This is a genomic window from Kangiella shandongensis (assembly GCF_020005365.1).
Classification (GTDB): Bacteria; Pseudomonadota; Gammaproteobacteria; order Enterobacterales; family Kangiellaceae; genus Kangiella; species Kangiella shandongensis.
The window spans coordinates 1-230,686 of sequence record NZ_JACNML010000004.1 but is presented as its reverse complement, the minus strand read 5'-3'; the positions used below and the strand labels follow the sequence as shown (position 1 = coordinate 230,686).

The 230,686-nt window shown below is 45.5% G+C and carries 224 protein-coding genes, 2 tRNA genes and 1 other RNA gene (1 of these 227 cut by a window edge); 88 read left to right on the top strand and 139 right to left on the bottom strand.

The features are described 5' to 3' along the window. Together H7708_RS06210 and H7708_RS06205 are read left to right on the top strand one after the other, a co-directional pair. On the top strand, nucleotides 1-281 hold the end of the coding sequence (locus H7708_RS06210; RefSeq protein WP_223669611.1) for a lysophospholipid acyltransferase family protein. It extends 1,423 nt beyond the left edge of the window; only the last 281 of its 1,704 coding nucleotides appear in the window; its start codon lies beyond the left edge, outside the window; it ends in the stop codon at nucleotides 279-281. Between the two features lie 119 nt (nucleotides 282-400). Continuing rightward, complete coding sequence (locus tag H7708_RS06205) at nucleotides 401-751, top strand: VOC family protein (RefSeq protein ID WP_223669610.1); 351 nt, start codon at nucleotides 401-403, stop codon at nucleotides 749-751. Nucleotides 752-755: 4 nt separating this feature from the next. On the opposite strand, the gene H7708_RS06200 is transcribed toward H7708_RS06205, so the two are convergent. After that, nucleotides 756-1,160 carry a VOC family protein gene (locus H7708_RS06200; RefSeq protein ID WP_223669609.1) on the bottom strand — a complete coding sequence of 135 codons (405 nt, stop codon included), beginning with the start codon at nucleotides 1,158-1,160 and terminating at the stop codon, nucleotides 756-758. 88 nt (nucleotides 1,161-1,248) lie between these two features. Continuing rightward, on the bottom strand, nucleotides 1,249-2,463 hold the full coding sequence (gene dapE / locus H7708_RS06195; protein WP_223669608.1) for a succinyl-diaminopimelate desuccinylase: 1,215 nt from the start codon (nucleotides 2,461-2,463) through the stop codon (nucleotides 1,249-1,251). A gap of 184 nt (nucleotides 2,464-2,647) precedes the next feature. On the opposite strand from dapE (H7708_RS06195), the gene H7708_RS06190 reads away from it, so the two are divergent. Further along, complete coding sequence (locus H7708_RS06190) at nucleotides 2,648-4,297, top strand: amidohydrolase (RefSeq protein ID WP_223669607.1); 1,650 nt, start codon at nucleotides 2,648-2,650, stop codon at nucleotides 4,295-4,297. A gap of 54 nt (nucleotides 4,298-4,351) precedes the next feature. Here H7708_RS06190 and H7708_RS06185 read toward each other — a convergent pair whose 3' ends face one another. Further along, on the bottom strand, nucleotides 4,352-4,609 hold the full coding sequence (locus H7708_RS06185) for a hypothetical protein (RefSeq protein ID WP_223669606.1): 258 nt from the start codon (nucleotides 4,607-4,609) through the stop codon (nucleotides 4,352-4,354). 196 nt (nucleotides 4,610-4,805) lie between these two features. Between H7708_RS06185 and H7708_RS06180 the strand changes: the two genes are divergently transcribed. From H7708_RS06180 to H7708_RS06165, 4 genes are read left to right on the top strand one after another with little or no spacing between them, the layout of a single operon-like run. Further along, a complete protein-coding gene (locus tag H7708_RS06180) occupies nucleotides 4,806-6,521 on the top strand; it encodes a proline--tRNA ligase (protein ID WP_223669605.1) in 1,716 nt (571 codons plus the stop codon). A gap of 18 nt (nucleotides 6,522-6,539) precedes the next feature. Beyond that, nucleotides 6,540-7,106, top strand: coding sequence for a transglycosylase SLT domain-containing protein (locus H7708_RS06175; protein ID WP_223669604.1), 567 nt, complete (start codon nucleotides 6,540-6,542; stop codon nucleotides 7,104-7,106). A 9-nt stretch (nucleotides 7,107-7,115) separates the two neighbouring features. Further along, a complete protein-coding gene (locus tag H7708_RS06170; RefSeq protein ID WP_223669603.1) occupies nucleotides 7,116-8,273 on the top strand; it encodes a patatin-like phospholipase family protein in 1,158 nt (385 codons plus the stop codon). Nucleotides 8,274-8,281: 8 nt separating this feature from the next. Continuing rightward, entirely contained in the window at nucleotides 8,282-9,337 is a 1,056-nt protein-coding gene (locus H7708_RS06165; RefSeq protein WP_223669602.1) for an NAD(P)-dependent oxidoreductase, read from the top strand. Here H7708_RS06165 and tilS read toward each other — a convergent pair. The 3 genes from tilS to H7708_RS06150 form a co-directional block, all read right to left on the bottom strand. Beyond that, nucleotides 9,320-10,606 carry a tRNA lysidine(34) synthetase TilS gene (gene tilS / locus H7708_RS06160; RefSeq protein ID WP_223669601.1) on the bottom strand — a complete coding sequence of 429 codons (1,287 nt, stop codon included), beginning with the start codon at nucleotides 10,604-10,606 and terminating at the stop codon, nucleotides 9,320-9,322. The two genes, H7708_RS06165 and tilS, sit on opposite strands and share 18 nt — an antisense overlap. A gap of 9 nt (nucleotides 10,607-10,615) precedes the next feature. Continuing rightward, the gene (locus tag H7708_RS06155; RefSeq protein WP_223669600.1) at nucleotides 10,616-11,575 is read right to left on the bottom strand and encodes an acetyl-CoA carboxylase carboxyltransferase subunit alpha; all 960 of its coding nucleotides are present in this window, start codon (nucleotides 11,573-11,575) and stop codon (nucleotides 10,616-10,618) included. 113 nt (nucleotides 11,576-11,688) lie between these two features. Next, nucleotides 11,689-12,309 carry a DUF1287 domain-containing protein gene (locus H7708_RS06150; RefSeq protein WP_223669599.1) on the bottom strand — a complete coding sequence of 207 codons (621 nt, stop codon included), beginning with the start codon at nucleotides 12,307-12,309 and terminating at the stop codon, nucleotides 11,689-11,691. 135 nt (nucleotides 12,310-12,444) lie between these two features. Here H7708_RS06150 and H7708_RS06145 point away from each other — a divergent pair, with 135 nt between their 5' ends. The 4 genes from H7708_RS06145 to H7708_RS06130 all read left to right on the top strand — a co-directional run bounded on the left by H7708_RS06145 (nucleotide 12,445) and on the right by H7708_RS06130 (nucleotide 15,420). After that, nucleotides 12,445-13,848, top strand: a complete 1,404-nt coding sequence (locus H7708_RS06145; RefSeq protein ID WP_223669598.1) for a DNA-3-methyladenine glycosylase 2 family protein — start codon at nucleotides 12,445-12,447, stop codon at nucleotides 13,846-13,848. Nucleotides 13,849-13,855: 7 nt separating this feature from the next. Beyond that, nucleotides 13,856-14,329, top strand: a complete 474-nt coding sequence (locus tag H7708_RS06140; protein ID WP_223669597.1) for a methylated-DNA--[protein]-cysteine S-methyltransferase — start codon at nucleotides 13,856-13,858, stop codon at nucleotides 14,327-14,329. Nucleotides 14,330-14,357: 28 nt separating this feature from the next. Next, a complete protein-coding gene (locus H7708_RS06135) occupies nucleotides 14,358-14,753 on the top strand; it encodes a hypothetical protein (RefSeq protein WP_223669596.1) in 396 nt (131 codons plus the stop codon). A gap of 145 nt (nucleotides 14,754-14,898) precedes the next feature. After that, the gene (locus tag H7708_RS06130) at nucleotides 14,899-15,420 is read left to right on the top strand and encodes a helix-turn-helix domain-containing protein (RefSeq protein ID WP_235727531.1); all 522 of its coding nucleotides are present in this window, start codon (nucleotides 14,899-14,901) and stop codon (nucleotides 15,418-15,420) included. Between the two features lie 119 nt (nucleotides 15,421-15,539). Here the strand turns inward: H7708_RS06130 and H7708_RS06125 are convergent, their stop codons facing one another. After that, a complete protein-coding gene (locus H7708_RS06125; RefSeq protein WP_223669595.1) occupies nucleotides 15,540-15,920 on the bottom strand; it encodes a VOC family protein in 381 nt (126 codons plus the stop codon). A gap of 240 nt (nucleotides 15,921-16,160) precedes the next feature. Here H7708_RS06125 and H7708_RS06120 point away from each other — a divergent pair, with 240 nt between their 5' ends. Beyond that, nucleotides 16,161-16,730, top strand: a complete 570-nt coding sequence (locus tag H7708_RS06120) for a hypothetical protein (RefSeq protein WP_223669594.1) — start codon at nucleotides 16,161-16,163, stop codon at nucleotides 16,728-16,730. Here H7708_RS06120 and H7708_RS06115 read toward each other — a convergent pair. The 17 genes from H7708_RS06115 to rpsB form a co-directional block, all read right to left on the bottom strand. Continuing rightward, nucleotides 16,727-17,116 (bottom strand): MAPEG family protein, encoded by a 390-nt coding sequence (locus tag H7708_RS06115; RefSeq protein ID WP_223669593.1) that lies wholly within the window; start codon nucleotides 17,114-17,116, stop codon nucleotides 16,727-16,729. The genes H7708_RS06120 and H7708_RS06115 overlap by 4 nt on opposite strands. A 710-nt stretch (nucleotides 17,117-17,826) precedes the next feature. Continuing rightward, a complete protein-coding gene (dnaE, locus tag H7708_RS06110) occupies nucleotides 17,827-21,315 on the bottom strand; it encodes a DNA polymerase III subunit alpha (protein ID WP_407929725.1) in 3,489 nt (1,162 codons plus the stop codon). A gap of 92 nt (nucleotides 21,316-21,407) precedes the next feature. Continuing rightward, nucleotides 21,408-21,998 carry a ribonuclease HII gene (rnhB, locus tag H7708_RS06105; protein ID WP_223669591.1) on the bottom strand — a complete coding sequence of 197 codons (591 nt, stop codon included), beginning with the start codon at nucleotides 21,996-21,998 and terminating at the stop codon, nucleotides 21,408-21,410. Continuing rightward, the gene (gene lpxB, locus H7708_RS06100; protein WP_407929724.1) at nucleotides 21,991-23,205 is read right to left on the bottom strand and encodes a lipid-A-disaccharide synthase; all 1,215 of its coding nucleotides are present in this window, start codon (nucleotides 23,203-23,205) and stop codon (nucleotides 21,991-21,993) included. The genes rnhB and lpxB overlap by 8 nt, the downstream gene beginning before the upstream one ends. A gap of 13 nt (nucleotides 23,206-23,218) precedes the next feature. Beyond that, entirely contained in the window at nucleotides 23,219-23,977 is a 759-nt protein-coding gene (lpxA, locus tag H7708_RS06095) for an acyl-ACP--UDP-N-acetylglucosamine O-acyltransferase (protein WP_223669589.1), read from the bottom strand. Next, entirely contained in the window at nucleotides 23,974-24,447 is a 474-nt protein-coding gene (gene fabZ / locus H7708_RS06090; protein WP_407929723.1) for a 3-hydroxyacyl-ACP dehydratase FabZ, read from the bottom strand. The genes lpxA and fabZ overlap by 4 nt, the downstream gene beginning before the upstream one ends. Further along, entirely contained in the window at nucleotides 24,440-25,492 is a 1,053-nt protein-coding gene (gene lpxD / locus H7708_RS06085; RefSeq protein ID WP_223669588.1) for a UDP-3-O-(3-hydroxymyristoyl)glucosamine N-acyltransferase, read from the bottom strand. Before lpxD ends, fabZ begins: the two co-directional genes overlap by 8 nt. A gap of 16 nt (nucleotides 25,493-25,508) precedes the next feature. After that, the gene (locus tag H7708_RS06080; RefSeq protein ID WP_223669587.1) at nucleotides 25,509-26,009 is read right to left on the bottom strand and encodes an OmpH family outer membrane protein; all 501 of its coding nucleotides are present in this window, start codon (nucleotides 26,007-26,009) and stop codon (nucleotides 25,509-25,511) included. An 18-nt stretch (nucleotides 26,010-26,027) separates the two neighbouring features. Further along, entirely contained in the window at nucleotides 26,028-28,502 is a 2,475-nt protein-coding gene (gene bamA, locus H7708_RS06075; protein ID WP_223669586.1) for an outer membrane protein assembly factor BamA, read from the bottom strand. A gap of 10 nt (nucleotides 28,503-28,512) precedes the next feature. Beyond that, nucleotides 28,513-29,856 (bottom strand): RIP metalloprotease RseP, encoded by a 1,344-nt coding sequence (rseP, locus tag H7708_RS06070; RefSeq protein ID WP_223669585.1) that lies wholly within the window; start codon nucleotides 29,854-29,856, stop codon nucleotides 28,513-28,515. Nucleotides 29,857-29,871: 15 nt separating this feature from the next. Next, nucleotides 29,872-31,089, bottom strand: coding sequence for a 1-deoxy-D-xylulose-5-phosphate reductoisomerase (ispC, locus tag H7708_RS06065; protein WP_223669584.1), 1,218 nt, complete (start codon nucleotides 31,087-31,089; stop codon nucleotides 29,872-29,874). Nucleotides 31,090-31,106: 17 nt separating this feature from the next. After that, entirely contained in the window at nucleotides 31,107-31,985 is an 879-nt protein-coding gene (locus tag H7708_RS06060) for a phosphatidate cytidylyltransferase (protein ID WP_223669583.1), read from the bottom strand. Nucleotides 31,986-31,989: 4 nt separating this feature from the next. Then, entirely contained in the window at nucleotides 31,990-32,709 is a 720-nt protein-coding gene (locus H7708_RS06055; RefSeq protein WP_223669582.1) for an isoprenyl transferase, read from the bottom strand. A gap of 95 nt (nucleotides 32,710-32,804) precedes the next feature. Beyond that, the gene (gene frr / locus H7708_RS06050; RefSeq protein ID WP_223669581.1) at nucleotides 32,805-33,362 is read right to left on the bottom strand and encodes a ribosome recycling factor; all 558 of its coding nucleotides are present in this window, start codon (nucleotides 33,360-33,362) and stop codon (nucleotides 32,805-32,807) included. 97 nt (nucleotides 33,363-33,459) lie between these two features. Beyond that, on the bottom strand, nucleotides 33,460-34,176 hold the full coding sequence (pyrH, locus tag H7708_RS06045; protein ID WP_223669580.1) for a UMP kinase: 717 nt from the start codon (nucleotides 34,174-34,176) through the stop codon (nucleotides 33,460-33,462). Between the two features lie 41 nt (nucleotides 34,177-34,217). Continuing rightward, nucleotides 34,218-35,084, bottom strand: coding sequence for a translation elongation factor Ts (tsf, locus tag H7708_RS06040; protein WP_223669579.1), 867 nt, complete (start codon nucleotides 35,082-35,084; stop codon nucleotides 34,218-34,220). A 181-nt stretch (nucleotides 35,085-35,265) separates the two neighbouring features. Further along, nucleotides 35,266-35,997, bottom strand: coding sequence for a 30S ribosomal protein S2 (rpsB, locus tag H7708_RS06035; RefSeq protein WP_223669578.1), 732 nt, complete (start codon nucleotides 35,995-35,997; stop codon nucleotides 35,266-35,268). 741 nt (nucleotides 35,998-36,738) lie between these two features. Between rpsB and H7708_RS06030 the strand changes: the two genes are divergently transcribed. The 5 genes from H7708_RS06030 (at nucleotide 36,739) to H7708_RS06010 (ending at nucleotide 40,490) form a co-directional block, all read left to right on the top strand. Beyond that, nucleotides 36,739-38,085 carry an SIR2 family protein gene (locus H7708_RS06030; RefSeq protein WP_223669577.1) on the top strand — a complete coding sequence of 449 codons (1,347 nt, stop codon included), beginning with the start codon at nucleotides 36,739-36,741 and terminating at the stop codon, nucleotides 38,083-38,085. A gap of 79 nt (nucleotides 38,086-38,164) precedes the next feature. Then, the gene (locus H7708_RS06025) at nucleotides 38,165-38,626 is read left to right on the top strand and encodes a methyltransferase family protein (RefSeq protein WP_223669576.1); all 462 of its coding nucleotides are present in this window, start codon (nucleotides 38,165-38,167) and stop codon (nucleotides 38,624-38,626) included. A 51-nt stretch (nucleotides 38,627-38,677) separates the two neighbouring features. Next, a complete protein-coding gene (locus H7708_RS06020) occupies nucleotides 38,678-39,079 on the top strand; it encodes a DUF6559 family protein (protein ID WP_223669575.1) in 402 nt (133 codons plus the stop codon). 39 nt (nucleotides 39,080-39,118) lie between these two features. Next, entirely contained in the window at nucleotides 39,119-39,745 is a 627-nt protein-coding gene (locus H7708_RS06015; protein WP_223669574.1) for an FMN-binding negative transcriptional regulator, read from the top strand. 535 nt (nucleotides 39,746-40,280) lie between these two features. Beyond that, entirely contained in the window at nucleotides 40,281-40,490 is a 210-nt protein-coding gene (locus tag H7708_RS06010) for a cold-shock protein (RefSeq protein ID WP_223669573.1), read from the top strand. 86 nt (nucleotides 40,491-40,576) lie between these two features. Here H7708_RS06010 and H7708_RS06005 read toward each other — a convergent pair whose 3' ends face one another. Beyond that, nucleotides 40,577-41,266, bottom strand: a complete 690-nt coding sequence (locus tag H7708_RS06005) for a DUF2306 domain-containing protein (protein ID WP_223669572.1) — start codon at nucleotides 41,264-41,266, stop codon at nucleotides 40,577-40,579. 231 nt (nucleotides 41,267-41,497) lie between these two features. Between H7708_RS06005 and H7708_RS06000 the strand changes: the two genes are divergently transcribed. The 8 genes from H7708_RS06000 (at nucleotide 41,498) to H7708_RS05965 (ending at nucleotide 44,572) form a co-directional block, all read left to right on the top strand. After that, nucleotides 41,498-42,049 (top strand): dihydrofolate reductase family protein, encoded by a 552-nt coding sequence (locus H7708_RS06000; protein WP_223669571.1) that lies wholly within the window; start codon nucleotides 41,498-41,500, stop codon nucleotides 42,047-42,049. Nucleotides 42,050-42,118: 69 nt separating this feature from the next. Further along, a complete protein-coding gene (locus H7708_RS05995; protein WP_223669570.1) occupies nucleotides 42,119-42,526 on the top strand; it encodes a hypothetical protein in 408 nt (135 codons plus the stop codon). Nucleotides 42,527-42,543: 17 nt separating this feature from the next. Continuing rightward, complete coding sequence (locus H7708_RS05990; RefSeq protein WP_223669569.1) at nucleotides 42,544-42,747, top strand: hypothetical protein; 204 nt, start codon at nucleotides 42,544-42,546, stop codon at nucleotides 42,745-42,747. Between the two features lie 25 nt (nucleotides 42,748-42,772). Then, nucleotides 42,773-42,973 carry a hypothetical protein gene (locus H7708_RS05985; protein WP_223669568.1) on the top strand — a complete coding sequence of 67 codons (201 nt, stop codon included), beginning with the start codon at nucleotides 42,773-42,775 and terminating at the stop codon, nucleotides 42,971-42,973. Nucleotides 42,974-42,975: 2 nt separating this feature from the next. Then, nucleotides 42,976-43,308: a hypothetical protein gene (locus tag H7708_RS05980; protein ID WP_223669567.1), complete on the top strand. Its 333-nt coding sequence runs from the start codon at nucleotides 42,976-42,978 to the stop codon at nucleotides 43,306-43,308. A 24-nt stretch (nucleotides 43,309-43,332) separates the two neighbouring features. Further along, nucleotides 43,333-43,680, top strand: coding sequence for a Fis family transcriptional regulator (locus H7708_RS05975; protein ID WP_223669566.1), 348 nt, complete (start codon nucleotides 43,333-43,335; stop codon nucleotides 43,678-43,680). Between the two features lie 52 nt (nucleotides 43,681-43,732). Then, nucleotides 43,733-44,221: an arsinothricin resistance N-acetyltransferase ArsN1 family B gene (locus H7708_RS05970; RefSeq protein ID WP_223669565.1), complete on the top strand. Its 489-nt coding sequence runs from the start codon at nucleotides 43,733-43,735 to the stop codon at nucleotides 44,219-44,221. 18 nt (nucleotides 44,222-44,239) lie between these two features. Beyond that, nucleotides 44,240-44,572 carry a hypothetical protein gene (locus H7708_RS05965; RefSeq protein ID WP_223669564.1) on the top strand — a complete coding sequence of 111 codons (333 nt, stop codon included), beginning with the start codon at nucleotides 44,240-44,242 and terminating at the stop codon, nucleotides 44,570-44,572. A gap of 11 nt (nucleotides 44,573-44,583) precedes the next feature. Here the strand turns inward: H7708_RS05965 and H7708_RS05960 are convergent, their stop codons facing one another. Both H7708_RS05960 and katG read right to left on the bottom strand, forming a co-directional pair. Then, entirely contained in the window at nucleotides 44,584-45,228 is a 645-nt protein-coding gene (locus tag H7708_RS05960; protein WP_223669563.1) for a glutathione S-transferase family protein, read from the bottom strand. A gap of 104 nt (nucleotides 45,229-45,332) precedes the next feature. Further along, nucleotides 45,333-47,564 carry a catalase/peroxidase HPI gene (gene katG, locus H7708_RS05955; RefSeq protein WP_223669562.1) on the bottom strand — a complete coding sequence of 744 codons (2,232 nt, stop codon included), beginning with the start codon at nucleotides 47,562-47,564 and terminating at the stop codon, nucleotides 45,333-45,335. Between the two features lie 302 nt (nucleotides 47,565-47,866). Here katG and tmpT point away from each other — a divergent pair, with 302 nt between their 5' ends. From tmpT to H7708_RS05935, 4 genes are all read left to right on the top strand, one after another. Further along, nucleotides 47,867-48,508: a thiopurine S-methyltransferase gene (tmpT, locus tag H7708_RS05950; RefSeq protein WP_223669561.1), complete on the top strand. Its 642-nt coding sequence runs from the start codon at nucleotides 47,867-47,869 to the stop codon at nucleotides 48,506-48,508. Between the two features lie 8 nt (nucleotides 48,509-48,516). Further along, nucleotides 48,517-48,723 (top strand): DUF3565 domain-containing protein, encoded by a 207-nt coding sequence (locus tag H7708_RS13470; RefSeq protein ID WP_223669560.1) that lies wholly within the window; start codon nucleotides 48,517-48,519, stop codon nucleotides 48,721-48,723. A gap of 105 nt (nucleotides 48,724-48,828) precedes the next feature. Continuing rightward, nucleotides 48,829-49,317 carry an amidohydrolase family protein gene (locus H7708_RS05940; RefSeq protein ID WP_223669559.1) on the top strand — a complete coding sequence of 163 codons (489 nt, stop codon included), beginning with the start codon at nucleotides 48,829-48,831 and terminating at the stop codon, nucleotides 49,315-49,317. A gap of 93 nt (nucleotides 49,318-49,410) precedes the next feature. Further along, nucleotides 49,411-49,749 carry a zinc ribbon domain-containing protein YjdM gene (locus tag H7708_RS05935; RefSeq protein ID WP_223669558.1) on the top strand — a complete coding sequence of 113 codons (339 nt, stop codon included), beginning with the start codon at nucleotides 49,411-49,413 and terminating at the stop codon, nucleotides 49,747-49,749. Nucleotides 49,750-49,828: 79 nt separating this feature from the next. Here the strand turns inward: H7708_RS05935 and H7708_RS05930 are convergent, their stop codons facing one another. Together H7708_RS05930 and H7708_RS05925 are read right to left on the bottom strand one after the other, a co-directional pair. Continuing rightward, nucleotides 49,829-50,650 carry a hypothetical protein gene (locus H7708_RS05930; RefSeq protein WP_223669557.1) on the bottom strand — a complete coding sequence of 274 codons (822 nt, stop codon included), beginning with the start codon at nucleotides 50,648-50,650 and terminating at the stop codon, nucleotides 49,829-49,831. Beyond that, nucleotides 50,640-51,185 carry an RNA polymerase sigma factor gene (locus tag H7708_RS05925; RefSeq protein ID WP_223669556.1) on the bottom strand — a complete coding sequence of 182 codons (546 nt, stop codon included), beginning with the start codon at nucleotides 51,183-51,185 and terminating at the stop codon, nucleotides 50,640-50,642. The genes H7708_RS05930 and H7708_RS05925 overlap by 11 nt, the downstream gene beginning before the upstream one ends. Nucleotides 51,186-51,338: 153 nt before the next feature. Between H7708_RS05925 and H7708_RS05920 the strand changes: the two genes are divergently transcribed. The 11 genes from H7708_RS05920 to H7708_RS05870 all read left to right on the top strand — a co-directional run bounded on the left by H7708_RS05920 (nucleotide 51,339) and on the right by H7708_RS05870 (nucleotide 60,108). Beyond that, on the top strand, nucleotides 51,339-51,758 hold the full coding sequence (locus H7708_RS05920; RefSeq protein WP_235727528.1) for a VOC family protein: 420 nt from the start codon (nucleotides 51,339-51,341) through the stop codon (nucleotides 51,756-51,758). 68 nt (nucleotides 51,759-51,826) lie between these two features. After that, nucleotides 51,827-52,213 (top strand): SpoIIAA family protein, encoded by a 387-nt coding sequence (locus tag H7708_RS05915; protein WP_223669555.1) that lies wholly within the window; start codon nucleotides 51,827-51,829, stop codon nucleotides 52,211-52,213. A gap of 18 nt (nucleotides 52,214-52,231) precedes the next feature. Beyond that, the gene (locus tag H7708_RS05910; protein ID WP_223669554.1) at nucleotides 52,232-52,429 is read left to right on the top strand and encodes a hypothetical protein; all 198 of its coding nucleotides are present in this window, start codon (nucleotides 52,232-52,234) and stop codon (nucleotides 52,427-52,429) included. Nucleotides 52,430-52,537: 108 nt separating this feature from the next. Further along, nucleotides 52,538-53,212 (top strand): MliC family protein, encoded by a 675-nt coding sequence (locus H7708_RS05905; protein WP_223669553.1) that lies wholly within the window; start codon nucleotides 52,538-52,540, stop codon nucleotides 53,210-53,212. A gap of 143 nt (nucleotides 53,213-53,355) precedes the next feature. Continuing rightward, nucleotides 53,356-54,189: a type I methionyl aminopeptidase gene (gene map, locus H7708_RS05900; protein ID WP_223669552.1), complete on the top strand. Its 834-nt coding sequence runs from the start codon at nucleotides 53,356-53,358 to the stop codon at nucleotides 54,187-54,189. 14 nt (nucleotides 54,190-54,203) lie between these two features. Beyond that, entirely contained in the window at nucleotides 54,204-56,864 is a 2,661-nt protein-coding gene (gene glnD / locus H7708_RS05895) for a [protein-PII] uridylyltransferase (RefSeq protein WP_223669551.1), read from the top strand. 19 nt (nucleotides 56,865-56,883) lie between these two features. Then, nucleotides 56,884-57,708 carry a 2,3,4,5-tetrahydropyridine-2,6-dicarboxylate N-succinyltransferase gene (gene dapD, locus H7708_RS05890; RefSeq protein ID WP_223669550.1) on the top strand — a complete coding sequence of 275 codons (825 nt, stop codon included), beginning with the start codon at nucleotides 56,884-56,886 and terminating at the stop codon, nucleotides 57,706-57,708. Nucleotides 57,709-57,730: 22 nt separating this feature from the next. Then, complete coding sequence (locus tag H7708_RS05885) at nucleotides 57,731-58,075, top strand: arsenate reductase (RefSeq protein ID WP_223669549.1); 345 nt, start codon at nucleotides 57,731-57,733, stop codon at nucleotides 58,073-58,075. 19 nt (nucleotides 58,076-58,094) lie between these two features. After that, the gene (dapE, locus tag H7708_RS05880) at nucleotides 58,095-59,228 is read left to right on the top strand and encodes a succinyl-diaminopimelate desuccinylase (RefSeq protein WP_223669683.1); all 1,134 of its coding nucleotides are present in this window, start codon (nucleotides 58,095-58,097) and stop codon (nucleotides 59,226-59,228) included. Nucleotides 59,229-59,242: 14 nt separating this feature from the next. Beyond that, on the top strand, nucleotides 59,243-59,956 hold the full coding sequence (locus tag H7708_RS05875) for a M15 family metallopeptidase (RefSeq protein WP_223669548.1): 714 nt from the start codon (nucleotides 59,243-59,245) through the stop codon (nucleotides 59,954-59,956). Nucleotides 59,957-59,967: 11 nt separating this feature from the next. Then, the gene (locus H7708_RS05870) at nucleotides 59,968-60,108 is read left to right on the top strand and encodes a hypothetical protein (protein WP_223669547.1); all 141 of its coding nucleotides are present in this window, start codon (nucleotides 59,968-59,970) and stop codon (nucleotides 60,106-60,108) included. Between the two features lies 1 nt (nucleotide 60,109). Here H7708_RS05870 and H7708_RS05865 read toward each other — a convergent pair whose 3' ends face one another. Both H7708_RS05865 and H7708_RS05860 read right to left on the bottom strand, forming a co-directional pair. Then, nucleotides 60,110-60,850 (bottom strand): enoyl-CoA hydratase, encoded by a 741-nt coding sequence (locus H7708_RS05865; RefSeq protein ID WP_223669546.1) that lies wholly within the window; start codon nucleotides 60,848-60,850, stop codon nucleotides 60,110-60,112. Between the two features lie 103 nt (nucleotides 60,851-60,953). Then, complete coding sequence (locus H7708_RS05860) at nucleotides 60,954-62,375, bottom strand: M20/M25/M40 family metallo-hydrolase (RefSeq protein ID WP_223669545.1); 1,422 nt, start codon at nucleotides 62,373-62,375, stop codon at nucleotides 60,954-60,956. Nucleotides 62,376-62,533: 158 nt separating this feature from the next. Here H7708_RS05860 and H7708_RS05855 point away from each other — a divergent pair, with 158 nt between their 5' ends. Continuing rightward, a complete protein-coding gene (locus H7708_RS05855; RefSeq protein ID WP_223669544.1) occupies nucleotides 62,534-63,013 on the top strand; it encodes a glutathione peroxidase in 480 nt (159 codons plus the stop codon). Then, nucleotides 63,013-63,843, top strand: coding sequence for an SDR family oxidoreductase (locus H7708_RS05850; protein WP_223669543.1), 831 nt, complete (start codon nucleotides 63,013-63,015; stop codon nucleotides 63,841-63,843). The genes H7708_RS05855 and H7708_RS05850 overlap by 1 nt, the downstream gene beginning before the upstream one ends. A gap of 64 nt (nucleotides 63,844-63,907) precedes the next feature. Here H7708_RS05850 and H7708_RS05845 read toward each other — a convergent pair whose 3' ends face one another. From H7708_RS05845 to rpoE, 17 genes are all read right to left on the bottom strand, one after another. Beyond that, entirely contained in the window at nucleotides 63,908-65,113 is a 1,206-nt protein-coding gene (locus tag H7708_RS05845) for a phospholipase effector Tle1 domain-containing protein (protein ID WP_223669542.1), read from the bottom strand. Next, nucleotides 65,101-65,310: a DUF2235 domain-containing protein gene (locus tag H7708_RS05840; protein WP_223669541.1), complete on the bottom strand. Its 210-nt coding sequence runs from the start codon at nucleotides 65,308-65,310 to the stop codon at nucleotides 65,101-65,103. The genes H7708_RS05845 and H7708_RS05840 overlap by 13 nt, the downstream gene beginning before the upstream one ends. After that, nucleotides 65,303-65,983 carry a hypothetical protein gene (locus tag H7708_RS05835; RefSeq protein WP_223669540.1) on the bottom strand — a complete coding sequence of 227 codons (681 nt, stop codon included), beginning with the start codon at nucleotides 65,981-65,983 and terminating at the stop codon, nucleotides 65,303-65,305. Before H7708_RS05835 ends, H7708_RS05840 begins: the two co-directional genes overlap by 8 nt. Beyond that, a complete protein-coding gene (locus H7708_RS05830; RefSeq protein ID WP_223669539.1) occupies nucleotides 65,980-66,693 on the bottom strand; it encodes a hypothetical protein in 714 nt (237 codons plus the stop codon). The genes H7708_RS05835 and H7708_RS05830 overlap by 4 nt, the downstream gene beginning before the upstream one ends. Nucleotides 66,694-66,967: 274 nt before the next feature. Continuing rightward, complete coding sequence (locus H7708_RS05825; protein ID WP_223669538.1) at nucleotides 66,968-67,699, bottom strand: hypothetical protein; 732 nt, start codon at nucleotides 67,697-67,699, stop codon at nucleotides 66,968-66,970. Between the two features lie 52 nt (nucleotides 67,700-67,751). Further along, nucleotides 67,752-68,141: a holo-ACP synthase gene (gene acpS, locus H7708_RS05820; protein WP_223669537.1), complete on the bottom strand. Its 390-nt coding sequence runs from the start codon at nucleotides 68,139-68,141 to the stop codon at nucleotides 67,752-67,754. Next, nucleotides 68,123-68,872 (bottom strand): pyridoxine 5'-phosphate synthase, encoded by a 750-nt coding sequence (gene pdxJ / locus H7708_RS05815; protein ID WP_223669536.1) that lies wholly within the window; start codon nucleotides 68,870-68,872, stop codon nucleotides 68,123-68,125. Before pdxJ ends, acpS begins: the two co-directional genes overlap by 19 nt. A 43-nt stretch (nucleotides 68,873-68,915) precedes the next feature. Then, nucleotides 68,916-69,635, bottom strand: a complete 720-nt coding sequence (gene recO / locus H7708_RS05810; RefSeq protein ID WP_223669535.1) for a DNA repair protein RecO — start codon at nucleotides 69,633-69,635, stop codon at nucleotides 68,916-68,918. After that, nucleotides 69,635-70,558, bottom strand: a complete 924-nt coding sequence (era, locus tag H7708_RS05805) for a GTPase Era (protein ID WP_223669534.1) — start codon at nucleotides 70,556-70,558, stop codon at nucleotides 69,635-69,637. The genes recO and era overlap by 1 nt, the downstream gene beginning before the upstream one ends. 13 nt (nucleotides 70,559-70,571) lie before the next feature. Further along, nucleotides 70,572-71,267: a ribonuclease III gene (gene rnc / locus H7708_RS05800; RefSeq protein WP_223669533.1), complete on the bottom strand. Its 696-nt coding sequence runs from the start codon at nucleotides 71,265-71,267 to the stop codon at nucleotides 70,572-70,574. A 16-nt stretch (nucleotides 71,268-71,283) separates the two neighbouring features. Further along, a complete protein-coding gene (locus H7708_RS05795) occupies nucleotides 71,284-71,679 on the bottom strand; it encodes a DUF4845 domain-containing protein (protein ID WP_223669532.1) in 396 nt (131 codons plus the stop codon). 55 nt (nucleotides 71,680-71,734) lie between these two features. After that, complete coding sequence (gene lepB / locus H7708_RS05790; RefSeq protein WP_223669531.1) at nucleotides 71,735-72,637, bottom strand: signal peptidase I; 903 nt, start codon at nucleotides 72,635-72,637, stop codon at nucleotides 71,735-71,737. Continuing rightward, nucleotides 72,637-74,442: a translation elongation factor 4 gene (gene lepA, locus H7708_RS05785; protein WP_223669530.1), complete on the bottom strand. Its 1,806-nt coding sequence runs from the start codon at nucleotides 74,440-74,442 to the stop codon at nucleotides 72,637-72,639. The genes lepB and lepA overlap by 1 nt, the downstream gene beginning before the upstream one ends. A gap of 212 nt (nucleotides 74,443-74,654) precedes the next feature. Continuing rightward, nucleotides 74,655-75,953 carry a Do family serine endopeptidase gene (locus tag H7708_RS05780; protein ID WP_223669529.1) on the bottom strand — a complete coding sequence of 433 codons (1,299 nt, stop codon included), beginning with the start codon at nucleotides 75,951-75,953 and terminating at the stop codon, nucleotides 74,655-74,657. A gap of 88 nt (nucleotides 75,954-76,041) precedes the next feature. Next, nucleotides 76,042-76,518: a SoxR reducing system RseC family protein gene (locus H7708_RS05775; protein ID WP_223669528.1), complete on the bottom strand. Its 477-nt coding sequence runs from the start codon at nucleotides 76,516-76,518 to the stop codon at nucleotides 76,042-76,044. 144 nt (nucleotides 76,519-76,662) lie between these two features. Continuing rightward, the gene (locus H7708_RS05770; RefSeq protein ID WP_223669527.1) at nucleotides 76,663-77,322 is read right to left on the bottom strand and encodes a sigma-E factor negative regulatory protein; all 660 of its coding nucleotides are present in this window, start codon (nucleotides 77,320-77,322) and stop codon (nucleotides 76,663-76,665) included. A 212-nt stretch (nucleotides 77,323-77,534) separates the two neighbouring features. Next, on the bottom strand, nucleotides 77,535-78,125 hold the full coding sequence (gene rpoE / locus H7708_RS05765) for an RNA polymerase sigma factor RpoE (protein ID WP_223669526.1): 591 nt from the start codon (nucleotides 78,123-78,125) through the stop codon (nucleotides 77,535-77,537). A 255-nt stretch (nucleotides 78,126-78,380) separates the two neighbouring features. Here rpoE and nadB point away from each other — a divergent pair, with 255 nt between their 5' ends. Beyond that, nucleotides 78,381-79,976: an L-aspartate oxidase gene (gene nadB / locus H7708_RS05760; protein WP_223669525.1), complete on the top strand. Its 1,596-nt coding sequence runs from the start codon at nucleotides 78,381-78,383 to the stop codon at nucleotides 79,974-79,976. Between the two features lie 3 nt (nucleotides 79,977-79,979). On the opposite strand, the gene H7708_RS05755 is transcribed toward nadB, so the two are convergent. Together H7708_RS05755 and H7708_RS05750 are read right to left on the bottom strand one after the other, a co-directional pair. Beyond that, nucleotides 79,980-80,411, bottom strand: coding sequence for a protein YgfX (locus H7708_RS05755; protein WP_223669524.1), 432 nt, complete (start codon nucleotides 80,409-80,411; stop codon nucleotides 79,980-79,982). Next, the gene (locus H7708_RS05750) at nucleotides 80,411-80,668 is read right to left on the bottom strand and encodes an FAD assembly factor SdhE (protein ID WP_223669523.1); all 258 of its coding nucleotides are present in this window, start codon (nucleotides 80,666-80,668) and stop codon (nucleotides 80,411-80,413) included. The genes H7708_RS05755 and H7708_RS05750 overlap by 1 nt, the downstream gene beginning before the upstream one ends. A 141-nt stretch (nucleotides 80,669-80,809) precedes the next feature. Here H7708_RS05750 and ygfZ point away from each other — a divergent pair, with 141 nt between their 5' ends. Then, nucleotides 80,810-81,730, top strand: coding sequence for a CAF17-like 4Fe-4S cluster assembly/insertion protein YgfZ (gene ygfZ / locus H7708_RS05745; RefSeq protein ID WP_223669522.1), 921 nt, complete (start codon nucleotides 80,810-80,812; stop codon nucleotides 81,728-81,730). Between the two features lie 52 nt (nucleotides 81,731-81,782). Here ygfZ and H7708_RS05740 read toward each other — a convergent pair whose 3' ends face one another. From H7708_RS05740 to H7708_RS05720, 5 genes are all read right to left on the bottom strand, one after another. Continuing rightward, nucleotides 81,783-82,421 (bottom strand): peroxiredoxin-like family protein, encoded by a 639-nt coding sequence (locus tag H7708_RS05740; RefSeq protein ID WP_223669521.1) that lies wholly within the window; start codon nucleotides 82,419-82,421, stop codon nucleotides 81,783-81,785. Between the two features lie 74 nt (nucleotides 82,422-82,495). After that, nucleotides 82,496-82,789 (bottom strand): hypothetical protein, encoded by a 294-nt coding sequence (locus H7708_RS05735; protein ID WP_223669520.1) that lies wholly within the window; start codon nucleotides 82,787-82,789, stop codon nucleotides 82,496-82,498. Nucleotides 82,790-82,802: 13 nt separating this feature from the next. Then, nucleotides 82,803-83,354: an RNA polymerase sigma factor gene (locus tag H7708_RS05730; protein ID WP_223669519.1), complete on the bottom strand. Its 552-nt coding sequence runs from the start codon at nucleotides 83,352-83,354 to the stop codon at nucleotides 82,803-82,805. Nucleotides 83,355-83,358: 4 nt separating this feature from the next. Then, complete coding sequence (locus H7708_RS05725; protein WP_223669518.1) at nucleotides 83,359-83,718, bottom strand: DUF6249 domain-containing protein; 360 nt, start codon at nucleotides 83,716-83,718, stop codon at nucleotides 83,359-83,361. Between the two features lie 130 nt (nucleotides 83,719-83,848). Beyond that, nucleotides 83,849-85,708 (bottom strand): DUF885 domain-containing protein, encoded by a 1,860-nt coding sequence (locus H7708_RS05720; protein WP_223669517.1) that lies wholly within the window; start codon nucleotides 85,706-85,708, stop codon nucleotides 83,849-83,851. Nucleotides 85,709-86,037: 329 nt separating this feature from the next. Between H7708_RS05720 and fabA the strand changes: the two genes are divergently transcribed. Beyond that, nucleotides 86,038-86,550 carry a 3-hydroxyacyl-[acyl-carrier-protein] dehydratase FabA gene (gene fabA, locus H7708_RS05715; RefSeq protein ID WP_223669516.1) on the top strand — a complete coding sequence of 171 codons (513 nt, stop codon included), beginning with the start codon at nucleotides 86,038-86,040 and terminating at the stop codon, nucleotides 86,548-86,550. A 46-nt stretch (nucleotides 86,551-86,596) separates the two neighbouring features. Next, entirely contained in the window at nucleotides 86,597-87,808 is a 1,212-nt protein-coding gene (fabB, locus tag H7708_RS05710; protein ID WP_223669515.1) for a beta-ketoacyl-ACP synthase I, read from the top strand. Between the two features lie 49 nt (nucleotides 87,809-87,857). Here the strand turns inward: fabB and H7708_RS05705 are convergent, their stop codons facing one another. The 5 genes from H7708_RS05705 to H7708_RS05685 all read right to left on the bottom strand — a co-directional run bounded on the left by H7708_RS05705 (nucleotide 87,858) and on the right by H7708_RS05685 (nucleotide 93,606). Next, nucleotides 87,858-89,216: a serine hydrolase domain-containing protein gene (locus tag H7708_RS05705; protein WP_223669514.1), complete on the bottom strand. Its 1,359-nt coding sequence runs from the start codon at nucleotides 89,214-89,216 to the stop codon at nucleotides 87,858-87,860. Nucleotides 89,217-89,308: 92 nt separating this feature from the next. Then, a complete protein-coding gene (locus tag H7708_RS05700) occupies nucleotides 89,309-89,569 on the bottom strand; it encodes a DUF3081 family protein (protein WP_223669513.1) in 261 nt (86 codons plus the stop codon). Nucleotides 89,570-89,931: 362 nt separating this feature from the next. Further along, a complete protein-coding gene (lysS, locus tag H7708_RS05695) occupies nucleotides 89,932-91,431 on the bottom strand; it encodes a lysine--tRNA ligase (RefSeq protein ID WP_223669512.1) in 1,500 nt (499 codons plus the stop codon). A 235-nt stretch (nucleotides 91,432-91,666) separates the two neighbouring features. Further along, a protein-coding gene (gene prfB, locus H7708_RS05690; protein WP_223669511.1) for a peptide chain release factor 2 occupies nucleotides 91,667-92,765 on the bottom strand; the annotation gives its coding sequence in 2 pieces (ribosomal slippage) (nucleotides 91,667-92,689 and nucleotides 92,691-92,765; 1,098 coding nt in all). Between the two features lie 349 nt (nucleotides 92,766-93,114). Next, nucleotides 93,115-93,606, bottom strand: a complete 492-nt coding sequence (locus tag H7708_RS05685; RefSeq protein WP_223669510.1) for a DUF4442 domain-containing protein — start codon at nucleotides 93,604-93,606, stop codon at nucleotides 93,115-93,117. 161 nt (nucleotides 93,607-93,767) lie between these two features. On the opposite strand from H7708_RS05685, the gene H7708_RS05680 reads away from it, so the two are divergent. Beyond that, on the top strand, nucleotides 93,768-95,615 hold the full coding sequence (locus H7708_RS05680; RefSeq protein ID WP_223669509.1) for a DUF885 domain-containing protein: 1,848 nt from the start codon (nucleotides 93,768-93,770) through the stop codon (nucleotides 95,613-95,615). Nucleotides 95,616-95,677: 62 nt separating this feature from the next. Here the strand turns inward: H7708_RS05680 and H7708_RS05675 are convergent, their stop codons facing one another. From H7708_RS05675 to H7708_RS05635, 9 genes are all read right to left on the bottom strand, one after another. Next, nucleotides 95,678-97,390, bottom strand: a complete 1,713-nt coding sequence (locus H7708_RS05675) for a type 1 glutamine amidotransferase family protein (protein WP_223669508.1) — start codon at nucleotides 97,388-97,390, stop codon at nucleotides 95,678-95,680. Further along, entirely contained in the window at nucleotides 97,387-98,568 is a 1,182-nt protein-coding gene (iadA, locus tag H7708_RS05670; protein ID WP_223669507.1) for a beta-aspartyl-peptidase, read from the bottom strand. The genes H7708_RS05675 and iadA overlap by 4 nt, the downstream gene beginning before the upstream one ends. A gap of 1 nt (nucleotide 98,569) precedes the next feature. Next, the gene (gene yfcC, locus H7708_RS05665) at nucleotides 98,570-100,033 is read right to left on the bottom strand and encodes a putative basic amino acid antiporter YfcC (RefSeq protein WP_223669506.1); all 1,464 of its coding nucleotides are present in this window, start codon (nucleotides 100,031-100,033) and stop codon (nucleotides 98,570-98,572) included. A gap of 37 nt (nucleotides 100,034-100,070) precedes the next feature. Further along, complete coding sequence (locus tag H7708_RS05660; protein WP_223669505.1) at nucleotides 100,071-102,815, bottom strand: TonB-dependent receptor; 2,745 nt, start codon at nucleotides 102,813-102,815, stop codon at nucleotides 100,071-100,073. Between the two features lie 228 nt (nucleotides 102,816-103,043). Then, nucleotides 103,044-103,592 (bottom strand): GNAT family N-acetyltransferase, encoded by a 549-nt coding sequence (locus H7708_RS05655; RefSeq protein WP_223669504.1) that lies wholly within the window; start codon nucleotides 103,590-103,592, stop codon nucleotides 103,044-103,046. Between the two features lie 11 nt (nucleotides 103,593-103,603). Continuing rightward, the gene (locus tag H7708_RS05650) at nucleotides 103,604-106,966 is read right to left on the bottom strand and encodes a UvrD-helicase domain-containing protein (protein WP_223669503.1); all 3,363 of its coding nucleotides are present in this window, start codon (nucleotides 106,964-106,966) and stop codon (nucleotides 103,604-103,606) included. Further along, nucleotides 106,956-109,619, bottom strand: coding sequence for a PD-(D/E)XK nuclease family protein (locus H7708_RS05645; protein WP_223669502.1), 2,664 nt, complete (start codon nucleotides 109,617-109,619; stop codon nucleotides 106,956-106,958). The genes H7708_RS05650 and H7708_RS05645 overlap by 11 nt, the downstream gene beginning before the upstream one ends. A 23-nt stretch (nucleotides 109,620-109,642) precedes the next feature. Further along, entirely contained in the window at nucleotides 109,643-110,626 is a 984-nt protein-coding gene (locus H7708_RS05640) for a YhdH/YhfP family quinone oxidoreductase (RefSeq protein WP_223669501.1), read from the bottom strand. Nucleotides 110,627-110,704: 78 nt separating this feature from the next. After that, nucleotides 110,705-111,343 carry an alpha-ketoglutarate-dependent dioxygenase AlkB family protein gene (locus H7708_RS05635; protein ID WP_223669500.1) on the bottom strand — a complete coding sequence of 213 codons (639 nt, stop codon included), beginning with the start codon at nucleotides 111,341-111,343 and terminating at the stop codon, nucleotides 110,705-110,707. Between the two features lie 229 nt (nucleotides 111,344-111,572). Between H7708_RS05635 and H7708_RS05630 the strand changes: the two genes are divergently transcribed. Beyond that, nucleotides 111,573-113,783 (top strand): peptide MFS transporter, encoded by a 2,211-nt coding sequence (locus H7708_RS05630; RefSeq protein ID WP_223669499.1) that lies wholly within the window; start codon nucleotides 111,573-111,575, stop codon nucleotides 113,781-113,783. A gap of 55 nt (nucleotides 113,784-113,838) precedes the next feature. Here H7708_RS05630 and queF read toward each other — a convergent pair whose 3' ends face one another. Together queF and rlmM are read right to left on the bottom strand one after the other, a co-directional pair. Further along, on the bottom strand, nucleotides 113,839-114,660 hold the full coding sequence (gene queF / locus H7708_RS05625; protein ID WP_223669498.1) for an NADPH-dependent 7-cyano-7-deazaguanine reductase QueF: 822 nt from the start codon (nucleotides 114,658-114,660) through the stop codon (nucleotides 113,839-113,841). A 12-nt stretch (nucleotides 114,661-114,672) separates the two neighbouring features. After that, a complete protein-coding gene (gene rlmM, locus H7708_RS05620) occupies nucleotides 114,673-115,731 on the bottom strand; it encodes a 23S rRNA (cytidine(2498)-2'-O)-methyltransferase RlmM (RefSeq protein WP_223669497.1) in 1,059 nt (352 codons plus the stop codon). A 130-nt stretch (nucleotides 115,732-115,861) separates the two neighbouring features. Here rlmM and H7708_RS05615 point away from each other — a divergent pair, with 130 nt between their 5' ends. After that, the gene (locus H7708_RS05615) at nucleotides 115,862-116,458 is read left to right on the top strand and encodes a class I SAM-dependent methyltransferase (protein ID WP_223669496.1); all 597 of its coding nucleotides are present in this window, start codon (nucleotides 115,862-115,864) and stop codon (nucleotides 116,456-116,458) included. 392 nt (nucleotides 116,459-116,850) lie between these two features. Here H7708_RS05615 and H7708_RS05610 read toward each other — a convergent pair whose 3' ends face one another. Continuing rightward, nucleotides 116,851-118,080 (bottom strand): nucleoside recognition domain-containing protein, encoded by a 1,230-nt coding sequence (locus H7708_RS05610; RefSeq protein ID WP_223669495.1) that lies wholly within the window; start codon nucleotides 118,078-118,080, stop codon nucleotides 116,851-116,853. 310 nt (nucleotides 118,081-118,390) lie between these two features. Between H7708_RS05610 and ttcA the strand changes: the two genes are divergently transcribed. From ttcA to H7708_RS05595, 3 genes are all read left to right on the top strand, one after another. Further along, nucleotides 118,391-119,311 carry a tRNA 2-thiocytidine(32) synthetase TtcA gene (gene ttcA / locus H7708_RS05605; RefSeq protein WP_223669494.1) on the top strand — a complete coding sequence of 307 codons (921 nt, stop codon included), beginning with the start codon at nucleotides 118,391-118,393 and terminating at the stop codon, nucleotides 119,309-119,311. Nucleotides 119,312-119,395: 84 nt separating this feature from the next. After that, the gene (locus H7708_RS05600) at nucleotides 119,396-119,860 is read left to right on the top strand and encodes an acyl-CoA thioesterase (protein WP_223669493.1); all 465 of its coding nucleotides are present in this window, start codon (nucleotides 119,396-119,398) and stop codon (nucleotides 119,858-119,860) included. Nucleotides 119,861-120,076: 216 nt separating this feature from the next. Further along, nucleotides 120,077-122,188, top strand: coding sequence for a M13 family metallopeptidase (locus H7708_RS05595; protein ID WP_223669492.1), 2,112 nt, complete (start codon nucleotides 120,077-120,079; stop codon nucleotides 122,186-122,188). A gap of 56 nt (nucleotides 122,189-122,244) precedes the next feature. On the opposite strand, the gene metE is transcribed toward H7708_RS05595, so the two are convergent. The 3 genes from metE to H7708_RS05580 all read right to left on the bottom strand — a co-directional run bounded on the left by metE (nucleotide 122,245) and on the right by H7708_RS05580 (nucleotide 128,193). Continuing rightward, nucleotides 122,245-124,539 (bottom strand): 5-methyltetrahydropteroyltriglutamate--homocysteine S-methyltransferase, encoded by a 2,295-nt coding sequence (gene metE / locus H7708_RS05590; RefSeq protein WP_235727526.1) that lies wholly within the window; start codon nucleotides 124,537-124,539, stop codon nucleotides 122,245-122,247. 207 nt (nucleotides 124,540-124,746) lie between these two features. Continuing rightward, complete coding sequence (locus H7708_RS05585; RefSeq protein ID WP_223669491.1) at nucleotides 124,747-125,820, bottom strand: PQQ-dependent sugar dehydrogenase; 1,074 nt, start codon at nucleotides 125,818-125,820, stop codon at nucleotides 124,747-124,749. 123 nt (nucleotides 125,821-125,943) lie between these two features. Next, nucleotides 125,944-128,193 (bottom strand): S9 family peptidase, encoded by a 2,250-nt coding sequence (locus H7708_RS05580; protein ID WP_223669490.1) that lies wholly within the window; start codon nucleotides 128,191-128,193, stop codon nucleotides 125,944-125,946. A gap of 144 nt (nucleotides 128,194-128,337) precedes the next feature. On the opposite strand from H7708_RS05580, the gene H7708_RS05575 reads away from it, so the two are divergent. Next, nucleotides 128,338-129,297, top strand: coding sequence for a DMT family transporter (locus H7708_RS05575; protein WP_223669489.1), 960 nt, complete (start codon nucleotides 128,338-128,340; stop codon nucleotides 129,295-129,297). A 291-nt stretch (nucleotides 129,298-129,588) separates the two neighbouring features. On the opposite strand, the gene H7708_RS05570 is transcribed toward H7708_RS05575, so the two are convergent. The 6 genes from H7708_RS05570 to ampD form a co-directional block, all read right to left on the bottom strand. Beyond that, nucleotides 129,589-129,975: a hypothetical protein gene (locus tag H7708_RS05570; RefSeq protein ID WP_223669488.1), complete on the bottom strand. Its 387-nt coding sequence runs from the start codon at nucleotides 129,973-129,975 to the stop codon at nucleotides 129,589-129,591. Between the two features lie 214 nt (nucleotides 129,976-130,189). Continuing rightward, complete coding sequence (gene lpdA / locus H7708_RS05565) at nucleotides 130,190-131,608, bottom strand: dihydrolipoyl dehydrogenase (RefSeq protein ID WP_223669487.1); 1,419 nt, start codon at nucleotides 131,606-131,608, stop codon at nucleotides 130,190-130,192. 114 nt (nucleotides 131,609-131,722) lie between these two features. After that, on the bottom strand, nucleotides 131,723-133,366 hold the full coding sequence (gene aceF, locus H7708_RS05560; protein WP_223669486.1) for a dihydrolipoyllysine-residue acetyltransferase: 1,644 nt from the start codon (nucleotides 133,364-133,366) through the stop codon (nucleotides 131,723-131,725). A gap of 15 nt (nucleotides 133,367-133,381) precedes the next feature. Further along, complete coding sequence (aceE, locus tag H7708_RS05555) at nucleotides 133,382-136,063, bottom strand: pyruvate dehydrogenase (acetyl-transferring), homodimeric type (RefSeq protein ID WP_223669485.1); 2,682 nt, start codon at nucleotides 136,061-136,063, stop codon at nucleotides 133,382-133,384. Between the two features lie 188 nt (nucleotides 136,064-136,251). Continuing rightward, nucleotides 136,252-137,112, bottom strand: coding sequence for a regulatory signaling modulator protein AmpE (ampE, locus tag H7708_RS05550; protein WP_223669484.1), 861 nt, complete (start codon nucleotides 137,110-137,112; stop codon nucleotides 136,252-136,254). Between the two features lie 95 nt (nucleotides 137,113-137,207). After that, nucleotides 137,208-137,786 (bottom strand): 1,6-anhydro-N-acetylmuramyl-L-alanine amidase AmpD, encoded by a 579-nt coding sequence (gene ampD / locus H7708_RS05545; protein WP_223669483.1) that lies wholly within the window; start codon nucleotides 137,784-137,786, stop codon nucleotides 137,208-137,210. Nucleotides 137,787-137,873: 87 nt separating this feature from the next. Here ampD and nadC point away from each other — a divergent pair, with 87 nt between their 5' ends. Next, nucleotides 137,874-138,743, top strand: coding sequence for a carboxylating nicotinate-nucleotide diphosphorylase (nadC, locus tag H7708_RS05540; protein ID WP_223669482.1), 870 nt, complete (start codon nucleotides 137,874-137,876; stop codon nucleotides 138,741-138,743). A 32-nt stretch (nucleotides 138,744-138,775) separates the two neighbouring features. Here nadC and zapD read toward each other — a convergent pair whose 3' ends face one another. The 7 genes from zapD to H7708_RS13425 all read right to left on the bottom strand — a co-directional run bounded on the left by zapD (nucleotide 138,776) and on the right by H7708_RS13425 (nucleotide 146,492). Next, a complete protein-coding gene (gene zapD, locus H7708_RS05535) occupies nucleotides 138,776-139,543 on the bottom strand; it encodes a cell division protein ZapD (protein WP_223669481.1) in 768 nt (255 codons plus the stop codon). Nucleotides 139,544-139,548: 5 nt separating this feature from the next. Then, nucleotides 139,549-140,169 (bottom strand): dephospho-CoA kinase, encoded by a 621-nt coding sequence (coaE, locus tag H7708_RS05530; protein ID WP_223669480.1) that lies wholly within the window; start codon nucleotides 140,167-140,169, stop codon nucleotides 139,549-139,551. 15 nt (nucleotides 140,170-140,184) lie between these two features. Further along, nucleotides 140,185-141,093, bottom strand: coding sequence for a prepilin peptidase (locus H7708_RS05525; RefSeq protein ID WP_223669479.1), 909 nt, complete (start codon nucleotides 141,091-141,093; stop codon nucleotides 140,185-140,187). 27 nt (nucleotides 141,094-141,120) lie between these two features. Then, nucleotides 141,121-142,365 carry a type II secretion system F family protein gene (locus H7708_RS05520; protein WP_223669478.1) on the bottom strand — a complete coding sequence of 415 codons (1,245 nt, stop codon included), beginning with the start codon at nucleotides 142,363-142,365 and terminating at the stop codon, nucleotides 141,121-141,123. 88 nt (nucleotides 142,366-142,453) lie between these two features. After that, nucleotides 142,454-144,166, bottom strand: coding sequence for a type IV-A pilus assembly ATPase PilB (gene pilB, locus H7708_RS05515; RefSeq protein WP_223669477.1), 1,713 nt, complete (start codon nucleotides 144,164-144,166; stop codon nucleotides 142,454-142,456). Nucleotides 144,167-144,233: 67 nt separating this feature from the next. After that, nucleotides 144,234-145,967, bottom strand: coding sequence for a PglL family O-oligosaccharyltransferase (locus tag H7708_RS05510; protein WP_223669476.1), 1,734 nt, complete (start codon nucleotides 145,965-145,967; stop codon nucleotides 144,234-144,236). Nucleotides 145,968-146,045: 78 nt separating this feature from the next. Next, a complete protein-coding gene (locus tag H7708_RS13425) occupies nucleotides 146,046-146,492 on the bottom strand; it encodes a pilin (protein ID WP_268884890.1) in 447 nt (148 codons plus the stop codon). A 541-nt stretch (nucleotides 146,493-147,033) separates the two neighbouring features. On the opposite strand from H7708_RS13425, the gene yacG reads away from it, so the two are divergent. Continuing rightward, on the top strand, nucleotides 147,034-147,231 hold the full coding sequence (gene yacG, locus H7708_RS05495; RefSeq protein ID WP_223669475.1) for a DNA gyrase inhibitor YacG: 198 nt from the start codon (nucleotides 147,034-147,036) through the stop codon (nucleotides 147,229-147,231). Here the strand turns inward: yacG and H7708_RS05490 are convergent. The 3 genes from H7708_RS05490 to H7708_RS05480 form a co-directional block, all read right to left on the bottom strand. Beyond that, nucleotides 147,228-147,611, bottom strand: a complete 384-nt coding sequence (locus H7708_RS05490; RefSeq protein WP_223669474.1) for an NUDIX domain-containing protein — start codon at nucleotides 147,609-147,611, stop codon at nucleotides 147,228-147,230. The genes yacG and H7708_RS05490 overlap by 4 nt on opposite strands. A 9-nt stretch (nucleotides 147,612-147,620) precedes the next feature. After that, nucleotides 147,621-150,335, bottom strand: a complete 2,715-nt coding sequence (gene secA, locus H7708_RS05485) for a preprotein translocase subunit SecA (RefSeq protein ID WP_223669473.1) — start codon at nucleotides 150,333-150,335, stop codon at nucleotides 147,621-147,623. A gap of 304 nt (nucleotides 150,336-150,639) precedes the next feature. Beyond that, a complete protein-coding gene (locus H7708_RS05480; protein WP_223669472.1) occupies nucleotides 150,640-151,560 on the bottom strand; it encodes a M23 family metallopeptidase in 921 nt (306 codons plus the stop codon). Nucleotides 151,561-151,696: 136 nt separating this feature from the next. Here H7708_RS05480 and H7708_RS05475 point away from each other — a divergent pair, with 136 nt between their 5' ends. Further along, nucleotides 151,697-152,011, top strand: a complete 315-nt coding sequence (locus H7708_RS05475) for a DciA family protein (protein ID WP_223669471.1) — start codon at nucleotides 151,697-151,699, stop codon at nucleotides 152,009-152,011. Between the two features lie 52 nt (nucleotides 152,012-152,063). Here H7708_RS05475 and lpxC read toward each other — a convergent pair whose 3' ends face one another. From lpxC to mraZ, 16 genes are all read right to left on the bottom strand, one after another. After that, entirely contained in the window at nucleotides 152,064-152,978 is a 915-nt protein-coding gene (gene lpxC, locus H7708_RS05470; protein ID WP_223669470.1) for a UDP-3-O-acyl-N-acetylglucosamine deacetylase, read from the bottom strand. A 618-nt stretch (nucleotides 152,979-153,596) separates the two neighbouring features. Next, a complete protein-coding gene (gene ftsZ / locus H7708_RS05465; protein ID WP_235727525.1) occupies nucleotides 153,597-154,772 on the bottom strand; it encodes a cell division protein FtsZ in 1,176 nt (391 codons plus the stop codon). Between the two features lie 97 nt (nucleotides 154,773-154,869). Further along, nucleotides 154,870-156,096 (bottom strand): cell division protein FtsA, encoded by a 1,227-nt coding sequence (gene ftsA / locus H7708_RS05460; RefSeq protein WP_223669469.1) that lies wholly within the window; start codon nucleotides 156,094-156,096, stop codon nucleotides 154,870-154,872. Nucleotides 156,097-156,100: 4 nt separating this feature from the next. Further along, nucleotides 156,101-156,886 carry a cell division protein FtsQ/DivIB gene (locus H7708_RS05455; protein ID WP_223669468.1) on the bottom strand — a complete coding sequence of 262 codons (786 nt, stop codon included), beginning with the start codon at nucleotides 156,884-156,886 and terminating at the stop codon, nucleotides 156,101-156,103. 2 nt (nucleotides 156,887-156,888) lie between these two features. Continuing rightward, nucleotides 156,889-157,863, bottom strand: coding sequence for a D-alanine--D-alanine ligase (locus H7708_RS05450; RefSeq protein ID WP_223669467.1), 975 nt, complete (start codon nucleotides 157,861-157,863; stop codon nucleotides 156,889-156,891). Beyond that, nucleotides 157,863-159,317: a UDP-N-acetylmuramate--L-alanine ligase gene (murC, locus tag H7708_RS05445; RefSeq protein ID WP_223669466.1), complete on the bottom strand. Its 1,455-nt coding sequence runs from the start codon at nucleotides 159,315-159,317 to the stop codon at nucleotides 157,863-157,865. The genes H7708_RS05450 and murC overlap by 1 nt, the downstream gene beginning before the upstream one ends. Next, a complete protein-coding gene (murG, locus tag H7708_RS05440) occupies nucleotides 159,304-160,479 on the bottom strand; it encodes an undecaprenyldiphospho-muramoylpentapeptide beta-N-acetylglucosaminyltransferase (protein WP_223669465.1) in 1,176 nt (391 codons plus the stop codon). The genes murC and murG overlap by 14 nt, the downstream gene beginning before the upstream one ends. Beyond that, nucleotides 160,472-161,698, bottom strand: coding sequence for a putative lipid II flippase FtsW (ftsW, locus tag H7708_RS05435; protein ID WP_223669464.1), 1,227 nt, complete (start codon nucleotides 161,696-161,698; stop codon nucleotides 160,472-160,474). Before ftsW ends, murG begins: the two co-directional genes overlap by 8 nt. Then, entirely contained in the window at nucleotides 161,695-163,023 is a 1,329-nt protein-coding gene (murD, locus tag H7708_RS05430; protein ID WP_223669463.1) for a UDP-N-acetylmuramoyl-L-alanine--D-glutamate ligase, read from the bottom strand. Before murD ends, ftsW begins: the two co-directional genes overlap by 4 nt. An 18-nt stretch (nucleotides 163,024-163,041) precedes the next feature. Further along, nucleotides 163,042-164,121, bottom strand: a complete 1,080-nt coding sequence (mraY, locus tag H7708_RS05425) for a phospho-N-acetylmuramoyl-pentapeptide-transferase (protein WP_223669462.1) — start codon at nucleotides 164,119-164,121, stop codon at nucleotides 163,042-163,044. A 2-nt stretch (nucleotides 164,122-164,123) separates the two neighbouring features. After that, complete coding sequence (locus tag H7708_RS05420) at nucleotides 164,124-165,506, bottom strand: UDP-N-acetylmuramoyl-tripeptide--D-alanyl-D-alanine ligase (RefSeq protein ID WP_223669461.1); 1,383 nt, start codon at nucleotides 165,504-165,506, stop codon at nucleotides 164,124-164,126. Then, nucleotides 165,503-167,056, bottom strand: coding sequence for a UDP-N-acetylmuramoyl-L-alanyl-D-glutamate--2,6-diaminopimelate ligase (locus H7708_RS05415; protein ID WP_223669460.1), 1,554 nt, complete (start codon nucleotides 167,054-167,056; stop codon nucleotides 165,503-165,505). Before H7708_RS05415 ends, H7708_RS05420 begins: the two co-directional genes overlap by 4 nt. Further along, nucleotides 167,049-168,812: a peptidoglycan D,D-transpeptidase FtsI family protein gene (locus tag H7708_RS05410; protein ID WP_223669459.1), complete on the bottom strand. Its 1,764-nt coding sequence runs from the start codon at nucleotides 168,810-168,812 to the stop codon at nucleotides 167,049-167,051. Before H7708_RS05410 ends, H7708_RS05415 begins: the two co-directional genes overlap by 8 nt. A 16-nt stretch (nucleotides 168,813-168,828) precedes the next feature. Next, a complete protein-coding gene (ftsL, locus tag H7708_RS05405; RefSeq protein ID WP_223669458.1) occupies nucleotides 168,829-169,176 on the bottom strand; it encodes a cell division protein FtsL in 348 nt (115 codons plus the stop codon). Continuing rightward, nucleotides 169,173-170,105: a 16S rRNA (cytosine(1402)-N(4))-methyltransferase RsmH gene (rsmH, locus tag H7708_RS05400; protein WP_223669457.1), complete on the bottom strand. Its 933-nt coding sequence runs from the start codon at nucleotides 170,103-170,105 to the stop codon at nucleotides 169,173-169,175. The genes ftsL and rsmH overlap by 4 nt, the downstream gene beginning before the upstream one ends. A gap of 2 nt (nucleotides 170,106-170,107) precedes the next feature. Further along, nucleotides 170,108-170,563, bottom strand: a complete 456-nt coding sequence (mraZ, locus tag H7708_RS05395) for a division/cell wall cluster transcriptional repressor MraZ (protein WP_223669456.1) — start codon at nucleotides 170,561-170,563, stop codon at nucleotides 170,108-170,110. A 627-nt stretch (nucleotides 170,564-171,190) separates the two neighbouring features. Between mraZ and H7708_RS05390 the strand changes: the two genes are divergently transcribed. Both H7708_RS05390 and H7708_RS05385 read left to right on the top strand, forming a co-directional pair. Then, the gene (locus tag H7708_RS05390; RefSeq protein WP_223669455.1) at nucleotides 171,191-172,141 is read left to right on the top strand and encodes a glutaminase; all 951 of its coding nucleotides are present in this window, start codon (nucleotides 171,191-171,193) and stop codon (nucleotides 172,139-172,141) included. A 555-nt stretch (nucleotides 172,142-172,696) separates the two neighbouring features. Continuing rightward, on the top strand, nucleotides 172,697-173,209 hold the full coding sequence (locus tag H7708_RS05385; RefSeq protein ID WP_223669454.1) for a TrmH family RNA methyltransferase: 513 nt from the start codon (nucleotides 172,697-172,699) through the stop codon (nucleotides 173,207-173,209). Here the strand turns inward: H7708_RS05385 and H7708_RS05380 are convergent. From H7708_RS05380 to rsmI, 5 genes are all read right to left on the bottom strand, one after another. Next, complete coding sequence (locus H7708_RS05380) at nucleotides 173,204-173,476, bottom strand: DUF4279 domain-containing protein (RefSeq protein WP_223669453.1); 273 nt, start codon at nucleotides 173,474-173,476, stop codon at nucleotides 173,204-173,206. The two genes, H7708_RS05385 and H7708_RS05380, sit on opposite strands and share 6 nt — an antisense overlap. Then, nucleotides 173,464-173,667 (bottom strand): DUF4279 domain-containing protein, encoded by a 204-nt coding sequence (locus H7708_RS05375; RefSeq protein WP_223669452.1) that lies wholly within the window; start codon nucleotides 173,665-173,667, stop codon nucleotides 173,464-173,466. The genes H7708_RS05380 and H7708_RS05375 overlap by 13 nt, the downstream gene beginning before the upstream one ends. A gap of 937 nt (nucleotides 173,668-174,604) precedes the next feature. After that, an RNA gene (gene rnpB, locus H7708_RS05370) (RNase P RNA component class A) lies at nucleotides 174,605-174,960 on the bottom strand. Nucleotides 174,961-175,035: 75 nt separating this feature from the next. After that, nucleotides 175,036-175,566 (bottom strand): DUF3016 domain-containing protein, encoded by a 531-nt coding sequence (locus H7708_RS05365; protein ID WP_223669451.1) that lies wholly within the window; start codon nucleotides 175,564-175,566, stop codon nucleotides 175,036-175,038. Between the two features lie 11 nt (nucleotides 175,567-175,577). Further along, complete coding sequence (gene rsmI, locus H7708_RS05360) at nucleotides 175,578-176,471, bottom strand: 16S rRNA (cytidine(1402)-2'-O)-methyltransferase (protein WP_223669450.1); 894 nt, start codon at nucleotides 176,469-176,471, stop codon at nucleotides 175,578-175,580. Nucleotides 176,472-176,804: 333 nt separating this feature from the next. Between rsmI and H7708_RS05355 the strand changes: the two genes are divergently transcribed. Genes H7708_RS05355 through H7708_RS05340 form a run of 4 tightly spaced genes read left to right on the top strand, consistent with a single transcriptional unit; the run spans nucleotide 176,805 to nucleotide 180,189 of the window. Beyond that, the gene (locus H7708_RS05355) at nucleotides 176,805-178,634 is read left to right on the top strand and encodes a penicillin-binding protein activator (protein ID WP_223669449.1); all 1,830 of its coding nucleotides are present in this window, start codon (nucleotides 176,805-176,807) and stop codon (nucleotides 178,632-178,634) included. Between the two features lie 49 nt (nucleotides 178,635-178,683). Further along, nucleotides 178,684-179,052, top strand: a complete 369-nt coding sequence (locus H7708_RS05350; protein ID WP_223669448.1) for a YraN family protein — start codon at nucleotides 178,684-178,686, stop codon at nucleotides 179,050-179,052. Nucleotides 179,053-179,069: 17 nt separating this feature from the next. Next, nucleotides 179,070-179,657 carry a phosphoheptose isomerase gene (locus H7708_RS05345; RefSeq protein ID WP_223669447.1) on the top strand — a complete coding sequence of 196 codons (588 nt, stop codon included), beginning with the start codon at nucleotides 179,070-179,072 and terminating at the stop codon, nucleotides 179,655-179,657. Nucleotides 179,658-179,661: 4 nt separating this feature from the next. After that, nucleotides 179,662-180,189 (top strand): BON domain-containing protein, encoded by a 528-nt coding sequence (locus tag H7708_RS05340; protein ID WP_223669446.1) that lies wholly within the window; start codon nucleotides 179,662-179,664, stop codon nucleotides 180,187-180,189. A 59-nt stretch (nucleotides 180,190-180,248) separates the two neighbouring features. Here H7708_RS05340 and H7708_RS05335 read toward each other — a convergent pair whose 3' ends face one another. The 9 genes from H7708_RS05335 to rplM all read right to left on the bottom strand — a co-directional run bounded on the left by H7708_RS05335 (nucleotide 180,249) and on the right by rplM (nucleotide 186,365). Further along, complete coding sequence (locus H7708_RS05335; protein ID WP_223669445.1) at nucleotides 180,249-180,626, bottom strand: hypothetical protein; 378 nt, start codon at nucleotides 180,624-180,626, stop codon at nucleotides 180,249-180,251. An 11-nt stretch (nucleotides 180,627-180,637) separates the two neighbouring features. Then, complete coding sequence (locus H7708_RS05330) at nucleotides 180,638-181,288, bottom strand: peptidoglycan-binding protein (protein ID WP_223669444.1); 651 nt, start codon at nucleotides 181,286-181,288, stop codon at nucleotides 180,638-180,640. A gap of 117 nt (nucleotides 181,289-181,405) precedes the next feature. Beyond that, nucleotides 181,406-181,846: a ClpXP protease specificity-enhancing factor gene (locus H7708_RS05325; protein WP_223669443.1), complete on the bottom strand. Its 441-nt coding sequence runs from the start codon at nucleotides 181,844-181,846 to the stop codon at nucleotides 181,406-181,408. Next, nucleotides 181,846-182,478, bottom strand: a complete 633-nt coding sequence (sspA, locus tag H7708_RS05320; protein WP_223669442.1) for a stringent starvation protein SspA — start codon at nucleotides 182,476-182,478, stop codon at nucleotides 181,846-181,848. The genes H7708_RS05325 and sspA overlap by 1 nt, the downstream gene beginning before the upstream one ends. A 56-nt stretch (nucleotides 182,479-182,534) precedes the next feature. Beyond that, nucleotides 182,535-183,422, bottom strand: coding sequence for a cytochrome c1 (locus H7708_RS05315; RefSeq protein WP_223669441.1), 888 nt, complete (start codon nucleotides 183,420-183,422; stop codon nucleotides 182,535-182,537). After that, entirely contained in the window at nucleotides 183,419-184,630 is a 1,212-nt protein-coding gene (locus H7708_RS05310) for a cytochrome b (protein ID WP_223669440.1), read from the bottom strand. Before H7708_RS05310 ends, H7708_RS05315 begins: the two co-directional genes overlap by 4 nt. Then, nucleotides 184,630-185,217: a ubiquinol-cytochrome c reductase iron-sulfur subunit gene (petA, locus tag H7708_RS05305; protein WP_223669439.1), complete on the bottom strand. Its 588-nt coding sequence runs from the start codon at nucleotides 185,215-185,217 to the stop codon at nucleotides 184,630-184,632. The genes H7708_RS05310 and petA overlap by 1 nt, the downstream gene beginning before the upstream one ends. Nucleotides 185,218-185,535: 318 nt before the next feature. Continuing rightward, nucleotides 185,536-185,925, bottom strand: a complete 390-nt coding sequence (gene rpsI, locus H7708_RS05300) for a 30S ribosomal protein S9 (protein ID WP_223669438.1) — start codon at nucleotides 185,923-185,925, stop codon at nucleotides 185,536-185,538. A gap of 11 nt (nucleotides 185,926-185,936) precedes the next feature. Beyond that, nucleotides 185,937-186,365 carry a 50S ribosomal protein L13 gene (rplM, locus tag H7708_RS05295; protein ID WP_223669437.1) on the bottom strand — a complete coding sequence of 143 codons (429 nt, stop codon included), beginning with the start codon at nucleotides 186,363-186,365 and terminating at the stop codon, nucleotides 185,937-185,939. 319 nt (nucleotides 186,366-186,684) lie between these two features. On the opposite strand from rplM, the gene H7708_RS05290 reads away from it, so the two are divergent. Next, a complete protein-coding gene (locus H7708_RS05290) occupies nucleotides 186,685-187,026 on the top strand; it encodes an HU family DNA-binding protein (RefSeq protein WP_223669436.1) in 342 nt (113 codons plus the stop codon). 149 nt (nucleotides 187,027-187,175) lie between these two features. Next, nucleotides 187,176-187,766 carry an outer membrane beta-barrel protein gene (locus H7708_RS05285; RefSeq protein ID WP_223669435.1) on the top strand — a complete coding sequence of 197 codons (591 nt, stop codon included), beginning with the start codon at nucleotides 187,176-187,178 and terminating at the stop codon, nucleotides 187,764-187,766. 59 nt (nucleotides 187,767-187,825) lie between these two features. On the opposite strand, the gene zapE is transcribed toward H7708_RS05285, so the two are convergent. The 4 genes from zapE to H7708_RS05265 all read right to left on the bottom strand — a co-directional run bounded on the left by zapE (nucleotide 187,826) and on the right by H7708_RS05265 (nucleotide 190,984). Then, nucleotides 187,826-188,914 (bottom strand): cell division protein ZapE, encoded by a 1,089-nt coding sequence (zapE, locus tag H7708_RS05280; RefSeq protein WP_223669434.1) that lies wholly within the window; start codon nucleotides 188,912-188,914, stop codon nucleotides 187,826-187,828. A 3-nt stretch (nucleotides 188,915-188,917) separates the two neighbouring features. Continuing rightward, nucleotides 188,918-189,556, bottom strand: a complete 639-nt coding sequence (locus H7708_RS05275; RefSeq protein ID WP_223669433.1) for an alpha/beta hydrolase — start codon at nucleotides 189,554-189,556, stop codon at nucleotides 188,918-188,920. Nucleotides 189,557-189,693: 137 nt separating this feature from the next. Beyond that, nucleotides 189,694-190,191, bottom strand: a complete 498-nt coding sequence (locus tag H7708_RS05270) for a hypothetical protein (RefSeq protein ID WP_223669432.1) — start codon at nucleotides 190,189-190,191, stop codon at nucleotides 189,694-189,696. 94 nt (nucleotides 190,192-190,285) lie between these two features. Further along, nucleotides 190,286-190,984: a DUF2238 domain-containing protein gene (locus H7708_RS05265; RefSeq protein ID WP_223669431.1), complete on the bottom strand. Its 699-nt coding sequence runs from the start codon at nucleotides 190,982-190,984 to the stop codon at nucleotides 190,286-190,288. 122 nt (nucleotides 190,985-191,106) lie between these two features. On the opposite strand from H7708_RS05265, the gene H7708_RS05260 reads away from it, so the two are divergent. The 4 genes from H7708_RS05260 (at nucleotide 191,107) to H7708_RS05245 (ending at nucleotide 194,658) form a co-directional block, all read left to right on the top strand. After that, a complete protein-coding gene (locus H7708_RS05260) occupies nucleotides 191,107-191,808 on the top strand; it encodes a ZapG family protein (protein ID WP_223669430.1) in 702 nt (233 codons plus the stop codon). 25 nt (nucleotides 191,809-191,833) lie between these two features. Continuing rightward, complete coding sequence (locus H7708_RS05255; RefSeq protein ID WP_223669429.1) at nucleotides 191,834-193,000, top strand: S1C family serine protease; 1,167 nt, start codon at nucleotides 191,834-191,836, stop codon at nucleotides 192,998-193,000. A 127-nt stretch (nucleotides 193,001-193,127) separates the two neighbouring features. After that, entirely contained in the window at nucleotides 193,128-194,051 is a 924-nt protein-coding gene (locus H7708_RS05250; RefSeq protein ID WP_223669428.1) for a hypothetical protein, read from the top strand. A 16-nt stretch (nucleotides 194,052-194,067) separates the two neighbouring features. Continuing rightward, entirely contained in the window at nucleotides 194,068-194,658 is a 591-nt protein-coding gene (locus H7708_RS05245) for a hypothetical protein (protein ID WP_223669427.1), read from the top strand. A 58-nt stretch (nucleotides 194,659-194,716) separates the two neighbouring features. Here the strand turns inward: H7708_RS05245 and murA are convergent, their stop codons facing one another. Both murA and H7708_RS05235 read right to left on the bottom strand, forming a co-directional pair. Then, the gene (murA, locus tag H7708_RS05240; protein ID WP_223669426.1) at nucleotides 194,717-195,976 is read right to left on the bottom strand and encodes a UDP-N-acetylglucosamine 1-carboxyvinyltransferase; all 1,260 of its coding nucleotides are present in this window, start codon (nucleotides 195,974-195,976) and stop codon (nucleotides 194,717-194,719) included. A gap of 64 nt (nucleotides 195,977-196,040) precedes the next feature. After that, on the bottom strand, nucleotides 196,041-196,286 hold the full coding sequence (locus tag H7708_RS05235; RefSeq protein WP_223669425.1) for a BolA family protein: 246 nt from the start codon (nucleotides 196,284-196,286) through the stop codon (nucleotides 196,041-196,043). A gap of 425 nt (nucleotides 196,287-196,711) precedes the next feature. On the opposite strand from H7708_RS05235, the gene H7708_RS05230 reads away from it, so the two are divergent. The 10 genes from H7708_RS05230 to mgtE all read left to right on the top strand — a co-directional run bounded on the left by H7708_RS05230 (nucleotide 196,712) and on the right by mgtE (nucleotide 205,348). Next, nucleotides 196,712-197,701: a calcium/sodium antiporter gene (locus tag H7708_RS05230; protein WP_223669424.1), complete on the top strand. Its 990-nt coding sequence runs from the start codon at nucleotides 196,712-196,714 to the stop codon at nucleotides 197,699-197,701. 57 nt (nucleotides 197,702-197,758) lie between these two features. Next, nucleotides 197,759-198,739, top strand: a complete 981-nt coding sequence (locus H7708_RS05225; RefSeq protein WP_223669423.1) for a KpsF/GutQ family sugar-phosphate isomerase — start codon at nucleotides 197,759-197,761, stop codon at nucleotides 198,737-198,739. Beyond that, nucleotides 198,739-199,278 carry a 3-deoxy-manno-octulosonate-8-phosphatase KdsC gene (kdsC, locus tag H7708_RS05220; RefSeq protein WP_223669422.1) on the top strand — a complete coding sequence of 180 codons (540 nt, stop codon included), beginning with the start codon at nucleotides 198,739-198,741 and terminating at the stop codon, nucleotides 199,276-199,278. Before H7708_RS05225 ends, kdsC begins: the two co-directional genes overlap by 1 nt. Beyond that, complete coding sequence (gene lptC / locus H7708_RS05215) at nucleotides 199,278-199,832, top strand: LPS export ABC transporter periplasmic protein LptC (protein WP_223669421.1); 555 nt, start codon at nucleotides 199,278-199,280, stop codon at nucleotides 199,830-199,832. The genes kdsC and lptC overlap by 1 nt, the downstream gene beginning before the upstream one ends. After that, nucleotides 199,829-200,650 carry an LptA/OstA family protein gene (locus H7708_RS05210; RefSeq protein WP_223669420.1) on the top strand — a complete coding sequence of 274 codons (822 nt, stop codon included), beginning with the start codon at nucleotides 199,829-199,831 and terminating at the stop codon, nucleotides 200,648-200,650. Before lptC ends, H7708_RS05210 begins: the two co-directional genes overlap by 4 nt. Before the next feature lies 1 nt (nucleotide 200,651). Then, nucleotides 200,652-201,377, top strand: coding sequence for an LPS export ABC transporter ATP-binding protein (lptB, locus tag H7708_RS05205; protein WP_223669419.1), 726 nt, complete (start codon nucleotides 200,652-200,654; stop codon nucleotides 201,375-201,377). Nucleotides 201,378-201,939: 562 nt separating this feature from the next. Further along, a complete protein-coding gene (gene hpf / locus H7708_RS05200; protein ID WP_223669418.1) occupies nucleotides 201,940-202,227 on the top strand; it encodes a ribosome hibernation promoting factor in 288 nt (95 codons plus the stop codon). Between the two features lie 290 nt (nucleotides 202,228-202,517). Beyond that, nucleotides 202,518-203,021: a PTS sugar transporter subunit IIA gene (locus H7708_RS05195; protein WP_223669417.1), complete on the top strand. Its 504-nt coding sequence runs from the start codon at nucleotides 202,518-202,520 to the stop codon at nucleotides 203,019-203,021. Next, nucleotides 203,021-203,869 (top strand): RNase adapter RapZ, encoded by an 849-nt coding sequence (gene rapZ, locus H7708_RS05190; protein ID WP_223669416.1) that lies wholly within the window; start codon nucleotides 203,021-203,023, stop codon nucleotides 203,867-203,869. Before H7708_RS05195 ends, rapZ begins: the two co-directional genes overlap by 1 nt. A 99-nt stretch (nucleotides 203,870-203,968) precedes the next feature. Continuing rightward, complete coding sequence (mgtE, locus tag H7708_RS05185; RefSeq protein WP_223669415.1) at nucleotides 203,969-205,348, top strand: magnesium transporter; 1,380 nt, start codon at nucleotides 203,969-203,971, stop codon at nucleotides 205,346-205,348. A 52-nt stretch (nucleotides 205,349-205,400) separates the two neighbouring features. Here mgtE and pmbA read toward each other — a convergent pair whose 3' ends face one another. Continuing rightward, on the bottom strand, nucleotides 205,401-206,771 hold the full coding sequence (pmbA, locus tag H7708_RS05180) for a metalloprotease PmbA (RefSeq protein WP_223669414.1): 1,371 nt from the start codon (nucleotides 206,769-206,771) through the stop codon (nucleotides 205,401-205,403). 166 nt (nucleotides 206,772-206,937) lie between these two features. Here pmbA and yjgA point away from each other — a divergent pair, with 166 nt between their 5' ends. After that, nucleotides 206,938-207,459 (top strand): ribosome biogenesis factor YjgA, encoded by a 522-nt coding sequence (yjgA, locus tag H7708_RS05175; protein ID WP_223669413.1) that lies wholly within the window; start codon nucleotides 206,938-206,940, stop codon nucleotides 207,457-207,459. On the opposite strand, the gene tldD is transcribed toward yjgA, so the two are convergent. The 11 genes from tldD to hemA all read right to left on the bottom strand — a co-directional run bounded on the left by tldD (nucleotide 207,456) and on the right by hemA (nucleotide 221,768). Further along, a complete protein-coding gene (gene tldD, locus H7708_RS05170; RefSeq protein WP_223669412.1) occupies nucleotides 207,456-208,898 on the bottom strand; it encodes a metalloprotease TldD in 1,443 nt (480 codons plus the stop codon). The genes yjgA and tldD overlap by 4 nt on opposite strands. Before the next feature lie 8 nt (nucleotides 208,899-208,906). Then, nucleotides 208,907-209,728 (bottom strand): carbon-nitrogen hydrolase family protein, encoded by an 822-nt coding sequence (locus H7708_RS05165; protein ID WP_223669411.1) that lies wholly within the window; start codon nucleotides 209,726-209,728, stop codon nucleotides 208,907-208,909. Beyond that, nucleotides 209,721-213,572: a YhdP family protein gene (locus tag H7708_RS05160; RefSeq protein WP_223669410.1), complete on the bottom strand. Its 3,852-nt coding sequence runs from the start codon at nucleotides 213,570-213,572 to the stop codon at nucleotides 209,721-209,723. The genes H7708_RS05165 and H7708_RS05160 overlap by 8 nt, the downstream gene beginning before the upstream one ends. 11 nt (nucleotides 213,573-213,583) lie before the next feature. Next, entirely contained in the window at nucleotides 213,584-215,077 is a 1,494-nt protein-coding gene (rng, locus tag H7708_RS05155) for a ribonuclease G (RefSeq protein WP_223669409.1), read from the bottom strand. An 11-nt stretch (nucleotides 215,078-215,088) separates the two neighbouring features. Then, nucleotides 215,089-215,688: a Maf family protein gene (locus H7708_RS05150; protein WP_223669408.1), complete on the bottom strand. Its 600-nt coding sequence runs from the start codon at nucleotides 215,686-215,688 to the stop codon at nucleotides 215,089-215,091. Next, nucleotides 215,688-216,176, bottom strand: a complete 489-nt coding sequence (gene mreD / locus H7708_RS05145; protein ID WP_223669407.1) for a rod shape-determining protein MreD — start codon at nucleotides 216,174-216,176, stop codon at nucleotides 215,688-215,690. The genes H7708_RS05150 and mreD overlap by 1 nt, the downstream gene beginning before the upstream one ends. Then, a complete protein-coding gene (mreC, locus tag H7708_RS05140; protein WP_223669679.1) occupies nucleotides 216,166-217,068 on the bottom strand; it encodes a rod shape-determining protein MreC in 903 nt (300 codons plus the stop codon). Before mreC ends, mreD begins: the two co-directional genes overlap by 11 nt. 144 nt (nucleotides 217,069-217,212) lie before the next feature. Then, complete coding sequence (locus tag H7708_RS05135; RefSeq protein WP_223669406.1) at nucleotides 217,213-218,256, bottom strand: rod shape-determining protein; 1,044 nt, start codon at nucleotides 218,254-218,256, stop codon at nucleotides 217,213-217,215. A 241-nt stretch (nucleotides 218,257-218,497) separates the two neighbouring features. After that, complete coding sequence (gene prmC, locus H7708_RS05130) at nucleotides 218,498-219,337, bottom strand: peptide chain release factor N(5)-glutamine methyltransferase (RefSeq protein WP_223669405.1); 840 nt, start codon at nucleotides 219,335-219,337, stop codon at nucleotides 218,498-218,500. 13 nt (nucleotides 219,338-219,350) lie between these two features. Continuing rightward, entirely contained in the window at nucleotides 219,351-220,442 is a 1,092-nt protein-coding gene (gene prfA / locus H7708_RS05125) for a peptide chain release factor 1 (protein ID WP_223669678.1), read from the bottom strand. 57 nt (nucleotides 220,443-220,499) lie between these two features. After that, nucleotides 220,500-221,768: a glutamyl-tRNA reductase gene (gene hemA, locus H7708_RS05120; protein WP_223669404.1), complete on the bottom strand. Its 1,269-nt coding sequence runs from the start codon at nucleotides 221,766-221,768 to the stop codon at nucleotides 220,500-220,502. 203 nt (nucleotides 221,769-221,971) lie between these two features. Between hemA and H7708_RS05115 the strand changes: the two genes are divergently transcribed. From H7708_RS05115 to H7708_RS05075, 9 genes are all read left to right on the top strand, one after another. Further along, nucleotides 221,972-223,948, top strand: coding sequence for a tetratricopeptide repeat protein (locus tag H7708_RS05115; protein WP_223669403.1), 1,977 nt, complete (start codon nucleotides 221,972-221,974; stop codon nucleotides 223,946-223,948). Nucleotides 223,949-224,001: 53 nt separating this feature from the next. Further along, nucleotides 224,002-224,655 carry a lipoprotein insertase outer membrane protein LolB gene (lolB, locus tag H7708_RS05110; protein ID WP_223669402.1) on the top strand — a complete coding sequence of 218 codons (654 nt, stop codon included), beginning with the start codon at nucleotides 224,002-224,004 and terminating at the stop codon, nucleotides 224,653-224,655. A gap of 3 nt (nucleotides 224,656-224,658) precedes the next feature. After that, a complete protein-coding gene (gene ispE / locus H7708_RS05105) occupies nucleotides 224,659-225,531 on the top strand; it encodes a 4-(cytidine 5'-diphospho)-2-C-methyl-D-erythritol kinase (protein ID WP_223669401.1) in 873 nt (290 codons plus the stop codon). Nucleotides 225,532-225,544: 13 nt separating this feature from the next. Continuing rightward, nucleotides 225,545-225,619, top strand: a tRNA-Gln gene (locus H7708_RS05100). Nucleotides 225,620-225,682: 63 nt separating this feature from the next. Beyond that, the gene (locus H7708_RS05095) at nucleotides 225,683-226,630 is read left to right on the top strand and encodes a ribose-phosphate pyrophosphokinase (protein ID WP_223669400.1); all 948 of its coding nucleotides are present in this window, start codon (nucleotides 225,683-225,685) and stop codon (nucleotides 226,628-226,630) included. A 713-nt stretch (nucleotides 226,631-227,343) separates the two neighbouring features. Further along, nucleotides 227,344-228,036 (top strand): 50S ribosomal protein L25/general stress protein Ctc, encoded by a 693-nt coding sequence (locus tag H7708_RS05090; RefSeq protein WP_223669399.1) that lies wholly within the window; start codon nucleotides 227,344-227,346, stop codon nucleotides 228,034-228,036. A gap of 34 nt (nucleotides 228,037-228,070) precedes the next feature. Beyond that, the gene (gene pth, locus H7708_RS05085; RefSeq protein WP_223669398.1) at nucleotides 228,071-228,664 is read left to right on the top strand and encodes an aminoacyl-tRNA hydrolase; all 594 of its coding nucleotides are present in this window, start codon (nucleotides 228,071-228,073) and stop codon (nucleotides 228,662-228,664) included. Between the two features lie 27 nt (nucleotides 228,665-228,691). Further along, the gene (gene ychF, locus H7708_RS05080) at nucleotides 228,692-229,783 is read left to right on the top strand and encodes a redox-regulated ATPase YchF (RefSeq protein ID WP_223669397.1); all 1,092 of its coding nucleotides are present in this window, start codon (nucleotides 228,692-228,694) and stop codon (nucleotides 229,781-229,783) included. 84 nt (nucleotides 229,784-229,867) lie between these two features. Then, nucleotides 229,868-229,944: transfer RNA gene (locus H7708_RS05075), tRNA-Met, on the top strand. Nucleotides 229,945-230,686 lie beyond the last annotated feature (742 nt).

Below are 230,686 nucleotides of genomic sequence, written 5' to 3'. Positions count from 1 at the left end.
TTAATTCCTATCGCATCAAACCAGTACAGAAAGCCAGGCTGGAGCGCCTCTTTAACCAGCTGGAGCAACCGGAGGCGTTTAAGGTGCTGAAAAAGGAGTTAGCTGCAATGGATGTCACGGTTCCTACATTATTTAAACAATACAGTGATTTATGCGAAGACGGCGGTGTAACCTTCTATGACTTTGGTGTTGATCCAGACTTTGGCGACTGCATCGACAGTGTGGTTTGGGTGGACTTACTAAAACTTAAGGAAAAAAAGCGTAAGCGCTATATCGATTAATAATATAACCAGCTTCTCCCCTCGTAACTTCGCCTGCATGCACTTTCTGTATCGCAGGCTTTTCTTTTATCGGCGATAGCGTTATAACAAAAGTGTAACCATTGAGGATGGAGCATGTAATGAGTCCTACACCGATTAATTATGTCGAGTTTCCTGCCAGTAACTTAGGGGCTACAAAATCGTTTTTTGAGAAGGCCTTTAACTGGAAGTTTACCGACTACGGTCCTGAGTACACAGCGTTCAGCCATTCGGGGCTTAACGGTGGATTTTTCCAGTCAGACTTGAAGGCACACACAGATAACGGCAGCGCGTTAATCGTGTTGTACAGCGACAACCTGGAAGCGACACAAAGCATAGTCGAGCAGTACGGCGGAACCGTGACCAAACCCATTTTTTCGTTCCCCGGTGGACGCCGCTTCCACTTCACCGAACCGAGTGGAAACGAGCTGGCCATTTGGTCTGATACATAAGGGCTTAAATCTGGGAGCGTAATTCGACCGTATTGCCTTCCGGATCCTGAATATAAATCGACTGCCCATAGCCCTGGGCACCATAGCGCTTATCAAACTTTCCGACCTTGATACCATGAGCAGTCAGGTGCTGCTTAACAGACTCTTCCGATATAGGTTCTAATTGTAAACAAAAGTGATCCAGGTTATTGTCTTTATCCGAGGGCGGGCCACCCCCCTTTCTTCCTATCTGACCATCGACAGTCACAATATCAATTAAAGCACTGCCAGCGCGTAACTGGATTAATCCCAGCTCCTTTGAAGTTTCTCGCTCGACCTCACAGCCTAAAATATCACGGTAAAAGTGCAGCATTTGTGCAAGCTTCGAGGTACGCAAAACAATGTGATCGATTCCGGCAACCTTAAACATAAATAATCCTCATCGTGTTATGCTTATAGATTACAAACAGACAGCGGTTGTGACCAGCTAAAACTGATGAAATATGTTAACCGTGATGTTAGTTATTTTGTATCAACAATTCTTCCAGGATCCGGTAATACAAATGACATAAGCGATTTAATTCAGACAGCGCCACTCGCTCATTGGCCTGATGAATCGTCTTATTGCAAGGTCCAAGTTCAATCACCTGACTGGCCAGCTGCTTAATATAACGGCCATCGGAAATACCGCCAGCCGTGGTTAAGCGTGTTTTCAGCTGGCTTTGCTGCTGAATCACTTTCTGTACCGTTTTCCTTAATTTTCCACGACGGGTGATATAAGGCTGTGCCTCATGTTCCCATTCAAACTCGGCATCCAGACCATATTTCTGTGCTTTTCTCTCCACGTAACCTTTGATTTTTTCAAAGGAATTACGCGGTGAATAACGGAAGTTAAACACCATTTCCAGCGTTGCCGGTGTGACATTCATGGCGCCACTTTCTGAATAAACTTTGACTAACTGGAAACTGGTAGAGGGAAAATAGCGGCTCGGTATATCCCAGCGTTTATTGGCCAACTTATGAATCAGTTTCGAAGAGTAATGAATAGGGTTATTTAACTGCTCTGGGTAGCCCACATGCCCCTGCTTACCTTTGATTGTGATCGTACCATTGATCGAACCACGACGACCAATTCGAATCGAATCGCCCAGCTGCTTATCCGTCGTGGGTTCGCCGACAATCGCATAATCGATTCGCTCGCCACGCTCGGACAAGGTGTTTACGATGTGCTGGGTGCCGTCAACCGCTTCACCTTCCTCATCACTGGTTAACATGAAGCCAATGCTGCCTTGATGATGCGGATAGCGTTTTACAAACAGCTCAGCCGCCACCACCATGGCGGCCAGACTCCCTTTCATATCAGAAGCGCCGCGCCCATAAATATATCCATCTTTGACTATCGGATTAAATGGCTCGGTGTTCCATTGTGCATTTTGTCCCGGTGGCACTACATCGGTATGACCAGAAAAAACTACCACCGGTTGCTCAGCTTTACCATGACCGCGCGCCGCCCATAAATTGGTGACAGAGCCTTTGTTTAAATACTCCGTCGAAAAACCAATTGCTTCAAGCCGCTTTGCGAGCAGTTCGGTACAACCAGCGTCGTCTGGGGTTATAGAAGCTTTGCGAATCAACGCCTGAACCAACTCTAAAAGACTGCTTTGGTATTGAGTCTGCTCAATTGAGGCAATGGCATAGGGTAGGTCGGGAAGACCCTTAAACGATTTAAACATACATATCCTCTTTCTTTTTGCCTGTTATACCCACCCACGATGACGAGCCGACGACACTTGTATGACAGTTTTATGTTACTTATAAGAATCAACAAGTTATAAAAATCAGTGGGCGCTTTATATTGCTTCAGACTTGTATTACAGTATTTACTTACCTAACCACTTGTCCCGAAAGAATAAAGCCATGAAAAAACTATTCGCTCTATCATTGTTTATCGCCTGTGCCTCACTCTTCTGGAGCGCCCAAACGAAAGCATTACCCACTCTGTTGCATAATATCAATGGCTATACCTTTCAGGACGGTGAGTTAAAGCAGTTCAACAGTATCTTATTCGAGGATGGTGTTATTGTGGCCGTTGGCTCTCACCAAGAGCTAGCTAAGAAAAATGGCTTCAGCATATCCATGGACGGTAAAGGCAAAACGCTATTACCCGGATTAATTGACGCCCATGGTCATTTATTAGGCTTAGGGCTGGATCTCATGCGCGTTAACCTGCGTGGTATTTCTTCAGAACAGGAAACCGTCGATAAAGTCGCGCATTATGCTGAAAATAACCCAGATTCTCGCTGGGTATTGGGTCGTGGTTGGAACCAGGTTCTATGGCTTAATAAAGAATTCCCCAGCAAATCTTCGCTTGATAAAGTCATAGCTGAGAAACCCGTCTGGCTGAGAAGAATTGACGGACATGCTGGCTGGGCCAATTCAAAAGCCTTGAAGCTGGCAGGCATTGATAAAGATACTCCGGATCCTGAAGGCGGCAAGATTATTCGCGATGAAAGCGGTAATGCTACCGGTGTTCTCGTTGATGCAGCAATGAGTTTGGTGGAAAACAAGATCCCACCGCTCAATAAAGACGAACGGGTAGCAGCACTAAAGCTCGCTTTTAATCACCTGATCAAACTAGGCATTACCTCAGTCCATGACGCCGGTATTGACTTTGAAACCTATAAGTTGATGCTTGAGTTATCACAGAATAATCGAATTCCGCTTCGCGTCTATTCCATGATCAGTGGAGCCGATCCGCGACTGGAGACCATGCTCAAGCTGGGGAAAGTTAATCGTCCTTTCCTAAAAATTCAGTCGGTAAAACTCTATTCTGACGGTGCGTTAGGCAGTCGCGGCGCTGCTCTACTCGAGCCTTACTCTGACGAGCCGGACAATAAAGGCTTACTACTAACGACTCCCCAAAAGCTTGCCGACTATTTATCGCTAATTACTCGATATGGCTTCCAAACCAATATCCACGCCATCGGCGATGCCGCCAACCGCCTGGTATTGGAGCAACTATCCAAACTAAAGGATGAACAGTCAGCACAGCTGCTGCGCCACCGGATCGAGCATGCACAGGTCGTCGTACCGCAAGAGATCCCCATTTTCGCTGAGCTTGGCGTTATTGCTTCGATGCAGCCTACGCATGCGACCAGTGACATGAATATGGCTGGTGACCGCCTTGGTCAAGAGCGCCTGGAAGGGGCTTATGCCTGGCGCACGTTTTTAGAGCATGGGGTTACCATAGCGTCGGGCTCTGACTTCCCAGTTGAAAAGGCCAACCCTTTTCTAGGACTGCATGCAGCAGTAACGCGCCAAGACAGCGACAACCAGCCACAAAGTGGCTGGATTCCAGAGCAGAGACTCACAGTCGGTGAAGCCCTGAAAAGCTTTACCATTGACGCGGCTTATGCTGGATTTTGGGAAGAGCAGATTGGCTCTCTTGAAGCGGGCAAACGTGCCGACTTTATCCTGATCAACCAAGACATATTCAGCATTTCACCAAAACAAATCAAGAACGTCCAAGTTTTAGAAACCTGGATTGATGGTAAGCGAGTCAATTAATTAAAGAACGCGATGACAAAAGGTCAACAATCCTAACTGTTGCACTTTTCAGGCTTATTGACCTTTTTTCATTTTCTCATACTCGCTTCGTTTGATACGTTTTACTGGCGGGTGGATCCAGTAAGTATCAACACCTACATGTGATTTTTTATTGGCCTTTTCTATCAAAGCCATTTTTTCATAATCCACAATATAGACATAATCATCAGCAGAACTACTGTCCACCACATAATCACGCTCTGACATGGTATTACAACCAATCAGCCCAACTAATGCGGCTGCAGCAAAAGCTGTTTTAATGGCGATAGTCATACAACCTCCTGATAAAACAAAGGAAATTACAAACTTATCCCAACCACGCTGCCCTTACGAGCAACCACCATTGTACAAAATTTAGACAGAAAAATCTCTTAAATCATGCCGGTAAGCCTAACTCTCTGCTTTTTAGGGAAATTAATACTTGGTACAATAAACGACTATTTAGTCTAAACAATAATCAGGGATACCAATGCGTAGTAGCCAATACCTACTTTCGACTTTAAAAGAAGACCCTAGTGATGCCGAATTAGTGAGCCATAAACTGATGCTAAGAGCGGGCATGATCCGCAAAATAGCGTCAGGTCTTTATACTTGGCTCCCCACAGGATTACGCGTCTTACGCAAAGTCGAAACCATTGTTCGTGAAGAAATGAACAAAGCAGGCTCAGTGGAGATGTTGATGCCTTCCGTTCAACCTTCAGAGTTATGGGAAGAATCAGGCCGCTGGGATGAGTTTGGTCCAGAACTACTGCGTTTCCATGACCGTCATAATCGTGATTTCTGTTTAGGCCCGACGCACGAAGAAATTATTACGGCTGTAATTCGTGACGAATTGAACAGCTACAAGCAGCTACCGGCCAATTTTTATCAAATTCAGACCAAGTTCCGCGACGAAGTACGTCCTCGTTTCGGCGTCATGCGCTCGCGCGAATTTCTAATGAAAGATGCTTATTCATTCCACATTGATGAAGAATCGCTGGATCAAACCTATCAGATTATGCATCAGGCTTATTGCAACATTTTCGATCGCATCGGCCTCGACTATCGTCCTGTATTGGCGGACCCTGGTGCCATTGGTGGCAGTAGCTCACACGAATTCCATGTACTGGCAGAGTCCGGCGAAGACGCTATCGCTTTCAGCACAGAGAGCGATTATGCTGCCAATATCGAGAAAGCTGAAAGCTTAGCGCCAGCAAGCGAAGCACCACCACCAAGCCAGGAGTTAAAAAAAGTAGCCACACCGAACTGCCGTACGGTAAAAGAAGCCGCGGACGTAATGGGTCTTGAGACCAGCCAAGTCTTAAAAACGCTATTCGTCAGAGGTGTGAGCGAAGAACAACCTATCGTTGCATTATGTCTACGTGGCGATCATGAACTGAACGAAGTTAAAGCTGGTAAACATGCATTGGTTGCCGAGCCGGTTGAACTGGTCAGTGATGACGTTGTTCAATCGACGGCGGGTAGTCCTCCGGGATCATGCGGGCCTCAGGACTTAAGCATACCCGTAATCGTTGATCGCGATGCAGCTATATTGAGCGATTTTGCCTGTGGAGCCAACGAAGACGGTTTTCACTTCACTGGCTTTAACTGGAAACGCGACGCCGATTTCAGTGACATTTATGATTTACGCAATATCGTTGCCGGTGACAAGAGCCCGGATGGCAAAGGCATTCTGGAAATTAAGCGAGGTATTGAAGTTGGCCATATTTTCCAGCTGGGTGATAAATATTCAAAAACCATGAACTGCACCGTCCTCGATCAGAACGGTAAAGCTAAACCACTATCCATGGGTTGTTATGGCATTGGCGTAACTCGCATCGTAGCGGCGGCCATTGAGCAAAATCACGATGAACATGGTATCATCTGGCCGGAAGCTATCGCGCCATTCAAAGTTGCGATTATTCCAATGAATATGCACAAGTCTGAAAATGTTCAGCAAGTTGCCGAAGCGCTTTACCAAAGACTGGAATCTCTGGGCATAGAAACCTTATTCCTCGATCAAAAAGAAAGTCCGGGTGTGATGTTTGCCAATACCGAGTTAGTGGGTATTCCCCATCGCCTGGTAGTCAGTGATCGTGGCCTGAAAAACAATACCATTGAATACAAAAATCGTGATAACAGTTCAAAAGCGGATCTTGAAGTTGAAAATGTTGTCGACTATATTCAAAAGATAATCGCATCATAATTAAAAATTAAACGGACTATGCTACGTAACATACTGTTTATTACGACAATGTTGGTTTGGGGTAGCTGTGCCATGGCGCAGGAGCGCCCCGATCAGGCTTTTTCTATGCAGCTAAAAGAACTGATGGAACAGGAAAACCACTTCGTAGATCGTTACGATGCCGCAGTTTGGATGAAGGACATGGAAGGGCGCCTGAAACGACGAGCCCCTCATATTCCGCCTGAAGAGCGGTTAAAGATCCTGACCTTAGTCCATCGCTATGCCAATAAAGCGGGCGTTGATCCACAGCTGGTACTCGCAGTCATTGAAGTAGAAAGTAACTTTGACAGATACGCTCTGTCGGTAGCCAATGCCCGTGGCCTGATGCAGGTCATGCCCTTCTGGAAGGACGAAATCGGCCACCCCGATGACTCTTTATTCAATATGGAAACCAATATTCGCTATGGCTGCAATATTCTGAAGCTGTATATCGATATGGAAAAAAACAACCTGACTTATGCTTTAGGGCGCTATAACGGCTCTAGAGGTCGCGCCAAATATCCAAATAAAGTTTATGCTGCATTACGTAAGCGCTGGGCGCTTTAAGTGTGAGCTATGGCTACTGACAGTAAGGTTTTAAACGAAGATACTAGCGAAACGTCGGCTGCACTCATCCTTTCTGGCGGCGGCGCACGGGCGGCTTATCAGGCTGGCGTTCTGAAAGCGGTTAATACCATTTTAGAGCAGCCCAAGCGCTCACCTTTTAGCATTATTACAGGAACCTCAGCTGGCGCTATCAATGCAGCTGCTGTTGCCAGCAACAACCACCAGTTTGATTATGGTGCCAGACGGCTCGAAGAGATCTGGGGTAACTTTAAGCCAAACCACGTCTATCAAACCGGCTTATCGACTCTTATCAGGAATGCCCTGCGCTGGTCATGGAATGCATTCTGGCCGGCCAAGGAAACAAAACGACCGCTATCTCTGCTCGATAACAGCCCTCTGCGGGAGCTGCTGCAAAACGTCATTCGCTTTGACGATATCGAAAAAAACAAACAGGCCGGTTTGCTGCGTGCAGTCTGTACCACCTGTTACAACTACAGTTCAGGCAACTCGGTAAGCTTTTTTCAGGGACAGCCCGAGTTAGTCGAATGGAAGCGCTTTAGGCGATTCGGCTACTCAGCAGAACTCACAGTCGATCATTTACTCGCTTCTTCTGCAATTCCAATGATTTTCCCATCGCAACAAATCGATAATGCACACTTTGGTGATGGCTCTTTGCGCTTTTTGGCTCCCCTCAGCCCCGCTCTACACTTAGGAGCGGATAAGCTATTCGTTGTTACCGTTGAGCCGCTAAGAGATGAGCCAGAGCACCGTTCAACAATACCAACTATCGGTGATATTGGCGGCCATTTATTCGATAGCATCTTCATCGACAGTCTCGAAAGCGACATTGAACGAATGATGCGTGTAAATTCACTACTGGCCCACATTCCTGAGTCCGACCTAATACGTGAGCAGTTGCCGCTAAAACCAGTTGATGCTTTTATCATTTCGCCAAGCATCGAGCCGGCAGAGCTGGCAGGACAATACTTCAAAAACCTTCCGCGTGGATTGCGATTCTTCTTCAAACGCATCGGCGTTGACGGCAAAGACGGTAACGATATTTTAAGTTATTTGCTATTCGATAAAGATTTTACCCAGCATTTGATCGAACTCGGGTATAATGATGCCATGCAACAGGAAAAAAATATCCGTACCTTCTTCGAGTAACGTCAACAATGAGCCGTTTCACTGACTACTTTGCGCTTTATGATCCTGTCGCGGCCCCGTTCATGCACCAAATGCTGGCACAATACGACAAGACGAAGCCACTTCAAGGCATAACCATCGTACACAACGTGCCCCTGACCCTGACGACCCTTCTCAAAATAGCCTGTCTTGATGCTGCTGGTGCTGATGTGACCGTTACCAACCCTTCTTTCATGCATAAAGCTCCCAAAACTATCGAGGTTCTTCAGCAAGAAGGGCTCCGCTATCAGCCATTGGCAGATATTGGTGGCAGTTTTGACCTGCTACTCGACTGCGGTGCAGAGCTTATAGAGCAATGTCATGCTAGTCAGGGAATCGTCGAGCTGACGCGAACCGGCGCGATGCGTTACGAAGCCTATCAAGATGCTCATGTCCCAATAGTTTCTGTGGATAACACACGCCTTAAATCACTGGAGACCTGTCTAGGTACTGGCGAAGGTGTTTATCGAGCCATAATGAAGCTGGCGAAAAAACAGCTTCATAATAAAAAATTACTCATATTTGGTTTCGGTAAAGTTGGCACGGGCATTGCCTATTATTTCTCTAAAATAACCCAGGACATTACGGTGGTTGATATGCTCCCAGAACGTTTGCAGCGTATAGAGAAGCGCGGCTACCAGGCTGTATCTGCTGAACTGCCTCAGCAAGTGGAGGCTGCTATAAAACAGGCCGATATAATCGTTACGGCAACGGGCATCAAAGATCTTATCAGTAACAGTTACGCTCCAGCCTGGTTTAAAGGAAAAATCCTTGCCAATGCAGGCGCAGAAGACGAGTTCGGTTTTAACTTTAAAGAATCAGAGGTTCTCGCAGCCAAAAAGCCAGTTAATTTCGCGCTGAAAGAACCCACCTTGATGCGATTCCTTGACCCCATTTTTTACGCTCATAATCTCGCGATTGAAGATGTGCTGAATGATACTACGGCTGGGTTTAGACCATTAAATCAAGAAACGGATAAGTCGATTGTAGAGCAATGGGCAAAGCACCACGGCTGGTCTTTGGATGAATTAGATAGAATTTTTTAGATAGTCAGCAAGGTGCTCAGTATAAATTGCGCGGACCTCATCCTGATAACTGATAAGCACCACGTTAGAGCGTTGCCAGCTCGGCACACCAGTCTCTTGAAAGTAATTTTTAAGACTGGTGGTTTGCGTAGAGTTGGGCTTTCGAAAGCGCTCTCCTCCCTGCCGCAGCGACACGGTCAACACCCTCCCCACCAGCTCCGGATAGCGCTGCTGTAACCAGCGAGCAGGCAGTAAAACCTTATCACTTAATCGTAAATCCTGCTGTCCCTCCCAGGTGGTAGGTGTAAAATCTAGCGCTTGTTGCCGCCCACTATCCCATAACAGGAACCCTGTATGGCGGCGAAAGACACCACCTTGCCACTCAATGGCCGGTTGGCTGTCACTCTCTGACTGCAACATTTGCTGAGTCAGTTGCTGCAACACCTTGCGACTCGGCATCGTCAGTCCAAGCTGACTCAGCCAATAACGCAACACATTATGCTGCCTCGGCGGAGAAAGCGCCCCCAGAACCTCCAGACTCAGCCCCTTCCCCTGCTCATAACAGGCTGCTAAATCCTGCTGAGCTTGCTCCTCAATAACTTGTTGCGTATCTGCCTGTAACTCGCTGACACGATACAATGTCTCCCGCAATTGTGGCCACTCCTGCTCCAGCAAAGGGATCACTTTTTGCCTTAAAAAATTGCGGCGGTGTTTGGTGTCCTCGTTAGAAGGATCCTCGACGAAAGCTAAGCCATACGCTGCACAGTAATTCAAAATATCCTGCTTGCTCAGCGCCAGAAACGGTCTCGCATGAACACCTTCGGCAAACGCTATTGTGAGCGGCATGGCCGACAATCCTTTTGGTCCAGCGCCACGAAACAGCTGCAACAGCAGGGTTTCAACCTGATCGTCTTTATGGTGAGCGGTTAATAAACACAGCTGTTGGTCGGTAATAAACTGAGCCAGAGCATCGTAGCGAGCTCGTCGTGCTTCATTTTCCAGGCTGGCAGCATCGGCATTTACAGTGACATCAATAGCTTTGAAAGGAATCCCCCAGCGCTGACAAATATCTCGATTAAACTGCGCCCACTCTGATGACTCAGGTTGCAACTGATGATTAATATAAACAGCAAGAATATGCTCTGAATCGACTTGCTTCGACAGTGCATGCAGCAACGCGATGGAATCGGCTCCACCACTTAAAGCAACGACAAAGTGACTATTTTTCTGCGGAGGGAATTGAGCCAGAAACTGAGTAATAGCTGCAGCTGCTGGCTCTTGATTAGGCATGGTTAGTAACTAGCCTTCAGTAACTTCACCGAAAGCCATCAGCTTGTCATAACGCTTATCCAACAACTTGTCAGTAGCCAGGCTTTCCAGACTTTCCATATCTTTAATCAACTGAGCCTTTAAATTCTTACCCATCTCAACATAATTACGATGAGCGCCGCCCAATGGTTCTTGGACGATATTATCGATCAAACCAAGCTCTTTGATTCGCTCAGCCGTAATTCCCATGGCCTGCGCTGCTTCTTCCGCTTTTTCTGCGCTCTTCCAAAGGATCGATGCACAACCTTCCGGAGAAATTACTGAATAAGTCGAATACTGCAACATGTTCACTTTATCGCCGACACCGATCGCCAAAGCACCGCCAGAGCCACCTTCGCCGATAACGGTTGCAATGATCGGCGTTTTTAACGTCGCCATCACCTTTAAGTTACGGGCAATCGCTTCACTCTGACCACGCTCCTCGGCGCCAACACCTGGAAAAGCGCCCGGAGTATCGATAAAAGTGAATACTGGCAACTCGAAACGTTCCGCCATTTCCATCAGACGCTTCGCTTTACGATAGCCTTCTGGACGAGACATACCGAAGTTGTGCTTGATTTTAGCTTTAGTGTCGCGGCCTTTCTGATGACCAATAACCATACAGGCCTTGCCATCCAAACGGGCCAGACCACCAACAATCGAAGCATCATCTGAAAAAGCACGATCGCCAGCCAGCTCTTCAAAGTCGTCAAACACATGTTCAATATAATCACGTGTATAAGGACGCTGAGGATGACGCGCTAACTGTGCTACTTGCCAGGCCGACAGATCAGAAAAGATCTTCTTCGTTAAGTCCTTAGACTTCTTTTGCAAGCGTTCGATTTCTTCACTGATGTTAATTTCCGTGTCTTCACCGGTTAAACGTAATTCATCAATTTGCGCCTCAAGCTCTGCGATTGGACGCTCAAAATCTAAAAAGTTTAAACTCATGCCTATTCAACTGATTTATTTATGGCGTAATTCTCTTATTTTAACCTGAAACCATGGCGTTATAAAAGCTAACTTTGTCCTCCATGGGTACTGGTCTAAACTGTCGACTAATTCTACTTTCCAAGCTCGACCACCTCGGTATCCGGGAAATAGCGGTAGTGTCCGACAATCTTAAAGTCAAACAACATATCGTCGAGGCGCGGCCCAAGGCCAATATTATGCACTATCTTGAATCGATGACTGCCCTCAGCCGAACGATTGGTGACAATGCCGATATGCGGCAGACCATTGGGTAAGCGCCAACTGACAATATCACCCGGCTGGTAATCTTCCGCCTTATGGGTAATGGCTAACGATTTACCATGGCGCTCAAAAAACCGTTCCAGATTCGGTACGCGGCGGTGGTCAATATTGGTATCGGTTCGACTTAAGCCCCAATTATCCGGGTAGCTGTCAAAGTTAGCCTTCATATCCTCATGCACTCGCTGTTGCAAATCAATTCCCAGCTGCCGATAACTGCGGATCACTACATCAGTGCAAACGCCAATTCCCACTGGCACATCGCCCATGGGGTAATCAATCTTTCGGTAAGATCCATCATACACAACGACATGCTCAGTCCTCTCAAGAGCAGCGTTAACCAATGCTTCAGGTTTTGCCGCTACGGGCCCAGCGACCATCACAGCCAAACTTAACAAAAGCACTTTTAATGTCTGTCGAGTTTTCACAACCATAGCCATCCTTAAAATGAGTAACTCTTTGAAAATAGGACTATTGAAACAGTTATCGGTTCCACTCATAAAGGGAGTGTTTTCATTTAGTTCCGAATTTGGCTAGTTTGCCACACACTTAATGCTAATATAGCGTTTATGAAGACTTTGAAGACAGCAACCAGTAACATGGAAACTTTCCAGAAAGCACGACTCGCTCGCGACTCTCGCTATGATGGGAAATTTTTTATTGCGGTAAAAACCACCAATATTTACTGCCGTCCAATCTGTCCGGCAAGTCCACCGAAAGAAAATAATGTTGTTTATTTTCTAAGTGCCGCACAGGCTCAAGAAGCAGGCTTTCGTCCTTGTTTACGTTGTCGTCCGGAATCCGCACCTCAGTCCTCCGCTTGGCTCGGTAATCAGGCGGTGTTACTCAAAGCCATGCAGCGCATTCAGTCAGGAGCTCTTAATCAGCATAGCCTGGAGAGCTTCAGCGAGTCACTTGGTATCAGCAGTCGTTATTTGCGTAAGCTCTTTCAGCAACACCTGGGCATGTCGCCGCAAAGCTTTGCAAACCACCACCGGCTAATGCTGGCAAAACAGCTGCTGCATCAAACCACACTGCCAATTACCGATATCGCTTTAAGCTCGGGCTTTAACAGCGTGCGACGTTTCAACGACAGCTTTAAACAAACCATGAAACTATCTCCTTCACAGCTAAGAAAAAGTAAACCACCTCAGGGTAGCAATGATATGTCGATCGAGTTGAAGCTATCGTATCGTCCCCCTTTTAACTGGCCGCAGATGCAGCAGTTCCTCAAGCAGCGCGAACTCCCCTTAATCGAACAGATCAGCGAAAATAGTTACAGTCGAACGTTTACTATTGCAGATACCCTGGGCTGGTTTGAGGCGACTCATGTTCCCGACGAGCACAGTTTCAAGCTGCATATCCGTCTGCAAGACACCTCACAATTGATGTCAGTCATCGCGCACATCAAGAAGGTTTTGGATCTGGACAGTGATATTGCCACGATCGAACACCACCTGGCTAAAGATAAGCGACTTGGAGCTGTTCTGACACCCGGCTTACGGCTACCAGCCTGCTGGAATACCTTTGAAGCCGGTATTAAAGCCATTCTGGGCCAACAGGTTTCCGTTAAAGCGGCCTACGGCCATACGCACCAACTAATTGAGAAACTTGGCAGTGACTATGATAAACATTTCAAAGTATTCCCGACTGCTCAGCAAATAGCGCAAGCCGACTTAAGCTTTCTTAAAATGCCCGGGCAACGCAAGCAAACGCTAAAAGACTTCGCCTGTTGGTATCTCGAAAAAGAGCAAAGCGAACAAGAGATAGAGCTTAGCGAAATTCTCAATATAAAAGGTATCGGCCCCTGGAGTTATGAATATATTAAGCTACGTAGCGGCGGCGATCCCGATGCCTTCCCTGAAAAAGATTTAGGCGTTATCAAAGCGCTGGAGAAATACCATATGACCGACACTAACCTTTGGAGCCCCTGGCGCAGTTACGCCACACTTCATTTATGGAACAGTCTATAGGTAGCCCATGACAACTTATTACCAACAAATGACATGCCCCTTCGGTACTGTGCATCTATATGCCACGGAGCACCATCTTAAAGCTTTACTATTTAAGCCATGGCATGCAGTAGCAACGAGCGAACCTACTCACTCAACGAACTCTGTGCTCGAAAGAACCAAACAACAGCTAAGAGAATATTTCGAAGGACAGAGGCAAACATTCGATATTCCTCTGGACTCAAACGGCACAGAGTTTCAGAAAATCGTGTGGCAAACACTGATGAAAATTCCTTTTGGTAAAACCTGGAACTATGGTCAACTGGCCCAAGCCATTGGTAATAAAAACGCCAGCCGAGCAGTCGGGGCAGCCAATGGCAAAAACCCTATTTCGATAATTGTTCCTTGTCATCGTGTGATAGGTGCAAACGGCAAACTGACTGGATACGCAGGCGGACTCAAAGCTAAAGAGTGGTTGCTCAAACACGAAGGTGTGCTATAAATATAGAAAATATCAGGGAGGTTACAAAATGGAAATGGTCTCAACAGTTATTGCTGCTGTATTTGCCATTGGGCTTATGTGCTTCGAGCCTGTGGCCATTTTTGCAAAAGCAAAAGCAGTTCGTTTTCTTGAAGCATTCGCCAAGAGCCCACTGTATCATTTCACCGAACAAACCTTGCGCCTTATCGCTGGTGCAGCCCTCGTAACAGCATCACCCCGTATGTTCTATAGCGATCTCTTTGGCATTTTTGGCTGGGTAATTATTATTACTTCACTGATGCTGATCGGTTTTCCATGGCGATGGCATCGTCACTTTGCCCAGAAAGTCATTCCGACCGTGGTTAGATTTATTCATATTTACGGTATCTTATGCTTTTCCCTGGGAAGTTTCATCCTCTACAGTTTACTCTCACCCTCTTGGTAACCGACTGATTTATATAGACTGTCGCCTAAGTGTCAGGTGACATCCGTCCTACTGTCCGTATCGTGTCGTGGTATACTCAACCATGTATTTTAATAATACAGGCTCACTCGATAGTCACAACACAGTTATAAGGTTCAGGAAAGACATGATTGTAAGAAAACTACGATTACGCAATGGATGGTCACAGGAACAACTCGCTGAAATGACAGGACTAAGCGTCCGCACTATACAGCGAATTGAACGTGGCAAACCAGCCAGTCTAGAAAGCCAGAAAGCTCTGGCTGCTGTGTTTGAAGTGGATATCGCTACCTTTCAAACTCCTGAGACAACCCAAAATACTCAGGAGCCACAAAACAAGGAGCCTGTAATGAATACAATCGACAAAGCTGAAGTCAAAGAACGACCTGTAGAAAGAGTTACAGATGAGGAGGCAGACGCTATGGAATACGTTAAAGGCATTAAAGACTTTTATGGACACCTAATGTTTTTCATTACCTTTACCGTGATTTTCATCTTCACCGGAAAAATAACCGAAATGATTATCCCATGGGGCGCATGGGCTCTAGGGATAGCTTTCCACGGACTACAAGCCTTCGAAGTCATAAACATCCTCAATATCAACTGGGAAAAAAAGATGGTGGAGAAAAGGCTAAAGAAAAAGCTTTAAGGTCGATTAGCCCCCTGTGGGTAATCCGGGTGACATCTAACTTCAAAAGTTAAATATTGGACTTAACAGCCCAACCTACTCTTGTTATGTTGATATAGTAACAAGTAATGTAACACTGTCTAATCAACCACATTAACACCTGGAGGATAGTGGCTTATCTCAAACCGAATCCCGTCAGGGTCTTTCATAAAAAGAGCAGTCACTCCTCCCAAATCCTGTATTTCAGGAGCTTCAAAACCTGCTTCTCTCATGGCTCTTTGAATGGATACAACATTCTCTTTTGTCGGAGCACTAAATCCTAGGTGATTCATACCAGCCCCATACCGTTCATACTGAGAAGTGTTTGGTTCAGCTTGTCGAAACTGGAAATAAAACCCCTTCCCGTCAGTCCAAATGTGATCTCGTTCTTTGTTAAAACCTACTAACGGCAGCAAGGTATCGTAATAAGGCATGCTATTTTCTAGTGACGACACGAGAATCGTAATATGATCAACTTTCATAGGGCTAATGTCCCTAAACTCTTATTAAGGTATAAACATAATATTGAGGTAACTCTTATAAATGCAAGCATGACATTTTTGACTAACAACTCTATGATTGACTAATACAACGTAATCCGTCGTATTTTGGAGGATGTTATCCGCCCACACCACATCGCCTGGAGTGTTTGTTTAATCCCTATCATAGCAGCGCATGGGGCATTTTTCCTTGGGCTTTGGGAAGGAGTGGCAAGGGAGTGTGTGCCCTACTTCGAGGGATGTACCTCTATCAGCCGTGCCGCTCGTGAAGGAAATGCCATATTTCTATTTCGCGGGCTGATGATGCCGACAGCGGCCTTATTAGTGCTATTCTGGTTTCTGCAAAGTATTTGGTTAAAACAAACGACCAAAAAACCTCATCCCACGACTTTTATATTAGGAACTATTGGCGCAGTATTCTTAGTCCTCTATGTAGATTTCCTCGGCACCGAAGGTGAAGCCTACCAACTTTTGCGCCGCTACGGCACCACCCTCTACTTCGCTTTAACCATTCTGGCGCAGATGTTCAGTATTCGAAGCCTACAGCAAAGAACTGATGAGCTGGATACAAAAATCTATCGGTATTTAAAACTACAATTCTTCTTGATGGTGCTTTATTGGTGCTTAGGCATAACCAATGTTGTGATTAAAGCCACTGGCGTGAGCTGGGCTGATCAGGCAGAAAATATTATCGAATGGCACTTTGCTCTGTACATGTCTCTCTATTTTGGATTAACCGCCATGATGTGGAAACGAAGCAAGTTTAACTGGCAGTTCTACAGCAAAGATTAAAATACAAAGAAAAGCCACATCGCTATAACAGCTAAAAAGTTAATGGTAAAAACCAAACCCCTTAGACGAACGTTGTTGGTTAGAATCTGTATAAAACTATGCAGAAGACGACCACCAACAAAAACCCACGCCAGCCAAACCTGAGCTGGCTCTACTACACTCCCCTGAGTAACCAGCAATACACACACTACATAGAAAAATAACGGCCACTCAAACTGATTTGAAAGATTCGCACTAACTCGTGGCTCAACCTCAGCCCAAGCCTCTTTCTTCGACTGAATAAAACCCCACACCGTAGGCGCACGCACCACTGTTAATAAAACGTATAACAACGCCACCCACAAAACGTGAGTCAGCATAGGAAGTAGTAATAAATTTGAGTTCATAATAACACCATTTAGTTTCCTTACATGTTTCTTCTAGTACGCCTATATTTTATGAATAAAGCAATAGGTATGACAATATGACGTAAAGAATAACGCTGACCAAAGCAGCTGACAAAAGATTATAGAAAAATACCGACACCATAATAGTTACATCAGTTATCACCGTATCTAACTCAATAATTAAAGCAGCTGCGGTGCCTATAACGTATAGAATAGCTACGATTTTCCAGTACCACTCTGTCCACTTTTTGAATCTTTTATTCAATTACTTCGTGACCTTGTCTTTCAATGAAATAATTACTTATGGCACCTTATTAGTGCTGATATTTAATTACAACTGTTTTTAAATGACTCAAGGGGATTTTCTGCAAGCATCCAGCGCTAAAGGCTAGCACCAAACTGCCCCTTATATTGAGCGGAAAAGCGAACTTGTTATAGCAATTCAAAACAGGACGTTTTGAATAGTGAAATACAGATAAGTGACCGCGAAGGAATCCCTTTAGGGAGATGATTTTGATAAAGGTTTTCAGCACAGGGACGTGCTGTAAACCTTGGTGCGTTAAATATTTTGTGTATATCGAAGGGAGTCATGCTCGCATGACCTCAATCTCGGGGTGTCGTTTCTTTTCGCCCTTTTCTTTGGACAAGCAAAGAAAAGGGTACAAACAAGCTCAGTTAAGGACTGGCTACCGCTGAATGACAGAAGAGGATTAATACTCCACCCTCGCCTCTACACACCCAGGAAGATGCTTCAAAGCGAACACCAACGAATCCGCTGGCTGCACAGCCCACTCGGGCGCTAGTTTATAATCGGCGGCGAGTTTAGCTTGTTGATATTGTAGGTTAATAACCACTGGGCAGGCGCCATCTTTATGTTGATTCAGCTTTTCGTTCAACTCGATTATGGTATCAGGCCCAATGATCGTATCGGACATGGTAATAACAATTTTTTTACAATATTGTTCTCGCGCCTGTTCGAACGACAAAACGCTATTTGCACTCACGCTGACACCACCGGAATAATCATCGTGACGAGCTTCGCCATCGATTACCACCACGCTATCCTTGGTTAAGATCTCACGGTATTTTTCATAGGTTTCGGCGTATACCGTGACATCACAGCGTCCTGATTTATCATCGATGGTTAGAATTCCCATTTTATCACCGCGCTTGGTCGTCATCACACGCATCGCAATAATAAGACCAACGACACGAGCCGAACGACCACGGCCGGTTGGCTGTAAATCGCGCAGGCGAGTGATGGTCATCTGCCGAATTTCAGGCACGTAGCGATCGATAGGGTGACCGGTCAGATACAGACCGAGGGTGTCTTTCTCGCCCTGCAGCACCTGTTCGTCAGTCCAAGGCCTCACTTTAACGTATTGGTGCTGCTCTGACGCTGTGGTCGCAACCACACTGCCAAACAAATCGTCTTGGCCCACTGCCTGACTCTTATTAAACTGCTCTGCCGCTTTAATCGCTTCGTCCAGCGACGCCATCAGGGTAGCCCGGTTTGGGCCAAGCTGATCGAGCGCACCAGCACGGATCAATGATTCTAAAACACGACGGTTGGCCTTTTTTAAATCGACCCGGCTACAGAAGTCGAACAGGTCATCATACGGACCGTTTGCTTCGCGCTCGCTAACAATGCTTTCGATCGCCCCTTCACCGACACCTTTAATCGCGCCAATGCCGTATACGATTCGACCCTCTTCATCAACCGAGAATCGGTACTCACCTTTGTTTACGTCGGGTGGCGTAATCGTAATGCCCTGCATTTCGGCATCTTCGACATAGGTCACTACCTTGTCAGTGTTATCCATATCGGACGACATAACTGCCGCCATAAACGAGGCTGGATGGTGCGTCTTCAACCATGCCGTCTGGTAGGCGACTAAGGCATAAGCGGCCGAGTGCGATTTGTTAAAGCCATAACCCGCGAACTTTTCTACCAGATCGAAAATCTTCATAGCAAGATCGCCATCAACGCCATTTTTCTCGGCACCTTCTTTAAAGATGTTTCGTTGGCGCTCCATCTCTTCGATTTTCTTCTTACCCATAGCACGACGAAGCAAATCCGCACCGCCGAGCGAGTAACCCGCCAGCACCTGAGCGATCTGCATCACCTGCTCCTGGTACAGAATAATGCCGTAAGTCGGGTCAAGAATCTCTTTCAGCCATTCGTGCTGATAATCTGGGTGTGGATAGGAGACCTTATCCAGACCATGCTTACGACGGATAAAGTCATCAACCATGCCAGACTGTAACGGTCCGGGACGGAACAGCGCCACCAGTGCGATAATATCTTCGAAGCGGTTCGGTTTAAGCCGCTTAATCAGGTCTTTCATACCACGGGATTCCAGCTGGAATACGGCCGTAGTATTAGCTTCTTGCAATAACTTAAATACTTCCGGATCTTCGGTATCAATCTTAGTGATATCAACCGGTTGTTCACCTTTTCTTTCTAAGATGCCGTTAGCAGTATCCAGTGCCCAGTCGATGATGGTAAGCGTTCGCAAACCCAGAAAGTCAAACTTCACCAGGCCAGCGCTTTCGACATCATCCTTATCGAACTGAGTGACAACATTGCCACCGGTTTCGTCGCAATAGAGCGGCGCAAACTCTTCCAGATCACCAGGAGCGATTACTACACCTCCGGCGTGCTTACCGGCGTTACGCGTTACACCTTCCAGCTTACGCGCTAAGTCCCAGACCTCACGAAAGTCTTCATCTTCTTCATACAGACGTGGTAATTCAGGCTCTTCTTCATACGCCTTTTCCAACGTCATGCCCACTTCAAACGGAATCAGCTTAGCGATCTTATCGACAAAACCATAAGGGTGGCTGAGTACACGCCCGACATCACGAATTACCGCTTTCGCCGCCATGGTACCGAAGGTAATAATCTGCGATACGCTGTTCCGGCCATAACGATCGGCTACGTAATCAATCACCCGATCACGTCCTTCCATACAGAAGTCGACGTCAAAATCAGGCATCGAGACCCGTTCTGGGTTCAAGAATCGCTCAAAGAGCAAGTCAAACTCGAGTGGATCAAGATCAGTAATTTTCATGGCGTAAGCCACTAATGAACCTGCACCAGAACCCCGCCCTGGTCCCACAGGCACACCGTTATCTTTTGACCACTGAATAAAGTCACCAACGATTAAAAAGTAACCGGGGAACCCCATCGAGTTAATAACGTCGAGCTCAATTTGTAGCCGCTCGTCGTACGGCTTACGAATTTCTGCAAAATTGTCCGCATTGCGATCATAAAGGTGGTCCAGACGCTTCTCCAACCCCTCTTTTGAGACATGCTCAAAGTACTGCTCAATGGTCATGCCTTCGGGGATTGGGAATTCCGGCAGGAAATATTCGCCTAAACGCAAATCCATGTTACAACGCTTGGCAATTTCGACCGTATTCTCAATCGCCTCAGGAATATCGTCAAACAACTCGATCATTTCCTCGTCCGAGCGTAAATATTGCTGATCGGAGTAATCTCGCGGACGTCGCGGATCGGCCAGGACTCGGCCCTGGTTAATGCATACTCGGGCTTCGTGCGCATCAAAGTCATCTTGACTCAGGAAACGTACATCATTCGTTGCGACAACCGGTGTGCTCGAGCCTTGCGCCAGACCTATCACCTGATGAATATATTCATTTTCCTGAGGTCGGCCAGTCCGTTGTAATTCGAGATAAAAACGATTGGAAAAATGATGGTTCCAGAAACCTAAATATTCGGCGGCCTTACCCATTTTGCCAGCGAGGACCGCTTTACCAATATCACCATCCTTACCACCGGACAGAATGATCAGATCACCATTTAATTCGGCCAACCATTCCTTTTTGACCATTGGCAGCCCACGGTGCTGGTTTTTCAGGTAAGCGCGAGAAATTAGATACTTAAGGTTCAGGTAACCATCCTGGCTCATGCATAAGGCGGTCACGCGGAAGAAATTCTCTTCTTCGTCCGGATTTTGAACCAGTAAGTCAGCACCTGCTATCGGTTTAATCCCCATTTTCATGGCAGTAGAATAAAACTTTACCAAACCGCACATGTTCATCTGATCGGTCATGGCGACGGCAGGGATTTCACGTTCGGCACACTCGCCCAGCAGTGACTTAACCCTGACCAGGCTATCCACCATGGAATATTCGGTATGAAGTTTTAAATGGACAAAACGAGGTGCCATAATTAATTCGTATCGTTAGTCTTCGTTATTGTTGATATCGACCCATTATAAATAGGTCCAGAATGCATTGCAGTAAGATTATTCAGTATTGAGTCTCAAAGCTCTAACTGTTGCTGAATCGGTGCATACGACTTGCGGTGTATGTCCGTGATACCCAGCTTCATAATGGCCTCACGGTGCTGCTTTGTTGGATAGCCTTTATGCTTGGCGAAGCCATAACCGGGATACTTGCCTTCCATCGCCTTCATCTCATTATCTCGGGCAACCTTGGCTAATATCGAAGCTGCACTAATCGCCGGCTCCTTGCTATCACCTTTGATGATAGCTTCCATAGCACAGTCTAGCTCAGGACAGTGGTTGCCATCAATCAATGCCAACTCCGGCTGGTGCGACAAAGTTTCCACACTACGCTTCATGGCGAGTAAACTCGCCTGCAGGATATTAATCTGGTCAATCTCTTCGACATCGGCCCGCGAAATGGACCAGGACAGTGCTTTTTCCTTAATTTCCTCAGCCAACGCTTCTCGGCGTTTCTCCGTTAACTTTTTAGAGTCCGCCAACCCTTCTATCGGCTGCTCAGGATCGAGGATAACGGCAGCTGCCACTACCGGACCAGCCAAAGGACCACGCCCAACCTCATCCACACCTGCCACTAACAGTGGGCGTTGTTCTATTGTATCAACCATCGGTTAATGCCTCAGTTTGTCGAATACCATTTTCCGACCACCAGTGCTCAATCGAATCAGCCGCATAGACGTTAGCATTTTTGCTTAAGGTCTGGTGCCACTTGGTAAACTCTGCTTCGACTTCCTGCCAGCGTTGACTGCGGTTATTGTCATGGTCACCAATCCAGGCACGCACCTCGGCAAACAGATTATCGGCCGTACAATCATCCTGGATTAATTCCGGCAAAAGATCTTTTTTCGACAACAAGTTAGGAATAGCAAAGGTATCAATGGTCAGTAATTTCTTAAAAATGTTGTAGCTTAAAGCACCAACCTTGTAGGCTACCACGGTAGGTCGTTTTATCAACATCGCTTCCAGCGTCGCGGTGCCGGACGCCATCACAATATAATCGGCAGCAGCCATAGCCACTCTCGACTGTCCATCAATCAACTTAATATCAGGCACAGAGCCGTGTTTCTCAACGGCTTCCGCCAGCTGCATTCTAAACTGCTCCTCACGCTTTTCGTTCGCCATCGGCGCGATAAAGGTGATTTCCGGATAAAATTTCTTTAACAGAAATGCCATCTCAATAAAGTCCGGTCCCAGTAGCTTCATTTCAGAAGCACGACTTCCGGGCATCAAGCATACCATCTGCTGCATTGGAGTAATGTTTAATGACTCTCGAGCTTCATCCTTATCACTCTGCATTGGGGTCTCATCCGCTAATGTATGGCCCACACAGAAATTATCAATGGCGTGCCGCTGATATATGTCCTGTTCGAATGGGAACAGACACAGCATTAGATCCACCGCTTTTTTGATCTTATAAATACGTTTTGGTCGCCAGGCCCAAACTGACGGGCTGACGTAATGTACGGTTTTAATACCCTGAGCTTTCAGTTTCTGCTCTAAACCGATATTAAACTCTGGCGCGTCAATACCGATAAACAGGTCTGGCTTAGTATCCACCCAATAGCGAGCAAGATCTGCACGCATTTTTAGCAATCCAGGCAGTTTTTTTAGTATAGGAACTAACCCCATGACCGATAGAGTTTCCATCGGATACAGACTGGCACAGCCCTGCTCTTGCATTAATGGACCACCGACACCTTCAAACATGGCATTTGGGTATTTTTTCTTCAGTTCAGAAATTAATCCGGCACCTAAAATATCGCCGGAGGCTTCTCCGGCGACAATAGCAATTCGTTGAATAGATTTTACTGGCAACATGGCGCTTTTATTATCTTAAAATTCCGCGCTCAACCGATTGAAGGAACTCAATCAAGAAGTCGACGTTTGGGTCCTCGAGCTGCGACATTTCCGCAATCGCCTCATCCATTTTTAACGATTTGCGATAGAGGAAACGATAAGCTTTTTTCAACGCGCTGATAGTATCGGAGTTAAACCCGCGACGCTTTAAACCTTCTGAGTTGAGGCCAAAAGGCGCATTTTCTGCGACCAACACGAATGGCGGTATATCCTTGCTAATCGAACAATCCATACCAACAAAGGCGTGAGAACCAATTTTACAAAACTGATGGATCTTGGCAAAACCTGACAAGATCACAAAATCACCCACCTCAACGTGACCCGCCAGAGTCGCGTTATTAGACATGATGGTGTTATCCCCCAGCAGGCAGTCGTGGGCGATATGGGTATATGCCATAAACCAACCGGCGTCCCCAATTCGAGTTTCACCCCGATCCTGTATCGTGCCGCGATGAACAGTACAGCATTCACGGAAAACATTCCCATCACCAATAATGGTTTTGGTTGGTTCTCCAGCGTATTTCTTGTCCTGATTTTCTACACCAATCGACGAAAACTGGAAAAAACGGTTGTCCTTACCAATTTCCGTATGGTCACCAATGACAACGTGAGGACCAACCACAGTACCCTCATCAATACTGGTGTTAGCCCCAACGATAGAATATGGACCAATTTCAACGTTGTCCGCAATGTCTGCGGTTGAGTCAATAATGGCGGTTTGATGAATCACACTATGTCCTTTCGAGCACACATTAATTCAGCTGAGCAAACGACTTTGCCATCCACACTAGCTTTTGCACTGAACTTCCACATGTCACGTTTACGTCTTATAACTTCAACTTCCATTAGAAGCTGATCACCCGGTTCAACCGGCTTTTTAAAGCGAGCATTATCAATACCTACAAAGTAATATAAAGAGTCATCGCTTGGCAAATCTTCTGTCGTTTTAAATGCCAGAATACCCGTCGCCTGCGCCAACGCCTCCAACATCAAAACACCCGGAAATACGGGTCTATGAGGGAAATGTCCAGGGAAAAATGGCTCATTAACCGTCACATTTTTAATGGCGGTTAGGCGTTCCCCCGGCGTATAGTCTAATACGCGATCAATTAATAAAAATGGATAGCGATGAGGCAGGTGCTTCATTACCTCGTAGATATCCATACTGTTCATTTCATTTGAGCTATTATCGTTACTCATTGTCTGTTTCTCTATTTTGTTTCAGTTGAAGCATTTCTTTCTCTAGCTGCTTCATTTTACGCCACATGTCATCCAATTGGCGAAAGCGGATCGCACTTTTCTGCCAGCTTTTATTATCCTGATGCGTGGTTCCAGAGGAATAGGCACCAGGCTTTGTAATAGACTTATTAACAAAGGTTGTCGCTGTAATATGAGCATTATCACATACGGATAAATGACCTAAAATACTCACTCGTCCAGCAATAGTACAATGCTTGCCTATATTTGCGCTACCAGCAATCGCTGTACAACCGGCAATCGCCGTGTAATCGCCGATCTTCACATTATGGGCCACATGGATATGATTATCCAGCTTAACCCCTTGACCGATTATGGTATCTTCCATCGCCCCGCGATCAATCGCAGTATGGGAGCCAATTTCAACGCCGTCACCAATAACAACACCGCCAACTTGAGGAATCTTTACCCACTGGCCCTTTTCGTTAGCATAACCAAAGCCATCGGAACCGATCACAACGCTGGCATGAAGGATACAATCAGCACCCAAAGTTACGTTATGATAAAGCACCGTATTGGGATAAATTCTGGTACTTTCACCGATACAACAGTTTTCACCAATAGAAACGCCGCTCTCAATCACAGCACCGTCTTTTATTGCAGTACCGGAACCAATGACGGCATTAGGCCCGATATAGACTTTATCCCCTAGCTCTACATCAGTAGCGATCACCGCTGATTGATGAATGCCAGGCTGCGGATACGGCGTAGTATCAAACAATTGTGAGACCTTGGCAAAGCCCAGATAAGGATCGCGCATTATGAGCAAGTTACCAGAAAGGCTATCGGCAATGTCTGGCGTCACAATCAAGGCTGATGCCTGGCTCGACAAGGCTTTGGTCACGTATTTCGCCTGATTGATAAAACTGATATGATTTTTTTCGGCCTTATCTAACGGCGAAACCGCAGTAATGGTTAACTGCGGTTCTCCTCTTAGCTCAGCATTGATGGCTGATGCTATCTCTTGAAGCGTTTTTTGCAAAACCACTCCTTAACGAAATTGATTATTTCGATAGTTCTTGTAGTACCTGTTCAGATACGTCTTGAACACCAGGACCAATGTAAGGTACAGCACGACGATCCACTAATAAGTCATACCCACCGCGCTTTGCAACAGCATCTACCGCTTGCTGTAATTTCTTGCCCAGCTTTTTCATTTCTTCCTGAGTACGGCGTTTGAAGTCTTCTTTGTAAGCTTCTTCTTTTAACTTAAAGTCTGAAGAGCGCTTTTTCAAATCACGCTCCGTTGTTGTACGTTGAGTTGCAGACATCGTTTTCGCGTTACTCATATAGTTAGTACGATCTTCTTCGAGTTTTTTAAACTCGCGCTCTAACTGACCTTTTCTTCCTTTAAACTCTTTACTTAGTGTCTGCTGTATAGCTTCTCTTTCTGGTGTTTTAGTCATGATGTAATTTGTATCAATAACTCCTACTTTTGTTTCAGCGCTTGCCATCGTAGGAAGCATCAAAAGACTGACTAAAAATGCAAATACTATCTTTTTCAAAATCTTTCTCCAATTAAATTAAAATGTTTTACCAATGTTGAATGTAAAGGTTTCAGTGTCATCATATGGCTGACTTTTTATTGGGCGTGATATACTGAATTGTAATGGTGCCAGTGGTGAGTACCACTGCAACGAAATACCGTATGACGACCTATAATCCTTATATTCTGAGAAATCAGGCACAGTACTTAATGCACTATTTGGATGTATATCTAAATTTTCAAATCTATTAACGTCAAACTCAGTATCCCATACATTACCGACATCCACAAAGAAACTCGTTCGTACATTTGAGTTATCTTCTACAAATGGCGTTGGAAATATTAACTCAAATGCATTCAAAAATTTAGCATTTCCGCCAATAGAATAACGACTTACAGCAATCTGGTCATACTCTTCAGGTAAATAAACTGTAGTACTACCGGAGCCAGGGATGGAACCCGGAACCGATACAGAGCTTCTTATGCGCTGAATATCTCTTGGACCCACGGTATTCGGCTCAAAGCCGCGCAACGAGCCACTACCTCCTGCATAAAAGTTCGTAAAATATGGTAACGATGGTGTGTCGCCTAAACCATCACCATACGCCATACTTCCCCGTATAGAAAAGATCCAGTCATTTTCTTCGTTGATCGGAAAGTAATAATTATAGTCATAGGTGGCTTTATAGTACTCGAGGTCACCAATTTCAGTTCCTACCTCCAAGCGCCAGCTATGATCAACACCCTTAGATGGGAATATTGCACGGTTAAGACTATTATATCGAAAACCAGCATTAGCTGAGACAATGTCAAAATCAATCTCTGAGTCCACTCGAGCGTCAGCCCCTAACAAACTGAAAAAGTCGATTACTCGCTGTGAACTGGTCACCGGGGATGTGAGTGAATTTTTAGACACCCTCGCCCCAAGACTGAAGTTGGAAAACTCTCCAGTTGGAAAATACATAGTAGAGCCCAGTGCCAATGTATCGAGACTTTGCGCAATCAAGTTCAGCTTACTATAGTCGGTCTCACTATAATTAAGAGACGTATTTAAACCAATACCATTCTGTGTAAAGTAGTTATCCGTATAGCTGATATTAGCACTTTTCACAGCCTTATTTGTACTGAGCCCGATGGAAGCTGAGTTACCTGTTCCCATAAAGTTCTGGTGCGAAAGTTCACCATTTACGCTGAGTCCATAGAAGTCGTTATAACCTAAACCACCTGATATTTGTGCAGCATTACGCTCTTTCACGGTGAAGTTAACGTCAGCGCGATCAGTCTCGCCTTCTTTCTTTACGGTATCGACTTTAACTTCTTCAATAAAAGGTAATCTTTGTAGTCTGAGTTTACTCCGCTCAACCAGAGCAGAAGACAGAGCCCCACCTTCTGTAACACGTGACTCCCGTCGAAGCACATTTTCATCGGTGGTAACATTACCCTTAAATGATACATTATCAACGTAATAACGCTCTCCAGGATTAACCATAACGCTTAACTTAGCTTCGGCGGTATCCTCCAGTACTTCAGGGATGGTTCTTACTTCAGCAAAAGCATATCCATACAACCCTAATAGCTGCTTGATTTGCTCTTCAGCAAAGGTCATTGCTGCCGCTGAATAGACATCACCACTTTGCAAAGGAATCAAACGACGAATAGCTTCTTCATTAATCGTAAAGTCACCTAAGATATCTATTTCAGAGACATTATAAATGTCACCTTCACTCATACCCAGTGTAATATAAATATCTTCTGCATTTTCAGAAAGTGAAATTTCGGTAGAGTCGATCGAAAACTTCAGATAGCCCCTATCCTTATAATACGAAGTTAACGTCTCAAGATCTTTTTCTAAAGTCACACTAGAGTACTTATTGTCATCGGTAATAAACGTAAAAAGACCGCCCGTGCTTAACTCAAACTGAGAAATTAACTCTTCGTCTGAATAAACATTATTACCAATTAAGTTAAACTCTTTAATACGAGCCGAACCACCTTCTTTAATATTGATTCGTAACTGGACACGGTTTCGTGACAACTCAACAATTTTCTTTTCGACATCAAGATGATAGTGACCATTTGAGAAATACTGATTGGAAATTTCCTGCTCGATTTTATCCAGGACGAAGCTGTCCAACACCTCACCTTTGGCAATGCCAGCACCTCTCATGCCTTCTTCGAGCTGCTCGGTCTTAAGAACCTTATTACCTTCAATAATAATGTCAGAAATAATCGGACGCTCAACAACGATAACTTTTAACGTTGAACCGTCTTTTTCCAGTTTTACAAAGTCAAAATTACCCGTACGATAAACGGCACGAATAACCGATGGCGCACGCGCATCATCGATCGTCTCGCCAACACGGATCGGTAGGTCGGTAAAGAAGGTTCCCAGGGATACACGTTGCAACCCTTCAACTTGGATATCCTGTACTTCAAATGGCTCTATGGCCTGAGCTTTGGAAAATAATCCCGCTAAAACTAATGCAGTTACCGTTTTTCTTATCAAATGCATCTAATTATCTCTATTGGTTTAATCGGTCTATATCAAAAAATAGCGCTACAGCCATTAACGTCAGCAGTAATATGATGCCAACTCGCATCCCAAGTTCCATAATTCTTTCAGAAACTGGCTTACCGCGGATCAACTCGGCCAGATAATACATCAGATGCCCGCCGTCGAGCATAGGAATTGGCAATAGATTAACAAAGCCCAAGTTGACGCTTATCATAGCGAGATAAAGCAAGAATGCAACCATTCCAGCCTGCGCTGTCTGCCCCGCCCCTTGTGCGATTCCGACAGGCCCACCCACATTTTTAATTGATAACTTACCTGTCACCAATTTACCCAGAAAGCTACTGATCCGCTCGACCATTTGCCAGGTTTCCTGAGAGCCTTTTCCCAGCGCCTCAAAAAAGCCGTACTGGATGGTGTTATAACCGATAAAAGCAGCGCCAACGCCTAACACGCCCTGAGTCTCTGTTCCCGGTCTTAAGTCGGGTGTTGCGGTCACCTCTATCAGCGAGTCATCTCGCTCAATTGTCATCTGTAACGGCTGCTGTGGGTTCGCAGCAATAATATCGCCCATATCGCTCCAGTATTTGATAGGCTCACCATCTATACTGACAAAACGATCGCCAACTTTAAGACCCGCTCGCTCTGCGGCACTATCCTTGGCCACAACGCCAATTTCAGCTGGGCCATCGACACGTCCAAACTCCAGCCCTAACGCTTTAAATAAATCCTTCTGCTCATCTGGCTCTTGCCATTGACTAATATCAAGGGTCACCGTCTGCGTCGAGTCCTGTCCTACAGGCTTAACCAGCACGTCCAGTTGAGTATCATCACCAATATGATCCAGAAAGGCGAACAGGCTGTCCTGAGTACTTTTTACCGGTTTACCGCCAACGTCGATAATTTCACTTTTACCCGGGAAGTTAGCGCTTGCCGCCGGTGTTTCCGGGTACACTTCTGTGACAAAAGGCTTACCGACAGAAATACCCAACATAAAGACAAAAGCATATACCAGAATAGCCAACAAGAAGTTCGCCATGGGTCCAGCAAGCACGATGAGAATGCGCTTCCACACCGGCTGGCGGTTAAAGGCATAAGGCAAATCTTCATCACTGACCTTTCCTTCCCGCTCATCGACAAACTTAACGTAACCACCCAGTGGGATTGGTGCGATACAGAATTCTGTTCCATGTTTATTAAAACGACTCCAAAGCGGTTTGCCAAAACCAACCGAGAAGCGCAGGGCCTTTACACCCAGTTTTTTAGCAACCCAATAGTGCCCCCACTCGTGGAAAGTCACGAGTACGCCCAGTAGGACTAATAAGCCAAAAATACTCCAAATTGCAGTGGTCACGCGTTAGTCTCTCACTTAATTACGGTTAAATGGTGTTTGTTGAACTAAATGTTGAGCAAACTCTCTGGCTTCTTTATCGGCAGCCAACACTGATTCTAAGTTTAATGCTTCAGCATACTCGGTTGAGGTTAATGTTTGCTGAATCACCTGCGCGATCTGTGTAAAAGCGATTTGTTCGTTCAAAAACGCCTCAACCGCTACTTCGTTTGCCGCATTGAGCCTTGCCGGTGCATTCCCCCCCTGCTTCATCACCTGACTCGCCAGTGCGAGGCAAGGGTAACGTTCTTTGCTGGGACGATCAAAAGTCAGTTGCGAAATTTCCATGAAATCCAGCGGCGCCACGCCTGCATCAATCCGCTCCGGGAACGCCAAAGCATGAGCAATCGGTGTCCGCATATCTGGATTCCCCATCTGTGCCAACACCGAGCCATCGTTATAACGCACCATAGAGTGAATAATACTTTGCGGATGAAGCACCACTTCAACCTGCTGCGGCATAACATCAAACAACCAGCAGGCCTCGATCAACTCCAACCCCTTATTCATCATGGTCGCTGAGTCCACCGAGATTTTACGTCCCATATCCCAGTTCGGGTGCGCACAGGCTTCGTCCGGCGTAATCGCTGCAAACTCCGACAGGTCTTTCTTTAAAAAAGGGCCGCCCGAACCAGTCAAGACAATATTATGCACACCGCAGTGCTCAATACCTTGTTCCACAAAATGCTCTGGCAAGCACTGAAATATCGCATTATGCTCACTATCGATCGGTAACAGTGTAGCGCCATGGGATTTCACAGCATCCATAAATAAAGCCCCGGACATGACTAAGGCTTCTTTATTCGCCAAAAGTACTTTCTTGCCTGCTTCAGCTGCAGCCAGTGTTGGTAACAAGCCTGCCGCTCCAACAATCGCCGCCATAACCGTATCGACGGTTTCATGGCTGGCAACAAACTCGAGACTGTCAGCACCGTGTAAGACCTGAGTATTGAGCTTCTTATACGCGATGAAAGACTCCAGCTCCTGAGCTAACTCGGAATCGGGCATCACGGCATAGTCCGGCTCAAACTCCCGACATTGCAGCTTTAGCTGCTCCAAATTACGATTTGCCGTTAACGCAAAGACTCGATATTTATCGGGATGACGTCGAATGACATCCAGAGTATTGGTGCCGATAGACCCTGTCGCCCCTAAAATACAGACGCTTTCAACAGATTGCTGGTTGGAGTTACTCATAAAATCACTCTGTACCTTTATCCCAGCAACTCTAGCCACAGCACACCAACGACAAAGAAAGGCGCTACTGACAAGGTGCTGTCTAAACGATCCAGCAGTCCACCGTGTCCGGGTAAAATATTACTGCTGTCTTTAATTTCAGCGCGTCGCTTCAACATACTCTCAAACAAATCGCCAATAACCGACATCGCAACCATTAAGACAACAAAGATAATCAATTGTGCCCACTCGAAGTGCAAATTTAACAGCAGCGATACCGTTACTCCTAAAGCGACGGCCAATACCAGCCCCCCGATAACACCTTCCCAGGTTTTATTCGGACTGACGATTGGAGCTAACTTGCGCTTTCCGAAATTCTTCCCGGCGAAATAAGCGCCAACATCGGCTCCCCATATCACCACAAGCATTAACAGCAACATCCAGGCACCCAGATAATAATCCTGAGAGATATGGAAACTGCGAATAACCACGATAGCCAGCCAGGCGGCCGCTAAAATGGCCACTCCGAGCAACGCCCTCATCCAGGGCCCACGAAACAGCATTCGGGTTGCTCTGGGGTATAACAAAACTAAAGCTGTCGCCAGCACCCAGACCAGAAGCGCTACAATCAGAAGCTTAAAGGGATAGATTAGGTACCACTGTTGCGGCAGCTGAGCATCGACAAAAAACTCCAGCGCATGAAGCTGGTACCATAATCCGCCTACCGCCACTAATACAGCCGCAATAAAGCCACTTCGTACGACCAGGTTAGTTTGCAATAAACGCGACCACTCCCAGCCCAAAATGCCGAAAACCGGCAATAAAATCACTGAAAAGAGCTTTAGATTGGGTATAAATAATAAACATGCTACCAAAGGTAACAATAAAACAGCAGTGATAACTCGTTGTTTTAGCACTGGCCTAATCTCCTTGTTCTGCTGTCGTTACCTGCTCACCGGTTTGACCAAAGCGGCGCTGGCGCTGATTATAGTCAGCAATAGCTTGTTGCAAAGCATCACCGTCAAAGTCTGGCCACAGCATAGGACTAAAATATAATTCTGAATAAGCGGCCTGCCACAACAGGAAATTACTAATGCGTTGCTCACCACCGGTACGAATTAACAAATCAGGATCTGGCCCGCCGCCTGTTACCAGGTGAGCGGCAATGCCCTCTTCGGTTATTTCCTGCCCTTGAGCCGCTAACTGCTGTGCAGCCTGTACCATATCCCAACGACCACCGTAATTCGCAGCAATCTGTAAGTAAAGCCCATCATTATCCTGGGTCAATGCTTCGGCTTTATCAATGGCTTTACGTAACGTTTTATCAAAACCATCTTTATCACCAACCACGGTCAGTTTGACATTGTTCTTATTCAGCTTTTTCGATTCATTCTTAAGGCTGGTCGCGAACAGTTCCATTAAGAAGCTAACTTCATCCTGTGGCCTGTTCCAGTTTTCACTACTGAAAGCGAATAAGGTCAAGTACTTAACGCCTAGCTCTCCACACACTTCCGCCATCTCACGCGCTCGCTCCATGCCCGCCTTATGACCAAACACACGTTTTTTACCGCGTGCTTGAGCCCAGCGGCCGTTACCATCCATAATAATCGCGATATGGTGAGGGATCTTCTGCTCTGACACTCAAATTACCTTATCAATCTATTAATGTTCCATTATATATGAAAACGCCGTGAACAATTCACGGCGCCACAAGTCGCAAAGACAAATGCAAGGCATTAAATCTCTAGTAATTCTTGCTCTTTTTCTTCCAGAAACTCTTCAACTTTCGCCACTTTAGCGTCGGTTATCTTCTGAATTTGCTCTTCCGCACGACGTAATTCATCTTCAGTGATTTCTTTCTCTTTTTCTAACTCTTTCAACGAGTTATTAGAGTCACGACGAATATTTCGAATCGCTACTTTAGCATTTTCCGCTTCACTGCGAACCACTTTAATCAACTCTTTACGACGCTCTTCGTTCAGTGGCGGCATAGTAATACGGATCACTTGACCAGCAACATTCGGCGTGAGACCCAGATCAGACTTCAAAATCGCCTTCTCTGTATCCTGAATAGCACCCTTATCAAAAATCTGAAGGACTAATGTACGACCTTCCTGTACGCTAATACTGGCGACCTGATTAATAGGTGTTTCCGCGCCATAATAAGGAACCGTAATATGCTCAAGCAAGCTAGGATGTGCGCGGCCTGTGCGAACTTTTGCAAGATCGTGCCTGAAAGACTCAATGGTCTTATCCATACGCTGGTCGGCATCTTTTTGAATGTCATTAATCACAGAGTTATCTCCTACAATTGCTTGTTATAATCTTAATCAGGCTATTATGCCTAAATAAACGCTTGATTCAACGATAAAAGCAGGCAAAGAGTAGCTATTATGGATGGATCAGCGTGCCTTCATCTTTACCCAACACAGCATTTTCCAGAGATCCAGGTTGAGTCATGTCGAATACTCGAATGTTTTTGTTGTGGTCTCGAGCCAGGCAAAATGCCGTTAAATCCATTACTGCCAGCTCTTTATCTAAGGCTTCTTTATAACTCAAACGATCATACTTAACCGCAGACTTATCCTGAGAAGGGTCTGCTGAATATACACCGTCGACCTTAGTCGCTTTCAAAATCAGTTCAGCGTCGATTTCAATACCACGCAAACAAGCCGCCGTATCCGTTGTAAAGAAAGGGTTGCCCGTACCAGCACAAAAAATTACAACACGCCCTTTTTCCAACGTATTGATGGCACCACGACGGGAAAAGCCCTGACAGACACCGTCGATAGGCATCGCCGACAGCACCTTGGCTGGCTGCTCGATACGCTCGAATGCGTCTTGCAGAGCTAAAGAATTCATCACAGTCGCCAGCATGCCCATGTGATCACCGGTCACACGGTTCATGCCAGCTTCCGATAATTTCTGGCCACGGTAAATATTACCGCCACCAATCACCACGCCGACTTGTACACCTTGCTCACATAACGATTTGATTTCACTAGCGATTCTTTCCAGAACCTGAGGATCGATACCGAACGCCTCACGCCCCATCAAAGCTTCACCACTCAATTTCAATAAAATACGCTTGTAAGCAAAATCGGCCATGGTTTTTCCTTCTTGTTAGTTAGTAATGCCTTATCAGCAAATTACTTCTTCATTTGAGCAGCTACTTCAGACGCAAAATCGTCTTCTTTCTTCTCAATACCTTCGCCCACTTCAAAGCGAGTGTAAGAAACAACTTTAGCGCCTTTCTCTTTTAGAAGCTGACCAACTGTAGTTGAAGGATCTTTAACAAAGTTTTGACCTTCCAGCGTGATCTCATTAACGAACTTCTTGATACGGCCAACCATCATTTTCTCAACGATATCTTCTGGCTTACCTTCCATATCAGGCTGTGCTTTAATGATTTCTTTCTCTTTATTGATCACGTCAGGATCAACGTCGTCAGCAGTATTGAACTGAGGGTTGCTTGCCGCTACGTGCATAGCAACGTCACGAGCTAACTCTTCGTCGCCGCCTTCTAGAGAAACTAGAACACCGATTCGACCACCGTGTACGTAAGCACCTAATGTATTACCATCAACTTTGGCAACGCGACGAACCGTGATGTTCTCACCAATTTTCGCAACCAGGTTAGCACGCGCTTCTTCAACAGACTCGCCAGAAGGCATCGCTGTAGCATTCAACGCTTCAACGTCAGCTGTGCCGTTCTCAAGAGCAACGTCAACTACTTCAGAAGAGAACTTCTTGAAGCTGTCATCACGCGCAACGAAGTCAGTTTCAGAGTTAACTTCAACCAATACGCCTGTGTCACCCGATGATTTTGCAAGAATAACGCCTTCTGCAGCCACACGACCTGCTTTCTTCGCAGCTTTCGCCTGGCCAGACTTACGCATATTATCAATTGCCGTTTCGATGTTACCGTCAGCTTCAACCAACGCTTTTTTACATTCCATCATGCCAGCGCCAGTGCGCTCACGTAATTCTTTAACTAATGCAGCAGTAATTGCCATGATAGTATCTCCGATAGATTACTCTGCTGGTCAGGTTCAGCAGAAAACTTAATTAGAAAAGTCTACACCTAAGTGTTTAAACCTTTATGAAGCTTTATAGCTTACTGAATATAAAGGCTTTTCAAATGTCTTTTCAAAAAAGGGGGCCGCGCCCCCTTCATATACTCGACAGGGTCAACGATTACTCTTCGCCAGCCTCTTCAACAAACTCGTCGCTGTCAGCAACTGTGTTGCTTTGCTTACCGTCAAGTACCGCGTCCGCTACTGCACCGCAGTACAAGCGAATTGCGCGAATCGCATCATCATTACCAGGGATGATGTAATCAACGCCTTTCGGATTAGAGTTTGTATCAACAACAGAAACTACAGGGATTCCCATTTTGTTAGCTTCTGCAATTGCAATGCTTTCATGTTCAGCATCAATCACAAACAATACGTCTGGAAGACCGCCCATGTTCTTAATACCGCCAATTGACAGCTCAAGCTTTTCCATCTCACGAGTACGCATCAACGCTTCTTTCTTCGTCAAACGATCAAACGTGCCGTCTTCAGACTGTTTTTCCAAGTCTTTCAAACGGTTAATAGAACCACGGATCGTTTTGTAGTTAGTCAACATACCGCCTAACCAACGCTTATCAACGAAGAACTGACCACAACGAGTCGCTTCTTCTTTAACGATATCCGCAGCAGCACGCTTCGTACCAACGAAAAGGATTTTACCTTTGTTAGAAGCAATTTTACCTAAGTAATTCAACGCATCGTTGAACATAGGTACTGTTTCTTCGAGGTTGATGATATGGATCTTGTTACGCGCACCAAAGATGTATGGACGCATTTGAGGGTTCCAGAAGCGAGTTTTGTGACCGAAGTGCACGCCCGCCTGTAGCATGTCACGCATACTAACTTTAGACATAATAAATTCTCTCTTAAATTAGGGTTAAGCCTCCGCAAATCCCATTTCCCGACCCCAACCAGTGTCTTAATAAAAAGTCTTCTGGCGGAGCACCCCGGCAAATGTGCCGATCTGCGTGTGTTTTAAGTAAATAATCGTATTTGCAGCCCAATAAATAAACGTCTTTAAACGCACTTTCGAGCCACGGCGCGCTTTATACCATTTTTCAGGGTATAAGGCAATGTTTTTGGGTGATTTAGGTGGTTATTCGTCATTCCCGAGAAGTCGGGAATCTCGCTCTATTTTGCTTGTCATTGCGCCTACGAGCCTGTAACCCATTCTTGTCATTCCGGCCTACGAGCCGGAATCTAGAGACTTTTATTCCCCTAGCTCCATTATTTCGCCTTTCAGCGAGTTACTTTTCTTACGTGGATAAGAAAAGTAACCAAAAGAAGTCCACCCTACATTGAGATTATGCTACGCATAACTACCTTCGGATCATAAAATCACTTAACGCACCGTGAAATACAGTCCTTCCATGGCCTGGATTTCACTATTTGAATCATCCACGATTCAAATTGCTATGACTTTATTAATCCTCAGCTCAATGTAAAGGGGGGCTGGAGCAAGCCTGCACTTTAAGCAACAAAACCTCAACTTACGGACCAGCTCAGAGTTGAGTAACTTGTAATAAAAGACTAATGATAATAAAGTCTTACGAATGCACTCTCATAAGAAAATATTATACATTAGGAGAGATATTTGGATTCTCATGAAAGAAATTGCGACTGTGTTATCTGCAAGAGCAAAGTCGATGCTCAGCTTCCAAAATCCTTGGTAGATGAAATATTGAGTGGAAAAGTTACGTTTTTCACTGGAGCAGGTATCAGTACAGAGTCGCCTAAGGTGCTAAACATCAACTTCTACCAAGAAGTTGCAAGAGAAATCAACGCATCTGACAAGGATTGGAGTTTTCCTAAATTGATGCAAGAATTTTGTAAACAACCTAATGGGCGCATTAGACTACTACAAATGATACGTTCTAGGTTTAGGACTATAGACTCATTCCCTGAGTTACAGAATATGGCGACATCGTTCCACAAAGAACTCGGTACGCTTTTCCCTATCAAGAATATTGTTACAACAAACTGGGATACATACTTTGAAGATTACACTCACGCCACACCTTTTGTCCTTGATAGTGATCTTGCTTTTTGGGAGGTTGCCGAAAGACGCGTGCTTAAAATTCATGGTTCCATAGACAATCTATCAACAATAGTTGCTACTGAAGATGATTACTCAAAATGTGCTCAACGCTTAAATGAAAAACTCATTGGAGGAATGTTAAAGACTATATTAGCAACCCAAACAGTTATCTTTATCGGCTACTCAATGCGAGATCGGGACTTTCAAGACCTATATAACTTGGTCAAAACTCAAATGGATCTATTACACCGCCAAGCATATGTAGTAACACCTTTTGAAGAAGAGGCTAAACGCTTTGAAAAAGCGGGGCTCATACCAATTTTAACTGACGGAACTTATTTCTTAGAGTTAGTTAAGAATGAAGCTGTGAAGCTAGATCATTTTTTACCAGACTCATCATATGTTTTTTCGTCATATATGCTTAAAGACTTTGAAGCTGAGCACTCTAATATTAATAAAAACGTTTGCAACACAGAGTGTCCAGAAATTATATATTCGGCTTGCTATCAAGATGGGGTAATACATGCACTTCAGAGAATACAAAAAAATAAATATTCAGGTGAGTATTCACACTCTTGTCGGTTAGTGGCCTTAATTGAGCAGTATGAAAAAATACAATCGGACAAAAGAAAAGAAAAAAACTACTCTGGTGTTGCATACATAGAGGGCTACATCCGAGGGTTAATATATCACTTAAGTAACTTCGTTGAAGATGATGAGTTAAGAATTCCAAAATACTTTGCTTTTGGTGCTAAAAATGACTTATATACCTTTGAAGATTTTAATGCATTTGTTAACTCTAATCCTCAAGCACATAAAACTTCGTTCAAAAAAGCAAAAAAATATCTCGACTCATTAAATGATCCTGACAATATAGTAATTCATCACCCTCCATGGCTTTAATGTACAACAATAAACGTAAGGCGTGTTACATACACACAATTTGTCACTCAGAAAATCAATATCCACCTGAACTATGAAAATGAAATCACTCGAACTTAAAATCCCACCAGTTGCTCTGGTCATTATCGTTGCTGCTGGTATGTGGGGCGTGTCTCGCCTGACTCCAAGTTGGAGCTTTGATTTTCAGGGTGCGACGTGGTTAGCAATGGGTATCGGTTTAGTTGGTTGCTGTATTGCGGCTCTTGGCGTTTGGGAATTCGGCAGAGCTGGTACCACGGTTGATCCGCGTGTACCTGACAAATCAGAAAAGCTGGTTGTGAGTGGCGTCTATAAATTCAGCCGTAATCCAATGTATTTAGGGTTTCTTCTGATACTGTGTGCCTGGAGTTTAAAGCTAAACAGTCCGCTGAGTTTGCTGTTACTTCCCTTCTTCGTTCTTTACATGAACCGTTTCCAAATCATTCCTGAAGAACGGTGGATGCTAGATAAATTTGACGAGTCATACGAAAAGTACTGCACACAGGTTCGACGATGGATTTGATGTACTGCTGGCCAGGGCCCTACCTAAATAAATAATTAACAAAGGAAAAATATGAACTTAATCACCAAGTTTAGAATAAAGAGAGCTATTAGGAGGTTTATTTTAAGGTTGCCAACACTTTTAACTAAAGACTATGGCAAGAGAAAGCATTACACACCAAAACAAATCAAAGCGACTTTAGATCGCCATAGTCTTCGCTCAACACATGTGTTATACGCCTACGCTATTTTTGCTCATCACGATAGCTTCTACCAGCATCTTACTGATTCAGAGCTTGATACTAGTGTAAACAACTATGACATGATGAGGGAAAAAGTCGCTGAACAGTATTTTAATGGTGATACGACCTTCGATGCATCCAGCCTTGATACGTCCATCAATACCACCTCAGATCTATCTGACGTTGCTGGCGGAGAAAATATAGATGTAGGCTCTGGTAATTCTGATTCATAATTATAAGCCCAATGATGGCCTTGATAAGGAATAAAGACAATGTACATCCCTGAACATTTTAAAGAAAACGACACTCAAAAACTCCAACAGTATATTCGAGACTATAGCTTCGGGCTGCTGATCATCGCAGACGAAAATGGCGTTGAAGCAAATCATGTCCCCTTTCATCTTGAGTGCGCAGAGGGAGAGTCTCTCGGCACTTTACAATGTCATGTCTCACGCAAAAACACCGTATGGCAGCGCTCAATTGAAGGTAAACGGGTTCTTGCTGTATTTCAGGGGCCTAACGCTTATGTATCACCGTCATGGTATCCAACCAAGGCGGAAACCGGACGAGTCGTGCCAACCTGGAATTATTTAGCTATCCATGCGGAAGGGAACGCTCGGGCTATTGAAGATCCGGCATGGTTACATCGTCACCTCCAACAACTGACAGAGCAGCAGGAGTCGGGAATGGACGAGCCATGGTCAGTGGAAGATGCGCCAACGGATTACACTGACCGTCTGGCACGAGCTATTGTCGGTATAGAGATCAAAATCGACGTTCTAACTGGTAAGTTAAAAGCGAGTCAAAATCTGCCCGAGAGAAATAGAGCTGGAGTAAAGGCTGGCCTGGAGGAAGTCGAAGAACCCCATAAACGAGCGATGTCTGAGTTTATCGACTAGCAACAATTCGTAACAAAACCTAGCCATCGACTTCTTGCAACTATCGACCATTAAAACTAAGGTTAAAGGACAGGATAATAATTTAGGGAAAATCTTATGCCGATACCCTGGAAAAAGTGGGCAATTCAATATTTAGTAATGGCGATTGTATTTTTCGCACTTTTTGCTGGAGTGCAATACCTCAAAGGTAGAGGCCTCGAATACTCCGTGGAGTTCGGTATCTTGTGGGCATTGATTACCTCGACGATATTCCTTGCGACCAGAGCCTATTACTTTAAGAAAAATATTGCTTGCCAAGTATGTAACGATTTGCCAGCTGAAGAGGAAAGCTAGTTAAAATAAATGAAATATAGGTAGACAGCGGTCAATAAACCCTATACTCTGGTTACCAGCTAGAAAGAAGTCTCTATTTTCATCCTACATTTCATTGTAATTAGTATTAATTCATGTCCTGCAGTTTCTAAATATCAGTCTCCATTTACAGCTATTCAAGCCTCTTGAAGGCACCATTATTTTTAAGTTACAGGATATTATTATGTCTAATACAATTACAGGAACCGTTAAGTGGTTCAACGAGTCGAAAGGTTTTGGTTTTATCGAGCAACAAGACGGCCCTGACGTTTTCGCGCATTACAGTTCGATTAGTAGCTCAGGCTTCAAAACTTTGGCGGAAGGTCAAAAGGTTGAATTTACGGTTACTGACGGCCAAAAAGGCCCACAGGCTGAGAATATTGTAGCGCTTTAATTACTAGCATACTCTATTCAAGGGGCAAGTCTTTCGAGGCTTGCCTTTTTTATGGCTGAGTAAAACTGTTTGGCTATAATTCCCCTCTAAACACCTTCCCTTTTTAGATTTCCAAACCGTACCTTTGGTACAAAAACAGCAACTAGTCCCACAATCATCATGATGATAACCAGCAAGCCGGGTATCGATAATATCCAGCTCCCCTGTATTGATTCAGGGAACACAATGACACCTGGTCCTTCAAAGAATGAGGTTGTGGCAATATACAATGGAAACGACATGCGCCATAAATGCCTGGCGGTTTTATGCTTACCTTTAACGCCTCCGTTTTTCATCATTAACAGATCAAGTAACAAGGCGAATCCTGCTACACCAGCAAAGGCAAAGTATGGCGCTGATGAAAAACCATCGAATTTGCCATCGGCACTGTTTTTTGCTTCAACCCCGTAGTAAACAGCAGCTATCGCAACGCCAAGAGCGATAAGAGACAAAGCATGTGAGAACCATCGATACTGTGTTATTCGCTGCCCGACGCTGAGCCAAGCGGTTAGTACAAAGTACGATGTTAAAACACCCACCAACAAACTGATCATGACATTACGCTCAACCGCTAACCATACTCCTGCACCAGCCATAATAAGCATAGTGACGACAAATACCGTTCCACTCCTACGGTGAACTATTTTCCCTTTGCGAGCGAACATCGCCAAAAAGCCACTCAAGATAGCTATAACGCCGCTAGAAAAGTGGATCAGTGAAACCACAGAAAGCTCCATACCCTACTCCTTTATTATTTGATGTAGTTATACTAGCAACGGTAGTTATATTTTAGTTTGAGTAGATGTAAGGAAATATTATTTCCTCTGTCCTGCTAGCAAGGCTAGTTTTGAGCAGGTTCCAAGTCGGCCATAATACCCCTTAAAGTTACAGTTTTATTCAGTAAATTGTCGAAAATTAGATGCCCCGCTCGACTACTAGATGACACTCATATTTTCAGGAGCTAGACAATGGCACATGTTATTCACTCAATTAACGTCACGGCAGGAGGTTTATGTCACCACTTAGATAGTGTGGTGGATGATGCTCATCATCAATACGCTCTTAACTTAACGCAATCAGCTGATGCTTTGTTACTAGGAAAAAATACTTTCAATCTATTTATGGAGTTTTGGCCAAATGCAATCCATAATCCTGACTTGCCTGATAATACCGTAGCTTTAGCGCAAGCATTTGATCGTATCCCCAAGCTCATCGTTTCACGCAAAGCCATTAATTTAAACTGGAGTAACACCTACCAAATATCAGGCCCCGGCCTTACTCAACTGAGAAATAGACTGGAAAAGATAACTGGAACTGTGGTAATTTTCGGAAGTCCCAGCTTAGCCTCCTGTCTATTGAAAGAAGGTTTAATAAATGAGATTCAGATATTAGCCCAGCCGCTTATTGGTGCTAAAGGGCCTCGAGCATTTTCTGGACTCAAAGAGCAGGTGAAATTGGAACTTCTAGATACAAGTCCAATGCCCTCGGGTTCTATTTTATTACAATATCAAGTGCTGTAGTTGAAATTGATGCATGAGAACTTTGTATGAAGGGCTTGGCTAGAATGACTCTTAAAAAAGGAACAAACGATGAAAACCATACTAATAACTATTCTATTAGCATCAGGTTTAGCTGCATACGCTGAAACACCCTCTCGATTAATTGGAACGTGGAAGTCTAACGAGGCCTTAACTTTAAAGAGCATGGAATCAACCAAAGGTATTCCCGAGAAAAGCCGAGAGTTTTTCAGAAACGATTTCTTTGGGAAATTGGTCGTCGAAGTAAAAAGAGAAAATTTTTCTTCTTATTTTGCAGGAAAGGCAGTCGAGTCCAACACAAAGTACGAAGCTAAAAAAATAGACGACAATAACTTTATAATAAAGTCATATGATGAGATCACACAAGACTATACTGAGCTGAAAATAACTTTTATTGAAGACTGTTATTACACATTAGTCTCTAAGTGGCAGTTTAGAGAATATTTCTGTAAACAATAAATTAAAAAGGAATTCTAATGAAAAAATCAAAATTTGGAACAATAGGAATTATTTTAGGCGCTTTGGCGCTGGTACTGGCACTGGTCCATTTCTGGAGCGGTCCCTTCTCACCACAACCAACGTTAGAAACCACAATTGCGGAAAAAGCGGCGTCCATCAGGAACGCGACGGTTAACGCTTTAACGGGCAAAGAAATCGAAAAAGGAAAGCTATGTTGCTGATTGGGATTTAGATAAGGTTGCGGATGTGTTAATCGCTGTTTTGGGAGCGCTTGCCTTAATATTAGGAGTCGTTTCTTTTGCTAATAAAGGGCAAAATCGCATAGCAGGTGGAGCCGCAGCTTTAGACATCAGTGCGATAGCGTTTCAATTTATTGCCATGTACGCTATGGCGTTACTGGTTGTATTATTAATTGCTGCCGCTCTTTCTGGACTCGGTTTTGGCTGAATATGAAAACAGTATCGGACAAAGTAGCCTGGTATAATCAAGTCGAGACAAGGCAGTGGAAACGTTTATTGCATGCGATTGAAATATCCCTGATTTCTGTAATAGCGATAGCAGTGATTATAGTCATGTACCTTTATGGTGATGGCACTAAACTGCAACCAATATTAATCCTCTTCACAGCGGCGCAAGCCATTACATCAGGCCTGTTAGTACCTATTTTTTACAAAGAAAGCTTTAAACGTTGGCATCTGCAGCTAATCACGTTAGGCTTAGGTTCTGGCGTCGCCGTTTCTGCAATAGCAGCTCTTTCCATACTTAGCTTGCAACTCAACTGACAACAGAGTCCCAGCCCTACTCATATGAAAAAAAGTGACAAGAGAACAGAAAAACTGATTATCGAAACACTAACCGAAGCTTGTCACATTCTTTCTGACTCTGTACAAGGTTTCGAATGGTTAACACACATTGTTGACTATAAATCTTTCCCTGAATCGTTAAAGATCGTTTGTATCTTTGATACTCAAAACTCGCTCTCTAAGGCCATTCAGGAACATCAGGATAGCTTTCTACGATCACTCATTGTCGACAAACTCAGAGATATTAAGGTTCCTATAAAAAATAGTCGACAGCAGATTACTTTTGATACCGAGGAGGCCTGCGAGCAACAGCATGGCGGTAACTGGTCCCGTCGCTTTGAGTCAATCTGAGGTTATCGATATACTCTACAACAACTGCGTTATATAAGATCAGGACAAAAGCATGATTAGAAATGCTTCACCAGAAGATGCCAGCATTATCGCCAACATCTACAATTATTATATCCAAAATACGATAGTTACCTTTGAGACTGAGCAGGTGCCACCTTCCGATATTGCCGCCCGTATTCAAGACACAATACAGCAAGGTTTGCCCTATCTGGTATATGAAGAAAACGGTCATATTATCGGATATGCCTACGCCAGCAAATGGAAAGGCCGTTGCGCTTATCGCTTTTCAGTAGAAGTATCCGTTTATCTCTCACACCGCTCCCTGAGCAAAGGGCTCGGGACCGAGCTTTACCGGAAATTGTTCACTAAATTACAAAACTCGGGTTACCATGCAGCAATGGGTGGTATATCATTACCCAACCCTGCCAGTATCGCCTTACACGAGAAGATGGGTATGGAACAGGTCGCTCACTTTAAAGAAGTTGGTTTTAAATTCAATAAGTGGGTTGATGTTGGCTATTGGCAAAAGGTATTGAATTAATATTCGCAAGGAAGGTATATGTCTCTAACAGTTTTAATCATTGGTTGTTTTCTGCAATTTATGTTTGCGGGCTTTCAATTTATGTTTGTAGTATTTAGTGCTTCAGGCGCTGTAACTACCCATACAATTAAAGGCTTAAAGCTAAAGCTACTAAATGCGTCGGTGTTTATACTGCCTTTATCCAGTGCCGCAGTTATCACTCTACTGATTATTTTTTATAATAATGACTCACCTTATTTATCAAACTGGTGGCACGCCCTGCCTGTTGCTCTATCTATTTTGTATCTGATTTACGTTACGGCTTTAACTAAAGGCGAACCAACAGCAGGATTAAGAAAGCCACCTCAGTAGATGGCTTTGTTTTAAGCATTCTCTCTTTCTGCGATCAACTGCTCATCAATTTTCTTCGCAGCCTTAAAAGCAGGCCTCTTAGCCAATCGAGCTGCATATTCTTCAAACCCTGGGCGCTTATCAATACTACCAAACTCTAGTCCCCAGCCAACATGTGAACCGACATAAACATCAGCGGCTGTAAATTTTTCACCAGCGATATATGGCGTGCTCTGCAATTTCTCCGAAAGAACGTCTAAAACGCGCTCATAGTTCCCATAACCAACCATTCGCTCCTGCTCCTCTTTTACCGATACGTTCAAAGAACGATTAACGATGGCAGCTTCCAATGGGCCGGCGCTGAAAAAGAGCCAGCGATAGTAGTCAGCACGATCATCCAACGCAGGAGCTAACTGAGTCTCAGGGAAAGCATCGGCTAAATAAGCACAGATAGCGGCGCATTCGGTAACAACTTTGCCATCATGAACAATGGCCGGAACTTTACCCATTGGATTGATTTTTAAATACTCGGCGGCCTTCATTGAAGAGCCATACTCTAGAATTTCCTGTCGATATTCAACGCTGACTTCTTCAAGCATCCAGCGTGCAATTTGGGCCCGTGATTGAGGGTTGGTGTAGAAGATAAGGTTACAGTCCGTAGAGGTTGTCACTGGCATGCGAGCTCCTTGTAAATTAATAAAACAACTCATGTACTTTACACGAGAGCATCATCAAAAAGCCACCCGCAAAGGTGGCTTTTATTAACGGTGTCTAATTGTGTTTAGTTAAGGTCGAAACGATCCAGCTGCATCACTTTTGCCCATGCACTGACAAAGTCATTCACAAACTTTCCTTTAGCATCATCAGCTGCATAAGCTTCAGCCACAGCTCGCAATTCAGAGTTTGAACCGAAAATCAGATCTACCGGTGTCGCAGTCCATTTTAGTTTACCCGTTTTACGGTCATGCCCCTGATAAACACCATCAGTATCCGACTTGGACCATTTGGTATCCATGCTTAATAAATTAACAAAGAAGTCATTACTAAGCTCTCCAGGCTTATCCGTAAAGACTCCATGAGCTGCACCACCAGTATTTGCGTCAAGCGTGCGCATACCGCCAACCAGAACCGTCATTTCCGGCACAGTCAGTGTCAACAAGTTCGCTCTTTCTACCAACATTTCAGCAGGGCCTAGTCGGCTGTCTTTATGAAAGTAGTTACGGAAGCCATCGGCTTTTGGTTCCAGCACCGCAAATGACTCAACATCGGTTTGCTCCTGCGTAGCATCAGCACGTCCTGGCTCGAAGGGTACCGTGACGTCATAACCTGCATCTTGCGCTGCTTTCTCAATCGCCGCCGCACCACCAAGCACGATAACGTCCGCCAGAGATACCTGCTTACCACCCGATAAGTCGTCGTTAAAGTCCTGTTGTATTGATTCGAGCTTCGCTAAAACCCGTGATAATTCTTTCGGATTATTTACAGCCCAACTCTTTTGTGGCTCTAAACGGATACGTGCACCATTGGCACCACCACGCATATCGGTACCTCGGTATGAAGCAGCTGCAGCCCAGGCGGTTCGTACCAATTCAGGAATCGATAATCCCGAATTCAGAATTATTCCTTTTAGATCTTCAATGTCACCTCTATCAATTAGCTGATAATCCACTTCAGGGATCGGATCTTGCCACATCAAGACTTCATCCGGCACATTATTGCCAACGTAACGGGCACGAGGCCCCATGTCACGGTGAGTCAGCTTAAACCAAGCTTTAGCAAAAGCCAGCTCAAACTCTTCAGGGTTTTCCTGGAATCGCTTTGCGATCTTGCGATATTCAGGATCGACCTTAAGTGATAAGTCTGTAGTGAACATAATCGGGGCGTGACGCTTACCCTCAATATGTGCGTCGGGCACTAAGTTCTTGCCTTCGTCATTAGCTGGGACCCATTGTGTAGCGCCTGCCGGACTTTTCGTCTGTACCCATTCAAAACCAAACAGGTTGTCCAGATATTGTGTGGTAAAAGCTGTGGGATTCACCGACCAGGCCCCTTCCAGACCACTGGTAACCGTATCTTCGGCATTGCCTTTGCCGCACTTGTTTTTCCAGCCAAACCCTTGTTCTTCAACGCCGGCAGCAGCTGGCTCAGGTCCAACACAATCATCCGGTTTATGGGCACCATGTGCTTTACCAAAAGTATGCCCGCCAGCAATCAATGCCACCGTTTCTTCGTCATTCATTGCCATCTGACCAAAGGCTGTACGAATATCTTTCGCTGCTAATAATGGATCAGGCTTACCGTCCGGTCCTTCAGGATTAACATAAATTAAACCCATCTGTGTCGCACCAAACGGCTTTTTCAATTTACGGTCTTTGCGGTCACCATGAAAGCGATCCGCTGCCAGCCATTCGTTCTCAGGGCCCCAGAAAACTGTATCTGGTTCCCAGTCGTCTTCTCGTCCACCGGCAAAGCCAAAAGTTTTAAAACCCATGGACTCCAGTGCCACATTACCGGCGAGAACCATCAGGTCAGCCCATGAAATTTTACGGCCATATTTTTGTTTCACTGGCCACAGTAAACGCCTTGCCTTATCCAGGCTGACGTTATCCGGCCAACTGTTCAGTGGCTCAAAACGCTGCTGACCGCCACCAGCACCACCGCGACCGTCTGAAACTCGATAGGTGCCTGCACTATGCCACGCCATGCGAATAAAAAAAGGTCCATAGTGACCATAATCTGCCGGCCACCATTCTTGTGAGGTCGTCATTAAGGTTTCAAGCTCTTTCTTAACTTCATCAAGATCTAGCTTTTTAAATTCTTGGGCATAGTTAAAATCATTACCGTAGGGATTAGATTCTGGGGTGTGCTGACGTAGAGGCTCAAGATTCAATTTCTCTGGCCACCAATTGTGACCTGTCATGCTTTGTTCCTCAGCATTAGCAGTACTTATCATCGCTACGGGCGATAATGTCACCGCTAAAGACACGAGGAATGAGATTGTTTGTTTACGCATATAGTTGACTCCTTTGATTTATCACCCAAAGTACTTATCAAGTATAGCGCTAAGCCGTTGACTCCTAGATTTTTATATACTATAGACTACATAGAATCTCTTAATCAATAAAACTAATGCAAAAAAGGACTCATATCAAGACTTATTATCCTTGGTAGTTATAGCTCCCCCAGGTCTGTAGAACGCTTGCGTAAAGAGCAAGAGCAAATAAGATGAGCCTTGTTTAAAAAGGTATCAGCCTATATCCTCAGTAAGAATTGTTAAAATGGAAAAAGACCGACCAAAGTCTTGAGGAGTGAACCTTGGAACCACAGTTCTGGCATGACAAATGGCACGACAGAGAAATTGGCTTTCATGAAGGCAAGGCTAATGCTCTGCTGGTTAAACATTTCCCATCCCTGCGCTTAAACCCGGGATCCAGGGTGTTTGTCCCACTATGCGGCAAAACTCATGACATACACTGGCTATTGTCGAAAGGCTGTCATGTTATCGGTGTTGAATTAAGTGAAACGGCAATCAAGGAGCTTTTTGATGAGTTAAACTTGAAACCGAAGATAACAAGCCTGGATAACCTGACGCTCTACCAAGCTGAAAGGGTCAATATTTTTGTAGGTGACATTTTCGAGTTAACCCCGGAGCAGCTGGGCGATATAGATGCTATTTATGACAGAGCAGCCCTGGTTGCTCTGCCAGGAGAATTGAGACAACGCTATACTGCTCAGCTCGAAAAATTAACTCACAAAGCACCACAGCTTGTCATTACTTTTGAATATGACCAAAATGCCATGAGTGGCCCGCCTTTTGCGATTAGCGAACCAATGCTCAAGAGCTACTATGATAATAGTTACGCTGTAAAACACTTGGAAACTGAATCGGTCGAAGGTGGATTAAAAGGCCAGGCTGCAGCTGATGAAGCCATATGGTTGCTAAGTCCTCATAACTAAATCACGCGATGAAAAATGCTATTACTGGATATCATAAAGACGAGCATAATGACTGGGTTGCAGAATTAGCCTGTGGACATTTCCAACATGTTCGTCACAAGCCCCCTTTTATTAATCGCCCCTGGGTAGAGTCAGAGCAAGGCAGAAATCAAATGTTGGGCGAGAAGCTAAATTGCGTAAAATGTGATGAAGACGCTCCCAGGGATTCTGGCTAATACATAGTTTGTACTTTGTTACAGTGAGAAACCTTAAGCACTCCAATCGCCGTTTTGAGTTTGATAACCTATTTTTACTCTTGAAGCGCACTAAGGGCTCAAGGAATGAAACGGTTTATAAGAATTTTATCATTGCTGCTAATCGCTTTGATGATCACCTTAACTTTGCTGCTGATCACACCGGTTGAGGAAGCCCCGTTGGTTGGCACTGATAATATCAATACCTATGTGTTTACTGGTTCAAGCCTGCACGATGAATTGAAGTACCTGGTAGTGTCGGGCTTAACCAGCTTTGAAGCGATTCGTAGCGCTACTTACATTCCAGCTACGTTTGCCAACAGAACAGAGGATTTAGGCAGCATAGAGCCGGGTAAGAAAGCCGACTTGGTATTGCTCAATTCAAACCCTCTCGGTGACATAGAAAATACTCAGGATATTGAAGCCGTATTTCTGGACGGCCGATTGTTTGATAAGACCGGGCTGGAGCAACTCGAAGAGTATACCGAAGAAATGGCTGACAGCTATCGCTTAAATCTGAAACTGTTATATGAACTATTTTCGAGTCCACTGATGCGCAAACAGATGGCTGATTGATGATTGTGACCGGATACCAATATCAACAATGCCCTACTAATGTGTCAGAAATAACTTATAATGACATTACTTTTATTTATCTAGACTAGAATTATGAGCCAATTACCCAACTGTCCTCAGTGCGACTCCAGCTACACTTACGAAGATCAAAATATGTATGTTTGTCCTGAGTGTGGTCACGAATGGTCACAGAATGCAGCAGACAACGCCTCTGAAGAGCCTTCAATTAAAGATTCCAACGGTAACGTATTGCAAGATGGCGATACCATTACGGTTATTAAAGACCTTAAGATTAAAGGTTCCTCTCAGGTAGTAAAAGTTGGAACCAAAGTTAAAAATATTCGTCTGGTTGATGGTGACCACGATATTGACTGTAAAATTCCAGGGATTGGAGCCATGAAACTGAAGTCTGAGTTTGTGAAAAAAGTATAACGTTTCTCGCAAATAATCTGTCCTTGGAAGGACGCTTAATATCCTAGTGATGGTTGTCGACCATCACTAGGAACCTACTCTAGTTTAGATCAAACAAACTATCATCAAAACTTTGGTTATAGAGTACATCCGCTTTCATTTCAAAGCCTATATCGCCACTTTCTAAATACTGAGTAACGCTGATGGCCATGGGTAGTTGACTATCAGGCTGCACCCAAACTTCGGTCTTGATGCTCTCCTGCTCAATTAAATACCCCGTCAGCTCTGTACCTGAAATATTTTTAGTCCCGATTGGCTCTGCACTTTCTGGATCAACATTAAGAATGAGTTTGCGCCAGTATAAAGGATCTTCCTGAACGCTTTGTGCAGTAGCATTCGGCTCGAAAGAAAATGGAACACTCTCGCCAGAAGCAGGTAATTTCATAACTCCCCTTCCTTCCCCAATATTCATAATATTAATGAATGAAGGAGTTTGCGTGTTATCTAAAGAGTAACTTTCCATTCGTAACTCTCCACTTGATCGGTAATAAACCCTGATGTCCATCAAATGCATACCAGCATTGGTCATGGTGGCTTCATAGAAAAAATTACTGACCTGTTTTAACTTTGAAGCCATGCTCGCGAAAGATACCTGCGGTGAGGCGCTGAATAAAAACAGTACCAGTGCAAAGCTGGCCGCAGCCCCCATAGAGCCCACGATTTTCAGCGGCGACTTGATAAAGTTACTCTTAAACCACTGCCCTAGCTTCTGCCCCGGGGATATTTCATTTGTACGCCCTGCCTCAGCTTCTATAGCATTAATCAGGTTCAACTGTACTTGCTCTGTATTTTGTTCCGATGCTTGTTGACGCTGCATGGTTTGTACCATCTCATCCAAACGTTGCTCAGTTTTAGATTTCATGCTTATCTCCTGAATGTTGTTGATTGACGATTAACTCAGCCAACTTTTGTCTGGTTCTATTAACTATAATGCCTACGTTGCTAACGGTGATGCCTAGTTGATCGGCAATTTCCTGGTAAGTAAACTCTTCAACAAAACGCAACACAAATACCTCAGACTCTCTTGCTGTAACATGGGTTAAGGCTTTACGCAGCTGGTGTAGATCCTGCTGCAGAGACACCTGTTTTTCTGGTAAATCAGCGTCTGTATTTTCAGAAGTACTTAAATTAATATCGGATATACTGTTTTCAGAAAGGCGGCACTTTTTACGCAATAAATCCAGACTTGTCGAAGCAGCCATTGTGGTTAAATAAGCGGGCCAGTTTTTTACTTTGTCGAACGCCTTAGGTGCTTTCTTAAACAGCTTCATATAAACATCCTGCACCACATCTTCGGCATGATGACTATCGCCCAAAATTCGGTACGCTGTAGAAAAAACCTGCCGTCCATATTGGTTTGCTAATGTAGCAATGTTCCGCTTTTGTCGTTTGTTCAACTAACTTCTCCTTTAGTGACCTCACTAATACTGACGAAGCCAAAGACTCTTTTCTTACATAATTTCCGTTAAAACCTTTCCATGGTAACTGATAGCTCTTTTCAAAAATGGTATAAAGAGGGGTAATACCCAATAATATGAAGCAATTACATTATGCCTCAACCATTTCACCTAGCAATCCCAGTACATGACCTGGCTCAGGCTCGCAAGTTTTATGGAGAATTACTTGGATTTAACGAAGGACGTTCCAGTGAGCACTGGATTGATTATGACTGCTTCGGGCATCAGCTGGTGGTTCATCTTGATAAGGCCATGGAAATCAAAGCTTCAAATAAATCAGCCGTTGATGGCCATGGTGTGCCAATCCCCCACTTCGGTGTCGTTCTGGACATGGAATCATGGAAGCAGCTGGCTGAACATTTAAAGCAGAACAATATAGCCTTTGTTATTGAGCCTTATATTCGCTTTGCTGGTAAACCCGGCGAACAGGCAACCATGTTTTTCAATGACCCTTCAGGCAATGCTCTGGAGTTTAAAGGCTTTAGTCGTATGGATGATCTATTTAAAAGCTAGCCGAGATGCTTATAAAACAATAACTCGTTATACTGAAATTAGTCGTTGAATCCTAAAGGAGGTTTAGTATGGAAATTGAAACTCACGGTTTACACGTCGGTATCGAGCGTCACGATAATAATTTCTTTTTAAGCTTAAAAGCCAAGGGCAAACTAACTCACGAAGACTATCAGACCATGATGCCAATGATCGACTCCGCATTACAGTCTGTGGTCAATCCAGAAGTTGATGCATTAATAGATGCTACCGAGTTTGAAGGCTGGGAAGCAAGAGCTGCCTGGGATGACCTCAAACTCGGTTTAAAGCATGGCAGTAAATTCCGTAAGATAGCAATATACGGTAATAAAGATTGGCAACAAACTATTGCCAAAATTGGCAACTGGTTTACTTCAGGCGAAGTGAAGTTCTTTAAAGATATTAAACAGGCCTTAAACTGGTTGAATAAAGACAGATAAACGCTACGAAGGTGCACTATGAGTTACAAACAACCCGAAGGAAACCATGGCAAGACTTACGTTGGGGCTCTTTTAGGTATTGGTGTCGGCGTCGGCGCTTTTTTTGGTATCATTTTTGACAATTTACCTCTCGGTGTTGGTTTAGGTGTTGTTTTTGGCATAATTATAGGGATCGTGCTGGAGACCAAGAACAAAAATGCTCCCAAAAGCGATTAACCGGTCTCTACCAAGCCATGATCAACAGTTAGACATAAGTCGCGATCATGGTCTCTTAGTTAAGGTAAGCTAGTCCAATGCATACAGCGAAGAACTAAGGAGCCTCTTATGACTCGTTTAACGTCAGTTGTTATAGCTATTCTTGCCTCTACTTTGTTGGCCTCCTGCGACAAAGATGACGCCGATTCAAAGCAGACGCAATCAGCCACCCAGAACCAGATGACTTCCCAGTCAGTCACGACCAAGAAAACACCAAAAGACACGGCTTGTGACAACGCCTTAAAAGGCAGTGTGACATTTATTATTTGTGATAATGCCACTATTACTGAGCTCGATAACACCATCAATGAAGTCTACCAACAGGCTCTTAGTCAAACGGACACTGCAGGTAAGTCTATGCTCAGGGAAGCTCAGCGCGGCTGGATACAAGAGCGTGACGAGTGTTGGAAAAGCAAAAATAAAGTTCAATGCGTTGAAAATACCTATCGCCAACGCATCGCCGAACTGCAAGTACGCTATCAACTGGTCGATTCGCACGGTCCATTCCAGTTCACTTGTGAGAGTGACCCTGCCGATACATTTAACATCACCTTCTTCCAGACCGAACCGGCAACGCTGATTGCTGAGCGAGGCGATCAGTCTTCCCTGATGTACAGCGTCCCCAGCGCCAGCGGGGCCAAATATCGAGGCCGGAATGAAATTTTCTGGGAACACCAGGGGGAAGCGAAGATTCAATGGGGCTATCAGGCACCCGAGCTCACCTGTAGAAAACATGAGCCTTAACCATTAACCCATGCTATCTGGTTCTTTTCTTCTCCCTATCAGGTTTCCCTTGCTCGCTACAATTCGTTAGAATAGACGCCTATTTAACCAGCTGAAGAACCATTCTTCGGCTGGCAACTTGTTTAACAATAACCAGGCGACCTATGGGCATCCAGATAAAGACTCCTGAAGAAATAGAAAAAATGCGAATTGCTGGCCGTTTAGCGGCTGAAGTTCTCGAAATGATAGGTGAGCACATTAAAAAAGGTGTCTCCACAGAAGAGCTCGACAACATCTGTCACGAATATATCGTACACAAGCAAGGCGGCTACCCCGCGACCTTGTACTATGGCGGTTCGCCCTATCCTGTAGACTTAGATGATGAAGGAAACCCTACTCAGGCACTGACTGGTGGCGGCTATCCAAAATCCATCTGCACTTCGGTTAACGATGTGGTCTGCCACGGAATCCCAAACAAGAAGCCTCTACGCAATGGTGATATTCTGAACATTGACGTCACTGTCATTAAAGACGGTTATCACGGTGATACCAGTAAGATGTTTGTGGTTGGAGAGCCGACGCCACAGGCCAAGAAACTAATCCAGACCACTCAGCAAAGCCTCTACAAGGCCATCAAAATGGTTAAGCCAGGTGCCCGACTGGGCGATATTGGTTACGCTATTCAGAAATTTGCCGAAGGCAAAGGGTATTCCATTGTCAGAGAATATTGCGGACACGGCATCGGTGCTAAGTTCCACGAAGAACCACAGGTAACTCACTACGGACGCCCTGGTACTGGCGTGGAGCTGAAAGAAGGCATGACGTTTACTATTGAGCCAATGGTGAACGCCGGTAAACGCCACGTCAAACACAATAAAAAAGACGGCTGGACAGTGCTGACAAAAGATAAGTCACTCTCTGCACAGTGGGAGCATACGTTACTGGTCACTGCCGACGGCGTTGAAGTATTGACCAAGCGTCAAGAAGAATCATTCTAAAGCAGGATTACTGAGTGGCGAGTCCTGATAAATATAACTACCTTCCGAAAGCAGCCGAGCTGGTCAAAAAAAGCCAGTCGGCCGAAGGTGTCGAGCGGTTAAAAGTATATAAAAACTACCTGCAAGCCGGCCTCGACGCACTGACCAAGCAGTTCCAGAAAGGCACCAGTATTATTCAATTGCTGCGCGCACGGAGTGCCTTGATGGATCATATCCTTGCTACCAGCTGGTCACAGTTTGCCGTCAATAGCTATTCCGCCTTGATTGCAGTAGGCGGGTATGGGCGTGAAGAGCTACAGCCCTTTTCCGACATCGACATCCTAGTGTTACTGAATGAAGACAGCAACGATGAAAGCTCTCAAAGTCAAAATTTAGAGCTAGAAGCGTGGCTCGCTTTCCTATGGGATATTGGTCTCGAAGTTGGTCACAGTGTTCGCACCATTGCTCACTGTGAAGCTTTGGCTTTAGAGGATATCTCCGTAGCCACCAATCTGATCGAATCTCGCTTTATCTGTGGTAACCGCCGTCTGTTAAGAAGTCTTAACGAGCGCATTAAGCAGCCCAGCTTCTGGCCTTCTGAGAAATTCTTTCAGGCCAAAGTTGATGAGCAGGTAGCCAGACACATTAAGTTTAAAGAGACCTCTTTCAATCTTGAACCGAATATCAAGTCAAACCCTGGTGGCTTACGCGACCTTCAGGTTATTCAATGGATCACCCTAAAGCATTTTAAAAGCAGCAGTCTACACGATCTCATCAAATACGGCGTTTTCACCCGCCGCGAATATCGAAGTTTACTTAACGGTCAGCAGTTTTTGCATCGCGTGCGCTTTGCGCTGCATGTGCTCACCGGTAAACGGGAAGACCGGCTGCTGTTCGAACATCAGAAAAAAGTCGCCGAGTGGCTCGGTTTTGAAGACCATGATAACAAGCTCGCTGTGGAGCACCTGATGCAGCGATATTATCGTGCAGTCATGATCATTCGTAACCTCAATGAACTATTCCTCCAGATTTTTGAGCAAGAGTATCTCAAACTAGGTCAGGATGCCGACTTTATCGATTTGGACGAAGACTTTTACTTACACAACCAGCGTATTGGGATTAAAGAGCCGGATCTGTTTTTGCGCAAACCGCATGCGCTGATCAAGATTTTTCGTCATATCGCTCTCAACCCTGAAATTATTCAGATCGAAGCCAAAACCATGCGCAAGATCCGCTCCAGTCAGCAGATGGTTAATCGCCAATATCGTCGCGATCCGATCAACATCAGTTACTTCAAAGAGTTTTTGTCGACCAAGCAGATCACCAGCCGGGGTTTTGCGCTGATGAAGCGCACCAATATCTTAGGCGCCATGATTCCTAAATTTGCCCAAATTGAAGGGCAAATGCAGTTTGATCTGTTTCATGCTTATACAGTGGATGAGCATACGCTATTTTTACTGCGCTATATTATCCGCTATAACAAATCAGAATTTCATCACGAGTTCCCGTTATGCCGCAAGATTATGAAAACGCTGGTGGATCCCACGCCATTGTATCTTGCCGCTATTTTCCATGACATCGGCAAAGGTCGTGGCGGCGATCACTCAGAACTGGGCGCTGTCGATGCCTTAGAGTACTGCAATTCCATCGGTCTGGAAAAACATATTGCCGAACTGGTGTCCTGGTTAGTAAAAAATCACCTGATCATGTCACTGGTAGCGCAGCGAAAAGATATTAGTGATCCCGATGTCATCGAAAGTTTTGCCAGTAAAATCCCATCCATTCTGCATTTAGAGCTGTTATACGTTCTAACGGTTTCAGATATTCGCGCAACGAATCCAACACTGTGGAACTCCTGGAAAGAGTCCCTGCTGAAGGAATTATTTCTGGCGACCAAACACTATCTGACTCAGTCGACGCCACGCGCCAATCAGAACGAAATGATGGAAGATACCCGCCAGCAGGTATTGGAACAATTTACCAAAACCGGCGATTCAATCGAGCCAGTCAGAGAGTTGCTGACAGAACTGGGGAATGACTATTTATTACGTTATCACCCAGAGCAAATCATCTGGCAAACAGAGCAACTGCTATCACAGCCAGAATTGCCTTACGTCGCGATCAAAAATCATCGCTCCCAGGCCGGTACCGAAGTCTTTATTGCAGTCGAAGATCAGCCGGACTTATTCGCCGCCATCACGGCTCTGCTTAGCCAAAACCATCTCAATATTCAGGCGGCAACCTTATTCACATCACCTAAAGGCTTGTGTCTGGACACCTTTATCGTATTAGATGAGCAAGGCCACCCGCTATCTTATGAACAACGAATTCAAGAAATTCAAGACAACCTGATCGATGGATTATCCGATATGGAAGGCCGTGCCGGCTCTGTCAGCCGTGCCGTGCCGACTCGTCTCAAATACTTTACTGTAAAAACCCGGATCAAATTCATCAACGACAACACCAGCCCGTTTACCACACTCGAAATAACGGCGCTTGATCGGCCAGCCCTGTTAGCAAATATTGGTCAGGCATTCCGCGACTGTGATATCGAAGTGCACTCGGCAAAAATCGTTACTTTAGGTGAGCGCGTTGAAGATACCTTTACCATCAGTGATCGAGACAATAAACCGATCACCGACGAAAAACGAATAGAAAACATTAAGCATCATCTTGAGCAAGCAATTAATGCTTAACATTATTTGAGGAAATATTATGTCTTTGCAAAACACCATTGAGCAAGCATTTGAAAATAGAGCAACCTTATCACCAACGACAGCTGTAGCAGAGATTAAAGACGCTGTCAGTGAGGCACTTAATCTACTAGACTCAGGTAAAGCCCGTGTTGCCGAAAAGCAAGGTGACGAGTGGGTCGTAAATCAGTGGCTGAAAAAGGCGGTCTTACTATCTTTCCGCCTTAATGACAACAAAGTCATCGACACAGGCTTAGCACAGTTTTACGACAAGGTACCCATGAAGTACCAGGGTATGACTGAAGAAGAGTTTAAGTCAGGCGGTACCCGTGTCGTGCCTCATGCCATTGCCCGCCATGGCTCGTACATTGCCAAGAATGTGGTATTAATGCCAAGTTATACCAATATCGGCGCTTACATTGACGAAGGCGCCATGATTGACACTTGGGCCACGGTCGGCTCCTGTGCGCAAATTGGTAAAAACGTTCATCTCTCTGGCGGCGCAGGCATTGGCGGCGTTTTAGAACCACTACAGGCTGGCCCAACGATCATCGAAGATAACTGCTTTATTGGCGCACGCTCGGAAGTCGTTGAAGGCGTGGTTGTCGAAGAAGGCTCGGTATTATCAATGGGAGTATTTATCAGCCAAAGTACTAAAATCTACAACCGTTTGACTGACGAAGTCAGTTACGGTCGTGTACCAGCGGGGTCGGTAGTAGTCCCAGGCAGTCTGCCATCATCGTGCGGGAAATACAGCCTGAGCTGTGCCGTCATCGTCAAGCAGGTTGACGCTAAAACCCGTGCAAAAACCAGCGTCAATGAATTATTGCGCATGGATAAAGAATAAATCAGGTTAAGAGAGAAGTATCATGGTAAAAATCTACGGAATTCCTAACTGCGACACCGTCCGAAAAGCAGTAAAGTGGCTAGAAGTGAACGACATTGAGCATGAGTTTATTGACTATCGCAAGAATCCTTTGGAGCGCTCTGTCCTTGAGAGCTGGGATACAGCCATTGGTTGGGAGAAACTGTTGAACAAACGTAGTACCGCCTGGCGCCCATTAGATCAATCAGTTAAAGATAATATCGATCGCGACTCTGCAATTGACTTGATGCAGGAAAAAGTCACTCTTATTAAACGCCCCGTTCTGGTCAAAGATAACGAAGTACACTTAAGCTTTAAACCTGAACAATACGCAAGCATTTTTAACTAACTAGAAGAAAGCCACTATGATCACCGATGTTCTGGATCTAGCCAAAAACCTGATTAATCGCGAGTCTGTTACTCCGACAGATGCGGGTTGTCAGAAACTCATGATGGAAATGTTGACTCACTATGGATTCGACAACGAAATCATGGACTTTGAGGATACGCAAAACTTTTGGTCGGTACGCAAGGGAGCATCGGCAGGTCCAGTCTTTGTTTTTGCCGGTCATACCGATGTGGTGCCAGCGGGCAACCCCGGTGATTGGCATACCCCGCCTTTTGAAGCTACTGAAAAAGAAGGTTATCTGTTTGGCCGTGGTGCTGCCGATATGAAAGGTAGCCTGGCTGCTATGGTAGTCGCCACAGAGCGGTTTGTTAAAGACTACCCTGACCATAAGGGTTCTATCGCCTACCTTATCACCAGTGATGAGGAAGGGCCGTTTATTAACGGTACCGTTCGTGTGGTAGAAGAGTTAATGAGTCGCCAACAACCGCTGGATTATTGCATTGTTGGGGAGCCATCAAGCACAGCGCAACTAGGTGATGTGATTAAGAATGGCCGTCGTGGTTCATTAACGGGGTTCCTTAAGATAAGGGGACAGCAAGGTCATGTCGCCTACCCGCACTTAGCCGACAACGCTATCCACAAGTCGTATCAGGCACTGCATGAGCTCGCCGAGACTCACTGGGATCATGGTAACGACTTCTTTCCACCAACCAGCTTTCAGATTGCAATCGAACAGTCTGGTACGGCGACCAACGTTATCCCAGGCGAGAAATATGTCGAGTTCAACTTTCGCTATTCTACCGAGTCAACAGCTGAAGGATTAAAACAACAGGTCATCGATATTCTGGATAAGCATAAATTAGACTATCAGTTGGACTGGAAACTTAATGGTGAACCATTCATAACGGAGCAAGGAGCATTACTGGAAGCATCCAAACAGGCAGTTCTGGATGTTTGCAAAATCGATAGCCAGGCCCTAACCAGTGGCGGGACGTCCGATGGTCGATTCATTGCTAAAACTGGGGCCGAAGTAGTCGAAATAGGTCCAGTTAACAAAACCATCCACCAAATTAATGAGTGCGTCAACATTGACGATCTCTACGCTTTAGTCGACATTTACTATGGTGTGTTAAAGCGTTTACTGACAGACTAACGGCAAAATTTAGTATGACAATCACTAACTCTATGATGACACCAGAACAACTCATCGGCCTCAACCAGGATCATTTGCTGCATATTGAAAACAACAGCGAACTACTGGGTCAAAAATTTCAATGCCATCACGAAGTTCTGATCCCATTAGCCAAGTTAATACGTCAATCTGAAATTGATGGCATTCCGCTGCGGGTGGTGAGCAGTTATCGCAGCTTTGAGCGGCAGGCAGAGATTTGGAACTACAAATTTAACAACGACGTCGAGCTCAATTTACGTGATGGCACTAAGGTCAACTCATTTGAGTTATCCCCCAAAGAGCGCATAAAAGCCATTCTGCACTACTCAGCCATACCGGGTACCAGTCGTCATCACTGGGGCACAGATTTTGATATCTTTGACGCCTCAGCTGTCGCTCAGGGATATGACGTTAAGCTGGTTGAAGAAGAGTTTGCTACCGGCGGGCCCTGTTCACAACTGGACGAGTGGCTGGACTTCAATCTGGAAACATTCGGCTTTTTCCGTCCTTATCGTGAAGATAAAGGTGGCGTTGCCTGTGAGCCCTGGCATATCAGTTACCGCCCAATCGCAGATAAAGCGCTCGAAGAATTTCCCTTAGAATTGCTGAAACAGGTCTTGAGTGAAAAGAATATTGGTGGTAAAGATGAGTTATGCTCTCGTCTCGAGAGCTTGACCAGAAAGTACGTGTATACTATCTGTAACGATTAAAGGAGCTTGCCATGTGGAAAGCCATTTTAGTGACATTACTCATCTTCGCCATTATCGGTGCCACCCTGTTTGTACTGAAACGGAACAATAAATTTAAGGTTCCTAAAGGCGTCAAACCACAGCCTTATAAAAACGATGAGGATGATTATTAACTTATTTTTCTAAAAACTTTTTAAAGATAGCCTTTGCTTCATCACTACTGAGCAACTCGGAGAAACTTCTAGCCTCACGCTCTATCGCTTTAATCACCAGACCAGAGTTTGAGCGGAGTAGCTGTCGACTAACCCGTAATGCATGCACTGGCTTTTTCGCCAGCTTCTCAGCCTTCTCCTGTGCCACAGCCATATAGTGGCTCGGATCAACAACATCGTTGATAATGCCCAGCTCTTTAGCTTTTTCGCCATCAAAAGGCTCCGCTAACAGCAACAGTTCAGCCGCTCGAGCATAACCCAGTTGGCGAGGCAGCAGGTAACTTGAACCCGCCTCGGGACACAAGCCCAAATCAACGAACGGTAAACTAAAATAAGTATCTTCGGTGGCATAAACCAGATCACAATGCAGTAATAAGGTCGTACCGATACCTACGGCAGGCCCGGAAACTGCGGCAACCATGGGTTTATCAAAATTCGCCAACTCGTGCAGGAATGTTAGAATGGGCGAGCCTTCCTCAAGAACCGGCTGTTGTAAAAAGTCAGCAATATCATTACCAGCACAAAAACAGCCTTCACTGCCTTTAAATAAAGCGACTCGAACTTCATCATTACGCTTCGCACTCGCCAGCTCATAACTCAGGGCACGATACATATCCGTCGTTAACGCATTCTTTTTATCTTTACGCTGGAATTCGATATGCAGTACGTGATTGATAATTTCTGTAGTGACAAGCTTGGACATCGAACTTATTCCTTCTTCTCGGTTGAGCGTAAAAGATAACATATCCAAGACGATAGGTTCATCAAAAAATTGGGCCGCAAGAATGCAGCCCAACCCATTGAAGTTATTTTTCCTGATTAAAACCGCCGCCGAAATCCCCTTCCATCTGCGCCGCAATGTACGCCAGTACAACGTAAGCTGCTGTATTCTGGTTCAAATGCTCAGGGTTTATTTTGTCTAACGTGTCATTAGGTGTGTGGTGGTAGTCGAAGTAATCAGTGCCATCTTGTCGAAGTGAAAATACGGAAATCCCCATCTTACGCAGCGGAATCAAATCAGGACCTCCGCCAGCTTCATTGTTCCCATACTCAATCCCTAGAGGCTTAAGAATTTCTGCAATTTTCTCGACTACTGGCAACGCATCTGGCTTCACTTTCGAATCGATACGCCAAATTGGACCAGCGCCGAAGTCCGACTCTGCAGCGGTAATAATATGATTCAGTTCACCTTTGTAAGCCTGTGCGTAGGCCTTGCCGCCGACTAAGCCCTGCTCTTCATTAGCAAACATAATCACTCGAATAGAGCGCTTTGGACGCTGTGGTAAACGAGCGATTAACTCTGCTGCTGCCGTGGTAATAGCGATACCAGCACCATCATCAATAGCTCCGGTTCCCAAATCCCATGAATCCAAATGACCGCCGATAATGACGTATTCCTCCGGTTTCTCGCTTCCTGTGATTTCGCCAATCACATTATGGCTGGTGTATTCGCCGCCCTGCTTCGCACCAATAGTCATTTTCACAGAAACAGGTTTGCCGCGACATAGCATGTTTTCCAGTAAATCCGCATCTGGCGCTGATAAGGCTGCTGCTGGGATCTTGTTAACGTCTTCCTCGTAACGCATCAAGCCCGTATGTGCCATACGATCACTATCAGTACCGATTGAACGAATAAGAATACCCACAGCGCCCTTTTTGGCAGCCTCTGAAGCGCCTGTAGTACGAGCCGAAACTGCTGGACCATAGCCGGAGCCGTCCTTCGCCCGTTTCATGCGTTTATTAATAAATACAATTTTTCCCTTTGCCGATCCTTCAGGCGATTTTTTCAGCGCTTCGAGACTCTCAAACTCGATAATTTCTGCACTTAAACCATCGTCTGGCGTAGCAACACTAAAACCCAGGGCAGTAATCACCAGTGGCTGAGGGTATGGCGCAACAACTTCAGCAGTTTCGATGCCTCGCTTCCAGGTGGGGAACGTCACTGGCTCGGTCCATACTTTATCAAAACCTAGCGACTTTAATTTCGCCACACCCCATTTTACGGCGGCAGCATCTCCAGGGCTTCCCGCCATGCGCGGCCCCACTTCAGTAGTCAAAGATTCAACAATCTCATAACCTCTAGACGTTTTCAGTGCTTCATCACGCAGCTCGGCAGCAGTAGCCAAATCGGTTTCGCTAATAAAAGGTGTTTCAGCGGCAATTGCTGAGTTATTAAATATTGGCGTAGCAATAACAACCACCACCAACATCAGGGATTTTAATGTCATAGTGACCCCTTAAATTTATATAAACAACAGTTAATGTTAGTCCCAGTTCTTTGTTATTCCTGGTATCCCCGCTGAAGATAAACACAGGTCATCTTGTCATTGACAGCAATCGGCAGCAAAGGCTAGAGTAAACCAATGACCATAGCGAGGAAAAATGCATGTCTACCATATACGATTGCTCTGCGGTTTTAAATAACGGGCAGGAAATTTCCCTCAGTGACTACCAGGGAAAAGTGTTACTGATTGTTAATACAGCCAGTGCCTGCGGATTCACTCCGCAATACGAAGGATTGGAGAAGCTGTATCAACAATTCAAAGGTCAGGGACTGGAAGTATTGGCGTTTCCCTGTAACCAGTTTGGCAAACAGGAATCGGGTACTGACGAAGAAATAAAAGACTTCTGCGATCTGAACTTTCATATTTCATTTCCGCTGTTTCAGAAGATTGAAGTCAATGGCGATAATACCCACCCCATCTACCAGCGACTGAAAGCAGAGGCTCCGGGTATTCTGGGTTCTAAAAAAATCAAATGGAACTTTACCAAGTTTCTGGTCGATCAAAACGGTAAAGTCATTAAGCGTTACGGCTCGGTCACCAAGCCGGAAGAACTGCAGGATGAGATTAAGGAATTGCTGTAATGCCTGAGTTAAAAGATAAAGTCATTATTATTACGGGAGCCAGTCGCGGTATTGGCCGTGCTATGGCACTGACTTTTGCTAAAGAAGGTGCAATCATCGTCATCGCTGCAAAGTCAGATAAGCCACACCCCAAATTACCCGGCACCATACATACGGTGGCTGAAGAAGTTGAGCAGGCAGGCGGAAAAGCCATACCGGTAGCACTCGATGTTCGGAAAGAGTTGGCAGTCAAAAAGCTTTGTGACGAGATAGGACAGGAATTTGGCCGTATTGATGCCATTATTAATAACGCCGGAGCGATTAGTCTCACCAGTGTCGAAGACACATCTCCCAAGCGCTATGACTTAATGCAACAAATTAACTCCAGAGCCGTTTATTGCTTTGGACACTATGCGCTACCTTATTTAAAGCAGTCAAAGAACCCGCACATCCTTAACCTCTCACCGCCAGTGAACCTGAGAGAAGAATGGCTAAAAGACTTTAGCCCTTATACTCTGTCTAAATATGGTATGAGTATTTTAAGCAAAGGCATGGCTGCCGAGTTTAAGGAATACGGTATTGCGGTCAATACACTTTGGCCAAAAACGTACATCGCAACAGCCGCGATTGAATTTGCCGTCGGCGATAAAGAAACTTTAAACTATGCGCGCAAACCGCAAATCATGGCAGATGCAGCCCAAGTTATTCTGACTCACCCGAGTAAGGATTACACGGGGCTATGGTTAATCGATGAAGAAGTTCTCAAGGCCGGCCGCATCACAGATTTTAGTCAATACGCTTATAACCCTGACTTCGAAGATAAAATCAAACTGGATTTGTTTTTAGATTAATTGGCATGTAGCTTGGAGAGCGAGCTCATCAAATGACTAAGCTTTCCAACTCAACCATGTTTTTCTACCTGCTGGTTAAATTTTCGGTGTCAATCTCCGCACCATCCGCCTTATCGTTATCATTAGCCTCTGGCAGGACAGCCAGTTCAGGTTTGTTTTGATAGACAGTCCTAACACCACCTGCTTCAGGGATATTAGAGCGATCAGAAAAGTGCGATTTAATCCTAAAAATTGAGGCGCGATCTTCTACTTCCACATAAGATTGGTGGACGTATTTAGCATAAATATAACGCTCATTATCTGCGGGGTAAGGTTTATTCTCAAGTACCGAATCAGCATAATCCTTTAAGTCATCTGGAACATTATAGTCACGGCCAGCAGGTAGAGTGGCAAAAGGGACGCCTGCAAGCGTTGCTTTACGATGCATTAAATGTAAATAAACATTGGACAATTCTTTTTGTACGCTTTTGGTTCCATACAGCCAAGTGCTACCATTATGATGCTTTTCTGAAAGTGTGTAGCCAAGTTGTTCATACTCCGTTTTGATCACTTCCAGCTCAGAAGAAGTAAGATGCTCAACAATCTCTAGGTCATAATAACTTCTATCAAATGTTTTGATCTTAACAATTAAATTTTCAACCTCGGAATCCTCTTTTTCATTACTGTAACCACCTCCAATATCCGAATGTACTCCAATAAACGTCTGCTGCTTTAAACGCCCACTATCTTTAGGTTCGAGACTCGTTAGCGGGAAGTTCTCGCGGATCTCGTCTCTGGCTACCAGCTGTTCAATGTATTCAGCAGAAGAACCACTTAAATGAAAGTTAAACGGCTTAACAAATTCTTCAAAGTAGGGTACCTCAATTTCCATGCCGTCTAAAGGGTTGGCCACTTCTCGTTTTGTGCCCTTGTACTTTTTAACCTTATAGCGATTAATATTATCGCCAGCGCCATCCTTAACGCCAGTGTCATCCTCATAACCCGCTAGCCCCTTATAACTTAAAGCAAACGAGGCTACCGTATCGAATAGCCCGACAAAGCCTACCTTCACATCAGGGCCTGCCGCTCGATCATGCAGCTCATTGACAAAGTGTCTCGCCTGAGCCGCGCCGCGGCTAAAACCAAAAACATCGACAATAAACTCTTTCGCGCAGGGCGTTTCATCAAAAAACTCTGCGACTTCCTTAATCGCCTCATGTGTCCGCTCAATACCTCCTCGCCCCATCGACAAACCCGCCAACTCATTTCCTGCGCGATCTACGGTTCCCACACCATTTTATATTTAATAATTTGCTTTTCATCATCTTTGTTTTCATACCACTCTGATAACTTCGCAATATTAGAGGCTTTACATTTCGCCATATCGTTAATTTTATTATTACCCGTGCCATCAAAAAAGACACCAACGCGCAATACCCAAGGGCATGTGCTGGGTAAGCGATTGGGGCTTTGTCGCTTTTTATTCATAACCTAACTCCTTGTTTTGTGGTGCCCCTGGATACCAGCGGTCATACACCTCCAGTGATGTCGAGTAACCGCCAAGCTCTTCCACTCGCTTCCGGTGTGCAATGCAATCCAGTTCATAGTCTTCACCTTCTTTAAAGTGGCGATAGCGCGTCACTTCTTCGTCAGTTTTATAACCCTGTCCTTCGGCTAAAATCATCACCTCTTTCTGCGATTTCGGTGATGGGGTATCAGCTAACTTAATCCAGACTTTATGGTTCGGACGAAAATCGATAATAAAGTAAGACTTATCAATTCCATATTTATTCTTGGGCCAAGGGGGATTGATCAGTAATTGATTGATGATCTGCTTATCCGGTAGTTCAACCTTGGCTTTCATACGCGCCATTTTTTGCCATGAATACCATTGCAGCTCAATAAACTCCTGTGGTGCAGGCGTATCATTGGGTACTGAACCAGTTCTGCGCGAACCGTTAATATTGCCACCGCCACAACCTACTACCCCAGTTGAAGGCGCGTACCATTGACCATCGACAATGATTTTTTCTAAAATAATACTCGCCTCTGCATTACTGTTTGAACCAAAGTTAAAGTGGCTACCATTCGCTTTTGGCCCTAGCTCAGAACAAGCAGATACCGCTAACAGACTTAATACCACTATTAATAGTTTTCTCATTCGTTTTCTAACTCCTTGTTTTGTGGTGCGCCCGAATACCAGCGGTCATAGACTTCCAGTGAAGCTGAATAACCGCCTAACCTTTCTGTTTCTTTCCTGTATGAAACACAATCCAACTCATAATCCTTACCCTCCTTAAAGTGACGATAACGGGTCACTTCTTCATTGATTTTATAACCCTGTCCTTCGGCTAAAATCATCACCTGCTCCTGAGAATCTGGATGGGCGGTATCGGCCAGTTTTATCCAGACTTTATGGTTCGGACGAAAATCGATAATAAAGTAAGATTTATCAATTCCATATTTATTCTTAGGCCAAGGAGGATTGAGTAGTAACTGGTTTATCATTTTTTTATCTGGTAACTCAATTTTGACCTTCATCCGAGCTTTTTCCTTCCATGAATACCATTGCAACTCAATAGTTTCCTGTGGCGCAGGTGTACTTTTAGAGACGGAGACGGAGCCAGTACCAAGCGCGTGATTACCTCCGCTACAACCGTATGTTCCTGTAGAAGGCGCGTACCAGTGACCATCCACAACAACCTTTTCAAGAATAATACTTGTTTCAGAGCGGTTTCCTGCACCAAAATTAAAATGACTACCATCCGCTTTTGGCCCTAACTCTGAACAAGCAGAGACCGACAAAATGACCGTCATAATCAACACAAAAGAAAATATCAACAGGGAGAACTTATGTTTGGGGCTATCCATATTTCAATGCTCTTACTTATTTCCTGAGTTTCAACAATGACCCATAAATACTTATAAGCTAAATAGAAGTAAGCCTAGCGATATAAAGACTCGGTTTTAATTTTGAGAGTAACGACTTTCTTTTATAAGATACGTGAAGAGCTTCACAGAACAAACTAAGATTTATTTGAAAATGCCTATTGATGTAACTACTGCAAGTGACTGAAATCACTAAAACTTGACGTGATTCCACTTCAACAATGTTGTTGCTCTTATGTTCCCAAAAAATTGTTTCTTAGAGTAAAGATTCAATAAGCTGCATGACTACTTGTGATATTTCATCATAAAAGAAAAGTGCAGCGATTATCATAGCGAGCACTACCATAACGCCAAACCTGCTACCTGAGTCCCGCTCAACCACAGGCAAGTTATCATACCCTGAAGGTTGTGGGGTATCTTCATATGGAATATCACGAGGCTCAATACCCAGTTGTTCAGTCTCACCCTCTGACAAAGTACCGTCACTGAAATTCTCAACGACTTCTTTTACCGCATTAACTTCTGGTGTTTCAGCAGACAAATAGATGTAACTAATTTCGTTGCGTGTACTTTCGTAACCGACTTCGATAGCCGTTTCTCCACGCTTCCAGTAATAAGCTCCCTGCTGGCGATTTTGTCCATAATCGTTACCCAAAATTCGCGTAAGTTCCTCAAAACTTCCGTCCAGAGTTACACCATCAATAACCGGACCAATTTTTTTGTTAGTCGCCACGGTATGATTAACTAGGGTGATTCCACTAACAACAAAATCTCGAGGTTGATTAACCACCGCTGACTTTGGTGACAACTGTTTAACAAACTCCACTTCTAAGGCACAATCATAAAGTTCAAGGCTACCCAGTGTTGCACCACTTCCTTTATAAATGATCACTGAGTCCCATGCGACACCATGATGGCTAAAAAAGTGCTGAACGTTCTGACTGGAAGCTGACTGCCCAATGAGAGAGAGATAATCAATTGAACTCATAATATTACAACAAACTGTCCTTATGGTATTTTCCGTCTTATCAATTTATCAACTAAGGAGCTGTAATTTCTGCAACAGCAAATGCCAGTGCATTATCTCGCTCGTCACTGATACTGACATGAATGATATCAATATGATGTTGATGTGCCCATGCTTTAGCCGCTCCTTCTAATGTCACCTCAGGCTTCCCTAGGGTAGAGCGGAGGATTACCAACTGTTTAAAGTCGATGCCCTTTTGCATTCCCGTACCCAACGCTTTACTGATGGCCTCTTTTGCAGCAAATCGCTTGGCCAGATACGCCTGCTTATTTTTTCTCTGATGGTACTCTTCCAGCTCCGCCGCAGACAGGATCCGATGAGCAAACTTGTCGCCATGGCGCTGAAATGAGCGATCAATTCGCTCCAGACTCACGATATCAGTGCCTACGCCGAATATGGCCATTGGCGCGCTTCCAGCATCAGTTGTTTCATGTCTGCGACTGCTTTATCCAGACCACTAAACAGCGCACGTCCAATAATGGCATGACCAATATTAAGCTCGATAATTTCCTTGATCGCGGCAATTGGCTGAACGTTATGATAGTGAAGTCCGTGACCAGCATTGACATGAATACCTTGGCCCACAGCATGCGCCACGCCACGACGAACTTTTTCTAACTCCAATGCACGCTGAGTTTCGGTTTCAGCATCGGCGTAATGCCCTGTGTGCAACTCTATCAGTGGCGCTCCAACTCGCGCAGCAGAGTCAATTTGAGCTTCATCAGCATCAATAAATAATGACACCTGAATGCCTGCATCCGCCATTCGCTGACAGGCATCTTTAATTTTACTCTCCTGCCCCTTAACATCTAAACCACCCTCTGTGGTCAACTCTTCCCTTTTTTCAGGGACAAGGCAGACATAAGTCGGTTTAATACGCTCAGCAATAGCGAGCATCTCTTCCGTAACCGCCATTTCAAGATTCATTCGCGTCTGAATCGTATTAGCCAACAGTTCCACATCTCTGTCAGTAATATGACGACGATCTTCTCGTAGGTGAACCGTAATACCGTCTGCGCCATGCTGTTCGGCCGTGAATGCAGCCTGCACCGGATCCGGGTAATTAGTGCCTCGAGCATTTCGTACCGTTGCGATGTGGTCGATATTAACACCTAATAAAATTGGATTTTTCATCGGTTTATCCATAACAAATTATCTAGACGAAAGGGTATGAAACCTAGGTTTGAATAGCAAGTGTTTGTTGCAAAAGCTTACGGCTATTGAGATCTTTAAAACCAACCAAGGGATCTATCATGCTACGGCATATTTTACGGGCCGCAGCTAAACTGCCTGAATGTTGCCACTGACGATTAGCAATCGACAGAATATGTTTACCGGTTATTTTTAAAGCTTCCTTAGGAGCCTGAATAGCCGGGACAAATCCTTGCTCTGGGAGAAAGCCATAATCTAAAGCTTCCTCGATAGTATCACCATGGATGTCACTGAACCAGTCAATACCATAACCCAGTTCATCTAATAGCTCCAACTCAAACTCGCGCAATACGACAGCGGCGGACGGCTCTGAACCGAGCCGATATAACGACTTTTGGTATACTACAAAAGTATCCGGATGGGGATCCCACTGGGTTAACAACTTTAGCAATAACTCATTCATATACAGACCGGATAAACTGGAAATGCCACTAAGCGTGATACTGGAACCTGAAGCTTCAACCTGGTTTAAGGTTTTCAGCTCACTGCGCCCAGCCCAATTCAGTGTCAGTGGCTGGAAAGGTTGTAAAAGTGCCCGCCTGTTATTCTTCTTACTCCCCCTGACACCACGCGCAAGCACGCTGCATCGCCCATCTTCCAGGGTAAAGAGTTCCAAAATAAGACTGGACTCTTTAAAGGGCCTGGAGTGAAGAACAAAAGCCTGTGACAGCTCATTCTGGCTCATCAGTAGTCGTTATAGCCCAAAGATTTTAATGCTCGCTCATCATCAGCCCAACCATCTTTGACTTTGACCCAAAGCTCTAAAAATACTTTGCAGTCAAACAGCTCTTCCATTTCAATCCGTGCATCACGACCGATTTGCTTTAGACGCTGACCTTTCTTGCCAATGATAATCGCTTTCTGCCCCGGGCGCTCGACCAATATCAATCCACTGATCATTAAGATACCCTTTTCATTGAATTTGAACTGCTCAATTTCAACGGTGGAAGAATAAGGAATTTCTTCACCTAAAGAGCGCATGAGTTTTTCGCGTATCAGTTCCGCTGCCATAAAGCGCTCGCTACGATCGGTAATATAGTCCTCGGGGTAAAACAAATCTCCTTCTGGTAACCACTGCTTTAACGTTTTGGTTAACTCATCCAGATTCTGTCCCTTTAAAGCGGAGCCAGGAAAAACCGCATCAAACTCACACTTGTCAGTGATATGAGCAATGTGTGGCAGTAGTGACTCTTTGTCTGTCACCTTATCAATCTTATTTACAAACAGAATTTTTTTACCCTTCGCCTGCTTTAGTTTTTCCAGAACCAGTTCGTCATCCTCAGTCCACTGGGTACCGTCTACCACGAATAACAGGACATCGACATCGGTCATGGAACTTGATGCAGCCCGATTCATATAACGATTAATACTGCGATCTTCTTTACTATGAAGCCCCGGAGTGTCAACAAACAGGATTTGCGCTTCATCGTCGGTATATATTCCTAAAACTCGGTGACGTGTCGTTTGTGGTTTACGAGAAGTGATACTGACTTTTTGACCAAGAATGTGGTTCATCAAAGTCGACTTTCCCACATTAGGTCGACCTAAGACGGCAACGTAACCGCAACGGAATGGTTGCTCTGTCTGATTATCGGAAGGTTGGTTCATGTCAAAACTCAATTTAAGAAGCGAGGTGTTGTTGTAATTGCCCTAAAGCTTTCTCGGCTGCTAATTGCTCAGCATTACGGCGACTGCTGCCTTTACCCAGTGTTTTTATTGACTTTTCGGAGATGAAACAGACCACCTCGAACGTTTGCTCATGTGGCTCACCGGAAACACTCAATAACTCGTACTCGGGTAATGACAATCGGCGAGATTGTAACAGTTCCTGCAAACGAGTTTTGGCATCTTTCTGCGCATCAGCAGGATTCATCTCTGTTAGCCGATCACCATAAAGTTGTAGTATCAACTGATTAGTCTGCTCAAAGCCAGCATCCAGATAGACTGCCCCAATGACGGCCTCAAAAGCATCCGCCAAAATAGAAGCTCGACGGAAACCTCCACTCTTCAGCTCACCTTCACCCAGCGTAATATAGTCTCCTAAATCGATCTCTTTTGCGATAACAGCTAAGGTTTTACCCTTGACTAAACTGGAGCGCATGCGACTCAACTGACCTTCATCAACTTTCGGAAATTTAGCGAAAAGTGCTTTAGCAATCACCATCCCAAGGACAGCGTCACCTAAAAACTCTAAACGTTCGTTATGGTTATTCGATGCACTACGATGCGTTAGCGCTTTCGTTATTAGTTGTTGGTCAGAAAACTGATAGCCGAGATGTCGGCAAAAGCGTTCGATTTGTTGTTGTCGATGACTCATCTCAGCTTGATAACTATTAATTTAAAGGTTCTTCGTGTTTAAACTCAAGTAAGGCATTAATATTGCCAAATAGAGCTATGCGGCTTTCATACTCCACGTAAAGTGCCCTGCCACCTGTAATTTCTTTCAGTTCGACATCATCTACTTTTATAATCTCAATATTATTCACACTGAAACGACCAGAAATTAAGCGGTGGATTTCAGACTTACTGGAGCTTGAATTGGTCTCCTGTGCTACGGACTCTATCGAGCTTTTAATGCTAAAAAACTCCATGTAAGCAGGCACCAATTTTATCGCTAAGTACATAAAAAATAGAACGATAGACATAATGATAAGCCAGCCCGCTGCTGTCATACCACCCTGATACTGTCGATTCATGACTTTCTTATTAAGCTTATTTTGACCGAACATATTCCCCATTCTCCTCAAAAATACAAACTTATGTGCTTTTTCAGGTACTTAGCAACTACTCTATAGCACCAGCTCTACTAAAGGATATACCTTTTGGTAAATGTTTTCCAAATAAAACTGGCTCATCCGTGAAGCTGATATAAATCCATTTATAAGCCGCTTTACCGATAATCCCTTCTTCATGGATAAAGCCCCAGACTCTCGAATCAGCGCTACCGTCTCGATTATCCCCCATAGCGAAGTATTTTCCTTCCGGAACAACCTCTGTCCAACGTTTGTTTAGACTGTTCCCGCGGTTGCTTTGGATACCATCATTAAGGTAGATAACCTCATGGGTTTTGCCGTTTATCGTCTCCTGATATGTATTAAACAGCTCCCCCTGAGGTACCAAGTCTTCCACTTTATCCGAAACAAATTGTGGCTTGATAGTAATTGGATCACACGATTGACCGTCAACATCTACCGCATTCTGGCATTGCGGGATAATGGTTAGGGCTCCCTGGTCCCACTCAAGACGATCGCCTGGCACACCAATCAACCGCTTGATGTACGCCTGCTGTGGCTCATGGGGTGGATGAAACACAATAACGTCACCGCGCTGCGGCTCTCCGACGTCAATAATTTTTGTATTAAACGCAGGTAAACGAATACCATAAGCAAACTTATTGACCAAAATGAAATCGCCATCATAAAGGCCGGGGTTCATACTCCCGGATGGAATACGATATGGCTCATAAAGAAATGATCTCAAAACCAGCACTACGAAAATAATCGGGAAAAAAGAACGACAAATATCAATAACCGCCGGATATTTCTCGCGCCCTTTCTCATCCAGTTGCACTTTTCCCGCTTCTGCTCGTTTCTTCTGCCACCAGAACTTATCTAACAATGTCACCGCGCCGGTAACTAGCGCAGCCACACCAAGGTAAAACCCAAAGTCATAATAAATACTCGGCATTATTTATCCTTACCTACGTTTAACACCGCTAAAAACGCTTCCTGTGGAATTTCAACCTTTCCAACTTGCTTCATACGTTTTTTACCAGCTTTTTGTTTTTCTAATAATTTACGTTTTCGAGAAACATCACCACCATAACATTTCGCCAACACATTTTTACGTAGTGCTTTAACCGTTGAGCGCGCGATAATATGGTTGCCAATCGCCGCCTGTATCGCCACTTCAAACATCTGACGAGGAATAATTTCTTTCATTGCCTCAACTAACTCACGGCCTCGGTATGGCGCCTGATCTTTATGCACAATTAACGCGAGTGCATCGACTCGATCACCATTAATAAGAATGTCTAAACGCACCAAATCATCCGCGTTATATCGTTTAAACTGATAATCCAAAGAGGCATAACCACGACTGACCGACTTCAAGCGATCAAAGAAATCCAATACCACTTCATTCATTGGCATTTCGTAGGTGAGAGAGACCTGGTTACCCGCATACTGCATACGGGTTTGCACACCACGTTTCTCAACACACAAAGTAATCACGCCACCGAGATGTTCCTGTGGTACCAGAATGTTCGCTTCACAAATTGGTTCGCGAATTTCTGCAATATTAGAAAGCGGTGGCAGTTTTGATGGGTTATCAACATAAACAACCTCATCATCGGTGTTCAACACTTCGTATATAACCGTTGGTGCCGTGGTAATCAGATCCAGATTATACTCACGCTCCAACCGTTCCTGGATAATTTCCATATGCAACATGCCAAGGAAACCACAGCGGAAACCAAAACCAAGAGCCGTTGAGTTTTCAGGCTCGAAGAACAATGATGCATCATTCAAGCTGAGTTTTGATAAAGCATCACGGAATGATTCATAGTCATCGGAACTGACCGGAAATAAGCCCGCGTAAACCTGCGGTGTTACTTTCTTAAACCCTGGTAGCGGTTCTTCTGCTGCAGCCTTTGCTAAAGTAATAGTATCACCAACAGGCGCACCCTGAATATCTTTAATACCGGCGATAACAAAGCCCACTTCGCCCGCTCTTAAGGTTCCAGTATCTTCACGCTTTGGTGTAAAAATACCGACATGGTCAACCACGTGCGACTTTGCCGTCGACATAATCTTCATTTTATCGCCTGAGTTAATGGAACCCTGCATTACCCGAACTAATGACACCACGCCCAGGTAGTTATCAAACCAGGAGTCGACAATCAATGCCTGTAGCGGTGCATCCGGATCGCCGGATGCCGGCGGGATGTCACTGACAATTTTCTCCAGCAACTCCTCAATCCCAATACCCGTCTTAGCGCTGCACTGGACCGCATCCATAGCTTCAATACCCACAATGTCTTCAATTTCCTGCATCACACGTAAAGGATCTGCCGCAGGCAAATCAATTTTATTCAGTACTGGGACGACTTCAAGATCCTGCTCAATCGCGGTATAGCAATTAGCTAAAGTTTGAGCCTCCACGCCTTGCGCGGCATCCACCACCAACAAAGCCCCTTCACAGGCGGCTAAAGAGCGAGAAACTTCGTATGAGAAGTCAACATGGCCAGGCGTATCAATAAAGTTCAACTGATAAGTGTGGCCATCTCTGGCCTTATAATTCAACGTTACACTCTGGGCCTTAATGGTAATACCGCGCTCACGCTCAAGGTCCATGGAGTCCAGGACCTGCTCAGCCATTTCACGCTCGGTTAAACCACCACAGTGCTGAATCAATCGATCGGATAGAGTCGACTTACCATGATCGATGTGAGCAATGATTGAGAAGTTACGAATATAATCGGTATATGCCATATATGTTCCGCTAAAACCCTTGTTTCTTACGCCAGCACTTATTACTAATAAATTGATTTATAAGTAATAATTTCTTTTCCTGTCAGTATTCTTAGATTAAGAGCCAGCTGAAATGTAAGTGTAATGAAATTAGTTAGAGACTAAGCGGCCTATTTTAGCTGAATCCATGAAAAAGGCCAGCTAAGTTAGAGCTGGCCTTGTTTTCTAAGCGATTAATCTAACTCAATAACGAGGAAGTCGCTACCTACTCCCTGCCTGACGATAAGAACAGCAACTTTTCCTTCATCCGGTAACGAGGATACCGCTGACTGGAAGTCTCGCATATTCCGGATCGTCGTACGGTGTAGTTTTTGAATGATATCACCCTGACGTAAACCTGCTCGAGCAGCCGGACTATCACGCTGAACTTCGCGGATAATAACGCCTTTATCGATCCCCGTAGCCTCTTTCAAGTCTGGCGTTAATGCGGTCACTGCCAGCCCAAGCTCTTTCTTACCCGCAGCGCTGCCGCCATTCGAAACAAACTGACCGTTAGCGTCACTTAAAGTCACTTCGACTGTTTCTTTATCGCCGTTACGGATAATCGTTAAATCAACTTCTTGCCCAGCCGGCATCTGCCCGATATAGAAAGGCAGATCCTGAGCTTTACGAACAGGTTTGCCATCGACCTCGATCACCACATCGCCAACTTTAATGCCCGCCTTATCAGCCGCCATATCCGGCAATACCCGGGTCACCAGCGCGCCACTGACATCGTCCAGTCCGAAGGCATCAGCTTTATCCTGATCGATCGGCCCAAAGGTAACGCCCAGGAAACCACGGTTCACTTTACCATCTTTCAGCAGCTGCTTACGTACATTGTCGGCCAGGTCGATAGGAATCGAGAATGACAGGCCGCTACTGATCATGGGATTAAAGATCATAGAATTAATGCCAACCACTTCGCCATCCAAGTTAATCAGAGGCCCACCAGAATTGCCACGGTTAATGGCCACATCGGTTTGTACAAAGGGAACATATTGCGAGCCCACTTCACCACGACCTTTAGCACTGACGATACCAGCCGTCACCGTTTGCTCAAGATTAAACGGCGCACCGAAAGCAAGCACCCACTGACCAACTTTCAGATCACGGGTATTCCCTAGCTTGAGGGCTTTCAAGTCCAACTCGTCACTGTCGATTTTCAGCAGCGCGACATCGGTGCTGGCATCACTCCCGATAATCTCGGCATCAAACTCACGCCCATTATATAACTTAACCACCGGAGTTTCGGCATCAGCTATAACGTGATGGTTCGTTAAAATATAACCATCTTCGTCGACGATAAAACCTGAACCACCGCCGCGGCCAACCACCCGCCCCCAGCGTTTAACTTCGACCTTAATACTGACTACGCTCGGCTGAACTTCTTCTACAAGCTGCGTAAAGTCAGGAAACGATTTTGCCTCAAGACTTGAGGACAGGAGTGTCATCCAGATAATGACAGTTAATGATAAAAAACGCTTCAACATAATGATGTTATCTCCACAATCACGATTTTTATAACTATAACCCTTTGAATAAAAAGCTCTATGAAGGTTCCCACGAGTTCGCCAAGATCTAGTCATCAGATGTTACGATTTGTGTCACCTCTATTGGCCTCTTTACAATCTTTATAAGCTTTGGCTCCAGTCTCTGTTGGTTATTACGACGTTTAACCAACCATCGTACCAATAGGAAGCCTACCGTTAAACCCAGTATAGCGCTAATGATTGAGCCTAGCTCAGTGAGTTCAGGGAGTAATAATGAAGACAGGCCAATGGCAAGCATGAGACAGATTAACGGAAGTAAATAGACTGCCAGCGATGCCTTCAGCACTAAACCTTCTGGAATACCCACTTCGACCTCATCATTGATATGGGCATTCAAACTATTTTTTAAAGGTGTCACAAACACTTTATGAGAGAACGCTTTATTCACAATGCCGCTACCGCAGGTTGAGCTGACCTGACAACTCGAACAGCCTGTCTTGCTCTGAGTTTGTACCCAGGCAGTGTCGCCTTCCACCGCAATAACTTGTCCGATCTCAGTAAACATAAATGTTGCCTCAAGTCAGCTCAGTATAACCATAAAAAAACCCACCTTTCGATGGGTTTATTCTAGCGCGAAATTGTCTTTTAACCTACTCAAAGAGGGCAGCGTTGAGTAGAGCGCTCCATTATCTGCCTTATAGGCTTGTTATTACTCTTGCGACTCTTCAGGTTGCTCCTTTACAGTATTCTGCTTTTCTGCTGCTCTCATCGGTACCTGGACCGGTATCACTTTCTGATTACTGACCACAGTGACGGTCGGCAAACTGCTCATTCCGGTAATTTGACGAGTTAGAGCTTCATGCTTTAAAAACATGTCGTGCATTCTCTGCAATTCCTGACGATCAACATTTGAAGCAATCGCCGGTTTGGTATTATTCACGCTATCGACGCTAACTTCTGAATCATTGGCTGTTGAAGCCAGCGGCTGGTTACTCACGACGTTCGTTTGCGTATTGGAAACATTGAATAAAGCGACCAGGGCGACTGATGCCGCGATAGCAAAGCCCCCCACCTGCTTCCAGACACGGCCAGGGAACGGAATCACGTTACTGCCGTCAACCTTCTCTGGAAGTTCATGCGACGGCTCAGCGGCTACAGCCTGACTGACTTTAGCCGAAATATCCAAGTCCAGATGCTGCGCTTCTTCGCGCATCACCTGACCAATCATGTGGTAACGAGCCCAAACGGACATGGATTCACTGCCCTGCTCCAGGCTAGCCTCGCACAAATCGTCATCCTGATGGGACGGTGCTTGCCCGTCAACCCAGGCAGATAACAGTTCTTTATCAAAACGCTTTGTATCGCTCATTACCTTCTAACCTCTGTTGTGCTTTGCCTTCAAGACAGCCAGATCTTAAATCTGGCAAAGCATCGCAAACCATTGACTTTATCGTTATTCAATATTTTTCTGTAAACTTGCTTTACACTACTTACTACCAATTGACTGGGGTTCTAGTAAAAAGTTCACGTTTTTTGTAAAAAAGTTTGTCTGTTCAGGTTGTTTTAAGTCAGACAATTTTTTTACGAACGCCACCCCTGCTCCAATAAAGGAGCAATTTTCTGATCAATCGCATCCCGAGCCCTAAAAATGCGAGAGCGCACGGTCCCCACCGGGCAGTCCATTGATTCGGCGATTTCTTCATAGCTCAAACCATCAATTTCACGCAGCATAATGGCAGTACGCAAATCTTCCGGTAGCTCATCAATCGTCTTGTATATTAAGTCCTTTATCTCATCTCGAAACATCAGGCGCTCAGGAGTCCCCCCATCACGCAAGGCGTCACCGCCCTCATATTGCTCTGCCTCCGTAGAATCAATATCGCTGCCAGGTGGGCGCCGGCCCTGAGAGACCAGAAAGTTCTTCGCTGTATTGATGGCAATACGATATAGCCAGGTATAAAAAGCACTGTCGCCACGAAAATTCGGCAACGCTCGGTATGCCTTAATAAATGCTTCCTGTGAGATATCCATGACTTCGTCCTGATCTCTCACAAATCGAGAAATTAAATTCATGATCCGTTGCTGGTACTTTACGACCAACATATCGAAGGCTTTTTTATCGCCTTGCTGGACACGTTTAACTAACTCTGAGTCTACATCAGCCTCAGACATATTGTCCTCTACTTAGTTGTGCACTTCTCATTGTTTGTCCCCGTTCTTGTTATATTTGCAGGGCAAATAATCATATTGTATCTATTGTTTTAATGCCTTGTTGTATAGAAAAAACTAACCGAAAACAAGTGACTATGGTAAAGTCCGCATTACGTTACTGGATATTGTGCTAGGAAACGCAACAAGTTTCCACTAGCTAATGATAAACACTGACCTGGTTAACACCAGAAAAGTTCCCGATAAGTACCAAATTCGATGCAAAACTCTACGCAATCACCGATTCATTCAACCGATGTTTTAGTCATTGGAAGTGGCGCTGCCGGTCTGTCAGTGGCCCTGCGCCTGGCTCATAAAGGTAAAATCACGGTACTCAGTAAGGCTGAAGTTACCGAAGGCTCGACTTTTTATGCCCAAGGTGGTATTGCTGCTGTGCTGGACGAGAATGATTCGGTCGACTCTCATGTGCAAGATACGCTGATTGCGGGCGCGGGGCTGTGCAACGAAGAGGCCGTGCGCTATACCGTAGAGCACTCACGAGAAGCCATCGAGTGGTTGATTGAGCGTGGGGTTGCTTTCAGTAAAGAGGATGAGCAATATCACCTGACGCGTGAAGGTGGCCATAGCCAACGCCGCATTATTCATTCAGATGACGCCACGGGCAAGGCCGTTTCCACCACCTTAGTTTCCGCCGTTCAGGCTGAATCCAATATCCATATTCTGGAAAACTACATTGCAGTGGACTTAATCACTGGCGATAAAGTCGGTCTTGAGCATCAGCGCTGCCAAGGTGCTTACGTGCTCAATCTGGAGAAAGACAGAGTAGAAACCGTGCGGGCCCGTTTCGTCGTACTCGCCACCGGCGGCGCCAGTAAGGTTTACCTGTATACGTCAAATCCGGATGTCGCCAGTGGCGATGGTATTGCCATGGCCTGGCGTGCAGGCTGCAGTGTCGCCAATCTGGAATTTAATCAGTTCCACCCGACCTGCCTTTTTCACCCGCAGGCACGTAGTTTCTTAATCACCGAAGCATTACGCGGTGAAGGCGCCCTGTTACGCCGCCCCAACGGCGAACGTTTTATGCCGGAATACGATGAACGGGCAGAATTAGCACCGCGCGATATCGTGGCACGCACCATTGACCACGAAGTCAAGAAATACGGCTTCGATTGCGTTTATCTGGATATTTCGCACAAAGAACCAGAGTTCGTCAAAAGTCACTTCCCAACCATCTATCAACAGTGTCTACAGTACGGTATTGATATCACAACCGATCCGATCCCAGTGGTACCCGCCGCACACTACACATGCGGTGGTGTTCGCGTGGACACTCACAGCCGAACCGATGTTGATGGCCTTTATGCGGTGGGAGAAGTGGCCTGTACCGGATTGCATGGTGCCAACCGCATGGCGAGTAACTCCCTGCTCGAATGCCTGGTCTACGCACAGTCGGCAGCGCAGGATATTGAAGCACAATGGGATACCATCATAGAACCAGCACCTTTGCCACCCTGGGATGAGAGCCAGGTCACCGATTCTGATGAAGAAGTGGTCCTGACCCACAACTGGCATGAGCTACGACAATTGATGTGGGACTACGTCGGCATTGTCCGCACCGATAAGCGGCTGCAGCGAGCCATGCGTCGTATCGAGCTGTTGCAACAGGAAATTCATGAATACTACTCAAACTTTAAAGTCAGTAATGATTTAATTGAGCTGAGAAACCTGGTGCTGGTAGCAGAGCTTATCGTTAAGTGCGCCATGCAGCGTCAGGAAAGTCGAGGGCTGCACTTTACACTCGACTACCCTGAGCAAAGCAAAACAGCCGAAGATTCCGTTTTGAACCCTGAATAAACACTACTCAGCCTTATAAAACTTGAGCGTACGGGATAACTGGCGGAACTCGGACTCCTTCATGGCATCCCTGAACAATATCAGCTGGCGTACCCGGTTAGGCTTGGAGGGATCGAGCTCACGGAATTTCAGGCTAACCCATAACGGCCAGTTAACCGAGTCTTTCTTGACCTCTATCGCCACCTTCAGATCGCGCTCAATAATAAACCACTTGCCTTCAAAGAAGACTATTTCAGTAATATCTTCATACAGGCCGTCCAATATTTTCAACTGCCAACCACCGAGCAGTAGCGTCCCCGGTATACCGAGCACAGCAAAAATCCACTGCTGCTGGATCAGAGCAGTAACCACAAACAGCAGCAGAAAAGCACTCCAGACAAGAGCAAAAACAATACGGCTGGTTTTGGGCTTGTGTAGCTCTATTCTAAAATTCATCAGTGATTCAGTTGATCGTCGACAAATTGGCGGATGGAACCCACCAATTCGGCAAATCTTTCTTTCGGCGTTTCAAAGCCCATAATCCAGGCATATAAGTCTGGATCCGTTTCCTCTAAAAATTCACTATAGTGCGCGATATCCTGCTCACTAAAATACTCGGCCTGCTTTTCCAGATAAGGCAATAGCACTACATCCAGCTCTAACATGCCGCGTCGGCTGGCCCACTGGAGTTTTTTAAGTTGTTGCTCTGTCACGTTTCACTCTTTTTAGCATAAAATTATTTCAGTTAATTATAGCCTTAACACTGCAAAACCGCTAAGTTTAAGAGTAAAATCATCGCAGAAACCGATTTGGATCTCGTATTAACCCATACGACTGTAGACAATAAGGGCTTTATGAATTTCACCAATCAAGATGCAACCCAGCATATTCCTCAACTCCAAAACATTGCCTGCGAGCTTGGAAACTACGGCATTATTCAAGTCTCGGGCGAAGACAGCCTGAAATTACTTCAGGGACAGCTGACTTGTGACATGAATGATGTCAACGACGAGCAGGCCAGTCTCGGCGGTCTATGTAACGTCAAAGGCCGTTTGCACAGTGTGTTTTACGTCATGAAATTTGAGCAGCACTATTTAATGCTTTTGCCAAAAGATACCCTGCAGCATAGCCTCGATACACTGTCCAAGTACGCGGCATTTTTCCAAACCGAACTGGTCGATGCCAGCAAGGATTATGAACTTTGGGGGCATACCCAAAAAGCTCAGGGCAATAACGTAACCGACATGGAAGTCCTTTCCGTGACTAACCATAACGGCATTTACGACATTCACCTGAATAGCCTGTTCAACGCCTCAATCCTTATCAGCCGAAAAGATCGCGCAGGCGAACTGGTTGAAATGCTAACAGGGACTACGCTCGCTGATAAAAATGCTTGGGATTATATTGAGCTACAAGCTCACCTGCCAATATTCAGCTCAACCTCCATTGAAAAACACCTACCGGCCAATATTGGTCTACCTCAGGTTGGCGGTGTTAGCTTTGATAAGGGCTGTTATACCGGGCAGGAAATCGTTGCCCGTATGCACTACCGCGGCAAACTGAAAATACACTCGGTGTTAACCTCCACCGACTCCTCGGTTGAGCTGGCAGAATTAACCAAAGTTTATAACAGCAATGATAAGAAAGTGGGGGAGCTGATCCGCACCACGGTCTTTGACGGAAAAACCTATTGCTTGATTAGCCTGAATGACAGTGCATTAGAAGAGGAGCTGGTCATTGGCGATGACAAAATTAACATCAAGCTCTTGTCGTAGCCCCTTTAGATAAAAGAAGCGCTGTAACGAACAGCGCTTTCTTTCATATCGACTACTTTTCAACTGCGAGACGAGCAGCCGTCAACAATAACTCAGGCTCGATACGCACTTTATAATTGGGGTTGGCGTACTGGAACTGAATCACGCCTTCTCTATCCAGTATAAAAACCGCAGGTACCGGCAAGGTACTCTTGTCATCCCCGGCCAGACGCGCCGTTTTACCACCTATCGACTCAATTTTTTCACGGTACTCATTAGGTATATGAAAAGCCAGGCCAAACTTTCTGGTTGCTTCCAGCTGAAAATCAGACACTAGCTGGTAGTCCAGCGCCCGCTCTTTACTGGTTTTGGCCAACGCACTTGGCGTATCCGGACTAATCGCCAGTAACTGGTATCCCATGGCTCGCAAATCGCCTTCAACCTCCTGAATCTGGCTGAGCTGAGCATTACAGAACGGGCACCATCCACCTCGATAGAAAAGCAATATGGTGGGCTGTTTTGATACTTTCTCCAACAGTTTGAATGGCGTCCCTTCGCTATCAAATAGAATGATATCCGGTGCTTTCTGACCAATTAGCAGTGGCGCAACGTCATTCGGATCATCGACAACTTGAGTACGATCAATAGCAGTCACAGTCATGGTTGCCATAACCAGGGCGATAGTGACAAAAAATTTCAACAGGTATTGCATAAATAAACGACTCCATTATTAAAGTTAATAATTAGAGACGGCTTACGAGAAATTGTTACAAAGAAAAGTGTGGCTTAGGGACTCTCAAACTCATCATTCATTAACCACACCATAAAAGCCCCAAACCCAACTAACAAAACGCTTAACAGCAGCAGGCTCGATTGATCGAGGCCATTCAGATAACCGAGGAAATTGTCAGGCCACAGTAACAAAAAGCCAATACTGCCTGTAACAATACCCAGTAGTGTAAATAGCCCCAGGATCATTGAGCGTTGCTTAAACCGCTTTTCAATTCGCTGCATCACACGCTCGACAAACTCTGGCGAGACTAAAGTCTGGTGATAAGCGAGTAATTTTTCAATCATCATAAACTCCTTACCTCTACTGAGGGGTTAATGTTAATGGTGGTTTCTGTTGCACGATGGATGTCAGCTTATCTTTGCCGCGCTTGATGTGGGACTTAACGGTCCCCAGAGCGAAACCGGTGATATCTGCAATTTCCTGATGTGACATACCCGCAGAATAAGACAAGGTAATCGTAACTCTCTCAGCCAACGATAACTGCTTCATCAGTTTCTCAGCCATAATGTCAGCTTCCATTGCTTTATCAGTGCTTTCATCTAATGTGTGAGAATCGTCCTCATAAACTTCTGTAGACTGGCTCCCTGCATGCTTTAAAAACTGACGGTAAGCGATGGTATGCAGCCATGAGCTGAAACTTCCCTTTCCCTGAAAGGTCGATATCTTCTGATACGCCAGCCAGAAGGTCTCCTGAGCAATATCATCAGCCAAAAAATAATCCCCGGCAGTTAACCGGCGACAAAACTGGCGAATGGCCGACTGGTAGCGCTGTACCAGCTCAGCAAAGGCTTCCTGATCGTTAACCGTCACCACTCGGGTGATCAGCTGACCATCGGAACTATGACTGCTCATTACATTAGTCTTTATATCGGTTCATTTTCCAGACAATTAAAAACCCAATACCGATGAAACCCGGCAGTAAGGCAATGATTTTAAATGCCTCACTGACATCAGGATCTGAAAACAATAAGCCAGCAACAAAACTGGCAACGCCTATTGATAATAGCACTATGCCTCGTCGTAAGTCCTTAACTCTTGGTGGCTGAACATTACTGATCTGCTCCAACAGCTCTGGAGTTAACGGATTACCGCTATCAATCGACTTTTGAATGGTATCCAGAATAATACGTTTATTTTTATGGCTTAAATAGAAAAAGCCGATGAGCACTATCGTCGTGCAAATAAATAACGTTACAGGAACAACTATTGCGGTCATATAAAACCCCTCATCAATTTACTTTGCTTCATAGTTATTTATATAGAGGGGCTATCGCGTTGAATTAGATGCACCCAATACAAAAAAGCCGGCATTTGCCGGCTTTGTCTTTCTTACTCTATGCTGTAGCCTAAGCTTTCTGGCTATTTATCCACGTTTTAATTTTCTTTTCCAGGATATTCAGCGGTAGCGCACCATCTTTAAGAACCTGATAGTGGAATTCGCGAATATCGAACTTGTCACCCAGCTCGTTCTCAGCCAAAGTTCTTAGCTCGCGTATTTTCAACTGACCAATTTTATAAGCCAACGCCTGACTTGGAATGGCCATAAAACGTTCGGCTTCAGATACGCGGCGCGCTTCAGCTGCTGCTGAGTTCTTCTCCATATAATCCAAAACTTCCTGGCGTGTCCAACCTTTCGCATGAAGACCAGTATCGACAACCAGGCGAATGGCACGCCATAATTCCGCACTTAAAGCACCGTAGTACTGGTAAGGATCGGTATAAACACCCATCTCTTTACCCAGTGATTCAGAATACAGCCCCCAGCCTTCGATATAGGCCGTTGTTCCACCAAAACGACGGAAGTTAGGGATATCTTCCAGCTCTTGTTGCGTTGAAATCTGGAAGTGGTGTCCCGGAACCGCTTCATGTAAATAAAGTGACTCCACAGTCCATGTCGGGCGTGCACTCAAGTCATAAGTGTTGACATAGAAAATCCCCGGACGCGAACCATCTGGCGCAGGTCGCTGATATGAAGCTGACGAAGACGACTCCTCACGGAAAGCTTCGACAGGACGAATTTCAAACTGTGCCTCTGGGATCACTTTGAACAAATCTGGAGCAGTTTTATCTAACTTGGTACGCAGATCTTCATAGGCCTGTAGCATGTCTTCTTTAGATTCAAAAATAAATTGCGGGTCATTCTTGGTAAACTCGAAAAACTCCTGCAAAGTACCTTCAAAGCCAACCTCATCCATCACGCCCTGCATTTCTTTGTGGATACGCGCAACTTCGTCCAAACCAATCTGGTGAATCTCGTCTGGTGTTAAATCGGTACTGGTGGTTTGTTTAACCTTGAATGCATACCATTCTTTACCGTTCGGCAAAGCAACCATACCAGCCGTATCACGGGCAGCAGGAATATACTCATCCTTAATAAAGTCATGCATCTTGGTGTACATTGGGACTACCATGGTTTTGATGGTTTTAACGTACTCAGCGGTTAAACGCTGTTTCTCTTTTGGCGAGAAGTCTTCTGGCATGTTTTTGATCGGTGTATAGAACAGGCTTTGCTCTACATCATCAACCATATGGGCTTTTAGCTGCGGAACCACTTTTACCATCAGAGCCTTCGGCTGCACTACCCCATTGTCCATACCTGTGCGCATATTTTTAATAAGCACGTCAACGCCAGAATAGGCCTGTTCCAGACGACTTAACCAATTTTCGTAATCTTTAACGGTATTGAATGGCTGTGCACTTTGGCCTGAACCCAACATGGCGAAAAAATTGAAGGGGTTATAGAACTGCTGAATCGGCTGCATATAATCAGGGAACTTTTCGCCCTCAATTTCAGCCTGCCGCTCATTCTTGAAGATCTGGTAACTGAGTAAGTCCTGTCCTTCCAGTTGAGACTCGTCGATTTGACCAATTTTCTGTAAGTACTTTTTGCTGAAAGCCAGTGATTCAGCGCGCCCCTTTTCCGTGCCAAAGTCGCCCAAACGATCGTTGTAGCGATGATCACCCATAAAGGTCGCGTTTAAGGGATTCAACTTTAAATTTTCTTCCCAATAGGCCTCATAGATGGCATTGGCTTTTTCAGCTTCTGACAACTGCTGTTCCTGGCTTTTCGCTACAGGCTTCTCAGCCGCGGTTTGCTCCACCTTTGCTTTTGGTTGAGCGTCTGGCTTCTTAGCCTCTTCACCGTTACAAGCAGTTAACACTACTGTTAAAGCAACGGCTGAGAGCTGAAACGTTTTGGATTTCATAGGGACTCCTCTAACGAAAGTATTCATTAAATATTATGTAAACAAGGCCGCATGAACGGCTTATAATTGATTAAAATCAACTATACCTTTGGCTAAATCACAAGACAAAGCAAACTCGTAACAAAGTGTTGCATACGCACAGCAATAGATTCCACCCACAGCAAGCATCATGACAAATCTTTACATTAACTATTAATAGTTATATATCAGCATGTTACAGAACCATAACTGCATAATTTTCACTGTCCATACCACCTTGTACCTTGCAAGCAGGCATAATAGGGCTTTACTCAAAAACGCTTATTCAAGCACGCAAGGCATCATCCGTTATGCAAAAATCTTCCTACAGTAAGCAGGACCTGCTGGATTGTGGTCATGGCAAATTATTTGGCGAAGGAAATGCACGACTCCCTCTTCCTAACATGTTGATGATGGACCGTATCACCAACATTCAGGAAACCGGTGGCGAATATGATAAAGGGCAAATTGTTGCTGAACTCGACATTAAGCCTGACTTATGGTTTTTCGACTGTCATTTTGAGGGTGATCCGGTTATGCCAGGTTGCCTGGGCGTTGATGCGCTTTGGCAACTCGCGGGCTTTTTCTTACCCTGGAAAGGCTTCCCCGGAAAAGGTCGTGCACTAGGCTCTGGCGAAATAAAATTTACTGGGCAGGTATTGCCGACATCCAAGCTCGTAACCTATATAATTGATATTAAGCGAGTCATTACTAGAAAGTTAAAGCTGGTTATCGCCGACGGCAAAATGCTGGTGGATGGCAAAGAAATCTATACCACAAAAGATTTGCGTGTAGGTTTGTTCCAGTCTACAGACAACTTCTAGTAAAACACTATACAATACAGAAAACTTTCAATAAGCGAGTGTTATTGTGAAAAGAGTAGTAGTGACAGGCATGGGCATCGTATCCTGCCTTGGAAATAATGTCGAAGACGTTAAACAATCATTAGTGGAAGGGAAATCCGGCATAAAAAAAGTGGAAGCCTATGAAGAGCATGGGTTACGCAGCCATTTAGCCGGAAAACCAGACATAGATACTTCCGAGCATATTGACCGTAAAAAACTGCGCTTCATGGGCGATGGCGCGGCCTATGCCTATATTTCAATGCAGCAGGCGATTGACGATGCGAGGCTAAATGACGACCAGGTTTCCAACTACCGCACAGGCCTTATCATGGGCTCAGGCGGCGGTTCACAGAGCACGCAGGTCGAGGCTATTGATATAGCCAAAAAACGCGGTGCCAAACGCATTGGGCCATACGCTGTTCCGAAAACCATGGGCAGCACCACCTCTGCCTGTCTGGCGACACCTTTTAAAATTAAAGGCATCAACTACTCCATCACCTCAGCCTGTGCGACCAGTGCGCACTGTATCGGTAATGCCTATGAGCAAATCGCCCTGGGTAAACAGGACATTATGTTCGCTGGCGGCGGTGAAGAAGAAGATTGGCGTTTAACAGTATTATTCGATGCTATGGGCGCTCTATCGAGCAAATATAATGACAGCCCAGAAACGGCTTCGCGTCCATATGACGCAACCCGTGATGGGTTTGTGATTTCGTCGGGGGGTGGCTGTCTGGTTCTTGAAGAGTACGAACATGCCAAGGCCCGTGGTGCAAAAATCTATGCTGAAATTACCGGCTACGGCGCAACATCGGATGGTTATGATATGGTCGCGCCATCTGGTGAAGGTGCGGTGCGCTGCATGAAACAAGCATTAGCGAATACTTCAAATCCCGTTGACTACATCAATACTCACGGCACCAGTACACCGGTTGGTGATACGGCCGAATTAGAAGCCATCAAAGAAGTGTTCCCAGAAAAAGTACCTTATATTGCCTCGACTAAGTCCTTAGCAGGTCATTCATTAGGTGCAACCGGTGTCCACGAAGCCATTTATTCGTTAATCATGATGCAGAATAACTTCATCGCAGCCTCAGCGAATATCAAAGAGCTTGATGAGAAAGCAGCAGCTCTACCGATTGTTCAGCAGAGGATGGATGATACAGAAGTTAAAAGCTTCTTATCCAACAGCTTTGGGTTCGGCGGTACTAACTGTTCGCTTTTATTCGAAAAAGTCTAGTACGACTAATAGTCAAAACAAAAGCCCACACTTTGCGGGCTTTTTTGTATCAATGTTCGATCAACTGATAGCTCTCACCACTCGGTAGCGTTAACCCGAACTCATCACCTTCTCGCCGTAATTGGTAGATGGCAAAGCCACTCTCGCCACTGCGAGGTCTTAAGCCTAAATAACGATCATGCTCTGCATCAAACAATAAATTCACCGTATGGCTTTCTTCGTTATTTAACTGTTCTATTTTGACGGTTACAGAACTGGAATCCATAACCGTTAATGCAACCGTTTCACTTTCATTAACCAGTTTTGTAAATGATACAGTAGGTTCTTTAAGTTCATCTGTCGGCAGCTGAGCAATATCTCCAGAAAATAATGAGTTTTCAATTAATCTCCACACAGGGACTCGCCAGCCCATATTGTTATTAAGTAGCAGTACAACTTTGATATCTGTATCGGGATAAATAACCATCTGAGTTTCATACATAGGAGCCCCACCACCTTTCCAGTAACGCTTTTGCCCATTGCTTTCATCAATATGCCAGCCATAACCCTGATCGCCGATATAGCGGGTAAACATTTTTTGGCGGGACTCGGCTGATAGTAGACGATCCGATTGCAATGACTCCAGCCAATGAAGCACGTCATTGACATCAGCAGCTACTCCTCTAGCACCCGCCACCGACCACCACATTTCATTAATGTAGTCCGGCCCATCGGACATCACCATGGGCTGGCTGACTAAGGGATGATCTCGGTACCCTGTTGCAATATCCGAGCTGCGAGCAGCTCGCATGATGCGGGCATTTTCCATACCCGACGCCTTAAGAACCCACTGCTCCATAGAGTCTCGCCACGAGATTTCCGATATTATTTCCAGCACCGCGGCCACCAAGCTATAACACATATTACAGTATCGTCGCTTAATTCCAGACATAGAATCTCTATCAAGGTCATTCACCTGTTTTAGAAACTCATTAATATCTTTTTGGCGCACCTTTTTATTCGGTACCAGACCTGACGTATGGGTTAACAGATGATGAAGTGTAATCGGAATTTTATCAGAGTGTAGACTGGGCACGTAGTCGCTGATGGACGCATTAAGTTCTACCTTCCCCTGCTCCTCTAATAACAGAATCCCTGCAGCCAACATGGGTTTCGTCATTGAAAGCAAAGGGAACTTTGTATCAATGGTGTTAGATGTTCTGGTCTTTACGTTAGCATACCCGTAAGCTTCCTGCAGCAGCACCTGGTCTTTTGCTTTAATGCTAACAACACCAGAAAAACCGAAAGCTTCTAAGACTTGTAAAGACTGTGATAATTCTTCGATTTCTTGCTTCTGCTCAGCCTCAGAATGAGCGGTATAGCCCAATAGCAATAAGACTAAACCAATAGATAAGCATACTCTTAGCATCTTAGCTCCTTTAATTAAATAATAACCTTAACTTAATAGAGAAGTGAAACATTAACTTTAGATGCAAAGAAAAAAGTTATTAAAAGGAACCGTTATTTTTTATACTTATCAATCTTCTGTAACTTCTCCATAAATTCGTCTTTGTCCAAAACGCTTTTATACTCCAAGTTATACTTACTATGGAAATTAATACTCAAGGTCACCTTGTCATCGGTCAAATCAACGTTGTAACCATCCAGATCTGAATAAGCGTTAATACCTTTGAAATGATGCTTATTTCCACGTTTCTCACCCAACTCAATAATTTTCTGATATGCGCGCAAAGCCATTCGGATATCAATTTCGGAAGACATAAAAACTCCTAAAGGTTCATTAACCGCATCGTATCGAATTAAAGCGATTAAGCATAGATTGTTTTACGAAAAGGAAGTGGTAATAGAAATGTTCAAGAGCAAGATTCCCGCACCACGGGCCCTTCCGCTGATCGCCTTCACGGGAATGACAGAATGATTAAAGAGCTTAGTTTAACGATAAACGCAGAGTTTTCGCTTCTAACGAGGCGCGGACGTTTCGAGGAATAGTTGGCTTCTGGCTAAAAACTAAGGTTTTTACGCTTAAACGAGGCCTGAAGCAATTTATCTCGCAGAATTTACTCTAGTAACTGAGCAAGATAAATTGCTTTATAACGAAGTATAAGCGTAAAAAAGATAGTTGTTTACTCAGGACGCATATGTGGGAACAACAGTACGTCTCGAATACTTGGTGAATCGGTTAGCAGCATCACCAGACGGTCAATACCGATACCCTCACCGGCCGTTGGCGGTAAGCCATACTCCAGGGCACGAATATAATCAGCATCATAATGCATCGCTTCGTCATCACCGGCATCTTTTGCTTCAACCTGGGCTTTGAAGCGCTCAGCCTGATCTTCAGCGTCATTCAACTCAGAGAAGCCGTTCGCCAGCTCACGCCCACCGGCAAAGAATTCAAAGCGGTCAGTAACGAATGGATTGTCATCGTTACGACGAGCCAACGGTGATACCTCAGCCGGATAAGCCGTAATGAACGTTGGTTGAATCAATTTATGCTCAGCGACCTCTTCGAAAATCTCAATCTGGATCTTGCCCAGCCCCCAGCTGTCTTCAACTTTGACATTACATGCTTTAGCCACTTTCTTCGCAGACTCTAGATCGTTCAACTGCTCAACCTTGACTTCCGGTAGGTATTTCAGAATCGCTTCCAACACCGTCATACGCGTAAATGGCTTACCAAAATCATAGGTTGCACCGCTACTTTCAAATACCGTTTTACCTAACACTGACTCAACCGTATAACGCAGCATCTCTTCGGTTAAATCCATAAGATCGTGATAATCCGCATATCCCCAGTAAAACTCCAGCATGGTGAATTCTGGGTTGTGGCGCGTCGACAACCCTTCATTACGGAAGTTACGGTTAATCTCAAACACCTTCTCAAGACCACCAACAACCAGACGCTTTAGGTACAGCTCAGGAGCAACCCGTAAGAATAACGGCATATCCAGAGCATTATGATGCGTTTCGAATGGTTTGGCTGTGGCACCACCCGGAATCACATGCATCATTGGCGTTTCAACTTCCAAGAAGTCGCGAGTTTCCAGGAAGTCGCGAATTGCTTTAACCACTTTTGAGCGCGCGATAAAGGTTGCACGAGACTCTTCATTTACAATCAGATCAACGTAACGCTGACGGTAACGCGTTTCCTGATCGGATAAGCCCCCCCATTTGTCCGGCAATGGACGCAAGGATTTAGTCAATAAGCGGATATCCGATGCCTTAACCGACAACTCACCCTTATTGGTTTTAAACACAGTACCTTCAATGCCCACGATATCGCCGATATCCCAGGTTTTAAAATCATTATAAACGTCTTCGCCAACCTGATCTTTACGCACGTAAGACTGGATTCGACCCGACATATCTTGAATGGTGATAAAGCTCGCTTTGCCCATCTTACGGAACAGCATGATACGACCAGCAACCTTCACCTTCTTACCGATTTCCTCCAGCTCAGGCTTTTCTTTATCGCCATACTCGATAGCGATTTCAGCAGCCAGGGAATCACGACGGAAGTCGTTCGGAAAGGCAATCCCCTGTTTTCGTTTCTCCGCCAACTTCTCTTTACGCATGGTAATTTGTTCGTTGACGTCGACGACCGGGGTTTCTTGATTGCTCATTTTTTCTCTTCACCTCAAGTTAATTACTTAATCATTAAAACAAGTACCGCTTAACGGTACGAAAACTCACATCATTTTTCTGTGAATATATATAACCTCTAATGCTGGATTAGAGAGTACTGCTAAATATTAGCAATAATTTCATTATAACCGTCACGAGCGAAGCAAAGACAAGGCATATTGTAAGCGAGCATTTGCAGCTACAATATAACGCAGTATTTGCAAGCGCAGTAGGTTATACGCCGGCCTTTAGAGATGCCTCTATGAAGCTATCGAGATCACCATCCAGCACCGCCTGCGTATTACTCGACTCGTGGCTGGTACGCAAATCTTTAATCCTCGACTGATCGAGAACATAAGAGCGGATCTGACTACCCCAGCCGATATCCGACTTGGATTCTTCCAGGGCTTGCTGCTCTTCGCGCTGCTTTTGCATCTCCAGCTCATAGAGCTTGGCCTTCATCATTTTCATCGCTTCGGCACGGTTTTTGTGCTGCGAGCGATCATTCTGACACTGCACCACTATGCCCGTTGGAATATGGGTCAGTCGTATCGCAGAGTCGGTTTTGTTGACGTGCTGACCACCGGCACCACTGGCACGGTAGGTGTCCACGCGTAAATCTGCTGGGTTCACTTCGATATCAATATCATCGTCGACTTCCGGATAAACGAACACGGAAGCAAAGGACGTATGCCTACGGTTACCTGAGTCGAAAGGCGATTTTCGCACCAGACGGTGAACGCCAGTTTCCGTACGCAGCCAACCGTAGGCATACTCGCCATCGACTTTAATGGTCGCACTCTTAATGCCTGCCACATCGCCTTCGGACTCTTCAGTGACCTCGACCTTGAAACCACGACTCTCAGCCCAGCGTAAATACATACGCAATAACATGCTCGCCCAGTCCTGCGCCTCGGTTCCACCTGAACCTGCCTGAATATCGAGATAGGCATTACTGTCATCCATATCACCGGAGAACATGCGGCGGAATTCCAGTTTTGCCAGCATCTTTTCGAGACCGGTCAGCTCGGACTCGATCATCTCAACACTATCACCATCCTCTTCCTCGACCGCAATCTCCAGCAGATCCGAGTTATCGGCAACACCTTGCTCTAGCTCAATAATCGTCTCGACGACAGCTTCCAGTTTCGCTCTTTCCTGACCTAAAGCCTGTGCACGCTCCTGATCGTTCCACACGTCAGGCTGTTCAAGCTCTTTAGTAACTTCTTCTAAACGCTCTTTCTTGGCGTCGAAGTCAAAGATACCCCCTAAGCGTCTCAACACGCTCAGACATATCTTTTAGATGTTCTCTTATTGGATTAACTTCTAACATATTACCCCAGTTACGGCCGAATCCCGGCTATTTAACGCTCTTTTTGCGCAAAAGGGGCATATTTTAACCAATCGCGGGGCTACTTCATAGCCATAAACAAAGGCATCGGGACAAAATTAGTCGAAATGTTATAGATATTTTAATATTGAGGTTGGCGTTAAGGGTTATTAGCTCAGCACTGAGTCGGCAAACTATGGAGTTTAGCCCCAGAAAGGATATAACCTATAGCTTAAAATTCATAGGCTATAGCTTAGGCTAGGCAAATCTCAAGCTTTTGAAAGGAGTTTACTTCAGTAAATGACTTGAAAAAACTTGAGATTTAACACCACCTAAGTAACGACTATGATTTTTAAGAGCGTTTAGGTGTCCAGGCCCACACCATCTGGCAAGCGATAGGCTCTTTGGTTTCATCATCGGTGACCGAAACCGCTACTTCAACCTCCCCCTTTTCCAGCGTCAGAATATCGTTAATTTGCGCTTCCGTCAGATGAGCTTTAGCGACTAAGTCCCCTTTTGCACGCTTTAAGAAGTCCACTTTTAATGTCTTGATTACTGGCACCTTATCATCAGGCACATTCATCCCAACCAGCATACCAGTCGCGGTTTCGGCAATCAGAGCCATGCCGGCAGCATGTACGGTTCCAATGTGGTTTTGTACTTTTTTACGGTTTCTTAGTCGAAACTCAGACTCAGTCTTCGTTAATTTTAATACCTCAACTTTAGCCGTACCCACCAGCTTAACGGTACGCCGCAATACAAAATTTAATGCTGGCAACCTTAAGCTATTGGGAAGTCTTTCGATTTTAGCAACCAAACTGGCTAATCGGTTGTTTTTACTCATGGCAAATCATTCCCACCCTTAGTTATTGAATATGCAAAGCAACTGGACTGACCAGGTAATAATTACACATAGAGATAGATGTGTAAAAAGATATTTCAAAAAGGTTTTTTGCGTTTCATTTATGCTAATGTTTTGCTAAGCAAATAATAAAAGGAACTACAGTGAATAAAATAACCCTTGTCAGTCTCAGTATTGCGCTGGCTCTTGCAGGATGTGCAGACGATCAAACAGAGACTCAAACCCCACAACCGGTGCAAAAAGCAGAGTCAGTGGTCAAACAAGAACAGACCATGACCGCAGAGGAAGCCTCGAAAAAATTAAACCAGCTGTTTGCACAGAACTTCCAGGAAAATTTAAAGCTTAACCCCATTCAGGCGACAGCTATCGGCGATAACCGTTATAACGATCAGCTGCCTAACTTTTTATCTCCTGAATATCGCCAAACAATGCATGACTTCACGGTCAGATGGCTGGATAAAATTAAACAGATCGATCGTGAACTCTTAACAGGCCAGGATCGGGTCAGCTATGACGTCTTTATTTATCAATCTAAACTGACACTCGAAGGAGAGCAGTTTCCTCAGCACCTTATTCCGTTAAACCAGTCGAATAACTTAACCAGCTTTTTTGCTCAGCTAGGCTCAGGCCAGAGTTTACAGCCTTTCAACACGGTGGAAGATTATGACAATTGGCTCAAACGGGTCGATGATGGTGTTGTTCTTATGGATCAAATCATTGCCAATATGAATCAGGGCATTGAGCAAAATGTCGTTCAACCCAGAGCGCTAATGGAAAAAGTGATACCACAGATCAAAGCCCATGTGGTTGAAGAGCCAACTCAAAGTATATTCTACAAACCCATCGAGAACCTGCCTGAAGACTTTTCCGAAGAAGATAAGAAGCGTTTAACCGCAGCTTATAAAAAAACCATTACTGAAAAGTTGGTACCAGTTTATAAACGCCTGCATGACTTTGTCCAAAATGACTATCTGGAGCATGCACGTGACAGCTTCGGCTTGAGTGAGCAGCCCAACGGTAAAGCCTGGTATAATTATCAGCTAAAGACCTTTACCACGACCGACTTAACCGCCGATGAAATTCACCAGTTTGGCTTAGCCGAAGTCGCACGCATTCGCAGTGAAATGAAAAAAGTCATGGCACAGGAAGGCTTCAAGGGCACCCTTGATGAGTGGTTTACCTACGTGCAGACAAATCCTGAGTTCTACTATGACAACGAAGAGGACTTATTGCAGGGATATCGCGACCTACAGATAAAAGTAAACAAGCTTCTTCCCAAAATGTTTGATGTCCAACCGAAAAGTGACTATGAAGTTAGAGCGGTTGAAGCATTCCGTGCAGAGTCAGCCTCAGGTGCTTCTTATATGCCAGGTAGTCCCGATGGTTCTCGCCCGGGTGTTTTCTACGTCAACACCTTTAACCTCAAAGGCCAGCCTAAATTTGGCATGGAAACCTTATCCATTCACGAAGCGGCTCCAGGCCATCACTTCCAACTTTCACTACAGCAGGAAGTCGAAGGCCTGCCAATGTTCAGACGTTTTGGCGGTTTAAGCGTATTCACCGAAGGCTGGGCACTGTATGCGGAATCCATCGGTAAAGAAATGGGGATGTTCACCGACCCAATGCAATATTACGGCCGCCTCAGTGATGAAATGCTGCGAGCCATGCGTCTGGTAGTCGATACTGGACTACACGCTAAAGGCTGGTCTCGTCAAAAAGCTATTGATTACATGATGGAAAACTCCTCGATGGCAGATACCGATGTCATCTCTGAAGTAGAACGTTATATCGCCTGGCCAGGTCAGGCGGTTTCATACAAAGTGGGGCAGCGTGAAATCAGCCGCTTGAGAGCAGAGGCTGAAGAAAAGCTCGGCGAGCAATTTGATATTCGTGAGTTCCACAGTGAAATATTGCTCGACGGAGCCATGCCTATGCCAGTACTTAAAACTAAGCTCCAGGAATGGATTGACTCAAAGCTAGGCGAAGCCTGATTATCGTCTAACAAAAAAGGAGCTTCGGCTCCTTTTTTGTTTCTTTTACCACCGCTATTAAGTCAATGAGAAAGCCCAATTGTCAGATTAACTGATATGACATCATCAGTTAATGTATAGTCACTTGATGTGACCTGCAACACTAAGGGGTAGTTTTCATCACCCGTGACTAGCTGACAACCGAGCTTTATTTTTGTTTCACACTCAATTCCTTTGAATGCCACTTGAATCATTTCGCGCTCACTCCAGAGGTTCTTATCCTTTTGTCGCATGACTGCTATAGACACATTTTCCATAGTGATTTTATTTGGCGACTTGAGCAATTTGGCCTGAGAACTATCAACAAACCAAGTCGCTCCTTGCCCATAAACCAAATATTGGTATTTACCATTACGCTTAGTGAGATGTAATGCGGTGTTTTCATCAATGCCAATACCCAAAGAACTCTGGGTATCCAATAGCAACCTCGACAATCTAACCAGGCGCTCACGCTCTGAAAAATGCGTATCAAAAACACCAAGGTTGACCAGGCCTAAGCCGCCCCTCGGATTGTAAGTTAAGCTATTGGCTTGCAAACCTTTGGGGCAAGAAGATTCTTCCGTGCAGCTAGCAGCTGGAGGAACGAGCACTGGCATAGCCCCCTCGTAGCCTCCTCGTAGTGACCCGCCATTAGAGATCATTGGCAGTTTATTACCGTCTTCATGATTTCCACTTTGTACTGCAGTACCGGCGCTGGTTCCCATAATCAGCAACTTTCCAGCTTCGAACTGCTTTTTGATCAGCCCATAATAAGGTGAGAACTCACGTAAGTTCGTTGCATCTTTAACAAACGACTGCAAGGTTAAGGTTTGATCCCCACCATTAATAAATAAAGCATCGGCTGAAAGGATAAGCTCATTGAGTAACTCCGGCTTATGACAAAAGACATGCTGGTATTGACTCAATAATGGATAGACTCTACTGCGAAAATATTGCTGCTGACTCTGCGCTCTTATCACCTCGATATCTTCACAACGCAAATTTTCCGAAAGGCTAACCTCAAGAAATGCAGGCTCTAATGGTAGCCAGGCCGTTTCAATCTGCTCATTGGCAAATAGATGAAGGTAGAAGCTCACTGCATCAAATAGATCAGAAGAGGATGAAGTTAAAATTAAAACTCTTGCCTTGTCCTTCCCCTTGGCTTCGGCAATAACTTGGCTCAAATGTTGAGCTTTTTGAATAATCCTAACAGTATCCTCATCGGAATAATTTAAATAAGCTTTTTCTGTTAATGCCTTTCCCTCCTTTGACTCCAATGGTGCCTGTAAACTTTGTTCTATAAATTGGCTTTGTCTTTGATTAAGCTCCGACAAAAACTTCTCGAAGCCTTTTTGACCACCCTCTTTCAATCGGTTCATTCTTGAATAAAAGGTATCAATATCAACTGGCTCATTGCCATATTTCTTTAGATACCTATCCAGATGACTGGACAGTTCATCAAGCATGCTTTTGTCTGGGAAAAGATGGTAACTATCCTTACCCACCTCTTTTATCGTGTCGCTTGTGACAACCAGTTCTTTAGTAGTTCTAAGCAAAGGCTTCATTAACTCAGATTTTCTCAATGGTTGTAAGCAATGAGTCTTTACATAACTACTACAAACCTTAAGGCCGCCTCCAATCAGTACCATCTGTGGGCTGAGTTGGGTAATACCGTTTTTATCGACACCTTGACTTTTATCCTTAGAAACTGCTTGCAAACTAAAGGACATCAGTATTAGCAGGAGTATACGGGTCATCGAGTAACTCCTTGTTCAAACTTACCCTGACACTTCACTTCGCCTGAAAGGATCATAGTTCTACCTCGGCTAAAAACACTTTCAATTACAAGCCGCTCTTTATCCAGCAAGACTATATCCGCATCATAGCCAACTTTAAGACGGCCTTTTCTTTTCATTTTCAAAATGTCAGCAGGATTACTCGTTATAACCGCTAATGCTTTTTCAAGTTCTATGTCTTCTATCAGAACGGCATCTCTAATCTCATCAAATAAAGAGGTTTCTTTGCCAATTTCTAGTTGAGCCAAGTTTCCGGATTCATCAAAACTTGGCAAGCTGGCGTGGCCATCTGAACTAAAAGTAATATGACTTAGATTAGCTTCCTTATCGATAACCTGTTTTAAAGCCCTGCTACACTTTAACTCGCCTTCTTTTAAAAACTCAGGTGTAGTGCTTGTGGTCAGGTCAATATACCCCCCCCGGGCAACATAGTTTATACCAGCATCAAACAGTGCTTGATTGCGGTTCATGTGAGTGGGTAAAAATTGTGTGATCGGAATGTCGGTATTGTCGACAACTTCATTAATCACTTTCAGGTTCTCGGGGCCATCCCCAACATGAATACTAACGATGCCACTTTTCCCTGACAACATACCACCGACACGACTGTCAGACGCTAACCTGGCTAATTCGTTATAGCTCAACTGTGAGCCTCTATGATCGGCAATCGCCACTTCACCGACACCGATACATTCCTCAATTAGCATGATATCCGACTGGACACTGGCAGTAAGAGTGGTCGCTGGTAAATGATACGACCCTGAATAAAAGTAACAACTCAAACCCAGTTCATTCAGCTCTTTTGTTTTCGCAATCAGATTGGTGAGTGTTCTTGAAACTGCGTCCGTCCCTAAAGCACCCACCAAAGTTGTAATTCCAGCTTTGGTTAAATCGGTTAGATTCACTTCAGGCGTCCTAGTAGTAAAGCCACCTTCACCCCCGCCTCCTGTTATGTGAACCAGACTATCAATAAAGCCCGGTACCGCTAATTGGCCTGTTGCATCAATCATTTCAACGAAAGAATGATCACATTCAATATTGTCTTCGATGGCAATAATCGACTGTGAATCTATCATAATATCTTTGACGCCAATATATTTCGGATCGTGAACAGTTGCGTTCTTAATGAGTTTCAGCATGTTAAAAACCTATCGCTACAGCCACAACAATAAATGTCATCGCTATCAGCATCATAATTAATAAAAATTTCCAGATGACTTTTACCCACTCTAGCCAGTCCACTTTTGCAACACCTAAAGTCCCCATTAAAGAAGCGGAAGTAGGTACTATAATATTGGTTAGACCGTCGCCTAATTGGAATACCAGCACTGCAGTTTGCCTTGAAATGCCAACTAAGTCAGAAATAGGAGCCATTAATGGCATCGTTAAGGCTGCTTGGCCAGAGCCAGAGGTAACGAAGACATTAAAAATAGACTGAAACCAATACATCAAGATTCCGGAACTATAACTGGAGAAGCCAGCCATGCTGTTGGCAGCACTATTGAGAATTGTATTCAAGGTTGAATCTTTTGCTGGATCGGCACCGCCAAGAATTAATAAGACACCTTGCGCAAAGCCAACGATAAGTGCAGCAGGCAAAAGCTCTTTTGCACCCTGAGTAAATTGAGTCGCAAGATCGTTTGCGTTCAGTCCATCCAACTTAAAGATAAGAGTAATAATGGCGGAGCTTAACCCTATGGCGAAAAATTGAGTCGCAATTTCAGCAATATAATAGCCGTGAACCGATACTCCCCAAATAACCCAAACCATTCCAAGCAATAGATTAATTAAAACCAGCCAATCGCCAAGTCCCAGTTTCTGTCCATCGACCTTGATTAAATCAATATCATCAACAAGTACGCGACTCGACTTGCTATAAACAGTGGCAAACACCATTAGCACCAGTGTAAAAATAGCCCACATGATAAATCGAAATCCGGCCCCACTGAGTAGCGGAACCTGTGCCAAGCCCTGAGCAATTCCTATATTAAAAGGGTTCATCCAAGAAGTTGCAAAACCAACTTGGGTCGCCACATAAGTACACAGCACCACAACCATACCGTTATAGCCTTTACTTTTCATAACCGGCATAAGAATCATTGCAAATGCGATGGCTTCTTCCCCCATTCCAAAAACAGCTCCACCCAACGAGAAAACGAAACACAGTAAAGGAATGATCAATAACTCTTTTTGGTTGTTACGAGATAATAACTTTAGTAATGCACGATTGATGGTGCTAGGCGCCATGATAATACCGAATGCCCCACCAATGATGAGCAAAAAAGCAATAATAGCCACCGCACCACTTGAGCGATCTCCGGTAGTGATTCCTTCATAAGCAATATTTAGGAAGCCAGGCCTATCACCTGATGAAAATAAAACCGCTCCTTGCGTCTGCGGCTCTCCTGATGGATCGCGGTTATATTCAAATGAGCCAGGTTTCAGTACCTGTTTTTCAACAATTGTGTCGCCTTGCTGGTAGGAAACAGTATTTAATTCGAAACTGCCCAAGGGAATAAAATAAGTTAACAACCAGGCAAAAGCTGCAACACCCAATACCAAAATCAAGGTATTCGGCACGCTTATAGTTTTTTGATTTGACATAGTGAATCACAGGCTCCGAAGAGCCTGTGCCTTAGCGCTAAAAGTTATAGGTATACTTCAGTTGATAGAAGCGTCCATAAGTATCATGATTAAAATGATCGACATTGGCGCTTGTGCCATAAGCAACAGGGGCTTCCTCATCCAACAAATTATCGATACCTAATCTTAGGTATGAATTTCCAGTAAGATCGTAGCCAACCGTAAAGTTCCACTTAACCCACGAAGGTACTTCCCTTTCTCTTGATATACCAAAATCAGTCAGTTGCTGCTCATCATAACCTTCGAGATCATCATCATAACTTGAAATATAGTTACCGGTTACTGAACCGAACCAATCATCACCTGACCAACGTAGTCTCGCTCGCAGAATTAGCTCAGGATAACGAAACGTTCCCTCAAGTGACTCAACTTCAGATTGCTTGGACAACTGTTTATTAAAATCAAGCAGGTAAGTCCCATCTAGCAATAAGCTCAACTCTCCTGAGTCAATATCGAAGTATTGTGTGTAGGCTAAATCGATCCCTTCAACTTCTTGCACCCCTAAGTTTTCAAGTTGTAAGTGAACTTCATCAATGGGGTCTCCGATATTGCCATTCCGAGTTTCAATACCAATTTGCTGATTAGCAGAATCTAGTCCATCGGTCGCCACCACTGGGATCTGTCCCTCTAAGGCAAGACGGAACAAGCGCTCAGAGTCAATACCCACAATGTTGTCATATTCAAATGACCAATAATCGATAGCTAATGTACTATCATTGGCAAAGCTAAAAACAAAACCCACGTCATAGGATGTTGACTCTTCCGCTTTAAGGTTTTCATTGCCATAAACTTCGGTTAAGAAACCATCTCGGCCACCAAAACCACCACAAAAGTTATTTAAAAACTCATCCGTACACTCCAATGAATCAGAGCCAAGGGTAGTGCCTGCTCCAACCTGTGCTAAAGAAGGAGCCCGGAAGGAAGTATTCCAAGAGCCTCTCATCAAGAAGCTATCAGATGGACGATAGGTAAAGCCAACTTTTGGATTAAAGTCCCCACCAAAATCTGAGTAGTGATCATATCGACCAGCCAATTGCAGATTAAATGTATCAGTCAGTGGAACACGATACTCGGCATAAGCGGCCCATATATCACGAGAAGCAGATGCTGCCGTAGAGCCAAATCCATAAACAGGAACTTCAAAGTTATTATTCGGATCAGCAGTTGCTAACGCAGCTGGCTTATCAGAAATTTCCTCACGGCGTACTTCTAAACCATATGCAGCTTTAACCCAATCACTACCCAACTCAAACCAGTCACCGGTAACATTAAAGTCCACTGCATACAGTTTCGACTCACCATTTCTTGGCACTCGTTCATTAATGATATCCAAAGCTTGCTGATTTCCTGACTGCCCACCAAACGGATTAAAGTACAATCCATTATTAGCTGGGGTACAACCAACAGTACCATCTGCACATAGCTCCCCGAACAAAGCAGCTTCAAACTTAGCAACATTGATAATACCCTTTTCTGCCAACTGTTCGGACTCACTGACAGAAATATTTGCAGCAAGGTCCCACTCCCAGCCTTTCTCAGTCACTCCTTCCAAGCCGGATACAAAACGGTAACTTGTAGATTCATTAGTGATCGTTCTTGGCTGGCGGAATCGCCCCCACATCAACAATTCACTTTCTGGCGGAACACCTAAATCATTCCATAAATCTTCATAGCGCTGGCGTAAATTTGACGGCATATTGGGATGATCAAAAGACACCGCCACACCACTGAAAGGTGCTCCAGTGGAATTAGCGCGTCCCTCCGTTCGAGAGACAAATACCTCATTAAACCAAGTCAAACCATCATCAAAGTAATGGTTAGAAGCAAAACCAATCGATTCAGATTCAAATTCAGGATAGGTTGGTAAGTACTGATTCTGATTGTATTCGCAATACTCCCCGAATGAAGAGTTAGGGAAACCTGGACGACCATCATATCGGATATCATCCGGGCAAGAGGATTCCACATAATCAATGTCATCAAAATACTGCGTATTAAAACTTGGCCAGATACCTTGCTGACTTCGATCAAAACTATATCGCGTCTGCTGTCGGTCTTTGTCGTATAGCGCATTCTTACGATAAATATCAAAAAATGCTGTGATATCAGAGCTATCAAAGTCTGCAGACCAAACACCATTTAAATTAGTTTTAGACTCATCGGAAGAAGTGTCCGAATCCCCATAACTGACAGAAATTTGCGAGCCGCCATCCCCTTTTTTCAAAATAAGGTTAACAACACCAGCAACAGCATCAGCACCATAAATAGCCGACGCCCCAGTTGGCAGTACTTCAACTCGCTTGATGGCAGCTAATGGAATAGAATTAATATCGACAAAATTTTGCGAATTATAAGCGAAGGAACTGGCTGCTACTCTACGACCATTAATCAACACCAAAGTGGATGCGGTTCCAAGCCCTCTCAATGAAACTGCCGAGCTACCGGCGGGAGAGTCAGCCTGTAAAGCTCCTGAATTGTGAGTACTAAATGAACCATCGCCGCCATGCGTTACTGCGAGTTCTTTTAGTAGTGAGTCCAAGTTGGTTGCCGTGGAAGATTCGATATCTTCCTCATCAATAACCTGTACGGGCGACTCGCCCTCAAGATCAATACTTTTAATTCGACTCCCCGTAACAACCACTGACTCGGCTTCATCCTGTTCTGCTGCTGCAGCTGTATCTGGATGTAGTAATAACGTGACAGATAAAGCCACTAGAGAATATTTGAATAAACGAATACTCATACATAACCCCTGCCCATAAGGACACTATTATTTGAAATAATTAGAAAAACGTTAGTTAGAACAACTAACGGAGGTTATTCGTCAAACCACTCGCTGAGGTAGTAATCAGAGAAGCTATAATCAGCTAAATTGTAGGCTTTTTTTAGCATGGCTCCTCCAAGAAAATTAACTAATGAGTTCGATTAAAATATTTTATATCATATGAAAAAGTTAGCTGTCAAATACGCATTATGTGCCGCCCAACTTTATACTTTTTACCAAACAACCATAAGCCACTTCGTCCTGCCAGCGACCGTCAAACTTAAAGTGCTCTTTGAAATAACCTTCACGCACCATGCCGAAATGTTCCATCAGTTTCCATGATGCTACATTCCTTGGTTCGCAGTAAGCAACTATTTTATGACACGGCCAATCCCGAACAATAAGCTCTAACATTGCTTTAATTGCTTCAGTTCCATACCCTTTGCCTTGATAGTTACGATTGAACTTATAACCGATTTCAATTTGCTCATGATATTTGCTGGTATAGCGAAATCCGATATCACCGATCAGTTTATCTTCAGATTTCAGCACCACCGCAGCGCCCATCCAGCGCCCTTCTTCACCGGTCCATTCTCCAAAATGTTTTAAGAAAATATCATGGGCTTCCTTCTTAGTTGAAACCGGCATGATATATTTCATGACCTCCGGATCCATCGCGTACTCACAGTAATCCTCAAAGTCAGACTTTTCCAATGGACGCAATAATAGTCGTCCAGTATCCACTGTTTCCTTCACTTTTCTCTCCACTAATTCAGTTGTTCAAAACGTTTCAGCATTGGGAAATACAATGCAGTTTTAATGGGCCTGTCATCGATCGTCTGCATTAACTCACGATAATTTTCCAGTTGGGGACGATAACGCTGAACTTCCGAGGCAATAAAATTATCCACGTCATCGCCTAAGTGCGCTCCTGACTTGTAATCAATGATCCAACGCACGCCCTGTTCATCAACAAAAGTTCTATCAATAATATAGGTTCTATACTCATCATCAACTCGGCCTGTTAACGCCATTTCACAGCGCGCCTCTTGATGAGCTTTTAGAATCCACTGCGCCGTCTCATCCTCCAACACATTCAGCAAACCTTGCTGCAATCGCTCTGTAGCATAATTGGCGCTTTCTTCATCATAGCTGCTGGCTAATAGTTGATGGTAAGTTTTACTGACAAACTGCTCAACACTCTGTTTAGATATCGACCATTGACCATTAGCCGCGAGCTCTAATTGTCGATGCATCAGAATGCCGATAGTCTTAGCCACATCGGTGGCCCAATCAAACTCCAGCTCCTGCAACTCAGTTTTGGCGGTATCAAAACTTAAACTCTGCAGTGGTTTATCATAGGGCTGGTACTGCCAACCGGCTTTCAGTCTGCTCCAGCCCTGCCTATACATTTCACTCTGTTGATGCGCTGGTTTTATACCCTGCTCCGCGAAACGCATAAAAGCAGATTGGATGTGATTATCGTACAAAGGTGCTATCAAACTCAGCAGACAGTCACTATCAAACTTTGATAGTTTCCACTCTTCCTGCCTGGTATCCCAACGGGTTTTGCCACTACCACTCAGATACAGACGTTTTTTAGCTCGAGTGGCCGCCACGTACAACAGGCGGGCACTTTCCAGACGGTCTTTTTCTTTGGCAAACCGACTGACCAGTTTATACAGCGACTCCAGCTCGCCAGCCTGATCGACAGGGGCCAACAAATACTGGCTCCGTTCATCGCCTGCCGGGAACTCTTCCCACACCATCAGGGATTTGTCATTCATCCCACTTTTCTTATCCAGCTTAGGCAAGAAAACGGTATCAAACTCCAAACCTTTCGACTTATGCATGGTCATGATGGAGACACGACAATTCTCTTCTCTCGTCGGTGGCGCAAATAATTTTGCCAGCGCGTCCTCTAACAGCTGATAGTCGGTAATCGCAGAATGTTGCTCAAAGTCTGAGATGAAATCCAGCGCAGTATACAGCTGCTCCAGTTCATCGTCGTTAAGTGCCAGCGGACCACCCAGCTGTAACCACAGAGCTTCGAGCTGCATGGCGAAAGGTTGCTGGTAAAGATATTCAAGATGCCGCAGCACAATCGGAGCCTGTCGCTGTAAGCACAGCTTTGCATCTGGGGAGAGGCCGTCAACTTGCGAAAAACCTTCTAGAGTTTGCGATAAATCATCGCCGAAATGATCTTCAAGCACAGTTATGTCGGCCAAACTCAATCCAAACCATGGCGTTTTAAATAGTGCGACCCAGGCCACTTTATCCAGTGGATGCAGCAAGACCCTGAGCAGAGTAAGCAAATCTAAAACTGGTTGCTTCTGCTCCAGCTGCTCAAACTCTTCTGCAACATAGGCAATGGAGCACTGTTTTAGTGCCTCGATAATCTGCTCACCATGATTACGAGCTCTCACCAGCACCGCGATATCCTGCTCCGGATAATCCGTTAAACACTGCTCGATCCTGCTGGCGATACCTTCGGCTTCGAACTCATCGGCCGGTCGTTCGCTGTCAAAAAAGAGATTAAAATCAACTTCATCACCATGGTTTTCGCTTTGAGTGGAGTCAGCTTTAGCCAGAGAAACCGCACCCAATACCGGATCGTCATAGTCGGGAAAGATAGTGGCAAAACTCTTATTGACCCAATCGACGATGGTTTCGCTGGAGCGAAAGTTACTGGTTAACTGCAAAAACTCCAGAGCAATATCGCCAATGCCTTTCTCCCGAGCCTGAATAAATAAGCCGACGTTAGCTTCGCGGAAGCGGTAAATGGACTGCATGGGATCACCGACCACAAACAGGGTGCGCCCATCATCCGGCTGCCAGCCTGCGGTCAACTGCTCAATCAGTTGAAACTGGCTGAAGGACGTATCCTGAAACTCGTCTACCAGAATGTGAGAAATAGCATAGTCCAATTTTAAGGCCAACTCACTCGGTTGATGAATTTGTCCCAGTGCACGACTGGCAGCCATGGCAATTTCGGTATAGTCGACCTCGCCACTGTTTTTAAATTCGACTTTCAAACTCGCTGATGCTACCTGCATCAAGGCGGTTAAGGATTCGATAACCTGCCACTGATCCTCTTGGAAATAAAGATCGGGAAAAGTTGCAACCGCTGACAGTTTTTCATCCAAAAAAACAGTGGCTTTCAATTCATTAAACAATTCTTTGGACTGTTCTTTACGCGTCTTAATCAGCTGTTTTTCATCTTTGGTTTCGGCAATTTTTTGCGCTGGCAATGGCGCATTGGCACGAAGCTTATTTTGTTTTGTTAAACAGAATGCCGTCAGAAGTTTCCACTCAGCCACTGCATCTACAGAAATCTCAGGCCACTCGGTTAATTGCTTTAGCCCAGCTAACTCGTGATTATCCTCAAAGTAATCCGCGGCAAAGATGATATCGCCTAACAGCTGTTGCTTTTGCTCTGCGGTAAAGGCCGAGTCGAGTTGCTTTAACTGCACCAACAGCAAATCGGTAAAACCCTGCTCTAACACGGCTCTTTCATTGGTGCCTTCCGCTTGCAGGCGTAACCACTGATCGCGCTTAGCTAATTGCTGAGCTAATAAATCCTGCAGGTACTGCATCTTATTATCGGTGTGCGCTAACACTCGGTGAACATGTTCCGCCCAGGGCTCATTGGTTCGCACACCGTCAATTACCGTTTTCGCGGCCTGCTGATACAACTGCATCGGATTATCAGTAGGACTTAGCTGGCCACCGAAATTAGCCAACACCGGCATCTGGTTCGCCAAAGAGGCACAGAGTGAATCAAACGTTTTAATCTGCAATCGCTGTGGACTACTTAATAAGCCCCAGTTCAAATGGCGATCACGCTCGAGAACCTCATTGGCTAATTGCCAGGTCAATATTTTATGCTCTTCTTCCGGTTTATCCTCCAACGCCGCCTGCAGCGACTCAATGATCCGGTTCTGCATTTCTCTGGCCGCTTTACGTGTAAAGGTAATCGCGACGATCTCTTCCGGATTTTCAACCACACTCAACAGCTTGAGTACCCGCTGAGTTAACAGCTCGGTTTTACCCGAGCCGGCCGGCGCCTGCACAATATAAGAGCCCTGATGATTGATCGCCTCACGGCGCGCCTGCTGATCACGAATCATGCCGCTCTCCCTGCTCATTTGTCTCTATGACTTCTTTGTGCCGTTGATTGATACGACAGGCGGCACTGAAATCACAATAGTCGCAACTGCGAGGATTCACGATCGCCTGCCCCTGTTTAATCTCCTGCCCGACCTGCTCTAACTGCACCCGCCAGCTATCGATAAGTTCCGACATCGGCGTTTTTATCGCGCTGCGTTTACTCAGTGCTAAATTTTCAATGGTATCGGCCAGTCCCTGATAACGAACGTCTTTGGCATTGATATTGAAAAAGCTGACGCCAGCGACCGGATTGTCATGCTGATTAATCGCATATAAAGCGAGCTGCGGCTCTTCTGGCGGCTCACTGAGTAAAGACTGCCGAGTTGGGTTACCGGTTTTGTAATCAATGATCAAAAAACCGTCTTCCACCTGATCAATGCGGTCAACCTGCAAATTAAATACCAGTTCGGCGACTTCGATAGTTTGACGCTGCTCATGATGCAAAGGAGTAAAAGGTAAACGTTTACTGTCGATCACCAACGCTTGTGTTAGTTGCGTTAATAAACGCTCTTTCTCGTTATTAAAAAATGATTCAATTTGTAGATAATAAAAATCGTCTTTAAACTCAACCAGCACCTGTTCCAGAATGGGTTGAATCATACTTTGCAGCTCATGCGCCTCACGCTTGTGTACGGCTTCGCTGGAACCTTGCTGCTTCCAGAAACGCTCCAACACTTTATGCACAATTTGTCCGCGCTCCATAGCGTTTAAGCCCTGCTCAGCTTCTTCAAACGCCTTCGTTTTTAGACGGTAGCCTAAATAGGCTTTGAACGGACAATTAATCTGATCTTTAAAAAAGCCGGTACCGCCTTTAATGGTACGATCCGTCAACGGCAGGCCGGCGTCATCTTGATACGACTCAACGGCTGGAAACTGAACCTGTTGTATAAAGGTCGGCGCCAGAGATGCATTGGATTCCACTTCCTGGTGCTGATAAGACATCAGTAACGGACTCGGCATCAGTTCGCTGTCTCCTTCAAACAAAGGGTAGGACAAAGTGACCTGAGGACTGGAACTCAGCAAACTATCCAGCAGCTGCTGCGCATAATCCAGTTCGCGCTGGCTGGAACTGCCAGGCATCTGGTGTTGTTTTAATAGTTGCTTATCGATAAACGGATTAGGGTTAGGCTTTGCCGGTAACACCTGGTACGTGGCTCCGGTTAGCCATGCCCGATCAAACTCCAGACCGAGAGTTTCCAGCATCCCCATGATTTGAATCGGTGCTTTTGGCTGCTCCTGATGGAACTGTTTATCGGCTACCACCAGCTGTAACAGCTCCAACAGTTGACTAAAATTAATCTCTGCTTTGTGGAACAGCTGATGGGAGCGCAAACCATTAAAGCAGTCGAGAAATGTCTGTTGAATTTGGTACTCGCGACTGCTCAGGGAGCGATAACCTGGCCACTGCAATGTCTGTAACAAGGTTGGCAGAAGCTGCATCCAGTCACCGATCATTTTCTGTGAACTGATGTGCTCACGCCCCGTGCGCAAAGACTCGACAAGCTCGCTTAACCTCCCATTATCATCACGCTGCGCAAAATCTTCGATAGAAAAGCGCTCTTTATGCTGTGCTCGGATATCTCGCTCCAGAGCGGCTCGAAGTCTTACCGTTTCACCCGACTTTCCCCAATAAGGGCTCATCAGCAACTGGCGAAATACTCCCTGTTCAACACTGCCATTAATAAAAGAAAGTAAGTTTAGTGCGGTTTGAACCAGTGGCTGTTTAGACAATGGTTCGCCTAATGAAAAATCGTAAATCCCCTGAGTTGGAATATCGTCTACCTGAAAGCACGGAGTTAATTCCTGCCATAACAGACGCTCCAATAATGGCTTATGTTTTTCCAGCTCGGGAACGACAATAGCGAACTTATAACCTGGATTGTCTGGGTAGTTAGCTTCGATGGACTGCTTCGCGCTCAATATGGCCTGGCGAAATTCTTCACGACGGCTGTTAAAACGCAGTACCTGCGGCTTGGTTCTATTCGTATTTCTCTGGAGCCACTGTAGCTCACAGTGTTCACTCATCCGTTCGAACAGCTGTTGCTGTTGCGGCGTTACCTGTTCAAAGCCAGCCAGATAAATATGTTGTGGCAACATACCTTGCAGCAAAGAAAAATGCTCAGCCAGCCAATTCATACTGGAGGCGCTATCCAGCCAATGATTTTCCTGTAAACGACTGGCAAAGGACTGGCTCCACTCGGAAAACGCCTGTTGGTCCTTATCCCAGACGGCAGCGGACGTTATATCAAGTTGCCACTGTTGATACTGCTGCCAGGCCTGCCATGCTTTTTTGGCCGTAGCAGGAATTTGTAGCAGGAAGTTATTCCAACTGGACTCTTCAACAATATCCTGCCATAGATAGGAACTTTGCTGCTCGCTCAAAATATAAGGCAGCGGCTCACTTTCAGCCGGCCACCGCTCCGCTAGCAAACTCCATAGCAAGGAATTCCAAGCGGTCCACGGCATAACGTTCAGACTCGACCAGACACGATTACCCTGTCTGGCCTGATGCTGGTTAAATTCTTCTCGAATATGGCGCGATAAACGCTGACTGCCCGTAATAACGACGCTGGTTTCCGGATCGATCGCTTCTAATTGGTAACTGGATTCCATGAATGATTATCTTGTTATTGTGCTTATTGGCAATTGACGATCAGGCGCCCGCGATGTTTGTTATCGATCAATTCTTCGAAATACGGTGAAACGTCTTTCAGGGCAATTTCTTTGCTTAAAATTTTATCAAAGTCCGGTAAAGGACTCTTTTTTCCAAACTCATACCAAAGCTGTTCACGTAACGGCATCGGGCAATTCGTCGAACTCACACCGAGCAAACTCACACCTCTTAAAATCAACGGTAGCACTGTTGCCTGTAGCTTTGGACTTTGAGCAAGACCAATGCAGGCAATATTACCCCATAAATCAATATTGGCCATTAACCGACTTAAGGTTTCTCCACCGATATTATCGATCAGTCCCCCATAAACACCCTTGGCTAAGGGCTTATCGCTTAATTCAAGTTCGCTCAGGTTTTTCACTTCTGTCGCGCCCAAATCTTTCAAGTAATCATGCATAGAAGACTGACTGGTAATGGCGACAGTGTCATAGCCTTTTTTACTTAATAGATTAACCGCAAAACTGCCGACACCACCGCTGGCACCCGTCACAACAATGGGTCCCTGATCCGGTGTTTGCCCGTTGACCTCCATGCGGTGAATCGCTAAAGCGGCTGTAAAACCAGCGGTACCAATAATCATGGCATCTCGAGATGAGTATTGTTCTGGTTGCTTCATGACAAACTGACTATCGACTCGCGCGTATTGCGCCAGGCCACCATCAAAGCTTTCCCCAAGTCCACTGCCATTGACAATAACGGTATCGCCTTCTTTAAGACCTGGCCCCGTGGTTTCAACTACAGTACCGGCTAAATCGATCCCCGCATTCAAAGGAAAGGACTTTAAAATTGCCCCCCGTCCACTGGCGGCCAGGGCGTCTTTATAATTAATGCTGGAATAATCGACCTTAATCAGGGTGTCCCCCTTACTCAGTTCATCAGTTTCCATTTCGACTAATTGGTGATGAATTTGTGGCTCATTAAAAACACGGCAGGCTAAGAATGACACGGTGACTCCTTACTCTGATCTAATCGCACGTCATTCCCGCGAAGGCGGGAGTGAAGAATAAAAATAAACTGCTCCAGTCTAACGAATGACGTGCCTAAAAGTTAAATTAATTCTAGCTTTTGTTACTTTGGGTTCTTTCGGAACTTGATGCAGCCAATATTGCTGAGTCGTTCCTTGCATCACCAATAGACTACCAGAAGTCAGTAGCATTTTGTGTCTCAATTTTGGATTCTTTTTGTGCTTTAAGTGAAAAGCTCGGGTGGCCCCCAGGCTAACGGAGGCAATCACTGGCTTTGGCCCTAACTCCGCCTCGTCATCAGCGTGCCAGCCCATACTGTCCTCGCCATGACGATATAAATTGCATAACACACTATTGAAATCACAACCTAAAGTCGTTTCCAACTTCTTTTTTATCGACAATAAAGGCTCAAACCACGGCTCCGGGTGATGCACTTTACCTGAATACCGATACCTCGCTTCTGGATCGCCGTACCAGGCGATTAAACGTGGGACTTTTCGCTGCCGCCCTGCAATCCATAAAGACTCCTCCTGCCAGTCAACCATGGAATACAAAACGTTATAAAAATCAGTGACTTGACTAGAATCATAAAACTGGTTTTGGAACCTTATTTCCGCACCTTCGGGCTCACCAACATCGTCACTCGGTAGCGAGACCTTTTCCAGTCCGCTCGATAGATTTAAATCAAACTGCTGCATAATTAACACTTTACCGAAACCTTAAAGACAGTGGAAGCTGTGCAAAATTCATACAAAGCTGGGCGAAAATGTCCGATTTTCCTTGCTTTCAGCCGCTTCATCGCTAAACTAATCGGGTCTGTTTTGGGCTTAAATTGCATTGATACTCAGCCCGGGACCTAATAACTATAAGTTCAATAGTTCGATTTTTTAAGTATTCATTCACAAATTCGATAGGAGTCTGCCGACAATGACGGCTCAGAGTAATACAACGAATTCTGGAAATGAGAAGACTTTCCTGGGGCACCCGAGAGGTCTAATCATTTTATTCTTTACGGAGATGTGGGAACGTTTCTCATACTACGGTATGCGTGGCCTTCTAATCATCTATCTTACGCAGCATTTCTTATTTTCCGATGAGAAATCAACCATCCTATACGGAGCTTACACGGCCCTTGTATATGTAATGACCATTATTGGTGGTTCATTAGCCGATAGATACCTGGGTACCAGAAAAGCGGTAACCTTTGGTGCCATTTTATTGGTCATGGGACACATCGGGATGGCCTTTGAAGGCAGCGGCTCCAAAGAACTAATGACCTACTCGGATCAGGAGTATCAACTAACCCTTGATGGGCGTGGTGGCGATGCTCGACAGATCATCAAAACTGAAAAAGGTCAGAGTTATGTCAAATTTGGTAATCAAACTTTAGAAATCGGCAATGCTGCAGCTCTCGGTTTACCAAGCAAGCTGGGCGGCTTCGATTACGAAATTGTTAATGGTGATAAAGAGCTTCAGAGCAAAAATAAAACCGTTAAAACCTTAACCTACAATGGTGAAGAATATCAGCTGGTTGAGCAGGGCGAAAGTGATAAGAAGACGCTAACCATAGAAAAGGATGGCGTCAAAGGCACCGTGGTTAAAAGCGATAATCGCGCCATGACCTTCGGCACCAATCCGACACTTTATCTGTCAGCGTCTTATCAGCTGGGACCTCAGGTACCGACTAAGATCAACGGTTTTGACTATACCTTAGTAGATAGCGAAACTCAGGGAGCGACCGAAATTCGCACCATCCAGTATGCAGGTAATGAATATACCCTGACCAAAACAGGTAATGGCGGAGAAGCGACCTACTTAATGGAAGGGGATAAAGGTGAGTCTGAAGTTCAACTGAAAGCACCTCATGACCTTAAAATTTCTTCAGGTGAAGCGCTAGGCCTACCAGCAGTTATTGAAGGTGATGAGTATCAGAACCGTATTGAGCGTCAAGAAATGTACGTAAACATCCTGTACTTATCGCTGGCCTTAATTATTGCAGGTGTTGGCTTCCTGAAAGCAAACATTTCCACGATTGTTGGTTCATTATACGGTTTCGGCGATACTCGCCGTGATTCGGGCTTCACTCTGTTCTACATGGGTATTAACCTTGGTTCGCTATTATCGTCTCTGACTTGCGGTATTATCGGTATCGTCTGGGGCTGGGCTTACGGCTTCGGTTTAGCTGGCATTGGTATGGTGCTCGGTCTGGTGATCTTTATCTGGAAAAGTGAATGGTTGGAAGGTAAAGCGGAACCACCAAATCCTGCCAAGCTTAAAGAGAAAGTATTCGCTTTCCTTAATTATGAGTGGATGTGCTACCTGATTGGTGTCGGTATTATCGCTATCTCCATGTTCTTCGTCATGAATGCAGAAATCATGGGTGATATCTTCGGCTTCCTTGGTATTGGCATGTTCCTTATTCTGGTGGCTTACGCCATTATTAAACTGGAAGGCGATGAACGCCACCGTATGTTTGCTGCGATTTACTTTATTCTGGCACAGATCCCATTCTGGGCACTGTTCGAGCAGGCTGGTTCTTCATTGAACCTGTTCACAGATCGCCTGGTTGACCGTAGTATGATGGGCTGGATCGTTCCAGCGCCAGTATTCCAGTCATTGAATGCAGGCTATATCATTATCTTCGCACCAATTCTTGCGTGGCTGTGGAGCTTCCTGGCTAAGCGCAAGCTGAACCCACCAACGCCAGTAAAATTTGCTTTTGGTGTTTTCCTTTGTGGTTTCGGTTTCTTAGCGCTTGTTGGCGGTATCGAAGCATCAGGTGAAGTGGGATACACAGCCGTATACTTTATTTTTCTGATTTATTTATTGCACACCCTTGGTGAGCTGATGGTTTCTCCGGTTGGTCTTTCAGCGGTAACTAAGCTGGCCCCAGCGCAGGCTGTAGGTATGACCATGGGTGCCTGGTTCCTGTACAGTGGCCTGTCAAACTTCCTGGCCGGTGTTATTGCGAAAACTACTGGTGCAGAAACTATTGGTGGTCAATTAACAGATGTTGCAGCGGCAAAAGCGACTTACGCCGACGTTTATACTAACGTGAGCTATGTTGCGATGGGAATAGCGCTGTTTATGTTAATAATCTCGCCATTGATTAAGAAGCTAATGGAAGGTGCCGAATAATCACTACTAGTTATAAAAAAAACCAGCCTTCGGGCTGGTTTTTTTATGCTTAAAGCTATTGTCTTACTAAGCGAGTATTTAGCTCAGAATGGCCCTCGACATTACTCCGCCATGGATTGATATCCAAGCCACCCCGTCGCGTATAACGTGCATAAACCGTCAGTTCCTGTGGCTGACAGATATCCATAATATCGGTAAAGATACGCTCCACACACTGCTCATGGAATTCATTATGATTGCGGAAGGAAATAAAATAGCGCAGTAGAGATTCGTGATCGATCTGCTGGCCTTTATAACGCACCAGCACCGTAGCCCAGTCCGGTTGAGAGGTGATCAAGCAATTGCTTTTCAGTAAATCACTTCGCAAATACTCTTCAACGGCTTTATCATGCGTTTTAAGTAAGCTGGCGTCGTAATCATAGTAATCGACCTCAATATCCAACTCATCAATTAATACCGTTTCTGTCTCGATCACTGGGACACTTTTCTGATAATAAGCTAACCGATAAAGGTTCACGCTGACCTCACCACCGGCGGCTTGTGACAGATCCTTCTGCAGCCGATGCTGCACTTCTTGCCAGGTATCAAAACGTGTCTGATTATATGAGTTCAAATACAGTTTAAAAGACTTCGACTCGATAATGTTCGCAGTATCATAAGGAAACTCGAATACACCGATAGCCACCTGCGGCTTACCTTTACCATTAAGCCAGGACAGTTCATAACCATTCCAGAACTCACTGCCATGAAACGGCAGACCTTTTTTTAAACCGAGCTCATCTCTTTTAAGCTGTCGCGCGACAGGGAACAGTAAGCTCGCATCGTACTGCTGCGGGTAAGACACCTCCTTACCTAAAGGAATAGTTTTGTCTGTCATAAACCTACTCTCCTACTTTATCCGAAAGTAAACCGTGATCTCTTCTCGATCGTGATACAAATGCTTAGCCTGCCAATGATATTTTAATTCTTCCTCTTCCAGGCGCTCACAAATCAAGCCAATACAATCAGCGACTTCCTGGAACCGCTTTTTCATAGGCAGTTTCAGGTTGAATATGGCGTGTTTAGCATGAGAACCTTCCAGCCAGGTCGCCATCAGATTAGCCACCAACGATGGTTTTTCGACCATATCGCAAACCACAACATCAACCGATTTTTCTGGCAGCCAGCTAAAAGCATTTTCCTTAAAATGCTCCACCTGTTCCGTTGCCATCAGCTTTTTATCCATAGGGCCATTATCAATGGCCGCAACTTGCAGCCCACGCTCAACTAATTGATACGTCCAACCACCGGGAGCCGCACCTAAATCGGCCGAGGTATTACCCAGTCTAAAAACCTGATGCTGCTGTTTTCGTGACATCAAGGTCTGGATCGCTTCGTCCAATTTCAAAGTCGAACGACTCGGTGCCTGTTTAGGTGCTTTTAGACGCAAAATACCGCCTTTTTGTGCGCTCGAGCGCTCCACCGGTGAATAGCCGACCAGGCAGTTATCGTTAGCGATAAACAATACATGCAAGCGGAACTCACTGTCATCATGAATCAGTCCCTGCTTTTCCAGCGCTATCGTCAATGGCGTTGAAAACTTTTTACAGAATTTGGATAACTCGCGTCCCTCATTACTATCCAAATGCTCAACCAGTACACTGTGTGCCATTGCGACATCGGTACAGACATCAATAATAGGGCTAATGCGATCATCCAGTGACATCTTTTCCAATTCAGCTTTTGCCCAAAACCACTGTCTGGCAAAAACGATGTCGTCCAGATCGAGGATTTCAAAAAACTGCTCCGCACTCTGTTCATCGAATAGAAAAAAGCGCACATAACCTGAATCGGTCTGAGCGTTAGCATAACCAGCTAATTCACAGGCATTTGCAATCGCCTGTACTTCTGCAGCACAATCCGATTCAAAGCCGGGACGACAAAAAAAGACGAAAGGAGCTTGTTGCATATAAAGAGTCTTAATTTAGACCAGTGAAAGATTCAGCGATCTTAACACACACATCCCCTCATTGATTAGGGATTTACCTTATGCAGTGCTAGAATATGCCCACTTTCCATGGCTAACATAAACCGGTGACATGGCCCATTACAGCAAAGAACAAATCTCAGATCTAAAAAAAGACCTGATGGTCGAAACAACCCTCAACGGCTTCCCGATGAGTTTCGATACCACCTGGGGAATTTTTTCCCCAAAAACGATAGATGATGGCTCCATCATGTTACTGAAGTATCTCGACGTACAACCGGATGACAAGTGCCTTGATCTGGGGTGTGGTTACGGCGCTTTAGGATTAACCATAGCAAAGATGGCCCCTCAGGGTGAAGTAATCTTGGTGGATAAGGATTATGTAGCCGTTGATTACGCCCAGCGCAATGCTCGTAAAAACCAGTTGAATAATGCGAGAGCCAGACTCAGTAATGGTTTTTCAGAAGTGCCGGAAAAAGACTTTAATGTCATGGTATCGAATATTCCGGCGAAAGTAGGTAATGAGCTGTTATATATATTCCTGCACGACGCCTATAAACGCCTGGCTCCTGGCGGCCGTCTCTACGTGGTGACTATCACTGGTCTGAGGGATTTTATGAAGCGCGCTTTTAAAGAAGTTTTTGGTAACTATAAAAAGCATAAGCAAGGACCTGCCTACACCGTGGCCAGCGCGGTTAAAGAAGAGTAACTGTCATATAGCCTGTTTATTTTCTAAACAGGCTTCACACTGTCATCTTACCGTCAAAAAGTTTTCACATTTCCTGTGGATAACTTTGGGGAAAAATTGCTTAAACCTTCGCATAAGCTATAAAACATGGTGCACCCCAACAAACTGTTCACTTTTTATACAATTTTTACGTTTTCTTTTTACTTTCAATAGGTTAACATCTTATCTATAGACTAAAAACCGCCTGTTTACTTCTTAAACGGGGGCAATCCCTTATAACATAAGCCTTATATGGCGATTGTGGATTTCTAATGATTATTTTGTCATGTAGCAAAATACACTAAGCGAAAATATCAAGTCATTTTTGCACTTTTTACACAGGTGAGCATTTACTTACTACATACCCTCTGCCGCTAAGCAAAAAACCAATACCCGATCAAAATTGCAGCAACCATTCCAGCCAAATCCGCAAAAAGACCACAGCCTAATGCATGGCGAATTTTCTTAATGCCGACAGCACCAAAATAAACCGTTAAGACATAGAAAGTCGTTTCTGTACTTCCCTGAATCGTCGCCACCATGTAACCGGCAAGAGAATCCACTCCCTGAGACTCCATTGTTTCCAGCATCATGGCCCTCGCTCCACTGCCACTAAATGGCTTCATCAACGCCGTCGGCAAAGCTTCAACAAAGCGCGTATCCAGCCCCAGACCTGAGAATAGCCAACTTAAGCCTGAGGCGAATGCATCCAGTGCACCGGAAGCTCGTAGTGCGCCGATCGCAGTCAACATGGCAACAAGGTATGGGATAATAGTTACAGCGACTTTAAAGCCTTCTTTAGCCCCTTCCACAAACTCTTCATACACTGCCAGCTTGCGTCGCCAACCATGAAGCAATATCAACACAATGGCAGCCATTAACAAAAAGTTTCCCAGCGCAGAGCTGACTTCAGACATTTTCCCAGCGGGCAGCAAGAATAAAGCCGTGACCAAACCACCGATAGTTGCGGCAAATACCAAGAAATACAAACCAACCACGCGATTAATGATCGACAGCTTTTGTACCCAGGCAACAGCTAATAAACCAAAAAAGGTCGAAGCACTGGTGGCTAATAAGATAGGCAGGAAAATAGCCGCCGGATCCGAGGCTCCCATCTGCGCCCGGTACAACATGATAGTGATCGGAATAATGGTCACTGCCGAGGTATTCAGCACCAAAAACAGTATTTGTGCATTCGTGGCGGTCGATTTGTTCGGATTTAATTCCTGGAGCTGCTCCATGGCCCGAATCCCCATCGGGGTTGCCGCATTGTCGAGGCCCAGCATGTTGGCAGCCATGTTCATACTGATACTGCCCAGCGCTGGATGGCCCTTAGGAACTTCTGGCATCAACTTGGTAAAAAGAGGAGCCAATAAGCGAGCCAACTTGTTTACCAGGCCGCTCTGCTCAGCTATTCGCAATAACCCTAACCAGAAAGCCAGGACACCGATCAAACCAATCGCAATAGTGACACTGAGCTTGGCCATATCGAACAGAGATTTTACCAGGTCGGGAAACGCGGCCTGATTCCCACCCACCAACCAGTCAAAGGTTGCCAGGGCAAAGGCAATGACAAAAAAGAACAACCAGATAATATTCAGCATAGGGTTATGACTTATCGTTTATTATGAATTCGGGCGCCCACCAGCATAATCTACTGCATTCGGTCATCATCGGCAATTTCCCGGCTCGCTCCGCCCTTACTAACTGAGGAACTCATCTGCCTTACAGTCTTGACCTTTGCCACCCCCAGTGATTTCGTTAAAAACGGGACTCTAACTGTATATTTTTCTTTATATATTCGTCACTTAAATTTTTGAGCCTGCAAATTCCGATAAAGTGACTAAATCCAAGTTATCTTCATGTATAATAGCGTCAGTTTTCATCTTGTTCAGCAATTTTTAGTGTGTAGCCATGACAGATAAACGCAACAAACTCGAGTTTAACAAATTACAAAAACGCCTGCGCCGTAATGTGGGAAAAGCCATTATGGACTTTTCCATGATCGAGGATGGCGATAAGGTGATGGTCTGTCTTTCTGGCGGCAAGGACTCTTATACCCTGCTGGATATCTTGATGAACCTGCAGAAAAGCGCTCCGGTCAAATTTGAGCTGGTCGCCGTCAACCTCGACCAAAAACAACCCGGTTTCCCGGAAGACGTTCTGCCAAACTATTTATCCTCCATTGACATTCCTTTTGAGATCATCGAAGAAGACACCTACAGCGTGGTGAAGCGCGTCATTCCAGAAGGCAAGACCACCTGCGGCCTCTGCTCTCGTTTGCGTCGAGGCATTATTTATGGCTGGGCTGAACGTAACGGCATCACCAAGATTGCACTGGGGCACCACCGCGATGACATGATCGAAACTCTGTTCCTGAACATGTTCTTTGGCGGGGCCATGAAATCCATGCCACCGAAGCTGAAAAGTGACGACGGCAAACACATTGTGATCCGCCCGCTAGCTTACTGCAAAGAGAAAGATATCGCTCAATTCGCCAAAGCCAAAGCCTTCCCAATTATTCCTTGCAACCTTTGTGGATCGCAGGAAAACCTGCAGCGCCAGAACATCAAGATGATGCTACAAGACTGGGATCGCAAATACCCTGGACGCGTTGAAACGATTTTTAAGGCGATGAGTAATGTTGCCCCATCCCACCTGGCCGATACGGATCTGTATGATTTTCAGGGCTTATCGCAGGATGCTTTTTCGCAAAAAGCAGGCGGTGATACTTTGTTCGACGCACCCGACTTACCGCAACCGCCTGTCGAGCAGGATGATGAAGAGGTAACCGAGCCTTCGAATAACAGCATTCAGTTTGTAAATATCGGCTAGATATGAAACAGATTTAGAAAAACTATTCGCCAATTGCTGCGTCCTTGTTAAGATGGTCCGATGAGCTAATTACCATTAAAGACTATGAAAGCAAACCCTGCTGAAACACTTGAACAGTTTGAACAAGACTACCCTGTAATACTGCCGATCCGTGTTGCATGGGGCGAAATGGACGCCTTTCAACACGTTAATAATGTCAGTTACCTGCGCTACTTTGAAAGTGCTCGTATCGCATATATGGAGGCAATGCACATGGAAGCCGACATCAAGAAATCGCCAGTCGGCCCTATTTTGGGCGATATCTACTGCCGTTATCGTCGACCTGTTTTTTATCCGGATACTTTACATATCGGCACTAAAGTCAGTGAAATTGATGAGTTTGGCTTTGTGATGGAGTATCAGGCCTTCAGTGAAAAGCAAAAGACGGTCACCACCTTGGGCTACTGCAAAATTGTCATGCTGGACTACCGTACAGGTCAAAAAGTCACAGTCAAAGGCGATATACTGGACAAAATTCTGAAACTGCAACCAGAGCTACTGACCTCTTAATCCGTTACCTGTATTACTTTGCAACCAGCCCGCCCATAACCTTAATATAAACAATAGGTTATATTTTTTTACAGCACGCGGCTGGTTGTACAGTTCTCGCTTTAGAGAAATATTCTGTAACGATTCGGCAAACTCCCACCCTTCCACTCCCCTCCATTTCTGGTAGTATGTTGTGCTAGAAAAATTCTAATTTCACGATAACTACACAGGTGTTCTATGAAAAAACTGATCGTAAGCTCAGTGTGCTTAGCAGTTTTGGCAGCTTGTAATTCTGACAACAATCAGGATAAGGCTCCAACAGAAACAGCAGCGCAAAGCAATGAGCAACAAGTTGTAAAAGCTGACAAAAAAGTTGAACAGAAAAAAGAAGCCAAGCAGCAACTCGTTTCCGGGATCGATACTGAGTATTTTGATAACTCAGTGCGTCCACAGGATGACTTATTCCGCCACGTTAATGGTAAGTGGCTTAAAGAGTTTGAAATCCCAGCGGATAAATCAAACTATGGTTCTTTCACGAAATTGGCAGAGCAAGCTAAGAAAGATGTGCGCGCCATCATTGAAGAAGCTGCACAAACTAAAGCGGAAAAAGGATCTGAAGAGCAACAGGTGGGGGATCTTTTCGAAAGCTACATGAACACTGCGCAGCTTGAAGAGCTTGGTACCAAGCCTCTTCAGCCAGAGCTGGAGCGTATTGATGCGATTGAAAACTTGTCCGATCTGTCGGAATACATTGCTTACGCACAAATGGTCTCAACCTCACCATTCAGCACTTATGTTTATGTTGATGCGAAACAACCAGATACTTACATCACTCAGATGAGTCAAAGTGGTCTGGGTTTACCAAGCCGTGATTCTTACTTGAAAGAAGATGAAAAGAGTCAAAAAATCCGTGACCAATATGTTGAGCATATCGCCAAAATGTTCGCACTTGCCGGTGTCGAAGGCGGTGAAGAAAAAGCAGCCGAGGTCATGGGGCTTGAAACCAGCATCGCGCAAAAACACTGGCCGAAAGAAAAGCTACGTAACCCCGTTGCTCGTTATAATAAATTGAGCTTCGCGGATCTGCAAAACACGCTTTCAAATATCGACTGGGCACGCTGGCAGGAAAACTCAATGCTGGAAGGTGTTGACAATGTCATCGTTGGTCAGCCGGACTACTTCGCTGCCTTAAACGACATGTTAAAAGAAGTGCCGCTGGAAGACTGGAAAACTTACTTCAAATGGCACGCGATTACAAATAGCGCCAGCTTCCTGACCAAAGAAATGGACGATGAAAACTTCCGTTTCTACAAAGGTGTGCTAAGTGGTGTTGAAGAGCAGGAACCTCGTTGGAAACGCGGTGTTAACGTCATCAACGGCACGCTAGGCGAAGTTGTTGGTAAAATTTACGTCAAAAAGCACTTCAAACCAGAAGCCAAAGAGCGCATGGTTGAACTGGTTGAAAATTTACGTCGAGCCTATGCCCAGGGCATTAAAGAGCTTGACTGGATGAGTGAAGATACCAAGAAACAGGCGCTTGATAAACTCAGCAAGTTTACACCTAAAATCGGCTACCCTGATAAGTGGAAAGATTACTCCGATCTGGAAATTAAAGACGACGATCTATACGGTAACATGAAGCGTGCAGCTTTGGTTCAAGTTAAGAAAAACCGTGAAAAACTGGGCCAGCCAATTGATCGTACCGAATGGTTTATGACGCCACAAACGGTTAACGCTTATTACAATCCAGTCATGAATGAAATCGTGTTCCCTGCGGCAATCCTACAACCTCCTTTCTTTAACATGGAAGCGGACGATGCTGTAAACTATGGCGGTATCGGTGCTGTGATCGGTCACGAAATGGGTCACGGTTTCGACGACTCAGGTGCACAATACGATGGTGACGGTAAATTACGTAACTGGTGGACTGAAGACGATTTAAAAGAATTCACCAAGCGTACCGATAAGCTCGTTGCTCAGTACAGCGATTTCACCGTATTAGACGGAGTACACGTCAATGGCGAATTTACTCAGGGCGAAAATATCGGTGATCTGGGTGGTTTAACGATTGCTTACAAGGCATACCAACTGTCGAAAGAAGGTAAAGAAGCGCCTGTGATCGACGGTCTAACTGGCGATCAGCGTGTATTTTTTGGTTGGGCACAGGTATGGCGTCGTAAGTATCGTGATGAAGAACTACGTAAGCGTATCGACACTGACCCACACTCGCCAAGCGAATTCCGTGCGAATGGTACAGTACGTAACATGCCTGAGTTCTACGAAGCATTTGACGTAGAGCCAACGGATGAGATGTACCTGGCGCCTGAAAAGCGCGTTAAAATCTGGTAATCATCAGATAAACCAAAAAGCCAGAGCAATGCTCTGGCTTTTTTATGCCTGACATACTAAGCCGTTAATTTTTCACGAGCTTCCTTCGCTGCTTCTACGAGATTTTGAAGAGCCGGTCTCACCTGCTCCCAAGTTCTCGTTTTCAGCCCACAGTCAGGATTAACCCACAACTGCTCAAGCGGAATGTAGTTAGCCGCTTGTATTAATAGCTTTTCCACTTCCTCTGTGGTTGGAATTCTTGGTGAATGAATATCATAAACACCAGGCCCAATCTCATTCGGGTACTTAAAGTCATTAAAGGTTTGTAGCAACTCCATATCCGAACGAGACGATTCAATGGTAATCACATCGGCGTCCAGACGGGCAATTGAGTCAATGACCTCATTAAACTCGGAATAACACATATGAGTATGGATCTGAGTAGTATCTTTGACGCCTGCAGTCGCTAAACGAAATGCATTCACAGACCACTCAAGGTAAGCAGCTTGCTCACTTTTACGTAAGGGCAGCAACTCTCGGAACGCAGGCTCATCCACTTGAATGACATCAATACCGTTGGCCTCTAAGTCTATGACTTCATCTCTTAACGCTAAAGCAACTTGATCCGCAATCTGATAAGCAGGTAAATCTTCGCGCTCAAATGACCAGGCCAGAATCGTCGTCGGTCCGGTTAACATCCCCTTCACTTTTTTCTCAGACAATGACTGCGCATACTTGGACCACTCAACGGTGATCGGCTGTTTACGCCATACGTCGCCGTAAATAATGGGCGGCTTTACGCAGCGACTACCATAACTTTGTACCCAGCCAAACTGAGTAAAGGCAAAGCCATTTAACTGCTCACCAAAATACTCGACCATATCATTACGCTCGGCCTCACCATGTACCAGAACATCCAGACCGATAGACTCCTGTTCCTCGATTGCCTGTCTGATTTCTTGCTGGATGGCTTGTGTATATTCGGCTTGATTAATCTGCTGAGATTTATAGCTTTTTCGCGCCTGACGAATAGTATCCGTTTGTGGGAATGAACCAATCGTTGTCGTCGCTAACAGGGGGAAATTAAAATGATTTTTCTGTGCAACTTTTCGCTGCTCAAATTCCGACGCTCGTTGGCGCTGGATATCCGTAATATTGGCTAGTCGCTGCTGCACTTTTCGGTTATTAACGACTTCTGACTCCGCACGAGACGCCACTGCTTTGTCGCTGAGCTCCAAAGCCTCTTTTATGGCAGTTTCTCCCTGGTTTATAGCAGCCGTTAAATGCGCAATTTCTGTTACCTTTTGCTCAGCGAAGGCTAACCATTGCTTCAACTCGTCATCCAACTTTTGCTCGCTATTCAGGTCAACAGGACTATGCAGCAAAGAGCAACTGCTACCGAGCCATAAGTTATCACCATAATGTTGCTTAACATCCTGCAATGTTGCCAGACTGCGGCGTAGCTCGTTCCGCCAAATATTACGACCATTAACGATGCCAACTGATAATACTTTCGAGCTTGGCCAGTATTCTTTTACCAGTTTCAATTGCGCAGCACCATCAGCGATGACATCCAGATGTAAACCATCAACGGGCAATTCAGCAATACGGTCAAACTTGTCGTCGATACGACCAAAGTAAGTGGTCAGTAGTAGCTGAATGTCGGTATCGGCAGCGAGCTCAGTGTAGGACTGAGTAATAGCATTGAGCCAGGCATCATCCAGATCCAGGGCCAGGATCGGCTCTTCAATCTGTACCCACTGAATGCCCTGCTGATTGAGATAATCCAGTATCGACTGATAGGCTTTAACTAGACCTGGCAGTAATGACAACTTATCAAACTCAGCGCTGTCACGCTCCTTGCCTAAAAATAAATAGGTTACCGGCCCGATTAACTGCATCTTCAAGTGCTTGGATAGTGTTTTTGCCTGCTCAATTTGTGGCTGCAATAAAGCCGTGTTAAGACCAAACTGCTGTTCCTTTTTAAATTCAGGAACAATGTAGTGGTAATTGGTATTAAACCACTTAGTCATTTCGCTGGGTTGGACCTGACTTCCGCTTGGAGCCGAACCACGGGCAATACGAAAATAATTATCCAATAAGTTATCTGCCAGCCCTTGTTCGAAACGCTCAGGCGTAACCTCCAGTAAGATGGAGGTGTCTAACACCTGATCATAAAAAGAAAAGTCACCGACCGTAAGCCAATCAATTCCTTTGTCCTTGGCCGACTGCCAATTAGTTTGGCGGATTTTTGCTGCAACTTGCTGCAGTTCGGTTTGCGAAATGTCTTTACGCCAGTACTTTTCCAGTGCGAATTTCAGTTCTCGTTTGGCTCCTATCCGAGGAAGCCCTAAAACATGTGATTGTGCCATCGTTATTTCCTAAGCTGTTGTTAACCATAAAAGCGCATTACCACTGAATGCGGTTTATTCAATTCATAACTACCATGCGCTAAAGATGTTTAGACGTCTAAATGGCCATTATGGTTATATTGATGGCGAAATCAAGCCTATTTGTAAACTAATTTCAAGCTGCAAAAGTAAACAAATTAACTCTCCATAAAAAACCATATAATTCAATCAATTAGGTTGATAACTGATTCGATAAATTTTGCCGAAGCCATCGTCAGAAACTAATAGAGAGCCGTCTGGTAACTGAATAACGTCATTAGGACGTCCTTTGACTTCACCGTCAACCAGCCAGCCAGTAATAAAATCGTCCTGGGATATCACTTGATTACCCTTTAAGGTCAGGCGCACCACCTTATAACCGACCTTGGTACTACGATTCCAGGAACCGTGTTGCGTAACAAAGATGGAATTCTGATATTCCTCAGGAAACATATCACCGGTATAGAAGGCCATTCCAAGAGGTGCCACATGAGCCTGAAACTCCCATGCTGGCGGTGTGAACTCGCGCTCCCCTAATTTTTCGCCAAAAGCGGGATCCATAAAGTCTTCACCATGCACGTATGGGAAACCGAAAAACTCCCCGGCCCTGGTGACTCTATTCAACTCACATGCAGGTTCATCATCACCCAGCCAATCTCGCCCATTATCAGTAAACCATAACTCACCGGTTTGTGGGTGCCAGTCAAAACCCACACTGTTACGTACACCTGTTGCAATAAACTCATGCTTTTTTGTTTCGAGATCGACAGCGATAATAGTCCCAAAGCGCTGATCATCTTCATCGCACACATTGCAGGGCACGCCGATAGGGATATAGAGTCGGCCATCAGGACCAAATTTTATGTATTTCCAGCCATGGTGACTCTTATCAGGTAAGTCGTCGTACACCACTTCCGGTTCTGGTGACTCTTTGTAGTGCTTGTCGATTGCTTTAAAACGCAAAACCTTATCCACTTCCGCAACGTATAAATCGCCCTGATGATAAGTAACAGCACTAGGCATATAGAGGTCATCAATAATGGTGTAAACCTTATCTGCTTTAAAGTCACCATCGGTGTCTTCCACAGCATACACCTTGCCAGCTTTTCGGGTACCAGCATAAATGACTCCCGAGTCAGATAAAGCCATTTGCCTCGCCCCTTCAACGTCTGGGGCAAAAACGTCAATCGTAAAGTTTTCAGGGACTTCAGCAGCCTGTAACGTACTGAAGAGCAAGATTCCTAATACAGTAATTAACTTCATAAACCGCTCCGTAAATTTGAACTTTCTACAGAATAAAACGTTCATTTGCTCAATATCAAATACCACGTCAAAGTTATGCCATAAAAAAAGCGGCTCGAAGGCCGCTTTCTTAAGTATCACTGATTACTTTAAATGCTCTTCAAAATAATCAGTGATGGTATTAAAGACATGGGTTCGTGTCTTCTGCCCCCAGATAGAGTGTTTACTGCCCGGGTAGTTCATCATATCGAACGGCTTATTAGCATCCTGCAAGGCTTTAAATAATTTAGTACTATTGGTGAATAAAACATTATCATCCGCCATGCCATGAATGATCATTAAGTCCCCCTCTAAGCCCTCCAAATAGGGAAAGACATTACTCTGCTCGTAACCGTCTTTATTATCTTCGGGGTGAGCCAGGTAACGCTCGGTATAGTGAGTATCATACAGGTACCAGTCGGTCACGGGTGCGACTGAAACGCCGGCTTTAAACACGTCGGGCTTCTTAAACATACTCATGATGGTCATGTAACCACCGTAAGACCACCCGAACATGCCAATGCGCTCAGAGTCTACATATGGTAGTGATTTTAAGAAATCGACACCTTTCACCTGATCCTGAACTTCGACATCGCCCAATTTTCGATAAATCGGATCTTCAAATGCTTTACCTCGATTCCAGGAGCCACGGTTATCCAGTGAGAAAATAACGAAACCGCGATCCGCCATCATATGATGCCAGTAAGTGTTTCTAGCGCCCCAGACATTTTGTACACGCTGTGCGTGAGGCCCACCGTAAACATCAACAATGACGGGATAGGTTTTACCAGCTTCCATATTCGTTGGCTTATACAGGCGGTAATACATCTCCTGACCATCATCAGCTTTGATCTTGCCAAATTCAGGTTTAGACGCTGACTGGTAGTAAGGATAGTAAGGGTGCTCGGCATCCAGTTTATTTTCTTCCAGCCAGGTCACCAGCTTACCGTTGGCTTGGCGCAAACTGACCTGTGGTGGCTGCTCAACCGAAGAGAAATAATCGACAAATAGCTGCATATTTTTAGCGAAACTAACGTCATGGACGCCTGCTTTTGTGGTAACTTTTTCAATGTCACCAGAGCCATTCATCGGTACAGAATACAGGTGTTGCTGTAGTGGACTGTCTTTATTAGCATCAAAGTAAATCAGCCCCGACTCTTCATCAACGCCGTAAACTTTATTCACAACCCAGTCACCGGCGGTAAGTTGATTAATAAGCTCGCCTTTGAGGTCATACAGATAAATGTGTCGGAAACCACTACGCTCAGAGGTCCAGACAAAAGCATTATGTCGCTTTAGAAAGTGCAAGTCTTTGGTCAGATTAATCCAGGTCTCTGCCGTTTCAGTTAACACCTCATGCGACTTTCCGGTTTCTGCGTCGGCGAACATCAGCTTCAAAGTTTTTTGATCGCGACTCTGCCACTGGAATGACACTCGCTTCGAGTCGCTCAACCATTTCACCCGAGGAATATAAATATCTTTCTCTTCACCAATGTCAACCCAGGTTGTTTTACCGCTGGTCAAATCGAGTACACCCAGCTTGATGGTCACATTGTTGGTGCCGGTGCTCGGATAACGTTGTTCAAATACCGTAAAATCTTCGGCATTAATTTCGTAACGCTTTTCAACGTTGACCGGCGACTCATCAACTTTCAAATAAGCCAGCTTTTTACTGTTCGGCGACCACCAATAACCGGTCAGACGCCCCATTTCTTCCTGAGCCACAAATTCTGCCATACCATTTTTGATGGTTCCCTCACCATCAAATGTCAGCTGACGCTCTTCGCCGCTTTCAGTATCAACAATAAAGATATCCTGCTCGCGGATGAAAGAAACACTTTTGCCATCCGGAGAAAGCTTAACGTCTGTTTCGTAAGTTGCAGTTTGCGTAAGCTGCTTCGTCGCTTCGTCTGCCGGCTTGGTCAGGTCATGGACAAAAATATCACCACCTAAAGGGAATAACAGAGTTTCACCATCATCACCCCAATAGTAATTAATAATCCCCTTAGCGAATAAGCGCATACGCTCTCGACGTGCCTTTTCTTCATCTGAAAGCTTTTCCTCGCCCGGCATTAAATCCGCGGAGTCAACCAACATCCGAGACTGTTGGTCAGCCAAGTTATATTCCCACAAATCCAAGCGCTCCTGTTCCTCTTCTTTTCCCTTCAGGAACGTCACTCGGCGACCATCTGGAGATAATTTAACCGAACTTGGTTCTGGCCCTGTAAGAGCCGGATCGGCATAAATTCTCTCAACCGTTAGCCTTTCTTCATTTTTATCAGCCTGTGCTGTCATTACTCCTGCTCCTGCAGTCGCCAGAAGAACCCCGTTCAGCAGGGTCTTAACATAACTCATAACCTAATATTCCCCATATTTTCTGGATAATGCATCATAGAATTTACGCTGCAAACAATCAATCGTGTTATGGTACCAATCATGGCTAGTCACGGCTTATTTTTTACTGCATAATCCAAACTTTACGTCGGTTCGAGAGTCACTATGCACATTGTATCCGGTCGCTGGCAGCTAGGATTAATTCTGTCCCTTACTACCGTATTCCTTTGGGGGCTGCTTCCCATTGCACTAAAGGGCATACTTCTACAAATGGATGCGGTTACCGTAACCTGGTACCGATTTGCCGTTGCTGCCATTTTTCTGTTGTTTTATATGGTCGTACGAAGACGAGTGCCCAACTTAAAAGTTCTCAAAGGAATCACGTTGATACTTATCCTGGTGGCGATACTCGGCTTATGTGCTAACTACGTATTCTATCTTTTCGGGGTCGACACGATTACCCCCAGTAGTGCCCAGGTCATGATCCAGACTGCCCCCATGTTCATGCTTCTGGGCGGTCTGATAATCTTTAAGGAAAGTTTCAATAAATGGCAGTGGCTCGGCTTTATCTGCTTTGTCATTGGCTTGATTCTGTTTTTTAATATGCGGTTCAGTGAGATAATGGAAAACCTTGATGGCGCCTATACCGTTGGTCTCTTCTGGATGCTTCTTGCCGCTATAACCTGGGCAGGATATGCCCTAGCACAGAAACAGCTACTCAACACCTACAGCTCCAACCAAATCATGTTCATTATTTATATCTCCAGTGTATTTATTTTGATGCCCTGGAGCGAGCCATCTCAAGTGCTGCCTTTGGATACACTGGGCTGGGGCTTATTGATTTTCTGCTGCTTGAACACCATTGTAGCCTATGGTTCATTCGCCGAAGCCTTAGCCCACTGGGAGGCCTCTCGAGTCAGTGCTATTTTAGCCTTAACACCACTAGTCACCATCCTCAGCATGAAAGTTGTCGCTCACTTCTACCCGGACTACCTGCCTTCGGAGCCGCTAAATGCTTTGAGCATTGTCGGTTCGATCATGGTGGTTTTGGGATCTGCAACAACGGCATTAGCGGGAAAAAGGAAGTCCAAAATAGTTAAGCAATCACCATCGCCGCAAATATAGAGAAGAATAGGATGGGTCAGGCATAGCTATAACCGGGCCTGTCCCATTGGGTGCACCAGTAACTTAGAAAGTCGATGGACTGCGCTTAAAAAGCGAACCTGCCCTATAACCTAAACGTCCTAACCAATATCAGCTCCCTCATGGTGGTTGTGGGATCTGCAACAACAGACTTAAAAGAAATTAGAAGCCCAGGGTAATTACAAACTTAACGTCATCATCACTGTAGGCTTCATCAAATCAACCGGTACAAAAAAGGCTTCCCATAGGAAGCCTTTTAAATAACAAGAGCGCTTATCTCGTAGCGATAAAGTCATCAATCTTTACCTTAAGATTATTAACCCAGCGAGGGTAACTACGATGGATATTCTTGCCATCATAGTCCAGGTTCACACTATCGACGTAAATAATACTATAGCTCTTCATGTTATATGGGATTTTGACGATAGCAGTATGCGCACGTAACTTCAGGGTGCCTCGAATTAAACCTGGTTTTAGTGGCGTCATTTCCCAGCCAAGAGACTGTCCCGCACGTAATATACTTAGCTTTACATCTTCAAGTGTTTCGCCATTATCAACTAAGTACTCAATATTGTGATCATGTAAATTAGTTAAAGGACGACTGGTATTGCAAGCACTTAAAAAACCAACTAAAAACAAAGACAGAATAATGATTCTCATCGTATTTTCCTTTTATCGTTTATTATTAACATAACAAAAAGCCCCCAAAAGGAGGCTTTAGAAAATCCAAATTAATTTTAGACCAAACTAAAAGTGAAGATTTTCTTTAGAGCGAGGATGCACCACGCGCAAATGCGGAGCGTATATGAAATACGTGAGCACTTGAGTCCTAGCTCTTTAGATAAAACTCTACACTTTTAAGAAAGATGTTTTCTTACTTTTTCTTGCGCTGAGGAGGAAGGTCAGTACAAACACCTTCATAAACCTCTGCCGCGAAAGTCACAGACTCAGACAATGTTGGGTGAGCGTGAATGGTTAAACCAATATCTTCAGCATCACAGCCCATTTCAATCGCCAGACCAACTTCTGCGATCAACTCACCAGCGTTAACCCCAACGATAGCGCCACCGATCACACGATTGTTTTTCTTATCGAATAACAACTTAGTGAAGCCTTCTTTACGATTAACGCCAATCGCACGACCTGATGCTGCCCATGGGAATTTGCCCACGCCGTAATCAACGCCTTGTTCTTTCGCTTCTTTCTCGGTTAGACCAACCCATGCGACTTCTGGATCAGTATAAGCAACCGATGGGATCGTTAATGGGTCAAAATAATGCTTCTTACCAGAAATTACTTCAGCAGCAACGTGCGATTCGGCCGTTGCTTTGTGTGCTAACATAGGTTGACCAACGATGTCACCGATAGCGTAAATGTGTGGAACGTTAGTACGCATTTGCTTATCGGTTTCGATAAAGCCGCGATCCGTTACTTTAACACCCGCTTTATCAGCGTCGATCAAATCACCATTCGGACGACGACCTACCGCAGATAAGATCATGTCAAACTTCTGAGGCTTTTCTGGCGCATTCTTACCTTCAAACGTAACATACAAGCCATCTTTCTTAGCTTCTACTTTAGTCACGCTGGTTTCCATCAAGATATTTTCGTATTTACCTTTGATGAACTTCTCTAGGACTTTAACTACATCTTTGTCAGCAGCAGGGATTAACTGATCAGCCATTTCAACAACAGTAATTTTCGCACCTAGTGCACGATATACTGTCGCCATCTCAAGACCGATGATGCCGCCGCCGATAACCAACATATGCTTTGGAATATCACGAAGCTCAAGCGCGCCGGTTGAGTCAACGATACGATCATCTTCTGGCAAGAACGGAAGATCAACCACACGTGAACCCGCAGCAATAATAGCATTGTCGAACGTGACTTTTTGCTTTTTACCATCGTGCTCAACTTCAATTTCATTAGCACCAGTAAATTTGCCGTAACCCTGGACCGTTTTAACTTTACGGCCTTTCGCCATACCAGCCAAACCGCCAGTTAACTGCTTGATAACACCATCTTTATAGTCACGGATTTTATCGATATCAAACTTTGGTTTACCAAAGCTAACACCATGAGCAGACATTTCTTCTGCTTCATCAATCACTTTTGCTGTGTGCAATAATGCTTTTGATGGGATACAACCCACGTTTAAGCAGACACCACCTAACGTGTCGTACTTTTCAATTAAAATCACATCCATGCCTAAATCAGCAGCACGGAATGCAGCGTTATAGCCCCCTGGGCCACTACCTAAAACGACGACTTGAGCGTGTAAATTACTCATGAGTTCCTCTTTTCTATCTGAATTTAGAGTATCAACTCTAAGCGCTTATTTTGCGCGTATTTTACCTAACTTGACCGAAAAATCATCAAACAATTCAATATAACGCCAATTGCGCTATAGGATTGTTCGGCGAATGTCAGCCAACATCTTACCCAGGTGTACTATAAAGCGTGCAGCCACGGCACCGTCAATCACACGATGGTCATAAGACAATGACATTGGCAACATCATGCGTGGCTCGAAATCTTTACCATTCCACACCGGCTTAACCTGGTTACGTGACAGGCCAAGAATAGCAACGTCAGGCCAATTAACAATTGGCGTAAACGAGGTACCACCGATACCACCTAACGAAGAAATGGTCATCGAACTACCCTGCATATCTTTAGCCGTCAGCTTCTTATCACGCGCTTTTTCCGACATTTCACCCAGTTCAGTAGCCAACTCATACACTGACTTCTTGTCCACGTCACGAATCACCGGTACGACCAAGCCATCTGGCGTGTCTACCGCAACACCAATATTAAAATACTTCTTCAATATTAATGTTTCGCCATCTGCCGCTAATGAAGAGTTAAATGTTGGGAACGCTTTCAGGCTCGCCACTAATGCTTTCATGATGAACGCAAGCGGTGTTAAACGTACACCCTCCTTTGCCGCTTCTTCCTTCATCGATTTACGGAAGTTATCCAGTTCAGTAATATCAGCCTCATCATGCTGCGTAACGTGTGGAATCAAATTCCAATTACGCTGCAAGGTGACACTGCTGATTTTCTGAATACGTGACAGTGACTTTTCTTCCACTTCGCCAAACTTCGAAAAATCGATTTCAGGCAGATCTGCAGGCGCAGCACCACCCGTATTCGCCGTAGCCTTTGGACGAGATAATTCAAACTTGATAAACGACTGAACATCTTCTTTTAAGATACGATTCTTACGTCCCGTACCTTTGACTTTCGACAAGTCTGCGCCAAACTCTCGTGCCAGACGACGTACCGCAGGACTGGCGTGAATCACCTCACCTTCGCGGCGTTCATATGGCTCGACTGCGACCGGAGCAGGTTTATATTCTGATTTCGGCATTGGCGTGTCTTTTACCGCCGGCTCTTTATCTTCGACCTCTTGCTCTGGCTGAGCAGACTCAGTTGGAGCTTCCTCTGCAGAGTCACCTTCCGCAACCGTCATAGTACCGATTTGGTCGCCCTGGCTGACTTTATCGCCAACCTTCACGCTCATCGATTCAATGGTACCGGCGAAAGGAGACGGCACTTCCATCGTAGCTTTTTCCGTTTCAAGCACGATCAGGCTATCGTCCTTATCGACGTCATCGCCCTCTTTAACGCTAACTTCAATGACATCAACGCCATCTGAATCCCCCAGATCCGGAATGATTATCGGCTCAGAACGCGAACCACCCGCGTCTGCTTTTGGCTCCGGCTGAGCATCTTCAGCACTATCTTCGCTGGCAGTCGACTCGCTCTTTTCTTCTTCAGTTGACGCTGACTCAGTAGACGTTGATGACGCTTCCAGCTTTAGGATTAAATCACCTTCCGATACTTTATCGCCGACTTTCAGCTCGATAGACTTAACCACACCCGCATCGCTGGATGGTACTTCCATTGTCGCTTTATCGGTTTCAAGCACAATCAAGCTATCATCAACGCTAATTTCATCACCAACGTTGGCCAAAACTTCAATGACATCAACCCCACTGGCATCGCCAATATCGGGGACTTTTACCTCAGTTAAATTTGCCAAGGGAACCTCCTCCAATTATAGGGTTGCTGGATCAGCTTTATCAGCGTCGATGTTGTAACGCTTAATTGCTTTAGTAACTTCTTTAACGTCAATCTCACCCTCGTCCGCCAACGCCTTAAGCGCTGCAACGACGATATAGTAACGATCAACTTCAAAGAATCGGCGTAAATTTTCACGGCTGTCTGAACGACCGAAACCATCCGTACCAAGCACCGTATAACTCATCGGTACGAAGTTACGAATTTGATCAGCATATGACTTCATGTGGTCAGTTGCTGCAATCGCCGGGCCCTTTTGCTTCTCCAGACATTTCTCAACATAAGACTTTTTCGCTTTCTTATCTGGATGTAACATGTTTTCACGCTCAACCTCCATACCGTCGCGACGGAGCTCAGTAAAGCTTGGTACTGACCAGATATCAGATAATACACCAAAGTCGTCTTCAAGAAGTTCAGCCGCATGCTCGACTTCACGCAGAATCGAACCAGAACCCATTAACTGGACACGTGGTGCTTTCTTGCGCGATTTATTCGCTTTCAGCTGATACATACCTTTGATAATGCCTTCTTCAGCACCTTCCGGCATCTCAGGATGTACGTAATTCTCGTTCAATGTCGAAATGTAATAGAAGACGTTCTCCTGATCCTTATACATACGACGCATACCTTCACGCACAATCACCGCAACCTCATAGGCGTAGGTTGGATCGTAACTGATACAGTTTGGAATTGTCGCTGAAATAAGATGATTATGACCATCCTGGTGTTGCAACCCTTCCCCGTTCAGGGTCGTACGGCCAGAAGTCGCACCGATCAGGAATCCTCGTGCCTGCATATCGCCAGCAGCCCATGCCAAATCGCCGATACGTTGGAAACCAAACATGGAGTAGAAAATATAGAATGGAATCATCGGCAAGTTATTGCTCGAATAACTGGTAGCCGCTGCAATCCATGACGACATAGCACCCGCTTCATTAATACCTTCTTCGAGGATTTGGCCTTTCTTATCTTCACGGTAATACATGATTTGATCCGAATCGACCGGATCATATAGCTGCCCGACTGAGGAATAGATACCAATTTGACGGAACATACCTTCCATACCAAAAGTACGCGCTTCATCAGGAATAATTGGTACGATTCGTTCTTTCAGACTTTTATCTTTCAGTAACACATTAAGGCCACGTACAAAGGCCATGGTGGTAGATATTTCACGCTCACCACTCGACTTCAACAAAGCATCGAATGCATCAAGCGACGGTATGTCTAAGCTTTTAGATTCAGCACGACGCGTCGGCAAATGACCACCAAGTTTTTCACGGCGCTCTTGAAGGTACTTAATCTCATCGCTGTCTTCACCGGGATGATAGAAAGGTACTTCTTCCAGCTTCTCATCAGGAATCGGAACGTTAAAACGATCGCGGAAATGCTTTAACGCTTCCAAGTTCATTTTCTTAACCTGGTGCGCAGCATTTTTACCTTCACCCGATGCGCCCATACCGTAACCTTTAACGGTTTTGGCCAAGATAACGGTTGGCTGACCTTCAGTGTTTACCGCTTTGTGGTAAGCAGCATAGACTTTATGCGGATCGTGACCACCACGGTTCAAGCGCCAGATGTCCTCATCCGACATATTGGCAACCATTTCTTTCAGCTTTGGATCTTTACCGAAGAAATGTTCGCGAGTATAAGCACCACCTTTGGCTTTACAGTTCTGGTACTCACCATCCACGGTGTCTTCCATCACTTTGCGCAAACGACCTTCAGTATCACGTGCCAGTAACGGATCCCAGTAACGGCCCCAAATCACTTTCAATACATTCCAGCCAGAGCCACGGAACTCACCTTCCAGCTCCTGAATGATTTTGCCGTTACCGCGAACCGGGCCATCAAGACGCTGTAAGTTACAGTTAATCACGAAAATCAGGTTATCCAGCTTTTCACGACCAGCAAGACTGATCGCACCGAGTGACTCAGGCTCGTCCATCTCACCATCGCCTAAGAAGGCCCAGACTTTACGCCCCTTAGTGTCTGCCAAACCGCGATTTTCCAGATACTTTAAGAAACGCGCCTGATAGATGGCCTGAATAGGGCCTAACCCCATCGATACTGTTGGGAACTGCCAGAACTCGGGCATCAACCATGGGTGCGGATAAGAGGATAAACCTTTACCGTCTACTTCCTGACGGAAATTGCTTAACTGCTCTTCTTTTAAACGCCCTTCCAAAAAGGCGCGGGCATAAATACCAGGAGACGAGTGACCCTGGTAATAAATCAAATCGCCCTTATCTTCGTTATTACCCTTAAAGAAGTGGTTAAAGCCGACATCGTAAAGGGTCGCGCTTGACGCAAAACTTGATAAGTGGCCGCCCAACTCTAATTCTTTGTTCGACGCCTGCAGAACAATCGCAATCGCATTCCAGCGAATAATCGCACGTAAACGACGTTCCATTTCCTGATCACCAGGCATATGCGCTTCTTGCGATGGAGGAATCGTATTGAGATAAGCAGTGGTTAAATCGAATGGCAAATTAGCACCGGCACGACGTGCCTTAGCTACCAGTTTCTCCAGTAAGAAGTGTGCTCTTTCGACACCTTCTTCTGCCATCACTGCATCCAGCGCGTCGATCCATTCCTGCGTTTCTATCGGATCAACATCTGCTGCAGATGCATTTTGTTTTAAATCATTTTCAGACATATTTATCGCCCTATGACAGCCGCACGACTATTTAACATGCGTTAACTATATTCATTACTGATCACAAAGCCAACATCTTAGTCAAAAAGTGCTTAAAAAGATACTCTTTCGCGTAAAAACCGGCCAAACCAGGCAACTGGTCTGACCTAAAAAACACCCAGCAAATAATTAACACAAGTTAAATATAATCAAACAAAAGTCCAGCCGAGTAATGAAGCAACGGCGATCACCGCAAATAAAATCACACCGGCTCGCTGCGATACGCCGATGGCACAGTGATTCTCGCCAGCTACTTTTTCATAGCTTTCAGCATGAGCACCCATGCTTGCCGCTGCCGCATTGAGCAGTAAATCTTTTCCCGATACATCGAGGTCAAAGTACTGCTTTTTAATCGCATCAATGCCGTGAGCCATATCCCCAGCTAATAAATACGATAAGGTAGAAATACGACAGGCAATCCATTCCATAACATAAAACACTTTTTTACCAGCCACTCCCAGCCGTGATTCCTGCTGCTGCCACAACAACATTCGATACAGTAGCGCACCAGCCGGACCTAACAGTACAAACCAGATAGCCACACTAAAATACTGACTCTCGACGTTATAAAAAATACTCGAAGTGACCTGTTTGACCATTTCCGCTTCATCATTGGCCTCTTTGCCAGTATAGGTTTTAGCATATTCGTACGCTGCCTGCGGATCATCATGCTCCAGCGCGCTAAAGTAACCACTGAGTTGTTTGCTTGGTAGCTGAGGGCCAAAGGCGTGAACCAGGATCAGTACCATTAGCGCCAGTACAATGAGTGAGGCAATAAAGCCGTCATCAAACAACTTGAACAGGATAAATATCACAATAGCTGGAATAAAGATTTCCACGCTGTCACGTAACCAGCCCTGATACCAGGACTTGTCCCCAAAAGTCTTATTTAACCCCCTCGAATAACTGAAGTACCAGTTGTCACTACTCAGTTTGTCCCGAGTAGCCGACTGGTTGCTGTGATAGTACCGCTCAATCAAGATCGCTATTACCAATGCCAATAGTGCCATTTTGTTTGCCCTTAATCGTTAATTGGTGATGCACCCATCGTTATACCATACTCTCTATCAGCCCCTTTACCTTCAGAGCCGTCCGGCCAGATTAACTATCGTGGTTTACCGGCTAATGTCTTGCGAAAGTAATCCCAGTCGAAGGCAGGTCCTGGATCCGTTTTACGCCCCGGGGCAATATCCGAATGTCCTGTAATCCTTTCTTTCGTTATTGCAGGATACGCAGACATGATCAGCCGTGTCAATTTCGCCAGCACTTCATATTGCTGTGGTTCATAAGGAATATCATCGGCGCCTTCTAACTCAATACCAATAGAAAAATCATTACACTTATCTCGTCCCTGAAACGATGATAGCCCCGCATGCCAGGCTCGCTTATGCAAAGGAACATACTGCACCAGCCCACCATCGCGGCGGATCAGAAGATGGCTGGAAACGCGAATGCCAGCAATCTCTTTGAAAAACTCATGTTCTTGCGGGTTCAGTCGACCAGCAAAAAGCTGATCGATATAAGGCCCTCCAAACTGTTTAGGTGGCAAACTGATGTTGTGGATCACCAGCAAATCAATCTCAGAGCCCTCGCGATCGTCGTAGTGAGTACAGTCCGACTGCCTCGCCTGTTCAACCAACCCGGTGTGTAAATTTATACAAAATTCCTGGCCTGCTACCGCCATACTATTCCTAAACTAGCTATTTGTGATTACAATACCACACATTGTAAACGGAAAGCCCCCATTGCGGTATAAGCGACAAGAGCAATTATGATTGATATTCCTTATCAGAAACAACTTAAGCAAGACATCGACTTCCAAGTAAGCCGAGCTCTGGAAGAAGACTTAAATGGTACGGATGGCGTTGATGTCACGGCAGAACTCATTGCCGCCGATAAAGTCGCTAAAGGCCGCTTAATTACCCGGGAAAACGCAGTAGTTTGCGGTATTGACTGGTTTAACGCCGTTTTTTCCAAGCTCGATCCAAGCATGTCTGTAAAGTGGCACTGTCAGGATGGCGATAAAATGGCAGCCAACGATACCTTGTGCGAAATAGAGGGTAATGCACGTAACATTCTTACTGCTGAACGTAGTGCCATGAACTTTTTGCAAACACTGTCAGGCACTGCAACAACTACAGCCCGCTACGTCAGTGAGCTAAGGGGCACTCATTGCAAACTGCTAGACACCCGTAAAACCATCCCTATGATGCGCTTAGCCCAAAAGTATGCCGTATACTGTGGTGGCGGCAAAAACCATCGTATGGGACTGCACGATGCCTTCCTGATTAAAGAAAACCACATTATGTCTATGGGCTCGATAAAAAATGCAGTAGCGGCAGCCAGACGTAACCATCCCGATCTGTTAGTGGAAGTTGAAGTTGAGACCTTCTCACAACTGGATAAGGCACTGGATGCTGGAGCCGACGTCATCATGCTGGATAATTTCAGTACTGACGATATGCGCACAGGCGTGGCAATCAATCACATGCATTCACACACGGCTAAGATTGAAGCGTCCGGCAACGTCACCCTGGAAACCTTAAGCGACATCGCCAAGACCGGAGTCGATTATATTTCTGTTGGCGCTTTAACCAAAAACGTAAAAGCCATCGACTTATCGCTTCGACTGGAAATGTAGGCAGAGTCAGCCAATCAGGGATTGGCTCACCATTAGCAAACAGCCAGTTCAAAGCTTAAGTCTGACGCAGCTGGCTGCACATCGTCTCCAACGTGCTCCATGAAGCGGATGCTGAAATAGTGCTTTGAACCACTGACTTCTGGAAAGTACTCCGAGTCACGCGGAAGCCGCAGACGTAAAAGCTGCGGGTTGTTCTTATTCGACAAGCTGCTTTGGTATACTCCTTGATGACAGGTGACCTTGTCAAAATCTCCATTTTCGCGAAACAATCGTAACAGTATTTTAATGCACTGTGCCAACCCTTCGAGATGAGTAAACCATTCGCTCAGACTTTGCTGACGATACTGGAAAGGTTTACTTAGGAACTGATGAAGTTCAGGCAAGTCAAAGCTACAGGTACCGCCAGGCATGCGAATACGATTTTTGAGCATATCAATAAAGCGATCTGCGCGTAACTTAGCACCAAACTTACCCTGGTAACGCCCAAGCCAGGTTAACAGCTGTTCCAGTTGCTCTAAAAATCGTTGTAGCTTTAAGTCATCAATATAGGGGCTTTCTTTTAACTGCAGAAAGTGTAGGCGCTGGGCTTCCAGCTCCTTGATCAGCTCGCCCTTGATATCACCACGGTCAAGACAGTCCAATATTTCCCACAGGTTGCGCAGAGCAGCCACATGACACATTTTAGAGTCTTGCTCACGCAAATGTAGTTGTATGGAGAAGAGCTGCTCCAGGCGCAAGTAAGTACGGACCTGCTCGCTCAAGGGATGTTCATACAGTATGGACTCACCCGAATCGCTCATGGGCTTTAGCTCCTTGCTAAATCACGGTACTCGTTGTCTAGCTTTATAACTTGTTGTTTTAATGATTGCAAATCAGCATCATTGGTAATGACGTCATCGGCAATAGCTAAACGTTCTTCTCGGCCAGCCTGACTCGATATCAACGCCTTAGCCTGCTCTACAGAACTGTCATCACGCTGCATCAGGCGCTCCAGCTGAATGTCTTCTGAGGCATCAATGACCACAACACGGTCATACTGCTCCGCTTCCGGCGTGTTATAAATAGTTTCGTAGTAGAGCGGGATGGCACTGATGGTATAAAGCGCCTGGTTTTTCGCAGCCTCCGCACGCCAAGCTGTCATCTGCTGACGAATCAAAGGATGTAACAGCTGATTCAGCCATTTAAGCTTGTCATCGTCCGTAAACACGATATTGCGTAATGCTCGCCGATCCAGCGTTCCATCGGCCTGCAAAACCTCCTCGCCAAACTTCTCCGTGATCGCCAACAGGCCTTGAGAGCCAATAGCCACTACATCCCGCGCCACCTGATCCGCATCCAAGACAGGCACGCCAAGTTCTTCAAAATAACGGCTAACTGCGGACTTACCGCTGGCCACGCCACCGGTTAAAGCAATATGAAGAGTCATAACTGTTTACAAGCTTTATGGTGCTAATAGGTCTAAATAAAACTGGGTCAACGGCTGCCCCCAGATTAACGTAACCCACCCCGCAATGGCCAAGAAGGGACCAAAAGGAATGGTATGGTCTCTGCCGCGCTTGCTCACGATCATGCTGATAATGCCCAAAACCGCGCCCGTTACCGTCGACAGAATGATTACCAGAGGCAACATTTTAAAACCCACGAAAGCCCCGATAGCTGCCAACAGTTTAAAGTCACCATGGCCCATACCTTCTTTCCCGGTCACCAACTTAAACAGCCAGTAAATTGACCAGAGAATCAAGTAACCACACAGAGCACCGATGACTGCCGAGCGCAAATCAGGTGCAAAGTTTGGCTGAAAGGTTTCTGGATTTAAAAATAAAGGAACAGTTAACCCCACCCAAACCAAAGGGAGCGTCAATTGATCGGGTAAGATCTTATGATCGTAATCGATAAAGCTGCCGATGATTAAAGTCGAGGTAAAAATGACAGCAAATACCGTTAGCCAGGTAAAACCGAAAGCCCAAGCACAGATAGCAAAAGTACTTGCGGTCAGCAATTCAACAAAGGGATAGCGGATAGAAATTTTCGTTTTGCAGGAGCTACACTTTCCTCCTAACAACAGCCAGCTCAATACCGGAATATTTTCCAGTGCTGTGATCTGATGGCCACACTTGGGACAAGCCGAACGTGGAGAAACCAGATTAAATTTCTCAGGCAGCTCCTCCGCCGGGCAGCTCACCTTGCAACCAGCTTCAGTTAGGATTTCCGTTGCTGTGCCCTTCCATTCACGATTAAGCACTATTGGAAGTCGGTATATCACTACATTATAAAAACTGCCAAACAACAAGCCCAGTACAAAAACAAAACCTGCCAGTAACGGCAGGTTAGTAGAGAGTAATTCAATCATACTTTATTTTCTTGATATTAATCTTTCTTAGAATGCATCACCCAACTTAAAGATTGGCAGGTACATAGCAACAATAATGGTACCGACTAAGCCACCAATAAAGACGATTACAAAGGGTTCAATTAACGAGCTTAAACCATCAACCGCATCATCCACTTCCGCTTCATAGATATCTGCCACTTTGGATAACATGGTATCTACCGCACCGGATTCCTCACCGATTGCCACCATTTGGTTTACCATATTTGGGAAAACACCCGTTGATGTCATCGCCATATTAATCTGAAGACCACTGGTCACATCATCCTTAATTTTCATAATAGCTTTTTTATAGACGGTATTACCTGAGGCTCCAGCAGCAGAATCTAAAGCATCAACCAAAGGGACACCTGCCGCAAATGTGGTCGCTAAGGTACGGGCATAACGGGCCACGGCCGCCTTTTGTACCAGCGGTCCGAAAATTGGAAACTTGAGCAAAAACCGATCCTTTGCTTCTCTAAATTTTTCTGAGCGCTTATTAGCCTGAACAAAGCCAACAACAATGGCTATCAGGATACCTAAATAAATATACCAGTTAGCCTGCATGCTCTCAGATGCACTTACTACCACTGCGGTCAACGCCGGTAAGTCAGCCCCAGCCCCCTGGAACAAGTCCTTAAACATGGGGACAACATAAATCAGCAATACAGCTGTTACCGCAATTGACACAACGATAACTGCAGCAGGATACATCATCGCCTTTTTAATTTTAGACTTTAAGGCTTCTGTTTTTTCTTTATAAGTCGCGATACGATCCAGCATTTGCTCTAAAGTACCGGATTGCTCACCGGCATGAATCAGGTCACAAACCAACTCATCAAAGTACTTGGGATGATTACGAAGTGCCGATGCAAAAGGGCTCCCTGATTCAACGTCTTCTTTTATTTCTTGGACCAGATCTTGTACACTGGCGTTTTCGTGGCCTTTACCAATAATATCGAAAGACTGTACCAAAGGCACACCCGCTTTCATCATGGTCGCCAACTGCCGTAAAAATACGGCAATATCAACAGGCTTGATTGGCTTCTTGCCAGAACCAAACGAAAACAGCTCAGCATTCACCGTTTTTGGTGTAATACCCTGTTTTCGAAGCTGCATTTTTACTGCATCAGCACTCTCTGCTGGCATAGAGCCAGAAACCTTCTGACCTTGCTTATTAACCCCTTTATACTGAAAATTTTTCTGTTTCTTTTGTTTCGCAGCTGCCCCACGCTTTTTAACTGCTGTAGCCATGTTTGTTCACCTTTAACAACGATTAAAGCTAATATAGCAAAATTCTGTTTGAAAGTGCCAGATCCTACAAAAGTAACCACCACTCGAATTACTCTTGAGTGACTCGATTAACTTCTTCCAGACTTGTTGCACCCAGTTTAATTTTATTAAGACCAGCTCGCCTTAGGTCGGGAATATTTTCTTTTTTCGCCTGATCGGCAATGTCAATCGCATTACCGCCCTGCATAATAATTCTTCCTGTTTCTTCCGACACTGGCATGACCTGGAATAAACCTACTCGACCTTTATAACCTAATGTACACTTATCGCAACCAACAGGTTCATAAACTGTGAGGTCGTTCAGTTCTTCTTTAGTAAAGCCTTCTTCCAACAATGCCTCTTCTGGCAACTCAGAAGATTTCTTACAATGCTCACAAAGCCGTCTTGCCAGACGCTGCGCCACAACCAGGTTCACGGTAGTCGCAATATTAAATGGCGCCACACCCATATTCACCAAACGTGTTAATGTTTCTGGAGCCGAGTTGGTATGCAGTGTCGATAATACCAAGTGACCTGTTTGCGATGCTTTAATCGCAATTTCAGCAGTTTCCAGATCTCGAATCTCACCAACCAGTACGATATCCGGATCCTGACGCAAGAAGGCTCTAAGTGCTGAAGCAAAAGTTAAGCCAGCCTTTAAGTTAACATTAACCTGATTGACGCCAGGCAGGTTAATCTCTACCGGGTCTTCCGCTGTCGAAATATTCTTATGCTCATCATTCAGAATATTAACACCGGTGTAAAGCGTTACCGTTTTACCAGAACCCGTTGGGCCGGTAACCAGGACCATGCCCTGTGGTTTACCAATGGCATCCATAAAGTACTTCTTTTGCTGCGCTTCAAAACCTAAAGCATCGACACCCAACATGGCACTGGAAGGATCCAGAATACGCATTACAATTTTCTCACCGAACAACGTCGGCAAGGTATTCACACGAAAATCAATGGCTTTTGTACGAGACAGTTTCAGTTTGACACGGCCATCCTGTGGAACACGGCGTTCAGAAATGTCTAGGTTAGATAGAACCTTTAGACGTGCTGAAATTCTCGCCGAGAGCTGAATCGGCGGGCTAGCCACTTCATGCAACATACCATCAATACGGAAACGTACTCGGTATTTCTTCTCATAAGGTTCAAAGTGTAAATCCGACGCCCCCTTACGAATGGCATCCACTAACATTTTTTTTACGAACTTTACTACCGGCGCATCATCCTTTTCCGCCCCCTCATCAATATCAGCACCTTGATCACCTTCAATAGCATCCAGATCAATGTTATCCAGATCAGCATCATCAAAGTCTGAAAGTGACTCGCTTTCCTTTTCATCAATTAACTTATCGACGAGGGTATCAAGCCTGGATGGCTCAACCAAAACCGCTTCAATAGAGCAATTAGTCTGGAAACGAATTTCTTCCAAGCTTTTAAGATTTGTCGCGTCAGAAACCCCAATAAATAATCGAGTGCCACGTTTAAATAACGGTATAGCACGATGCTTACGCATCATATTTAAATCGATAATGTCTTTAGGTAAGTTTTCGACATTAAGAGCAGAAACATCAAAATAAGGAGCACCGAAATTTATCCCCTGTGCTTTAACTGCATCTTTACCTTCAACCCAACCAGCATTCACAAGCCAATCAATTAAACCAACTTTCTCTTCTTTCGCCCGCTCGATAGCCTCTTTTACTTTTTCTTTTTCAATAAGGCCTTCAGCGACCAGCATATGTGCTAAGCCCGTTAAACCAGTTTCTACTAGTGCCATGTTTTCATTCAATCCGCTATTTGTTTATATATACACTTAAATATACTTTATTAAAACGTCACAAATGTCAATTGCTGGAGTAGCTCTCTCGTAAATAACCTTTTGATTCCATATGCTTGTAAAAGTTATCTAGCCATCGCTGTGTTGGCTTATGAGTCCTGTAATTGTAATCTAATTTAGAAGCAGTCTCGAATGCTCTCTTTATCTGGCCTGTATTCTCGTAGGCGTATATCAAAGTCCTATAGTAATCAAGCTTAGGGGTTGTCTTAATTGCCTGCTCCGCCCATTTAATGTAGGGTTTGCTTAACTCAGCCTTATCATTTCGAATACCTATCTGAGACAAACTTGCATTGTAAATATAGTTATAAGTGTTCTCCCATCCAAAATAAACGGACACGCCTCTTAAAGCCTCAATATTCCGGTTCTTCTGATTCAAGAAATTTGTAAAAGTGTTTAATGATTTTATGTTCAACGAAAAAGCTAAAGTAGCCGCCACTAAGAACAATATACCAGTCGCAGGCAATAGGCTGGTTTTTTTCAGTGAAATTATCGTGTCATTCGTTTCACTATGAACAAAAAGGTAACTAAATATATATAACAGCGTTAATGTAATCAGGTGTAATGCAGATTGGTAGAATGGCATTTCAACCATACTATGTAAAATAATTGGAAATAATAGTCCTATAGCTGCAACAGTTTTAAAAGATTTGCTCAATAAATGTCTAAACAGGATAAAAACCATTCCTAATAACCCCAGAATGGATACTAACCCACCCTCCACTCCCCACAATAGTATTTCATTATGAGGATGAATCAAATTCTTATGTTGGCTTGCTTCCGGTAAACTACCAAGCTGAAACAAAACTGCAAACTTTTCTGTGTAAACGGACTCAAAGCTACCAAGGCCATGCCCAAAAATAGGCGCATCCATTATTGCGTACAAGCACGTTAAATACATTCCAATTCGTTCCCCTCCCGAAGCTAATTCTTTTTCTACTCTTCCGATAGAGCTTAGCAATATAAGAGAGATAATTAGGCTGGCAATACCAAAAAGAAGCCAAATTATTGTTTTCTTTTTGTCTTGGTGTAATGCATACGGTAATACGAGTAACACACCTATAATTGAGCCGATATAACTGACTCGAGAATTTGAAAATACAAGAGTAAACACAGCAATTAACACGAAGAACAAATGCAAAAAATTAGTGATTTTTTGTAACTTTACTCTTTGGAAATTATATTTCGTGAGACTGAATAAGCTGAGAGATAAACCAGTTGCCAAAAAACTACCAAAAACATTTTTTTGGTTAAATACACCTGTTGCCCCAGGATCGAGCAGTAGAGCATTATTTGTATGGTTAACCATTACCGCGTGGAATGTTTCAAGAAAACCCCAGAGCACTTGAATGAAAATTGATGCCATTAGAAAAACAATAAGCCACCAAGGCTCCTTCCTGATTATGTCTATTTGGATGACTGCTAAAGAGAAAATCCAAATTGTGATTAAGCCTAATGGCAGAAGAATACCTTCTCTAATGAAATTTTTATCTCCAAAAATAAATGGGACTAGAATAACCAGTAGAGCGATACTGCCTTTTACCCAAAATGGTGGCAACACTATACTTTTAGTATAGTGAATATGGCACAACGCTAGCGCCACTACTACACTTACAAACAGCCACGAATAATTATTCTGTTGGAGCCCTAAACCAACGACACCAAACGCTTGCGACCATATATGTGTAATAAAAAGAAAGAATAATCCAAATACTATAAACGTTATTTTATTTAGTTTTATCATTGGGTACCTGATAAAAGTCTTAGTTAAGTTAAAAAAAAAGCGAGCAGATGCTCGCTTTTCCTTGCTCTTGATTACTGATTATCGGCAATTAGCAGGCAAGTATTCTGACTCAACACCACCAGCATTAGTACAGTTCCAACCACCAATTTGATCAGGGTTAGCATTTGTAACTGCTGCACCAGTAGATGTTACAGGAGTTAAAAGTACCGCTTGGCCATCAGCACCTGTACCAATATTTTGAGAAGTAACAGTGATAACACCAGTAGCAACCTGTAGATCAGCTACATATTGTGAACCAGAGCTACAACCAGCACTAGCTGTGGTAGCTGGAAGCTCATTGTTTGACGCGGCATATTCCGAAATCGATGTTTTACAAGCACCAGCCGTAGCCATTACTTCTGACATTTTAGAACGCTTAATATAATCTTGGTAAGCTGGGATAGCTACTGCAGCCAAGATACCGACGATCGCTACAACGATCATTAATTCAATCAGGGTAAAACCCGCTTGTTTTTTAGTTTGCATGAGACTCTCTCCTATCATAATTTTGCAAAAAAGTTTTCAAGGATTTATTCTGTCTAACTTGCGTCAAGAAATCTTGTGTTCCCTCAGCTTTGTCACCAAATGCTTTTTATGCACAAGCAAGAAAACGCAAATCAGCGCCAGAACAAATTCTATAAATCAATATAACTTTCCGATTAAAAGATAGCAACTATCTATTGTAAAATTTTTCGACAGGCAATTAAAACAATGACTTAATTCACATTTGTATGCACAGCCGCATCGCTAACCCACCTAAAACTGTTCATTTATCAACCGACTCAACCTTTTACTGACAAAATTTGTCACTCAAGACAAGAAAAACCCGTATTCGATTTCTGTTTACTCGTTAAACCAACGAATACAAACTTTAACCTCCTGTTTTATTTGACTTTCTTATCATAAAGACTATGTAAGTTATAATTGAATTAACAGCAATGCCAAGCGAGGGAATGTCTCAACTCGATTTTTTACACGAGTGCGGGTATGCTACGCTGCAATTTAGTAAGCCAAAACAGATTAACTTATGTCTGAAACCATGATAGTAAAATGTCCAACCTGTTCTCAGTCTGTGGCCTGGACCGACAGTAACGATTTCAAACCGTTTTGCAGCAAACGTTGTAAATTAATTGATTTAGGGGAGTGGGCCAGTGAAGGTCATAAAATTGCCGGACAGGAACTCGATCCTCAAACCATAGAAGAACTTTCTAAAAACGAACGTTAGGCAACGATAAGTTCGATAATCGAGTGATTTGCTTCAGGAAAATCAAAAGACGACAACTGCTGTAGTGGGCACCAGGTAAGCGGCTGCCCTTCCTTTCCTTTAGGAACTCCAAGGAAATCATGCACAGTACAGACTTCCAGCCGCACGGCTTTATCTGGATAGGTGTGCTCAATAGTAGTCAGCGGCTTGATCTGCAAGGGGGATATATCCAGCTCTTCGAAACACTCTCTTTCAAGTGCACTGTCTACGGACTCTTCCGGCTCTATCTTACCGCCCGGAAACTCCCACAGGCCACCCTGGTGCTGGTGTTTTGCTCTTTTAGCAATTAAAACGCGGTCGGCGATAATAATTACCGCCACCGCGACTCTAACCGTTTCCATCTTTTGTTATTAAGACGCTTTTCCGTGGCAGTGCTTAAACTTCTTGCCTGAACCACACGGGCAGGGCTCGTTACGACCAACCTTAGGTTGTTCACGGACAAAGGTTTCAGCCTGACGCTGGGTTTGACTTTCCTGATCTGCAGGCATAGCTGAGGCTGATTCATGTTGCATGTTCATTTGTGATGCATCCTGTTGTGGACGCTCCATTGCCTCGACCTCTTCCGGCAGACGGAATTTTACTTTGGACAATACAGTAACCACATCGTGCTTTAAGTTATCCAATAGGCCCGAGAACAACTCAAATGCTTCACGCTTATACTCCTGCTTCGGGTTTTTCTGCGCATAACTGCGCAGATGGATACTCTGGCGAAGATGGTCCATATTACCCAGGTGCTCCTTCCAGTGCATATCCAGATGCTGCAACATCACCTGCTTTTCCAGCTGGCGCATCATCTTAGGCTCAGGCAATAAGCCTTCTTTCTCGTCATAAGCCTTCTGGATTTCCTGATAAACTTTTTCACGCAACTCTTCTTCGGCAAACTTGTCATCTTCATCCAGCCATTGCTGCACCGGTAGTTCAATAGCAAAGTCTTGCTCGAGTCGCTGTTCCAGGCCTTTAATATCCCACATTTCTTCGATTGATTGCGGCGGTACATACTGACTGATAACATCCTGCACCACATCATAACGCATGTCTTCGATAGTTTCCTGAATATCATCAGACTCCATCAACTCGTTACGTTGCTCATAGATCACACGACGCTGGTCGTTTGCGACATCATCATATTCAAGTAAGTTCTTACGCATATCGAAGTTACGCTGCTCGACTTTACGCTGCGCATTTTCAATCGCACGGGAGACCATTTTGTGCTCAAGCGCTTCGCCCTCTTCCCAACCAAGACGCTGCATCATCATACCCAGTCGATCAGACGCAAAAATCCGCATCAAATCGTCTTCCAACGATAGGTAGAAACGGCTCAGACCAGGATCGCCCTGACGGCCAGAACGACCTCGTAACTGGTTATCAATACGACGAGACTCGTGACGCTCGGTACCAATAATGGCTAAGCCGCCAGCCTCAAGTACTTGATCATGGCGTTTTTGCCACTCTTCTTTAACCTTAGCAACTTTCTCTTCAGATGGGTTTTCGCCTAGCGCCGCGATGTCCGCCTGCAAGTTACCACCCAACACAATATCGGTACCACGACCGGCCATATTGGTCGCAATCGTGACGGTCCCTGGACGACCAGCTTGCGCAATAATGTCGGCTTCTTTAGCGTGGAATTTTGCGTTCAAGACCTGGTGCTTAATTTTAGCTTTTTTCAGCGCATTAGCGATCAGCTCTGACGACTCGATAGAAACGGTGCCGACCAATATAGGCTGACCTTTTTCCTGCAACTCTTTAATCTGTTCGATAATGGCTGCGTACTTTTCTTCTTTACTTAAGTAAATCAGATCCGGTAAGTCCTGACGCTGCATTGGGCGGTTTGTTGGAATGACCACCACTTCCAAACCGTAGATCATGTGCAGCTCAGTCGCTTCAGTATCTGCGGTACCCGTCATACCGGATAATTTATTGTACAGTCGGAAATAGTTCTGGAAGGTAATCGACGCCAAAGTCTGGTTTTCGTTCTGAATATTAACGCCTTCTTTAGCTTCTACCGCCTGATGCAAACCATCAGACCAGCGACGGCCCGGCATGGTACGTCCGGTATGCTCATCGACGATAACCACTTCGTTATCCTTGACCACATAGTCAACGTCCTTCTTAAACAAGGTATGAGCACGAAGGCCAGCATTAACATGATGCAACAGCATAATGCTGGCTGGACTGTATAAACTCTGTCCATCAGGTAATAAACCATTACTACGTAGTAGCTCTTCTACTCGTTCCTGGCCACGCTCAGTTAAGTTGGCAGACTTACCTTTCTCATCTATCGTATAATCACCAGTATCTTCTTCGCCCTCTTCCGACTCTTTGTCTTGAAGTTGCAGCTGCGGGATTAACTGGTTAATGGCACGGTACATTTCGGAGCTATCTTCTGCCTGCCCCGAAATAATCAATGGGGTTCTCGCTTCGTCGATCAGGATCGAGTCAACCTCATCAATAACGGCAAAGTTCAGCTCACGCTGCACACGTTGCTCTTTCTCAAAAGCCATATTATCGCGCAGATAATCAAAGCCGTACTCGTTGTTGGTACCGTAGGTAATATCGGCAGCGTAAGCATCCTGTTTTTGTTCGTGTGACTGGCCGGATAAGATCACACCAACCGACATGCCGAGGAAGTCATAAACTGGGGCCATCCACTCAGCATCACGTTGCGCCAGGTAATCGTTAACTGTAATAACGTGAACGCCTTCGCCAGCAAGGGCATTAAGATACACAGGAAGCGTCGCGACTAGCGTTTTACCTTCACCGGTACGCATCTCCGCGATTTTCCCCTGATGTAGCGTAATACCACCAATAAGCTGCACATCAAAATGGCGCATACCAAGTGTACGTTTACTGGCTTCGCGAACCACGGCAAAAGCTTCTGGCAGCAAGTCATCCAAACTCTCCCCGCTTTCAAGACGTTGCTTGAACTCCGCGGTTTTGCCCTTGATCTCGTCATCACTCAAAGACTCAAAGTTTGCTTCAAGCTGGTTAATGCTATCTACCAGCTTACTCATGCGTTTGATAGTTCGTTGATTTCGACTGCCGAATATTTTGCTAAGGAAACTCATGCTATTGGTTCTTTTATTAAGTTACAAAGTTGCCACTCGATATGCTCCGACACTTTATAGACCCCTCAAAGGTCAGCTGGCAGCAACTTAGAGAATTATCATTAAGCACTCGATTGTACCGATATTCTAGTAGCTGTAAACGCCTGATTCGGTTTTTTCGAGCAGTATTCTCATCAGATGGGGTCATACACTCAGTATTTCAACATTATTTTTTATTATGTCAGCCACAGGTCATTTATATCACAGACCGACACAAAAAAGCCGGGCTTCCGCCCGGCTTTTCATTGTTATTATTTGCTCAAACTTATTGCTTCAGATAACCCCAAGGGTTAACCCGCTTACCATTTCGAGTGACCTCATAATGTACATGTGGCCCCGTAGAGCGGCCTGTACTGCCCACCTTAGCAATAACCTCACCTTTCTCGACTAGATCACCTTTTTTAACCAGTACCGTTTTATTATGTCCGTAACGCGTGGTGTAACCATCACCGTGACTGATTTCAACGAAAATACCGTAGCCAGATTTACGCTCGACCGTAGTAACCACTCCTGCCGCTGTCGCCACGACGTCAGAGCCGGCAAGTGCTGAAAAGTCGATACCGGCATGCCATGCACGTTTCCCCGTGAAAGGATCCGCCCGATAGCCGTAAGGCGAAGATAACCACCCCGTATTCACCGGACGGCCTGAAATTTTTTGCTCTGCGCTGATATTTTTGTCTAATAACAGAGACTCCAGCGCAAATAGCTGTTGCTCTTTCGCTTCAATTGAACTCTGGATGTTATCCAGAGAAGAAGCTACGTCATGGTACGTCGCTTTATCAGCAGATACATCCTCGTTTGGCCCGCCCATCGCAGGCGCTTCCCCAAAGCCAAACTCGTCTTTAATGCCTGCCTCTGAAGCCAAACGGGCGCCGGCAGCATCAAGACGCAGAATGTGGGCCTGCATGGAAGCTAAACGGCTGGACAATGCCTGAACTTTATCTTCGGATAGACGCTTGGCTCTTTCGAGCTCTTGCTTTTGCTGCGCAAGCTCAACTTGCCATTTCTGGATCGCAGACTCGCTGACCAGATCCTGTTGTAAAGCCCACTTGGTGGTATAAAACGTGGCACCAATAATGGCCATCACACTGATCACACTCAGTATGCAGGTCACTATAAGTTTTTGCCTTCCTAACTCCACTGCCTTGATTCCTTTCTGATCACTTTTAATAATCGTAATTCGCATAATCAACCAAAAGTCATTCAAGTCATCACGATGTTTACTGTTTTACGCAGCAAACGGTCCTGTTTAGGATGACAAATTCTACTCTGCCGGCTTACAATAGTAGACCGACCCAAACTTAGCCCAGAAATATGAGCTTATGAAGCGTCCTTCCCGAGCCAAGTCCGTGGCTGACATACTCGACAAACCCGAAGGTTTGTTACGCGGGCTATTGAAACAGTCCAACAGCCTGCAATCCATCAACGAAAGTGTACAACGCCTTCTTCCTGAAGAACTCAAAGGCCGGTGCGTAGTTTCTGAATACAACCAGTCCAGCCTTGTCATTACCGCGGAAAGCGCGGTGTGGAGTACACGACTTCGCTATATTTCATCTGAACTCCTGGCCAATTTACGTAAAAATGGCCACTACTCATTAGCTAATATTCAGATAAAAACGAAGCCAAGTCAATTTTGAATGTAAAATAATCGACGCTAACCTACGCTTTTTATTATTATTTAACTGTAAATTATACTGACAGCGCAGGGTTCATTATGTATGAAATTGGCGCGGCTTTCGCGTCTTCATAAGTCGCTAATTCCCAGGTTGACTCGTCAGCCATCAAGGTCCTGATCAACTGGTTATTCAGGGCGTGGCCTGATTTATAACCAACAAACGAACCGATCAAGCTGTGGCCCAATAGGAACAGATCGCCAATCGCATCCAAAATTTTATGTTTTACGAACTCATCATCATAGCGTAAGCCATCTTCGTTTAGGACGCGGAAATCATCCATCACAATGGCGTTATCCTGGCTGCCGCCAAGTGCCAGATTGTTCGCTCGCAAAAACTCGATATCCTTCATAAAACCGAAGGTACGCGCCCGACTGACCTCTTTAACGAAAGACGTAGTCGAGAAATCAATAACCGACGTTTGACTGCTTTTCTTAAACACCGGGTGATCAAAGTCAATAGTAAAAGCCACTTTAAAACCATCAAAAGGCTCAAAAGTCGCTTTTTTATCACCGTCTTCCACGGTCACTTTTTTCTTGATCTTAATAAATTTCTTCGGTGCATTCTGCTCGGTCACGCCGGCAGATTGCAATAAGAACACGAATGGGCTCGCACTACCGTCCATAATCGGAACTTCGGGTGCCGAGACATCGATATAAGCATTATCTAAGCCTAAACCTGCCATCGCCGACAATAAATGTTCGACCGTGGAGATACGCACTCCGTCTTTGACCAAACAGGTCGAAAGCGTAGTATCACCAACATTTTCAGGTTTAGCATCAATTTCTACAATAGGGTCCAGATCAACGCGACGGAACACAATCCCTGTATCCACTGGAGCTGGTCGTAGGGTTAAATACACTTTATCTCCAGTGTGTAAACCTACGCCAGTGGCGCGAATGGTTGTTTTCAACGTACGTTGTCTTATCATTCAGTGTTCTCCAACTTCTTGAAAAATCAAGAACTTAAGGTGGAAGATAGTCAAATTTTAGCGCATATTACCACAATATTTCTATTGTTTGAACAATTTTTGAACATTTTTTGAACAATTGTTTGAATTCTGGGGTTGTTGTTCTTTAGTAAAGTATCTCTGCTGACAGCTATTTTTTGGTCCAGCCAGGCATCAAAAGTGATTAATAGTCTATCTTATTAACACTTTTTATAACAATGCTGGGCAAAAAAATCGTCTCAGCCCTGTGGGTTGTGGCTAAAATGCCGCCACTCTTTGTTGTGAGTTATTGATTCAGAATGACTAAATCTAAATACCTCACGCCGTGATTGACATCATTTTAGATACAACAGAGACGCTTTACTAAAGAACAACAACCCCTAAATTCCATTCAAATTAACAGTTCATCCCTAATTTTCCTATTGACTCCCTTAATCGGCACTGAATGCAGAGCAAGGTGAGCTAAGGAGGCTCGAAGGGATGGCCTCCTCCACTCTATGAACGCCAGATCGATTTTTAGTTTCATTCCATCAGAACATAACACCTCTAACGTTCCTGCCATAACTTCCTGTCTGTTCTAAAATGTTCATTATCCTCTTTTTAGTCCGCCTGCTTTCTCAAAAATGCCGGAATGTCGAGGAAGTTATCAACGTCGCTCCCAACCGCCACTTTCTGAGTAGAGTTATCTGGTGACTCCTCAACGCCTGCTTGCTTACGCGCTGCTGGTGGCACATCGAGTTTATTGAAATCCACTTCACCGCTTGGCTTACGAATCTCTTTTTCTTTGTTGTCGCTGACCAGACGCATGCCAGCTTCCTGACCCAGGCCAGTGGCAACAACCGTAACTCGCATTTCGTCACCCATCGAATCGTCAATAGCCGTTCCGACGACCACAATGGCGTCTTCATGAGCAATCTCTTCAATCACTTCACAAACTTCAGAGAACTCATCAATGGTGAACTCTTCGTTCGCCGTGACATTGACCAGAATACCACGAGCTCCTGCCAGGTCCACATCTTCTAACAGTGGACTCGCAATCGCCATATCGGCAGCAACCTGAGCACGTCCTTCGCCTGAGGCAATACCTGTCCCCATCATGGCCTGACCTTGTTCAGCCATCACCGTACGTACGTCGGCAAAGTCGACGTTGATAAGGCCTGGGCAGGTAATCAATTCAGCAATACCTTGAACCGCACCATGCAGTACTGAGTTTGCCGATGCAAAAGCTTCGGTCAAACGTAGGCCAGCGAACTGTGAAACCAGCTTATCGTTTGGAATGATAATTAATGAATCTACGACATTACGCAATTCATCAATACCATTTTCCGCCAGTTTCATACGCTTTTTGCGTTCAAATTTAAATGGCTTAGTGACCACGGCAACGGTCAAGATCCCCATCTCTTTAGCAATTTCAGCAATCACTGGTGCTGCACCGGTACCGGTACCGCCGCCCATACCTGCTGTAATGAACACCATGTCCGAGCCTTGCAGCACCTCCATCAGGCGTTCACGATCTTCTAGTGCCGCCTGGCGACCAACATCAGGGTTGGCACCAGCACCAAGACCACGGGTAATGTTCTGTCCAATCTGGATAGATGTTTTTGCACTGGACGAATCCAATGCCTGCGCATCCGTATTGGCACAAATGAATTCCACACCATCGATGTTGGCTTTAACCATGTGCTCAACGGCATTACCGCCGCCGCCACCCACACCGATGACTTTGATCACTGCACTATTCTGGCAGCTATCGACAAGTTCAAACATATTAGGCATAACTATATCCCCTTCGATTGTTTAGCCAATTTTTCACTTAAGCTTAAGTCGTTTGCCTTAAGTGATTTCTCCACTTTAATCGTTAATACGCTCACGATTAAAATCCACTGAACCAGCTTTTCATGCGCTCCCAGAGCCCATTAAAGCCGGTTACATTTCTTTCACGATGATGACCCAGATCCTGTTTACCGTAGATCAAGAGGCCAACGCCCGTGGCATAAATCGGATTACGCACCACATCCACTAAACCTTTAATGTGCTGTGGCAATCCCTGACGAACTGGCATGTGGAACACTTCCTCCGCCAATTCCATTAACCCTTCCATCTTCGAGCCGCCACCGGTGATGACCATGCCCGAAGCAATTAAATTTTCGAAACCGCTGCGGCGAATTTCGGCATGAACCAACTCGAATAATTCGCTGTAACGTGGCTCTACAACTTCCGCCAGAATCTGGCGAGAAACACGACGTGGCTGACGCTCGCCGACACCTGGTACTTCAATCGTTTCGTCCAGGTTGGTTAACTGACGTAAAGCGCAGGCGTATTTCACTTTGATATCTTCGGCATGCTGCGTCGGCGTTCGAAGCGCCACCGCAATATCATTGGTCACCTGATCGCCGGCGATTGGAATAACCGCCGTATGACGGATTGCGCCGCCAGTGAATATCGCGATATCCGTGGTTCCGCCACCGATATCGATCAAGCACACGCCCAACTCTTTTTCGTCTTCGGTTAGTACCGAGTAACTGGACGCCAGCTGCTCTAAGATAACGTCTTCCGTTTCCAGTCCACAGCGCGCTACACACTTAGTTATGTTTTGCGCCGCACTGACCGCACCAGTGACCATGTGTACTTTGGCTTCCAGACGAACCCCGGACATACCAACCGGCTCTCGAATGCCTTCCTGATTGTCGATGACAAATTCTTGTGGCAAAACATGCATAATTTTTTGATCGGCCGGGATGGCAACAGCTTTAGCTGCATCAATCACCCGATCCACATCGCTCTGTGTCACTTCATTATCTTTAATTGCCACGATGCCGTGCGAATTAAGACTCTTGATGTGGCTGCCAGCAATACCGGTATACACCGAATGAATCTGACAACCAGCCATTAACTCAGCTTCTTCCACCGCACGCTGAATGGAGGCAACAGTAGATTCAATATTTACCACCACGCCTTTTTTCAGGCCACGCGAAGGGTGCGAGCCGATACCAATAATGTCGACAGTATCGTCAGCCCCGACCTCGCCAACAATGGCCACGACCTTGGACGTACCGATATCGAGCCCCACAATTAATCGTTTATCTGATGATCTTGACATAGCCTTATCTACTGCCTCCGTCACTTGTCACTGACGTTTTATTCTCTAACCATTGCGCTGCCATACCGTTTTGATATCGCAAATCTACATATGCCAAAGTGGCATCTTTTTGTTGCTTCACGCTGTCGATGTACTGCAGGAAACGTTCAATTCGCTCCTCCACATGCACATTACCTAACCTCACTTCCAAGCCATCGGTCAGCACGATATCTATCGCCCCACGTTGGCTTAACTGCATTTTTTCTATCACCATATTTTTCTGCAACAACTGCTCCTGATAGAGCTGTAATAATTCCGTTAAATCCTTTGCCATCTTGTCTGGTCCTTCTAATTGCACCCATTCAGCTTGCGGCATTTCGACCGGGTAAAACACTTCGCCCTGCTGTGAAACCACGCCAGCCTCTCCCCAATAAGCTATTGGCTGATGCTCCTGCACCATCACCTGTAACGTATCCGGCCAAACTTTTCGTAGCTGCGCCGCCTTAATCCAGGGCAGTTGCAGTAACTGTTCTTCCACCTGCTGCATATCCATGGTGAAAAAGCCGCGATCCTCGATCGAACGCAACACCTCATAGACACCTACAGCGTTGGTAAACTGCTGCTTTCGCAATTCAACTTTATTGATGGGGAAAACATTGTCCGTATTAATACTGAACAGCCAGATCCCACCAAACACTAAAGCACCGGCAACCGTGGCACCCGCCAGTAAACCAGCCGTCCACTTCAACGACTTTTTAAAGCCGCTGTAAGAACGTTCCTGCTTATCGCTACGGGTTGCCATCTTAGCCATACTTACTTCACCTCTCCGTTAGCAGACAGTGCCGTTGTTCTATCAAAACTGGTGTCCAAAACCTTTAACACCAATTGCTCAAAGTTAAAGCCTTTTACTTTTGCTGCTTTTGGCACCAACGATGTCTGTGTCATGCCTGGCACTGTATTCACTTCCAGTAGCAGCCAGTCACCGCTATTGCTGTCACGCATAAAATCTACGCGCCCCCAGCCACTACAACCCAATGCATTAAACGCCTTTTCACTTAAGCCGGCCAAGCACAGCTCCTCATCCGCAGACAGACCGCTTGGACAGTGATACTGAGTGTCACTGCTGTTGTACTTCGCCTTAAAGTCGTAAAACGTATGCGGCGTTTCCACGCGAATACTGGGCAGAGCCTTGCCGTTTAAAATGGCTACTGTGTATTCCTCACCGTGGATCCATTGCTCGAGCATAATCTCTCGATCAAACTGCTGTGCTGCGGTTACTGCCTGTTGCAGACGCTCTACGGTATCCGCCTTCGCCATGCCCACACTGGAGCCTTCGTGGATCGGCTTGACCATAACGCAGCCATTCAATTCTGCTAACAGTGCTTTCGCATCAGCTGCCGACAGTTCACCGGTTGACACCATCTTGTGTTTGGCTACCGGTAATCCCTGTGCACTCCATAGCAACTTGGTGCGCAACTTATCCATAGCGATAGCTGACGCCATGACGCCACTGCCGGTGTATGGGATCTGGTGCAGTTCCAGAAAGCCCTGGATAACTCCATCTTCACCACCACGACCGTGCAGAGCATTCCATACCCGATCGAAGCCTTGCTCTGTAATTGCCGATAAACCATCGACTTTTGGATCTACTTTGTGTGCATCCACACCAGCATTGATTAACGCCTGATACACAGTCTCCCCCGACACCAGCGAGATCTCTCGCTCAGCCGAGTAGCCGCCATATACCACAGCGACCTTGCCATAATCTGTCGGGGAGCGAACGGCCATTACTTTTGCTCCTTATTCATGAGTTGCTTAAAGTCCAACCCAACCTGTACCCAGGATGGTGCCAGGCCGCCCACATTCCCCGCACCTTGCGTTACCAGGACGTCGCCGTCTTCTAACAAGTGCGATAACGCTTCCGGCAGCTCTTCAGGGGTTTCTACAAAAATCGGTTCGATCTTGCCGCGCTGGCGAATACTGCGACACAGTGAGCGGCTGTCAGCGCCCGGTACTGGCTCCTCGCCTGCCGGGTACACCTCGAGCATCACCAACTCATCCACCTCACTCAACACGGCACAGAAATCTTCATACAGATCACGCGTACGGCTGTAACGATGTGGCTGATACACCATTACCAGACGGCGTTCCGGCCAACTTTTACGTAATGCCTTAATGGTCGCACTCACTTCGCTTGGATGATGGCCATAATCATCAATCAGAGTGATCGTTTTACCGTTCACGGTAAAATCACCGTACATCTGGAAGCGACGACCAATGCCTTCAAAGTTCGACAAGGCTGTCTGGATCGCTTTATCACTGACACCATCGTCTGTCGCCACGGCGATCGCCGCCAGAGCATTCTGCACATTGTGTTTGCCCGGTAAATTCAGCTCGATATCCAGCTCACCGACACAATCACGCCGCACCACTTTGAAATAACTCTTAGTACCGCGCTGCTCATAATCAATCGCTCTTACATCCGCTCTTTGACTGAAGCCATAGGTCACCGTCGGACGTGAAATTCTTGACGCCAGTTCCTGGATCGTTTCATCGTCAATGCACATCACAGCCAGACCATAAAACGGCAGATTGTGCAGGAAATCGATAAAATTATTTTCCAGGTTCTTAAAGTCACCGCCGTAAGTGTCCATATGATCCGCTTCAATATTGGTCACCACCGACACCATCGGTTGCAGGTGTAAGAACGAAGCATCGCTTTCATCGGCTTCCGCAATAAAGTAACGACTTTTACCTAATTTGGCGTTAGAGCCCGCGCTATTAAGCAAGCCTCCAATCACGAAGGTTGGGTCGTAACCGCCTTCTGCATAAATACTGGCCAATAAACTGGTGGTGGTCGTTTTACCGTGCGTTCCCGCAACAGCGATTCCGTGTCGGAAACGCATCAACTCAGCTAACATTTCAGCTCGGCGCACGATCGGCACGCGACGCTCTTTAGCCGCTTCGATCTCCGGGTTATGCTCTGGAATAGCAGTCGAACAAACCACCACATCCACATCCAGGATATTGTTACCCCGATGCCCCAGGAATATTTCTGCCCCCAGATCTTGTAGTCGCTGTGTAACGTGACTCTGGCGTAAATCCGAACCACTCACCTTATACCCCAGGTTCAATAATACTTCGGCAATACCGCTCATACCGGCACCGCCGATACCAATAAAATGAATTCGCTTAATTCGGCGCATCTCAGGGATAGTCTGCTGTAGGTTATCTTGACTCATTCACATCCTCCGACGCCGTGCTCTTGGTTGTCGCCACCTTTGCCTCTTCTTTAATTTCAAAATCACCAATCGCCGCCCGCTTACAATAGTCTGCTACTTGCTGTGTTGCGTAAGGCTTCGCTAATTGTTTCGCCGTCACAGCCATCTCAATCAGGTGCGCTTTATCATTGGCCAATGACGTTGTCTGATGCGCTAATTGTTGCTCATCCAGATCATGCTGCTGAATAATTACCGCCGCTCCCTGATCAGCCAGGTAGCGTGCATTGTGTGTCTGATGATCATCCACAGCGTGCGGGTAAGGAACGAAGATGGCAGCACACCCAGCCATCGCCACTTCAGCAACAGTCAGGGCACCTGCTCGGCAAATGACCAGATCCGCCCACTCATACGCCGCAGCCATATCATCAATAAACTCAGTAACATCATGCGACACTAACTGGTTTTTAATTTGCTTATAGCGCGCCGCAACATCACCTAAATTACCGCGGCCACACTGGTGGCGAACATTCAGGGTTAAATCATCATTAATAATATCCAGCATCGCTGGCACTTTCTGATTCAAAATCATGGCACCACGACTACCGCCAACGACCAGAATATTGATGGTACCGCTATCGCGTTGAATACGTTGTTCCGCATCCGCGATGGCTATTAAATCGGTTCGCACCGGATTACCCACCGTTGCTACTTTATCGACTTCAACAAACGCTCCCGGATAAGCCTGCAAGGTGATATTGCTTAGACGGTTCAGGTAACGGTTAGTCATGCCGGCAATCGCATTTTGCTCATGCAGAACCAGCGGTACGCCACACAGCTTCGCCGCAATACCGCCAGGTCCACTGGCAAAACCGCCCATTCCCAGCGCCACATCCGGTTTCACTTTCTTAATCACTTTACGCGCCATCATGACGCTTTTTAATAATTGGAACGGCGCCTTAATCAGAGAAGCCAAACCTTTCTTTCGAATACCTTTCACAGGCAGCAGCGTCATACGAATGCCATGCTTCGGCACCAGCTCCTCTTCCATACCACCTTCAGAGCCTAACCAATGCAACTTCCAACCTTGTTGCTGCAGTTCTTTCCCCACTGCCAGTGCCGGGAAAATGTGTCCACCGGTCCCACCAGCCATGAGTAAAATGGTTTTATTAACGGAGTCACTCATCATGACCTCCTTGACTCTTTTTGTGATAACCACTTTTAGCACGTGAAAAGGCATGCTCTTTGCGGCGCACTTCAAAATCGACACGTAGTAATACCGCCATTGCCACACAGCTGACAATGAGCGAATTACCGCCGTAACTGATAAATGGCAACGTCAGCCCTTTGGTTGGCAACGATCCGCTGGCCACACCGATATTAATTAAAGCCTGAAGGCTCAACCAGAAACCGATACCGTATGACATATAAGCGGCAAAATATTGTTCCATTTTCAGAGCGCGACGCCCAATACTGAGCGTTTTGCAGAAAATAATCGCGAACATGGTAATGACCAGCAACACGCCAACAAAACCGAACTCCTCCGCAAATACTGCAAAGACAAAGTCGGTGTGCGCCTCAGGCAAATATGACAGCTTTTGTACACTGTTACCTAAACCAACTCCGAACCAGTCTCCGCGGCCAAAGGCAATCAGTGACTGTACTAATTGATAGCCACTGCCAAATTGATCGGCCCACGGATCAAGGAAGCTGGTTAGCCGCTTCATGCGATACGGCTCCTGCCATGCCACCAGTCCCATCACGATTCCAACAAAACCGGTCAGGGTAATAAACTGCCACAGTCGCGCGCCAGCGAGGAACATCATTGCCAGTGCTGTTGCCACAATAACGGCAGAAGTACCGAAATCCGGTTGCAACAATAAGAAGGCGACAACCAGGCCAATCACCACCAGCGGCTTGATAAAGCCCCTGATCTGAGTCTGTAGTTCATCACTGCGGCGTACTAAATAGCCAGCAAGATAAATCACTAAAAAGAACTTCATCAACTCGGCTGGCTGCAGAGTGAATGGACCGACACCAATCCAGCGCTTACTACCGTTGACCTCACGCCCAACGATAAGTACCACCACCAGCAACACAATGCCAAAAACCAGTAGCTTCGGGCCATTTTCCTGCCAAAAGCGCGTATCCAGCTGTAGTGCTAAAGCTGCTGCTACAATCGCGATTGATAGATAAATACTGTGACGGATCAGGAAATAGAATTCATTACCCTTCATATGGTCTTCGGCATACGGCATGGAACTCGATGCCACCATCACCACCCCAATCGCCAACAGAGTAATCACAGGACCGAGCAACCAGGGATCCAGACGTGTTCTCGGATCCGAAAGCTTCAGCTGTTCGACGAAGTCGTTAAGACGCAATACTTTGATGATGCTCGTCATATCGCCTCCACCAACTGTTCAAACAGCTCGCCACGCTCGATATAGTTTTTAAACATATCAAGGCTGGCACAGGCTGGAGATAATAAAACACAATCGCCGTTTTGACTTGAAGCAACCGCCTGCTCTACCGCCTGAGGTAAATTCTCAACCAACAACGAACGATCCTGTGCCAGTTTGGAAATCTCGAGTCCATCCTTGCCAAAGCAAATTAGCGTTTTCACGTGCTTTTCAATACTATCGGCCAGGCTCGATAAGTCCGCGCCTTTAGCATCACCACCTGCAATGAGTACCACCTTTCGATCAAACTGCGGGGTAAAGCTGTTAATCGCTGCAACCGTTGCCCCCACGTTGGTCGCCTTCGAATCATTAATAAAGGTCACGCCGTTTTTAACGGCCACCAGCTGACTACGATGTGGCATACCACGATACTGCTTGGCACACTCAATCATATCCTGATTCATAGTGATGCCCGCCGCTTCAAGAAGCGCAAACGCTGCCGCAACATTCAACGCATTGTGCGCCCCCTGTAGCTGCAGATCTGCCAAGTCGAGAATAGCCTGACGATTGCCGAATAAAACACCTTGCTGCAGGTCAACCTGCCAATCACAACGAGAGGCAAAACCAAACGACGTCACCTTAGCCTTGACCGCAGCACCCGGCTGAGTCATTTCATCTTCCGCGTTTTCGATAATCGCTTCGGCATGATTAAAGATTCGCTGCTTCGCTTCCACGTAAGCTTTGTAATCGACGTAACGATCCAGATGATCTTCACTAACGTTTAATATTGTCGCGGCGACTGGATTAAGCGAGTAAGTGGTCTCCAACTGGAAACTCGACAACTCAAGCACAACCACACCCCCAGCTTCTGACTGCTGCAACAAATCCAATGCTGGTTGGCCGATATTACCGCCAACTAATGCCCTGATGCCGCTTGCTTCAATCAGTTTGCCGACTAACTCTGTAACGGTGCTTTTTCCGTTAGAGCCTGTAATCGCAATCACCGGTAACCGGTTAACCTGGGCAAACAACTCAATATCGCCAACCACTTCGACGCCAAACTCTTTCGCCTGGGCAATGTCTGGATGCGTTACCGCAATTCCCGGACTCACCACCAGCTGGTCGTAACCCAGCATCTGCTGACCATTCCAGGGCAGTAAAGCATCAGGATCGAGCTTCGCCAGCTCAGCAGCACCCGACGCCTGCTCACGCGAATCCATGACCTTAAATGACTGATTGTTGGCGGCTAAATAACGCGCAACCGACAGCCCGGTTTGACCTAACCCGAGTATTAAGCGGCTTTTATGTTCAGTTGCGTGTGGTTGCATCAGCGTTTAAAACCTTTATTAACGTATCTTCAAGGTCGCTAAACCAATCAATACTAAAATGAGTGAAATAATCCAAAAGCGCACAATGACGCGAGGCTCTGGCCAACCTTTTAATTCATAGTGATGGTGCAGTGGCGCCATTTTGAATATGCGCTTCCCGGTTAACTTATAGGAGCCCACCTGTAGCATCACCGAGACGGTCTCGATGACAAAGACACCGCCCATAATGAATAGCACCAGCTCCTGGCGAACCAGAACAGCGATGGTTCCGAGTGCTGCGCCTAAGCCCAGAGCACCGACATCGCCCATAAAGACCTGGGCCGGATAAGTGTTAAACCATAGGAAACCTAAGCCTGCACCCACAATCGCCGCGCAGAAGATCACCAGCTCACCCACCCCATTGATATATGGAATCGACAAATATTCAGAAAACACCTGGTTACCAGTCAGGTAAGCGAAAATACCTAAACCACCGGCCACTAAAACCGTCGGCAGAATTGCCAATCCATCCAGACCATCCGTTAAGTTGACCGCATTACTGGTCCCCACAATCACAAAGTAGGTCATGAAGATAAACATTAACCCCAGCTGAGGCATGACATCTTTAACAAACGGGATCAGTAATTGCGTTTCTTGCGGACTTGCAGTGTAGAACAGGTAAATCGCGATACCAGCGCCAATCAGCGACTGCCATAAATATTTCCAACGTGCGATAAGCCCTTTCGGATCTTTGCGCACTAGTTTGATGTAGTCATCAGCCAGGCCAACCAGGCCGAAGCCAACGATGGCGATTAGACAAACCCAAAGGTAACGGTTTTCCAGTTCGCCCCAAAGCAAGCAGGCCAGGACAATGGCAACAATAATCAAAGCCCCTCCCATAGTTGGGGTACCGCTTTTACTCAAGTGAGACTGTGGACCATCATCGCGAACCGTCTGACCAATCTGGTAGCTACTTAAACGACGGATCATCGGTGGTCCCACCAATAACGAAATACCTAATGCCGTTAACACGCTCAAAATCGAACGGAACGTCAAATATTGGAAGACATTAAAGCCTGAATAAAACTCTGATAAATATTCTGCCAACCAGGTTAGCATGGTTAACCTCCCCTCACTTTTGTCAATTTCGGCTCCTGTAACGCCTGTACTACCTGTTCCATGCGAGCACTGCGCGAGCCTTTAATTAAAATTATTTGTTTTGAATGTAATTGTTGTTTTAGCGCATGAATTAACGCATCTTTATCCGCAAACCACTCACCATTTTCCCCAAATGCAGCAAGCGAATGTTTGACGTCATCGCCAATGACGTACAACTTTGCAACGCCCTTGTCTTTAGCATACAGGCCAATGTCATGATGATATTGAGCGCTCTCTTGTCCCAACTCTTTCATATCACCAAACACAAAAATATGTTCGCCGTCGTGAGCTGTCAGCACATCGATTGCCGCCTTAACAGCCCCAACGCTGGCGTTATAAGTATCATCAATCAACAAAGAACCTTCCAGTCCAGCGATATGATTTAAACGCCCTTTCACTTCGCCAGCTTCTTCCAGACCTTGCTTGATAAGCTCCAGATCCACATCGAGCTGACTGCAAACTGCTGCCGCGACCAATGCATTGGATACGTTATGTTCACCCGCCAGCTGTAGCGAAATACTGACTGTATCTTTGCTGGTTAAACTTCTTTTGACCAAATCAAATGCCGCCTTACCTACTGAATTCAGGTGCACATTATTGGCACGAAAGTGGGCATCATTATGGCGAGATACTGTAATTTTGTGACAGTCAATAAACGCTTCCTGCCACTGCGAGGCAAACTCGCAGTCCAAATTAATAATGGCCGTACCGTTATGGTTTAATGCCTCGTATATTTCAGCCTTAGCCTCGGCCACGCCTTCAATCGAACCGAACCCTTCAATATGCGCTGGCTCAACGTTATTGATCACGCTGACATCCGGCTTGGCAATACTGGCGCAATAGGCAATTTCGCCTTTATGGTTTGCGCCCATTTCAATCACTGCATATTCATCGTCTTCGGTCAGCCGTAATAAGGTCAACGGCACACCAATGTGATTATTAAAATTACCCTGAGTCGCTAAAACCTGCCCCTTTAAGCGCAAAATTGATGCAACTAACTCTTTAACCGTGGTTTTGCCCGCACTGCCAGTTATGCCCACCACTTTCGGGTTAACTTCCTGACGCACGAAACGCGCCAGCTGGCCTAACGCCTTTTCGGTATCCTCTACCATGATCTGCGGCAGCTCGCTGTCCACCGGCTTACTTACCATCAGCGCTGTAGCGCCCTGGTTCTTGGCGGTAGTAGTGAATTCATGGGCATCGAAGTTTTCACCGACTAAAGCCACGAATAAGGCACCAGTGCAATCTTCGCGGCTATCGGTCATGACGCGTTCAATCGTTAAGTCGTCACCAACCAACTTGCCGGCACAAAAATCTGCAATCGCCGATAGCTTCAATGGAATCATGCGGCCCCCTCGATTAACGTCGTGACAGACTCGAGATCGCTATAATGGACTTTCTCGGTACCGATCACCTGATAGTCTTCATGACCTTTTCCTGCCACCAAAATCATGTCATCAGGATCGGCCTGCTCTAACGCATACTTGATCGCTTCATAGCGGCTACTGATGTAGGGTATTTCTTCATTTTTCAGACCCTTACGGATCATACCGACAATAGCCTCGCGCGCTTCGGTGCGCGGATTATCGTCGGTGATAATAACGTGATCGGCATTAGCTTCAGTCACCTGCCCCATGATCGGGCGCTTGGTATTATCACGATCACCGCCGCATCCAAAGATCGCCCACACCTGTCCATTGGAGCAATGTGCACGCAAGGCCTTCAATGCTTTCTCCAGCGCATCTGGCGTATGCGCATAATCTACCACCACGGTTGGCTTCCCGGTTGCACTGAACTTTTGCATTCTACCCGGTACCGCATGAGCCGAATTGAGGGCTACGATCCACTTATGGCTATCGCCCAGCATCACACCCAGAGCCCCGGCTACCGCCATCAGATTCGACAGATTAAACTGCCCCAGCAAACTCGAATGTAACTTAGCGTTGCCCCATGGCGTATGTAAGTCTGCTTTTAAGCCTTGCAAACTCAAATCCGTGTGCTGACTGGTAATCCAATCACCCTCGTGAACAACAGGCTCCTCAGCTTGCTGGCTGAATGCAATTTTTTTGCATTTAATCGTCTCGTCCTGTAGCAAACGCCGACCATATTCATCATCCGCATTAATGACTGCAGCTTTTAAATCCTTATTAAGAAATAGCTGACGTTTGGCCTGAAAATACGATTCCATATCGCCGTGATAATCGAGATGATCCACCGAAAGGTTGGTAAAGACCGCCACGGTAAACTCAACAGCATTTACCCGTCCCTGCAACAAGCCATGCGACGATACCTCCATCGTCATATAATGATTTTTTTGCTGCAAATACTCCGCACAGATGCGCTGTAACGATACTGCGTCAGGCGTTGTATTTTGTGTCGCCTGCAATGCTGAAGGGTTGCCATTACCAATGGTACTCAACATCAATGTTGGGTAGCGCAGAAATTCCAGCGCCTGTGCTAACAGGTAACAGCAGCTGGTTTTACCGTTGGTTCCGGTAATTCCTGTCACCGACATTTTACGTGTCGGATTGCCATAAAAACGTGCAGCGATAGTGCCGCTGGCTTGAATTAAACCGTTGATGGCAATCAACGGCACGCCGTTATAGACGCTAACAATAACATCTTGCTCAGAGCCAACTTCAACGAACTCTTCCAGTCCGTCTCTTTCTACGACCACAACGGTTGCACCAGACTCCACGGCTTGCGTTAAATAACTACGACCATCCGCCTGATGCCCAGGATAAGCGATAAATAAAGAACCCTCGCTTACCGCACGGCTATCGAGGCATACGCCACCGACCTCTAGCTCGGCTAAATCACCCAGCTGCTCTTTTTTAACAAAGCCTTTCAGCACTCGAGATAAAGCCTTAGGTTTGAAGTCCTGGAATTTAGTCATGAGCGACACCTCCAGTCACAGCGCCCGTCGCCGTTGCTACCGCAGGACGGTTAACCTCGCCATCAGGAGTAACGTTCATCAGATGCAATGCAGTATCCGCCACTTTCGAGAATACAGGTGCCGAAACAGTACCTCCGTAATAGCTGTCACCAGCCGGTTCATCCACCATCACCACAATGGCGAACTTGGGATCGGTTGCCGGCACCAAGCCGGCAAAATAAGTCACATACTCATCGCCGTAACCACCACGAACCGCTTTCCTCGAGGTGCCGGTTTTACCTGCTACCCGGTAGCCATCGACCCGGGCACGCGTACCAGTACCGCCGTCCTGAGTCACCTGCTCCATCATGTTAACCACCGATGAAGCAATCTCAGGCTGAATCACGCGTTCACCTTCAATCTCTTCGACTTCAGAGCGTTTTAACAAGGTAGGGGTGCGCTTAATGCCGCCCGAACCTAGAATCGAATAGGCTTGAGCCAACTGAATCGGCGTAACCATGAAACCGTAACCGTACGACCAGGTCGCTTTTTCGAAATCGCTCCAATTATTGCGCGGCGCCAAACGACCATCTGCTTCACCCTGGATACCAAGTCCAGTTTCAACACCAAAACCTACGGCATAAAGCGTGCTTAAGAATTCTTCATCCGTTAACTCCAGTGCAATCTTAGAAACGCCCATATTGCTCGATTTTTTAATGATGCCATCTAACGTCAAAACACCGTAGTTACGGTGGTCCTTAACGTAGGCATAATCCAGATACATGCGACCCGGCGAAGTATCAATCTTTGAGTTCACATCAAACTTGCCGCTGGTTAGTCCGCCGATCACTGTTAATGGTTTCACCGTCGAGCCCGGTTCGAACATGTCAGTAATCGAGCGATTACGAGTCAGCTCCGGCAGACGGCTGTCAGAACGGTTCGGGTTAAAGGATGGTTGGCTCGCCATCGCCAGCACCTCACCAGTATGCACGTCCATCACCACTACCGAACCCCCTTTAGCGCCATTCGACAGAACCGCACTTTTCAACTCTTTATAAGCAGCAGCCTGAATACGAGAGTCAATACTCAGTTGCAGATCGTTACCCTGCTCAGCCTGAGCCAGAACACCGCGCTCCTCAACCACGCGCCGGTACAGATCCACGACCACTTTTTCTTTACCCGGTTTACCCGTCAAGAAACTATCGAATGCTTTTTCAACGCCCTCCAGGCCTTTATCATCGACACCAGTAAAGCCAACAACATGCGCCGTCACTTCGGCGCTCGGATAATAACGACGGTATTCCGTTTTAAAGTTAACCCCATGAATATCCAATCGCTTAATATACAGCGATACATTAGGATCAACCTGACGTTCCAACCACACAAAGCGGCGCTCAGAACGCTTCTTAACCCACTGATTTAATTCTTTTTTATCGCGCTTCAGTGCTGCGGCAAACGCTTGCCACTCTTCACTTTGCAGAATATCCGGCTGTTTGAGTAGTGTTTCAATATCCAGCCATACCGATTCTGTCGGCACCGAACGAGCCAGCTCGACACCATTACGGTCCATAATCAAACCACGGTGGCTGGAAATACCTTTCACACGGACCGAACGCGACTCGCCAGCTTTAGTTAAATCTTCGGCTGTCACCACCTGCAAGTAAGCAGCACGGCCAATCAAAGCTGCAAAACCGCACAACAGTGCGCCAAGCATGACGTAGAAACGCCATGTACACAGCGGTACTGTTTTTACTTTACGGTTGCGAACTTTCTTCATCGCGCTTTACGTTCCTCTACTCTTTACTTCTAAGAGCTGGTTTCATGATGATCTCGTCATCACTTTCTGTATGTTTCATCTGCAGTTTATCTTCAGCTAACTGCTCAACTCTGCTGTGCTCCGACAGAGCGCTTTGCTCCAGTCGCAGCTTTTGCCATTGCAAATCCAGTGCTGTCTGTTCGTCCTGCAACTGCTTAAAAGCAATGGTTGCCTGACGGTTCTGGTGTGTCTGGTAAGCAACAATAATGGCAGAAACCACTACCACGACTCCTAATAACAACACTCCAAAGCGTCTAACTAAAACCGCTGCTAAGCTGTAAAAAGGCCATAAGCTATTGGTCTCTCTGGCCTTTTTTTTGCTCATGCGATTTTCTCCGCAATACGCATCACCGCGCTACGTGCGCGGACATTTCGAGCTAACTCTTCATCACCAGCCTTGGTGAACTTACCGACTTTTTTCATTCGTCGATTAATCATGTCCTCCGTTACCGGCAACCCAGGCGGAAAATCTTGCCCCTTCTCCTGCTTCTGAATAAAGCGTTTCACCATCCGGTCTTCTAACGAATGGAAACTAATCGCCACAATGCGACCACCAATTTTTAAGCACTCAAGAGACTGCTCCAGTGTGCGTGACAAATCATCCAGTTCGCTGTTAACGGCAATACGAATTGCCTGAAAACAGCGAGTCGCCGGGTGCTTATGCTTTTCCCAGCGGGGATGCGCCTCTTTTATCATTTCCGCCAGTTGTAATGTGCGGGTTATTGGCGCTCGTTGTCGCTTCTCAATGATCGCTCTTGCGATTCGCTTGGCGTAACGCTCTTCGCCATAAGTTTTAAAAGCCCAAACCATGTCATCTTCGCTGGTTTCGGCAATCCAGTCGGCAGCGGTTTGACCGCAACTGGTATCCATGCGCATGTCCAAAGGACCATCCTGCATGAAACTGAATCCTCGCTCTGCTTGATCTAGCTGTGGCGATGACACACCGAGATCCATCAACACACCATCGATCTGACCAAACAACTTACGCTCTCTCACTTCTTGTTCTAACAGAGCAAAACTGCCGTGAATGATCTCAAACCGTGAGTCTTCCTGCTCTAATGCTTGGCCCTTTTCAATCGCCTGAGGGTCTTTATCAAAAGCCATCAGGCGACCTTCTTCTGATAGTGCAGCAAGGACTGCCCTGCTATGGCCGCCTCGACCAAAGGTGCAGTCAATGTAAGTACCATCAGGGTTGATCACTAGAGCCTCCACTGCCTCATCTAGTAGAACCGAATCGTGCGCCTTGTCTTTCATAACTAAAACGCCAGGTCCGGTAAATTCTCTGTATCAAGTGGACCTTCACCTAACGCTGCCACATCTTCTTCAATCTTCTTGTGCCAGTTGGTTTCATTCCAGATCTGAAAGGTTTTACCCTGGCCAGCAAGCAGCACTTCCTTTTCTAGCTGCGCGTATTCACGCAGTACAGGAGGTAGAAGAATACGTCCGTTGCCATCGATTTCATGCTCAGAGGCATGACCGAGTAGCATACGTTTAATACGACGTTGGTTAGGATCGGTATTGGAAAAAGTGTCTAGGGTTGCTTCGAGTTGCTCCCATTGGGGTAGTGGGAAAAGCAGTAAACACGGGTCAAACAGGTCAATCGTCACCACAATTTGGTTAGCGCAAGCATCATGAAAACGCGAACGGTACTTCGCCGGAATGGCGATACGACCTTTCGCGTCCATATTGATTGCTGTTGCGCCTCTAAACATTGGCTTCTAATGACCCCATTTAACTCGATGTATGAAATAACGATTCAACTTAACCGCGGAGAGGGTTTAGAAAGCGGTTTGCTGGGAGAGAGCTCAACCAACTGCTTTCTAAACTCCCAATTCCACTGAAATCAGGTCTCGATATCTCACTTCTTACAACGCTCAGTAGTCGTTTGATCGTCACTGATCCTTTACGATCCACTTTGCGACACTTTTCTCCACTTATCTACACTATATGAAGTTTGCTTGATTTTTGCAAGGCAAATTTGCAAGTAAAATGTGAAAAATGTCCTTATTTGACAAACACTTAGCGCCCGTTAGTTGGCACTAACAAACACCTGAAAATAAAAATCAAGTTTTTCATCAAATTAGCGTTATAAGTTAGAAATTACTTTAAGTTAAGGTGTGAATTAAAAGATAAAAATATCAATAAAAGTACTGTTTCGAGCCTAAAAAGCCCTGTTATTAGTCTAAAATTTTACAATCTGGTGTTTTCTACACAATCGAACAACACCGCTTATTATCCTATAACTAAGCGTCATATGGTAGTGGTTTATCCCTCTGGTATTTCGTTTCCATGTTGCATACACTGGCTTAATCCAGCTTTATCATGAAACGACTAAGCCTATGAATTATCAAGAAATTTTTGAGAAGATCAGTGACGAGCTAAAGGACTTCGAACAAATTGGTCAGGTAGCGGCCTATATTCCTGCCCTGGCCAAGGCAAACCCAAATAGTTTTGGCATGTATTTAGTTACTGAAGAAGGTCATGAATACGCTCACGGTGACACCGACACCCCTTTTTCCATACAGAGCATATCCAAGGTTCTTTCGCTGGTCTACGCCTTTAAGTTAGTCGGTACTGACTTATGGAAGCGAGTTGGCGTCGAACCGTCAGGTAGCCCTTTCAACTCCCTGGTGCAGTTAGAATACGAACAGGGGATTCCACGTAACCCTCTAATTAATGCAGGTGCCATCGTCATTTGCGATATCTTGCTCAGTCACCTGAACGAGCCTTACGATAACTTTATAGCCTTCGTTCGTGAGCTGGCCGGTAACTCCGGTATCGACTACAGCAGTAAAACCGCCGAATCCGAAAAAGCCTGCGGTTTTAAAAATAATGCTCACATTAACCTGATGAAGTCTTTTGGTAATATCGAAAATGATGTTGAAGAGGTACTGGATTTCTATTTCCACCTCTGCTCCATCGAAATGTCCTGCAAAGATCTTGCGCAAACCTTTATGTTTCTCGCCAGAAGCGGCAAAAACCCGCTTAACGGTAAGCAAGTACTCAGTGCCCGAGAAACCAAACGGATTAATGCCATTATGCTACTGTGTGGTTTTTATGATGAGGCTGGCGAGTTTGCTTTTAAGGTGGGCTTACCCGGAAAAAGTGGCGTCGGCGGCGGTATCGTTGCGATTTACCCTGATCAATACAGTATTGCCGTCTGGAGTCCTGGACTCAACAGTAAAGGTAACTCCAGCAAAGGTATTAAGGCGCTGGAAATTTTCACCACCATCACCCAATCCAACGTTTTCGGGCCCTCTCCCATCTTTGACGAACTTGAATACGAATAAAAACTTAAAGTAGCAATGGACAATCTCTTACAAAAGCTTCATCTTTTACGACTATATCCGAGCGATCAATTATAGTTAAATAACAATCGAACCAACGGATGGTTCCACTCTTCAGGAAGAAGAGTGAGGAAATGTTCTCAGGAAGGGAGCAGCTCAGGACGAGGACTCAAGGAAAGAGTATCTTAATGGAAGAGAATCGCTCAGGAAGAGCGTGTTGATGAAAAGGGGACCTGCACAGGACGTGCAGCCCCCTTCAACACTTAGAGCAATAACCCAAAACGGACAAACGGAAAAGGAATTTAATTTATATAACAACTCTCTCTTATCACTACCCCAATCTGAAGCAGCTGATATAGAAACATCATAATTAACAATAGGTTTGAATAGTCTATTCTTAAATCAGTTACCTTCAGTGCAGCAGCCAGCGCACAGACTACCCCTGACTACCCCTAAGTTTTGCGCTGGCTGTTTTTTTATCTCATAAACACCCTGTCGTTTTGCCAAAACCAGCAAGCTGAGGCAAACTAAGCGCATCATAAAAAACACAGAAAACTCATGGGCACAAATCGACAACTCGAACACAGCGACCACCAAAGAAAAACCACTACACATCCTATTCGGCTACTCGCCCATAACATCACCGTCCCCATGAACGTCGGCAGTTTATTCCGCATCAGCGATGCTCTTGGCGTAGAGAAAATTTATCTTTCCGGCGATACGCCAACACCACCCAGTAATAAAATCAGAAAAACCTCACGCAGTACCGAAAAGTACGTTGATTACGAAGCTGTAGATAACCACATCGAATTAATAAAAGAATTAACAAAACAAAACTACAGTATTATTGCATTAGAAATCACCAGCGACAGTATTCCACTGCAAGAACTAAAGTTAGAAAAAGACACCAAGGTATGTTTAATACTCGGCTCGGAAAATACAGGCGTCAGCAAAGACTTACTCGCACTAGCCGACATCACCACGCATATTCCAATGTTAGGAAATAACTCATCAATGAATGTCGCAACCGCTTGTGGGATAGCGGTTTATGAATTGAGTAAAAATTTATGAGCGAGGCTGCTGGTAAGTATCAATATCAATAACAGCCCCAATTTCCCCTAAAAATTTAACGGTTTCAGTATCGAAGCCAATTGCAGGCATTGAAGTTTTATCATCAGTAGAAAAACTCAGTACAACTTCTAGCCTTGGTATTAGTTTGAATCTATTTATTGCTTCTAAAAGCTTATCTTTCTTATAAATTAATTGAGCTACTATCTCAGATGACATTTCAAAAACGTCAATGTAATCTTCAATTAAATTTTCTGTTAAAAAATCCAAGAAGTCTTTCTGATCATATATCCTTTTGTCGATTTTCCTTTATAACTCACCTTAGTGGGTTCAATGCCTAAAAGCTTAGTAACTTCTTCGGGAACAAACTCATCTCCACCTAAGGCAAAATATACTCTACACTGATGTTTTCTAGGCACTTTTCGTTTTACTATTTTGTTTCGATTAAATATTGATGCCATGTTAGCACACCGAAAAACTAAAGGCATAAAACTACAAAGTTATAGCCTTGGAAATCACCAATGAAAACATTCCACTACAAGAATTACAATTAGAAATGAGTCAAAAGATTTTCTAACCCTCGGCTAGGAAAACACCGGGATTATCGAAGAATTACTGCAACAACCAACTTCAGCAGCCACATTCCTAAAGGGATTCTTTTCAGTCACTTATTCGTCTTAGCTAAATTAGTCTATCCCCCAAGGAGATTCCCTGCGATCACCAACCAATTTACGCTATAACTTCTCCTCACTCGGCTAACTTTAAGGGGAGCTGTAAAAGCACAAGCCTGCGCCAGTATCCCCTTATATTGAGCTGAGCGAAATGAAAGGCATAGCAATTTGAATTTGTGACCAACGGAAATACCCTTGGTAGATGATTCAAATAGTGAAAAACAGGCCAGGGATGGGCTGTATTTCACGGTGCGTTAAATGATTTGAATGAAGTGAAGGAAGTTATTTGAAAAATAACCTCAATATCGGGGTGCGGTTCTTTTTGCCTTCTTTTTCCCCTAAAGGGACTCCCGGTGGTCGCTTACTAGCATAAAAAGTATCTCACTATAAAAGTGAAAGAAATACCCAAAACAGACCTAGGTTTAAAAAAGACTCAATTGTTGGGTTACGCCTAACCCAACCTACGACTATAATTGTAGAGATTGCTTCGGCATGCGCCTCGCAATGACAAGAATAGGAAAAGATCCCCGCTTTCCCCTAAAGGGATTCCCTTTGGTCACGCGAGAGGGATGACGAAATTGATGAAAGCTAGCCGATAAGCCGCTTCTCTTGTGAAAAGTGCGTCTTGGACAGTCATTCAACGAATGACTTTACAGCAACCTAAACGAGCTCTCCATGCCGTAGAAATTCCCTTCGGTCACCTAAACAAGGGAAAAGACTAGAAATAAAGAAAAGCTGGCCGATAAGCCGGATTCTGTCGTGGACAGTCATTCGTCTAGGCCATCAATCGCTCGATGGCTCCAGCAACCTACCCGGTTCCAACGCGAGCCACGCCATACGGAACCCTATTTGGTCTTGCTTCGGGTGGGGTTTACCATGCCGCTTACTGTTGCCAGAAGCGCGGTGCGCTCTTACCGCACCATTTCAACCTTACCTGCTCCGAAGAACATCGGCGGTATATTTTCTGCTGCACTTTCCGTCAGCTTACGCCGCCCAGGCGTTATCTGGCACCCTGCTCTGTGAAGTCCGGACTTTCCTCCCCTCATGCCCTAAGGCACGAGCAGCGACTGTCTGGCCAGCTTTGCAGCAAGTTTAGTCCTCGCACAAAAAAAGGCAAGGAAAATTTGCCTCTTCTTGTCTCTCTATACAGGTTTGTAATTATTTCTCGAGGATGTTTTCCTCAAACCACTCCCTGAACATCCGCTTTTCATAGTAAAAGCCTTCACTGTATCGTTTCCATGTTTTCTCATGGTAAAGATAGTTCATGTCCTTAATTTTCGCTTCCCCCTCTTTTAAGACTTTACCCGTACTGTTGGTCAACTTGTAGGTAAAAGTCATCCGGGGAAAATAAATATCCTTCATGATACGTATCTCATTCACTCTTGCCAGCAAAACATGTCCGGCCAAGTCGAGATCTCTTATGTCGATGGCTAATGTCTGCCCATCCGGTAACTCTCCGCCGTACTCTTTAAAGAATTTATCAAAGCTTTCACGAACACGCTTATGGAAAGGTCCTTTGGGTTCCATCGCTGGGCGCACATCACGATAATCATTAAAGTCACCCCACGTCACCTGGATTGCCGACACCCCTTTTGCCTTCTTCGTATCATCACTAGCACTGATGGCTGGCGCCAAAGCCAACATTGAGGTAGCAAGAATACTTGTTAATACAAACTTTAAGTTACGCATATAACCTCCGATTAGTTATCTTTTTGCTCCAGCGCCCACTGATATAGCTCTTTCTTTTTAACACCTGTAATTTGCGCTGCGAGCTTAGCGGCTTTATTTGGCGGTAACTCACTCAGTAAGCTGCTCATCACCGCTTTAGCCTCAGAACTCAAACCAACACTGGCAGAAGCATTGCCTTCTACCATGAGTACAAACTCGCCTTTCTGTTGGTTGGAATCCGTTAACATGGTCTCTATTACTATAGACGTGTCAGCCGAGATGATTGTTTCAAAGTTTTTGGTTAATTCCCTGGCGATAACGATAGGCCTATCGCCTAAAACTTCCAGCAAATCCTTCAAACTGTCAACAATTCGGTGCGAAGATTCATAAAATACCAATGTTTCCTTATGCTCACTGAACGCTTGAAAGCGAGCTTGTCTGGCTCGGCTTTTAGCGGGCAAAAACCCCCAGAAGCTAAAGCTGTCGGTAGCCAGACCGGCAACCGATAAAGCGCTGATAATAGCGCTGGCGCCGGGAATCGGACTGACTTGGTACCCCTTGGCTCGCAGCGCTCTAACCAGCTTAAACCCCGGATCACTAATCAACGGCGTTCCGGCATCAGAAATTAATCCGATAGACTTGCCCTGCTCCAGTTTGTCAGTTATTTGTTGTATCCGCGCTTCTTCATTATGTTCATGTAATGACATCATGGGCGTTTTAATGGCGTAATGCTCCATCAGGCGCTGACTATGTCGCGTATCTTCAGCGCATATTAAGTCAACCTGCTGTAATGTCTTAACAGCGCGGTAAGTGATATCCTCGATATTGCCGATTGGCGTAGCAACGACATAGAGTACCCCAGCACTGGCGGAAACTTCTTGCTGTGTCTCAAAATTAGTCTTGTTAGAATCTGTCAAATGTGTCATGGGTTCTTTGCCTTGTTAAGCGCTTACGCATAAAATAGTGGGGCTGTTATTCTTTCATAAAACGCCCCTGCTGGAGAATATTTTTCTGTCCAGCGCGGTGGATGGCGCAGTTAATAGCCGGTCTATTAATGCAACTGATAACAATGCTGGGCTGGAAAATAATCCCAGCCCTGTGGGTAGCGGTTAAAATCACGCTACTCTTTGTTCTGAGCCGATTCATTTAGAATAACTAAATTTTGCTATCTCACGCCTCGACTGGCGTGATTTTAAACACAACAGGGGTGATTTATGAAAGAACAACAGCCCCTGTAATTATTTCTTGAGAATGGAATTATGACAAAAAAGTCTTTTAACAAGAACCTGTTATTAGCAATTAGCGGGGTTTTACTGACAGCCTGTGTCACGACCCAGACTAATCGAACTAATACCGATCACAGTATCAGAGATCGTGTGGCTCAGCCTCCTGAGTATTACCTGAGCCAGGCAGAGAAGCAACAAGGAACTGCACAAGCCCCACTAAAACTGAAGGCGGCGATTGCGTATAAAGAACAAGGCGCCGATGCTGAATCCTATGCCTTATTGCGCTCATTCCAGCCAACAGAGCTGCCGCTTGAAGAGCGTGACGCTTATTACCTGTTGTTTGGCGAAGTGGCTTTAACTCAGGACAAGCCATTTGAAGCAATTCGTTCATTACAATCAATCGGCAACCCACAGCAACACAGTCCAGCATGGCAGGCTCACTACGCTATCCAGTTAGCTGACAGTCTGGCAGCCAATAACCGGCTGGCTGATGCCGCCGTCACCCGCCTGCAGGCAGAATCACAATATAATGATCGACGCATTGCCGAGCAGCAGCGTGAAAAAGCCTGGCAAGAGCTAATCAACTCACCGCTGGGAGCGATCGAAATAAAACGAAACCGAGCAGCAGACCACCAGGTACTTGGCTGGCTGGATATGGCAGTTATCTATCATCGTTACGCACGGAGCGCCTCCAGCATGTCAGCCGCTATGGATGAATGGTCACAAATTTACCCAGAACATCCGGCCAGCAGTTATATCGATATGAGCCAAATCGGCTCAATCGACTTTGCTGTGACGACACCCCAAAAGGTAGGCCTTTTCGTCCCGATTACGGGTAAGCTGGCTCCTGTAGGCCAACTGATCCGCGATGGGTTCATGTCGGGTTACTACCAGCAGGCTAACATTGCCGAATCGGCGGATGTGGTGGTTTACGATACCCATGGCATTGATATGCAAACGCTGTATCAGCAGGCATTCGAGGATGGCGTAGATTTTATTGTCGGACCATTGCTTAAATCGAATATAGATGAGCTGGTGGCTCAATCCAACCTACCGATTCCAACGCTCGCCTTGAATCGTCTGGACTCAAGCTATGTTCCTAATAATTTTTTCCAGTTCGGGCTACCCATTGAGGATGAAGCACGACAGATAGCCCGTCATGCAATTCGACAAGGACAAAGTCGTGCTTTCGTCATTAATGCCGACACCTCGCTTGGTAAGCGCGCCATCACAGCATTTACCGAAGAATTTGAGCAAATGGGTGGGTTTATTGTAAAAACCGCTAACATTTCCCATAACCAGAATGTCAAAGCGGCGGTGATGGCGATGCTGGGGGCCGATCAGGCAGAAAAGCGAGCGAAAGATTTACAGAACCTGCTCAATGTTCCTGTCGAAGCCAGCGGCCAGGGCTCTGCCACAGCCGACTTTATTTTTATGGTCTCTAAAGTGGACAGGGCGCGAATTATTAAGCCGTACCTGAACTACTATTACGCTTACGATCTGCCTGTATACGCTACCTCCGCCATTTACACCGGCAGTACCAATCCAACTCGCGATAACGACCTGGATGGCATATCCTTTACTGATGCGCCATGGATGCTGGGCAGTACCGAAGACATTCAGGATAGTCGTCTACGTATGCGCCAGCTGGTGCCAAATTCAACAAACAGCTTAGCCCGTTTCTTTGCACTCGGTCATGATGCTTTCCGAATTATTCCAGAGCTGCCAGAGTTTGCGCAGAACCCAGGCCATCAAGTTAACGGCTTATCCGGGGATTTAACCATGGATTCATACGGCAGATTTATTCGTCAGTTGTCCTGGGGCTTGTTCCGTAGTGGGAAAGTAATTCCTGTAAATCAGTAAGTTGGGGGAACTTTAATTACCCGACAGGTCAAAACAATCAAGGAAGATTATGTTATCACGTCGCAAGGGCGATAAAGTTGAGCGTTATGTTGAAAAATATTTAACACAACAAAAGTTACGTTTAGTCGAACGTAACTTCAGCTCAAGATACGGTGAAATCGACCTCATCATGGAAGATGGAGACACGCTGGTTTTTATCGAGGTCAGGTTTCGAGCAAACACGAATCACGGTAGTGGTGCCGAGACTGTCGATTACCGAAAGCAACAGAAAATTATTAAAACGGCACAATTTTTTCTGCAGCAACAAAAAAAATATCAACAACTGAATTGTCGTTTTGACGTAGTTTCCGTAACATTAGGGCACAAATCCCTGTCAGCCGATTGGCTTAAAAATGCCTTTCAACTGTCCGGCTGGTAAAGAACAACTAGGCTATCATGATAGAACGTATACGCGATATATTTACTGAAAGTATTCAAACCAAAATTGCTGCTGCAGATTCGCTCCCCGAATCCATTCAAAAAGCGGGACAACTGATGGTCAATAGCCTACTACAGGGCAATAAGATACTGAGTTGTGGTAACGGTGGTTCTGCCGGCGATGCACAGCACTTTTCTTCAGAGATGCTGAACCGTTTTGAGCGTGAGCGTCCGAGTCTGCCAGCCATAGCTTTAACCACAGATACCGGCACTTTAACGTCGATTTCCAACGATTACAGTTATAATGATATCTTTGCCAAACAACTACGGGCATTGGGCCAACCGGGAGATATACTTTTAGCCATCTCCACCAGTGGTAATTCACGTAATGTGATCAATGCCATGGAAACTGCGCTCAGTAAGGATATGCTTATCGTCGCCCTCACGGGCAAAGATGGTGGCGAAATGGCCGGGCTGGTTGGCCAGAACGATGTGGAAATCCGTGTTCCCTCCAATTCTACCGCCCGCATTCAGGAAGTTCATTTAGTCGTCATTCACGCATTGTGTGATTTTATTGATAACTCTTTATTTGGTACCGAGGCTTAATCCCATGACTATTCAACAACTCTTACGCGCTTCTACTATTGCTATGGCAGCGCTGTTTCTATTACCCGCTTGTACCACATTCGGCACGGTAGCCGAGGATAGCAGTATCGAAAGTCGTGTTTTAACCTTAACGGATGCGATTGAAGCGAAAAACAAGCCCTCCTTTATTGGAGTCGAAAGCCATAACCTGTACGTTTTAATCTATGGTCAGGTACCAAGCCAGGCAGTAAAAAACCAGGTTTCGAATGAAATCCGTGGCATTCCTGAAATTCGTAAAGTATTTAACGAGCTGCGCGTTGCCGATCCAAACAAGGTCAGCACCATGTCAGACACCTGGATCACGACCAAGGTAAAATCCAGCCTGGCCGCGGAAAAAGGTTTGGACTCGAAGCGAATAAAAGTAACGACAGAAGCTGGCGAAGTGTTTTTGATGGGACTGGTTACGCGCGAAGAAGGTGATAAAGCGGCGTTGGTTGCACGCAATATCTCAGGTGTTAAAAAGGTCGTTAAAATATTCGAGTACATCAACTAATCAATCAGTTGATCAAAAAAGCCCAGCAACTGCTGGGCTTTTTTATATCCCAACGACAATCACTGGCAGATATTGGTATTGGTCATGCTGACCACTTCCCGAACCTTGAATTGTCCGTCATAGTCACTGGCAAAGCCATCGGTTGCCTTCCCTATTTTATCACCTCTAAAAGACACATATACCGGTTGATACGGTTTACCCACCATGCCCGTATAACGCTCGGACAGCTGGGACATTACCCCTTCATTACCGACAACCCAGTACTCGATTTTTTCGCCACAGGGCTGGAATGAATTTACTTCATGGCCGTAGATATAACTGCCACTCACAACGTCCTCTGATGGCGACTCTACTGAACGTGTTTCGGTGGTTTTGCAGGATTGAACGATCAACGCGGCACCGAGGATCAAAGACAATTTAATAACCGTTCTTTTCATAATGAGCACCTTTATTTAATGACCGTTTCCGGATTCACTGGCGAACCATAACGGGTATGTATACGCACGTGGACATGATCGGTAATACCATTCTTATAACGATTAGTTAAGGTTTTTGCTTTACCAATAATGCTGGTTCCAGCTTGCACTACCTGATTAACAATATTCACCGCTGGCTCAATGTACCAGACCCAGCATTTAGTACCGTCGCTCGCTTCAATTTCCACACCCTGTAAGACATTAGCATCAACACCTGACGCATAGGGTCTGGAAATCCTCACAACTTTACCAGAAACCGGTGCTTCGATGCTCTGGTTAGGTTGTGAAATATAATCAGCACCGTCGTGGGTACGGCGTCCTCTGGATGCACCATAATGCCCTTCACCATAGGCATCTGCGGTACGAATAGCTTTACCTGTTGGATTACTATAGCGCACTGGCCATAGATTCTTTATGGTCTTACCATAAGGAGAGACAATACCATCAGGTTGACGCATAAGAGAAGATTGATAATAGTTAATGGCGCCCTGAGTATTTGGACCGTAGATACCATCTACCGTTAAGGCAGGTCGAGAGCGGAGACGCTGATTCAATACGTACTGAACCACCTTTACATCACGACGATTATTGGATGAGTTCTCCCCAACAGCATTTCTTAGCATATTAATTCCTTATTCCCTGAATACAATGTGTCCCACTGATTGTATTCAAATTATAAGAAAATGCTAAGATAAATTTAAGAAATGAGATGCAGTTCTTACTAAGAAGAAAGTCGCCTGCTATTTGACGACTTTTAGATTTGGTCGACCTTTAGGTGGAGTCGGCGGTTCGTCGTCCGGTCCATCTCCGTTGTCATGATTGTCAGGACCCTGTGGTGGCTCTTGATTATCGTCATCACCGTACATATTTGGTGAGAACATAATGCCCTGATCATTTTCTCGTGCATAAACAGCAACGATGGAATTCATCGGAATATAAACATTTAATGATTTACCCGAAAAGCGCGCACTGAAGCTTAAATAGTCGTGGTTAAGTTCAAAGTTAGCCACAGCCTCGGGCGCTATATTAAGGACAATTTTACCATCATTGGCAAATTGCTGAGGAACATCAACATCCGGGTACGAGCAATCGACCAAAACCTGCGGGGTCCAATCATTATCGACCATCCACTCGTAGTAGGCGATCAAGAGGTAGGGCTGTAATGGCGTTGCATTCGCCATTACATTAACCCAAGTTTCATTTCGCGTTCTTCTTCCGTCAAGCTGACCTTGAAAGATTCACGCTCAAAGATACGTTCCATATATTCGTGAATAGCTTTACTGCCACGGCCACTGATCTCAATACCGAGTTTATCAGCACGCCACAACAAAGGAGCAATCACACAATCAACCAATGAGAACTCATCACTCATAAAGTAAGGGTTACTCGCAAAAACGGGCGACAGGGCCAAGATGCTTTCTTGAAGCTCTTTACGTGCCTTTTTGGCTTTTGCTTCCGTTCCATTGACGATGATTTCATATTGACTGTACCACTCCTTTTCGATGCGATGCATCATCAAGCGGCTACGACCACGAGTCACCGGATAGACTGGCATCAAAGGTGGGTGCGGGAAACGCTCATCCAGATACTCCATGACAATGCTTGCCTCATAGAGCACCAGATCTCGGTCAATCAGAGTCGGCACCGAACCATAAGGATTCAAATCCAACAAATCTTCCGGAACCTTGTCTGAAGTCACCTCGACAACTTCATAGTTAACACCCTTCTCCGCCAATACGATACGCGCCTGGTGGCTGTATACATCATTACCCGAATAAAGTGTCATTACCGAACGTTTGGCAACTACGGCCATACTTTTTCTCCTAAACAATTTGAGCCTCAAGTAACTTGAGGCTCATCAATACCAAGTTACTTCTTCTTAATGTCTTTCCAGAACTCTTTCTTCAAGAAGTAAGCTAACACCAATAAGATAAGCAAGAACAACATGACCCAGAGGCCAATTGCTTTACTCTTGAGCTTTACGGGGTTAGCGGTATAAGCCATGAATGCAACAAGATCACGAACCGCATGGTCATACTCTTCTGGCGTCATTTCACCTTCTTCAACGATAGTGAACATTTTGCCTTCACGAGATAAACGAGCAATTTCCAGCTGCGCATCGTGAATTTCTTCCTCGATCAGCGCAACCCCTTCTTCAGCTTTCGCTACCGCTTCTGCTGATGATTCAGGATCTTTAATTGCAGCTTTAAGCTCGTCCATACGAGCTTTACCCATAGAAATCACTTCTTCAGCGGCTAATAGCTCATCACTCTTAACCTGCAAGCCCTGTAAGTCTGCTAAAATGTGCGGCATACCAACACCAGGGAAAACGGTGTTGTTGACGTCAAAAGGACGCGACTTATCGATATAGAAGGCTCTCAGGTAATTGTATAACCAATCGTTACCACGAACGCGAGCTGCCAGCGACAGGTCTAGTGGGTTCACACCAAACCATTTCTTGGCTAGATCCGGGTCCATAGCCTTATCCATGGTATCACCTAACTTGCCTTCACCCAGAATCAGCTGCTCAGCTTCTTCTTCCGTCAAGTCCAGGTCTTGCGCAATACGTGAATAACGCACGTATTGCATTGAGTGACAACCCTGGCAGTAATTAGCGTATAGTTTAGCGCCGTTTTGTAACGAGGCCTTATCACTATAGTTAATATTCGCTTTCTGGTTTGGATGCGTGGTGCCACCACCCGCAGCTAACGCTGCAACGGGTAGCAGGAATAAAATAGCTGAAATTAACTTTTTCATTTGTCTGTTACCCTCTCTGGTACTGGCTTAGTTTTCTCGAACTTCGGTAAGAACCAAAGCGCGACGAAGAAGAAGAAATAGTACACAGTACAAATTCTTCCTAACCATTTGGTGAATTCAGTGACTGGAATCACACCTAGAACACCCAGGATAACGAAAGCAATCACAAATACTGCTAACAATAGCTTGAATGACAAACCACGGTAGCGAATTGATTTTACTTTCTGGCGATCAAGCCAAGGCAATAGGAATAAAATCACAATAGCCGCCGCCATCACTAAGAAGCCACCAAACGGATCCGGTACAGCACGCAGCATGGTATAGAACGGTGTAAAGTACCAGACCGGTGCGATGTGCGCTGGAGTCTTCAATGGGTTCGCTGGTTCAAAGTTTGGACGCTCTAAGAAGTAGCCGCCAAAGTCTGGTGCGAAAAATACAATCGCTAGGAAGATCATCAAGAATACCACCACACCCACAATATCTTTCACCGTGTAGTAAGGATGGAAAGGAATACCGTCTAGAGGAATACCATTCTCATCTTTCTTCTCTTTGATTTCGACACCATCAGGGTTATTCGAACCGACTTTATGTAGCGCAACAATGTGTAGGAACACCATAGCAACCAAGGCTAATGGTACTGCTACCACGTGCAATGCGAAGAAGCGATTCAATGTTGCCAGTGATAACGTAAAGTCACCGCGGATCCACTCAACCAGATCACCGCCAACCACTGGGATAGTACTGAACAGGTTAACAATGACCTGCGCTCCCCAGAACGACATCTGGCCCCATGGTAGCAAGTAACCCATGAAGGCTTCTGCCATCAGCAGCACAAAGATAATCATACCGAAGATCCATACCAGCTCACGCGGCTTCTTGTATGAGCCGTAGATGATGCCACGGAACATGTGCAGATAAACCACCACGAAAAAGGCTGAAGCACCTGTCGAGTGTAGATAACGGATAATCCAACCCATGTCGACATCACGCATGATATATTCGACCGAAGCAAATGGCTCGCTTGGGCTGTAGAACATCGTTAACCAAATACCAGTTAATAGCTGGTTAACTAAAACTAGAAGGGCTAAAGAACCAAAGAAATACCAGAAGTTAAAGTTCTTTGGGGCGTAGTATTCTGCCAGGTGCTCATTCCAAACTTTAGTCGCAGGGAAACGTGCGTCCAGCCATGTCATAAAGCTTTTTAACATCAGGCACCTCCGTCTTCACCGACAATGATCGTTTTCGATGCAGTGTCGATTATATAAGGTGGAACTTCCAAGTTCGCGTTCGCCGGTACACCTGAGTAAACACGTCCAGCCAAATCAAACTTAGAACCGTGACATGGGCAATAGAAGCCACCAAGCCACTCATTTTCCAATGACCCTGGGTCCGCAAACAGTTTTGGCGAACAACCCAGGTGAGTACAGATCCCGATCGCAACAAAAATCTCAGGATCGACAGAACGGTATTCGTTCTTACAGTACTCAGGCTGCTGTTCAGCTTCTGAAGCTGGGTCTGCAACAAACTCTTCACTTTTTGTAATGCTGCTCAACATTTTTTTGTCACGGCGGATAATCCATACCGGCTTACCGCGCCACTCAACAGTAATCTGCTGACCAACTTCTAACTTGCTATATTCTTGCTCTACTGGAGCACCGGCTGACTGTGCTTTCGCACTCGGTGCCCAGGAACGTACAAAAGGTACAGCCGCACCAATCACACCAACCGCGCCTACTGCTGAAGTAGCGCCGATTAGGAGATTCCTGCGTCCTTTGTTAACGCCCTGATTACTCATTCGAATAGTCTCCCCACGAAGAAAACCCACCTGCCGAAATAGCAGATGGAGCTAAATCAATATTGATAATAAGCTGCCTGAACCGCGAGCATACAAATTACGGTCTCAGCGGCAGGTTACTGGGCGCATATCTTATAGGAAACGTAGGGTTATTACAATGTGGTCGGACCAGAAGACGGTAAATGTAGGGAGAAAAAGCGGCTGAAAAAATATTAATTAACTCAAAAAGTTATCCACTTCAAACAAAAACACCCGCCATTGAGACGGGTGTTTCTTGATATGGTATATACCAGACTTGGTATATCGTCCAAAAATCTCTTAACGCTTAGAGAACTGAGGACGCTTACGCGCTTTGTGAAGACCAATTTTCTTACGCTCAACAGCACGAGCATCACGCGTTACATAACCCGCTTGACGTAGTGGCGTACGAAGTTCTTCATCATATTCCATCAATGCACGAGTGATACCGTGGCGGATTGCACCCGCCTGACCTGTACCACCGCCACCAGAAACAGTGACGTATACATCGAATTTATCTGTTAGTTCAGTCAACTCTAGTGGTTGACGAACGACCATGCGTGACGTCTCACGACCAAAGTATTGGTCTAAGCTCTTTTGGTTTACAGTGATGTCACCGTTACCAGGACGCAAGAATACGCGAGCTGTTGAGCTTTTACGACGACCTGTACCGTAGTATTGTTCAGCCATGATTTCCTACCTTAAATATCTAATTTAATAGGTTGCTGAGCTTCATGCTTGTGCTCAGAGCCTGCGTAAACTTTCAATTTGCGGAACATATCACGACCTAATGGATTCTTAGGTAACATACCTTTAACCGCCTTCTCAATAATCATTTCAGGCTTCTCAGCTTGAAGTTTACTGAAGTTAGTCTCTTTGATACCGCCAGGGTATCCAGAGTGACGGTAGTATTTCTTATCTTCCGCTTTGTTACCGGTCACGGTAACTTTCTCAGCGTTAATCACAACGATGTAATCACCAGTGTCAACGTGAGGTGTATATTCAGCTTTGTGCTTGCCTTTCAAACGGCGAGCAACTTCAGTCGCCAGGCGACCTAATGTTTTGCCTGCTGCATCGACGACATACCAGTCGCGCTTAACAGTTTCCGGCTTTGCATTAAATGTTTTCATATTCGTTAAGCTCCAAAAGCCATTTGCACCCGCGAATAGAGCCTTCGGCTACATATAAAAGCCTTTTAGCGACCCTAAAAAAAGAGCGCAAATCATACAGAACCCGCCCCTATATTACAAGTGGCAGGCCGAGGATTTACCAAATTTATGTTTCGTCTTGGGCAAATTTACGATTTTTAAAACAAATCCTGTCAAAAAGACTTTATTTACGGGGCTTTTAACGCTATAAATAAAACTGCGTTGGGAGAGTCAATTTTGCATTGCTCGCCAAGACAAGAAGGTATTTTAACAGTCAAACAACCCAAGAGGCAAAGGAAAAATGGCAAATAATACAACTCGCAAGATCACCGCAGTCAAAAAGAAGTTCACCAAAACCCAAATCCTTAATGAAATCGCCGGGCAGACAGGCTTAACCAAGAAAGATGTTGGTGCGGTACTTGACGAGCTAGGAATTGTAATCGAACGTCATATCAAGAAGCGTTCTGTTGGTGAGTTCACCCTGCCAGGATTATTAAAAATCAGCACCGTGAAAAAACCTGCGGTCAAGGCTCGTAAAGGGATTAACCCATTCACTGGTGAGGAGACAACATTTAAAGCTAAACCAGCATCAACAGCCGTTAAAGTACGCCCATTAAAAAAGCTGAAAGATATGGCCTCATAAGCTGTAAGCTTCAAGACTTAAATACACGAAAAGCCGGCTCAAGCCGGTTTTTTCGTATCACCGCAGCATTTTATTGTCGGTACGAATAACACCTGCTATGATCCGCACGACTGGAAATTATGTCTAATTAAAAGTGCTAAAAGGAGTTCATGATGAACAAAACACTTGGAAAATCTATTTTAACCCTCTCTCTTTTAACTGCAGCAGCCGCATCAAATGCTGATGAATCTTTTTATGCTGGCGTAGGTGTTGGCCACGCTAATCTCGACGGCTGCGACGCCGTCACTCTTCCTTGCGATGACAGCAGCACGGTTGGCAAAGGGGTAATCGGTTACAACTTTCATAAAAACTTTGGCCTGGAGTTCAGCTATAACAACCTGGGAAAAGCTTATGCGCTTAACGAGTCCAATGGCTTTAACGCCAGTTTAGACACTGATGCGTTTGCCTTGTCAGCTGTCGGTCGCATGGATATTACTGAAAACTTTGGAGTTTATGGTAAGGTCGGCGCTTCCAGCTGGGAATCCGATCTCATTCTTCGCCAGGATGATGCGCGCAGTGATTTTGAAGATGATGGCACAGACCTTACCTATGGTGCAGGCTTAACCTGGACTTTCAATAGAAACTACCACCTGAGTGTTGAATGGCAGAGATATCAGGTCGAGTATGATAACTTCTCAAGCATGTTTGGCGATGATAGTGACGCTGACGTATTTTCAGTACTCTATACCATCAGCTTTTAAACTATCCGCATTAAAGCCAGCACCTTGCTGGCTTTTTTCTTTGCAATATACGCAGTGAGCTATGCCAAATGCTCCAGACTTAAATAGTCCTGACTCTGCATCTCCTGTAACCGGCTCAAGGTACGTTTAAATTCAAAAGCGAGCCCTTTGCCTATATAAAGCGCTTCCATCGCTACTTCGGCCGAAATAATCAACGTTACATGGCGCTCATAAAACTCATCGATCAAGGCAATGAAGCGACGTGTAGCATCATTGAGCGAGTCATCCATTTGCGGCACCTGCCCCACAAATACGGTATGATAGCCACGAGAGAGCTCAATATAATCAGCGGCGGAGCGTTCAGTTTTACAGATTGCGTCAAAAGTGAACCAGATAATATTTTCTGACCAGCGCACCGTGTCGATTAAGCGTCCTTCGACTTTCAGCTTACGGTGAGCCTCACCTTGTTCACCCGCCAGCTGCTCAAAGTACTGCTCCATATTCTGATCGGCAGCAGTATCCAGGGGATAGTGATAGATTTCTGCCTGCTCCAGAGTTCTTAAGCGATAATCGACCCCACCATCAACATTCATCACCTCGCAGTGCTTCTGGATCTGCTCAATTGCAGGCAGGAAGCGCTCGCGCTGCAAGCCGTTCCAGTACAAGCGTTCAGGTGGAATATTAGAAGTTGCAACCAATACCACGTGGCGTTTAAACAGTTCTTCAAACAGACCACCTAAAATCATGGCGTCAGTAATATCAGTAACGAAAAACTCGTCAAAGCAAATGATTTTTGCCCGCTCTGCGAGCTGATCGGCTATCGTCACCAGCGGATTTTTCTCACCAGCCAGGGCTTTTAATTCATGATGTACTTCATGCATAAAGCGGTGAAAATGTAACCGAACTTTGGCTTTCAGCGGTAAGGCATTAAAGAAGGTATCCATCAAATAGGTTTTACCGCGGCCGACGCCGCCCCACATATAAAGCCCCTTGACCGGTTGACTATCGCCTGATAACCAGCGCGATAGTTTTTGCATAAAGCCACTCGCTGGACGAGCATCCAGCAGATCATCATAGACGCGTTGTAAGCCATTAACGGCTTCTTCCTGCGCAGGATCACGCGAAAAGCCATCAGCCAAGTCCTGTTGATACTGTTCTAGAGGCGTCATGTTTTACAGTGCTTCAGGTAAGTTAGGCGTTAACGACTCGATCAGATTTTCTCGCAACTCAACCAAACGGCCATGGAAGAAGTGACCTGCTTCGGACATTTTAATTAACTCCGGCTGCGGCTCCAGTTGCTCTATCCAGCCAAATACGGCATCAGGATCAACGACCTCATCAGCGTCTCCCATTACCACCAACCAAGGACAATCAGGAATAACAAAGTCATTAAAACTAAAACGGTTTACTGGCGGTGCAATAGAAATCAATTGACTCGCATCCTGTTCTTTTGCCTGTAAAGCTGCAATCCAGGAGCCGAAACTGAAACCAGCCAACCACAAAGGTCGATCTGGATATTCCTGACGAGCCCACTCGATAACTTTGATCAAATCCTGCTGTTCGCCACGCCCCTCGTCATACTCACCTTCCGAGCGTCCAACACCACGAAAATTAAAGCGAACGGAAGGAATGCCAAGACTGGCAATGGTTCGAGATACGGTATAAATCACTTTATTGGTCATAGCCCCGCCATGAACCGGATGCGGGTGGCAACATACCGCAACAGCATTACGCTCATCACCTTCGGGCTGATCAAGCGAGGCTTCAATTGAGCCCACAGCACCTGAAATTAAAAACTTATCGTTACTCAAAACTATCTACACAACAAAAGACTGGTGGCAGATATTTTCTCATGTTTTTAACGGTCATGGAACATCAAGCAGGCTTGACCATAAAAACCCATGATACTGTAGCAGCACCATGGGTTTAGACATTGAGCATGTAAGCGCTACTTGTCTTTCTCTTTAAGTGGCTTATCCCTTTCATTCAATAATTTTGTACGTTCCCTGGCAGCTTCTCGTCGAGCTTTGGCAGCAGCGTTACGTGCTTCACGCTCTTGCTCCCGAGCTTTCTGCATACGCTCACGCTTCACTTCATCCCGCTGTTGGTGGTATTCACGTTCTTCTTCCATGCGCTCTTTCATCATGTCGGACCGTTCTTCAGCAACCTCCTTTCGAGCCTCGGCAGCAGCTTTACGCTCATCCATCTGTTTTTGGTGCCACTCTTCTCCCTGCTGCACTTGTTGTACCTGCCTGGCTTCTTCTTTAGCGGCTTTGGCACGCTCACGAGATTTTTCGGCTCGTTCCCTTGCCTGCTGCATAGCTTTTCTATTTTCATGCTGCTCTATCTTCTTCTCAACTTCAAGCTGGCCTTTGCCCTCAGCGGCTGAGACAGAGATTGAATATACCAGCCCAAAACATAGCACTAGAAGTAACTGAACTCTCATCGCAAAACTCCTTGTTATTTGGGGTTACCAGGCTATCCAGAATAAATAACAACTTTGCAGGTAACCACCGAATACAGCAAGGAACAGCCATATTTTACAGTTTTGACTGCTCTCCCAAAGGTTTGTAATCTTTAACTTTCAATGAGTAGCTCCATTCCTGAGCGAAGTCTCTTTGCCATTTAAAATTAATCGTGGCAACGATCAACATGGTTATCAAAGCGCCTAGACTGGCTAATGCCATATCCTTGTGTGCGTCCCAAATATCCCCCTGCGTCCCAAGGTATGCAATGCCTAAGTCACCACCGAAATATTCTGCCGCCCCCCATTCGATTAACTCGAATATCATTGAGGTCGACATGGTGAGATCGAGGGGCAGGAAATACCCCCAAAAGCCCTGAACGTTACCGACTCGGATGAAGACTTCCCGAATTGGATAGGCTAATAATAAACCATACAGAAAATGGACCAGTCGGTCGAAGTGATTACGCTCCCAGCCAAACCAGCTATTCAGCTCACTCCCAAACAGTGTTTTGGTCCACAGGTTATAAGGCACCTCTGCGTAGGTATAGTGTGAACCAATCTCGTGCAGACATAAAAAGATAAAGATGCAGCCATACGAAGTTTTCGATAAGGGAAAAAACTTATGAGTCACCGCTAACCCAATAACAAACACCACCGTTAATACATTTTCTAACGCCCAGTCTGCGCGATCATACGGATTAATCGCACAAAGAATAAACACAATGCTAAACAGTACGCCTAGCACAATTAAAAAACGCGTATTATGAGTCATTATTCTACTCGAATTTTACCTTACCTTTTGTGTATCATAAGCGTAAAGTAAGAAAGTCTGCAATCCGTCGGTGCTTTAGCGCCTGATGGAGGGTCATACTCAGTAGCAAAAGGAAATATTGAATGTCACCAGTTCTTATCATTCTTCTCATCATCATTGCCGCCGTCGCTGCTTTCTTTATTGGTCGTTGGCACGGACTTAAAACAGGCACCAAAGAATTAACCCAGGAGCTCGAGTCAAAAGACGAAGAGCTGAGCCAGCTCAAAAGTGGTGTCGATGAGCACTTCAATGAAACGGCCCGTTTGTTCTCGAACCTGACCGAGGAATACAAGACGCTGTATCAACATCTGGCGACTGGTGCCAATAAACTTTCCGGGAACGATTTTAAATTAAAACTATCTGCACCCGTAGGCTCAGAGTCCCTGCCTTCTGAAGCCAGTGCGGCCGAGGTAGTTGATGCCGAAGAAGAACTGGCCAGGCAGGAAATACCGAGCACTACCAAAACAACGACGGCACAAGAAAACTATCAAGAAGAAGTATTTATCGACAATTCAACTGAGCCTGACATGGAGACAGAGCAGGTAAAGCCGCAAGACGTAGCTGAGAGTGACAAACCCGACATTGATATCGAAGTCACTCCCCCGAAAGACTGGGCCGATGATGACATGGACGATGACTATCATCCGAACGAATCGCCCTCAAAAGAGTCACAGTTTACGGATCTGGCAAGCGAAGATACTGAGAAACCGAAAACTTCCAGTTATGAGCCAGAGGAAAAAGAAGAAGAAAGCTCTGAAAAAAACACCAAAGCTAGCACCAGCTAGCGGAACCTATATAGTTGAGACAAGAATGAAAGTACTGGAATTCCTTGGTTTTATTATTAAATACCTGCTGATTGGACTGGGTATTGCTGCATTATTTATTGTATTTATGCCGGAAAAATTCTCGCAGCGAACTCAGCCGACTCAATCAGTCAACACAAATATTGAAAGCCTGACTCACCAAGTACGTGGCAGCGGTTTTGCCGATATGCTGGAGTCGGTGCGACCTGCCGTGGTCAGCATAAAAGCTCGTTCCCAGGCTTTTCCGTTGAACAGTGAAATCTGTGGCTCCAGTTTGCAAGCTCTACCCCCCGATACCAACGCCTGCGCCTTCCTGAATAATGGTTCGGGCGTTTTTATCGATGACCAGGGGCATATTGTTACCAATGCGCATGTGCTGGATAAGGCGGCAACCATCATCGTCGAGTTAAACCAGGGACAACAGCTACAGGCAACGACCATAGGTGTGGATGTTGAGTCCGATATCGCTCTTTTAAAGGTCGATATCGAATCCCCCCATTATCTCGAACTGCCAAAAAGCGATAACAGCCGCGTCGGCGACTGGGTTTTTGCCATTGGCACTCCCAATATGGCGTTCAACCAGACCGTTACGCAGGGTATCATCAGCGCCAAATTCTTTTCCCGCGTGTCACACTATATTCAAACCGATGCTGCGCTTAGACCAGGTAATTCTGGCGGCGCCTTAGTCAACGCAAAGGGTGAGCTGATTGGTATCACGTCACTCAGCACACAAACTGAGCAAGGCGACAAGCTATACCAAAGCTACGCCATCGTAGCCAATAACGTGGCTCATGTTGTAAAGCAAATAAAGCAACATGGCGAGGTACGCCGAGGCTGGCTTGGCTTAGACGGTGACATGACTATAAACGTTGACTCAATTGCCGCAGAGTTAACGCTAACACCACTACAAAAGCAACAGCTTCAGCAGCGTATTAATCAGCTCCCTTACGGCAAAGGGATTGTGGTGACTGGCATTAACCCTCAAGGTCCGGCAGAGAAAGCCGGGTTACAACCGCTTGATATTATTACCACGGTCAACGATAAACCAATTTATAACTCTGCCGATCTGATCTCCGCCATCTGGAACTTACCACCCCAAAGCAAAATCACCGTTGAATTTATGCGCAACGGCGAACAACATAGCCAACAGGTCGTTCTAGGGCAACGGAGTTAATTTCTTCACACTTTCGGTAATGTTGCCGAAAGTGTGCTTACCCTCACCACTCTCTTGTTGATATTTACCTTGAGTTTATCTATGATTTCGTAAAACAGAGTGACCAGCCATCAAGGAATGATTCGACATGGATAACCCATTAGCGAAGCAAACAGATTTAACCGACTTCAGAAGCCCCATAAACTCCAATCAGAAAGCATTTCTGGGTAAAGAGCTCAAAATTTCGCACAAGGCTGAGCAAACGATTAAGCAGTTACCACATCATGAGCAGCTTAAACTGCATAATAAGCTCAACACGCTGGTAACAGATATCGTTAACCACAAACTACACAGCAACAAACATATCTACTTCGAGCTACCACACTCCTTTTTGAAGTTTTCAGTGGGTCAAGCAAGCGCTCCTTATATTGGTACTATCACCCATGCAAAAGTTATCAAGAAACTCAGGCCCCTAAAACCAAAGGCGGCTAAAAAAAGTCACCCTCTAAACTGTGGCATTCGTACCGCCAGAGGACTTGCCAAAGAAATCGTCAACACCCACTACGAATTTGAAAAAATTATCAAACCCAATATCTACACCGCCGAAGAACTGGTCGATATGCAGGTCAGGCGAATGCGGGAACATGTGAAAAGTTGGCAAATAGCTGGGCAAACAAGTACACAGTGGGCCGATGTATGCTTTGGTGCAAAGCCAGGCTTTCTAAATATTGGTACTGGTGATGAAATTATTGCTTTGTCTGCAATATTCCCGATCTCCGAACGAACAAAAATTATGCACAAGAGCTATTTTAGCGCCATGAGGCAGACCAGCATCAAAAAGATACTCCATAGATATGCTGTGATTTTTGGGTATCCTGACACAAATGATAAAAAGCTACAGAAATCCCTCAGTAATACTAACCCATACAAAAAGGATAATATAAAAGAGTACTCGATCAGCAACATAAGATTTAATTCAGACGTCGTTATAAAAATAGATAATGAGTTGAATATTCATAAGTTTTATCGAAATGGAGAATATGCTTTTGTTGATTGTTCGAACTCTATATAAAAGGCAGATTAAAAATATGAGAAATATAATTGCGAGTTTATTGTTGCTACTGGTGTTTGGGTGTAATTCAACCTCTTTAGAGCAAAAATCTAAAAAAAGGTCGATTCTACAGCAAGCCGATACTTATGCCGATAGCTATGAGGTGGACTTGCTCAAATCGAGTACCTTAATGGTAAAACATAATAGTCAAGTCAGTGAGGCTTTTATTCTAAGTCCGAATACTAAATGGATTTCATACCTTCAGTTTAATAGCTCGCCATACCAGCAATTTGTAAATCTATTGAGCCACAATGACGCTTTACTCTACGCTGATGCAAAAAAGAAGTTGAAAGTAGATAACAAAGTCTATTTTGCTGAAGACTGTACCTCAATAGCAAACCTGCTAAAGCAAATTAAAGATACCGAGCTACCTTCTTACAATAAAAAGTATTTTTCTATGAAATTAGATACCCCCACTTATATTTATCAATATAAAACAGGCCTAGAAGGCATAGAGCAAAGACAGCTAAGAGTAATGCTTGAAGATCATCCCGTTGTTGATCTTTACTCAGATATAAAAAAAGCAATAAAAAACTGCCCTCACCCCAAAGCACCACCAAAGCTGTGATACAAAAAAAGGCGTTAACCACAACAGTTAACGCCTTTTCTTTTTCCGCTAAAACCGTTTAACCAACGCGTTTAATCGAGGCACCAAGGCTTTGCAGTTTTTCTTCGATGGTTTCGTAACCACGATCAATGTGGTAAATACGATCAACCAATGTTTCACCACCAGCGACCAGACCAGACAACACCAGACTGGCAGATGCGCGAAGATCAGTCGCCATCACCTGAGCACCGGAAAGCTTTTCCACGCCTCGACAAATTGCCGTATTACCTTCAATGGCGATATCCGCACCCATACGCTGCATTTCCAGGACATGCATAAAACGATTTTCAAAAATCGTCTCGGTAATGGTTCCAGTCCCTTCTGCTACTGCGTTTAGTGCACAAAACTGAGCCTGCATATCCGTTGGGAAAGCTGGATAAGGTGCAGTCTTGATATTCACCGCTTTAGGTCGCTGACCTTTCATGTCCAGTTCAATCCAGTCGTCGCCACACTCGATTTCAGCTCCCGCCTCTTCCAGCTTTTTCAGAACGGCATCCAATAATAAAGGATCCGTGTTTTTACACAGAATACGTCCCCGGGTCAGTGCTGCAGCCACCAAATAGGTTCCCGTTTCAATGCGGTCCGGCTGAACATTATGTTGACCACCGTGCAAACGCTCGACACCCTCAATAGTGATCTCCGAGGTGCCGGCACCCGATACTTTAGCGCCCATGTTATTCAGGAAGTTGGCCAAATCGACCACTTCCGGTTCGCGCGCAGCATTTTCAATTACCGAGGTTCCATCGGCTAAAGCAGCTGCCATCATCAGGTTTTCCGTGGCACCGACACTGACCGTATCCATGACGATCTTAGCGCCCTTCAAACGACCATCGACTTTCGCTTTCACATAGCCGCCTTCCACTTCGATATCGGCACCCATTTCGCGCATACCGTCGATGTGCAGATTGACTGGACGCGCACCAATAGCACAGCCCCCAGGTAGCGACACCTCAGCCTGACCATAGCGAGAGACCAGAGGCCCGAGCACCAGAATGGAAGCACGCATGGTTTTAACCAAGTCATAAGGCGCTTCGTGACTGTGGATATTAGAGGCATCAATTTCAACATTGAATTTGTCGTCAATGGTCAGTTGAGCACCCAAACGCCCCAACAGCTCTAACGTGGTTGTTACGTCATTAAGGTGCGGCAGGTTACCGATAGAGGTCACGCCATCAACCAATAAGCTGGCCATTAAAATTGGGAGCGCCGCATTTTTTGCGCCGGAAATTTTCACTGAACCATCGAGTGGACCAGCATCTTTGATCAATAGTTTATCCATCAATACGCCTTACGTTCTTAAATTGATGCTTTAGCTAAGAGCAACTCTTCAGCCTCAGACTCGCTTACACAAATAACTTTGCCTTTTCCCACTCAGCAGGAGTGTATGCTTTGATACTCAAAGCATGAATCTCACCGCTGGCGATGTGCTCGTTCACCGCGGCGTAAACCATCTGCTGCTTTTTCACTGGGCGCAGTCCTTCAAACTGTTCACTGACAACAATAACCTGATAATGGCTACCGTCACCATCAACGCGTAATTCGGTGGTCTCTATCTCTTGCTCAATAAGGTTTTTGATCTCTTCTATCATTAGGAAAATCTTCGTTTGCTGATAAATGACTGATTAACTCACAGTATGATGTCAAACTTTGGCTAATTAAAGCCAGAATCAAGGCAGCGAGTTATCAAATATGACTGTAAAGTGGCAGGATTTTACCGTAAATAGCTCGAATAAACACCTTTCAATCGCTATTTTCCTTCAAGACCCAATACCATCTGTCGCAAAATTCGGATTTATAGTGCATCTTTTGCTCTAAAATAACTACTAATCAACCAGTTAGCGGGGCCTATAGCAGCGACTCTTGATGACAACCTGGTACCAACCTAGTACAATAGCGCGCTCGATTTTACGGATTCCGGGCCGTTGTTTTAGCAAAGCTTCGTTACAGTTTGTCGCTATAAACTAATATCTTACAGGCCCTATAATAGTACTAAGAACAATCCACTAAGGTTCTCATGATAGAAAATATTGCGTATATCGTTATCGGTATTACTCTTTTAATGTGGAGCGCAGATCGTTTTACGGATGGCGCAGCAGCAATAGCCCGCAACTTAGGAGTTTCTCGCCTGATCGTTGGTTTAACCATCGTCGCTATCGGTTCATCAGCACCAGAAATCTTCGTTTCAATTCTCGACTCCTTTAAAACCTGTACTCCAGAGAACCCGGACTGTGGCCCCGAGGTCGCCATCGGTAATGCGCTTGGCTCGAACATCACCAATATTGCATTGGTTCTGGGTATTACCGCACTGGTGCGCCCTCTAATGATTCACTCGGGACTACTCAGACGTGAAATTCCTATTCTATTCTTATCCGCAATCGCCGCATTTCTGTTTTTCCTCGATTTACGCCTGAGTCACTGGGAAGGGTTCATACTGTTAACGGGGTTGGTGCTTTATTTTTTCTGGCTTGTCCGAATGGGTATACAGTCACGTAAAGACCATGATCCCATGGTTGATGAGCTGATTGAGGAATTGCCGGAAGGGATGCCAACAGGCAAAGCTGTCTTCTGGGTTCTTTTAGGATTAGTGTTACTGGTTGGAAGTTCAAAACTTCTCATTGTAGGAGCCAGCGGTATTGCACTGACCTTCGGCGTGTCAGAAACCGTCATTGGCTTAACTATCGTAGCCCTCGGTACCAGCTTACCAGAGCTTGGAGCCTCGGTTGCCAGTGTGCTTAAAAATGAACATGAAATAGCCATTGGTAATGTCATTGGCTCAAACATTTTCAATCTGCTCGGCGTATTAGGTATTCCAGCAGCAATTGCAGCGCCAGCAATAGAAAGCAAGATCCTGTATATCGACTATCCGCTCATGCTGGGCTTGATTATAGCGATGGCAGTCATGTCCTATGGCTTCCGCGGCGCAGGTAAAATCAACCGCATTGAAGGCGCTATTTTAGTTGCTGTCTTCCTGGGGTATTATATAGTTCGGTTCTTCGTACTCTAATGACGAGCAAGAACTCTCAAAAAATCAGATACAAAGCAGGCAGTTAGGGAGCATACTTTGAGTCAACAGCCAGACAAGCAGCAATTTTTAGCCAGCGCTGAGCGTGTCATAACCATCGAAAGTGATGCTGTTAAGCAATTAAAATCACAGCTTAATGATGATTTCGTCACCGCCTGCCAGCGGTTGCTGGATTGTCAGGGGAAAGTGGTTGTTATCGGTATGGGTAAGTCCGGGCATATTGGCGGTAAGATGGCCGCTACTCTTGCCAGCACAGGAACACCTGCTTTTTTCGTACACCCGGCTGAAGCCAGTCACGGTGATCTGGGCATGATCGAAGAGCGGGACGTGGTGATAGCACTCTCCAACTCAGGGGAAACTCACGAAGTCACTTCCTTAATTCCGGTCATTAAGCGGCGCAACATCCCTTTAATCAGCATTACCAGCAACCCGAGCTCCAGTTTAGCAAAAGCGAGTATGGTCCACTTAACGGTTAAAGTCTCTCAGGAGGCATGCCCTCACAACCTGGCACCAACAGCATCCACCACTGCGGTTCTGGCGCTGGGCGATGCCATTGCGGTCACCCTGCTTGAAGCGAAAGGGTTTACGCCAGACGACTTTGCCTTATCGCACCCCGGCGGTAGCCTGGGTAAGCGCCTCTTATTGCAGGTCGAAGATTTAATGCATACTGCGGAAAACTTTCCAACGGTGACGCCAGGTACTCCGATAAAAGATGCCTTACTCGAAATGACAGACAAGCGTCTGGGTATGACAGCAGTACTGGATGCCAATCAAAACTTACTCGGCATTTTCACTGATGGTGATTTACGCCGTGCGTTCGAAAAAGGTGTTGATGTTAACGCAATTATCGAGCAGGTCATGACCAGGGGCGGCAAAACCATTACTGCCGATGCCCTCGCCGTCGATGCCTTTGGACTGATGGAGCAAAACAGTATCACCTGTCTTATCGTGGTCGGTGATGACAACAAGCCTCTCGGCGCCGTCCATATGCATGACTTATTAAAAGCGGGGGTCGTGTAATGATCACGCCACACTATTCGGAAGAACTTCTGAGCAAAGCACGTCGCATCAAGTTACTCATTTGCGATGTTGATGGCGTACTCAGCAATGGGCAGGTTATTATCGGCAACCATGGCGAAGAACTGAAAACCTTCAATATTAAGGATGGCTTCGGCCTGAAGAGCCTCATGAAACATGGCATCGAAGTAGCTATTATCACTGGCCGTAACTCTGAGATTGTCGCAAAGCGTTGTCAGGAATTATCCATTAAACATTATTACCAGGGCCAGCAAGATAAGATTGCTGCTTATGACGAGCTCTGTGAAAAACTTTCCATTCAGCCATCCCAAGTGTGCCATGTTGGCGACGATCTGCCCGACTTACCATTAATGCGTCGTTCAGGCCTTGGTGTTACAGTAGCAGATGGGCATTGGTTTGTTCGTGAGCATGCCGACTGGGTCACCCCAAGCCATGGTGGTTTTGGTGCCGTGCGAGAAATTACGGACATGATTCTGGAGAGTCAGTCAGCTCTGAAACAACTTCATCGGGAGTATTATTAATGACCTTTTTGAAAGGCCGCCAAATTTTATGGTTGTTAGTGCCCGGTACTTTCGTGGTGGCTTTTCTCTGGGATAAATCGGTCGAACAAAAACCTGATTTTGTTACCACCAGCAATAACCCGGATTATTATCTGGTTAACACCTCGACCCTTGAATTCGATGAAAACGGTATACCCACAAGAAAGTTTACCAGTAGCAAAACATCTCATTTCAAAGACATCATGCAAACCCGTATGGAGCAGCCTCACTTTGAAATGCTCTCTCCTGAGCAACGATGGCAGGTAACTGCAAATAAAGCCATTAATAATGAACTCAGTGAGCAATTGGCACTAGACGGTGCGGTAGTGATTGAACTGGAATCCAAGAGTTCACGACCTCCAATTACTCTCTCCATGCCACAACTGAAAATTGATTTTACAACCCAGACCGCTTTTACTGAGTCTGAGGTTGAGTTAAACAACACGATCTTTCGGCAAACGGCCAAAGGCATGACAGCCGACTTGAAAGAAAATATCATTAAATTTAAATCTCAGGTTGTCTCTGAAGAATTATGAAAACATTTATAACCTCACTTATTGGATTCCTGGTTTTGTACAGTCCTTTAACTTCAATCCAGGCAGACGAGTTCGAAAAATCCAAACTTCGTTCGGGAAATTCTTATATTGATGCTTCACAAGAACCTCCAATTATTGTTCATGAAAATAATGTGATTTATGAGCATGGCCAGCTAACCATCCACGCCGATAAATTAATCAAGCAAGGTGAGGATGCGGGAACCATTACTGCCGAAGGCAGCCCGGTCAAGATTCATCATGTTAACGAGCTGGGTGAAACCACCGATATTGAAGCGCCAAGCATCAGTTACCAACAACAGACGGGCGAGCTCGCAGCCGATGGCACGATCCAAATCATACAAAAGTCAAAAGGTGACGAGCTCACTCTGATCGGTAATAAATTACGCGCTAATCAACGTATCAGCAAAGGTTTTAGTTTTGTACTGACTGGCAACCCGACTCAGTTTACTCTGCAACAACCGAACCAAACGGCAATTAAAGCTGTCGCCGATACCCTCCGCTCTAACGGTAAAGATCGCAAGACTCAACTCGTTGGTTCAGTACAACTCAGTCAGGGCTCATCCAATACCTCTGCCGCCATGCTCACATACGATGGAGCGACCAAACGCATTTCTGCCAATCAAAGTGAAGATGGCTCACAACAAGTGGTCACCGAGTTTTATTGGCAGGAAGAGCCAACAACGGACAAAACAGAAACTGAAAAGGCTCTTGAAGAGTCAGAGCAGAAAAACGAAACAGAGACGTCAGACAATAATACTTCCTCAGAAGCACCAAAACAGGATGAGGACAGACAGTAACATGAGCTCACTAAAGGCCTTAAACTTAGCCAAAAGCTATAAAACTCGAAAAGTTGTCGAAAGTGTTTCGCTGGAGGTTGAACAAGGCTCCATTGTTGGCCTGCTAGGCCCGAATGGTGCGGGTAAGACCACCTCGTTTTACATGATCGTTGGTTTAGTCCCCTCTGATGCCGGAAAGATTCTTCTGGCAGATGAAGATATCACTGGTAACGCCATGCATACCCGTGCCCAGAAAGGAATTGGTTACCTGCCGCAGGAAGCATCAATCTTTCGCAAGCTTTCGGTACAGGACAATATTATGTCCATCCTGCAGTTACGCAAAGATTTAACGGATCAGGAGCGTGAAGAAAAGCTGGATGATCTGTTGGCAGAATTCCATATTGAGCATATTCGCTTAAGTCTGGGCATGAGCTTATCAGGCGGTGAGCGTCGTCGTGTGGAAATTGCGCGTGCTCTGGCAAACGACCCCAAATTCATTCTGCTGGATGAACCTTTCGCCGGTGTCGATCCCATTTCGGTCATTGAAATTAAAAGTATCATCATGCAACTGAAAGAACGCGGCCTTGGCGTTTTGATCACAGATCATAATGTCCGCGAAACCTTAGACGTTTGTGAGCGAGCCTACATCGTCGACAGCGGCAACATCATTGCTGATGGAGACACCGACACAATTCTTGAAAATCCGATCGTAAGACAGCGCTACTTGGGAGAACACTTTAAAATGTAATCCTCGTTCTTCTGATGGAGCGTTCAATGGCCTGGACTCTGTTATAAGCTGCTGATTTAGAATATGAAACGCCATGACTTTCAGCGGATAGTGATAACTAAGACAAAACAGAGATATTTCATAAAAAATTACCTCGCTCCCATTGAAAACCGAATGCTAATCCCAAAATCAATAATAAGCCTTGCAAGATTCTCAATCTCAAGGTAACTTGTAATTAAAGGGTCATAAAAGGAATCGATTAGCTTAGTGGTAAAGACAAAACGCCTGACATCTAAAGCCCTCCTCTCTTGGTTCGATTCTAAGCCTAAGAGCCTGATAAAGCATTTTGCTTATACTCAATTACATCAATTCATAACACCCTTTTTCTTACTCAGTAATCTCCAACCGTTTAAAGGAGGTGAAGCATCAAGATATTCCCATTTATACTATCAACTCAACCATTTCGGTTACACAACTCAATTATTACGCGTGGCCCCTTCGCACGTGATCCAAGGTAACTCCCCCCAACGAAAAAAGAGTTACCGATCTATACATTAAATTTATTATAGAAGGATTATTTATTATGCAAATCAATCTAACAGGTCGTCATTTAGAAATTACAGAACCTCTAAAACAATTCGTCGATGAAAAATTCTCAAAATTAGAACGACATTTCGACCATATCAATAACGTTTATGTGATCTTAAGCGTAGAAAAGATTCGCCAGATTGCTGAAGCAACCGTCCATGTCAATGGTGCTGAGATTTTTGCTAACAGTGAATCTGAAGATATGTATGCTGCGATTGATTTATTGATTGATAAATTAGACAGACAAGTGATCAAACACAAAGAAAAGATGAAACGTCACTAGGGTCTGTGGGTCACTCTGAGAACACCTCAGTTGTGTCTAAAATCTCGTCAACCGAGATGTAGGGTGTTAATATTGAGCCTATCACGACTTTGTTTTCTAAGCCGCATTAGCACCCGCCCCCATGCAGCCGTAAGCCAAATGCTTACAACAGTGAGTGACCATATGGTAGCCTCAACCCGGAGGGTTGGGGCTATTTTTCCGTCAAGGTGGTTATACAAAATATAAATATAAATTATTATTAATCACTGATAACGTCTGTCTGGACAAAACAACTCTCAGTAGAGATATTTATGAGTGACCAACAACCCCAACCGATGCACATATTAGACACTATTGCCCCCGAGCGTTGCCAACTCGGGTTACAGGCCTCGAGCCGAAAGAAAGCCTTACAAGTACTCGCCAACATATTCAGCCAGAGTACGGAAAAGCTCGATTCGTTTGAAATTCTTCAGGCCTTAACCGAGCGCGAACAATTAGGCACCACAGCCATTGGGCATGGCATTGCCCTCCCCCATGGACGGCTTGAGAACTGTGAACAACCAATCGCAATCCTCGCCACACTGGATACACCCGTCGACTTTTTTGCCTCGGATAAAGAGGACGTCGATATCATGTTTGCACTATTGATCCCACAAGATCTCGATTTTAGGATGTTGGAAGGTATTACTCTGATCAAGGCCATTTTTGATAATAAAACGCTTTGTGCACAAATAAGAAACGCTCACAATAACGAAGCATTATTTGATATCATTGAACGAGCATTTAAAGAATACAGCGAAAAGGATAAAGCTTAGTGAAACTCGTCATTATTAGTGGGCGTTCGGGATCAGGAAAATCCGTCGTTCTCAAGGCACTGGAAGATGCCGGTTATTATTGTATTGATAATTTACCGCTTAGCCTGACCACCAACGTTATCAACGATCACCTGTTAAAGAATGAAAAAATCGCCATTGGTGTCGATGCGAGAAACCCATCGGCTCTGGCTGACTTTTCTCATCAGATGGAACAAATCAAAATTGCGGCCCCGCAGGCCAGCATTTTATTTATTGATGCCGACGAAAACGTGTTACTGAAACGCTTCAGTGAGACTCGCCGCCGCCACCCATTGACCAAAGAAGGTTATTCTCTACGTGATGCCATTAATCAGGAAAACACCTTACTGGCTCCGATACGGGCTTCTGCCGATCTCGTTATCAATACGTCCGAGTTAACCCCACACGAGTTGCGAGAACGGGTCAGAGAGCGCGTAACGCAAAAGTCAGCGCAACAGATGGATATTCGTCTGGTTTCATTTGGCTTTAAACACGGAGCGCCTAAGGATGCAGATTTTGTATTCGATGTTCGTTGCTTACCTAACCCCTACTGGGTTGAAGAGTTAAGAGACCTGACTGGTAAAGATGCTAAAATCATCGAGTACCTCTCCTCCAGCTCGCTGGTCATGGAATATACCTGGCAGTTGAAGGTCTTTCTAACGACCTGGATCCCAGAGTTCAGCAAACAGGACCGTAGCTATTTTACCTGTGCCATAGGCTGTACTGGTGGTCGCCACCGTTCGGTTTATATGGTTGAAACGTTGGGACACTATCTCCACCAGCATTATCCGAATATTACTGTGGAGCACAGCCGACTTAACAAAATGTAAAACTTATCTAAGCCATAGAGTCGGTATTAGAACAGGCTGGATATGGTTTATGACCTGGGTTAGAATAAGCAATAAAATCAACTACTAACAGGAGTAGCTATGGCTGATAATCCAAACAATCAGACTCGTCAAGAGCAGCTGCAGCTACTAAACTCCGCACTTGATAGTGGCCACCTGATCCCTGTTCGTAACCTGCTGGAAGAACTCCATTCGGCAGATATCGCACACCTGTTAGAATCGACTCCACCTCGAGTACGTAACGTTATCTGGCAACTGCTTGATAGAGAACGTGAAGGTGACGTTCTACAGCACCTGAATGATGAAATTCGTCAGAATTTTATTGAAAACATGCAACCGCAAGAGCTGGCTAATGCGCTGGCTGATCTGGATACGGACGATGTGGTTGATATTTTAGGTGACCTATCGCATAACGTCAGCAACCAGGTGCTACGCTTACTGGACGAACAGAATCGGGCTCTGATCGAGCATGCCCTAACCTACCCGGAAGACACCGCTGGTGGGTTAATGAATATTGATACCATCATGATTCGTCCCAGGGTATCGGTTGAAGTCGTGCTACGTTATTTACGTATTCGAGGCAACATGCCGCCCAATACAGACCACCTGTATGTAGTGAATTCGCGCGATGTACTGATTGGTTCAGTTCCCATCAGTGCGATTCTGACCTGCGATCCAGAAACTTCAATTACCCAGATTGTAGACGAAGAGATGTTCACCATTCCGGCAGAGATGAAAGACACAGAAGTGGCGCAGATCTTCGAACGTCATGATCTGGTGTCAGCCCCCGTGCTGGATAACGAAGGGCGATTATTAGGCCGTATCACCATTGATGACGTGGTTGATGTTATCCGTGAAGAAGCCGATCACTCCTTAATGTCGATGGCTGGTCTGGATGAGCTGGAAGATACTTTTGGTCCGGTGATGGAAACCGCTCGTAAGCGCGCTATCTGGCTAGGCATCAACCTCATTACGGTTATTTTAGCCGCACTGGTGATCGGTTTATTCGAAGAAACCATCGGCAAAGTGACCTTATTAGCCGTGTTATTACCAATTGTCCCCAGCATGGGCGGAATTGCCGGTACCCAGACACTGACGCTGGTCATCAGGGGCATGTCCCTGGGGCATATCAGTGACGGTAACCAATCCTACTTATTGAAAAAAGAATTAGCCGTGAGCGTTATTAACGGTATTTTATGGGCCGTCATTATTTCCAGCCTGGTGTACGCTTTCTCCGTCTATCGCGAGTCCGGTGTCAACCATATGCACCTCGCCATCACGGTTGGTGGCGCCATGCTGTTCAACCTGATAACCGGCGTTCTCAGTGGCGCCAGTATTCCTTTAGTCTTAAAGAAACTCAATATCGATCCTGCCATTGCCGGCGGTGTAGTCCTGACTACCGTCACCGACGTCGCAGGCTTCTTTGCCCTGCTGGGCTTAGCCGCTTATTTCTTTGGATAAAGCACTATATCATCAGCGCCATGAAAGGGCATTGTAAATAGAATTTATACCTTTAAGCTGCAATCGTCATCTTCTCCAGCGCGACGGAGCCGGTTAAGATACTCGAACGCCGATCCACATCGTCGCCAATCGCAACAATGGACTGTAGCATCTGCTCTAAGTTTCCAGCTATCGTAATTTCCTGCACATAATGCTGAATTTCGCCGTTCTCGAACCAGAAACCACTGGCGCCGCGAGAATAATTACCTGTCACAATATTAACGCCCTGCCCCATCACTTCGGTCACCAGCAAACCGGTACCCAATTCTTTAAGTATCGAGTCCAGACTCTGTTTAGCAGATTCAATAGTGATATTATGAATGCCGCCAGCATTGCCTGTCGTTTCCATTCCGAGGCGACGCGCCGAGTATCCACTTAAGAAATACCCATCCAGAACACCGCCATTAACAATAGTACGTTGCTGAGTAGCAACGCCATCACTGTCATAGTTAGCACTGCCCAGACCTTTCAACAGGAAAGGCTCTTCAACGATGCTGATGGATGACGGTAAAATCTGCTCACCTAATTTATCCAACATAAAAGAAGAGCGTTGGTACAAAGCTCCGCCCTTCAGTGCGCCCAGCAAGTGTGACCATAAGCCTCTGGCGACCTCTGGGCTAAACACCACCGGAAACTGTCCTGAGCGGCAACTGCCCTGTGTTAACTTTTTCTCAATACGGTCGGCCGCCATCTGCCCCACTCGCTCAGGCTGCAATAAATCACTAAAGTCTCTGCCCAGAGTGTAATAACCGTCTCGCAGCATTCCCTTATCGGTTTCACCAATCAGAACATTCGACAAACTATAGCGAGTAGTCTGGTTTAAGCCACGAAAACCATGGCTGTTGGCATAAGACGACAGGGAGCGGTGACTGTAAAAATTAGCCCCTTCAGACTGCTTAATATGGTTATGTTTTAGAGCAGATGACTCCGCGTTCTGAGCAACCTGTAGCATCTCCTCAAGGCTCAAATCAAACGGATGATCTAACGATAAGTCTTTAAACTCTGTGGCCATTCTATCTGCGGCGACCAGGCCCGCATAAGGATCTGGCTCGGTATACCGGGCAATGCTACAAGCGGCTTCCAGCCCCTTAAGCGCTGCACTCTCGGTTAAGTCATTAATGGATACCGTCCCTTTTCGCTGTTTAAAGTAAACATTAATCCCTAAGTGACTGTCCTGATTAAACTCCAGCGTTTCCAACAGGCCATTTCTTACCTCAAGGCTGTTACCGATGGTGTTATAGCTCCATACCTCGGCCTGCTCCGCACCCAGTCTGGTTGCTTCGCTCAGCACGCTATCGGCTATAGCCTGCATCAAATCAGAGGTGGTTGACTGCTGTTTGGCAATTTGATTCAAGGTTAATTGTTTATTTTCAACTGGCGACAAAAGTAGCTCCGATAGTTTCTGACAAATAACTTCCCATGCCGCACCATAATATACGGCTCAGCATGCAATTAAAGTTGCTAAAAAACTGCTTTTCAATAGGCGTTACGCTACCACAAATTGGCTGAAAGCGTTATCATAAAAGCAAAGTTTCTGTCGCAACAGCATTATGATTGAGAATTACGAAGATAGTGACGAATTTTCTCATGAAAAGTCGAAGTCACAAATCAAGAAAGAACTCCTTGAGCTGACCGCTCTGGGAGAAAAACTGTCTCAACTCAGCCCTCAACAATGGGAAACTCTGCCGGTATCCAATACCTTCCTTAACGCGCTAAAAGAAGTGCCCAAAATCAATCATCACACAGGATTAAAACGCCACATTAAATTCCTTGGGAAGTTACTTCGCAATGAGGATGTGGATGCTATTGAGCAGCAGCTCGTGTTGAACAACCAGCAGCATACGCTCGAAGTTCAGCGCGAAAAGTTATGTGAGCATTGGCGCGATCGACTGTTACAGGAAGGCGATCAGGCCACTTTTGAACTGCTGCAGGTTGCCCCAAACCTGGAACGCCAGCATTTAAGACAACTTGTTCGCAATGCCACAAAAGAAAAATCACTCAACAAGCCTCCTAAATACCAAAGAGAATTATTTCGCTACTTAAGAGACTTTGCCGAATTTAAGGACGATTAACCGGACTGAGTACCACCGACGGTGAGCTGATCCACTTTCAGGGTTGGCTGCCCCACACACACCGGAACGCTCTGGCCATCCTTGCCACAGATCCCAATTCCCGGATCGAGTTGGCTATCGTTGCCGACCATACTGACGTGCTTCAAAACCTCGGGGCCATTGCCCGCAAGAGTCGCCCCCTTAATAGGAGCAGTCAATTTGCCATCTTCGATCAAATAAGCTTCACTCGCACTAAAGACAAAATTACCCGAAGTGATATCAACCTGACCGCCAGCAAAATTTGGCGCATAAATGCCTTTCTTCACACTGCGAATGATCTCTTCCGGCTCAGACTGTCCCGACATCATTAACGTATTGGTCATGCGCGGCATCGGTAAATGTGCATAAGATTCCCGACGCCCATTACCGGTCGGCGCCTGCCCCATCAGGTGAGCATTATGCTTGTCCTGCATATAGCCTTTCAAAACACCATTCTCAATCAGCACGTTCGACTGAGTGAGCGTTCCTTCATCATCCACATTAAGCGAGCCTCTCTGGTTCTGCAATGTACCGTCATCCACCACAGTACACAGCTCAGAAGCCACCTTCTCGCCTAGACGATTGGCATAGGCTGAAGACCCTTTGCGGTTAAAGTCACCTTCCAGACCATGCCCTACGGCTTCATGCAACAAAACCCCGGGCCAACCATTGCCAAGAACCACCGGCATGGTTCCTGCTGGCGCTTCCACCGCTTCTAAATTGATCAGCGCCTGTTTGACAGCTTGCTCAGCTAGCTGCTCCAGCTCCAGATTAATTAAGTGGTTCCAATTATAGCGCCCACCCATGCCGGCACTGCCACGCTCACGGCGGCTTTCATGCTCCGCCACCACTGTCACATTCAAACGGATCATGGGGCGGATGTCCGCCGCTAAAGTACCATCAATGCCCGCCACCATCATATGCTCATCCGCGGCTGACAAACTGACAATAACCTGCTTCACTTTATCATCCAGTTGGCGTGCTTTTGCATCCAACTGACGTAACAGCGCAATTTTATGCGACGGCTCAACATCGCCTAAGGTTTTCTCTGGCAGGTAAAGACTGCTATCACGAATTGTCTGGTTATAATTCACGGTCTTAGATTGTCCCGCTCGGCTGATACTCGCCGCCGCAGTTAAGGCGTTATCTAAAGCCGTCTGTTCAAATTGGTTGGCATAAGCAAAGCCTGTTTTTTCGCCATCAATACTGCGAATGCCCAGTCCTTTATTTAAATTAAAGCTGGCATCTTTGACCAGCCCATCCTCTAGCTGCCAATACTCCATCACCACTTCCTGCAGAAAAATATCGGCATAATCCTGCTGATAATGGTTTAACGCTTCTACCGCTTTTTGTACTGCATTAACCGAAAGATCGGATTCTTTAAATAAGTGCTGCTCAACACGCCCAAGAATGTTAGTCATTAAATACCTTATAGTTTTCGATGCGTATGGACAGGAAAACGCTTTTTAATGGCCGTAATCTGCCCAACATTTAATTCGTAATTTAAATAGCCGACCTCATCATCCATTGTCGCTAAAACGTCTCCCCAGGGCCCCACAAACATACTGTGCCCATAGGTCTTTCGCTTGTTATCGTGCAATCCCGTCTGATTAGCTGCAGCTACGAAGCACAGGTTTTCAACCGCTCTGGCTTGCAATAATAGCTCCCAGTGTACCTTACCCGTTTGCAGGGTAAACGCCGACGGCGCTAATATCACATCCACATTCTGCTCTTGATAAAGGCGATACAGCTCAGGGAAGCGCAAGTCATAGCAGACAGATAAACCAAACTTAATACCCTTATAATCAAATGTCTCACACTTATCGCCGGCTAAAGTATTCGCCGACTCCGAATACACTTCATCGTCCTTAACGGCGACATCAAACATATGAATTTTGTCATAATGCGTGATGACCTCACCTTGTGGATCATAAACATAGCAACGGGCATAAGGCCTATCCTTAACCCCTGATGCTACGGCCAATGTTCCACCGATGACAGTTACCTGATGGTCCTGAGCAACTTTTTTCATCCAACGCTGAACCTTACCATCACCAGGCTGTTCAACAAAATCCAGCTTCTGCCCATTATATTTTTCCATGAGAGCGAAAGTTTCCGGTAACACCACCATTTCCGCCCCATCGCGTACCGAAGCCTGGATCAGTTCTTGTGCCTGTTGCAGGTTGTCTTCGATAACGCTCGAAGACGATAACTGTATCAGCCCAATGGTAATACAACGAGAGTCACTCATTATTATCCTCCAGCTTGCTCGGCGATTCAGTCGCAGGTTGAGACTTTTCTTCTACTGGCTGCTGAGGCTTGTTTTCCACTTCCGACTCGGGAACTTTTACTTCCTTCGACTTTTTGCTCAGCTCAACCACTGCGGGGTTTGCCAGATCGCCCGAAACCTTATATTCAATACTCACCACAACATCCATTACCGGCTCGAAGATCTTATTGACAATCAGCATAATCAAGCCGGTCGTCGGCTCAATAGCCCAACCTGCCAATACTGGTAAACTGGCTCCCAGCTTTGGCACCACCGTAACATTTTGATCGACCGTCTGCTTAACTAAATCCGTCGAACCTTTGATCCTGACATCTGCAGCCGTGCCGTCGATAAAAACGTCATCACTGTGTACAACGCCATTTTCGATGGTAAAAGCGCCATGCATTTTGTCATAGAAGAAACCGTCTTCAAACAGGTCACTAAAATCCAGCGAGAGGCGCCGCCGAATACTTTGTAACGAGAACAAACTAAAAACTCGAGCCTGTCGATCGCTGAGCTCTTTTACCGCTCCCTCTTCTGTATCTAAGCTAATTTTGCCGTCGAGTTTATCCAGACTGATATCGTGAAACCCACCCGGCCAGGATAAAGCAATACTACCAACAGCTTTGGTAGCTTTTAATCCATCCCCATAACCCCAGCGCTTCAATAAAGCTCCAGTGTCATCGGTCGTAAAACGAATATTAACGGCGCTCTGGTTCCCCTGCCAGAGTCCCTCCAGGTAAGCGTCCAGTTGCCCTTCGATCTGGCTATCGCCTTTCAGCATGACGCCGCCATTTTGCAGCCTCGAGATCAAAGTCAGTTGGCCCGTATCAATGCCATTGATTTGACAACTCAGACACTCTAGCTGCCATTTATCCAGAGCTTCTTTACCTAGCTCAATCTCAGACTCAGCAAGGCGAGAAAAGGGCTGCAGCTCAATATCCAACCGATTAATCGTGACGTGTTTACGTCCATCCGGGAATAGTGTCAAACTGCCGTGACCTTCTCTTGCAGTAACGTTAAATCGGACGCTGTCGTCATCCAATAACGAGTCAGTAAGCGTCACATCATGAAGCGACTGACCGGCAACGGTAAATAAAGCTGCTTTAACGGCGATGTGATCGATCCACTTTGGCCAATAAAAATCCCCTTCTTTTTTAACCTGTAAACTGTTAATCCATTCATAGCTGTGGATCTCAGGGAAGAAGCCCTCGATGGCTACCCCCCGTTGTGGCACCGTTATTGAGCTGGTCGCCAATTCGCCCATCGCAATAACGCCATTAATATCCTGCGGCGTGTCTACACCAAAATCCAGTTGCGCGGAAATGGTGTCCCGGTAAATAGTCCTGGAGTGGATGCGACCATTGGTTTTATAGAGTGTGGTTAGAAAAGAGGTTGCATTATCCTTTGTTTTACTGAGCCAGGATGGCCCGTCGATCAAGGTCCCCTGAAGGTCGCTGCGCACAATCATTGATACCGCCCCCTCAGCATCCTTCCGATAATGCAGGTTGACCGGACTTTGCCCCTCTACCTTTATCGGCAACTGAACTTCAAAAGATGCCATTGCCTTCGCCAGATCAAACATCGACTGGGCATTGATGTTCACCAAATCATCATTCTTGGTATAGTCATCAACCGTAATGTCCAAATCAATAGGACTCTGCCATAACTGAGCTTTGAGTTCCTGCGAATAAGCCCCGCGTTCGGTGTAGTACAAGTTTCCTTGCAAGCGCTCCAGACCAAGTGGGTAAGAACTGAGGGTCAGGTTCTGCCCCTTAAAGTTAACCTCACCGTTGAGGTGTATCTCATCACTGTCATCACTTAAGGCAATCTTTAGATCCAGATTATGATCCAGTTTTCCGGTAAAACGAAGCTGTAACAGCTCTTCACCCAGCCACTGTTGTAATGGGGAAGCTAAAAATAAGTTGCGGTAAGGTTGGTACTCAACCTGATTATCAACCTGAAGCGTTAAGATTGATCCCTTGGTAAATAAAGACTCAATAACACCGTCCACCTGGCCAATATCCACTCCCAGAACCCTTCCCTGTGTAGCCTGGAGCAACAGTCTGTTATTTTCAAAATGAACATTCGCGGATAACCCCGCAACTTTAGGCCACTCACTATCAAACTTAAACTGACTATCCGAAACCTTCGCCTGAATATCAAACTGTCCATCATGCTGCTCATAAGGAAAGTTCTCAATATTGCCCCGCCAGATTAATTTAGCAAAATCGACGGTTCCTCCTACCAATGCTTGGTCCAAAAAGGATAGCGCGTCCTCTTTCATCCTGTTCCGTGGCCAATAACTTTCCAACGCGGCGATATTAATCTCTCGTGCTTCGGCATATAGCGATACCTCAACATCGTCCTCAGTTACTTCAATGTTGCCGTTGGCGAGAACATGAGTGTCAGGATTATCCAGCGTAAACTGGTTGATACTGATAAAAGGCTTTTCTTTAAAACTAACCCAGGCGTCCACCAACAGAGTATCTACCGGGATGTCATTCTTAAACACACCAGGCCAGTGAATGGTTGAATCTTCTGCATTTGCTATAACCGACCAACCATCTTGATATTTATGTAAACGCACTCGTTTTAAAGCAATACCCGGCGAATGCTCTGTTGCCTGAACACTAAAATCGGTCACGGCAGCGCTGCCGCCGATCGGTACCAGTTGTTTGGCACTTTGCCTTGCCTCGATATCTAATGAAACCAAATCCCCTTCCGGGCTGAGCGCGCTCAATTGCTGACGCAACTCTTTCGGCAAAAAAGGAATAGATAATGACGTGAAGTAACCGATAGGCGTATTTTCTGCTTCTAATCGCCATAAGGTATTATCCGCGTCCGCACCGTCTCTGATAACTTTAAAATAACTATTGTATTGTTTTAAGTCGCCAGACTCGGAGCGTTCGACGACATGAAACTTATCGCTGGAAAAAATCGTACGCTGCCCTTCATGCAGGTAATTAATTTCTGCATCTAACTGAGCGACTTGAGACTCTACGCTATCGGCCTGAAACAGGAGACGACCAGAAACTGGAAAGTCATCTTCATAACTGAGCCAAAACTCCGTATCCGCAAGCTCCACAGGGATACCCTGCGGTAGTTCAAAAAACTGACTACTATCGACCAGATCAAAATCCCGCAGCAGTCCATAAATAGTTACAGCACTGTGATCAGAAAACGGCATTCCCTCTGACTCAGCAATAAGTTTCCCCTGCGATGCAAACTCACTCTGGAAATCGACGACTAACTGCCGATGCTGATCCCGCTTCCTGAAACTGAGCTGTGCAACCTGAACCTTCTTCTTCTGCTGCTTCTTTTTAAGGTTTAAGGAAAGGTTTCTAATCTGAACCCGTTCCTGATTAATGACTTCTGGATAACGTTTTAGGAGCAGCTCGATATTAAAAGAGTAGTTATTACCAGTGACTAACTTTTGGGATAGATCAATATCAAGATTAACTGAGTTTAATTCAATTTTTTCGGTAACCAGATAACCTTTGAAAAGGCTTTCCCAAAAGTTAACAACGAACAGACCTTTGCCCGCAGAAAGCTCAACCGTTCCTTTTTCATTACGCCACTCAGCATCCTGCAAGAAAATAGTAGGCTTAAACTTAGACCAGTCAACGTCTAATTGAGTGTAATTAAAATTACCGCCTAATTCGGCTTCGACTAAAGCCGTCATTCGCGACCTGTCTTCAGTCCAATAAGGCAGCGAGAGTTTTAATAAGGAAAGGAATACAACAAAAATGATGACAAGGATCGATACCAACCAAAGAAACTTGGTTACAGCGCGTCTGAAAAATCTAACGAAGGACTTTGCCATCAAATGCCCGGCTACATTAATACAACATCAAACTGCTCTGGCGAATATAAACTTTCGACTTGCAGTTTAATAGGCTTATCAATTTCAACTTCGAGATCGCCAAGACTATTGGCTTCCTCATCCAATAAACAATCCACCACTTCCTGACTTGCCAGAACTAAAAATTTTTGTACGTCATAAGTCCTCGCAGATCGGCTCAGTTCACGAAAGATTTCGTAACAGACAGTCACTGCCGTTTTAACATAACCGCGACCATTACACTGTTGGCATGGTTCACAAAGCAAACGCTCCAAGCTCTCTCTTGAACGTTTACGTGTCATTTCGACCAGACCTAAAGTCGACACTTCCGTTATTTGAGTTTTGACATGATCCTTTTCAAGAAGTTTCTCTAATGTACGAAGCACTTGTCGTTTATGCTCCTCATCTTTCATATCGATAAAGTCGACAATGATGATGCCGCCCAGGTTGCGTAAACGCAGTTGTCGCGCTAACGCCGTAGCAGCCTCAAGGTTAGTTCGGAAAATCGTTTCTTCCAGATTTTTATGCCCAACAAACGCGCCGGTATTAACGTCCACAGTGGTCATGGCTTCGGTTTGATCGATGATCAGGTAGCCACCAGACTTGAGCTGAACTTTGCGTTCCAGAGCTTTTTTGATTTCCTCTTCCACATTGTATAAATCAAAAATAGGCCGCTCGCCCTGATACAGTTCAATACGGCTTTCCATCTCCGGCAAAAACTCCTGGACGAAAGTTCGGATCCGGGACAAGGCTTTGTCATCATCAATCCGCACCCGTTCCACATCATCTTCAAAAATATCCCGCATGATGCGAAGCTCCAGCCCTAAGTCTTCATGAACCAGCCCGGGCGCTTTCACTTTTTTTGATTTATCGGTTATACCATTCCATAGCTTCGCCAGAAACAATGCATCACGCACCAGTTCTTTTTCAGTCGCCCCTTCGGCTGCCGTACGAATGATAAAACCGTTATCCAGTTCCTCATGCTCCTCGAGCAACTCCTTCAGGCGAACTCGCTCATCCTGATTATCAATACGTTGCGAAACGCCGACGTGTTCCGTATCCGGCATTAACACCAAATAGCGCGAGGGGATCGTAATATGAGTGGTAAGACGTGCGCCTTTGCTGCTGATGGGATCCTTGATCACCTGAACAATAATTTTCTGCCCTTCGTGCAGTACCGAAGTGATGTCTGTTTCCTGAGCCTGCTGTTTATCTAAAAGCTGTGAGCCCTCTATCGCCTGCTTACTGCCTTCGGCCTTATCGGTAACGATATCCGCCAGGTGCAAAAAAGCAGCTTTATCATGACCAATGTCGACAAAGGCCGCCTGCATCCCGGGCATAACGCGTTTCACCACGCCCTTATAAATATTACCAACAATACCTCGATTTTCCGTCCGCTCTAAATGAACTTCCTGCAATACCCCATTTTCGACGATAGAGGCCCGCGTTTCCTGCGGGGTAATATTAATTAGAATTTCATCACGCATACCTGTTATCCTTATCCTAACGCATAGCGAATGCCTGCCTGTTCCAACAGCAAACGAGTTTCATAGATCGGCAGTCCAACTACATTGGTATAACTCCCACGAATGGTTTCAACTAAAGCACCACCAAGCCCCTGTATAGCATAGCCGCCTGCTTTCCCTAAAGGTTCTTGCGTCTGACAATAGCGTTCGATTAACTGCTCACTTAACGTAGCGAAAGTTACCTCTGTTTCTACTGTGGTTTGCCACTGCTGCTGTGACGTTGCGATCACCACGCTGGAAAGTACAGTATGCGGCTGGCCACTCAGCCGTTGCAACAGCTCCACGGCATGCTCCAGATCATGGGGCTTCCCCAGCGGCTCACCATCATGAACCACAGTGGTATCAGCGGTCAGTACTGGGAGCTCCTCCCGATGAGCACCGCTTTGTAGTGCAGATAACGCTTTGCCCAGAGCTACACGGGTTACATATTCCCGCGGGCTCTCACCCGTCAACACAGACTCATCAAAGTGATTCGCAACTTGAATAAAGTTAACACCTAGCTGGAGTAACAGCTCCTGGCGACGAGATGAACCCGATGCTAAATAAATAGAGTCGTACGTCTTCGACATCATTAAGCCACCCTGAAATAACGACGTAAATCACGCAACAGAATAAAAAGCCAGGGCCATAACAACATATTGACCATAGCTGAGAACCAATAGGACAGAACACTTTCCGGGCTACCCGTTATGCGTGATAGCCACAGAACCAGAGCCAGATAGATCAAACTAAGGCCACCCATGGTTAATGCCTGTTTCCATATCGGGTAAATCCGGATGCGCTGGAAGTTCAATTGTAAAATAAAAACCAGAATACACAGGCTGAAGCTGTGTAGGCCTAATACAGTCCCCAGCAGTGCATCAAAAACCAGCCCCCAGATAAATGCCCATAACAAACCAATTCGGTGCGGTAGTGCCACCACCCAATACGCTAATACCAGAAATAACCAGTCCGGTCTGAAAGGTTGCCACGATTGTGGTAAAGGAATCACTGTTAAAATAAGCGCAATCAGCAAGCTCAAAACAATAAGCCAGGTTCCGCGCTTTTGTTCATTCTGCATCAGAAGCTCCCGTTTCAGATTCGGTGGCTTGCGAGTTTTGTTCGTTTAAGGGTTCGTTTGGCGACTCGCCCTCAATCGTCTTGGGATCGTGATACGGCCACAGCAGCAACACATGATTCGCCCGATTAATATTCGCCGTTGGTTCAGCCAATATTTCCGCATAAGGTTGCGCACTCTGCCTCACCACAGAGACCACCTTGGCCACGGGATAGCCATCTGGGAATTTTTGTCCAAGACCTGAGCTCAATAGGATATCGCCTTCTTTAATGTCAATCGTATTCGGCAGGTGACGTAAATACAGCATGCGGCCATTACCCTGAGCAATCGCCCGCACGCCATTACGGTCAATTCGGACCGGGATAGCATGCTTTTGATCATTCAACAAAATCATGCGTGAGGTTGAGGTCGACACCTCAACCACCTGCCCCATAATGCCCTCAGCATCGACCACAGGCTGTCCCACGAAAACGCCATCAAAGCTGCCTTTATTTAGCAGCAACTCATTAGCAAACATGCTGCTATCGATGTTCAGAACTTCAGCAATCACACGTTTACCGCGCAAAGTTCGGGACGATCCCAACAAAGAGCGCAGTCGCGCATTTTCAGACTCGAGACCGATTAAACGTTGATTTTGCGCTTTCAGGATCAGCAGCTCATCTTTGAGTCGACGGTTTTCATTAATCAGATCATTGCGACTGACAATATTATTATCAGCCCAGGCTGCCACTTCATTCGGGAGATTCGCTAAAAAATAAATGGGGGCTAGAACAGTGGAAACACCTTTACGGGCACTGCTCAAATAATCGTATCGATAATCAAGCACCATCAAAATAGCAGCCAACACCAGACTCAGTATTAGCTGCAATACCAGCGACGGTCCTTGAGTAAATATATTTTTAATGGTCTACTCCTCAGTAAGAAGTATCTCTCACACGATAAGTCCTCATGACAGGACTTTAGTTTAGCAATTTATTGCCTGTAGATACAAAAATCGGGCCCTATAAGTGCCCGATTTTAATGGACTTTTTACAGTCGACTAGTCGTCTGAGAACAAGTCTCCACCGTGCTCGTCGATAGTTTCCAGAACCTTACCGCCACCTCGTGCGACACAGGTCAATGGATCTTCGGCAACAATAACAGGTAACCCGGTTTCTTCCATCAATAGACGATCAACGTCTCGAATCAAAGCACCACCACCAGTTATTACCATACCGCGCTCGGAGATATCGGCCGCTAACTCAGGAGGCGACTGCTCCAGGACCGTTTTAACCGCGCGGACAATTCCATGCAGAGGATTTTGCAGTGCTTCGAGGATTTCATTGCTGTTAATTGTGAAACTGCGCGGAATACCTTCAGCCAGATTACGGCCACGTACATCCAGTTCACGCACTTCAGTACCCGGATAAGCCGTACCAATTTCATGCTTAATACGCTCAGCCGTCGCTTCACCGATAATGGTGCCGTAGTTGCGGCGGATGTATTCAATAATCGCCTCATCAAAACGGTCACCACCGATGCGGACCGAATCCGAATAGACCACACCATTCAATGACAAAATCGCAATCTCAGTAGTACCACCACCGATATCGACTACCATCGAACCACGCGCTTCATTAACAGGAAGACCGGCACCGACAGCCGCAGCAACCGGCTCTTCGATCAAGAAAACGTCGCGAGCACCGGCACCCAATGCAGATTCTTTAATCGCACGACGCTCAACCTGAGTTGAACCGCAAGGAACACAGACCAGCACTCGTGGGCTCGGACGGAAAAACGTATTGTCATGGACCTTACGGATAAAGTGCTGAAGCATTTTTTCAGTCACTTCAAAATCAGCGATAACGCCGTCTTTCATTGGACGGATAGCGACGATGCTTCCCGGTGTTCTACCCAACATCTTTTTCGCAGCTTCACCAACAGCGGCAATTGATTTCGCGCCACCAGAACGATCTTGACGGATGGCGACTACTGAAGGCTCATCGAGCACAATCCCTTGGTCTCGGACATAAATAAGAGTATTGGCTGTACCTAAATCAATCGATAGGTCAGTTGAAAAAAGGCCACGTAATTTATTAAACATCGAAGGAGGTTTCCCGCTTTAAACTTGTTTTAGTTAAAGTTCACTTAAAATAATTGTCAATCAAAAAGGGCTAAACGCCAATGGCGACAAGGCTTGTGAGAATATTCTCAATCGCGTTACTCTAACAATACTCGCTAGACTCGGCAAGCTTAAAAACCTTGGATGCCAGATTATTTTCACAGATTGTCGATTTTATGCTGCTTCTGTCTTAAAGCCTATAACAACAGACCCAGATCAGGCATTAAAGTTCAGCTTTTCGTCCCACTGTGACTCTCGCAAGCCCGGCATAGTCCTTAATCGTTGCCACTAGCTGAAAACCGCTTTGCTCCAGGATCTGTCGTACGGGTTTGCCCTGTTCAAAACCATGTTCAAAAACCAGCCAGCCGCCTGGTTTAAGGTATATCACCGCCTGCTCGGTGATATATCGAATATCGGACAGCCCATGATCCTCGGCCACCAAGGCAGACTGTGGCTCATAGCTTAAATCATGCAAATGCGGATCATTGTCGGCGATATAAGGTGGGTTACTGACGATCATATCCAGCTCACCATGTGACCAGTCATCCAGCCAATGCCCCTGCTGGCAGACCATATTATTAAGCTGGTACTTTTTACGATTATGCTCAGCCACCGCCAAGGCTTGCTCGCTGAAATCAACCGCCCAAACCCGAGCCCCGGGTCGCTCGCTGGCAATAGCCATCGCAATCGCTCCGGTTCCGGTTCCCAGATCCACCACCTTAACGGCTCCATCCACAGGCAGCTGTTCTAAGGCATACTCGATCACATGTTCCGTTTCCGGGCGCGGAATTAGCGTGGCCGCAGATACTTTCAGAGTAAAAGTCCAGAAGTCTTGCTGACCAAGAATATAAGCTACCGGCTCGCCGTCGACGCGGCGCTTTATTAAAGCCTGAAACTGCGCAAATGAAGATTGACTTAAGATGTGATCCGGCCAGGTCTTGAGCCAGGTACGATTTTTATCCAGCAGATAAGCCAATAACAGCTCAGCATCCAGCTTAGCACTATCGCTGGCAGCCAGTTGTTTGACGGCCCAGTCGATAGCGCTGGCAATGGTATGACTCAAGGGTAAATTCCGCTTAGTCGGCCTGTCCAGACAGGGCCGCTAACTGATCGGCCTGATGCTCTTGAATTAACGGCTCGACGATTTGATCGATATCGCCTTCCATGATTTCGTCCAACTTATACAGGGTTAAGTTGATGCGATGATCGGTCATACGGCCTTGTGGATAATTGTAAGTGCGAATTCTATCCGAGCGATCACCGGTTCCGACCAGGTTTCGGCGCATCTCGGTTTGCTCAGACTGTTGCTTCGCTTCCTCGGCCGCCTGCAAACGTGACTGCAACACGGACATGGCTTTAGCACGGTTTTTATGCTGTGAGCGCTCATCCTGACACTCAACCACCACACCCGTCGGCAAGTGAGTAATACGAATGGCCGAATCGGTTTTGTTAACGTGCTGACCACCGGCACCTGAGGCGCGGAACGTATCCACTTTCAAGTCCGCTGGGTTAATATCAATGGCATCGACTTCATCCGCTTCCGGCATCACCGCTACGGTACAGGCCGAAGTATGAATACGCCCTTGCGATTCGGTCTCAGGAACACGCTGCACTCGGTGCGCCCCGGATTCGAACTTGAGGCGTGAATACACACCATCACCGATAACCCGTAAAATAATTTCTTTATAACCGCCGTGCTCGCCCTGGCTCTCACTGATGATTTCAGTCTGCCAGCGCTGTTTTTCGGCGTATTTGCTGTACATACGGAATAAGTCACCCGCAAAAATAGCCGCCTCATCGCCACCCGTACCGGCACGTATTTCAAGGAAAGTATTTTTATCGTCGTTAGGATCGCGCGGCAGTAGTAATTTCTGTAAGTCCACTTCCAGCGTTTCAATCTGCTCTTTTGCGCCCTTTAATTCTTCCTGAGCCATTTCACGCATATCCGGATCATCGTCTTTCAACATTTCCTCGGCACTTTCTAAATTCTCCACAGCTTCCTGGTACTGCTGAAACGCCTTAACGACTTCCTCTAATTGAGAGTACTCTTTGGAAAGATCGCGGAATTTATTTTGATCCGAAATAATCTCAGGATCACCAAGCAAAGCTTCTAACTCTTCGTGGCGATCAACCAAACCTTCTAATTTTTGACTGACAGAATCCTGCAACATGCTGCTAATTTATTCCCGTAGACTAATAACGATAATTGATAATACCAAACCCGGTTAATCGTCGGACGACTTATCCAGCTGAAACAGCTGTCGAGTAATCTGATGGCGATCCCACTCGTCATCCTCTTCTCGTAACCATACCATAGGTTGGTGTAAAAACTTCTTGGTCAGACGATGCGTGAAATGCTCTAAGGCTTCATCGACATCACCGCCATTTTTTAGTTGTGCTTTGACCCGCTCCAGCTCAGCTTGGGCGACCTCATTAAACACTTGCTGTAACTCACGCACTGTATCATGTTTCTGGCGACCTGCATGCCACTTTTGGAAATCTTCAACGAATTCCTTCAGTATTCCCTGCGCTTCCTGCGCCGCTTCCTGACGCGCCTGTAAGTTTTCCTGAATCACGCCTTCCAGATCATCAACCGTATAGAGATAAACATCATCAAGATTGGCCACCGAGCTTTCGATATCGCGCGGCACCGCCAAATCGACCATAAACATGCTCTTACGACGACGTTCCTTAACAGCGGACTCAACCATCCCCTTACCAATAATTGGCAACATACTGCCAGTTGAGCTGATCACAATATCTGCCTGCGCTAAATAGTGCGGTATGGCTTCCAGCCCCACAGCCTTCCCCTCAAACTCACTCGCCAGATGCTGCGCATTAGCCAGGGTCCGGTTAGCCATGACCATACTGTGCACACCGCTCTGCTCTAAATGCCGTGCCGCCAGTTCAATGGTTTCACCAGCTCCGACAAAAAGGACGGTCAGCTTAGAAAAGTCGGCGAAAATATGCCGCGCTAAACTAACCGCGGCATAAGCCACGGACACAGGATTAGAGCCGATTTCCGTTTCATGGCGCACTCGTTTCGCCGCCGAGAACGTCTTCTGGAACAGGCGCTCCATGACTTGCTCAACCGTACCGGCGCGCTTTGCCTTTTGATAACAGGCCTTAAGCTGCCCCAGGATTTGCGGTTCGCCCAGAACCATCGAGTCCAGACCACTCGCAACCTGCATTAAATGGCTGACAGCATCAAGATCCTGATGACAGTAAATCGCTTCGTCCAGATCTTGAGCTAACGCTTTCTTTGTCTTGAGCCATTCCAGTAAGCCAGCTTTCAGCTCTTCGGCCGACTTCGACTCGTTAGACACATAAAACTCAACCCGGTTACAAGTCGATAACAGAGCCACCTCGGAATCGTCGATGGTCTCTTTCAATTCAGCCATCACTTCACCCAACTCATGATCGGCGAAAGCCGCCTTCTCACGCACGGCGAGAGAAGCTGTTTTGTGGTTTATTCCTAAAGCAATCAAAGACATAAGCTAGGCTATACGGTCACTCACGAAAGATACGACAAATCAAAGACATGTAATTGGCGCGAATTATAACACCGCTTAGAGTTGTCCGCTAATCTTAAAAAAACGTCAAAACTTCATTTTTTCACTGTACTGTATAAATTTTCTTGATACTCTTGTGGAGTGCTTTCACAAAATTTTTATAGGAATCTATTAGAATAGACGGAATGAAGAAGCTTTCCTCAATTAAAATCCTTGCCGTTTCAGCCTGCTATATATTACTAACCTCTTGTGCTACCACACAACCGCAGGTCACAGAAACGCCTCCGGAATCCAGCGCCGAACAGCAGCAGGAGCACCCTTCTGTTGCCCAGTTTTCCGCCGAGGATCGCGGTCAACTCTACTTCAGTATTCTATTAGCAGATATCGCCAATAAACAGCAGCTATACGACGTTGCACAAAGCAACTTCTTCTATGCTGCGGAGCAGACTGGCAGCCAGGTGCTCTCGGCCAAAGCCGCCATGGTCGCCTTGATCGAACGGGATTATGCTAACTCCATGGACGCAGTGAAACTGTGGCTCGACGCATCACCCGACGATGCCAATGCCTATAAGGTAGCCATAATCGCCACCTTGGCCCAGGGCCATACCAGCTCGGCGAAAGAATACCTTCAGCAATTACTCCCCCTGCTGCCGCAGAACGATGATGAAAAGCTTTACGAACTTATTCGCCTGGCCAGTTTTCAGGATGACGCTGACTTTATTCCCTTTTACAGCACCGTTAATAAACCACTCAGCTCGCCCTATATCGCCACGGCTGAAGCCTATTTGCGTTTAAAGTCCGAGCACCCCAAGAAGCAGTACGAGCGCATTCAGTCACTCCTGAGTTTCACCTTAAAACAAAAGCCGAATTTTCTGTCGGCAATTGAACTGAAAGGTGAAGCGTTCGCTTTGAACTCTAAACAGGAGCGCACTCAGTACCTGTTACAGGTGTTACGCCATAACAACCTTAGCACCGAGCAAACTTATAAAATCGGCGAACTGCTCTATACCCAACGCGATTATGGCAACGCTCTCATCGCCTTTAAACGAGTGCTGGAAAAACGCCCCAACGATACCCAGACTCAGTTTTTAACCGCCAGTAGTCATTACGCATTAGAGCACTACCAAAAGGCCAGTAATATCTTCTGGTCTTTGGCACAGCAATCGTTCAAAAAAGAAATTACCAGTTACTATTGCGCCGACTCAGCAGCCCGAACTGAGGATCTGGTGAAAGCTTATACCTGCTACGAGATGGTTCCTGTAGGTCGCTTCTACATGACGGCACGTACCGAGCTGGCACAGCTTTATGCTGAGCATGGCAAAATGGAGCAGGCGCTCAAGAGCCTGCAACGGGCTCAGCGCAGAGTAGGTCTGGACGATCGTCAGCGTCTGCTCGAATTTGAAATCAACCTATTGACCCAGACCGGTGATTATCAGCAGGCCGAGCGCCGAATCCAATCAGCACTTCAAGTCAGTCCGGACAAACCTTTCCTGTTCTATCTGAAACTCCAGCTGTTAAACCAAACCCAATCGGTAGCTGAATTCCGCCAGTCCATTCTCGCACTACGCGACGGCGTCAAGGATCAACAGTTACAAAACGACATCATTTTAATAGGCGCTAATTTCCTGCAAGGCCGCAATAGCCACCTAATGGCCTACCAGCTTCTTGAAAAGGCCTCCGCTCAACAGCCCGACAACGTTGAGCTGCTGTACAGCAAAGCGCTCGCAGCCGAACCGCTGGAATATTACAGTTCGATGGAAAAAGATTTACGCCGTGTAATAAAGCTCGACCCAGATCATGTTCATGCCAAAAACTCCCTTGGCTATACCCTGGCGGATTTAAACCGCTCCCTACAGGAAGCCAAAGCGTTGATCGAAAGCGCCTACCATCATGAACCGGATAATGTCGCGATACAAGATTCCATGGGCTGGGTGAACTATCGTCTCGGGAATTTCAAAAAAGCCCTAAAATACCTTGAGATGGCTTATCAGCAGGAGTCATCGCCGGAAATTGCCTCACACCTGGGCGAAGTCCTGTGGGTCATGAACAAGCACCAGCAAGCCATCAAAGTATGGCAAAAAGCCTTGCGCCTGTCCCCAAACAACCAGTATATTTTGCGCACCTTACGTCGATTCCCAAAGGCTAACCTGCTGGATACTTAAGATCAGCGGGTTACAATATCTCGATACATTGAATAACAAAAAGCTGGAGCTCCATGCGATTCACAACAACCAAAATAATTGCTAGCGCACTACTGTCCCTGCTCGCCCTCACGGCCTGTGAAACCACACCCGTCAAACAGGAAACCACGGTGTGGGATGATCCGCGCTGGCAAAAACATTACCAACTGCTGAAAACGTTCGAGCAATACCAGCTTAAAGGGCGGATCGGCATTACCCACCCGGAAGACAGCTTCTCATCCAACTTCTTATGGCAACAGCGTCAACAGGATAACTTCACCTTCCGCATGTATGGCGCTTTCGGTCAGACCTATCTGATTTTAAAGGTCGGCCCCAATCTCAGTACCCTGGATACCGGCGACGACGAACACTATCAAGGCGTTGATGCGCGAAATCTATTGTACGGCGTATCCGGATGGGATATTCCGGTGAGCCTGATGCAGGACTGGATTAAAGGCCTGCCAACCGGGATCAATAAAAGCAATCTACTGATCAATGCTGACGGCACCCTGCAGCAAATCAAATACCTCGACTACACCGTCGACTTTATTCGCTACGACGAGGCCGAGTGGGAGCGTGATAATAAGACCATCACCTTAAAAATGCCGGACAAAATTAAAATCGTTCAGGGGCAGAATAAAATCATTCTGTCTGTCCGCTCCTGGGACATAGAGCCTGCGCAGGAGTAAACCATGACTTTCGAGCATACCACCGGCTTTACCAACGACGATGGTTACAGCTACTGGCCAGCACCAGCAAAGCTGAATCTGGAATTACGCATTCTGGGGCGACGCGATGACGGCTATCATGAGCTGCAAACCCTGTTCCAGCTATTGGATATCGGTGACGAGATCTGGATCAAGCCGAACGACAGCGGCATAATCACTCTGGATAGCGCTTACGACGAAGTGCCAAGCGACGATAACCTAATCATCAAAGCCGCGCGCGCCCTGGCGCCCTACAAAAAAGATTCCGACGGTGCCGATATCCACTTGCACAAACACCTGCCCTCCGGTGCCGGTCTCGGTGGCGGCAGTTCCGATGCGGCCACAACCCTGATAGCATTCAACCGATTATGGTCGTTAAACCTGGATAACGAAACACTGTGTGATATTGGCGCCAAACTGGGTGCGGATGTACCGGTTTTTGTGAATGGTAAAACGGCATGGGCGGAAGGCATTGGCGAAATTTTGAGCGCAACATCGGTACCGGAAAAATGGTATTTAATTGTCTATCCTGATGTAAAAATAAACACTTCGAAAATTTTTTCACATCAAGCGTTGACAAGAGACAATAAACCCATTAAATTACGCGCCACTCGCACAGAGGCAAGTTTAGAACTTGGTTACAACGCCTTTGAGCCTCTTGTGGCAGAGCTTTATCCAGAGGTTGGGGAAGCCCTTGACTTTCTTAACAAATTTGGAAAAGCAACGCTCACAGGAACTGGAAGTTGTGTGTTCTTAACCTTTGACAATGAGCGAGAAGTCCGTAAAATAGCGGCACTGTGCAAGCAGCGCTGGCTAACCTTAACAGCACGAGGTATCGACACCTCACCGCTCGTTTAAGGTGCTATATTGCAGGGGTATCGCCAAGCGGTAAGGCAGCGGCTTTTGATGCCGCCATTCGTTGGTTCAAATCCAGCTACCCCTGCCATTTTCTTTTTTTAAACATCAATTTCTCTGCTTGTGAATTTGGGGCAAAACACAGGGCTTTCCGATGTCAGACTTAATGCTTTTCAGTGGTAACGCCACTCCTGATCTCGCCAAACGTATTTCCGATTATTTAAAAGTTCCTTTAGGTAAAACTAACACCTCTCGCTTTAGCGATGGCGAATGTAATGTTGAGATCCTTGAGAACGTTCGCGGTAAAGACGTTTTTATCATTCAATCAACCTGTGCGCCAACCAATGACAATTTAATGGAATTGGTGATTATGGCTGACGCGTTAAAGCGCGCTTCAGCTAAGCGTATTACAGCGGTTGTTCCGTATTTTGGTTACGCTCGCCAGGACCGCCGTGTCCGCTCAGCGCGTGTTCCAATCAGTGCTAAAGTTGTCGCCAACATGATCAGTGGCGTTGGTTTTGACCGCGTATTAACGGTTGACCTGCACGCTGACCAGATTCAGGGCTTCTTTAACATCCCAGTAGATAACGTCTACGCCACGCCAGTATTACTTGATCACATCAGATCGCAAGCAGGCAAAAACCTAATGGTGGTTTCTCCTGACGTAGGCGGTGTGGTTCGTGCTCGCGCGATTGCTAAGCGTTTAGACGATGCTGACCTTTCGATTATCGATAAGCGTCGCCCACGCGCAAACGAAGTTGGTGTGATGAACATTATCGGTGACGTTACCGGCCGTGACTGTGTCATCGTTGATGATATGGTTGATACTGCTGGCACCCTTTGTCAGGCGGCACAAGCGCTGAAAGATAACGGCGCCAACAGCGTATCAGCTTACGCTACGCACCCGGTATTATCGGGCAAAGCAATCGACAACCTGAACAACTCTGCTCTGGATGCATTGGTTATTACCAACACCATCCCGCTGAGCGAAGAAGCTCAAGCCTGTGATCGCATCGAAATCTTAGACTTGGCACCATTATTGGGCGAGTCAATTCGCCGTGTTAACACGGAAGAGTCGATTTCGACGATGTTCCTGGACTAAGTTTTAAACTAGACCTGAGACCACATCGAACGATTCAAAATCCCGCGCCAGTCGCGGGATTTTTTTATGTCCAGCTCCATTAATGAGCCTATCCTGAGGACAAATCCAACCACAGCATGCCCTTTCAAAACCAATACATCCAAGATGCTTAACATCTCTAACAAACCCTTTACGGTGTTATACACATGTATCGGGCGTACTTCCCCATAAAAGTTAGCCTCATGTTTCAAAATTATAGTGTAAATCGGTAAGTGACCGTAGGAAATCCCTTTGGGAGACAGCCCGATTTAGCAAAAACGAAACAGGGAAGTTTCGTGGTGACTGCAGGGAATGCCCGTGGTGCGGCACGTTAGTAATTTTGGAGTATGAGGGAAGCGCATGCGCCTAACTTTTGGGGCGAGTTTTTTGATTCATTTTTTGCTCGTACAAACGACCAAAGGAAGTCCCTTTAGGGAAAATGAATATATAGAATTCCTTCCATTAACTTTAATGGCAATTAAACAGCCAAGCCGCAGGAGATAGCACTTAACTACCCCTACACCTCCTGTTTAACCTTAAACCCACCCTAAAACCCCCAAAAAACCTGAATTTATCCCTAAATAAACTGGCTTATTGGGTTGGGATCAAGGTATAATTCGCGTCCGATTTTTCTCGGGCTCGGCTTGGTCGCAAAGTCTGGCCTTACTATTTACTCAACTTGTGGAGATAACACAATGAGCGATTTTACACTGAATGCTGAATTACGCAGCGATATAGGGAAAGGTGCGAGCCGCCGCCTACGTCGTCTTGCGGACAAAATCCCTGCCGTAGTATACGGTGGTAACGAAGAAGCAAAGTCAATCACTTTGCACCACGATGAAATCAACAACATGTTGGATGATGAAGCAGCATACTCTTCAATCATCAACTTAGTCATCGACGGCGAAACTGAAGAAGTTCTTATCAAAGACCTTCAGCGTCACCCGTTCAAACTAAAACTAATGCACGTTGACTTTAAACGAATCGTCCGTGGTGAAAACATGGAAGCAAACGTTCCATTGCACTTCATCAACGAAGATAAAGCGCCTGGTACAAAAGAAGGCGGCGTAATGTCTCACCAGTTAACGACGGTTGAGATCTCTTGTCGTCCACGTAACTTGCCTGAGTATATCGAAGTTGACTTGAGCGAGATGAACATCGGTGATTCTGTGCACTTGAGCGAAATCACGTTGCCAGAAGGCGTTGAGCTAGTTGCCTTCATGCACGGTGATGTTGAAGAAAATGACCTATCTGTTGTTAACATGGTACCGCCAGTTGTCGAAGAAGAACCTGAAGAAGACGCTGACGAAGTTGATGAAACTGATGTTCCAGCTAGCGAACAGAAAGGTGACGAAGGCGACGACGCAGAAGAAAAGAACGAAGAGTAATTCTTCGTTCACTCTGAACGCCTTCAGTTAGACAATGTCTAGCATCAAGTTAATTGTGGGCCTGGCCAATCCAGGCTCACAATATCAAGATACCCGTCATAACGCTGGTGCCTGGTATGTCGAAGAACTGGCACGAGCTTATAATATCCCCTTCAAAGTCGAAAGTAAGTTCCATGGCCTATTCGCCAAAGGCTTAATTGGCTCTGAAGAAATCAAATTACTGATCCCAACCACCTTTATGAACGTCAGTGGCAAAGCCATTCAGGCCGTCGCTAACTTTTATAAAATCGCTCCCGAAGAAATCCTCGTCGCACACGATGAACTGGATATCGACCCGGGTACGTTAAAGCTGAAAAAAGGTGGCGGCCACGGCGGTCATAACGGCCTGCGTGATACCATCAGCAAGTTGGGTAACAACAAAGAATTTATGCGTTTACGCGTCGGCATCGGCCACCCAGGACACAAGAGTCAGGTTACTGGCTACGTCCTCAGTAAACCCAGCCCCGACGATCGTAATGCTATCAATTTAGCGATTGATGAAGCCGTACGCGAAACCCCGACGCTGTTAAACGGCGACTGGGATAAAGCCGTACACAGACTGCATAGCGTGAAAGCTGGCGCTCAATAAACCGAATCAATAGTAGAGAGAAGTAACATGGCACTAAATTGTGGAATCGTGGGCTTGCCCAATGTAGGAAAATCGACCCTGTTCAATGCACTGACAGATGCAGGCATTGACGCTGCCAACTACCCTTTCTGTACCATTGAACCGAATACGGGCGTTGTACCGATCCCGGATCCACGTATCGACGAAATTTCGAAAATCGCCAACCCACAGAAAGTGCTACACGCAACCATGGAGTTCGTGGATATCGCAGGTCTTGTGGCGGGCGCATCGAAAGGTGAAGGTCTGGGCAACAAGTTCCTGGCCAACATTCGTGAAACACATGCTATCGCCCACGTGGTGCGCTGCTTCGCTAACGACGACGTGGTGCACGTTGCCGGTAAGGTCGACCCAATCGCCGATATCGAAACGATTAACACCGAGTTAGCGCTGGCTGATCTGGAAGCGGTCGAAAAACGTATTATTAAAACAGCCAAGGTCGCCAAGAGCGGCGATAAAGACGCCAAAGCCGAGCTTGCGCTGCTGGAGAAGGCCAAAGAGTGCCTCGACGAAGGTAAAGCCCTGCGTAGCATGGATTTGGACAAAGACGAGCGCAAACTGATGCGCAAGTTCCAGCTTATTACCATTAAGCCGACCATGTACATCGCTAACGTCAGCGAAGACGGTTTCGAAGATAATCCTCTTCTAGACAAGGTTCGTGAATTCGCAGCTTCTGAGCACGCCGAAGTGGTGCCTATCTGCGCCTCTATCGAATCGGAAATCGCCGCGCTGGACGACGAAGACAAGGTCGACTTCCTGAATGACTTAGGCTTAGAAGAGCCGGGCCTGAACCGCGTTATCCGCGCTGGTTACAACCTGCTCGACCTGCAAACCTACTTCACCGCTGGCGAGAAAGAAGTTCGCGCATGGCAGGTTAAAGTCGGCGCTACCGCACCACAGGCCGCTGGCGTCATCCACACAGACTTCGAAAAAGGCTTTATCCGTGCCGAAGTGGTTTCTTACGACGACTACATTGGTCATAACGGTGAAGCAGGTGCTAAAGAAGCCGGTAAATGGCGTCTGGAAGGTAAAGATTACATCGTCCAGGACGGCGACGTCATGCACTTCCGCTTCAACGTCTAACGAATCGGAAAAAAGGCGCATATTTTCGCTCGAAAGGCTTGACATAAAGCCCCGAAATCACGAAAATACGCGCCACTGAATTAAGGCTATGTAGCTCAGCTGGTTAGAGCACAGCATTCATAATGCTGGGGTCGGTGGTTCAAGTCCACCCATAGCTACCATATATATCAAAGGGTTACGTCATTTTTGCGTAGCCCTTTTTTATTGCCTGCAAAACGTAAGTCCACCGTAAGTCCAACGTGGATGAATAAAAAGTCCATTTATTTATACTTATCTCTGCTCAAAACGACCAAAAACAGTTTAGATAATATGTTATTTTAAGCCTGAAAAAAGTGAGGCTGATTATTTAAATTTAAACTTATGGACTACCGAAGATTACTAACAGAGTTAACCATATGAAAGAGGAGAGAATATAGGCACCTTCTTGAGGAATATCAGAAGTACAATATATTAAATTAGAATTAATCATTAAAATACTTTTCTAAATATAGACTAAATTGTTTAATGTCTAAAAAATTATAGATTAGAATCTTATTTAAAAGTCTATCAAGAATTTTCAACGGTTCTGGGAAGATATAAAATTTTCGATCAATAATAGCTATAAGTAGTGCTAGCGTTCTTTCGGGTGTGAAATCTTTGGGTTTATACTTGAAGCATATGCTGCAACAAACATTTATGAAGTTAATAACCTCATCACTTATTTTTAATTCAGAAAAATTATAATATTTTGAAGTATTATTAATTTTATTATATTCATCTAATAGAACGATATACATTGTAGTGGTCAACAAAACCCGGACACCTTTTTAGCTAATTTCTCGGCTTTTGCCGGTGGTAGACCATCATTAAATTGATGCGGTCGCTCCCAGTTGTAATAATTCATCAGGAAGTAACTGACATCAC

Coding starts and splice junctions, on each gene's coding strand:
- H7708_RS06205 (WP_223669610.1), top strand. CDS start 401: ATGAGTCCTACACCGATTAATTATGTCGAGTTTCCTGCCAGTAACTTA.
- H7708_RS06200 (WP_223669609.1), bottom strand. CDS start 1,160: ATGTTTAAGGTTGCCGGAATCGATCACATTGTTTTGCGTACCTCGAAG.
- dapE (WP_223669608.1), bottom strand. CDS start 2,463: ATGTTTAAATCGTTTAAGGGTCTTCCCGACCTACCCTATGCCATTGCC.
- H7708_RS06190 (WP_223669607.1), top strand. CDS start 2,648: ATGAAAAAACTATTCGCTCTATCATTGTTTATCGCCTGTGCCTCACTC.
- H7708_RS06185 (WP_223669606.1), bottom strand. CDS start 4,609: ATGACTATCGCCATTAAAACAGCTTTTGCTGCAGCCGCATTAGTTGGG.
- H7708_RS06180 (WP_223669605.1), top strand. CDS start 4,806: ATGCGTAGTAGCCAATACCTACTTTCGACTTTAAAAGAAGACCCTAGT.
- H7708_RS06175 (WP_223669604.1), top strand. CDS start 6,540: ATGCTACGTAACATACTGTTTATTACGACAATGTTGGTTTGGGGTAGC.
- H7708_RS06170 (WP_223669603.1), top strand. CDS start 7,116: ATGGCTACTGACAGTAAGGTTTTAAACGAAGATACTAGCGAAACGTCG.
- H7708_RS06165 (WP_223669602.1), top strand. CDS start 8,282: ATGAGCCGTTTCACTGACTACTTTGCGCTTTATGATCCTGTCGCGGCC.
- tilS (WP_223669601.1), bottom strand. CDS start 10,606: ATGCCTAATCAAGAGCCAGCAGCTGCAGCTATTACTCAGTTTCTGGCT.
- H7708_RS06155 (WP_223669600.1), bottom strand. CDS start 11,575: ATGAGTTTAAACTTTTTAGATTTTGAGCGTCCAATCGCAGAGCTTGAG.
- H7708_RS06150 (WP_223669599.1), bottom strand. CDS start 12,309: ATGGTTGTGAAAACTCGACAGACATTAAAAGTGCTTTTGTTAAGTTTG.
- H7708_RS06145 (WP_223669598.1), top strand. CDS start 12,445: ATGAAGACTTTGAAGACAGCAACCAGTAACATGGAAACTTTCCAGAAA.
- H7708_RS06140 (WP_223669597.1), top strand. CDS start 13,856: ATGACAACTTATTACCAACAAATGACATGCCCCTTCGGTACTGTGCAT.
- H7708_RS06135 (WP_223669596.1), top strand. CDS start 14,358: ATGGAAATGGTCTCAACAGTTATTGCTGCTGTATTTGCCATTGGGCTT.
- H7708_RS06130 (WP_235727531.1), top strand. CDS start 14,899: ATGATTGTAAGAAAACTACGATTACGCAATGGATGGTCACAGGAACAA.
- H7708_RS06125 (WP_223669595.1), bottom strand. CDS start 15,920: ATGAAAGTTGATCATATTACGATTCTCGTGTCGTCACTAGAAAATAGC.
- H7708_RS06115 (WP_223669593.1), bottom strand. CDS start 17,116: ATGAACTCAAATTTATTACTACTTCCTATGCTGACTCACGTTTTGTGG.
- rnhB (WP_223669591.1), bottom strand. CDS start 21,998: ATGGTTGATACAATAGAACAACGCCCACTGTTAGTGGCAGGTGTGGAT.
- fabZ (WP_407929723.1), bottom strand. CDS start 24,447: ATGAGTAACGATAATAGCTCAAATGAAATGAACAGTATGGATATCTAC.
- bamA (WP_223669586.1), bottom strand. CDS start 28,502: ATGCATTTGATAAGAAAAACGGTAACTGCATTAGTTTTAGCGGGATTA.
- ispC (WP_223669584.1), bottom strand. CDS start 31,089: ATGAGTAACTCCAACCAGCAATCTGTTGAAAGCGTCTGTATTTTAGGG.
- pyrH (WP_223669580.1), bottom strand. CDS start 34,176: ATGGCCGATTTTGCTTACAAGCGTATTTTATTGAAATTGAGTGGTGAA.
- tsf (WP_223669579.1), bottom strand. CDS start 35,084: ATGGCAATTACTGCTGCATTAGTTAAAGAATTACGTGAGCGCACTGGC.
- rpsB (WP_223669578.1), bottom strand. CDS start 35,997: ATGTCTAAAGTTAGTATGCGTGACATGCTACAGGCGGGCGTGCACTTC.
- H7708_RS06025 (WP_223669576.1), top strand. CDS start 38,165: ATGAAATCACTCGAACTTAAAATCCCACCAGTTGCTCTGGTCATTATC.
- H7708_RS06020 (WP_223669575.1), top strand. CDS start 38,678: ATGAACTTAATCACCAAGTTTAGAATAAAGAGAGCTATTAGGAGGTTT.
- H7708_RS06015 (WP_223669574.1), top strand. CDS start 39,119: ATGTACATCCCTGAACATTTTAAAGAAAACGACACTCAAAAACTCCAA.
- H7708_RS06010 (WP_223669573.1), top strand. CDS start 40,281: ATGTCTAATACAATTACAGGAACCGTTAAGTGGTTCAACGAGTCGAAA.
- H7708_RS06005 (WP_223669572.1), bottom strand. CDS start 41,266: ATGGAGCTTTCTGTGGTTTCACTGATCCACTTTTCTAGCGGCGTTATA.
- H7708_RS06000 (WP_223669571.1), top strand. CDS start 41,498: ATGGCACATGTTATTCACTCAATTAACGTCACGGCAGGAGGTTTATGT.
- H7708_RS05995 (WP_223669570.1), top strand. CDS start 42,119: ATGAAAACCATACTAATAACTATTCTATTAGCATCAGGTTTAGCTGCA.
- H7708_RS05990 (WP_223669569.1), top strand. CDS start 42,544: ATGAAAAAATCAAAATTTGGAACAATAGGAATTATTTTAGGCGCTTTG.
- H7708_RS05980 (WP_223669567.1), top strand. CDS start 42,976: ATGAAAACAGTATCGGACAAAGTAGCCTGGTATAATCAAGTCGAGACA.
- H7708_RS05975 (WP_223669566.1), top strand. CDS start 43,333: ATGAAAAAAAGTGACAAGAGAACAGAAAAACTGATTATCGAAACACTA.
- H7708_RS05970 (WP_223669565.1), top strand. CDS start 43,733: ATGATTAGAAATGCTTCACCAGAAGATGCCAGCATTATCGCCAACATC.
- H7708_RS05965 (WP_223669564.1), top strand. CDS start 44,240: ATGTCTCTAACAGTTTTAATCATTGGTTGTTTTCTGCAATTTATGTTT.
- H7708_RS05960 (WP_223669563.1), bottom strand. CDS start 45,228: ATGCCAGTGACAACCTCTACGGACTGTAACCTTATCTTCTACACCAAC.
- katG (WP_223669562.1), bottom strand. CDS start 47,564: ATGCGTAAACAAACAATCTCATTCCTCGTGTCTTTAGCGGTGACATTA.
- H7708_RS13470 (WP_223669560.1), top strand. CDS start 48,517: ATGAAAAATGCTATTACTGGATATCATAAAGACGAGCATAATGACTGG.
- H7708_RS05940 (WP_223669559.1), top strand. CDS start 48,829: ATGAAACGGTTTATAAGAATTTTATCATTGCTGCTAATCGCTTTGATG.
- H7708_RS05935 (WP_223669558.1), top strand. CDS start 49,411: ATGAGCCAATTACCCAACTGTCCTCAGTGCGACTCCAGCTACACTTAC.
- H7708_RS05930 (WP_223669557.1), bottom strand. CDS start 50,650: ATGAAATCTAAAACTGAGCAACGTTTGGATGAGATGGTACAAACCATG.
- H7708_RS05920 (WP_235727528.1), top strand. CDS start 51,339: ATGCCTCAACCATTTCACCTAGCAATCCCAGTACATGACCTGGCTCAG.
- H7708_RS05915 (WP_223669555.1), top strand. CDS start 51,827: ATGGAAATTGAAACTCACGGTTTACACGTCGGTATCGAGCGTCACGAT.
- H7708_RS05910 (WP_223669554.1), top strand. CDS start 52,232: ATGAGTTACAAACAACCCGAAGGAAACCATGGCAAGACTTACGTTGGG.
- H7708_RS05905 (WP_223669553.1), top strand. CDS start 52,538: ATGACTCGTTTAACGTCAGTTGTTATAGCTATTCTTGCCTCTACTTTG.
- map (WP_223669552.1), top strand. CDS start 53,356: ATGGGCATCCAGATAAAGACTCCTGAAGAAATAGAAAAAATGCGAATT.
- dapD (WP_223669550.1), top strand. CDS start 56,884: ATGTCTTTGCAAAACACCATTGAGCAAGCATTTGAAAATAGAGCAACC.
- H7708_RS05885 (WP_223669549.1), top strand. CDS start 57,731: ATGGTAAAAATCTACGGAATTCCTAACTGCGACACCGTCCGAAAAGCA.
- H7708_RS05875 (WP_223669548.1), top strand. CDS start 59,243: ATGACAATCACTAACTCTATGATGACACCAGAACAACTCATCGGCCTC.
- H7708_RS05870 (WP_223669547.1), top strand. CDS start 59,968: ATGTGGAAAGCCATTTTAGTGACATTACTCATCTTCGCCATTATCGGT.
- H7708_RS05865 (WP_223669546.1), bottom strand. CDS start 60,850: ATGTCCAAGCTTGTCACTACAGAAATTATCAATCACGTACTGCATATC.
- H7708_RS05860 (WP_223669545.1), bottom strand. CDS start 62,375: ATGACATTAAAATCCCTGATGTTGGTGGTGGTTGTTATTGCTACGCCA.
- H7708_RS05855 (WP_223669544.1), top strand. CDS start 62,534: ATGTCTACCATATACGATTGCTCTGCGGTTTTAAATAACGGGCAGGAA.
- H7708_RS05850 (WP_223669543.1), top strand. CDS start 63,013: ATGCCTGAGTTAAAAGATAAAGTCATTATTATTACGGGAGCCAGTCGC.
- H7708_RS05840 (WP_223669541.1), bottom strand. CDS start 65,310: ATGAATAAAAAGCGACAAAGCCCCAATCGCTTACCCAGCACATGCCCT.
- H7708_RS05835 (WP_223669540.1), bottom strand. CDS start 65,983: ATGAGAAAACTATTAATAGTGGTATTAAGTCTGTTAGCGGTATCTGCT.
- H7708_RS05830 (WP_223669539.1), bottom strand. CDS start 66,693: ATGGATAGCCCCAAACATAAGTTCTCCCTGTTGATATTTTCTTTTGTG.
- H7708_RS05825 (WP_223669538.1), bottom strand. CDS start 67,699: ATGAGTTCAATTGATTATCTCTCTCTCATTGGGCAGTCAGCTTCCAGT.
- acpS (WP_223669537.1), bottom strand. CDS start 68,141: ATGGCCATATTCGGCGTAGGCACTGATATCGTGAGTCTGGAGCGAATT.
- pdxJ (WP_223669536.1), bottom strand. CDS start 68,872: ATGAAAAATCCAATTTTATTAGGTGTTAATATCGACCACATCGCAACG.
- recO (WP_223669535.1), bottom strand. CDS start 69,635: ATGAGCCAGAATGAGCTGTCACAGGCTTTTGTTCTTCACTCCAGGCCC.
- era (WP_223669534.1), bottom strand. CDS start 70,558: ATGAACCAACCTTCCGATAATCAGACAGAGCAACCATTCCGTTGCGGT.
- rnc (WP_223669533.1), bottom strand. CDS start 71,267: ATGAGTCATCGACAACAACAAATCGAACGCTTTTGCCGACATCTCGGC.
- H7708_RS05795 (WP_223669532.1), bottom strand. CDS start 71,679: ATGTTCGGTCAAAATAAGCTTAATAAGAAAGTCATGAATCGACAGTAT.
- lepB (WP_223669531.1), bottom strand. CDS start 72,637: ATGCCGAGTATTTATTATGACTTTGGGTTTTACCTTGGTGTGGCTGCG.
- lepA (WP_223669530.1), bottom strand. CDS start 74,442: ATGGCATATACCGATTATATTCGTAACTTCTCAATCATTGCTCACATC.
- H7708_RS05780 (WP_223669529.1), bottom strand. CDS start 75,953: ATGTTGAAGCGTTTTTTATCATTAACTGTCATTATCTGGATGACACTC.
- H7708_RS05775 (WP_223669528.1), bottom strand. CDS start 76,518: ATGTTTACTGAGATCGGACAAGTTATTGCGGTGGAAGGCGACACTGCC.
- H7708_RS05770 (WP_223669527.1), bottom strand. CDS start 77,322: ATGAGCGATACAAAGCGTTTTGATAAAGAACTGTTATCTGCCTGGGTT.
- rpoE (WP_223669526.1), bottom strand. CDS start 78,125: ATGTCTGAGGCTGATGTAGACTCAGAGTTAGTTAAACGTGTCCAGCAA.
- nadB (WP_223669525.1), top strand. CDS start 78,381: ATGCAAAACTCTACGCAATCACCGATTCATTCAACCGATGTTTTAGTC.
- H7708_RS05755 (WP_223669524.1), bottom strand. CDS start 80,411: ATGAATTTTAGAATAGAGCTACACAAGCCCAAAACCAGCCGTATTGTT.
- ygfZ (WP_223669522.1), top strand. CDS start 80,810: ATGAATTTCACCAATCAAGATGCAACCCAGCATATTCCTCAACTCCAA.
- H7708_RS05740 (WP_223669521.1), bottom strand. CDS start 82,421: ATGCAATACCTGTTGAAATTTTTTGTCACTATCGCCCTGGTTATGGCA.
- H7708_RS05735 (WP_223669520.1), bottom strand. CDS start 82,789: ATGATGATTGAAAAATTACTCGCTTATCACCAGACTTTAGTCTCGCCA.
- H7708_RS05730 (WP_223669519.1), bottom strand. CDS start 83,354: ATGAGCAGTCATAGTTCCGATGGTCAGCTGATCACCCGAGTGGTGACG.
- H7708_RS05725 (WP_223669518.1), bottom strand. CDS start 83,718: ATGACCGCAATAGTTGTTCCTGTAACGTTATTTATTTGCACGACGATA.
- H7708_RS05720 (WP_223669517.1), bottom strand. CDS start 85,708: ATGAAATCCAAAACGTTTCAGCTCTCAGCCGTTGCTTTAACAGTAGTG.
- fabA (WP_223669516.1), top strand. CDS start 86,038: ATGCAAAAATCTTCCTACAGTAAGCAGGACCTGCTGGATTGTGGTCAT.
- H7708_RS05705 (WP_223669514.1), bottom strand. CDS start 89,216: ATGCTAAGAGTATGCTTATCTATTGGTTTAGTCTTATTGCTATTGGGC.
- H7708_RS05700 (WP_223669513.1), bottom strand. CDS start 89,569: ATGTCTTCCGAAATTGATATCCGAATGGCTTTGCGCGCATATCAGAAA.
- lysS (WP_223669512.1), bottom strand. CDS start 91,431: ATGAGCAATCAAGAAACCCCGGTCGTCGACGTCAACGAACAAATTACC.
- H7708_RS05685 (WP_223669510.1), bottom strand. CDS start 93,606: ATGAGTAAAAACAACCGATTAGCCAGTTTGGTTGCTAAAATCGAAAGA.
- H7708_RS05675 (WP_223669508.1), bottom strand. CDS start 97,390: ATGACCCGTATACTCCTGCTAATACTGATGTCCTTTAGTTTGCAAGCA.
- iadA (WP_223669507.1), bottom strand. CDS start 98,568: ATGCTGAAACTCATTAAGAACGCAACTGTTCACGATCCGAAATATATT.
- yfcC (WP_223669506.1), bottom strand. CDS start 100,033: ATGTCAAATCAAAAAACTATAAGCGTGCCGAATACCTTGATTTTGGTA.
- H7708_RS05660 (WP_223669505.1), bottom strand. CDS start 102,815: ATGAGTATTCGTTTATTCAAATATTCTCTAGTGGCTTTATCTGTCACG.
- H7708_RS05650 (WP_223669503.1), bottom strand. CDS start 106,966: ATGATTCGTGATCAGCAGGCGCGCCGTGAGGCGATCAATCATCAGGGC.
- H7708_RS05645 (WP_223669502.1), bottom strand. CDS start 109,619: ATGGAATCCAGTTACCAATTAGAAGCGATCGATCCGGAAACCAGCGTC.
- H7708_RS05635 (WP_223669500.1), bottom strand. CDS start 111,343: ATGCAGCAGTTTGATTTAAATCTATCGAGCGGACTGGAAAAGGTCTCG.
- H7708_RS05630 (WP_223669499.1), top strand. CDS start 111,573: ATGACGGCTCAGAGTAATACAACGAATTCTGGAAATGAGAAGACTTTC.
- queF (WP_223669498.1), bottom strand. CDS start 114,660: ATGACAGACAAAACTATTCCTTTAGGTAAGGAGGTGTCTTACCCGCAG.
- rlmM (WP_223669497.1), bottom strand. CDS start 115,731: ATGCAACAAGCTCCTTTCGTCTTTTTTTGTCGTCCCGGCTTTGAATCG.
- H7708_RS05615 (WP_223669496.1), top strand. CDS start 115,862: ATGGCCCATTACAGCAAAGAACAAATCTCAGATCTAAAAAAAGACCTG.
- H7708_RS05610 (WP_223669495.1), bottom strand. CDS start 118,080: ATGCTGAATATTATCTGGTTGTTCTTTTTTGTCATTGCCTTTGCCCTG.
- ttcA (WP_223669494.1), top strand. CDS start 118,391: ATGACAGATAAACGCAACAAACTCGAGTTTAACAAATTACAAAAACGC.
- H7708_RS05600 (WP_223669493.1), top strand. CDS start 119,396: ATGAAAGCAAACCCTGCTGAAACACTTGAACAGTTTGAACAAGACTAC.
- H7708_RS05595 (WP_223669492.1), top strand. CDS start 120,077: ATGAAAAAACTGATCGTAAGCTCAGTGTGCTTAGCAGTTTTGGCAGCT.
- metE (WP_235727526.1), bottom strand. CDS start 124,539: ATGGCACAATCACATGTTTTAGGGCTTCCTCGGATAGGAGCCAAACGA.
- H7708_RS05585 (WP_223669491.1), bottom strand. CDS start 125,820: ATGAAGTTAATTACTGTATTAGGAATCTTGCTCTTCAGTACGTTACAG.
- H7708_RS05580 (WP_223669490.1), bottom strand. CDS start 128,193: ATGAGTTATGTTAAGACCCTGCTGAACGGGGTTCTTCTGGCGACTGCA.
- H7708_RS05575 (WP_223669489.1), top strand. CDS start 128,338: ATGCACATTGTATCCGGTCGCTGGCAGCTAGGATTAATTCTGTCCCTT.
- H7708_RS05570 (WP_223669488.1), bottom strand. CDS start 129,975: ATGAGAATCATTATTCTGTCTTTGTTTTTAGTTGGTTTTTTAAGTGCT.
- lpdA (WP_223669487.1), bottom strand. CDS start 131,608: ATGAGTAATTTACACGCTCAAGTCGTCGTTTTAGGTAGTGGCCCAGGG.
- aceE (WP_223669485.1), bottom strand. CDS start 136,063: ATGTCTGAAAATGATTTAAAACAAAATGCATCTGCAGCAGATGTTGAT.
- ampE (WP_223669484.1), bottom strand. CDS start 137,112: ATGGCACTATTGGCATTGGTAATAGCGATCTTGATTGAGCGGTACTAT.
- ampD (WP_223669483.1), bottom strand. CDS start 137,786: ATGGCGGTAGCAGGCCAGGAATTTTGTATAAATTTACACACCGGGTTG.
- nadC (WP_223669482.1), top strand. CDS start 137,874: ATGATTGATATTCCTTATCAGAAACAACTTAAGCAAGACATCGACTTC.
- zapD (WP_223669481.1), bottom strand. CDS start 139,543: ATGAGCGATTCGGGTGAGTCCATACTGTATGAACATCCCTTGAGCGAG.
- coaE (WP_223669480.1), bottom strand. CDS start 140,169: ATGACTCTTCATATTGCTTTAACCGGTGGCGTGGCCAGCGGTAAGTCC.
- H7708_RS05525 (WP_223669479.1), bottom strand. CDS start 141,093: ATGATTGAATTACTCTCTACTAACCTGCCGTTACTGGCAGGTTTTGTT.
- H7708_RS05520 (WP_223669478.1), bottom strand. CDS start 142,365: ATGGCTACAGCAGTTAAAAAGCGTGGGGCAGCTGCGAAACAAAAGAAA.
- pilB (WP_223669477.1), bottom strand. CDS start 144,166: ATGGCACTAGTAGAAACTGGTTTAACGGGCTTAGCACATATGCTGGTC.
- H7708_RS05510 (WP_223669476.1), bottom strand. CDS start 145,967: ATGATAAAACTAAATAAAATAACGTTTATAGTATTTGGATTATTCTTT.
- H7708_RS13425 (WP_268884890.1), bottom strand. CDS start 146,492: ATGCAAACTAAAAAACAAGCGGGTTTTACCCTGATTGAATTAATGATC.
- yacG (WP_223669475.1), top strand. CDS start 147,034: ATGTCTGAAACCATGATAGTAAAATGTCCAACCTGTTCTCAGTCTGTG.
- H7708_RS05490 (WP_223669474.1), bottom strand. CDS start 147,611: ATGGAAACGGTTAGAGTCGCGGTGGCGGTAATTATTATCGCCGACCGC.
- secA (WP_223669473.1), bottom strand. CDS start 150,335: ATGAGTTTCCTTAGCAAAATATTCGGCAGTCGAAATCAACGAACTATC.
- H7708_RS05480 (WP_223669472.1), bottom strand. CDS start 151,560: ATGCGAATTACGATTATTAAAAGTGATCAGAAAGGAATCAAGGCAGTG.
- H7708_RS05475 (WP_223669471.1), top strand. CDS start 151,697: ATGAAGCGTCCTTCCCGAGCCAAGTCCGTGGCTGACATACTCGACAAA.
- lpxC (WP_223669470.1), bottom strand. CDS start 152,978: ATGATAAGACAACGTACGTTGAAAACAACCATTCGCGCCACTGGCGTA.
- ftsZ (WP_235727525.1), bottom strand. CDS start 154,772: ATGCCTAATATGTTTGAACTTGTCGATAGCTGCCAGAATAGTGCAGTG.
- ftsA (WP_223669469.1), bottom strand. CDS start 156,096: ATGTCAAGATCATCAGATAAACGATTAATTGTGGGGCTCGATATCGGT.
- H7708_RS05455 (WP_223669468.1), bottom strand. CDS start 156,886: ATGGCTAAGATGGCAACCCGTAGCGATAAGCAGGAACGTTCTTACAGC.
- H7708_RS05450 (WP_223669467.1), bottom strand. CDS start 157,863: ATGGCCGTTCGCTCCCCGACAGATTATGGCAAGGTCGCTGTGGTATAT.
- murC (WP_223669466.1), bottom strand. CDS start 159,317: ATGAGTCAAGATAACCTACAGCAGACTATCCCTGAGATGCGCCGAATT.
- murG (WP_223669465.1), bottom strand. CDS start 160,479: ATGAGTGACTCCGTTAATAAAACCATTTTACTCATGGCTGGTGGGACC.
- ftsW (WP_223669464.1), bottom strand. CDS start 161,698: ATGACGAGCATCATCAAAGTATTGCGTCTTAACGACTTCGTCGAACAG.
- murD (WP_223669463.1), bottom strand. CDS start 163,023: ATGCAACCACACGCAACTGAACATAAAAGCCGCTTAATACTCGGGTTA.
- mraY (WP_223669462.1), bottom strand. CDS start 164,121: ATGCTAACCTGGTTGGCAGAATATTTATCAGAGTTTTATTCAGGCTTT.
- H7708_RS05420 (WP_223669461.1), bottom strand. CDS start 165,506: ATGATTCCATTGAAGCTATCGGCGATTGCAGATTTTTGTGCCGGCAAG.
- H7708_RS05415 (WP_223669460.1), bottom strand. CDS start 167,056: ATGACTAAATTCCAGGACTTCAAACCTAAGGCTTTATCTCGAGTGCTG.
- H7708_RS05410 (WP_223669459.1), bottom strand. CDS start 168,812: ATGAAGAAAGTTCGCAACCGTAAAGTAAAAACAGTACCGCTGTGTACA.
- ftsL (WP_223669458.1), bottom strand. CDS start 169,176: ATGAGCAAAAAAAAGGCCAGAGAGACCAATAGCTTATGGCCTTTTTAC.
- rsmH (WP_223669457.1), bottom strand. CDS start 170,105: ATGAAAGACAAGGCGCACGATTCGGTTCTACTAGATGAGGCAGTGGAG.
- mraZ (WP_223669456.1), bottom strand. CDS start 170,563: ATGTTTAGAGGCGCAACAGCAATCAATATGGACGCGAAAGGTCGTATC.
- H7708_RS05390 (WP_223669455.1), top strand. CDS start 171,191: ATGAATTATCAAGAAATTTTTGAGAAGATCAGTGACGAGCTAAAGGAC.
- H7708_RS05385 (WP_223669454.1), top strand. CDS start 172,697: ATGGGCACAAATCGACAACTCGAACACAGCGACCACCAAAGAAAAACC.
- H7708_RS05375 (WP_223669452.1), bottom strand. CDS start 173,667: ATGGCATCAATATTTAATCGAAACAAAATAGTAAAACGAAAAGTGCCT.
- H7708_RS05365 (WP_223669451.1), bottom strand. CDS start 175,566: ATGCGTAACTTAAAGTTTGTATTAACAAGTATTCTTGCTACCTCAATG.
- rsmI (WP_223669450.1), bottom strand. CDS start 176,471: ATGACACATTTGACAGATTCTAACAAGACTAATTTTGAGACACAGCAA.
- H7708_RS05355 (WP_223669449.1), top strand. CDS start 176,805: ATGACAAAAAAGTCTTTTAACAAGAACCTGTTATTAGCAATTAGCGGG.
- H7708_RS05350 (WP_223669448.1), top strand. CDS start 178,684: ATGTTATCACGTCGCAAGGGCGATAAAGTTGAGCGTTATGTTGAAAAA.
- H7708_RS05345 (WP_223669447.1), top strand. CDS start 179,070: ATGATAGAACGTATACGCGATATATTTACTGAAAGTATTCAAACCAAA.
- H7708_RS05340 (WP_223669446.1), top strand. CDS start 179,662: ATGACTATTCAACAACTCTTACGCGCTTCTACTATTGCTATGGCAGCG.
- H7708_RS05335 (WP_223669445.1), bottom strand. CDS start 180,626: ATGAAAAGAACGGTTATTAAATTGTCTTTGATCCTCGGTGCCGCGTTG.
- H7708_RS05330 (WP_223669444.1), bottom strand. CDS start 181,288: ATGCTAAGAAATGCTGTTGGGGAGAACTCATCCAATAATCGTCGTGAT.
- H7708_RS05325 (WP_223669443.1), bottom strand. CDS start 181,846: ATGGCGAATGCAACGCCATTACAGCCCTACCTCTTGATCGCCTACTAC.
- sspA (WP_223669442.1), bottom strand. CDS start 182,478: ATGGCCGTAGTTGCCAAACGTTCGGTAATGACACTTTATTCGGGTAAT.
- H7708_RS05315 (WP_223669441.1), bottom strand. CDS start 183,422: ATGAAAAAGTTAATTTCAGCTATTTTATTCCTGCTACCCGTTGCAGCG.
- H7708_RS05310 (WP_223669440.1), bottom strand. CDS start 184,630: ATGTTAAAAAGCTTTATGACATGGCTGGACGCACGTTTCCCTGCGACT.
- petA (WP_223669439.1), bottom strand. CDS start 185,217: ATGAGTAATCAGGGCGTTAACAAAGGACGCAGGAATCTCCTAATCGGC.
- rpsI (WP_223669438.1), bottom strand. CDS start 185,925: ATGGCTGAACAATACTACGGTACAGGTCGTCGTAAAAGCTCAACAGCT.
- rplM (WP_223669437.1), bottom strand. CDS start 186,365: ATGAAAACATTTAATGCAAAGCCGGAAACTGTTAAGCGCGACTGGTAT.
- H7708_RS05290 (WP_223669436.1), top strand. CDS start 186,685: ATGGCAAATAATACAACTCGCAAGATCACCGCAGTCAAAAAGAAGTTC.
- H7708_RS05285 (WP_223669435.1), top strand. CDS start 187,176: ATGATGAACAAAACACTTGGAAAATCTATTTTAACCCTCTCTCTTTTA.
- zapE (WP_223669434.1), bottom strand. CDS start 188,914: ATGACGCCTCTAGAACAGTATCAACAGGACTTGGCTGATGGCTTTTCG.
- H7708_RS05270 (WP_223669432.1), bottom strand. CDS start 190,191: ATGAGAGTTCAGTTACTTCTAGTGCTATGTTTTGGGCTGGTATATTCA.
- H7708_RS05265 (WP_223669431.1), bottom strand. CDS start 190,984: ATGACTCATAATACGCGTTTTTTAATTGTGCTAGGCGTACTGTTTAGC.
- H7708_RS05260 (WP_223669430.1), top strand. CDS start 191,107: ATGTCACCAGTTCTTATCATTCTTCTCATCATCATTGCCGCCGTCGCT.
- H7708_RS05255 (WP_223669429.1), top strand. CDS start 191,834: ATGAAAGTACTGGAATTCCTTGGTTTTATTATTAAATACCTGCTGATT.
- H7708_RS05250 (WP_223669428.1), top strand. CDS start 193,128: ATGGATAACCCATTAGCGAAGCAAACAGATTTAACCGACTTCAGAAGC.
- H7708_RS05245 (WP_223669427.1), top strand. CDS start 194,068: ATGAGAAATATAATTGCGAGTTTATTGTTGCTACTGGTGTTTGGGTGT.
- murA (WP_223669426.1), bottom strand. CDS start 195,976: ATGGATAAACTATTGATCAAAGATGCTGGTCCACTCGATGGTTCAGTG.
- H7708_RS05235 (WP_223669425.1), bottom strand. CDS start 196,286: ATGATAGAAGAGATCAAAAACCTTATTGAGCAAGAGATAGAGACCACC.
- H7708_RS05230 (WP_223669424.1), top strand. CDS start 196,712: ATGATAGAAAATATTGCGTATATCGTTATCGGTATTACTCTTTTAATG.
- kdsC (WP_223669422.1), top strand. CDS start 198,739: ATGATCACGCCACACTATTCGGAAGAACTTCTGAGCAAAGCACGTCGC.
- lptC (WP_223669421.1), top strand. CDS start 199,278: ATGACCTTTTTGAAAGGCCGCCAAATTTTATGGTTGTTAGTGCCCGGT.
- H7708_RS05210 (WP_223669420.1), top strand. CDS start 199,829: ATGAAAACATTTATAACCTCACTTATTGGATTCCTGGTTTTGTACAGT.
- lptB (WP_223669419.1), top strand. CDS start 200,652: ATGAGCTCACTAAAGGCCTTAAACTTAGCCAAAAGCTATAAAACTCGA.
- hpf (WP_223669418.1), top strand. CDS start 201,940: ATGCAAATCAATCTAACAGGTCGTCATTTAGAAATTACAGAACCTCTA.
- H7708_RS05195 (WP_223669417.1), top strand. CDS start 202,518: ATGAGTGACCAACAACCCCAACCGATGCACATATTAGACACTATTGCC.
- mgtE (WP_223669415.1), top strand. CDS start 203,969: ATGGCTGATAATCCAAACAATCAGACTCGTCAAGAGCAGCTGCAGCTA.
- yjgA (WP_223669413.1), top strand. CDS start 206,938: ATGATTGAGAATTACGAAGATAGTGACGAATTTTCTCATGAAAAGTCG.
- tldD (WP_223669412.1), bottom strand. CDS start 208,898: ATGACTAACATTCTTGGGCGTGTTGAGCAGCACTTATTTAAAGAATCC.
- H7708_RS05165 (WP_223669411.1), bottom strand. CDS start 209,728: ATGAGTGACTCTCGTTGTATTACCATTGGGCTGATACAGTTATCGTCT.
- H7708_RS05160 (WP_223669410.1), bottom strand. CDS start 213,572: ATGGCAAAGTCCTTCGTTAGATTTTTCAGACGCGCTGTAACCAAGTTT.
- rng (WP_223669409.1), bottom strand. CDS start 215,077: ATGCGTGATGAAATTCTAATTAATATTACCCCGCAGGAAACGCGGGCC.
- H7708_RS05150 (WP_223669408.1), bottom strand. CDS start 215,688: ATGATGTCGAAGACGTACGACTCTATTTATTTAGCATCGGGTTCATCT.
- mreD (WP_223669407.1), bottom strand. CDS start 216,176: ATGCAGAATGAACAAAAGCGCGGAACCTGGCTTATTGTTTTGAGCTTG.
- H7708_RS05135 (WP_223669406.1), bottom strand. CDS start 218,256: ATGTTTAATAAATTACGTGGCCTTTTTTCAACTGACCTATCGATTGAT.
- hemA (WP_223669404.1), bottom strand. CDS start 221,768: ATGTCTTTGATTGCTTTAGGAATAAACCACAAAACAGCTTCTCTCGCC.
- H7708_RS05115 (WP_223669403.1), top strand. CDS start 221,972: ATGAAGAAGCTTTCCTCAATTAAAATCCTTGCCGTTTCAGCCTGCTAT.
- lolB (WP_223669402.1), top strand. CDS start 224,002: ATGCGATTCACAACAACCAAAATAATTGCTAGCGCACTACTGTCCCTG.
- ispE (WP_223669401.1), top strand. CDS start 224,659: ATGACTTTCGAGCATACCACCGGCTTTACCAACGACGATGGTTACAGC.
- H7708_RS05095 (WP_223669400.1), top strand. CDS start 225,683: ATGTCAGACTTAATGCTTTTCAGTGGTAACGCCACTCCTGATCTCGCC.
- H7708_RS05090 (WP_223669399.1), top strand. CDS start 227,344: ATGAGCGATTTTACACTGAATGCTGAATTACGCAGCGATATAGGGAAA.
- pth (WP_223669398.1), top strand. CDS start 228,071: ATGTCTAGCATCAAGTTAATTGTGGGCCTGGCCAATCCAGGCTCACAA.
- ychF (WP_223669397.1), top strand. CDS start 228,692: ATGGCACTAAATTGTGGAATCGTGGGCTTGCCCAATGTAGGAAAATCG.